The organism is Rhodanobacter sp. C03, assembly GCF_002001175.1.
Taxonomy (GTDB): domain Bacteria; phylum Pseudomonadota; class Gammaproteobacteria; order Xanthomonadales; family Rhodanobacteraceae; genus Rhodanobacter.
Window position 1 is genome coordinate 1 of the sequence record NZ_MUNT01000007.1, and the last position, 230,686, is coordinate 230,686.

Below are 230,686 nucleotides of genomic sequence, written 5' to 3' on the forward strand. Positions count from 1 at the left end.
TCACGCCGTGTCGGCTTCTTCTTGGACTCGAAACTCAGCGAGGCAAAGGAACGCTGCTTCATCGGCGATGGGCTTCCTGGGAACGGCTGGCTATGATGCCGCAGACGGGAAATAAATCAGAGTGTCCCTAATGGCAGCTTGCCCTTGTCCATTGGTAGGACGTTCCGCGTAGATGCTCAAATAGCTGACCAGCAAGGTCGAACAAAAGCTCCCAATGCGGTATTCGGTGCGTATTGGGATCTCGATGTGCCCTACATGGTCGGTACGTTCGATGCCATCCGTGGATGGGTAAGCGCGGCTCAGCCCGGTGTTAATGGTCTCACTGCGAGCGATACGTTGAAGCGATGCTCAGAAGGTGGCAGCGGGCCGCCTGGTACGTTGGGCATCGGGCAATTCAACTTGATTTTTTATAATACATACCATTTCTTCTCAGGAATAAACATCAATATTCCAGGTAGTGGCATGCAAGAGGAGCTCATATTCCCCGGTAATTTGGTTAGTGAGAATATCGGTGGCAACACGTATTTTTACAAAACAAAGAATAACTGGATGGTGAGCTGTCTGGGCTCCATTCAAAATGGGTCAGGAGAGGGATTTGTAGTAAAGCTACCTGACGGCCGAACCTACAATTTTGATTGGATGGTCAGCCAACCCTATCCATATATTTTTGACGATACGTGCGGTACATCCATAAATATACTTACGTCGCCCGAGGCGTTCTCGTCTCCTGTGAGTGAGCAATGCACTGCGGGATATTCGCTCCCTAGGGCTCAGGTTTTTTTGTATGCGACAAAAGCCACTGATCGATTTGGAAATACAGTAACTTATACTTATGATCCGAGTAATCCGGGACATCTACTCCAAGTCAGTTCGAGTGACGGTGGGCTAATTAGCGTTGCGTATGGATCGAATGGCCTTGCGTCTACTATAACTGCGGGATCAAGGCAGTGGACTTATGGCTACGACAGTGCATCGAATGCGATTACGTCTGTAACGTTGCCTGATGGAAGTAGTTGGTCCATGAATTACGGCCAAAATACCGTGGGAGTAACTCAATATCTGTCAAAGGCGGTATGGCTTGGCTGTCACATCAATATTGGTACCGAGACCACAGACGTGGCACCCGGACCCAATGATACGAACACCGTGACGATGACTCATCCGTCGGGTGCAGTGGGTACCTTCGAATTTCGGAAGATCCTGCATGGAACGCGTGAGGCGGAACCAACTTGTGCGATAGAGCCGTTGAGCGCTTCCGCACCATGGAATACAAGCACGTTGATTGAAGTCCCTAGTGACTACCAAACGGCATCACTGGTGAGCAAAACCCTAACCATACCGGGCGCGTTGACGCAGCAATGGACGTATCAATATCACCCTGGCTGGGTCCCACCGCTGCAGTCAGTAACAACCGTGACTGATTCAGCTCAAACCGTGAGGAAATATACCTACGGCAGTGATCGCGCTTTGAATTTCGGAGAATTGCTTCAGGAAACGGACAGCACCCCCTCGGGGTTGCTTCGTACCGTGACCTATCAATATCTGAATTCCGCCGTGGGACAAAACTTCGCTGACTCGGCGGGGCTCCCACTAGCGTTGAATACGGGTTGGGAATCGGGATTCCATGATCTGAACCGCCCCTTGTACAGCACGACGATTACCCAGCAAGGCAAGTCTTTCAGCAAGACGATCGATACGGGCTGCCCATCGGCAGGGGTTTATTGCTTCGATAGCTTGGTCCGCCCCACGCGCGTGATTCGCAGTAGCCAGTGAATCGCCGCGTTGTGAGATTCGTGTGCAAGTCGATTGAGCAATTCCAGGGGCGGGCGATGAGTCGAAAGCTAGGGGTATGTTTTGTCATTCTGTCTATCGTGGTTAATGCAAACGTGCACAGCCAGACGGTAAGTCGTGTGGACACGATCGAATACTCGGATAATCTTTCGGCCTGGGTATTGGGACAAGTGAGTCGTACCACCACCAATGGCGTGGAGGTATCTCGCACCTCGTACGACCCCGTTACCGCGTTGCCCATCGTGACCTACAATTTTGGGGAATTGAAGCAGTCTTTTACGTACAACGCCGATGGCACGGTCGCCTCCGTTAGCGACGGCAACAGCAACATCACTGGCCTTCAGAACTACATGCGCGGACTCCCGCAGGAGATTGATTTTCCGGCCACACCGGATCAGCCCGCGGGAACCAAAGTCACGATCAGCGTGGACAATCTTGGTCAGGTCCAATGGGTCGTCGACGCGAGGGGTGCCAAGACGTGTTACGGCTACGATGCCATGGGCCGCGTCAATCTGATTCAGTACCCCTCCGAGACAGTCGTTGGCCAATGCGGTGGTTCGTGGAACCAGACGCAGATCTCGTTTAGCTCCAATTATCCGGCTGCCGACGGGTTGCCGGCAGGGCAATGGCGTCAGAGGGCGACGACCGGAAACCTGATGACGGAGACCTTATACGACGGTTTGTGGCGACCCGTTGTCCAGCAGAGCTACGACGTGACCAACGTCAATGCGACGATCAGCCAGGTGGTCACCCGCTACGATTTGGACAGCAATCCCACGTTCGTCTCCTATCCGCAGCGCACGGTCGACTCAGCAGTCACAAATACCTGGGCTGATCCGACGCAGGCGCCCAATGCCCTGGGCACGACGACCGTCTACGATGCGCTGGACCGAGTGACCTCGGCAACGCAGAGCGCGGAGTCTGGAGTCCAGGTCAAAACGACGACCAGCTATCTACCCGGATTCAAGACCCAAATCACCGATCCCAATAACAACGTCACAACGATCAGCTACCTGACGTACGACCAGCCCACAACCGACTGGCCGATGCTCATCAGCGCACCCGCGGGCGTCACCCAGACCATCGCTCGCGATGTCTTCGGCAGTCCCACATCGATCAATCAGTCGGGCCTTTACAACGGTACCGAGAACGATTCGGTCACCAAGACGATGGTCTATGACATCTACCATCGGTTGTGCCGCACAACGGAGCCCGAAAGCGGAGATTCGTCCATTTCGTATGATGGCGCCGACAATATTCGACTGACCGCTCAAGGCTTGGCGCTGACCGAATCTGGCTGCGCGCGCGATCAGGTGCCCAGCGCGACAACGACGGTATTCACCTACGATGCGATGAATCGGGTGAAGACGATCACGCCTCCGACGGGGGCGCAAAGCAGCCAATATACCTATGACGCCGCGGGCAATGTGACGTGGTTGAATTCCGGAAACAGTGTCTGGAATGGCGTCTACAACTATCGCAACATGTTGACCGGTGAGAGTTTGAACCAGGTGGGGCAGGTTCAGGTCTCCATGGGTTACGCCTATGACACAAACGGTCACCTGACGCTCCTTCAGTACCCAGGAGGTGAGCAGGTGAGTTATGCCCCGGATCCGCGGGGACAGCCCACCCTGGTCGCCACGAATAACACCTCCGGCGCTCCCAGCGGTTTCTATGCGAGCTCCGTGAGCTATTTCCCCAATCAGCAGGTCGCCTCCTTCCTGTTTGCCAACGGGAGTGCCTATGTCGCCGATCAAAACGCGCGGCAGTTGCTGAGCGACTTCAGCTACGCCACCGGGACCGGCGCACTCAACGTGAGCGAAAGTTACACCTACGACTCCGACGCCAACATTGCTCATGAAGTCGATTTGGCCAATGCGGGAACGTCGCGCAGCAAATACTACGCCTACGACGGACTCAACCGACTGACCGAAGCCGATGCGGCCGGGCTGTGGGGATCCAGCAAATACACGTACGACGCTTTGAACAACCTGCGTACGGTGATCAAAAATGGCGTGACATCGACCTACACTTATGACCCCACCAATCGCTTGAGCAGTATCAGCGGGGGTGTCACCGCCAGCTTCCAGTACGACACGCGGCGCAATGTCAGTAACAAGAACGGGGTGACTTATACCTTCGATCAGAAGGACCAGCTCACCCAGATCCAGGGCCTGGACAGTTTCTTGTACGACGGCAATGGGCGGCGGACGATCAAGACATCCAGTAGCGGCGACACCGTGTTTTCGTTTTACAACCACAGCGGTCAGCTCATGTACCAGAGCGACGCGGGGAGTAGCACGGCGACCAACTACATCTACCTGGGTACCAAGCTGATTGCCAAGAATGCCAATGAGCAGTTGGCCGCACCGGGCGCGATCACGTTTGACAGCAACCCCAACAACGGCAACTACACGGTCAGCTGGGGAGCGACAGCAAGGGCGACGTCCTACGTGCTGGAAGAGAGTGCCAACGGCGGGGCGTGGACGGTGGTTAATTCCGGAAGTGGCACCAGCGTTGCGTTCACCAATAAGGGTAGTGGCGGCTACGTCTATCAAGTGCAGGGCTGCGACAACGCCAACCATACCTGCAGCCCTTGGACGACCTCGGCCACGCTGGGGGTGACGCCGTCGCTGCCGACGGTGACGGTACCCACAGGTACCATCAATGGCTCCTATAGCGTCAGCTGGACGGCGCCCGCAGGCGCGACCAGTTACGCCGTGCAGGAAAGTTTGAATGGTGGTGCATGGACGACGATCGCCAGCAATACGACGGCCACCTCGATCAGCCGGCCGGGAACCACCTACGGAACTGACGCGTATCAGGTTTCGGCCAGCAACGCTTACGGTAATCGCGGCTGGACGGCTTCGGCTTTTGTATATGTCCTGCCGCCGCCCGGCACGGTGAGCTTCAGCGCTAACCCCAATAACGGCAACTACACGGTGAGTTGGGGTGCGGTGTCGGCAGCAACCTCTTACACCTTGCAGGAGAGTGTCAACGGCGGGGCATGGACGATGGCATATACCGGCAGCGGCACCAGTGCAGCGATGGTTAACAAGCCCGGTGGTGGCTACGTCTATCAGGTGCAAGCCTGCGAGGGCGGTGACTGCGGGGGTTGGACGGTTTCGGCCACGCTGGGGGTCACGCCAGCACTGCCCACCGGCATCACGGTGCCGAGCAGCCTCACCTTTGCCCCCTTCACGGTGAGCTGGACCGCGCCGACCGGCGCCACCAGTTACACCGTGCAGCAGAGCTTCAACGGCGGGGCCTGGACGACGATCGCCAACGCCATCACGACATCCTCCTACAGCGTGACCAGTGCGCCCGGGGGCACGTACACCTTCCAAGTCTCCGCCAGTAACGCCTATGGCAGCCGCGGCTGGATGGCTTCCGCACCGGTATCGGTGACACAGGTGCCGGCTCCGCCGACGAACCTCGTAGCAAGCAGCAGTGGCGGCAAGATCGTGTTGACCTGGGATGCAATGCAGTGGGCGACCACCTATGCCATCACCGTCTATGGCACCCACGGTTCGTTGGGCGAATACCTTTACAACGTTGCCACGAACAGCTTCAACATGCCCAGCGAGGCACCGGGCACATACTCCTTCACAATCAGTGCCTGCAGCATTGCCGGATGCAGCGCCGCGGTCAGCAATAACGGTGGCCCATTCAACTTTCAGGGGGCGGGCGACGTGGTGTCCCCTGGCAAGGCGATTGCCAGCAAAGTACGCTCAGTTTTAGGTATGGACAGCGGCAGCAGCGAGGGGTGCAGCGCGACACAATGCACGGCCGTGGCAGGGGGCAGCCCATGAGCACGCGGACCAGAAAGTGGCAGCTGCGATGGGGCATGGTGATGTGCATGCTGATGGCCGGCGTGGCGCATGCCAGTGGTGGCTCGGTGACTTACGTCTACACCGATCCGCAGGGCACGCCGCTGGCGGAGGCTGACGCGAACGGCAATATCACGGCGACCTACGACTACATGCCGTATGGCAGTCAGGCGCTCGGTACGGCGCCGAACGGGCCGGGGTATACGGGGCATGTGAACGATCCGGATACTGGGCTCGTCTATATGCAGGCACGCTATTACGATCCGAGTGTGGGGCGCTTTCTCAGTACTGATCCGGTCACGCCAACAGCAGGCAATGCGTTTAACTTCAGCCGCTACGCGTATGCCAACAACAATCCGATCGTAAATACCGATCCAGATGGACGCCAGGATGCGGCTTTGGAAGAGCAGTCCCCGCAGCCGCCGCCCAGCTTATTGGAAAGTGTCAAAAACCGAGTAACGAATCTTGCGTATCAAATAGCCAGCGATGGGAAAACCCTTAGCGGAGCGAATCTAAATGCAACTGCGGGTGATTTCACTGGAGCCCTAGTTAGAACGGTAGCGATGGCTTCGCCTTTAGCCTTAGAGGGTGGAGCGGCGCGTTTCGCTATGGCCGGTTCAGAGACTGCCTTCTCCAGTAGCGAGCTGAGATTTTCCCAGACAACGGCCAGCCCCTTCTTTAGCTCTCAAGGAAGTTTTGCTGGCCAATCTATTGCTGATGTGGCGGGACAATTGCGAGCTGGTAGCCTATCGGCTTCTGATGTTCCAGTGCAGACAGTCTCGCTAGGGCGGAATCCATTGATTGTGAACACGCGATCCGCACTTTCTCTGATGCAATCAGGAACACCGCAAAGCGGATGGAGTCTTATCGACATGACCGGCCATGCAGGAACCGAAGCTCAAATAACTCAGCGACTATCTAACAACGGTCTTTCAACGAATGGCACCGATGTTTTGCGCATAACAGGGTCTGGATCGAATACGAGCACCTTGGTGCCTGGACAACCTCAATGATTGATGAATTTTGGAAATTGCCGGTGGCTGCCACTGCGCTTCTGGCCGATCCCACTTTTGTAATCTTACCCATGCGGCAATGTGAAATCTTTTTTTGCATAGAGGGATCTGACGGAGCGCCGGTAAAGATCAGCCTCATTTTTGACGGTGTGGAAGCTTTCAGATGCACTTATCTCACGTCATGCAGTGCGGAAATGTTCAGTAGTGCCTATGGAAAATTAGTGAGCCTGAAAGTGACTCCTTGGCTAATCGAGCTATTGAAAACACATGAGAATTCTAAGCGTCCTTCAAAAGATTTTAAGCATATGATGATTTGCTTTGATGATGGTCCTTGCTATGAATTCATTTGTTTGAGTTTTTCAGTAAACGAAGAGGTCAAAGACATTAAATGAAAGCCGTTCACCGCAGTGGCTTTCAAGTTATAGGGTGCGCTGGGAATAGAAAGGGAAGTCGATGCGCGTTGCGTAAAGCTTGAGGGATGTTGATTTCCGCCGAGAACTGAGCCGGGTTTTTCATCGAAAAGTGAGCCACCCGTTGGTGCTGCAGGTTAGCTTAGATCGGGGTTGAGGTTGAGGTCTTGGCCTCCTTTCTGAAGTCCGTGTCATGGTGCCTGAACCGGTAGCTGTCGCTGCCGGTTTCCATGATGCGATAGCGATGCGTGAGTCGATCAGCGACCAAACAGGGGTCAGTGTGCATTTTCTGACGGAGGCGAGAGACGGCATCTGACCAGCTGGATCGGGGATAGTCCACTCTGACCCTTTTGCTTGGTAGAGCGCGAGAAATGCCCAAGCACTAGCTCTTCCGTCGCTATCTATCGACAGGGGAATGGTCAACACTGCGCCGTACTACGATGATGGATACGGCTATACATGTGCTTCTCTGCAAGCGCCAGTTTCGCAAGTAGCGCACTGATCGCCGGCGTGGGTATGGCCACACTCGGGGACCAAACAGGGGTCAGTGTGCACTTTCTGACGGAGGCGAGAGACGGCATCTGACCAGCTGGATCGGGGGATAGTCCACTCTGACCCTTTTGCTTGGTAGAGCGCGAGAAATGCCCAAGCACAAGCTCTCCCGTCGCTATCTATCGAACAGGGGAATGGTCAACACTGCGCCGTACTACGATGATGGATACGGCTATACATGTGCTTCTCTGCAACCGCCAGTTTCGCAAGTAGCGCACTGATCGCCGGCGTGGGTATCGCCACACTCGGGCGTGTACGCGGGCATCGCAACGAATGGCTGTTTGCCTCGATCCTGTGAAACCGGGACGGAGGCTGAGGTTTCCCCACGTTTTCATGCGGCCACAGCCATCTGATCGAGCAGTGCCGGAGACGGCTTTCGTATTTGCTCCATGAGTTCTTCAAGCCTGGCATTCGACCATCGTCTCACTAGCGCCTCACGGCCGAGCCGCACGATCGAGTACAGCCGTCGCCTGGATCGAAACGGCATCAGCCATTGATCGATGCCTGCGGTTTCGCAAGCCATACCGACCAGCCAACTGGCGAAGGCCGCCATCGTGTGGAGTAACAGCAACACCTCGATGCGCTTGCGCTTGCGGGTCAAGCTGTCCTCAAAGGCATGACCGTAGCGGTGCGATTTGAGGTCCCGGAAGGACAGTTCGATCTGCATGCGTCGCGCATACAACGCGACCATCTGCCGGGCGCTCAAGTGACTCAGTGTCGGTGAAGCGACGAGGAGCCATGGCTCCCGCTCACGCGCCGCGTTCTGCTTGCTCTTCTTGGTGCGCGAGGGCACGCCCTGACGATTGCGTTGCTTGCGTCCCTTCGGTGGCTTGGCATGCACTACCACGCGGCAGCGCCAGGGCTTCGCGCGCACCGTATCCATCAGCCCCAAGTCGCGTGGCGCGGCGACGGCCAACTCATAGAGCGCCCGACACGGTACCGACGCATCCGGCGTATCCACTGTATCGACAGGCTTGACCAGCGTGCGGTGGCGCAGACGGCCAAGCCAGTACCAACCCATCGCTTCGACGGCACGGAACCATGGCGCGCGAAAGCCGGCATCGGTGACCAGGATCGGCTGTACATCATCAGGAATCAGCGTCGCCAACCGTTGCATGAACTGCTTCTCTGCCGCCGGCGAACCCTGTTGTCCGTCGGGGAAGACCATGTCCAATATCGTCAGGGTGCGACCACCGACGGGAACCGCCGCGCGTAAAAGATGCCAGCGCTGATCGGCCTTCAGATTGCACCAGTCCAGCACGATGACCGGATGCGGGCCGCGCAGCAGCCAGCGCGCCATGGCCGCATGCAGATGTTCACGCTCCGCGTGCAGATGCGGGTTGCCCAGCAGTCGATCAAGCGCCTTCAGCGGCGCACGGATACGCTCTGCCTCAGGCCATGCGCGGGCGACGTCGATCAGGGTCAGGCGTCGGCCGTGGATCAACGCTTCCACGGCGCGCAACAACACGCGACGGCGCAGCGCATGCATCGGCTGCAGTGCATCGCCCAGGCACTTTTTGCAATACTTTGGTCGCGCGCATGGTGTGGTCTCCTCTGGCTTCGTAACCCGTGAGGAATGACCGCATCATGCGCGCACCGTTCCTTCAGTCCGCACGCAAGGCGTTGATTGAGCGAGGAGATTCGTGGGGAAACCTCAGGGACGGAGGAAGTTAAGCGTCGGAGCTTGCGCTTGTCCGCAGTGAGCCAAGGCATGCTGGGATACGAAGCAGTGTCAGGTTCACTTTGCTTGTTCCTCAAGCTGCCTGCGCGGGTTTCTCAGGAGCCTCCCAAGACTCTAGAAGCGCGTTGCATTCAGCGATTGTCATCTCGGCCAGGAAGGCTTCAGCGTCGGGGCGGTTGTCGAACCGCATGACGGGCTCGTTGAACTCGGTGTCGAATACAACGAAACGATTGGCGATCGGTCGTACATCGAGCATGGCGTGATCCATGTGGTGAACGAGCGCTCCGATGTCGTCGCTCCAGCTGACTCACGAAGCGGCCATAGTCTCGCGCGTTTTGATGGGGAATGCATCTGAGAGGCGCGATTCCCCTTTCAGGGATGCATCTCATGAGCGGAAAACGGGACGGAGGAAGTTAAGCGTCGGAGCTTGCGCTTGTTCGCGATGAGCCAAGGCATGCTGCGATACGAAGCAGTGTCAGGTTCATTCAACAAAGGTGTCTGAAACAAAGGTGGGGAATGAAACAAAGGTGTCAGGGACATTTTCCGCAATGCCCGTCCCACTGCGTACTCCACCTGATAGGGGCGGCGGAAGTTGTGAGGTGGCGGTTTCTGAGCTGCGTTTTTGGCCCGGACGTATACTGAACTCTGTTCCTTTCCGGGAGGTCTGCCATGAAATCTTCCCTGCTTGTGCGTCTGCTGTGCACTGCCTGCATGACCCTCGCTTTCGTCACGGCGCAGGCGGCGACACCACCGGGCAACGTCGAGGTCCGTTACAAGGATCCGCAGCACTTCACCGAGGCCACGCGCAGCTCCGGGCCGCATCTGATCGACACCAGTGCATATCTGAAACCGCTCGAGGACTACATCGCCCAGCGTGCCTCGCGCATCCTGGCACCAGGCCAGCGGCTGGACATCGAGGTGACCGATGTGGCCCGTGCTGGCGAATACGAGCCATGGCGCGGACCCCGTTTCAACGATGTGCGCATCATCAAGGACATGTATCCGCCGCGCATCGATCTGGACTTCACCTTGTACGGTGCAGACGGCAAAGTGCTGCGCGAGGGCAGCCGCAAGCTGCGTAATCCGGCCTTTCTCAACCAGATTTCTGCTGCCGATCAGGACCCGCTGCGTTACGAGAAATCTCTGGTCAACGACTGGCTGCGCAAGGGCACCGGGAAGCTCTGAGGGTCGGTAGCGGGACGGAGGTGGTTACCTGGCGATGACTATTCCCGCGATAAAGGTGGCAGGGTCGAATGGCACTTAACTTAAGCTCGTCATCCTCGCGAAGGCGAGGATCCAGCGACTTTGACGATCAGCGAAATGCCGAAGTCGCTGGATTCCTGCCTGCGCAGGAATGACGAAAAGTGAGGCTTTCGCTTAAGTAAGTGCCATTCGTGTCAGGGTTATTCGCGTGTCAACAGGAGCCACACCATGGACCCCGACTTCTGGCACCAGCGCTGGCGCGAAGGCCGCATCGGTTTCCACCAGGACATGCCGACGCCGTTGCTGCTAGAGCACTGGCCGGCGCTGGAGCTGGTGTCCGGCAGCCAGGTGTTCGTGCCGCTGGCCGGCAAGTCGCAGGACCTGGTCTGGTTGGCGGCGCAGGGCCACCGCGTGCTGGGGGTGGAGCTGTCGCCGTTGGCGGTCGCGCAGTTCTTCGCCGAACACGGACTGACGCCGCAGGTGCATGACTCGCGCTACGGTCGCCACTACCGGGCCGGTGAGATCGAACTGATCTGCGGCGACGTTTTCAGCCTCGACGCCGACGTGCTGGCCGACTGCGCGGCGGTGTACGACCGCGCTGCGCTGATCGCGCTGCCGCCACCGCTGCGCCGTGGCTATGTGGGTGAGCTGCATGCGCTGCTCCCGGTGGGTTGCCGCGGCCTGCTGATCACGCTGGAGTATCCGCCACACGAAAAGCAGGGGCCGCCGTTCGACGTACCGGAAGCCGAGGTGCGCGAGCTGTATGACCGTGACTGGCGTGTGGAAACCCTGGAGCGCAGCGATATCCTCGCGCAGCAGCCGGGTTTCGTCGCCGAAGGAGTGAGTGCGTTGGAGACGGTGGTGTACCAGCTGTCACGGAAGGCGTGAAGCCTGGCGGATCGTTATCTTGAAACCGGTCGGCCCCTTTGCTGTATTCCAGCGGTCACAGGCCCAACCCGATGCTCGCACTTTCCATCGTCAGTCCGAACGGCGCCAACATCGCGGCGGGGCGCAAGACGCTCGAAATCCGCACGTGGCGTCCGCCGCAGTTGCCATTGCGGGATCCGCTGATCATCGAGAACAGGATCTTTCTCACCGGCGAGGATGAAATCGATCCCGCAGGCATCGCGGTCGCCGTGGTGGATATCGAGGAAGTGCACGCCTGGCAGCCGTGGCAACTGGAGGCGGCCTGCACCAGCCAGTGGACGCCGGACCGATGGGCCTGGCATGTCAGCCGGGTGCGGCCGATCGCCGGTGCGTTCCATCTGCCGGCCCAGCGCAAGCTGTATCACGTGGTGGTCAGTGACGCGCTGCTTGCGTGCCTGAACTGATCGGGGATCGTGCTGATCGAGGACCGGGCCACGTTACCTCGCTTGGTGACAATGCAGCTCGCTGCATCCCAAGCAAAAGGCCTAAGTATAAACGCCTAGGAGATAGGCCCTTTGCGGCCGACGGCTAGCGCTTGCGTGTTATGGAGGCCGCCCTGGCGTGGCGCTAGGCTCCGCCATGCGTCGCAGGTCACACGCGCGCTTTTGAAGTGACGTTCGTCCTTCGCATCACCCGATCCGCCACGCCAACGGAGCCTTTGCTCGTGACGGGTCATGCACCCTTCCGGGAGAGCTGCCGTGTACGACTATTTCTTTGCTGGCAATCAATACATCCGCGTCACTCGCGACGACACGGGGCCGGGCGTGGTGGACGCCGGTTATCCGCGGACCATTTCACCCAACTGGGGCTGGGGTTCGTTCGGCGCCAACGGCATCGACGCGGCGCTGTACAGCGGCTCGAAGTGCTATTTCTTCGCAGGCAGCGAATACATCCGGGTGACGCGCGGGGTGACCGGGCCGGGCACGATCGATCCGGGTTACCCGCGGCCGATTGCACCCAACTGGGGTTGGGGCGCGTTTGGCGCCAATGGCATCGATGCGGCGCTGTACAGCAACTCGAAGTGCTATTTCTTTTCGGGCAAGGAATACATTCGCGTGACGCGCGGCGAGACTGGCCCGGGCACTGTGGATGCGGGCTATCCGCGGCCGATCTCGGTGTGGGGTTGGGGCTCGTTCGGTGCCAACGGCATCGATGCTGCGCTGTATAGCGGCTCGCGCTGCTATTTCTTTTCCGGCGACCAGTACATCCGGGTCACGCGCGCCGACGAAGGTGCCGGCACGGTGGATGCCGGCTACCCCAGATCCATTTCGCCGAACTGGGGCTGGGGAAGTTTTGGCAGCGGTGGCATTGGCGCGGCGCTCAACAGTGGCGGCACGTATGCGGCTATCCCGGCGCAAGGCCTGGGCAGCAATTCGAATTACTTCCTGTACAGCCCGGCCAAGCCCGTGTTGGAAGGCGCTGTCAGCAAGGAGAAGATCCGCGTGGGTTCCGGGCTCCCGGTGTTCACCTCGTGCAATCACCTGCGGGGACTCTCAGCGCACATCATCGTGGACACCGACATCACCGGCACCAACGGCTTCGGTTTCCAGATCAACGCGTACTCGGCCAGGGGTGACTACGTCGGTGCGCAGCAGTACGTGGTGCTGCTCATTCCGAACAACAGTTCGCCCAGCCTGACGTGTGTGGTGTGCAACTTTCATGAGAAGCAGGAGCCGTTGATCAACATTCAGCCCAGGCTGGCCAACCTGCCGACCAATACGCTGCCCGCCGGGTACCAGATCATCATCACCTTGTTGAACGACGCGGCCGACAACATCACCGGAGCGACCTATGTGGTGATCGACAACCACGGCCATACCATCGGCAACAAAACCATTTCACTGAGCGATCAGCCCGCTGAGAACCTGGCACCCATCGTCGCCTTCCAGGTCAACTTCGTGGGCGACATCAACGGCGCCACCACCACGCTCGCCTCCGGCGCGGGCACCATGACCTACACCGCCTCCAACCTGATGTCGGTGCTGAACACCGAACCCGCATGCGTGGACTGGACGTTCCGCACGGTGGAAGCGGCCAACAGCATGTACAGCCTGCTGCCCAATACACCGAGCCAAAGCTTTACCCAGTCGTTCGGTTTGAGCGTGGACGGCAAAGTGATCCACCGTGTCGGTGGGGTCGAGCACAAGTTGATGGCCCGATAGTTCGCTCGAAAACATCATCGACACCGCCTTGGCGACATGTCGCCAGTTCCTTGTCGCTCGGCTCTGGAGTTCCTTCGCCGTATTCGCCAACACCCGCTCCAGCGCTGAGCGGCCTGTGAGATGAATGACGGTCGATCACGGACTCCATGATGCCGAGGTGGGGCAGATTCCTGTCGAGGCGTACGAGGCCTGCGGGAATGGTGCAGCCCAACCGCCGTCAACCTCGTCTTGATAGGTGGGGTGTGCCGGTGACGGGGTCAGCTTCATTTATCATGGCCCCAAGTCACGGGAAGCAACCATGATCGAAGGCTCATGCCACTGCGGCGCAGTGCGATGGCAGCTCGACGGCCAGCCCGATGGGGCCACGGCCTGCAACTGCACGCTCTGCCGCCGCTACGGCGCGCTCTGGGCCTACGACTACGTGGACGAAGGCATTCGCGTCACGGGGCACACGCAGGCCTATGTCCGTGGCAAGGCGATCGAGTTCCACTTCTGTCCGGTCTGCGGCTGCATGTTGTGCTGGCGCGGTCTCGAGACGGACGAGGCAGGGCGTCGCCGCACCGCCGTCAATCTGCGCCTGGCCGAACCCGACGCCGTGGCGCAGATTCCCATCGATCATTTCGATGGACTGGACACCTTCGAAGACTTGCCGCGTGATGGCCGCTGCGTCGCCGACTACTGGTTCTAACGGGTCAGAGTCCGTTTCGTGCATCCAGCCAGATCAAGGCGGGGCTCTCCTGCCTTTCCTTCTGCGCCGGCTGCTCGTCTGACTGCACGCCAGCGTCTGGAAGGGATGGCTTAACAGATTGATGGGACGTCCAGCAGGCAGAACTGTCATGCCTGGGCGCGTTCGCTTATCCTCACCTGTTTCAGGAACCCGGATACCCGATATGAATATGCATCGCTCATGTTTCACCGCCGCGCTGATTGTCGCAGCCGGTCTCTCCACTGCTCCGGTGTATTCCGCGCAGGCTGTCGATCCTCTCGTTGGCACTGCCGTGCCGGGCGTGTGCATGCTTTCGCGTGAGGCGGTTTTTGCACAGGCCAAGATCGGGCAGGCGGCGAGCCAGCGGCTGAGCCAGTTGGCGGCCCAGGCCAGGTCGCAGCTGGACGCCCAGGGCAAGCCGCTGCAGGCAGAGGTGCAGAGTTTCCGGCAGAAGGCCGCGTCGTTGAGCGAAACGCAGCGCAATCAGCAGGGTGAAGCCCTGCAGATGCGGTCGCAGGCTCTGCAGGAGCAGGCGGACGAGCTCGATGAGCGTATCAAGCTGACCCGTGCCAAGGCCATGCAGACCATCGGCCAGGATGCACAGCCGATCGCCGCCGACGCCTACAAGAGCCATCACTGCGGGCTGCTGCTGAACCGTGACGCAGTGCTGAGCGGCAACATGACCAACGACCTCACCGGCGAAGTGATCGAGGGCCTGGACCGCAAGGTCAGCACGATCGATTTCAACCTGGAGCCGCTGCCGAGCAAGACCGCCGCCAAGCCGTGAGGTAGACGCGGCCAGGCGAAGCCGGCGCCCTCGCGGAGCGCCGGTCGTGGTCAGCAGCGCTGCACCTATTCGTCCATGCCGATCAGGCTCTCGATGTCGAGTTCGGCGGAGAACAGGCCTCGATCCATCGCTTCGTCGCGGCTCAACGAGGATACGTTCAGCGGCTTGGGTACGAGGCCGATTTTCTTGATCTCGCCGCTCCTGCTCACCTCGTAGCCGGCATGGTCGTACTTGATCTGATAGGTGTAGCGCTTGCCTTGTATACGTCGGTAGGTTGCCTTGCGCATCGCTCTCTTGCTCTTGCCCTGCGGCCTTCGTCAACGGTCAGCGCCAGCATCACGGTTTGTTCGGCGCATTCACTGAAAGTTTTTGCAAGATGCTTGCCAGACTGGCCGGGAGCCTGGGTAGGTGTCGCACATCGGCAACGACAGCGTGGCTCGGGCCATGCTCCAACCGCCCACGACCCCAGCGCGCGGTCATTGCGGTCGGAATCCATACTTTCGGGAATGGGTTGATCGAGCGGCAAAACAACGCGTCCAGACGCCCTCGTATGGCTGCGCTGCGTCAGGAAGTGACCCCCGGCGCGCATGTCGCAGCTGGCGGCCTTGAGTGCCGCCGGCGCGGCCAGTCAGCCGCACATGCACAACCGAAAGCAGGTGCGCACGCGGCATCTTGATCCGCAAGATATCCGTGAGCGTCGTAATGACACGGCGCAGGTATGTGCTTTACATTGCTTAACCATGGAGCTTGGCCGCTGCAAGACGAAGCCGCAATGGATCCTCAAGGGAGATAGCAATGAAGCATCGTTGTCCGTCGTTGGCGTCTGTCACGCGTTCCACTCCGCAGCATTTGCGTCCTTTGGCCGTTGCGTGCACGGCCGCCTTGTTCTTCGTCATGACCACCAGCGCGGTTTCGGCGCAGGAGACGTCGGACCCGGCTCAGGCGAACCCCACGACGACCGAAACGGCGCCGGCCAAACCGATACCTGCCAAGCCAGGCGCGAAGACGCCGGCTGCAGCCAGCAAGAAGCCCAAACCTGCCGCAACGGACCTGAGCACCGTCGTGGTAACCGGCATCAGCAGCAGTATCCAGAGCGCGATGAAGGTGAAGGAGGACTCCAACGACATCGTGGAAGCCTTCTCGGCCGAGGACATCGGCAAGCTGCCGGATGTCAGCATCGCCGATACCCTGGCGCGCTTGCCGGGTCTGGCGACGCAGCGCGTCGACGGCCAGGCCGACCAGATCTCGATTCGTGGCCTGTCGCCCGACTTTGCCGGCACCACGCTCGATGGGCGCGAGCAGGCGACCGTCGGTGAGAACCGTGGCGTCGAATACGATCAATACCCGGCCGAGTTGATCAATAGCGGGACGGTGTACAAGACGCCGGACGCCAGCCTGGTGGGCCAGGGCTTGTCCGGCACGGTGGATCTGCACACGATCAATCCGCTGGATCTGTCCAAGCGCACCCTGGTGTTCAATCTGCGCGGCGAGCACAACAGCGACGGCAACCTCAATCCCGGCACCGGCACCGGCGTCAACGGACACCGGGCGAGCTTTTCGTATGTCGATCAGTTCTTCAACCACACGCTGGGCCTCGCCATTGGCCTCGCCCAGGTCGATCAGCCGATCCAGGAGAAGCAGTACCAGGCCTGGTGGTGGAGCGCCGACAACGGCTCGGCCGGCATCGACCAGAATTGGGGCGGCCCGCACACACCGGGCATGCCCGACAACGTGATTTCGCAGGAAGGCATGCAGTTGCGCGCGCAGTCGCAGGACCAGAAGCGCAACGGCGTGATGACCGTGCTCGAATGGGCGCCGAACGAGTATTACTACTCCAAGCTGGACATGTACTACTCCACGTTCAACAAGAAGAAATTCACCAACGGCGCGCAGTGGTCCAGCAGCCCCTACGACAACGTCTCCTACGACAACGTGGCGACATCACCCGGCCAGCCGTTGCCGATAGTCACCTCGGGCACGGTGAACGGCATCGCGCCGATCCTGCAGAACGAATACACCAAGGAACATGACAAGCTGTATTCGATCGGCTGGAACAACAAGCTCTATATCGACGACTGGACGGCCATGGCCGATCTGTCGTCCTCCAGTGCCACGGTGAAGTTGCACGACGCCTATTTGTTCAGCGGCTTGCCCGATGGCGCCTTCACCAGCGTCGGCTTCAACACCCCGGCCGGCTATGGCTATCCGGATTTCTCGCCGGCGGTCGACCTGAGCAACCCCGCGTCCGTGGTCTTTACCGATCCGGACAACTACGGCTACAACGGTCGTGAAGAGTTCGACCGTCAGATCGACAAGATCCACGCCGTGCGTCTGCAGGTGAGCCACCCGCTGGGGTGGATTTTCAGCAGCATGGATCTCGGCGTGGCCTATTCGGATCGCACCAAGACCAAGCAGGCCGATGTCAACTTCGCCTGGCTGAACGGCAACGGCTCCACGGATACGACATACCAGAACCACTACAGCACGCCGATCAATCCGGCGTTTCTGTACAGCCCGACATCGCTTGGCTATGGCGGGATCCCGGGCATTCTCAATTACAACGTGCTGGGCGCGATGTACAACCAGTTCTACCTGACCGAGGAAAACGGGCAGGGCGACTGGAGTCGCAACTACACGGTCGAGGAAAAGGTTCCGCTCGCCTACGCCAAGTTCGACATCGACACGACGGTGGCCGGCATCCCGTTGCGCGGCAATATGGGCGTGCAGTTCGTGCATACCGATCAATCGTCCAATGCGTTGCAGACCGATGGCAATACCGTCGTCGGCCAGATTGCCGGCGGTGCGTCGTACAACAACGTGCTGCCGAGTTTGAACCTGGCAGCCACGCTCGGCGACGGCCAATACCTGCGATTTGGCCTGGCGAAAACCATGGCGCGCGGTCGCATCGATGACGAGAAGATTTCCAGTTCCGCCTACGTGGCGAAAGTCACCGATGGTCCCGCCGCGGGGCAGGTGCTGTGGTCCGGTAGCGGCGGCAATCCCCTGTTGCGGCCATACGTCGCGGTCGGCGCCGACCTGTCGTGGGAAAAGTATTTCGGGCAGGCGAGTTACGTGGCGGCGGCGGTGTTCCACAAGAACCTGCTGAACTACATCTACACCCAGACCGTCCTCGACTATAACTTTTCGAATTACATCAACACCACGCCGACGCTGACGCCCACCAGCAACATCGGTTCGTTCAGCACGCCGGAAAACGGCACCGGCGGCAAGATGGACGGCCTGGAGCTGTCCGGTTCGCTGGAAGGCGGATTGGTTGCGCATGCGCTGGAAGGCTTTGGCGTGCAGGCCAACTATTCGCTGACCAACAGCTCCATCCCGACCAGCTCCATTTCGGCGATTCCCGGTGGCCCGCACACGTTACCCGGCCTGTCGCGACAAGTGGCGAATCTGACCTTGTTCTACGAACGCTACGGGTTCTCCGTGCGCGTGGCCGAACGCTATCGTTCGTCGTTTACCGGCGAGGCGGTGGCCTTGTTCGATCAGCTCGGTTACACCACGATCCTGGCCAACCGCGAGACCGATCTGCAGTTGGGCTATGCGTTCTCCAGCGGCCGCCTGGACGGGTTGTCGATCCTGTTGCAGGTCAACAACCTGGGCAACTCGGCGGATTCGACGGTGCAGGTCGCCACGCTGCCCAACAACGTGCCGCTGACCCGTCCGCTGGAATACGACACCTGGGGGCGCACCGTGTTGCTGGGCTTCAACTACAAGTTGTAACCCACAAGGCGCCGCACTGCGGCGCCTTTTTTTCGCCAGGGTGATCTTGTGCGTGCTGCGTCACCTGCCGGCAGGCTTGTGCCGCAGTAGGATGGGCGTCATGGCAGTGGCAGTCCGCGCAGTCCGCATGCCTCGGCGGAAACCCCGTGCCTGCAATAATGTCAGGCACATGCTCCAAACAATCGAGGCTTCCGATGGTCCGTACCCGATGCTTGTGGTTGGTATGCGCAGTGCTGGCGACAGTCAACTGCGTGGGCGCTGCACTGGCCGCTGATGCGGCAGCGGCGAAAGACGGCCGATCTTCGATGGCGACCTCTGCCGGCGATCACTTACCGGCGCCGACCCACTATACGGACTGGCCGGCGATCGAGAGCCGCCTTCCCGCCGATCCCGCGCTGGAATCGCGCATGCGGAAAATCGTGGCGAGCATGAACCTCGCCCAGAAAATCGGTCAGATGACGCAGGCCGAGATCAAGTCGATCACGCCGGCCGAGGTGACGAAATTTTATATAGGTTCGGTACTCAATGGCGGCGGCTCCTGGCCGGGTGGAAACAAGCACGCCGGGATCGCGGATTGGCTGACGCTGTCCGACCGTTACTACGATGCGTCGATGGCGACCGACGCGGCGATCAAGCTGCCGATCATCTGGGGCATCGACGCCGTGCATGGGGACAACAACGTCTTCGGGGCCACGCTGTTCCCGCATAACATCGGCCTGGGTGCGGCGCACGACCCGGCCTTGATGAAGGAGATCGGCGCGGCCACCGCCAAGGCAGTACGCGCCACCGGCGTCGAATGGGCGTTCGCGCCGACCCTCGCCGTGGCACAGAATGCCCGTTGGGGCCGCAGCTACGAAAGTTTTTCCACCGACGGTCCGCTGGTGCGCGCGTATGCGCGTGCGTACGTGGCCGGACTGCAAGGCGGCTTTGGCGACCACAACGTGATGGCGACAGCCAAGCATTTCATCGGCGACGGCGCGACCCAGAACGGAAAAGACCAGGGCGATGCCAAGGTCAGCCAGAACGACATGATCAACGTGCACGGCTCGGGATACTTCGGCGCGCTTGAGGCCGGGGTGCAGAGCGTGATGGCGTCCTACAACAGCTGGGATGATGTCGCCGCCGGCATCAACTACGGAAAGATGTCGGGCGCGCACGCTTTGTTGACGGGTGCGCTGAAGGACAAGATGGGCTTCGACGGCTTTGTCGTTTCCGACTGGAACGCCATCGGCCAGTTGCCGGGATGTACCAATGCCAGCTGCCCGCAAGCGATCAATGCGGGCATCGACATGGTGATGGTGCCCGATGACTGGAAGGCCTTCATCGCGAATACCACCCGCCAGGTCGAGGCTGGCCAGATCCCGATGGCGCGTATCGATGATGCGGTCAGCCGGATCGTTCGTGCCAAGTTGCGCATGGGTCTGTTCGGCACGCGGCCTTCGCAACGGGCAGGTGCTGGCGACGCCGGGTTGTTGCAGAGTCGCGAGCTGGCGCGGCGCGCCGTTCGCGAGTCGCTGGTCCTGTTGAAGAACAATCACGACGTGCTGCCGTTGAAGCCAGGGTCGAAGATTCTGGTGGTGGGCAAGAGTGCCGACAGCCTGCCCAACCAGTCCGGTGGCTGGTCGTCGACCTGGCAGGGTACCGGCAACAGCAATGCCGACTTTCCCAATGGCGACACGATCCTGGCTGGGCTGCGCCATGCCGATGGTGCGGCGAATGTCACTTACAGCGAAACGGCGCAGGGCGTGGATCTGAAGTCCTTCGATGCCATCGTGGCGGTGATTGGCGAGACGCCGTACGCGGAGACCATGGGCGACATCATGCCGTCGGCCACCCTGCGGCATAGCGATCGCTATCCGGAGGATCTGGCCGTCTTGCAGACGGTGGCCAGGAGTCACAAGCCCGTGGTTGCCGTGTTCGTGGCGGGACGTCCGCTCTACGTCAACAACCTGCTCAATCTCTCCGACGCGTTCGTGACTGCATGGCTGCCCGGCACCGAAGGCGCTGGCGTGGCAGACGTGTTGTTTGCAGGCCGCTCCGGCGCGGGTCACTACAATTTCAGCGGGACACTCGCCATGCCGTGGCCTGGCGTCCCTTGTCCCGACGCGAGCGATGGCAGTGCCAAGCCGACACGCTGGCTGTTCACGCCCGGCTACGGCCTGCGCTATCCCAGCAAGCATGCAATAGGTGCGCTGCCCACCGATTCCGCCGTCAACTCTTGCGCCGAAGCGTCGATGCTGTCGGTGTTCCACACGCTGGCCGTGCCGCCGTTTTCGCTCTATCTGGCCGATGCGAACCCGCAGCAGCCGGCGCATGACATCGGTGCCGATCTGAATGCCGTCATCGAGTGGCCGGCAAGCCATCCGGTGCTGCGTTTGCGCACGGTGCAAGTCAACACCCAGCAGGACGCCAAGTCCGTTGCGTGGCTCGGCGCCGGCCGATTCTTTGCGCAGAGTCCGCAACCTGGCAACCTGATGCCACTGGTAGCCACCCATGCGGCGTTGCAGTTCGATGTGGTGATCGCCACGCCCGCCACAGGGCCGGTGAAGGTGTACATGGGCTGTGGCGACCATTGCACGACCAGTGTCGACCTGACGCACACCTTCGCCGGCTATGCGAACGGCGTTCGCCACAGCGTATCGATTCCGCTGGCGTGTTTCGCCAGGAACGGTGTCGACTTCTCGCATATCGATGTGCCGTTCGGCGTGCTGGCATCGGCGCCGTTTTCCGCCGCTTTTGCCGACGTGAAAATCATCGCCGGTACGCAGGCTGGACGCGCCGACTTGCCATGCGCAAGCCTGGGCGTTCCGTGAGCATGGGGTCATCGCGATGAACTGCGGTATAGGCGATATGCGTTGTGTGCACCATGGATGAGCGCAAAGGCGTTTCCATCTGGATGGCCATCTCATCCATCGCCTTGATTACCCTGCTCGCACTGACCTCTCTACATGTATCGCGCCGCCAGCATCCCACGGCAGGGCACAGAGTTACCCCACCCCGTCCGATCATGCCCACCGTCCAGCTGTGGTTGAGCACGGCTGATCGCCGACTGCGTCTGGCGCAGCAGCCCGATATCGAGATGAGCCCACGCGAGTCGGCAGCCGCCGATGTGGTCATCGATATCAACAAGAAATATCAATCCATCGTCGGCTTCGGGGCCGCGCTGACGGATTCGTCGGCATGGTTGCTTCAGGACAAGATGAGCGGGCAGCAGCGCAGTGCGCTGTTGCTGGAAATGTTTGGCCCACCGCCAAACCTCAATTTCAACATGATGCGCCTGACCATCGGCGCCTCGGATTTTTCGCTGCAGCAGTACACCCTGGATGATCTTCCCTTCGGCCAGGTCGATCCACCCTTGCAGCATTTCAATGTCGCCGCCAATTTGCTTGAGGTGATACCGACCGTACGCGAGATCCTGTCCGTCAATCCCCAGTTGCGCATCATCGCGTCGTCATGGAGCGCACCGGCGTGGATGAAGGACAGCGAAAACCTGATTGGCGGAGCCTTGCTGCCGCAGTACGAGAGCACATTCGCGGACTATCTCGTCAAGTATCTCGACACCTACCGCGGCTACGGCATCCCCATTTTCGCCTTGACCTTGCAGAATGAGCCGGGCTTCGTACCGGTGACCTACCCGGGCATGGAATTGCCTGCGGCCACCCGGGCACGCATCGTCGCGCAGTATCTCGGTCCGGCGTTGGCAAGCCGCAGGCCAACAACGCGCATTCTTGAGTGGGACCACAACTGGGACGAGCCGGAGCAACCCTTGAGCGTGCTGGCCGACCCTGCCGCGGCGCGTTATATCGACGGCGTTGCCTGGCACTGCTACAGCGGCAGCCCGTACGCGCAGGGCAAGGTGCATCGTGCGTATCCCAAGAAGGACGCCTATATCACCGAGTGTTCCGGTGGCGACTGGGAGTCCAGCAAGAACGGTGAATTGCTCTGGTTTTCGCGCGACCTGCTGCTCGCCGGGCTCAGGCAGTGGGCGCGCGGTGTGGTGTACTGGAACCTGGCACTCGACGAGCAACATGGTCCGCATTTCGGTGGGTGTGACGCCTGCAAAGGCGTGGTCATGATTGACTCACATACGGGTGAGGTGAGCCGCAACGATGAATACTACGCGTTCGCCCACTTCAGTCGATTTGTCTTGCCCGGCGCCGTCCGGGTGGGATCCAGTGAGACCGACAAGGGCATCGACAATGTGGCATTCCGGAATGCTGCTGACGGATCGATCGTGCTGGTAATGGTCAACAGCAATACGAGTGCACGCCGCGTTTCCGTGGCACAGGACCGAACCGGCTTCCAATATACGTTGCCACCACAGAGCGTGGCGACTTTTGAATGGAACCCGGATCAGGCAGGCGCATGGATACGACGGGTTATCGGCTGGTTGAAAAATGCCCGCTAAGGATGGCTTGAAATCTTTGCCCGTCATCCCAGCGGTTGTTGAAAACCGCTGGGATGACGAGTTATTCAGACTATCGCCAATGAGCGGACGTTCAGTGAGTGCAAACTGATCGAGTAATGCAGTGTTTTGACAGGCAGCTTTTCTCCATCGACGGGATCGCATGATGTATCCAACCTCCAGTCTGCTTCGAAACGTAGTGGCTACGGCGATGCTCCTTGTTGGCAGCATCGCGCTTCCATTGTGCGCACATGCGACACAGGCCACGCAGGGTCCGAAGGTCATTGTGATCAGTCTCGACGCCTTCGCTGCGGCCAGCCTGCATGAGCCCGAGCTGCCGGCGCCAACGCTGCAGGCGTTGATGCAGCGCGGTGCCTATGCGGCTTCCATGCAGCCGATCAACCCCACCATCACCTGGCCCAACCACACCGCCATGGTCACCGGCGTCGATGCGAGTCTGCATCATGTGCTGGTCAACGGGCTCATCGTCGATCAGCGCGCCGCTACGCCACCCAGGATCGAGATGTGGGTGCCGAAGTCGCGGCTGGTTGCCGTCCCTACCGTCTACGATGCCGCGCACCAGGCGGGACTCACCACGGCGCAGGTGGACTGGGTCGCCATCGAAGACACACCGAGCATCGATTGGCAATTCGCCGAACGTCCGGATCCCGACGGCGCCATCGAGCAGGATCTCGTGCAGCAAGGCGTCGTCACCCATGACCAGCTCGTGCATTTCGGCAAGCCATCCCAGGCGTGGCGCGACCGCATGTATACCCGCGCGGCGATCGACATCATCCAGCAGCATCACCCCGACCTGCTGTTGCTGCATCTGTTGTCGCTCGACAGCATCGAGCACGATACGGGCTTCGGCAACGACTCGGGGCGCAATACCATCGCCTTCCTCGATGACCGCGTAAAGGAAGTTATCGACGCGGTGCGCGCCGTCGGCGAGCTCGACCGCACGACCTTCATCATCGTCTCCGATCACGGTCAGCAGAGCGTTCACCAGCTATTGCACCCCAACGTCCTGCTCAAGCAAGCCGGCCTGAAGGCAGCCTCGGCGACCCACCCCAGCTTCAGCATCGTTGACGGAGGTTACGCCCTGGTCTTCCAGCAGCACGCCACGGAAGCCTCGACCAAGGAGTTGAAATCGCTCTTCGCGGGCAAGCCCGGCATCCGCTCGGTACTGACTCCCGCCGAGGCGGCGAAGGTAGGCTGGCCGACGCCGGCACAGAGTGATCAGGCGCCCGATCTGCTGCTCTACGCAGCCGATGGCTACGCCTTCCGTGAAGGCGACATGGGAGACTATGTGACACCGACCAAGGAAGTCGGCGATCACGGCTACCCCAACTCGGACCCGCTCATGCAGGGCATTTTCATTGCGGCGGGTTTCGGCATACGGCCCAAGGGTGAAATCCCGGCCTTCCTCAATATCGACATCGCGCCGACGATCGCACAGCTCCTGCACATTTCGCTCGGCACGATCCAGGGCAAGCCGCTGACGGAGATTCTGGAATCGCCTGGCCACGTGGTCGAACAGGCGGGTCTGATGCCAGCGAAGCCGGGCGAGTGACCGGGAGGTCGACGCATCGCGGCCGTCGCCGTTTCAGTACGGTGCTAAAGTGTTTCGCTTCTCCTGATGCCACAGCGAAGCGAGCGCCGCGATGATGACCCAAGATTCCTATCCCATCGGTACGCCCGGACGCCCCTGGGGCGAAGCGGAAGTGGCGACGTGGCGATCGCGGCAGAGCATCCAGCGCAGTTACGCAGCGGACGTGTTGCGCGTGATCGAGACACTGCGCGCACGCTTCGACGTGTCGGAGTACGGCCAGCTGGATTACGCGCCTGACCGCTACCCGCTGTTCGCGATCAAGAGCCGCGACTGGCGCGATGAACTTCCCATCATGTTGGTGACCGGCGGCGTGCATGGCTATGAAACCAGCGGCGTGCACGGCGCGCTGCAATTCGTCGACCAGCATGCGGCGGACTATGCGGGGCGGGCCAACCTGATCGTCGCGCCATGCGTCAGCCCATGGGCCTACGAGCGGATTCATCGCTGGAACGCGGATGCGCTCGACCCGAACCGCTCGTTCCGCGAGAACAGCCCAGCGCAGGAATCGGCGGCGCTCATGCAGCTGGTCGCACCGTTCCGCGATCGTGTGCTGATGCATATCGATCTGCATGAAACCACCGACACTGATGAGTCCGAATTTCGCCCCGCGCTGGCCGCCCGAGATGGCGTCGATTACAAAGCGGGTGAAATCCCCGACGGCTTCTATCTGGTCGATGACAGCGCGCATCCGCAACCGGCGTTCCAGCAAGCGGTGATCGCGGCGGTGGCGAAAGTCACCCACATCGCTCCGGCCGATCGCCACGGCGAGATCATCGGGTCGCTGGTGGTTGCGCCGGGCGTCATCGAGTACCCGCTCGCAAAGCTCGGTCTCTGTGCCGGCATCACCAGCGCGCCGTACAAGACCACCACCGAGGTCTATCCCGACAGCCCACGCGCCACGCCCGAACAATGCAACGCCGCGCAGGTGGCAGCGGTTTGTGCAGCGATCGATTTCGCGCTGGCACATCCGGCAGGGGCCTCCGTCGAACGGTCTTGAAGCAGAAACTGCAGCATCAGACTGCACTTTCCTCTGCTATAAAGCGACCTTGCACTTAGCCAAGTCAACTCGCAAGCCAACCAGCCAGGGAAAGGAACCACATGTCCAAGATCCACATGCAGTGCATGTCAGCAGTCACCAGCCTACTGCTGGCGGTCGTCATGGCATTTCCAGCAAGTGCGCAGACTCCGACTACATCGGCTACCCAGACGGCACCTCCTCATGGCATTGGAATCCTTCCCCTCCCGGTGTTGCCGCCGGCGCCGCCCGATAAAAACCTTTACACCACGTACTCCTTTGGCAATTCGACATCCATAAACTGGTTGGTCTGCGGTAGCACGAGTCAGAGCGAAGGCTGCTATGGCTCTGGAAACCTGGGGCGCTTTGGCCACGCCGGCGCCATCATCGAAGGCAACGAGGTCTTCAACAACACGACGGTCACACGCAACATCTATGTGGTGGATGATGCGGCGGGCGGCGGGACAGGGGTGACGCTCTATGTCTACCAGAAGACCGACGTCGTGACATCTTCATATGACACAACGACCGTAACGCTGACCAATACGATCGCCCTTCCGCTTACTGGCGGAGCCAATGCAACGACCTATATGGCCGCCAATAACGGCTACCTCTTCATCGGAACCAACCTCGGTTCGTCCGCTGTCGAGGTTTCAAAAGCCGCTTTGTCCTTCGGGCAGATCGGAGGATTCTCCCCACCGCTGAATGTATCGTCCATTACGGCCAACAAATATGGTTACGTGACAGTGAACTTCGGGGGAAGCAGTGGTTTCAGCGGTTTCTACACTTTTGGTCCCAGTGGCGGCTCTGTTGAAGATGGTGGCGGAAACGAAAATGCAGTCGATACGATGAACGCCATTTCTACCGCCAACCTTGAGGGCAATGGCAGCAGCGAGATTTCCGCATCAAGGATGCAGGTTCGATTCAAGAAAGCAGTGCCACAGGGCACGACTGGGAACTGAACCGTTCCATCGGGTCATATCGTTCGTTCTGAAAAGCAATGGCGCCGCAATCATGCGGCGCCATTGCCGTTTTTCTGACCAAAACAGGGAAACAGGCAAGATGAAAGGTAACCGGGTGGGAGGACGCTATCGAAAAGCTGCCGGGAAGTTGAGGGCCGCAGGATCCGTGTGGTATTGCTGGAGTATCCGGCTTAAGCATGCATGCGGGCGAAAATGGAAAATAGCTGGAGGAGTCCCCTTTATCACCGCGGAAGGAAACACCCATGTCATCCGGATGGCTCATCTTCGGCACGATCGCCCAGTTGATGCTGGCTTATTTCCTCTTCATGGTCGTCGTTTTTTCCGCCGCCGGGATGGGCAACACAGCTAGCCTCGGCAGGCTTCAGCTGGCCATTCTGAATCTTTCGATGTACGTGCTTCCCGCCTTGTGCGTCTTGAGTGCGGGCATCGTCCTGTATCTGTACAAACATGGTGCAAGCGCCGCATCGTACTGGTGGTATGCGTTGCCGCTGGCGGCGACGGCCTTGTACCTGATCTACGTCATCAGCTTTAGCAGCAGGTCATAGCGACGAATCGAGTGAGTACCCTTAGAGCAAGAAGCTAACCAGACGTTGATCCCATGAAAGTCAGGCTACTCGATCCATCCGACGCACGGGCCTACCAAAGGCTCCGGCTGCTGGCGCTGCAGGAAACTCCGACGGCTTTCAGTGCAAGTTATGGCGACGAGGCTGGCCGATCCATGGATGAAGTGGCGGCACGGATCACTCCGGCTGCCGATGGATCCATCTGTGTCTTGGGCATCTTCGAACGGGATGAGCTGGCTGGGTTTGTGGTCGTCATCCATCCGCAACGAGAGAAGCTGTGTCATGCGGTTGAACTGGCCGGCATGTACGTAGCCCCAACATTTCGCCGTCGCGGATTCGGCCGTACGCTGCTGAAGGTCACCGTGGCTCATGTCCAATCTATTGCTGGCGTTCGTCAGATCAAGTTGGGCGTCAACGCTACGAATACGGGGGCGAAGGCGCTGTATCAGTCGATCGGTTTTGCAAGCTATGGCGTGGAGCCGGATGCACTGCGGGTCGACGGCACGTTTTATGGCGAGGAACACTATGTGCTTCGGATCGATCCGCTCGCCTGACAAGCTGCCCGTGGGAGAAGAGCAGGGACATCGGCATGGTGATGTGACTCTGCCGATGCAGCAGGAAGTCGCGTACCTCACGCTCGGGGATATGGTTGCAGTGGCGGCCTACGCTGGCTCGCTCAAGCCTGGACGACAGGCGTTCACGCGAAAACCTGGCAAAGGGGACGGCAACCAGTCCGCCCCCTGCTTTTCATGCTGTATGCCTAATAGCTATCGTGATCCGCGCGCATGATGGCGATACCATTCGTGGTGGCGCTGTTGATGGTCGCCAGTCCCTTCAAGGTAAAGTTGCCGTCCTCGTCGACGTTGAAAATGGAGACATGCGAGACGCTGCCGTTGGCGTCGACAACGGCAGCAAGGTCGCTGCGGTAAGTGATGTCGGTCGGGTCGCCATTGAAGCTTGCAACCACCGCTGCGTCCTGGATGATTTTTTCGCCGTAGACGACATAGCGTGACACCGACTTGCTCGGCGAATTCGAGGAGAACAGGAAGGGGCCGTCCAGTGTGACCCAGCATGGCGCGGATTGGGTGCCCGAGCCTGTGATGGTCAGCACGGCGTTGTTTCGAACCAGGCTGATCTCGTTGGCGTGGGCAATCGTCACATAGGCATCATTGCCGCGGGTGGCCAGGCCGAACGGCGCATTGACGTTGGCGGGGATGTTGGCAACCAGCCCGGTCGAACCGATGACCGCACCCTGTCCATCCAGGTTGACCGTTTCAATCGCGTTGCTTTTTTCGCTGATGACCAGCTGACCCTGCAGCGTTCCCAACTGGGCGGCGGAGCCATCACCGATGACCAGTTTCGCCTCACCATCGGCGGCCGATTCCACGCCGTGGCGATCGATCCGGTGCGATTCGATATACGACGCGGTCAGGATGTACAGGTGGTCGTTGCCGAAAGCGACGCTGACGGGATTGGTGAGGGCTGGTACAAGCTTCTCGTAGCGCAGGCCGGTGTGAGCAGGGTCCTTGTCGAATATCGACACGTTGCCCGAGCCGAAATTCACCACGGCGAGTCGTGCATGGTCCTGGGCAATGCCGCCGGCGTTGCCGCTGACGCCTCCCGCGCCACCGGTGGGAAGCTGTTCGAGCAGGGTGCCCACCGTGTTGTAGATCATCAGCTTGTTGTTCGCCGTATTCGACGCGGTCACGATCATCGCCTGATCATCCCTCGACGATGAAGTGCCCTGGGCTGCCACCGCGCCGGCAATCATCAACGAAAGCAAAGTCATGCCACAGACTATCTTTTTCATGTACGTATCCTCGACGGTAACGATTCGGAATGACGACCTGGTTTGAAGTCGCCCTGCAATACTTCCAGCCGACCGGAATTGCGCCGGTCTTCTAATCATTCGTCGGGCTACGGGGAAAGTTACGCGCTGCTTTTGCTTCATTGAAGCCCGAGGCAGTCCAGCTTGATTTAAGCTGGCTGCCTGTCGTCATGCGATCGGAGGGGGCATGTTCGGACTATTTCGCAAAGGGACCTTGCTGGGTGACGAACTTACCGAGTGGCAGTTTGATGTTTTCGCATGGCTGCTCAGGCATACCGGGGGCTTTGATGCGTTCAAGCATCACCGCCTTATCCAGCCGACGCCGCAATTTTTCGAACGGCAGGGCGCGCAAGGACAAGCGTTTGCCGAGACGATCTTTGCTCAGGTGCGCGGACACGCCGGCATGGCGGACTGGCCGTGCACGCTGCAAGCGCAGGAAGACGACCCCAACCCACTAGTCGCTCCGACGTTACTGGTTCAGGGCGCGCCATCTTCGCCGGGTGGAACCTTTCGCGCCACGGAGGATGGCGCACTGATCACCTACCATCCGTGCAAAGTCAACGAGCCGATGTCATTGATTGCCACGTTCGCGCATGAGCTAGCCCACTACCGCACGGCGCGCTTCCCCGAGCCACCACCTGGCGGCTGGGATGTATGGGAGCCAGCCACCGACCTGACGGCAGTGTTCCTCGGTTTCGGTCTTTTCCTCGCCAACTCGCGGTTTCATTTTGCCCAGCACTCCGACGGGCAGACGATGGGTTGGCGATCGCAGTGGCAGGGTTATCTGTCCGAGCCGGAGATACTGCACATGCATGCGATTTTCGCAACGCTTCTCGAACTGCCGATGGTCGAGACACTCAAACATCTCAAGCCGGCTTTGCGCGGAACCTACAGGCGTTTGCACAAAGATGTGGGGCAGGCAGCCAGTGAGCTGGACAAACTGCGAGCCATATAACTGCGAGCGAGCTAGAGAAGGAATGGATCTTCGTGCACTTTCTCCGAATCCCGTACACACTTCCTTGCCGCCTGATCCCAGAAAGCTCGCCTGATGCTTCGAGACGTTACATCCGCTGATTTTCCCGCGATCCTCGCTCTCAACGAGGCCTTCGTGAGCGTGCTCAGTCCGCTCGACGACGTGCGTCTGGCGCATCTGCATGCGCAGGCGGCGCTGCATCGCGTGATCGAACAGGACGGCCGGATCGAGGCGTTCCTGCTCGCGTTCCGCGAAGGGGCGGACTACGACAGTTCGAACTACCGGTGGTTTGCGCAACGCCATGCGCGCTTTCTGTATGTGGATCGCATCGTGGTGGCCGCTGACACGCAGGCGCAGGGCGCCGGCAGCCGGCTCTATCGCGACGTGTATGCACTGGCGTCGCGGGATGATGTGCCGTTGATCACCTGCGAGTTTGATATCGAGCCGCCGAATCCGGCGTCCGAACGATTCCACGCCAGGCTGGGGTTTCGTGAAGTGGGTCGTCAGCAGCTGGACGACGGCCGCAAGACCGTCTCGTTGCAGGCATTGGATGTTGCTACGGGCAACACGCCGCTGGGAAAGATCGACGTCGGCTGAGGCAAGCATCTCAGGGCGCACACGGCATCTTCTGTCCGGTTGTCCGGTCTCGCCAGATCCGCTGTCCGCGGACAACTAGGCGACATGCTCCGCACTGATTTCTTCTTCGAAAATTCAACGACATAAGTCTTTCGAATGAGTTGGCACAGCGCTTGCTCTACAGACAGCACAGGGCAGATTGCCAATCACGGAGACACATCATGAAATTCGAATCACAGATCCTGGGCGCACTGTTCGTTGCCTGCTTCGGCATCTGCGCGCTGGTCATGGGCGCCATGCTGAAAACCACGCCGGCCTCGGTGCAACTGGCAAGCGCGGACAAGGTGGCTGCCGTCGCCATGGTCGCGTCGGCCCACCGCTGATGCCGTCTGCTCGCGCACCAGCGATTGCTGCTGCTCGGCGACGATGGGGCCGGTCAGTGCTCAGACGGCGCCGAGCAGCACCTGGCCGATATGTCCGGATTCGGCGGTCAGCACTGGACCTCCAATGCTCCGCACTGTCGACTGGTGTATTGCCGTATTCTTGACATGCATCTGGAGTAACAATGCGGGTACAGGGGACGTATTGGGGTGTCTCGCTGGCTGTCAGAAATGGCGCGGGACAATACAGCTGTTCGACTCAAAGGGGTGACAACATGAAACGGTTATTGAAGCTAATGCTTGCCGTCGGCGTTCTGTCGTTCGCATTCATCACGTCCGCGCACGCGCAAGCAACACGAACCTGGGTGTCTGGCGTAGGTGATGACGCGAACCCATGTAGCCGCACTGCACCATGCAAGACATTCGCCGGAGCCATATCAAAGACCGCAACCCAGGGCGAAATCGACGTGCTCGACCCGGGTGGCTTTGGTGCACTGACTATCACGAAGGCCATCACGATCGATGGTGGTGGGCAAATGGCTGGTGTGCTGGTCTCCGGCACCAACGGCATAACCATCAATGCCGGAGCCACTGATACGGTCGTCCTGCGCGGTATCGCGTTCAGGGGCGTTGGAACGGGCGTGGATGGTGTGCAGATCCTCGGTGCCGGCAATGTGGTCATCGATCACTGCACGTTCCAGGGATTCATCCACAACAACATCGAGGTCAGCCTTGCTTCCAGCGGTTATGTGCTGGTGCAGGACTCGACGATCGTCGGTGGTGACAAAGGCGTCGTCATTACTGCAACCAGCGGCCCTGGGCCGGTCTCGGCGCTCTTGAAAAACGTCACTGTTCAGGGAACGCGCATTGCGCTGCAGACACTGCGTGGCCATATCGACGCCACCCATTCAACCATCCAGAACAACCTCGGTTACGGTGCGCAAGCCACCGTGGGCTCGATTGGCCTGGAGAACAGCATTTTCTCCGGCAACGGCATCGCCATTGAGGCCGAGTCCGGTGGCCAGGTGAATCTCTCCAACGTCGACATGTTCAACAACACGGTGGGCATTGGCGCGGGTGGTGGCATTGTGGCATCCGCACTCAACAATCGTCAGTTCAACAGCACCACACCCGGCGCACCGAATGCGACGATGCTGACTCAATAGTTTTCAGCTAGCTGCTTCGTTCGTCCAGCGCCCGCCGCAAAGTGCCGCAGCGGGCGCTTTTCAGTTGGATCGCCCGGTCTTGATGAGGGTATCGAGCAGGCTATCGGCCAGACGACCGATATGTTCGGGCTCGGTCATCTCAAGTCCTGGTCGGATACGGGCACGTTGCTCGAGCCGAAGTTGACCGGAGCGAGTCGCTCACGATCCTGGCCGATCCCACTGACGCTTCGAAAGTTGCGCTCGGTTTATCGGTTCATCGAGAAAGACGATTGGTGAACGCGGTTGCCGAGTGATGTCGGAATCAGCTTGCTGTCTCGCAGGCAGGCGTTGTCGCTCCGACAAAGGCCTATGCTTGCAACCCGATCACGCCAAGAGGCTTCGGCCATGAGCAACGTCTCCGGCAAGACCAGCAATGGGTTCACCTACGAAGGGGACCACCAGCCGGCGAGCGCCGGCCGCGTCAGCTGGACGGCGACCTTTCGCCATAACGGTGATTACGCCGGCATGCGGCACGGCTGCGTCCATGGGATGCTCGGCATACCCACGGCGGCCGTGGATGACGCAGTGAAAGTCGATATCGAGTCGACATGGACAGATCCCGCCTGACGGAATTGCCGGGCCCATGTGCAGAACAAGACGGCGACCCTTCGTTCAAAATGACCGGGCTGAGTAGCTGCATCGCCCGAAATCAACCAGCTGACCCCGGAGACCATGTGCATGTACAAGCTTGCCGCGTCGATCGTGATGGTTTCCGCGCTCATGGCGTGGGGCGCTTCCGTAGCAGCTTCCCCGCCGTCCACCAACACGCCGCCCGTGGACTCGCTGTTCGATAAGATTTCGGCGCTCGATGCCGCCGTCTTCGACGCATTCAACCATTGCAGTGAACCGGGCCAGCTCGAACGGCACGCGAGCTATTTCGCACCGGATGTCGAGTTCTATCATGACCAGGGAGGCGTGACCTGGACGCGGGACGCGATGATCGCGAACACGAAAAAGAATGTATGCAATCACTTTCGCCGGGAGCTGATCCCCGGCACCCTGAAGGTTTACCCGATCAAGGATTTCGGCGCCATCGAGCAGGGCGTGCATCGCTTCTGCCAGTTCAAGACGGGCGACTGCGAAGGCATGGCCGACTTTGTCATCGTATGGCGCCATCAGGGCGACCAGTGGCAGATCACGCGAGTCCTCAGTTATGGCCATCGACCCAACAAGCAACCTGGCTAGATCGCGCAATACCCCCGATAGATCAAGGCTGTTAAAGCCTGCATAACAGGGTCCGAGCCGCGATCGAAACCCACTTCTACGACGCTCATTTCGCAAGATGTTTCGCTCGGCGAGGCATCGCTTTTGCGCCGACAGTCATGCAAATATCGCGTTGCTGTCCGGGGCGGGGGCGAGGCGTGAGGCATACCTTGGCCGGTATCCATTGCATACACGCTGCACCCAAACAGCGTGCGTGAGATGACCAAGATTGAGGGCATCTTCTGCGAATCACCGTTACGGTCGAAATCCCGGAAACTCGGGCCAAGTTCAATGACAGGGGAAGTATTGTGAAGAAAACACCGATCGCCCTCTTGGGCGTCATCCTTGCTGTATCCGGTTGTTCGACTATGACACCGGCGCGGTACTCCGTATCCGTCGACAACAATATGGCTTTGAAGAGTTATCAAGGTTCGACGATGGACATCGTTTCCATCGGAGCACCCGAGAAGTACGACTCAAGTTGTCGAATGATGGGGCCGATCCAGGCGTCTGATGGCCAGACGATTCCTCAGTTCGTCAACAAAGCTTTCAATGATGAGTTCAAGTTTGCAGGGGTCTATGGGGATGGCGGCGCCAAGCTTACCGGCCGTCTGGACAAGATAGCCTTCTCATCCTCGGCCGGGCTGACAAATGGCTGGTGGGATTTGGCTTTGACGCTGAGTTCGGCCAATGGCCAATCGATGTCTGTAGAGAACAAGTACGACTTCAAGAGCGGGTTCGACGCGATTACCGCCTGCAACCAGACTGCCCAGGCATTGGGCCCAGCGGTGCAGGACCTCATCAAGAAGACGGTTACCGATCCACGGTTCAAATCCCTTTTGCGCTGATCGGTTTAACCTTGAAAGAGGCAGCTGTATAGATCATCCAGTCAAGGGCGGCAGTGATGCCGCCCTTGACTGGATGAGATCGGGTGGCGGTTACGCCACGCCACTTTGCGCCTGGGATAAGCGCGCTCGAAAGTCCAGTGGCACTAACGGGCGGCCTCGTATGCCGCCACGGCCAACCCGGACACCACGCCCAGCGACGGATCGCCTTGCACCAGCGGGATCTCCGGGAAGCAGGCCTGCACGCGCGCCTTGACCTGCGGTGAGCGCGAGGTGCCGCCGGTGAGGAAGACGCTGGCGGGGAGTTCGTCGAGGTCGTTGCGCACGGTTGCCAGGGTGCGTTCCAACTGGCCGAGAAACGAGGCGATGGCGCTGTGGAAGTCCTCGCTGTCGAGTTCGACCGCCAAGCCATGCTCGATGAAATCCAGTTCGGTGCGATGGCGCGACGAGGTGCTCAGGGTGATCTTGCTGCGCTCGGCCGCCTGGTTGAGGCGGGTAGTGGCGCCGGGTTCCTGCAGGGCGCGCAGGCGTGCGCCGTACGGTTCGTCGATGAGGCGATAGTTCTGCTGGCGGAACTCGCGCTGCTTGGGCAGGTTGTGCACGCTGGCGGCATCCACGAATCGGTGCGCGGGCATGCTGATCTGATCTTTGCCCAGCTGCGGCATGAAGCTGTGCAGGCTGACGCTCACGTCGAGGTCGGTGCCGCCCTTGGGCAGGCCCCAGCTGCGCGCGATCCGCGCGGCTTCGCCGCCACCGAGCTGGGCGTGCGCCACGTCGGTGGTGCCGCCACCGATGTCGACGATCAGCGCGTACTGCCGCTGTTGCAGGCTCTGGTGGTAGTGCATCGCGGCGGCGGCCGGCTCTTCCAGAAACGACACGTGATCGAAACCAGCCACTGCGGCCGCCTCGCGCAGGATCTCGATCGCCTGAGCCGATCCCTGCGCACCCATCGAGCTGCGGAATTCCACCGGCCGTCCGATCACCGCGCCACGCACCGGCACGCCGAACTGGCGGCTGGCGCTGAGGCGGATGTGTTCGAGGATATGCGTGGCGATATGCACGATGACCTTGCGCACCTGCGGGTCGAGCCGGTAGCCGAACATCGACTTGGGCGACTCGATCAGGTTGCCGCCGCCACTTTCCAGATAGCCTTCCACCGCTTCCTCGCCGAACAGCGCGTGCTGGAAGCTGGCGACCGAGGCGCTGGCGGCGCGGGTCTGTTCCTCCAACCACTGCCGCCGCACCACGCGCAGCGCTTCGCGGCGCAGCTCATCTTCACTGCGTGATGCCGGTGCCTGACCGCGCGCGGCGGCGGCCGTGGCCTGCTGGCGCTGCTGGATTCTGGCCAGCCGCAGCTGGGTCTCCAGTTGCGCTTCCAGCGCGGGAGTCAGGGCAAAGTCATTGGGGTCCGGCACCAGCTCGGGGAAATACACCGCCGTGCGGAACTGCTCGGCGTCGCCGAAACGCACCAGACACAGCTCGCCCTCGATGATGGCCGCGGCGGCCGAGTAACTGGTGCCGAAATCGATACCGATGTGCATGGGTCACGCTGTCACTGGATGGCAACCCGGCAGTATGACGGCTGCGCCGACGCTGGCCTAGGCATCATGCAGGAATAAACCATCGCACGATGGCGGTGGCGCATCAGGTGCAACGAGCAACTTCAGAGGGCAGCGGAATCCCGCGACGCGCTGAGGATATCGCCGCCGGCCTTGATCTGAACCAGCGCCGCTGTCGAAAGACCCCTGAACGAGGAGGGCGGCACGGCGAACGAATGCGGGCTGCCATCCCAGTTGCCCAGATGCACCAGTTCGCGCACCACATTGCGGTGTGGCAGCGTGCGGCCACCGTTCTCGCCGCCGCCGATGGCCACGTTGATCGTGCGCGGGTCGTAACGCACCAGCCACACGTCACAGTCGGCAGCCGGTTTTCCCGCGCCTACAACGAGCTGGCCATGCTCCCAGGACAATGGCGGCCCCTGCGCGGTTGTTGCATCGGCGATGACCTGGTCGAGTTGCGCACGATCGGAGCCGACCAGATCGCTGTGACCGTTCACGTAAACCTGCGGCGTCCACACGTTGCCGTGCCTGTGATGCCGTGCATACGCCCATTGCCGTTCCGTATACGCCTGTTTGGCGAACGTATCTTTCCAGCCGATGCTGTCCCAGTAGGTGACGCCGTAGGACAACGCGAGAATGCCCGGCTGTCCCGCGATGGCATTGAGATTGGCCTCGGCCGGCGGGCACGACGAGCAGCCCTGACTCTGGAACAGTTCGACCACCACGAGTGGGGCGGTCGTTGGCAGTTCCTGCGCGTAGCCCAGTTCACAGCAGGCCAGCAGCGACAGTGCCCCGAGCAGGAGTTTCAACAATGGACGGGTCATCATGGTGATCGTGCTCCGGTCGACACATCGGGCAGGCGAATCAAAGCTGGGTGTCGGTACTCTTTCTTCGTCATGGCGTGGAGAAAGTTACCTTGTGCTGGCGTTATCGACGGGTTGGGACGAGTCACGGCTCAAGCCGTTAACGCAGTCATGGACACTCATCGGCAGCCGCGGGTAATAATCGGCGCTGCGCTGCTTTTGCGTGGTGGGCGTATCGTAAATCACACAGGGGGAAGGGAATGAATACCTACAATCCGTACGAGGCGCCGAAAGCCGACGTGTCGGCACCGATGATGGACGAGGCTGGCATCGAACAGGTCGCCAGCGCGCAGAAGTTGATCATCTACGCGATCCTCGCCTATTTCGCCGCCGCTGCCATACGGGCCATGTTGGGCCCGCTGGGTCTGCTGGTTGCATTGGGTGCGCTGCTCATGGGGCTGGTCGGCACCTATCGTCTTTGTTCAGGCCTTGGGTTTTCGATGGGATCGCGAATCATCCTGATGGTGCTGATGTGCGTGCCGCTGGTGAGCCTGGTCGTGCTGCTGGTGCTGAACGCCAAGGCGACCAGGAAGCTGCAGGCGGCCGGCTATCGAGTGGGCTTGCTGGGGGCGTCGCGCTGAAGCGCCAAAGGGAGCGAGGGTGATCCAGCCGAATTATTGACGGATCTCACGGGTTCACTACCAAGGTGGAGGGCCAGATACTTTGCGCATCATGAAACGTCAGCTTGGGTTGCTGCCGATGTTGCCGTTGCTGGCGGCATGGGCTCATGCCGCGGCGCCTTCCTTCGCAGGTACGCTATGCCATGCGCCGGAGACGACGTATTTCAGCTGTGAAACGTCGCGACACAAGACAATCAGTCTGTGCGGCCACTTGCCGGCGAGCCTGCAGTATCGCTATGGCACAGCGGCGCGGATGGATCTGCAGTTTCCGGAGCAGGCATCGAAGGGTGCGGAACTGTTGCGCTATGCGCATTACAGCCGTTTCCAGACCGGTCGTGCTGAAGTCACGTTCAGCCATCTGAATGCCGACTATGCGGTGTTTGACTACACCGAGAGCGGCAAGCGTCGGGCCGGTGTGCATGTCACGACGACCAGTGGCAGCGAGCTCGAGATTCGCTGCGTCGGGCCGATTGGCGGCCAGCTGATTCCGCTCGGCAAAAGCCTGGGCTGCGATAGCGACAGTGCGCTCAACGGCGGTGCGTGCCCATGAATGGCGCATGGGCTGGCGCGCGCAGCCTTGGCGACCTCAACGAGTCATGGATGTGTTGGCGCGACGTTTCCAGCGTTCGAATTTGAGGCTTTGACCATTTCGGTTTCGACCACCATGTCGAGTACGTAAGCAGTGGACGGTGCATCGGCCGGCGGTTGCTTCATCGTGTAACGTTTCACCCGCAGCACGTTGCGGGTGTCCGGTTGCTGGACATAGCCTTCGATGGTCTGCTGCAAGGGTTGCCATGGGCCGGGCTGGCCGCTGCGCAGGCCGTGCGCGTCGTAGTGAATTTCGCGCACCCGCAGGCAGGTCTGGTTCGGAATCAGCGGGTGCTGGCAAGGTATCGTGCCCGGTTCGACTTCCAGGAACACGGTTTCGCCGGCGTTGCCGTAGCGCGTCTCCGCGGTGACTACACCGCTGAATGTGAGCAGATGGCCGTCGTCGGCGACCAGCGTGAGCTGTGGTGTATTGCCAGTCATCGACAGGGTCAGCATCGGCTTGCTGCGCAGCACGGTGGTGATGACGCTCTGGCGCTGCATCAGCGTCTGGTCGTGGCAGGCCATCATGGTATGCATCATCGGCGCGACCTGAAGATGGCCGTCGACGATCAGGTAGCTGCCGCCGATACCGTTGCAAGCGTTCTGCACGTGGATCCGGCCCTCGGCAAAGTCGAGCTGCAGCGGTTTGTCCGGCAGGCCAAACAGCGCATCGAGGCGCTTGCCGCTGCTGTCCACGGCATCGTGCAGTTGCCAGTCATAGCGGGCGAGAGTGTCGGGCGACACCTGTGCATTCGAGCTATTCGCAGTGGGCGTCGTCGCGCGAGTAGTCGATGCCGGTACGGCCATGCAGGCGGTGAGGGCGAGCGGGAACAGCAGCAGGCAGATTTTCATGGTGAGGCCTCCTCCAATCGCCGATTCAATCATCCCCGGCGTGAACAGGGCTTGATCGCGCGATGGGCAGGCTGCCACAAAAAAGCCGCGTCGGGCATGCGCCTGACGCGGCAAAGGGTTTGAACCGACCACTGCCAGTGCATCGGGCGCCGTCAGCGGAGGATTCCGCGGCGGCCAGCACAAGTTAGCGGCCGGCTGTCTCAGGGACTGGGATCGCGCTGCGCGGATGCCGTCTTTCGCTCATCACACGGTCTAGACGAGTCCAGCAGGCACGATGCACTCCATGTTTGCCACTGCGGCACAACATCCAACGGAGAACGTGCCCATGTTGATCACCATCCTGATTGTCGTGCTTGTCCTGGCGCTCGTCGGCGGCCTGCCGACCTGGCAGCATTCCCGTTCGTGGGGTTACGGGCCGAGCGGTGGCATCGGCCTGATCCTGGTCATCCTGCTGGTGCTTTTTCTGCTCGGCCGGCTGTGAGGCCGGCTCTGAGGCGATAACGAGCGCGCGCTCACTTTGCTGGTGTGCCGCGCGGCTTGCGCGGCCCCGGCGCGGAGTGCCGTCCCAGGGTTGCATCGATGCCATCGATCCAGCCGGCGCGTGCATCGGGAAAGGCATCGGCGTAGGGCACGTACGGCTTGATGTCGAGGATCGGGGTGCCGTCGAGCAGGTCCATGCCGCGCACGCGTAGTGCATGTTCCTCCACGCCGACCAGTTCGACCGCGGACAGGCCGATCGCGTTCGGCCGATGCGGCGAGCGGGTTGCCAGCACGCTGCGTTTGCCGCCACCGCGCGGCGGCCGCACTTCGGCCTTCCAGCCTTCGCTGCGATGGAACACGAACACCAGCCAGATGCGTTCGAAGCCGGCCAGATCGCGAAAAGCGATGGCTGGAAAGTCCGCCGTGAACTCGATGATGGCCTCGGCCACCGCGCCGGTCTCGGTGCCTTCCACCACGGTGGGCTGGTGTGGCGCGTCGATGCGCCGCGCATACGGCGAGCGCACGAAGGCGATCGGGTGGCAGGAGAACGCGCTGGAGGTATCGTTCATGGTGGTCAGCGTGGCGGGATGGCGGCATTATCCATCCTCCGCACTCCTTCCCATGGCTTTATCCACCTTCTCCCTGTCGAGGACGCCATGAAATACCTGGTGATGATCTATTGCGACGACACCTTGCTGGACGCGTTGCCGGACGGCGAGTTCGACACGATGATGCACGGCTGCTTCATGCATGCCGACGAATTGCAGGCGCAAGGCCATCTGCACGACGCGCAGCAGCTGGAGGCGCCAGCCACGGCGCGGACGCTGCGTGTACGCAACGACCGCGTCAGCGTGGTCGACGGCCCGTTCGCCGAGACCAAGGAATACCTCGGCGGATTCAACCTGATCGAGGCCGACAGCATGGACGAGGCGGTGCGGATCGCTTCGGAGTTTCCGTGGTCGCGCACCGGTGCGATCGAGATCCGCCCGGTCCGCGACATGGCGGCGGTACGGCGACGGGTGGGCGCGTGATGGCTGGCGCTTCCCCCACGGCGGCGGACGCGCCACCATGCGACTCCTGCCTGTCCGTGATCCACCCATGAATTCATTCGACGACGACCATGATGCCGAGCGCGAATTCGACGATGTCGATGAAGACTCGGTCGAGGCGAAGGTCTGGCAGCTGCTGCTGCTGATCAATCCCGGCGACGAGGAAACTGCGCTGCTGCAGTTCAACGACTACCGCGAGGCGGTGGCCGAGGTCGATGCCGACGAGGTCGAACCGATCGAGGTGATCGGCCGGGTGATCGACTGGCGCTCCGGTTTCATCGTGGGCACGCATGACCTGCGCTCTCTGGTGCAGGCGATCGACGAACTGTCCTCGCGCTGGAACCTGTCGGTGGACTGGAACGGCGACCCGGACGACGACGAGTTCTTCGACGACCTGGATGCGGCCGAGCTGTTCTCGATCGCCTACGACCGCCTGGCCGAGTTCGGCTACACGCTGTGGGCGTGGGAAACCGACGGCGACACCTATGCCGGCTGGATGACGTTGACCCGCGACGGCGAGCCGCTGCGCGAGCTGGCCACTACGCTGGGCATCAACCTGCGGCTGGGCAGCGAAGTGAGCTGAGCGGCGCTGGCAGGTGGGGGACGGCACAGCGCCGTCTGCGACGAGCACAAGAGCTGGATGGAATCCCATGCTGCAACTGATCGGTTTCGATGGCGACGACACGCTGTGGCACAGCGAGGGCTATTACCGGCAGGCGAACGAGGAGTTCGCCACGATCGTCGGGCGTTACGTGGACCTGGCCGACCAGCAGGTGCACGACAGCATGCTGGTAACCGAGCAGCGCAACCTCAGGCTGTTCGGCTACGGTGCCAAGGGCATGGCGCTGTCGATGGTGGAGACTGCAATCACGGTCACCGATGGCCGTATAACGGCGAGTGATATCCATCGGTTGATCGAGCTGGGCAAGGACGTGCTGCAGCATCCGGTGGAATTGCTGCCGGGCATCCGCGAGGCGGTCGAGGCGGTGGCGATGCATCACGCGGTGGTGTTGATCACCAAGGGTGACCTGTTCCATCAGGAAAAGAAGGTCGCGCAATCAGGCCTGGCCGAGCTGTTCCGCCGCATCGAGATCGTGTCGGAGAAGAACGCCGACACCTACCGGCGCGTGTTGGCCGAGTTCAAGCTGCAGCCGGCGCAGTTCGCCATGGTCGGCAATTCGCTGCGCTCGGATATCGAGCCGGTGGTGCGCCTGGGTGGCTGGGGCATCCACATGCCCTATCACGTGACTTGGGCGCATGAGTTGGAGCATGGTCTCGGCGACGACAACCCGCATGTGATCACGGTGGAGACGCCATCGGCCATTCCCGCAGCGGTGGCGCAGTTGCGTGAGCGGGCGGCTTGAATCTCGCGCTGCGCGTTCACTGCTTACTGAGGTGATTTGGTGCCGGGAAACGTGATCCTGGAGTCGTGCAACCACTCCGGATTGACTTCGTACATCTCGCGGATGATTTCCTTGATCGTGTCGATGTATTCGGATGGATCGTTGACCCGATAGATCATGATCAGTGGCGAGATCGCGTCTTCGTCGTCGATGTCGCGGTAGTGGATGTCGTGGCGCAGTGCCTGGGCCGAGGCCGGTACCACGCACAGGCCGACTTCGGCGGCGACCAGTCCCAGTGCGGTCTGCAGCTCGCGCACCTCCTGCACTTCGGCCGGGCGCACGCCGCGGTCGGCGAGCAGCGACAGCACGGAGTCGGCGAAGCTGGGGCGAGGTTCCTTCGGATAGACGATCAGGTTTTGCTGCGCGAGCGCGTCGATCGGTACCGGGCCTTCGCCTTCGAACAGCGGGTGGCTGCAAGGTATCGCCAGCATCAATCGCTCCTCGCGCATGATCACGCGTTCCACCGCCGGGTCCGGCACGCGGATGCGGCCGAAGCCGACATCGATGCGGCGGTTCTTCAATGCCTCGGTCTGTTGCGCGGAGAGCAGTTCCACCAGCTGCACGTCCAGCTCCGGATAGTGCTGGCGCAGCCGCCGCACGACCAGCGGCAAGCCGCCGTAGAGGGTGGAGGACACGAAGCCGATCGACAGCACGCTGCGCTCGGATTTGCCCAGGCGCCGCGTTGCCAGCTTGGTCTGTTCGATGCGGCCGAGGATCTGCAGCGCTTGCTCGTAGAAGTAGCGCCCGGCGTCGGTGAGTTTGAGCGGACGACTGGTGCGCACCAGCAGTTGTACGCCGATGTCTTCTTCCAACTGCTGGATCTGTCGGCTCAGCGGTGGCTGCGCAATGTGCAGCAGTTCGGCCGCGCGGGTGAAATTGCGCTCGCGCGCCACGGCGACGAAGTAACGGAGTTGGCGGAGGTCCACGGAGATGCCTGCTGCGAATGGCTATCCAGGGTATGTTGCAGAGCAGCCAAGTCATGAAAACCAAGGCTTGCGCCCGGACTATACCGCATAGGTATCAAGCGAGACTGCAACGGTCTTGGACTGCGTACGCCGATTGCACGAAGAATCGGCCCATGGACATCACCCACACACACGTTCCGAATCAGGCACCGCGCATCGAGCGCGTGGAGACCCTGCTGCTGGATATCCCGACCATCCGTCCGCACCGCATGTCGGTGGCGACGATGCATGCACAGACCCTGATGATCGTGCGGCTGTGGTCTTCCGACAGCATCGTCGGCATCGGCGAAGGCACCACCATCGGCGGCATGTCGTACGGGCCGGAAAGCCCCGAGGGCATCAAGCTCACCATCGACACCTACATGGCGCCGCTGCTGAAGGACGGCGATCCGACCCGCGTGCGCGCCCTCATGGCGAAGCTCGGCAAGCTGGTGAAGGGCAACCACTTCGCCAAGTGCGCGGTGGAAACGGCACTGCTGGATGCGCAGGGCAAGCGGGTAGGTTTGCCGCTGTCCGAATTCTTCGGTGGCCGGATGCGCGATCGCCTGCCGGTGGCCTGGACCCTGGCCTCGGGCGACACCGCCCGCGACATCGCCGAGGCCGAGCAGATGCTGGCCGGGCGTCGCCACAACGTGTTCAAGCTGAAGATCGGCATGCGTGCGGTGCGCGACGATGTCGCACACGTGGCGGCGATCAAGCGCGCCGTCGGCGATCGCGCCAGCGTGCGTGTCGACGTCAACATGGCCTGGAGCGAGACCGACGCGGTACACGGCCTGCCGGCACTGGCCGACGTCGGTTGCGATCTGGTCGAACAGCCGACGGCCCATGCGGCCTCGCTGGCACGGCTGACCCGGCGCTTTCCGATTGCGGTGATGGCCGACGAGTCGGTGCAGGATCCCGAGACCGCCTTCCAGTTGGCCAGTGCACGCGCGGTCGACGTGTTCGCGGTGAAGACCGAGCAGGCCGGCGGTCTGTTCGCGGCACAACGCGTCGGCACGATCGCCGATGCTGCCGGCATCGAGCTGTACGGCGGCACGATGCTGGAGGGCTCGATCGGCACGGCATCGGCGGCACATGTATTCAGCACCTTTCCGAAGTTGCAGTGGGGTACCGAATTGTTCGGGCCGCTGCTGCTGACCGAGGAGATTCTGGTTGAGCCGCTGGTCTACAGCGACTTCCAGCTCACCGTTCCCACCGGTCCCGGTCTCGGCGTCACGCTGGACGAGGACCGCCTGCAGTTCTTTCGTCGCGACGCCGCGCACCGCCTTGTCAGCGTGCCCGCCGGTGCCGTTACCACAGGAGTCTGATCATGCTTTTTCATGTCCGCATGGACGTGTGTATCCCGCACGACGTACCCGCCGAAACCGCGATGAAGTTGAAGGCTGACGAGAAAACGCGTTTCCAGCAGCTGCAACGCAGCGGCCAGTGGCGTCACATCTGGCGCATCGTCGGGCAGTACTCGAACGTCAGCGTGTTCGACGTGGCCAGCGGCAGCGAACTGCATGACCTGCTGCTGTCGCTGCCGCTGTTCCCCTACATGGAGATCACCGTGATGCCGCTGTGCCGGCATCCGTCGTCGCTGCACGACGACGACCGCTGAATCCCCAGTACACAGACCGCCATCCAGTTATCGACGAACGAGAGAGAGCCGACATCATGAACGTCAAGACCGTCCAAACCTCCGAGGTCCAGGATTTCCTGCAAGTTGCCAGCGGCCTGAAGTCCGCGAAGGGTAGTGCCCGCGCCAAGCAGATCGTGCATCGTGTGATGAGCGACGTGTTCCAGGCGATCGAGGATCTCGACATCACTCCGGACGAGTTCTGGAGCGCGGTGAACTACTTCAACCAGCTCGGTGCCTCCGGTGAGGCGGGCCTGCTTGCCGCCGGCCTCGGCTTCGAGCGCTATCTCGATATCCGCATGGACGCCGCCGATGTCGCCGCCGGCATCGATGGCGGCACGCCGCGCACGATCGAGGGTCCGCTGTACGTGGCCGGTGCGCCGATCTCCGATGGCGTCGCCCGCCTCGACGCCGATGCCGACGAGGGTGAGGTTCTGATCATGCATGGCACCGTGCGCGACGTTGCCGGCAAGCCGCTGGCCGGTGCCATCGTCGATGTGTGGCATGCCAACAGCAAGGGCATGTACTCCCACTTCGATTCATCGCAAAGCGCATTCAACCTGCGTCGTCGCATCCGCACCGATGCGCAGGGTCGCTACGAGTTCCGCAGTACGGTACCCAGCGGTTATGGCTGCCCGCCGAATGGCCCGACCCAGGCGCTGCTGGACACGATCGGCCGTCACGGCCAGCGTCCGGCGCATATCCACTTCTTCGTTTCCGCCGATCAGCATCGGCACCTCACCACCCAGATCAATATCGACGGTGACGCGTACCTGCACGACGATTTCGCGTTCGCTACCCGCGACGACCTGATTCCGGCGGTCGCGCAGATCACCGCGCCGGAAGCGATCAAGGCCCGCGGCCTGGATGCACCGTATGCCGACATCGCGTTCGATTTCACGCTGACCCATCTCACCGACGTGGTGGCCGAGCAGATCGTTCAGCGCCAGCGCGCGGCGGCCTGATTCCAGCGGCAGCAACGGCAGGTCCAACCCTTATCGCGCCGGTCGCCTGCGACCGGGCGGACAGAGACGAGTTCAAGCCATGACCAAGCCCACCATCGAGACGTTGCAATCAGCTTTGGTAGAAGACGCGGAAGCGGGCATCTATCGGGTTCGCCGCAACGTCTTCACCGATCCGGAGATCTTCGAACTGGAGATGCAGCATATCTTCGAGGGCAACTGGATCTACCTGGCGCATGAAAGCCAGATCCCCGAGCCCAACGATTATTTCAGCACCTGGATCGGTCGCCAGCCAGTGGTGATCACCCGCGACAAGCACGGCGAGCTGCACGCGCTGATCAATGCTTGTGCGCACCGCGGCGCGATGTTGTGCCGGCGCCACCGTGGCAACAAGGGCAGCTTCACCTGCCCGTTCCATGGCTGGACCTTCAGCAACAACGGCAAGCTGCTCAAGGCCAAGGACGCCAAGACCGGCGCCTATCCGCCGGGTTTCAACACCGACGGCTCGCACGACCTGAAGAAGGTGGCGAAGTTCGCCTCGTACCGCGGTTTCCTGTTCGGCAGCCTCAACGCCGACGTGCTGTCACTGGAAGAGCACCTGGGCGAGACGCGGGTGATCATCGACCAGATCGTGGATCAGGCGCTCGACGGCATCGAGGTTCTGCGTGGCAGTTCCAGCTACACCTACGACGGCAACTGGAAGCTGCAGATCGAGAACGGCGCCGACGGCTACCACGTCAGTTCGGTGCACTGGAACTACGCGGCCACGATGGGTCGCCGCAATTACGAGGACGGCGGCACCCAGGCCGTGGACGCCAACAGCTGGTCGAAAGCGGTCGGCGGCGTGTACGGCTTCGAACATGGCCACATGCTGCTGTGGACCAAGCTGCTCAATCCGGAAGTACGACCGGTGTATGCACACCGCGAGGCGCTGGCGCAGAAGCTGGGGCAGGACAACGCCGACTTCATCGTCAACCAGACGCGCAACCTGTGCGTGTATCCGAACGTCTACCTGATGGACCAGTTCTCGACGCAGATCCGCGTGGTACGCCCGATCGCGATCGACAAGACCGAGGTCACCATCTACTGCTTCGCGCCCAAGGGCGAGAGTGCGGAGATGCGCGCACTGCGCATCCGCCAGTACGAGGATTTCTTCAACGTCAGCGGCATGGGCACGCCCGATGACCTGGAAGAGTTCCGTTCCTGCCAGCAGGGCTACCAGGGCATCGCGGCGCCGTGGAACGACCTCAGCCGCGGTGCCGGCGGTCACTGGATCGACGGCGCCGACGACAACGCCAAGGCCATGGGCATGAGCCCGCTGATCAGCGGCATCCATCCCGAGGATGAAGGCTTGTACCTGAAGCAGCACGGCTACTGGGCGCAGGTGATAGCGCGTGCGTTGGCCACGGAACAGGGTGATGCGGAGGTGCCGGCATGAGCCTGACGCATGAGCAGATCGCCGCGTTCCTGTACCGCGAGGCGCGCCTGCTGGACGACCGTGATTTCGATGCCTGGCTGCCGTGCTATTCGCCCAGGGCGGAGTTCTGGATGCCGGCCTGGGATGACGACGACAGCCTGGTCGAAAACCCGCAGACCGAGATCTCGCTGATCTACTACCCCAATCGCGAGGGCCTGGAAGACCGCGTGTTCCGGATCAAGACCGAGCGCTCCAGCGCGAGCCTGCCGGAGCCGCGCACCAGCCACAACATCAGCAACATCGAGGTGTTGTCGCAGGCCGACGACCGCATCGAGCTGCGCTTCAACTGGCACACGCTCAGCCACCGCTACAAGACCACCGACAGTTATTTCGGCACCTCGTTCTACACGCTCGATACCAGCGGCGACGTACCCGTGATCGCGCGCAAGAAGGTGGTGCTGAAGAACGACTACATCCACCAGGTGATCGATGTTTATCACATCTGATCATGCCGAATTTGAGCTGGCCGCTTTCCGCATCTGCGAGGTAACCCCATGAGCCATCGCATCGCCCTGAGTTTCGAGGACGGCGTCACCCGTTTCATCGAGTGCCGCGACAGCGAGACCGTGCTGGATGCCGCGTACCGGCAGCGCATCAACCTGCCGATGGACTGTTCCGATGGCGTCTGCGGCACGTGCAAGTGCCGCGCCGAGCAGGGCAGCTACGACCTCGGCGACGACTACATCGAGGACGCGCTGACGGAAGACGAGGCCGCCGAAGGCCTGGTGCTGACCTGCCAGATGGTGCCGTCGACGGACTGCGTGATTGCCGTGCCGCTGCCGTCGACCGCGTGCAAGACCGGAACATCGCAGTTCGATGCCACGCTGGTGCGAATCACTCCGCATCAGGACGCGGCGCTGGAAGTGGAGTTCGAGGTCGACGAAGGCGCCGAGGCGCCGGTGTTCCTGCCGGGCCAGTACGTCAACATCGCCGTGCCCGGCAGCGAACAGACGCGTTCGTACTCCTTCAGTTCGGCGCCGGGCGCGCGCCGGCTGTCGTTCCTGATCAAGCAGGTGCCCGGTGGTTTGATGACCGGTTACCTGACCGAGGCGGCCATTGGCCAAACCCTGTCGTTGACCGGCCCACTGGGCAGCTTCTATCTGCGCGAGGTGAAGCGGCCGTTGCTGCTGCTCGCCGGTGGCACCGGGCTGGCGCCGTTCCTGTCGATGCTCGAAGTATTGGCGACGCAGGGCAGCACGCAACCGGTGCAACTGCTGTACGCGGTCACCCGCGACGAAGACCTGGTGCTGGTGGAACAGCTGCAAGCCTATGCGCAGCGCCTGCCGAACTTCGCGTTCGCCACGATCGTGGCGGCCGAGGCATCCACGCATGCACGCAAGGGCTTCGTCACCCATCACCTGCCGGCCGACGCGCTGCATGGCGGCGAGGTCGATGTATACCTGTGCGGGCCGCCGCCGATGGTCGACGCGGTGCGTCGCCACCTCGGTGAACTCGGCGTCACCCCGGCCAGCTTTCACTACGAGAAGTTCACCCCGAGCACGGCCGGACTGAAGGAGGTCGCGTGATGGCCCGCGCTGACCGCTTCACCGGCAAGTCGGTGGTGGTCACCGGCGCGGCCCAGGGCATCGGCCGCGAAGTGGCGCTGGACATCGCCCGCGAGGGCGGGCGGCTGGTGCTGGCCGACCGCGCCGACTTCCTCGACGAGGTGGTCGCCGAGGTCCGCGCGCTCGGCGCCGACGGCGCAGGCATCCACGCCGACCTGGAAACCTGGGCCGGCGCGCAGGCGGTGATGGAGTTGGCCATCGCCCGTTACGGCCGCATCGACGTGCTGGTCAACAACGTCGGTGGCACCATCTGGGCACGTCCGTTCGAGCATTACGGTCCGGAGCAGATCGAGGCAGAAATTCGCCGTTCGCTGTTTCCCACCCTGTGGTGCTGCCGCGCCGCGCTGCCGCAGATGCTGGAGCAGGGCGCCGGCGCGATCGTCAACGTGTCCTCCATCGCTACCCGCAGCATTCATCGCGTGCCATATGCCGCGGCCAAGGGTGGCGTCAATGCGCTTACCGCTTCGCTGGCGTTCGAGTGCGGCACCCGCGGTGTGCGCGTCAATGCGGTCGCTCCGGGCGGCACCGAGGCGCCGCCGCGCAAGATGCCGCGCAACCACGAGCCACCCACCGCGCAGGAAGCGCAGTGGTACCAGGCCATCGTCGAGCAGACCACCGACACCACGCTGATGAAACGCTACGGCACTTTGGCCGAGCAAGCCGCGGCGATCCTGTTCCTGGCCTCGGACGAGTCTTCCTACATCACCGGAACCGTGCTGCCCGTTGGCGGCGGCGACCAGGGTTGAGCGCAAGCCGGCCCCCACTTAGCGACATGAAGGTTACCCATGGCTGATATCTGTTCACTGCGAGAAGCCGTCTCCGGCCTGATCCACGATGGCGACACCGTGGCGATGGAAGGCTTCACTCACCTGATTCCGCATGCGGCCGGTCATGAAGTGATCCGTCAGGGCAAGCGCGACCTCGCGCTGGTGCGGATGACCCCGGACCTGATCTACGACCAGCTGATCGGCGCCGGCTGCGCGACGTCGCTGCGCTTTTCCTGGGGCGGCAATCCTGGCGTCGGCTCGCTGCACCGCCTGCGCGATGCGGTCGAGAAGGGCTGGCCGCACAAGCTCGCGATCCGCGAGCACAGCCACGCCGACATGGCCAACGCCTATGTCGCCGGCGCCTCCGGGCTGCCGTTCGCGGTGCTGCGCGGCTACATTGGCTCGGATCTGCCCAAGGTCAACGACAGCATCCGCTTCATCGATTGCCCGTACACCGGCGAGAAGCTGGCCACCACGCCGGCGGTACGACCCGACATCACCGTGATCCACGCCCAGCAGGCCGACCGTCAGGGCAACGTGTTGCTGTGGGGCATCCTCGGCGTGCAGAAGGAGGCCGCGCTGGCGGCGAAGAAGGTGATCGTCACGGTCGAGGAAATCGTCGACAAGCTGGACGCTCCCGCCAACGCCTGCATTTTGCCCAAGTGGGTGGTCAGTGCGGTATGCCACGTGCCGCGCGGTGCCACGCCGTCTTATGCGCACGGCTACTACGAGCGCGACAACCGTTTCTACCTGGCGTGGGACGCGATCGCGCGCAACCGCGAGGCGTTCACCGCCTGGATCCAGCGCCACATCCTGGACACCGAAGACTTCGAGGGTTTCCTGCGTGTCCATGCCGAAAGCCAGCAGGAGATGAGCGCGTGAGCATTTACACAACCAATGAAATGATGACCGTTGCCGCTGCCCGCCGCCTGCCCGATGGTGCGGTGTGCTTCGTCGGCATCGGCCTGCCGTCCACCGCGGCCAACCTGGCGCGGCTGACCAGCGCGCCGAACGTGGTACTGATCTACGAATCCGGCCCGATCGGTGCCAAGCCGACCGTGCTGCCGTTGTCGATCGGCGATGGCGAGCTGGCCGAGACCGCCGACACCGTGGTCTCCACCCCGGAAATCTTCCGCTACTGGCTACAGGGCGGACGCGTGGACGTGGGCTTTCTCGGCGCGGCGCAGATCGATCGTTTCGCCAACCTCAACACCACCGTGATCGGTCCCTACGACGCCCCGAAGACGCGCCTGCCCGGCGCCGGCGGCGCGCCGGAAATCGCCGGTTCGGCCAAGGAGGTGTTCATCATCATGCGTCAGTCGAAGCGCGCCTTCGACGACAAGCTCGACTTCGTCACCAGCGTCGGCCACATGGACGGCGGCGAAGCGCGCCAGCGCGCCGGCCTGCCCGGCAAAGGCCCGCAGGTCGTGGTCACCGACCTGTGCGTGATGGAACCGGACCCGGTAACGCGCGAGCTGACCGTGGTGTCGATCCATCCGGGTATCAGCCGCGAACAGATCACCGAGGCCACCGGCTGGCCGATCAAGTTCGCCGCCAACGTGGTTGAAACCCCGATGCCACAAGTCGCCGAACTGGAGACGCTGCGCGCGCTGCAGGCCCGCACCGATGCCGCCCACGGCAAGCAGGAAGGGAGTGAATCATGAGTGAGGTATTCATTGTCGATGGCATCCGCACACCGATCGGCCGCTACGGCGGCGCGCTCGCCGGCATCCGCGCCGACGACCTCGGCGCGGTGCCGCTGAAGGCGCTGCTGGCGCGCAACCCTGGGCTGGATGCCAAGCAGATCGACGACGTATTCCTCGGCTGCGCCAACCAGGCCGGTGAAGACAACCGCAACGTCGCGCGCATGAGCCTGCTGCTGGCCGGCCTGCCAACCGACGTGCCAGGCATGACCCTCAACCGCCTGTGCGGCTCCGGCTTGGACGCGGTGGGCAGCGCGGCGCGCGGCATTCGTGCCGGTGAGCTGGAGCTGGCGATCGCCGGTGGCGTCGAGTCGATGTCGCGCGCGCCGTTCGTGATGGGCAAAGCGGCCTCACCGTTTGCCCGCAATCAGGTCATCGAGGACACCACGATGGGCTGGCGCTTCGTCAATCCGGCGCTGGAGGCGCTGTATGGCGTCGAGTCGATGGGCCAGACCGCCGAAAACGTGGCCGCGCAGTACGGCATCTCGCGCGAGGACCAGGATGCGTTCGCGCTGCGCAGCCAGCAGCGTTATGCCACCGCGCAAGCCGCCGGTTTTTTCGATGGTGAACGGATCGCCGTCCAGGTGCCGGGCCGCAAGCGTGGCGAAACCGTGCAGGTCAGCGTGGACGAACACCCGCGCGCCGATAGCAGTCTCGACGGGCTGGCCAGACTCAAGCCGTTGTTCGGCCATCCGGGCACGGTCACCGCCGGCAATGCCTCGGGCATCAACGATGGTGCGGCAGCGCTGCTGCTGGCCTCGGCCGCCGCGGCGCAGCGCCACGGCCTGACCCCGCGTGCGCGGGTGCTGGGCATGGCCACCGCCGGCGTGCTGCCCGGCGTGATGGGCATCGGCCCGGTACCGGCCACGCAGAAGTTGCTGGCGCGACTCGGCCTGACCATCCACGACTTCGACGCGATCGAGCTCAATGAGGCGTTCGCGGCGCAGGGCCTCGCCTGCCTGCGCCAGCTCGGGCTCGCCGACGATGCCGCCCACGTCAACGCCAACGGCGGCGCGATCGCGCTCGGCCATCCGCTCGGCATGAGCGGCGCGCGTCTGGCGCTGACCCTGCTGCGCCAACTGGAAGCCAGCGGTGGCAAGCGCGGCTTGGCGACGATGTGCATCGGCGTGGGGCAGGGCATCGCTCTCGCCATCGAGCGGGTGTAAGCGTCGTGATGGAACCGGCACCCAGTTTCGTCACCGTCAATGGCGTGCGCCTGCACTACCGCATCGATGGTCGCGCCGATGCACCGTGGCTACTGTTCTGCAACTCGCTCGGCACTGACCTGACGATGTGGGATCGACAGATCGCAGTCCTGGGCGAGCGTTTTCATATCCTGCGCTACGACCGTCGCGGGCATGGCTGCTCGGCTATCCCGGCGGGTCCGTATTCGATCGAGATGCTAGGCCGCGACGTGCTCGGCCTGCTCGATGCGCTCGGCATCGAGCGAACCCACTTCTGCGGACTGTCGATTGGTGGCCTGGTCGGCCAGTGGCTGGCGCTGCACGTACCGCAGCGACTGGATCGGCTGGCGCTGTGCAGCACCGCGGCGAAGATCGGCAGCGCGGAGGGCTGGCGTGCACGCATCGACCAGGTGCGCGAACACGGCATGGCATCGATCGCGGAAGGCACCGTATCACGCTGGTTCACGCCGGCGTTCGCAGCGGCGGAACCCACTGTCGTGACCGACATCCTGGGGCGCCTGCAGCGGACCTCGGTCGAGGGTTACGCCGGCTGCTGCGCGGCCTTGATCGATGCCGATTTCCGGGGCGAACTCGATCGCATCGGCGTGCCGACCATGGCGCTTGCCGGTCACGATGACCCGGTTACGACGCCGGCCGATCTGCGTTGGATTGCCGCTGGCGTGGTCATGGGCAGCTACGCCGAAGTCGATGGTCGCCATATCTGCAACCTGGAATCGGCGGCGGCTTTCAACAGCACACTGGGCCGGTTCCTGACGGCGGTCTAGCCGGTCGCGGCGGAACCGTGTGGATGGCATAACCGGCATGCGATTTCCTGCCCGGCGGTGGACAATGGCCAATCCCTTCCGCGTCGGAGTATCGCCCATGTTCGCCTTGATCTTCGATCACTTCGGTGGTCCCGACGTCCTGCACTGGGCCGAGCAGCCCGATCCGGTGCCGGCTCCCGGTCAGGCGCTGGTACGGATGAAGAGCGTCGGGCTGAATTTCGCCGACGTCTACCGACGCAACGGCAACTATCACCTGAGCGGCACGGCGCCTTGGATCCTCGGCTACGAGGGCGCGGGCTTGATCGAGCAGCCGGCTGCGGGCGATGCGTTGTTTCCGGTGGGCACGCGCGTCGGCTTTGCCGACATGCCGCATGCGAATGCCGAGCTGGTCGCGGTGGATCTCGACAAGCTGATCCCGCTGCCGGATGACATCACGTTCGATACCGCCGCGGCGACCTTGCTGCAGGGTCTGACCGCGCAATATCTGGTGACCGACAGCTATCGCGTGCGGCGCGGCGATGTGGCGGTGGTGCACGCGGCGGCCGGCGGCGTGGGCCAGCTGCTGGTGCAGATGCTGAAGGCGCTGGGCGCGAGCGTGCTGGGCGTGGCCTCCAGCGCGACGAAGCGCGCGGCCGTGCTGGCGGCCGGCGCGGATGCCGCGTGTGGTTACGACGAGTTGCTCGCGCAGACACAGCAACTGAGCGCGGGCCGTGGCGCTGACGTGGTCTACGATTCGGTCGGGCGCACCCTCGGCGACAGCCTCGCCGCAGCGCGCATCGGCGGCACCGTGGTGTTCTACGGGATGGCAGCGGGCGATCCCGATCCGGTCGATCCGCGCCTGCTGATGGATCGCTCGCTGACGCTGACCGGTGGCGACTTGTGGAACGTACTGACCAGCGCGTCGATCCGGCGCGAGCGGGCGGTCGCGTTGTTCGCGCAGATCCGCGCCGGCCAGCTGCAGCCAAATATCGCCGCGCGTTTCCCGCTCAGCGACGGCGCGCAGGCACACGCCTATCTGGAAAGCCGCGAGGCAATCGGCAAGGTGCTGCTGACGCTGTGAGTTGACGCGGCCCGGCGCGCTCGACAGGCGCCGGGTGCAGGATTATTCCGGCTCGTTGGTCGGCTTGTCGTCATCGAAGCCGGTGTAGTCGTCCGGGAAAATCGGTGTGCCGTCGTCTTCCAGCCCCAGCATGTCGGCCAGCGCCTTGGCGGCGGCGGTTTCGGCGATGCCCTTGTCGCGGAAGCTGCGGTTTTCGCAGATCGCGAAGTACATCGGAAAGCCACTCTTGCGCGGGGTCACCGCGAGATAGGCGGTATAGCGCGAGCCTTCGAGCGTGGCGCCGGAGCGGGCAAGGTAGTTGTCGAACTCGCGCTCGGCCATCGGTGGTGATCCGCTAGAGGGAAGGCACAGTGTATCGCCTGGCAAGCATGACGCAGCATCAGCCGGACGGGCTTTCGTCCGTGTCCAGTGGCAGCACTTCATGAAAGACGCTGTAGTCGATGATATTGATGCCGGCATCGTCGACGTGGACGAGATCGGTGTAGCGATGGTTCCAGCGCAGATCCTGATGACTCCATCGCTGGCGCGCCAGCATGGATTGCGAGGTCGTCTCGTCGATGCCTTCGAGGCTCAGCAGGAAGGCGGACTGGGTACTCTCCAGGGTTTCCGGCGTTTCGCCATAGAGCGGGCTGTTTTCGTCGATCACATGCATCAGGCTCCAGCTCAGCACGAAGATTGGATGGCGATCGCGTACCAGTTGCAGGTCGTGGATCTTGCGTAGCTTGAAACCCTCCGGCGAAGTTTCCAGACGCAGCAGATGCAATTGGGCGGAGGCTTCGGCGATCACGTTTTGTCGGGTGTTGGCCGCGCGAACCATCAAGGTCTGCTTGCCGTCGATCATGCGCACGATCGGATGGTCGGTGAAGATGATCTTCGCGCGCGGGCGCGAGAAGCGCGAAAAGATCAGTCCGGTAACCACCGCGATGCACGCCATGCCGGTGAAGATTTCCACCGTGGCCACGATATGCGCGTAGACGGTCTGCGGATGCATGTCGCCGTAACCGACCGTGGCCAGGGTCTCCACGCTGAAGAAGAACGCGCCGGCAAAGCCATGCGGATACTGGTTCGCGATGGGTTGCGTGCCGAGCTGATAGAACCCGGCAAAAAGAGTATTGAGCAGCAGGAAAGCCGCCGCGGCCAGACTGAAGAAAGCCGGCCAGCTTATGATCAGCGCGCGATGATAGACGTCATCCCAGATGCGCCGCGACAGCCCCTGGCTGACGAACGGTCGCCCGCCGATGTCGATGATCCGTGGTCGATTCAGGAAGTGCAGCATCTGCCTGGAGTTCTTCGCAAGGATGGATGCCGCCCACGCTGGGGGCGGCAGGGCACGACGATTGTAGCGCGCGTCCCCCGGCATCCGGCGTAGCCAGTCTGTGGCAAGCTGCGCTACCCCTGTCCCGGTAATGCACTCATGCTTACGCCCTTCGATATCGCGTGTCCGTATTGCGGCGAAGCCATCGAGATCCTGGTCGATGCCTCGGCCGGCGACCAGCACTACATCGAGGACTGCCAGGTCTGTTGCCGACCGATCACGCTGAGCATCCGGATCGATGCGGATGGCGATGCACAGGTGAGTGCGTCGTCCGAAAACGACGCCTGATGGGAACGACGGCACTCATGCGAGGGCGTTATCCGGTGTTGCTGCGATGAGTCGCCTTGATCATCCGGTGCCGCGCATCGTGCTGGACACCAATGTGTGTCTGGACTTGTTCGTGTTCGACGATTCGCTTTGCTCACACGTGCTGGCGGCACTGCGCAGCGGGGCGGTGCAGGCGGTGACACGCGACGACTGTCGCGAGGAATGGCAGCGGGTGCTGCACTACCCGCAACTGCCGATCGACGATCGGCAACGTCCGGGGTTGCGCGATGCTTTCGACAAGTTGATCCAGCTACTGCCGCCCGAGGCATCGACGCTGGGTGAGGACGATCTTCCGCTGCCGCGTTGCGCCGATCCGGACGACCAGAAATTTCTGGAACTGGCGCTGGCGTCGGGGGCGCGCTGGCTGCTCAGCAAGGACAAGGAACTGCTGAAGCTGGATCGCCGCACGCGCAGCGCCGGACTGTTCGCGATCCGGCTGCCGCAGTTGTGGTCGATTGCCGAGGTTCGATCGCACGGAATACTCAGGCCCGGATGACCAGTCGCTTCACTCGCGCCGCAGTTCACTTGCTTCGGTAATCGCGATGCCCTGCGCAAGCAGCGCGACGCGGGTCGCCGCATCCGTATCCGGCGTCACCGGGCGGCTGAGATCCCATGGCAGATGGGCGCGAAAGCCGAGTTCGACGGCATCCTGCGCGGTCCACAGCACGCAGACGTCGCGCGCCAATCCACAGACGAAGACTTCATCCACGCCGCGCTCGCGCAGCCAGCCGGCCAGCCCGGTACTGGGGCGCGCGCCAGCCGGCCCGTGGTTCTCGCGAAAGCCGCTATAGGAATCCACGCCGGGATCGCTACCCTTGCGGAGCACCGCATCCAGCGGCGACCAGTCGATGGCCGGATGCAGCTCGGCACCGGGCGTGCCCTGTACGCAGTGATCCGGCCACAGCGTTTGCGACTGGCCGTACAGGTCGATCTGTTCGAACGGGGCACGGCCTGGATGCGAGCTGGCGAATGAGACATGCCCGCGCGGATGCCAGTCCTGGGTCGCCACGACATGGCGAAAGACGCGCGAGCGCAGCAACCGGTCGATGCTTGGCACGATCGCATCGCCCTCATGGCAGGCCAAGGCACCGCAAGGCATGAAGTCCGGCTGCACGTCGACGACGATCAGGGCGGCACGGGGAGAAATGAGCTGGCTCATGCGAGGAGTTCAAGCGGCAGGTGACATGAGAGTCTAGCGCGGCCACGTCGTCGGTCGGCACGCGTGCGACTGCAGGCATAATGTCCGGGCAATCTCAGACGGAAGCTGCGGCACCATGCATTACAACCAGGACTGGATGGGCTACGGCATCGTCGGTGGCATCGAGGCCGGAGTGATTTCCGCGTTGGCGGGGTTGCTGCTGTTCGGCTTATTCCACTGGCTGGGGCGGCGCAACGGCTGGAGCTACGGTCCACAGATCGGCTGGTCGTTTCTGCTGGCCACGATACTCACGGTGAGCGGCGACCTGTCGGATCTGTTTTATTTCAACTACGCGCGTCTGCAGTCGCTGCAACTGCTCAAGGCAAAACTCGCGCTCGTGCATGATCCGGACAGCATGGGGCTGCGCGTGCTGTGCGAGTTGCTGGGTGTGACGGTGGGCATCTACATCGGCTGGGTGCTGTGCGAAGGGAGCCGGCGCCGAGGATCCAGCGAGCACAAGTAGCGGTTATGGCGGTATCGTGACCGGCAGTTATCGGGCGATACGACAGGGGGTCGATATGATGCCGTTGAGAGCATGGGTGCTGCTGGTCGCGATGTTGCTGCCGCCGCTGGTCTGCGCGGAGGACAAGGTTGCCACCACGCCACCGATCAAGGTGCAGGTGCAGGTCGATGCGCAAGGCCATCTGGGCGATATCACGCCCATGCAGAAGTTGGACGAGCCGTATGCAAGCCTGGTTCAACGCACGCTGGCGGGCTGGAGCTTTTATCCGGCACGGGTGCAAGGAAAGCCCGTAATCACGACCACCTGGCTAACCATCGAACTGAAAGCGCAGCCGCGGGGCAACGGTGACTTTGATGTGCAGGTGGTTTATCTCGGCAATGGGCCGCGTTTCGAAATGCTCAATCCGGCTTACCCTGGATCAATGGTGCGGGAGAGAACCGAGGCAAAAATCACGGTTCTGGCGACGATCGAAGCAGACGGCAGTGTGGCTGATGTGCACTTCGGACAAGCGCTGACGACGGATGGAGTTTCAGCCAAAGACTTCGAAATCAACGCGATCGCGGCGGTCAAAAAAGCAAAAGTACATTCCATCATCGTCGATGGCGAGCCGGTGGCTACACACCTCAGTATTCCGATCCAATTTGCGTTGGGAGCGCGCACCATTCCCATGGACCTGAAACCTGCCAAAGGCTCATCCAAAAGCCTTGTAGCTGAAAAGGATGCGTTGCCTGGCGACACGATGGTCGCATTGGACAGCCCAGTCAGTCCGCGCAGTACCCCTGAAGGCTAAGCCATCAGCTATCGCTCCAGAAGGCGAACACGGGCGGCCGGGCGCCCGTCAATGGTCGGCACGCACCTTGCCAAGCCGATGCGAAAGCATCCATGGCCACAGTTCGGTGGTGGCATATGCCATCGGCCATGAGCCATGCCCGACGCCGGGAAATTCGGTGTAGCGCACGTCGTCGCCACGCGCCTGCAAGGCCGCGTGCATGCGGTGTGATTCCTCCGGCGGGACCACGTCGTCGATGGCGCCGTTGAAGATCCATACCGGCAGCTTGCCGATGTGCGCGGCGACCCAGGCATACGGGTCGGCCACTCCGGCCGGGATGCCTTCAATGTGCAGCGGATCACCGTCGTCGGGATGGCCGATGCCGCCGCAGATGATCGCGGCGGCGGCGAACATGCCCGGATGGTCCAGCGCGATCTGCCATGCGCCGTAGCCACCCATCGACAGGCCGGTGAGATAGAGCCGGCGGCGATCGCCGTGGTAAGCCGTGATGCTGTCGTCCAGTGCCTTCAGCGCCATCTGTGCGGTCTCGCCGTTCCATGCGCTGTCGTCCGGTGCCTGCGGGATCACCACCACCGCGCGGAAGTCCTTGCCATGATCCTTCAGCCACGGCGGGAGGCCCTGACTTAGCTGACTTTGATTGTCGTCGCCGCGCTCGCCGCTGCCGTGCAGAAACAGCACGACTGGCCATGTCTGTCTAGCCGTCCAGCCGTCCGGGACGAACACCTGGTAGCGATAGGTCTTGCCGTGCAGGCTCACGGAACGCTCGACGAAGGGCGACGATGCATTGGCGTGGCAGACCACACTGGCGACCAGCAGGCAAAGCAGCAGGATCAGTCGTTGCATGCGGAGATTCCTCGGCGGATGCTTCCCTACAGCGTATTCCCGTTCATGATGTGCGGCCAGCGTATGCGCAGATTATCGCCTACAGCAGCGGATCGAACAGCCGCGCCACGTGCATCGCCACCCGGCGCAGGTAGGGCGCGTCGAGGTATTCGCGTTCGTCGATGGCATGGGCGCGGCTGAAGTCGGTCGTCAGCATCGTCTCCACCTCGCCGGCAAACGCCGGGTCGACCACCAGTGCGCTGATCTCGAAATTGAGCCGGAACGAACGGCTGTCCAGGTTCATGCTGCCGATTGCGGCGCTGTCGTGGTCGATCAGTAGCGCCTTCTGGTGCAGGAAGCCGGGCTGGTAGCGGAACACGCGGATGCCGGTGCGCACGGCGTGATAGGCGTGGAGGGTGGAAGCGAGAAACACGGTGCGGTGATCCGGTCGCGCCGGAATCAGCACGCGTACGTCGACCCCGCGCAGCACCGCCAGTTGCAGCGCGGCGCGTACCGAGTGGTCCGGCACGAAGTACGGCGTGCTCAGCCATACGCGTTCGCGTGCGGCATTGATCGTCGCGGTGAAGAATAGCGAGCCGGTTTCCAGTTCGTCGGCCGGTCCGCTGGCCACGATCAGCGCGCTGGCTTCGCCCGTGCCGGGTGCTGGCGCCAGCATCGGCGGCAGGCTGCCGGTGATCCACTGCCAATCTTCGGCAAAACGCTGTTGCAGATCGGCTACCGCCGGCCCGCGCAGTTCCAGCTGGGTATCCCGCCATGGCGCCAGCGGTGGCTTCAGGCCGAGGTATTCGTCGCCCACGTTGAGGCCGCCGACGAAGGCGCACACGCCATCCACCACCACGATCTTGCGGTGGTTGCGGAAATTCAGCTGGAACCGGTTGCGCCAGCGGTGGGTGGCGAACCGGTGAATCGCCACGCCGCCGGCGCGCAGGGTGTCGACGTACTGCTGCGGCAGCGCGTGGCTGCCGATGCCGTCGAACAGCACGCAGACGCGCACGCCGGCGGCCGCGCGTTGCAGCAACAGCTGCTGCAGGCGCCGGCCGAGTTCGTCGTCGTGGATGATGAAGAACTGCACCAGCAGATAATTTTCCGCCGCCGCCATCGCCGCCAGCATGGCATCGAAGGCAGCCACGCCATCGATCAGCAGGCGCAGCCGGTGGCCGCCGCGGAACGGTCGCCCCTGCAACGCGCTGATCGCGGCGAAGCGGGCGCAGCCCGGATCGATCGCGTGTCCGTTGGTACTGGTCGGCGCCAGCGCGGCCGGCCGCAGCTTGTGCCCGCTGCGATAGCCGAGGAAGCGACTGGAACCGAGGTACAGGTAGGGCAGCAAGGTGACATACGGCAGCAGCAACAGGCCGAGCGCCCAGCCGATCGCGCCCTGCGGGGTGCGCGTGTGCATCACTGCATGCATCGCCGCGACAATGCCCAGCAGGTGCAGCAGCACGATACCGGCGGTGAGCATGCTGACGGTCATGGCAGGCTAGGCAAGCCGGCTAGTCGCCCAGGAGCTGATCGGCGAGGTTGCGGGCCTGCTGGCGGATCTCCGGCATGGCAGTGGACTCCCACAGCGTACCGCGCAACAGGCTGCCGATGGCAAACAGGCGCGGCCAGCTGGCGTTGCCGTGGAGCAGGCGGCCGGCGCCATCGGCCTGCGCACCGAGACCGAGCGGATCCGCGGTGATGTGTGCGTTGGTCAGCAACTGGCGTACCAATCGATGGCGGGTGCGGCGCACATCGGTATCCAGGCCGACGGTCTGGATCACCAGGTCGGCGTGCAGCGTACGCGTCTTGTCTGCGTGGCTCAGGGTGAGCTGCAGGGCATCGTCGACCAGTTGCACGGATTGCAGGCGGCCGGATTGACGTTGCAGCTGACCGCTTTGTTCCAGCGCGGTGATCGACGTGAGTATCTGCGGCGGCATGCGGTGCCTGACGCGTTCCCACGCCCAGCGCGCATGGCGCAGGAAACGCGCGCGTTGCTCCAGCGGCAGCTCGCGCCACAAGCCGGACGTATGCGGGCGCAGGCTGTCGATGACAGGGCGCCAGTCCGTTTCTTGCGCGCAGGCCTCGCGCAGCAGGTGCAGCCAGCGGTGGATCTCCGGGGCGTCGCGCATCGAATCGATCAGCTCGGCGCTGTCATCGGCCGGCGCAACGGCCTTGTGCAGGTGCGCCTCGGGCAGCAGGCCGTGGCGGGAGACCGCGGTGAACTCGGTCTGCGGCCATTGCGCGGCCAGCTCCAGCAGCACGTCGACCGCGGTCAGGCCCAGCCCGATCACCACCACCCTGCGCGGTGGGGGATTGAACTCGGCGGCGCTGGCCAGCAACGGCCATGGATCCACCACATATCGCCCGCTGTCCAGCGCGGCGGCGCTGACCCCGCCGAGTGGCTGCGGCGGCAACGCGCCCAGCGCCAGTACGGCGGCATCGGCTCGATGGCTTTCGTCGCCGTGGATCAGGGTGACGCCGTCGCTTTCCGGTACCACGGCGTCGACGCTGAACGGGATGATGTTGACGTCATGCCCGTGCGCCTTGCCCTGTTGCAGCGCGCGGGCGACTTCCGCCTCGAGATAATCGCCGTAGCGGCGCCGTGGCAGGAAATCGGTGCCGCTGATCGATGGATCGTCACGCTGCACGAAATCCAGAAAGCCGCGCGGTTTACCGGCGAACATGCTCATCGACGCGGCGCGCACATTCAGCAGATGGCGCTCCGAACCGGTGCCATAAGCGACGCCACGCGCCGGCATTTCGGCACCGCCGGTGTACCAGTCCAGATGCAGTGGCTGCGGTGGCTGGCGCTCAAGCAGTTCGCCGAGCAAAGTAGCTGCCGCGGCACCGCCGCCGATGATGGCGACCCGTCGAAACATGGAATTCCCTGTGCGTGTGGTGGCGTGCGGTCAACCGCGCAGGCGGCCGGTGATCCTGCTGTGCTGTGGCTGCGCGATCCAGCGACCGGAAGACTCAACCTGCTCGTAGGCGAAGAATTGGGCCAGCTCACCACCGTAGACGTGCAGGGTCAGCGCGGTATCGTGTTGTGACAGGTTGCGGCAGCGATGGACGTGGTTTTCGTCGCCCTCGAACCAGGTGCCATCGCCCGGACCGAGCCAGTCGCGGCCCAGCATGCGCAGGTCGCCCGAGGTGGGGTCGCGTGCGTAGGACTGCACTTCCAGCGCGCCGGCGAGCGTCACTTCCAAGCCCCACAGGCCGGCATGGTCATGCACCGGGGTGAGGTGATTCGGTGGCCACGCCATCACCAGCACGCTGAGTGCGGGTTTGCTGCGCTCGGCCAGCAACCAACGCTCAAAGCCGCGCTGGCGCGCACGCAAGGGAGCCAGGCGATTGGCCAGGGTCGGGGCATTCTGGTGCACCACGCGGCCGAGCTCTCGTGCCATCGAGGCCAGATCCGGTTGTCCGCTGCTGCTGTATTCGAGCGCGATGTTGCGCAGGGTTTTCAGGGTGCGGCTGTGCTTGCCCATGCATGAAGCTCGACAGGGTAACTGGCTGTCAGTGGAGCATGCGAGTCGTTAAAGACGCGTAAGCCGGTGGCGGCCTTTTGCCATGACTTCTGCACCATGCGCCGGGCGCGCGTGGCATCCATGCTGGGACCGCGCCGGCGGCTCTGGATTGCTTTCATGGTGGTGGTTCAGGGCGGCCGCGCGCGCAGTCGCCGAACGTCGTCGAAGATGGACGTACAGCACACGGATTCGGGCATCACAGTTGCCGTGGAAGGGCCCGGTCGGCATGTATCGCCGGCCGGGCCTTCCGCTTTATCTACTCCGAACGCAAGGCGAAGCTCACCGGCACGCGTGCCCACGCGCGCACCGCCCGGCCGTTCACCACCGCCGGTTGGAAGCGCCAGCCGGCCAGCACCTGCTCACGCGCACTGCGATCGAGCAGGGCATAGCCGCTGCCGTGTTCCACCTGGACATCCACCGGTTTGCCGGTTTCATCCACCAACACGCGTAGCAGAACGGTGCCCTGCATGCGCTGGCGCAAGGCCTGGACTGGAAACTGCAGCGGCGCCGCGCGATAGGCCAGGCTGGCCTCGACCGGTGCGGCAGTCACCGCAGTGGTGCCGGGCACGGCGCTGGCGGGCGCCAGGGTCGGCGCGCTGACCGGTGGCGCGGCGATCTGTCCGTCGGCGCTGGGGACCACCAGCGGCGGTGCGCTCAGCGGCAGCGGTCGCAGATGCGTCTGTGGCAGGGTTGGTGGCTTCGGCAGCGGTTTCAGTTCGACTGCTGGCGGTGGTGGCGGCACCGCAGGGGGATCGATCAAGTGGATCAACGGCACCGGCGCCAGCTGCCGGACCAGTACCAGCTGCGCTGGAGTGATCGGCCGCGAGGCGATCATGAGGACGGTAAGGTTGAGTGCGATCGCGGTACTGAGCGCGGCGATGCGTGCAGGGTTGGGATGGGGGCGATGAGCAACAGCCAGGCTTGCGGACGACATAAGCGACCTCCTGACGGCAGTTTGGGATGTTGCGGTCGTCACGCTGCACACAGGCAGGGGGATCGTGCGGCCGCGACTGCAGCGTATGCCTGTCGCGCGTCATGGCGCAAGTGGACGGCTGGACGGCCATTTCAGCGGGTCGCGATGCCCGTTTTGATACCGGGGAGGCTGGAAAGCGATTCCCCTGTGCAAAAAAAGCCCCGCGGAGAGGCGGGGCAGAACGCGGATGACAGGGGGATGGATGTTTCATCCGCATGCACAAGCTTCGGCGCACGCGCATAGGATCGATGTGCAATTCAGGTGAAGGAGGATTTAACACCGGCTCCTGCCCATCGTCGGGCGTGGCCTGCAACAATCAGGCAGCAGCAACGGGCCGACTGGGTCGGAGTGGCGACGGATGAATCTGATCAAATGGGCAACGCTGGCGGGACTGGCGTGTGCCGGGCTGCTGGCGGGTTCGCCGGCCCGGGCCGGCGATCTTTCCTGCAAGATGAGCTTCCAGCTGTCGGGCTGGTCGGTGTTCTACAAGACCGCCAGCGGCAGCGGTACGGTTCGCTGCAGCAACGGTCAGAGCCTGCAGGTAAAACTGCGCACCAAGGGTGGCGGCCTCACCTTCGGCAAGACCCAAATCAGCGACGGCATCGGCAAATTCAGCGGGATCAGCGACGTGCATGACGTGCTGGGTCATTACGCCAATGCCGAGGCGCATGCCGGCACGCAGGACAATGCGGCCACGGCGCAGGTGCTGACCAAGGGGAATGTCTCGCTGGCACTCAGCGGCAAGGGCGAAGGCTGGAATCTCGGCGTGGCGTTCGGCGCGTTCATCATCGAGCAGTAACGATGCCGGCTGACCTGCAGCGGATGTATCACGATAGGCAAGCGCCGGGGCGCCGGGTAAGGTAGCTGGACGCTGCATGGCGTCCCCGTCCCGCCAGGAGTCACCCATGTCCGCCACATCCGGTGCGGCGATCCCGCACTACAGTTTCGGCGACGAGCTGGCCAGCAGTGTCATCCACGGCATCGGCATCGTGCTCAGCATTGCCGGGCTGGCCACCCTGGTGGCTTTTGCGGCGTTGCACGGCGATGCGCTGGCGGTGATCGCCTGCGCGGTGTTCGGCACCTCGCTGGTGCTGCTTTACACCGCATCCACGCTGTACCACTCGATTTCCGTGGCCGCCGCGAAGCCGGCGTTGCGCGCGTTCGATCACATCGCGATCTACCTGCTGATCGCCGGCACCTATACGCCGTTCACCCTGATCGCGCTTCCAAGTCCGTGGGGCTGGAGCCTGTTCGCGGCCGTGTGGACGCTGGCCGTGGCCGGCAGCGCACTGGAGCTGGGCCTGCTCAAGCGTTATCACAGGTTGGCGGTGTTGCTGTACATCGGCATGGGCTGGATCGGCATGATCGCGTTCAAGCCGCTCAGTGCGCACCTGCAGGCCGGCGGCATGTGGCTGTTGATCGGCGGTGGCGTGGCCTACACGCTAGGCGTGCCGTTCTACCTGTGGCGGCGGCTGCCATATCACCACGCGTTGTGGCATGTGTTCGTGCTGACCGGCAGCACGCTGCACTACCTTGCCGTGCTGTTGTACGTGATCCCCGAAGCACGGACGTGAGCGTGCCCGCTGCGCTGGAGCGCATGCGCCGCGAACTCGAGGATGCGGCGACCCATCTGGGCAAGCCGCACGACCTGCGTTTCAAGCCGATGTTCGGCGGTCTGATGGCGTATCTCGATGAACAGCCGTGTGCATGGCTGACGATCGCCGGGCTGGCCCTGAAGCTGGCACCGGCCGATCAGTTGGCCTTGCTGCAGCTCAAGGGTGCCTCACGGCTGATCGCGAAACCGGGCGCGGCGCCGAGCCGGCATTACATCATCGTGCCGGTGGCGGTATGTCGCGATACTGCGCAATTCGCCGGATGGCTGGCGAAGAGCGCGGCCCACGCAGCGTCCGCAACCCGATCCAGCTCACGTCGCTGACGCGGCTCCGCCGAGCAGCATGGCCACGCCGAACAGGCCGACCATCACGAACGAAAGCACCAGCTTGATCAGGGTGCCGAACAGCAGGCCGAGCCAGGTGCCGATGCCGACATGGGCCGAACGCAGCATGCTGGTGCCGGAGGCCAGTTCGCCGGCGAGCGCGCCGAGGAAGGGCCCGAACAGCAGGCCAGGGATACCGAAGAACATCCCGGCCAAGGTGCCTAGCGTGGCGCCCCACAAGGCCAGCTTGCTGGCGCCGACGCGTTTGGCACCGAGCGTGCTCGCCACGAAATCGACTATCACCCCGATGGCGCCCAGCACGCCGATGATCAGCAGCCACCACAGCCCCAGATGCCGGTAGCCATCTACCGCGGCGACCAGCCAGATGCCGCCGAAGATCATCGGAATGCCCGGCAGCGACGGCAGCACGGCGCCGGCCAGGCCGCCGACGATCAGCAGCGCGGCGAGCACGTACAAGGCGATGTCCATCATGTCGGACCCGGAGCGGTGGTGTCGGCATTGGAGCAGAAATGAGTGGAGAGGGGTGAGGATCGAGTGGAAGAGCATCAGCAAGCAGCTTCTCTCTCACTGCTCACTCCTCTCCACTCACTTCTCGCCCTTGTGCTACTTCTCCACGAAGGCCCGCTCGATCACGTAATCACCCGGTTCGCGCGTGCGCGGCGAGGCGTGGAAGCCACGACCGTCGAGCAGGGAGCACAGGTCGTCCAGCATCACCGGGCTGCCGCACAGCATCACGCGGTCGCTCTCGGGGTTCAGCGGCGGCAGGCCGGTGGTCTCGCTCATCACGCCATCGACGATCGCGTCGGTGATGCGGCCGCGGTTGCGGAACGGCTCGCGTGTCACCGTGAGGTAGTAGATCAGCTTCTCGCGCACCAGCTCGCCGAGGTATTCGTGCTGCGGCAGTTCGTGTTCGAGGTAATGCGCGTAGGCGAGGTCGTTGATATGACGCACCCCATGCGCCAGCACGATCTTGTCGAAGCGTTCGTAGGTATCCGGATCGCGGATGATGCTCATGAACGGAGCGAGCCCGGTGCCGGTGCCGAGCAGGTACAGATGCCGCCCAGGCTTCAAGTCATTCAGCACCAGGGTGCCGGTGGGCTTGCGCGTGACGATCAGCGGATCGCCTGGCTGCAGATGCTGCAGGCGTGAGGTGAGCGGACCGTTGGCGACCTTGATCGAGAAAAATTCGAGGTGCTCTTCCCAGCTTGCGCTGGCGATCGAATACGCGCGCATCAGCGGACGTCCGTCCGTCTCCAGCCCGATCATCACGAACTGCCCACTGTCGAAGCGGAAGCCGGGGTCGCGTGTGGTGCGGAAGCTGAAGAGTGTGTCGTTCCAGTGCTGCACGTCGATCACGTGCTCGGTCGCGAATGCCACCATGGTGGGTTGTCTCGTGTGATTGCCGTATCGGATATCGGGAACTGTGTGCCTGTCCATCCGGCAGGTCGGGGACGCCGGATGGCGGCATTGCTGCGGCGCCTTGCGAGCGCCGGGATGAGCTCGGCGACAGTGCACAAGGATACGCGAGCAGGCCGCGCGACGCCTGTGCCGGCTACCCCAAGGCGAGTCGAAGGCTGCCAGCCACTACAATGACGGCATGTCCAACCCGCTTTCTCCACGAACCAGCGCTCTCTCTGCAGACGACTGGCGTCTGTGCGTCGCTCCGATGATGGACTGGACCGATCGGCACTGCCGCTACTTCCATCGCCTGCTGTCGCCGCGTGCGCGGCTGTATACCGAGATGGTGACCAGTGCGGCACTGGTGCGGGGCAAGCAGCTGCGACTGCTCGAACACAGCCAGCAGGAGCATCCGGTCGCCCTGCAGCTGGGTGGCAGCGATCCGCACGAGCTGGCACAGGCGGCACGCTTCGGCGCCGAGGCTGGTTACGACGAGATCAACCTCAACGTGGGTTGCCCATCCGATCGGGTGCAGTCGGGCCGTTTTGGCGCCTGCCTGATGCGCGAGCCGGCGCTGGTCGGCGACTGCATGAAGGCGATGCGCGACGCGGTCAGCGTGCCGGTGACGGTGAAATGCCGCATCGGCGTGGATGACCAGGACGACTACGCCGGCCTGCAGCACTTCACCGAGACCATGCTGGAAGCCGGCGTCGAGGTGCTGGTGGTGCATGCGCGCAAGGCCTGGTTGAAAGGCTTGTCGCCGAAGGAGAACCGCGAGATCCCGCCGCTGGACTACGAGCGGGTGTACCGGCTCAAGCGCGAGTTCCCGCAGCTGGTGGTGGTGATCAACGGTGGCATCACCACGGTCGAGCAGGTGCAGGTGCACCTGGCCCAGCTGGATGGCGTGATGCTGGGCCGCGCGGCGTATCACGATCCGTATCTGCTGGCGCAGGTCGAGGCGGCGTTGTACGGCGAGCCGCTGCCGGTGCGCGCGAGCGTGCTGTGGCATATGCGACCGTATATCGAGGCCGAGCTGGCGCGTGGTACCGCGCTCAAGCACATCACGCGGCACGTGCTGGGGTTGTATCAGGGCGAGCCGGGCGCGCGCGCGTTCCGGCGCACGCTCAGCGAGGGCGCACATCTGCCCGGGGCCGTCTGGGACTTGCTCGAACAGGCACTGGCGCCCTGCCCGGTGGCGGCGTGACAGCTGGCGGCCATCCGGTCAGTATTCAGCCCTGATTGCCTACGCTGGACGCACCGGCCAGTGCCGGGCGGGATTTTCACGCATGACGACGCACAAAAACTTCATCCTGGTTCTGCTGGTATGTCTGCTGCTGGGTGCGGCGTTGGCTGCTTCGGCGCAGTCGGCGGCGCCTGCGCTGACGCTGGATCAGGCGGTGCTCAAGGTGCAGCACGAGACCGGCGGCAAGGTGTTGTCGGCCAAGCAGCGTGGGATCGGGCATCGGCAGGAATACCGCATCAAGGTACTTACGCCGGACGGGCACGTGCGGGAGATGGCAGTTTCCTCCGAGGCGAGCAAGAATCCGGTTTCGACACCTTCAACCAAGAATCCGCCCGGCAAGAATCCGGGCAGCAAGGAGAAACACTGATGCGCATCCTGTTGGTGGAGGACGAGGCGCCGTTGCGCGAGACGCTGGCGGCACGCCTGAAGCGGGACGGTTTTGCGGTCGATGCGGCGCAGGATGGCGAGGAGGGCATCTACCTCGGCCGCGAGGTGCCGTTCGACCTGGCGATCATCGACCTGGGCCTGCCCAAGATGTCCGGCATGGATCTGGTCAAGGCGCTGCGCGAGGCCGGCCAGCGCTATCCGATCCTGATCCTGACCGCGCGCGGCAGCTGGCAGGACAAGGTCGAGGGGCTGAAGTACGGCGCCGACGACTACCTGGTCAAGCCGTTCCACGTCGAGGAGCTGCTGGCGCGCATCAACGCACTGGTACGTCGTGCCAGTGGCTGGTCGAAGCCGATCCTGGCCTGCGGCATGATCAAGCTGGATACCACCGCGCAGACGGTGACAGTGGAAGGCAAGCTGGTCGACCTGACCAGCTACGAATACAAGGTGCTGGAATACCTGATGCTGCACGCGGGCGAACTGGTCTCCAAGGCCGACCTCACCGAGCACATCTACCAGCAGGATTTCGACCGCGACTCCAACGTGCTCGAAGTGTTCATCGGCCGGCTGCGGCGCAAGCTCGATCCGGAAGGCACCCTCAAACCCATCGAGACGGTACGTGGACGCGGATACCGCTTTGCCATCCCGCGCACCGACGGCGACGACGAATGAGCCGGAATCGCCGCGCCGGCCGCTGTCACTGGCGGCCCGCGCGGCGATCGCTACCGGCTTCGTGCTGGCCGGCTTTCTCGGTCTGGTCGGGCTGACCCTGTCGCAGGCGAACAAGGAGCGCGCCTTGAGCGCGCTGCATGACCGCCTGCAGAATTTCGCCCTCGCCTACATCACCAATACCGACGTCAACCGCTACGGCAAGCTGTTGTCACCCTCGTCCGACACCTTGCCCGATCCGAATTTTTCGCGGCCCGGTTCCGGGCTGTATGCGGTGGCCGTGGGTGAGCACGGCTATCACTGGGAGTCCTCGTCGGCGATCGGCCGCGACTTCAGCTTCCTGAAAGCGCTGGAGCCGGGGCAGAGCCTGTTCGTCGGCCCGATCGATACGCGCATGGGGCGGCTGTACTACTACAGCTACGGCGTCGCGCTCGATACCGATGAGAAGGGCAAGTCGGTGCCGCTCACCATGACGGTGGCGCAGACCGAGGAGCAGTTCGAAGGTGCGAATGCGGCGTTCCGCCACGCCCTGGTGATCTGGCTGTCGATCCTCGGCGTGATGCTGATCGTGCTGCAACTGCTGCTGCTGCGCTGGAGCCTGACGCCGCTGCGCAAGGTGGCCAGCGACATGAGCCGGGTCGAACACGGCGACAGCGAATTGCTGGACAGCCAGTATCCGCTGGAACTGACCGGGCTGACCGAACGCATCAATGCCTTCATCAACAACGAGCGCGAACAGCGCACCCGCTACCGGCATACCCTGGCCGATCTGGCGCACAGCTTGAAGACGCCGCTGGCAGTGATCCGTTCGCAGCTGGAGTCGACCGCGGGTGGTGAGCCGAGCTTGGGTGGCAGTGTGCTTGCCCAGGTGCGGCGGATGGATGAACTGGTCGCCTACCAGCTGTCGCGTGCCGCCACCACCGGCCGCCGCACCTTCGCCAGCGCGGTACCGATCGCCGGCCATGCCGAGGATCTGGTGCAGAGTCTGGAGAAGGTCTATGCCGTCAAGAATGTGCTGTGCGAATTCGATATCGAGGATGGCGCGGTGTTCTACGGCGAGCAGGGCGATCTGCTGGAGTTGATGGGCAACCTGCTGGAAAACGCATTCAAGTGGTGCGGCCACCGTGTCCTGCTGGTGGTGAAGATGCAGCCGCAGGCTGGGCGACAGCGGCCAGGCCTGTGGTTGAGCGTGGAGGACGATGGTCCGGGCATCGCCGAGGAGAAGATCGAAAAGGTGCTGCAGCGAGGCGTGCGTGGCGACGAACGGGTGCAGGGCCACGGCATCGGGCTGTCGATCGTGCAGGACATCGTGCATGCCTATCAGGGCGAGCTGGTGGTCGATCGCTCACCGGAGTTCGGTGGTGCCCGCTTCAGCGTGAGCCTCGCAGCGAGCTGAGCCGCTTTATTCGGACGTTCAGCGCGGCCGGCAGAATCCGGGCGGCTCGCGGCCTTCGGCCGGCGAGCGACCGTAGAACGCTTCCAGCAATCCGGCGACCGCGGGCTCGGCCTGGCGCAGCAGCGCGGGTTGCGAATAGTGCAGTTCGCTGACCACGGCGAAATATTCGCCGGCGCTTTCCGTCGCATGGTGATCGATCGGGCTGTCGTGACTGTCCGCGGGCATACTGAGCAGACGATCGTAGGCGAGCTGGAATTGCCTGATCCAGCGTCGTCGCGGAATGTCCACCAGCGGTGGTACGCCATCGGGCGGTCCGTCGAGCATGTCCAGCTTGTGTGCCATCTCGTGCACGACCACGTTGTAGCCATCCCACGGCTGCTCCAGGTCCAGTTGCACATCGGCCAGCGACAGCACCAGCGGGCCGCGTTCCCATGCCTCACCGATCAGTACCTCGTCGCCCTCGGTGACGACACCGGTGCGGTCATCGTGATGACTGCGGCGCACCTTGAACTCGCCCGGGTAGATCAGCACCTCGCGCCAGCCGCGCAGGCTGGCGGCACCCTGTTGCAGCGCCGGCAGACAGGCCTGCATGGCGATCAGCAGCCGCCAGTAGTCGTCCAGCACGGCACCGGCCAGTGCATGGAAGCGTTTGCGGGCGAGGAACAGCGCAGCGAGCCGACGCAGCTGGTGTTGTCGCTCGGGATCCAGTCGACGTGCGAGTGGGCAAGCGGCCAGTGCACGCCGCCACAGCGGGTCGGCAATCGGTGCGGGTTCGAGACGGGCCCACAGTGAGGGCCACCAACGACCCAGCATGATGCCTGGCGCTACTGGATGGATCCGGGTAGCAGCGATTGCCAGCCCAGATGCGGCTGGCGCGCGCGCGCCGGTGTGGAGGGCGCACCGCTGGAGCGATCGTTGCCGTTGCTGGAGGTGTTGCCGGAGCCGTCGCTGCCCGTGCTGTGCGATGGCGTATCGCGGCTCAGCCCCAGCGCATCGCCGCCGGTGTTGTTGGCGTCACGCGAACTGCTGTTGTCGGTAGCCGTGTGCTGGGCACTGTCCTGCTCCTGGGTGTCCAGATTCGCCGCGGCAGCACTGCCGATCCCGACAATGCACAAGGCACAACCGATAAGCCAATGGGTGGCGCGCATGGCGATCAAACTCCCTGACCCGCAAGCGAAGACCCGGATCGTCGCAGAAACATCGTGGCGCTGCCAGTGCTGCCGTCGCGGTCGCCACCACGTCGGCAATCTCGCCGGATGCCGCGCGTCGCGTCGGCCGGGCTAGAATTCGCACATGCCCAGCCAGAACCGCTTCTTCGCTCCTTGCCGCCGCTGGCCGGATACTGCTCCGGCGAGCTGGAACGGCTGATGCAGCCGGCGCAGCTGTTGGCCATGCTTGCCGCGGGTGAGCCGCTCTCCGGTGCCGGCCTTGCCGAGCAGGCCGGGGTGACCCGCGCGGCGATCTGGAAGCAGGTTGAGGTTCTGCGCGCTCGCGGCGTGCCGATCGAGGCGCGCGGGGCGGCCGGTTACCGGCTGCCGTGGCCGCTGCAGATGCTGGATGCGCAGCAGATTCGCACCGCGTTGCCGGCATCCTTGGCACGCCAGCTGGGCGCACTGGAGGTGCATTGGGAACTGGATTCGACGTCCAGCGAACTGCAGCGACGTGGGCTTTCGGCAAAAGATCTCGGCGTGCTGCTGGCGGAAACCCAGAGCGCCGGACGTGGCCGGCGTGGACGCACGTGGTTGTCGCCGCCGGGGCTGAATCTGTATCTGTCCTGCCTCAAGCGCTTCGAATCGGGTTTCGCTGCCCTGAGCGGATTGTCGCTGGCAATCGGCGTGATCGTGCTGCGCGCGCTGGAGTCGCTCGGCATCCGCGGAGCCGGCCTGAAATGGCCGAATGATTTGCTGGCCGGCGCTGACGCGCACCCGGCGACGGGCAAACTCGGCGGCATCCTGGTCGAGCTGAGCGGTGAATATCAGGGGCCGTGCGCGGCGATCATCGGCATCGGCCTCAACCTGCGACTGACACCAGCGCTGCATGCGCAGGCCGGGCAGCCGGCTTGTGATCTGGCCACGCTGGCGGGCGGCACGCCGCCGGATCGCAATCGTGTGGCGGCGGCACTGATCGCAGCCCTGGTGGAAGGCCTGCAGCAATTCGAGCGTGACGGTTTCGCCGCCTTCGTCACCGAGTATGCGCGGCACGATCTGCTGCGCGGCCAGCTGTTGCAGCTGAGCGGTGCGCTCGGCGCGTTCGATGGCATCGGTGCCGGCGTGGATGCCCGCGGCGCCCTGCAGGTGCGCCTGGCCGACGGCAGCCTGCGCCAGGTCGACAGTGCGGATGTCACGGTGCGCCGCGCATGAAGCTGCTGCTCGATCTGGGCAACACCCGGCTGAAATGGGCACTGCAGGCACAGCCCGGGGCGTGGCTGGCACAAGCTGCGGTGGATTGGCAGACCGATGTCGCCGCGGCGCTCGACGTGGCGTGGGCTGGTTTGCCGCGACCTGTGATGGTGGTCGCTGCCTCCGTGGTCGACAGCGAGCGCGAAGCACAGGTAAGCGCCAGTGTGAGCCGGCTGTTCGACCGCCTGCCGCACTGGCTGCACACGCCGGCCAGCGCCTGCGGTGTGCGCAATGCCTATGCCGAGCCGCAGCGACTCGGCGTGGATCGCTTTCTGGCGATGCTGGCGGCGCACGCCAACGGGGCTGCGCCGTGCGTTCTGGCGGGCGTGGGGACGGCGCTCACACTTGATGCCCTGACCGCGGACGGCCAGCATCTTGGCGGGCTGATCGCACCGGGGCCACAGCTGATGCAGCAATCCCTGCTGGGTGCGACCGTGCGGGTACGGCCGCAGCGGCCCGGCGAGATTCTGGAACTGGCCGACAACACCGCCGACGCGGTGACCTCGGGCTGCTGGCAGGCGGCGGCCGCACTGATCGAACGCTTCGCCACACGCATGGCCCCGCGAATGGGCGGCTCACCCATGCTGCTGCTGGACGGTGGCGACGCGGCGACCCTGCTGCCGCTGCTGTCGCTGCCGGCACAGCTTAGCCGTGATGGCGTACTGCGCGGTCTGGCGCTGTGGGCGGATACGCAGATGGTGGCAGCTTCCGCCGGATAGAATGGCGGTTGCTGTCGGTGCTGGGGGTTCGATGTTTCTGCGTCTGCTGTTTGTACTCCTGAGTGCGCTCAATATCGCGGTAGGTGCGTGGCTGCTGCTGGGCCAGCCGTATGCCCGCGGTGGCAACCCCACCGATCCCGGCGTGACGGAACTGCGCCTGCTGTCGGAGCTGCCGACACCGGCTGCTTCGACCCAGGCTCCCATTCCTGCGTCGTCGTCGGCGACCGCCACGCCAGCGGCCATCAGCTACAGCTGCCTCGCACTGGGTCCGTTCGCCACCCCGCAGGACCTGCGCACGGCGCGGCAGGCGTTGACCACGCAAGCCACACGGCTGCGTTCGCGCCAGGAGCAGACCAGCCAGACCAGCGGCTGGTGGGTGTATCTGCCGGCCGCCGGCAGTCGCGCGCAGGCGCTGGAGCAGGCGCGGCAGCTCGGTGCGCACAATATCGGCGATTACTTCGTGGTCAGTTCCGGCGATCAGCCCAATGCGATTTCGCTGGGCGTATTCAAGGATCCGGCCAATGCGCGCAAGCGCCGCGACGAGGTGATTGCCGCCGGCTTTCCCGCCCGCATGAGCGAGCGCGGCGAAAGCGTGCCCGAATACTGGCTCGACCTGGTGGTGGCCGACGGCAGCCATTTCGACTGGCGCAGCCGCATCCACGCCAGCGGGATCGGCTCGCACAGCACCGGCTGTTTTTGAGCATGCACGGCCGAGCCTGCTAGAATCCCCGACCTTCGCCGGCATAGCTCAGTTGGTAGAGCAACTGATTTGTAATCAGTAGGTCCCCAGTTCGAATCCGGGTGCCGGCACCAGAAAGACCAAAAGGCCCACAGCGATGTGGGCCTTTTTTCATGGGTTGAATGCAAGCCTCATCCGGCATGCCGGCACTCAGCCTTCATTCGGCGGCACCAGCTTGCGCTGCATGATGGGGGAAACTGGTGAAGCCCGCGTGGGCTTGCCGCGATGGATGGAGATCGTGGTCTCGGCCGTGGGGTGCTCCACGTTGCCGGTCAGCAGGTTGACGCTGCCGGCCGCGTCGACGCGCACGATTCGGACATCGTCGATCGACAGCGGCTGCCCGGCGGTCAGGGTGGTTGCCGGGCGCTGCGGCAGTACCAGCCATGCACTGCCCAGCGAGCCCGGTGCAATCCGTCCGCTGCCGTCTTGGTCCACCAGCAGCGCGGTATGTTCATCGATGCCGACACCGAAGATTCGTCCGGCCGGAAACTCCTGGTTGAAGCGGGCGACGAAGGTGATCAGGCGTCCGAGCCGGCTGCGCCGCGAGAAGTGGGTGTCGATGACGACATGGGCCAGCTGCGGGTAGTGCAGGAAGTCGCTTTCGAGTGACATCTCGGCGTTGTAGGGATCGGCCAGCGCCGCGCTGGATTCCATGCTGCCGCCAGCGAGCGCGGTGTAGCTGTAGTGGCCCAGGATTGCCAGGCCGGCGCTGCTGCCGCCGATCGGGCGATGCAGACGCACATGCTCGTTCAATGCGTCCTGCACCGGCGTGCCTTTCCAGTAGTTGATGTAGTGCGCCTGATCGCCGCCGGCGAGGAAAATCCCGTCGGCGCCACGCAGCGCCGCCAGCACGCGCGGATCGAATGACGCCTGCCGGTTGTGGAACACAATGGTTTCGGCCGATACCACCGGCCCCCACTGGGTGGCGAACTGCTCGCCGTAGTTACCATTGTGCGGATCGAAGCTGTCGTCGGCGCGCAGTATCACGATATGGCCGCCGCCGGCACGGCGGGCAATGAACTCGAAGGCCGCATCGACACTGCCGCCGCCACCCATCAGGGCGAAGCCGGTTTCGGTGTGCGCGGCGCGCGGCAAGCGTGGGTCTCCCGTCACGAAATAGTCGAAATTCCGGTCCTGATACGCCTGCGGACGTGAGTCCGCCGATGCGTCTGCTGCGGGTGGCGATGGCACCGGGCTGGCCACGCCGAAGGTGCAGGTAGTGAGCAGCGCAAGCAGCGCCAGCAATCGGCCGGGAAGACGCATGCGGTGATCCTTGCGTAATGAGTCGTGTCGCAATATCTAACACAATCGCAATAACTTGCCATTTTTGCGCAGCTCTGCGTTAAATCCAGCTCGGTCCGGGGATCGCGGCAGATGCCAGGCAGGCGTCGATTGCAGGCGATGAGCGGGGGAGCGCAAGGCACGGCGGGGGCTGTGCGGATACGCGGAATTCATTCCATGGGGAAATCGATGCGCAAGATATTGTTGGCCACGGCCGTGCTGGCTGCCTTGAGTTGTACCGCGGCGATCGCCGCCGACCAGCCGGTCGACGAGGCGCAGGATGCGCAGGCGACGCCGCCCCCCGCGGCAACGAAGCTGCAGGAAGTGCTGGTTACCGGTTCGCGCATTCCACGGGCGCAGGTCGAGGGGCCGGCGCCGATTGTCACGATCACCGCGCAGGACATCACCCGCAACGGCTTTGCCAACGTGACGGACCTGATGGCCTCGCTGACCCAGAATCTGGGCGCGCTGGACACTAACCAGAACACCAACGGCTTCTCGCCCGGCGCGCAGGCGGTCGATCTGCGCGGGCTTGGACCGAATCACACGCTGGTGCTGGTGAACGGGCGGCGTATCGCCGACTACCCGCAGTCCTACGGCGGCAACAGCAATTTCACCGATATCTCGAACCTGCCCACCTCGCTGATTGATCGCGTGGAAATTCTCAGTGGCAGTGCCTCGGCGATCTATGGTTCGGATGCGATCTCCGGAGTGATCAACTTCATCCTGAAGAAGAAGGCCGACGGCACCACGGTGGATTTCCGCGTGGGCGACACGCAGCACGGCGGCGGCGCTTCGCAGCGGCTGCAGATCTCCAGCGGCTTTTCCAGCGGCCGCTTCGATTCGGTATTCGGCGTGGAGTTCGTCCATCAGCTGCCACTGTGGGCCTACCAGCGCAGTTTCACCGATTCGCGCCTGGACGCTCCGGGCGATCCATCCCGGATTGCCGCCAGTCAGGTATTCACCCGCATCGACGAGGACGACAATTACATCGATCCGGGCAAGGCCACCTGCGATGCACTGTCTTCGTACGACCGTGGCTCGATCGTCTACGCGTACCGCAGGAATTACGGCTATTACTGCGGCAGCTACAAGGACGTCGGCTACGGCACCCTGGAGAACGGGCGCAAGGCGGTGAATTTCTACGGCACCGCCAGCTACCACCTGACCGACAACATGGAGGCCTTCCTGGACATCCAGGCGGCCACTTCGCATCAGGACAGCTACAACACGCCGTTGCAGTGGGAGAACAGCTACCAGCTCAATGGCGACTCCTCGCCGATCCCGTTCTACAACCAGGCCACCGGCCAGGTGGAGCAGTGGCAGCGCAAATATTTCACGATCGAGGAGAACGGCGGCTTTGGCCCCGGCCTGATCAGGAACATCAACAACACGCTGTCGCTGAACACCGGTATCAAGGGCAGCATCCCCGACACGAGCTGGACTTACGAGGCGCTGTTCGGGCACTCGCAGAACGAACTGGAGAGCAAGGAGCCGGCGCTGGTCTCGGCCAGGGCGCAGGCGCTGTATCTGGGCCCGTCGCTCGGCGTCGACCCCGACAGCGGCTACGACATCTACAACGCACCGATCAGCCGGTTGTATACGCCGCTCACCGTCGCCCAGTTCCGTTCGATCACGCAGGACTCGATCGATCACGACAAGAGTCGCTCCGAAAACTTCAGCCTGACGATGACGAACACCGATCTGTTCACCTTGCCGGGCGGCTCGGCAGGTTTCGCCGGCGTGGCCGAATACGGCAACCAGTACTACGGGCTGAAGCCGGATCCGTTGTCGCTGGACGGCAGCTACTTCGGCCTGCACAACACCGGCGCGGTGGGTTCGCGCGATCATGTCGGCGTGGGCGGGGAGTTGAGTGCGCCGCTGCTGTCGACGTTGACGCTTACCGCCGCGGGTCGCTACGACCGCTACCAATACGGCTCCACCACGGCGGGCAAGTTCACCTACTCGCTGGGCATCGAATACCGCCCGTTTGACAGCCTGTTGTTACGCGGCTCGGCCGGCACCGGTTTCCGCGCGCCGGATCTTTCCTATCTGTATGCCGGGCTCAGTGGCTCGAGCTCAAGTGGCACCGATTACTACCTGTGCCGCCGCGATGAACCGGAGTCCGGTCCCGACTACTACGACGACTGCAGCAATGGCGATGTGGGCTTCAACGGCCGCAGCCACGGCAGCACCGCGCTGAAAGACGAAACCAGCAAGTCGTTCACCTACGGCTTCGTCTACTCGCCGATCCACAACCTGGACATCAGTGCGGACTACTACATCATCAAGTTGAACAACGAGGTGGAGTACCAGGACAGCGACACCATCCTGCGCGAGGAGGCCGATTGCCGGCTGGGTCAGAACGCTGCCGGCGTGCCGGTCGACATCAATTCCGCGTTGTGCCAGCAGGTGTTGAGCCAGGTGGTGCGCAACTCGCCGACGGCGTCGAATAATCCGGATGGCATCACCTCGGTGCTGGTGTTGCCGATCAATGCCGCGGTGGATCGTACGTCCGGGGTGGACTTCAACACGCATTACCTGCTCGAAACGCCGCGCGCGGGCTCGTTCGATTTCAATCTCGGGCTCACCTATGTCGCTACCCACAAGGTGCAGTTGTTCAAGGGCGATCCCGTGGTGAACGAGCTCACCGACCTGTACGACTATGTGATACCGCGCAGCAAGGCCAGTTACTCGGTAGCCTGGACGCTGGGCAAGCTCACCACCACCGTGCATGGCTCGCGCCTGGGCGGCCTGCCCAACTACGACGGCACGCAGCGGCTCGCTCCTACCTTCGTTTACAACGGCTCGCTCAACTACCGCTTCACGCCACGCGCCTCGCTGACGTTTGTGGTGGACAACCTGTTCGACAAGAAGCCGGCGCCGGACAGCACCTGGACCAGCTATCCGTATTACTCGCGCAGCTGGTTCAGCCCGGTCGGTCGCGCCTACTTCGTCGAATTCAACTACCGCTTCGGTGGCAGCGACAGCAAGGGCCGCTGACTCGACAAGCTGCCGTCATCAGCCGCCTATGGCGGCTGATGACGTTTCCGCAAGTCGCACCTGTTCAGTGCTTGACGGCTGGTGTCGGCGCAACGCTGGCTGGTGGCGTGGTCGTCGGGGCGGCAACCGGCATATTGCTCATGGGATCGTTCGCCATGGCCTTGGTGGTTTGATCCATGGCCTTGTCGCGCGCGTCAGGTATCGCCGCCAGTTTCTTCGCCAGCTGCAGGTGGGTCGTGAGCGTAGGCAGCGTGGCCTGCGCGAACTGGCGTACCTCCGGGTCTTTCGCCTGCTTGCCTTCTTGCGTGAACATCTTCACGGCTTGCTGGTGATCCTTGACCATGTCCTTCGTCCACGCCTGATCAAACGCACTACCGCTTTTCGCCTGCAGATCCTTGCTCTCTTTCTGGGCATCCGACGAGGGATCGCCGGGCAACGTCACCTGCTTGTTCTGGGCCAGCGTTTTCAGCTGGTCGTTGGCCTTGCTGTGGTCATCGACGATGCGCTGCGCGAGCTGCTTAACCTGCGCATCGGAAGACTTGTCCAGCGCCAGCTGACCCAGCTGCACTTCGGCCAGACCAGCGGCGGCGGCATGCTGCATGAACGCACTGTCGGTCGCGTTGGTCGCGCTTTTTGCGCCGGATGGTCCATCGGATTGGGCCATGGCGGCGCAAGCCATGCTTGCCAGCAGTGTGCTGCCGAGTGCCTGCCAGAGGTGTCGCGTCGTCATGTCGGTGTGCTCTTTCGATGGCTGGTAGTCGATGAGAGCGGATGGACCGAAAAAGGTTTGTGATGACTGCATAGGCCCACGCGACTTGGCTGAATAATTCAAAACACCCTTAACAGCTTTATCGCAAATCCTGCACTTCTGCGCCTGCAGGCTTGGCAGATCGACGCGAGGGCCGGATCATGGAAACACTCTACGTGGTGCAAAGCTTTCACGAGGTGGATGGCGCCGTCCTGCCCGAAAAGCCGGTGCTGCACGGTATGGAGGCGCTCGCGCGTCGCAGTGGCGAGCAGCTCGCCATGCAATGCGAAGGCGTACTGGTGTATGCGCAGGGCGCGGATACGGATCGGGGCGAGTATTCGGATCCGGTCATTCTGGCGAAATACGGCCGCGTGCCGGACCCGCAGAAGCAGGGCCTGTATAGCTACCGCTGAGCAAGGGCGCGGTATCTGCGCGGCCGAACGTGGCGATTGTCCACGGCAGCGATTGCCCAGGAAAGCGCGACGCTGCGCACGGCGTAAAAACTTGCTACGATCGGTTCGGCGGCTGCACGGGGGCAGCCGGGGGTAATGACATGCAAACGCTTATTGCGCACTCCGCCTTCTGGCGGGCTGTGTCGCTGTTTGCAGGGATGCTGATGGGGAAAATCGCACGGGATACCAGGCCAGCAGGCGTGGCTATTTGTGGCGAGCTTGTAACTTGGTGTTCGGGCGCGCAATCGCGCCGCGAGGATGAACTGGCACGAAGTCGCCAGACTGAATCCAGCTGAGTCATGTGGCAAGTTCCAGCGCGATGGAATGCGGTTCGCTAGTTACCGCTGTTTGGCGATGGGCGAAATGATTTGGTGTAGGCGGCAGCATATTGCCGGGTCGCTACGCGGCAGGCCGTCGAAGTACGCCGGCCGGCTGCGTAAGGGGAATTCGATAACACTCTTCTGCCGGATTGCTGCAGCGCTGGTGGTTATTGGTGACTAGGCGCGGCTCGCGCGGCGGCGGTGATCCCATTCCGGTAAACTCCGCCAGTTCGCAATGCGGCATGTCGCGAACGCCTTTTCACGGAGACGGCGGCAATTCGACCGGGATGAACGGTGCGGACCGTGTTTGCTGGCTGTCGCCGCTATACCGGCATGGCGTCGCGATGGTTCAAGCCTGCGCCGGTCGGATGCCACAGGCAGGTAGACAAGTTCATGAACAAGCAGACCGTTTCACTGATCGGCGTGCCGACCGACATTGGCGCCGGGCATCGCGGTGCCGCGATGGGGCCAGAAGCGCTGCGCGTGGCCAACCTGGCAGCCAGGCTGGAACGCCGCGGACTGACCGTGATCGACCGCGGCAACCTGCAGGGACCGCTCAATCCATGGCAGCCGCCTACGCATGGCTACCGTCACCTGGATGAAGTGGTGGCCTGGAATACGGCCGTCTATACGGCTGTTCACCAGGAGCTTCAAACAGGGCGCCTCCCGATCATGCTGGGTGGCGATCACTGCCTGGCGATCGGTTCGATCTCGGCGGTGGCGCGTCATTGTCACGACGCAGGCAAGCGGCTGCGCGTGCTGTGGCTGGATGCGCACACCGACTTCAATACCGCGCAGGCCACGCCGTCGGGCAATATCCATGGCATGCCGGTGGCCTGCCTGTGCGGCACCGGACCGGCCGAACTCACGGGACTCAGTGGCAGCACGCCGGCAACGACACCTGATGTTTTCCGCTATATCGGCATCCGCTCGGTGGACGAGGGTGAAAAGCAGCTGGTGCGCGAGGCGAGCATGAGCGTGTTCGACATGCGCCGCATCGATGAGATCGGCATGAAGGGCGTGATGGAAGAGGCGCTGGCCGGCGTCGACGGAAATACCCATCTGCACGTGAGCTTCGATGTGGATTTCCTCGATCCCAGCATCGCCCCCGGCGTCGGCACCACCGTGCGTGGTGGCCCGGATTACCGTGAGGCGCAGTTGTGCATGGAGATGATCGCCGATACCGGCTGCATGGCGTCGCTGGACATCGTCGAGCTGAACCCGGCCTACGACAAGCGCAATCAGACCGCCAAGCTGGCGGTGGACCTGGTCGAATCGCTGTTTGGCAAATCCACGCTGCTGCGCTGATTGCACTGGCCCGAAGACATTACAAGCGAATCCTATGCAGACTCGAGTTCTCACCGGCATCACCACCACCGGTACCCCGCACCTGGGCAATTACGTGGGTGCGATCCGCCCGGCCGTCGAAGCCAGCCGGCGCGCTGATGTCGATGCGTTCTACTTCATGGCTGACTACCACGCGCTGATCAAGAGCGACGACGCGGCGCGGATCGAGCGCTCGCGGTTGGAGATTGCCGCGACCTGGCTGGCTGCTGGACTGGATCCGCAACGCGTTACGTTCTACCGGCAGTCGGATATTCCGGAGATTCCCGAGCTGACCTGGTTCCTCACCTGCGTCGCCGCCAAGGGCATGCTGAACCGCGCGCACGCCTACAAGGCGGCGGTGGACCGTAATACGGAGACCGGCGAGGACGCCGACGCCGGCATCACCGCCGGCCTGTACATGTATCCGGTGCTGATGGCAGCTGACATCCTCGCGTTCGACGCGCACAAGGTGCCGGTGGGTCGCGACCAGATCCAGCATATCGAGATGGCACGCGACCTCGGCCAGCGCTTCAACCATATCCATGGCCGCGAGTTCTTCGTGTTGCCCGAAGCGCTGATCGAGGAGCAGGTGGCGACCTTGCCTGGGCTCGATGGCCGCAAGATGTCCAAGAGTTACGACAACACGATTCCGCTGTTCGCTGGTGGCAAGAAACAGTTGCGCGAGACGATCATGCGCATCGTCACCGACTCGCGTCTGCCGGGCGAGCCGAAGGATCCGGAAAGTGCTTCGCTGTTCACCATCTTTCGTGCGTTTGCCAACGAGACCGAGACGGCGGCGTTCCGCCAGGCCCTGCTGGACGGCCTCGGCTGGGGCGACGCGAAGCAGGTGCTGTACGAACGGGTCGAGGCCGATGTGGCGCCGATGCGTGAACGCTACGAAGCATTCATGACCGATCCCGCCGCCATCGAGGCGATCCTGCAGCAGGGCGCGCAGAAGGCGCGCGCGATCGCCACGCCGAAGCTTGCCGCTTTGCGTGATGCGCTGGGGCTGCGTTCGGCCAGTACCTCGGCGACCAGCGCGGCCTCGCCGAAGACGGTCACGAAGCAGGACAAAATGCCGCGCTTCGCCAGTTTCCGCGATGCCGATGGTAACTTCCGCTTTCGCCTGTTCTCCGCGGAAGGCGAGGAGTTGCTGCTGTCGATCCCGTTCGCCGATCCGAAGGCGGCTGGCACGCTGCAGAAGCGCCTCAAGACGCTGGGTGCCGCCGGTGCCGTGCTGCAGATCCAGCCGCAGGGCATGACCCTGGATCTGGATGGTAAGCAGGTTGCCAGCACGCCCGACTATCGCGACGAGCAGTCGCGTGACGAGGCACTGGGGCAACTGCGCCAGGCGCTGGATCAGCTCGCTGCGCAGGATTGATGCGCAGCGGCTCAAGCCGACGGAGTGATTGATCGATGCGTTACCTCGCCATCCTGTTGCTGGCCCCGTGGCTGCTGATCCTGTGCTGGGCCTACTGGGCTTATCCGAAAAGCCTCCCGCGTACCTCGGGCCGGCGCATTTTCGATTTCGTGGCCTTGCTGCTGGCGATGATCGGCGCGGCGCAATGCGCGGTGATCGGCTTCGACATGGTCGAGCTGCCGCCGGTCGACCAGTTTGGCCGTGCGAGCGGAGGCATCTGGCAGCAGGTGTTGCCCGCGCTGTATGGCTACGGTGCGTTTGCCGTGGTGCTGGTGCTGGCGATGTTGTTGCGTCACGTGTGCTGGGGACGGCGTCGCTGATTCTGGCTGGCGTCAGTCCCAGCGATGGAGGTGAGGCCCGAAGGCATCGCGCTGCGGGCGCACCACGCAGAAGCGGTGGCCGCTGGGTGCTTCCATCACCCACCAGCGCCCGCGCACGAAGGACATCCGCTTCGCGCCGAGTCGTTCCAGCCGGCTCACTTCCGCCTCCAGATCATCGGTCTCGATATCCAGATGCACGCGGCTGGGGTGATCCACCCGCTGCAGCAGGATGATCGGCTCATCCGTGGCGGTTCCCAGTTCAGCGTACTTGCCGTCACCGTCCTGATCGGGATTGGCGACTGGCTTGCCCAACGCCCGGCTCCAGAACGCGGTGGCCGCCGCGAGATCGTCGCCGCAGCAGTCGAGGACGAGGGTGCTGAGACGGCTGTGGTGCATGATGATCTCCGCTGAATTCGGCGCGTTCCTTCTACGCCAACACGCGTGAACCCGGCGCAATGCGAGAATAGCTTCCATGATGCCGCTCAAATATCTCCAGGCGTACCCTGCAACCTTGCAGGACAAGGTGCGCCAGCTGATCGCGCAGCAGCGCCTCGGCGAGCATCTGGCAAAACGCTACCCGGATCGCCATGCGGTGCAGAGCGACAAGGCGCTGTACGCCTATACGATGGATCTGAAGCAGCAGTACCTGAAAAATGCGCCAGGCATCGACAAGGTGCTGTACGACAGCAAACTCGATGTGGTGCGCAACGCGCTCGGGCTGCATACCGCGATCTCGCGCGTGCAGGGCGGCAAACTCAAGGCCAAGAAGGAAATCCGTGTGGCGGCGCTGTTCAAGGTTGCTGCGCCTGAATTCCTGCAGATGATCGTGGTGCATGAACTGGCGCACCTGAAAGAGCAGGATCACAACAAGGCGTTCTACCAGCTGTGCCAGTACATGCTGCCGGACTACCATCAATGGGAGTTCGATCTGCGCGTTTATCTGACCTGGCGCGAACTGCCACCCGCGGTCGATGCGGACAATCGAGAATGACAATGGATAGTGCGGCGCTACAGAAATACCTGCTGCGGTTGTTCGAGCGGCATGATGTCGAACTGGAGGCGGACGAAGACGGCTGGCTGGTCACCGATGACGATTTCCCCGCGATTCGCGCCGAGTGGCATGAGGGCAGCGCAGGTGAGCCGGGTCGCCTCGATGTCGACGTGGTACTGAGCGAGGAGCGCCGCATCGAGGAGAGTTTCGCCGGTATTGGCAACGGCGATGCCGGTTGTCGCGATGCCTTGCATACGTTCGAGATGAATGTTTTTCATCTGCTGCTGGCCGCCTGCTGGTACGTCACCGACGACCGCAAGATGCGGATCGCCGCGTGGGAGATCGGTGTGCGCACGTGGGACGTATTCATCGGCCCGTTCACGTTGCGTGGTGCTGACGAAAGCATCGCGGCCATTTCATCAGAAGCGCTGGAAGCCATCGAAGCTGCATTGAAGCGTGAGGCACTGGCACCGGAGCTGCATTGGCTGCGGCTGGTGCACCAGCACGGGACGGACGGCAATGCGCGCTGCGAAGCGCTGTTGGATAACGAACCCTGGACCGCAGGAACGCTTGCGCTCGATTCTGTTGCGTGGCCGTTGAGCGGGCACGACTACAGCGCCCGCTGCTTCATGCTGCTGGACGTGCGCGACTACTGACCAGCGCCGGAAAACAAACAGGGCGCCTTCGGGCGCCCTGTTTGTTGATGCGTGGCAACTCAGATCAGTTCGGCAGTGCCAGATCGTCCAACATCGCCTTGAGGAAGCGCGCGGCTTCACCGCCGGTAGCGGCGCGGTGATCGAAGGTCAGCGACAGCGGCATGCGGCGATGTACTTCGATACCACCGATCACCGCGACCACGTCGTGGCTGAGTTTGCCGGCACCGACGATCGCGACGGTCGGCGGTACCACTACCGGCGTCGCGTAGCGGCCGGCGAACATGCCGAAGTTGGACAGGCTGATGGTGTAGCCGGACAGCTCCGAGGCCGGGATCGAACGATCCTCGACCTGCGTGCGCAGGCGCTTGATCGCGGCGCGGATGCCGGCACCGTCGAGCACATCGGCGTTGCGCAGCGCCGGCACGAACAGGCCGTCGTCGGTATCCACCGCGATGCCGATGTCGACATGCGGATGCAAGGTACGGGTGAGATTCTTGCCGTCGAACCACGCGTTCAAGCCCGGCACTGTCTTGCACGCAAACACGATCGCGCGGATCAGGCGCGCGGTGATGTCCTGCTTGCCGATCCAGGCGTGCAGGTCGGCGTCGTCGACCAGGGTGGTCGGCACGACCTGGGCGTGAGCGTCAGCCATCACGCGGGCCATGTTGCGACGTACACCCTTCAGCTGTTCCGGCTGGCCGCTGGCCTGCTGCGACGGCGGTGCCGTACGCACCGGCTTGCCAGCGAGCGACACCGGCGTACGAGCAGCTTCAGGCTGCGGCAGCTCGGGGGCTAGGTGGCGACCGGCGGAGGCGGATACGCCACGTGCCGGCGCAGCACCGAGCGCAGCCGAACCGTTGGCGGCGGCGTCCTTGACGTCCTTCATGGTGACCACGCCATCGGCTCCACTCGGGCGCACGCGGGTCAGGTCGACCTTGAGCTTCTTCGCCAGCGCGCGCACGGCGGGCACGGCCTTCACACCGCCGATGTTGGCGGCCTGCTCGACGTGCACGTGACTGCCGCTGACCATCGCACCGACCACGGTGCCTTCGTCTTCGCGTGCCGCGGCAGTCTCTTCGACTTCGCCACCTTCATCCGAAGCGACCACCTTGTGGCCATCGTCTGCGGCCGGGCTGCCGACGCTTTTCTTCGGGCCATGCTGGTGGCCCGTATCCTGCGATTCGGCGCGCTGCTTGGCGTTCGCATCCGGTTCGAATTCGGCCAGCGCGGAGCCGGTCTCGATGATGTCGCCAGCGGCGCCGTGCAACTTGGTGACCTTGCCGGTGTACGGCGATGGCACGTCGACGACCGCCTTGGCGGTTTCCATCGAGCACAGCGGCGCGTCGAGCTTGATGCTGTCGCCCACCTTCACGTGCCACTCGACGATCGTCGCGTCGGGCAGGCCTTCGCCGAGGTCGGGGAGGTAGAACGTCTTGATATCAGCCATGGGATCGGGTCCGTTGAAGGTTAGCTGGCGGCCAGGGTGCGCTTGGCGGCGTCGACGACGCGCTCCACGCTCGGCATGTATTTCATTTCCAGGCGGAACAGCGGGATGTGCGTGTCGAAACCGGTGACGCGCTCGACCGGCGCGAGCAGGTCGTACATGCACTCCTCGGCCAGGCGTGCGGCGATTTCGGCACCGAAGCCGGCGGTCTTCGGCGCTTCGTGCACGATCACGCAGCGGCCCGTTTTTTGTACGGATTCAGCAATCGTGTCGAAATCCAGCGGGGTCAGCGTGGCGACGTCGATCACCTCGGCGCTGATGCCCTGTGCAGCGAGTTCATCGGCGGCCTCCAGCGCTTCCTTCACCTGCGCGCCCCAGGTCACCAGGGTCACGTCGGTGCCGTCGCGCAGCACGAAGCACACGTCCAGCGGCAGCGCCTCGCCGTCGTCCGGCACTTCTTCCTTGTACTGGCGATAGATGCGCTTCGGCTCGAAGAACATCACCGGATCCGGGTCGCGGATCGCAGCCAGCAGCAGGCCGTAGGCACGCGCCGGCGACGACGGCATCACCACGCGCAGGCCGGGGATGTTGGTGAACAGGTGCTCGTTCGCCTCGGAGTGATGCTCCGGCGCGCGGATGCCGCCACCCCACGGCGCACGGAACACCGCCGGCACCGTGAGGCGACCGCGAGTACGGTTGCGCATACGCGCGGCGTGGCAGGCGATCTGTTCCATCATCGGATAGATGAAGCCTTCGAACTGCGCCTCGGCAACCGGCTTCATGCCCTGCACGGCGAGGCCGACGGTGACACCGGCAATCGTGGTTTCGTCCAGCGGCGTATCGAGTACGCGCAGCTCGCCGAATTTTTCCTGCAGGCCCTGGGTGGCGCGGAACACGCCGCCGTTGAGGCCGACGTCCTCGCCCAGCACCATGACGCTTTCGTCGTGGGCCATCTCATAGGCGAGTGCCTGGGTAACTGCTTCGATGAGAGTGATTTGTGCCATGACTCAATGACCCTTGGTTTCAAGCGAGAGGACGTAATCGCGCTGCTTGGCGAGATCGGCGGGGACTTCGGCGAAGATGTAGTCGAACATCGCCGAGACCGGCTGGGTCTTGGTCTCGAGGTAGGCGTTCACCTCGTTGTCCATCCACTCGTCGCACTCGGCCTTCCAGGCTTCTTCCTTCGCGTCGTCCCACACGCCCTTGGCCACCAGCCAGTTGCGCAGGCGCTTCATCGGCTCCTTTTCCCAACCGTCCTTCACTTCCTGCTCGCCGCGGTAGCGACGCGCGTCGTCGGCGGTGGTGTGATCGCCGAGGCGATAGGTCACCGCCTCGATCACGCTGCCGCCCTTGCCGCTGCGGGCGCGCTCCAGCGCATCTTCCATCGCCTTGCGCACCGCGATGATGTCGTTGCCATCCACCTGGATCGAGAACAGGCCCGCGGCGATGCCCTTCTGCGCCAGCGTCGGCGCTCCGGACTGGATCTTGCGCGGTACCGAGATCGCCCACTGGTTGTTGACGATCACGGCGACCAGTGGCAGGTTCTGCGCGCCGGCGATGTTGATTGCGCCGTAGAAGTCGCCCTTGGATGAGCCGCCGTCGCCGATCGTGCACACCGCCACGCGCTTCTCGCCGCGGATCTTGAACGCCAGCGCGGAACCCGCGGCATGCAGGCACTGCGTGGCGATCGGCACCGACCAGGCGAAGTCGTGCCGTGCCGGTTCCTTCTGGTAGTCGTTGCCGCGCTCGTCGCCACCCCAGTACATGTAGACCTCGCGCGGCTGCACGCCGCGGTACAGCTGCGCGCCGTATTCGCGATAGCTCGGCGCATACACGTCTTCGGGCCGCATCGCGCTGCCGATACCGACATGCGCGGCTTCGTGGCCAAGGCAGCTGGCATACGTGCCGAGCTTGCCGGTGCGCTGCAGCGCGATCGACTTGGCGTCGAACACGCGGGTCGACAGCATCAGCTTGTACAGCTCGACCATATGGCCGAGGTCCTTGGCGAACTCGGGCAGATCGTCACGGACCTGCTTGCCCTCGGCGTCGAGGTATTGCAGGTATTCGATTTCAAACTTGGCGGCGATGGTCACGACTCGCTCCGGGGTGAGGAAGAGAGGGGGAAGCACGGGAACAGGGCATTTTACCGGGGCTCGGTGAGGACCGTATGTCCGGATAAGACCGCACTTGATAACAGGCCGGCATGTTGCACTGCAAGGTACAGCGCAGCATGCGGAGGCGTACGGGATGGCTTGCAACAACCGCTAAAATGACCGTCTTTTGCCGGACTGCCCAGCCGCATGAGCGAGAACCAGCGCGATATCGAAGCCGGCATCCAGACCGACCTCAACGGTCAGATGACCTACGGCGGCTATCTGCATCTGGACACGTTGCTGTCCGCGCAGCAGCCGCTGAGCCAGCCGCCGCATCACGACGAGATGCTATTCATCGTGCAGCATCACGTGTCCGAGCTGTGGATGAAGCTGCTGATCCATGAGCTGAAGGCGGCGGTGACACATCTGCAGGTGGACGATATCGACGCCTGTCTGAAAATCCTGGCGCGGGTGAAGCAGGTGCAGCGCCAGCTGTTCGAGCAATGGGCTGTGCTGGAGACGCTGACGCCGTCGGAGTATCTGGAGTTTCGCGGCGTGCTGGGGCCGTCATCGGGCTTCCAGTCGCTGCAATACCGGCAGATCGAGTTCCTGCTCGGCAACAAGAATGCCGGCATGCTCAAGGTGTTCGACCACGATCCGGCGGCGCAGGCCGAGCTGCGCGCGGTCCTGGAAGCGCCGAGCCTGTACGACGAATTCCTGCGTTACCTGGCGCGACGCGGCCATGCCGTACCGGCCGAACTGCTGCAGCGTGACTGGACCCAGGCCTATCAACGCAACGAGGCGTTGTTGCCGGTGCTCAAGCGCATCTACGAAGGTCGCGTGGATTTCTGGCCGGAATATCACATGTGCGAACAGCTGGTGGACGTTGAAGAGAGTTTCCAGCTGTGGCGTTTCCGCCACATGAAAACGGTGGAGCGAATCATCGGCCATCGTCGCGGTACCGGTGGTTCGTCCGGCGTGAGCTTCCTGAAGAAGGCGCTCGATCTGGAGTTTTTCCCCGAGCTGCTGGACGTGCGCACCGTGCTGGGAAGCTGAGTTGTGCTGCGGCGCATTTGACGCCGCGCGCGAGCAGCGGTTACACCTTCCGACATGAATCATGATGCCGGGTCGCGCACGTCGCGCCGCCCCGGGACCATGCAGGGGAACCCATGAACCAGGCTGTCGAGACAAGCGCCGCACCGAACTATCCGCAGATGCTCGGTCATCCACGCCCGTTGTGGATGCTGTTCATGACCGAATTCTGGGAGCGCTTCGCGTTCTACAGCGTGAGCTGGGCGCTGGCGTTGTACATCGTGGCGCATTTCTACAACGGCGACGCCTCCGGCCAGGCCTGGGCGAGCAGCATCTTCGGTGCGTATACCGCGCTCATCTACGCCTCCAGCATCTTCGGCGGCTACGTGGCGGACAAGGTCATCGGCTACCAGCGCTCGATCCTGCTCGGTGCGCTGGTGATGGCGCTCGGGTTGTTCGTCGTCATGCTGCCGAGTCGCGAAATCTTCCTGGTCGGCCTGGCGATGGTGATCGTCGGCAACGGGCTGTTCAAACCGAACATCTCCACCATGGTCGGGCAGTTGTACGGACGCGATGACCCGCGTCGGGATCGCGGCTTCACGCTGTTCTATATGGGCATCAACGGCGGTGCGTTGCTGGCGCCGCTGCTGACCGGCTGGATGGCCAGCTATTTCACTGACACGCCGATGCAGCAGAACTACCGGATCGTGTTCGGTGCTGCCGGCGTCGGCATGTTGCTCAGTCTGTTCTGGTTCTGGTTCGGACGGCGCGGCCTGCAGGGTGTGGGTCGGCCTGCGCCGGAGGCCGCCGGCCGGATGCGCGTGGTGTGGGTGTTGCTGGGCATGATCGTGGCGGTGCCGCTGGTGTATCTGCTGCTGGCGTTCGTCACGACCGGATTGTCATGGATGCTGGGCGTGCTTTTTGCCGGCGTGGCGGTGATGCTGCTGGTCGAGGCGGTCAGGCATGGTCGGGTGCAGGTGGATCGCGTGGTGGCGATGTTGATCATCTTCGCCTTCAACATCCTGTTCTGGATGTTCTACTTCCAGCTCGGCACCTCGTTCAATTTCCTGGCGGAGAACCTGGTCGACCGGCAGATGTTCGGTGGCTGGACGTTCCCGGTCGGCTGGTTCCAGTCGGTGAGTCCGCTGGCAATCATCGTGCTGGCACCGATTGTCACCGTGGTCTGGAGTTTTCTGGCGGCGCGCCGGAGCGAACCGTCGATTCCGCGCAAGTTCGGCCTTGGCCTGATCTTCAATGGGCTGGGTTTTGCGGTACTGATGTATGCCTTGTCGCGACTGCTCGGTGCGGCTGGGCTGATTCCGTTCTGGCCGCTGGTGCTGTGTTACGTGCTGCAGACGGTGGGTGAGCTGTGCCTGTCGCCGATCGGTCTGTCGATGGTGACCAAGCTGGCGCCGCCACGGCTGGTCGGCCTGGCGATGGGCGGCTGGTTTCTGTCGCTGGCGGTGGGCGGCAATCTGTCGGGGCTGCTGGCCGGGCATATCAGCGGCGACAGCGGCATGACTGCCACTTCGGCATTGAGCGGCTTCACTTTCAGCTTCTGGTTGCTGGCCGGCTCCGGCGTGCTGCTGTTGCTGATCTCGCCGCTCATCAACCGGCTGATGCACGGCGTGCGGTGAGTGCTGAGAACGGGGCACGCACGGTGCCGCGTCCGCTATTTGCCCTTGCCGATACGCCAGCAGGCTTCAAGGAATAGCCGGCGTTCCGGCTCGCCATCAATTTCTAGTGCGAGGCGCTGCGCAATGGCATCCAGATCGCCGCCACCCTGCGTGGCCCGTCGTACCAGGTGTCCGGCCACGGGTCCGATGCGCCTGACGAGTTCAGCCTCCAGCAGGCGCAAGTGCGCAGCATCGACGCTGGCGGCCGGATGAGTGGCATCTGCCGGCACGGTGACACGCGATGGCCGCTGTTCGGATGGGAGGTCGCGGGCGACATATCCGCCGAGGGCTGTATCGAGGTAATCGCACAGGCGATCGATGTGCGGCTCGAGTGGTAGCGGGAACGCATCCATCCAGTGCTGTGCGCTGAGGAAGTACTCCAGACTCTTCGATGGCAGCACATCCTCGATCCGGAACGGCAGGATGGCCAATTGCTTGTGCACGGCCCGCTCGACTTCGCGCCGTACCTGGCCCGAGTCGTTGCTGCTGCCGGAGAAAACCAGAACCATCAGCCGCGCACTGGAAATCGCATCGATGATTTCGGCGGCCCAGTCGGCCGCCGGGGAGACGTCGCGCGGCGCGATCCACACGCCGATGCCGCGTGCCTCCAGGCGTTGGACGAGAGCGAACGCGGCTTCCCGATCCGGCTGCGAATAGCTGACGAAGATGTCGTGTGTCATGGCTCAGTCGCCCAGCATCCGCAGCGCCTTGTCCAGGCTCTTGCGCATGCGGTTGAAGGCGGCCGACAACGCCGTGACCTCAGACCCTCCGCCACTCGGAAATTCTGCGGCCGAGGTATCGCCGAGGCTCACCTGGTCGGCGATTCGCGCGATCCGGCGCACCGGACGGATGACCAGCACATAGAGCGATGCGTTGACGATCAGCAACAGGCTGACGAACATCGCGGCGATAGCGGTCAGCACGTCGCGCCTGACGCGTCCGGCGCTGGACTCGGCGCTGGCGAACGGCACCGAGACGATTTGCGCGCCAACGATCTCGTTGGGCTGCCAGCCAAACCCGTTGTCGCTGCCATAGCGTGCGAGCATGGTTGCAGGTGCCGCTGAAGGCAGGCTGTGGCAACCAAGGCACCCGGGCTCGACGCGGATAGGGCGTGCCATGAACAGGGTTCTCCCCATCGGGGTGTCGCGTGTCCCGCTCACTTGCTTGGTGGGGGCGTCGTTGCGGAAGCGCTGCACGATGTCCGCCTCCCAGTCCGTCGCGCGGTCGCGTGGATTGGTCGGGTTGAGCGTGGCTTCCTTGTAGGAGTAGTCAGGGTGTTCCTTGTGCAGCGTGAGGAAGTTCTGCGTCGCGGCATAGAACGGCACGCTCTGCGGGCGGAACGCGCTGACCATCTTGTCGTCGAGCAGCGGCCCAACCTCGGTCTCCGTGTACGAGCGAATCGCCGCGGCGCTATCCAGCATCAAGCCGGCTTGGGCAAGCACCTCGCGCGTCGCGTTTTCCTGCAGCGTCGAAGTCACGATCAGGGAGATCGCGAACATGCCGAGTGCGAAGGCGACAAGCAGTATCAGGTTGATCCGCAGCAGCACGCTCGGCTCCCCTTGTCGGAGCGCAGGTCCACGGGCCCCGATCCGACCGTGTTCACAGCCATTGGAACTTCGGTGGCGCCCGCAGGGTGCCACGCCTGCCGTTTTTGCGATTATGCCCCCAAAGCGCCGATCGGATGGCACTTGCCCACGTCAAGGCGGATAACAAAAGAGTCCATCGAAGACCATATCTTGATGGGCCTTCTCAGCCTTGCAACTTGTCCAGAATCCGCGCCAGCCAGGCGCGTTCGTCGGCGTCCAGTTTGGCCAGTACCTCGCGTTCGCGCGCCCGCGCCATTGGCGCCACCTCGTCGTGCATGGTCCAGCCCGCTTCGGTGAGACTCAGCACTGAACGGCGCTTGTCATCATCGTGGGTGGTCCGGTTGACCCGGCCGGCATGGACCAGGCTCGCCAGAGCACGGCTCACCGCCACCTTGTCCATCGCCGTGCGCTCCGCCACCTCGCGTGCGGACAGGCCATCGAAGCGCGCCAGCACCGCCATTACCCGCCATTCGGTCACCGAGATGTCGTAGCGGCGCTGGTAGTCGTCAGCAATCGCCTGGCTGATCGTGTTGGACAGGATCGACAGCCGGTACGGCAGGAAATGCTCCAGCTGCAACGGGGCGTGCTCGGCAGTGGCGGGGACAGGGCGGCGCTTGGCAGGCATTGCGGCGGTGTTCCTTGCAAATGGTTTCATATGTAACTATAACGTAGAGATTATCCCGATGGTGGCACGCTCTCGTGCCGGCCATCGTGCACCGACAGACAGGAGAGCGCCATGAATGGCGTAATCGATATGAGGAGATTGCCATGAACGCCCAGCCGAACCTTGGCATGCAGGTCACTACCTTCGAGAACCCGATGGGCATCGACGGTTTCGAATTCGTCGAGTTCGCCGCACCCGCGGGACGTGCCGGCGAACTACACGACCTGTTCAAGCGTATGGGCTTCACGGCCGTGCTGAAGCACAAGGCAAGGCCGATCACCGTGTACCGGCAGAACGGTGTGAACTTCCTGCTCAATGAAGATCCGGATTCGTTTGCCGCCGATTTCGCCAAGGCGCACGGCCCCAGCGCCTGCGGTTTTGCGATCCGTTTCACCAAGCCGTCTGCTGAAGTGCTTGCGACCGTGCTCGGCAACGGTGGCGAGGTGGTGAGCGACAAGGCTGCCAGCAAGGCGGTCGACGCGCCCGTGGTGAAGGGCATCGGCGACTGCATGCTGTACCTGATCGACCGTTACGGGAGCGCCGGCAGCATCTATGACGCCGATTACGCACCGATCGAAGGCGCCGAGCAGAACCCGCAGGGTTTCGGCCTCACCTTCATCGACCACCTCACCCACAACCTGTATTTCGGCAACATGCAGAAGTGGTCGGACTACTACGAGCGGCTGTTCAATTTCCGCGAGATCCGCTACTTCGACATCAAGGGCGCCAAGACCGGCCTCGTCTCCAAGGCAATGACCGCGCCGGATGGCGTCGTACGCATTCCGCTCAACGAATCCAGCGACCCGAAGAGCCAGATCAACGAATATCTCGACGCCTACCACGGTGAAGGCATCCAGCACATCGCCTGCTTCACCGACGACATCTACACCACCGTGGAGAAGATGCGCGCGGCGGGTGTGGAATTCCTGGACACGCCGGACGCCTACTTCGAGGTGATCGACGTGCGCGTGCCGAATCACGGCGAAGACGTGGCGCGGTTGGCGAAGAACAAGATCCTGATCGATGCCGACCTGGAGACCAAACAGCGCAAGCTGCTGCAGATCTTCACCCAGAACGCGATCGGTCCGATCTTCTTCGAGATCATCCAGCGCAAGGGCAACGAAGGTTTCGGCGAAGGCAACTTCCAGGCGCTGTTCGAGTCGATCGAGCGCGACCAGATGAAGCGCGGTTTCCTGTAAGGATCTGTCCTCATGGCGACGATCGTCAGCAACGGTTACCAATCCGGCTTCGGCAACGAGTTCGCCAGCGAGGCGATCGCTGGCGTGCTTCCGGTAGGGCAGAATTCGCCGCAGCGGGTGGCGCATGGCTTGTATGCGGAGCAGTTGTCCGGCACCGCATTCACCGCGCCGCGCCACAGCAACCGTCGCAGCTGGCTGTACCGGATCCGTCCGGCGGCCGTACATCAGCCGTTCCAGCCACTGGCGCATGCGACCTTCCACAATCGCTTCGACGAAGCGCCGGCGACGCCGAACCAGCTGCGCTGGAATCCACCGCCGATGCCGTCCCAGCCGACCGATTTTGTCGATGGACTGGTCACGCTGGCAGGTAACGGTGGTCCGGCCGAACAGGCCGGCGTGGGCATCCATGTCTATGCGGCGAATCGCTCGATGCAGGGGCGGTTTTTCTACGACGCCGACGGCGAGCTGCTGATCGTGCCGCAGCAAGGTGCCTTGCGACTGGCCACCGAGCTGGGTGTGCTGGACGTCGAGCCGCAGGAGATCGCGGTGATTCCGCGTGGTGTGCGTTTCCGTGTGGAACTGGTGGACAGCGAGGCGCACGGCTATATCTGCGAGAACTTCGGCGCTTTGCTGCGGCTGCCGGATCTGGGCCCGATCGGCTCGAACTGCCTGGCCAATGCGCGCGATTTCCTCACCCCGCACGCGGCGTACGAAGACGTCGAGGGCGCGTTCGAGCTGATCGCGAAGTTCCAGGGCGCGCTGTGGTCGGCGAAGATTGGTCATTCACCGCTGGACGTGGTCGCCTGGCACGGCAACTACGTGCCGTACAAATACGATCTGCGTCGATTCAACACGATCGGCTCGATCAGTTTCGATCATCCCGATCCGTCGATCTTCACCGTGCTGACCTCGCCCAGCGAGCAGGAAGGCACCGCCAATGTGGACCTGGCGATCTTCCCGCCGCGCTGGCTGGTGGCGCAGCATACGTTCCGGCCGCCGTGGTTCCACCGCAACGTGGCCAGCGAATTCATGGGTCTGATTACCGGCGTGTACGACGCCAAGGCCGAAGGCTTCCTGCCCGGTGGCGCCTCGCTGCACAACTGCATGAGCGGGCACGGGCCCGATGCGGCCACGTTCGAGAAAGCCTCGGTCGCTGACCTGTCGAAGCCGGACGTCATCGGCGGCACGATGGCCTTCATGTTCGAGACGCGCAAGGTGATCCGACCCACGCATCAGGCGCTGGATTCGGCGCAGCTGCAGGAAAACTATCATGAGTGCTGGCAGGGCATCCGCAAGCATTTCGATCCGTCGCAGGCGTAAGCCGCCGCACCGTTCAGTCTGGAGAAACGCATGAAGCTGGGAAGTCTGAAGGAAGGCGGCCGCGACGGTACGCTGATCGTGGTCAGCCGTGACCTGACGAAGGCCGTGAAGGCCAGCGCCATCGCGCCGACATTGCAGGCCGCGCTCGACGACTGGTCCAACAGTGCGCCGCGACTGAACGCGTTGTCGGATGAATTGAACGAAGGCAACGCCAGCGGCGCATTTGCGCTGGACATGGCGGCACTCGCCTCGCCGCTGCCGCGCGCCTACGAGTTCGTCGATGGCTCGGCCTATCTTCCTCACGTCGAGCGCGTGCGCCGTGCTCGCGGCGCCGAGGTGCCGAAGTCGTTCTACACCGATCCGCTGATGTATCAGGCGACCAGCGCCGGCTTTCTCGGCCCGCGCGATCCGGTGGTGGTGCAGAGCGAGGATTACGGCATCGATCTGGAGGCCGAAGTGATCGTGATCACCGACGACGTGCCGATGGCGGTGACGCCGGCGCAGGCGTCGGAGCATATCCAGTTGGTCGGCCTGATCAATGACGTGTCGTTGCGCGGACTGATCCCGGGCGAGCTGGCCAAGGGCTTCGGTTTTGTTCAGTCCAAGCCGCGTTCGGCGCTGTCGCCGGTACTGGTGACGCCGGATGAGCTGGGCGACGCGTGGCAGGGCGACAAGCTACACCTGCCGATGCGCACCTGGTTGAACGGTGCGTGGTTCGGCGAGGCCGAGTGCGGTGTCGACATGCAGTTCAGCTTCGCCGACCTGGTGGCGCACGTGGCGAAGACGCGGCCGCTGACCGCCGGCACCATCGTCGGCTCCGGCACTATCGCGAACGAGGACACCGGCAAGGGCGCTTCCTGTCTGGCCGAGCAGCGCACGGTGGAAACCCTGCGTGACGGCAAGCCGAGCACGCCGTTCCTGAAGTTTGGTGACCGCCTGAAGATCGACATCACCGATGCCGGCGGGGCCTCGATCTTCGGTTCGATCGAGCAGCAGATCGCGCCATACCAGGGTTGATGCCTTGGCTGACAGGGCACGCGTCGGATCCTGTCATGTAACAACACGTGCTTTATCGGCGGGTGGTGAAGCCGCGCCATGGCGAGTGGCGCGGCGATGGCATGGCCGACAGGAACCCCCGGACGGGTGGGCAATCGCTACCAGATGAGATCGTCCGGTACCTGGAACTGCTGGTAGTACTCATCGTCGTGATCGCTGCCGGCGTCGGTGCTGCGGCCATGGTCGAGCACGATCATCGCCGCATCGCGGGCGTAAACCTTGTCGGCGGCGACGCGGGGCAGCAGCTCGTAGCCCTGATCGTGGCGCACGATCACCAGCGCGCCGCTGGCCAGCTGCGCACGCAACGCCTCATTTACCAGCACGCTACGGATCTTCTCCCCATCGGTGAAGCGGTAGGCGATCTCGCCTTCGCGTTTCTGTTTTTGGCTCTCGACGATCTGGTGGATCTGGGTGCGCTGCTCGTTGGCGTGCGCTTGCGCGTTGCGCTCGGCCGCCAGCGCACGATCGCGTTCGGCACGCTCCGCCTGCAGCCGCTTAGCATCGACCTGCTCGGAGGTGGGCGCCACTGGCGTTTTACCCTGGCGCTGCTTGGTCTGCTCGCGCACCACCTGGGCCACCTTGTTCTTGTTGACCAGGCCGGCCTTGAGCAGCTGTTCTTGCAGGGGATTGCGCATACGGACGATGGGGTGACTGGGCAGGATCGCAGACGTGATTGTACCGGCGTGGCCCATATCCGGCTCACACGGCTTCGACATGCCTGTCGGGTGATACCGGCCTGATATTGGCCTCGTCTTTCTGGCCACGGCCATGTTCTACTTGTAGGCCCTTTATTTCTCGCGAGGTGCAACATGTCCAACGTCACGCTCAAGGGTCAGCCAATCAGCATCGACGGCCAGTTTCCGGCGGTGGGTACGCCGGCACCGGCGTTCAGCCTGGTCGGTGGTGATCTGTCCGACGTCACGCTGTCGAAGTTTTCGGGCAAGCGCAAGGTGCTGAATATTTTTCCGAGCGTCGATACGCCGACCTGCGCGATGTCCGTCCGTCACTTCAACGAGTCGGCCAGCCAGCTCGACAACACCGTGGTGCTGTGCATCTCGGCCGACCTGCCGTTTGCGCAGGCACGTTTTTGCGGCGCCGAAGGGCTGAGTCAGGTAGTCAATCTGTCGCTGATGCGCGGGCACCAGTTCCTCAACGACTACGGCGTAGCGATTGCCAGCGGCCCGCTGGCGGGTCTGGCTGCGCGCGCGGTCGTGGTGCTGGACGAGCACGACAAGGTGATCCATGCCGAGATGGTCGGCGAGATCGCGGATGAGCCGAACTACGACGCGGCCCTAGCTGCGTTGAGCTGATGCTTTGAGCAACGCGTGGGCAACCCAGCCCACGCGTTGCGAATTTATTTTCGAGGCTGTCCCACGATCGGGATGCCGAGCGGTCGTGCTTGCGGATGTTCCGGAATATTCAGACCCAGGCGCAGGCTGCGGCCAATACGCTCGGCGTACTCGATCATTTGCGCTGTGCCGGCTTCATCCAGTATTTCGGGTGCGGTCTCTCGCCACAGCGCCAGCCAGCGTTCGAAATGTTCGGGGCGGATCGCCGGCTGAGCGCGATGGGCGCCCATCGGATTGCCGCGGTAGCTGTTGGCGCGTAATGCCACCGAACACCAAAAGGACGTCAGCAACTGCTTGTGCTCGTCCCAGTCATGCACGGCCGTGTTGAATACCGGGCCGAGCAGCAGGTCAGTACGGACCTTGTCGTAGAAGCGGTCGACCAGCCGTGTGATGCCTGCTTCGTCGAGGGTGGATGAGGTGTCCATGCCGTCCATGGTAGGACGTACCCGCGGTTGACCCGTGCGGCATGTCGCCGCTGCGCTGGTTTCGTGGAGGTCGACGACGGTCAGCTCGATCCATAAAAAACCGCGCCAGTTGGCGCGGTTTTTTATCTCGGGAAAGGGCACCCTTATTTGGCTGCGACGACCCGCACCATCTCCAGGCACTTGTTCGAGTAGCCCCACTCGTTGTCGTACCAGCTGACCAGCTTGACGAAGGTGTCGTCGAGCGCGATGCCGGCCTCGGCGTCGAAGATCGAGGTGCGCGCATCACCGCGGAAATCGGTGGCGACGACCTTGTCGGTGGTGTAGCCGAGGATGCCCTTCAGGACGCCTTCGCTCTGCGACTTCATCTCGGCGCAGATTTCCGCATAGGTGGCGGGCTTTTCCAGCTCGACGGTGAGGTCGACCACCGAAACATCCGACGTCGGTACACGGAACGACATGCCGGTGAGTTTCTTGTTGAGCTCGGGAATCACCACGCCGACGGCCTTGGCTGCACCGGTCGAGGAGGGAATGATGTTCTCGAGGATGCCGCGACCGCCGCGCCAGTCCTTGTTGCTCGGGCCGTCGACCGTTTTCTGCGTCGCGGTGGCGGCGTGCACGGTGGTCATCAGGCCACGCTTGATACCCCACTTGTCATGCAGCACTTTCGCCAGTGGGGCGAGGCAGTTGGTGGTGCAACTGGCGTTGGAAACAATCGCCTCGCCGTTGTACTTCTTGTCGTTGACGCCGAACACGAACATCGGCGTGTCGTCCTTCGACGGCGCCGACAGGATCACCTTCTTCGCGCCCGCGTCCAGATGCTTCTGCGCCGTCACCTTGTCCAGGAACAGCCCGGTGGACTCGATCACCACGTCGGCGCCCACGTCGCCCCACTTCAGTGCGGCCGGATCGCGCTCCTGGGTCAGGCGAATGGTCTTGCCGTTGACCACCAAGTTGCCGCCTTCCACTTTGACATCGCCCTTGAAACGACCATGCACCGAGTCGTAGCTGAGCATGTAGGCCAGGTAGTCCGGCTCGAGCAGGTCGTTGATCGCCACGATTTCGATGTCGTTGCCGAAGTTCTGCACGGCAGCGCGCAGCACGTTGCGACCGATACGGCCGAAGCCGTTGATGCCGACCTTGATGGTCATGAGGGGCGTCCTCCAGATGGGAATGAACAGATGAAAATGAACATGTGACCGCAGCAGGCGGCCGGCAAAAGCGCGATTTTACAGCCAAACCGGGCCCGGTGCTTGACCATGTCCAGCGAGTCGAATGCGCGGAGAAAGAGGCGGCCGATATCGCCGCGTCGCGCAGACGAGGCTTGCCAAGCGGTCAATCGGTTGTGGCAGACTCCAGCGATTCATTTGCAGGAATCCTCAAGCATGTCAGCTACCCGCCGCCTCACCACCGCCTTGCTCGCCTGTCTGATCGTTGCGCCCGTGCAGGCGTGGGGGCCGCTCGGCCACAGCGTGGTGGCCGAACTGGCGCAGCGGCATCTGAGCCCGGCCGCCGAGGCCGAGGTGGAACGCTTGCTGGCGCCGGATCACACCCACTCGCTGGCCGATATCTCCAGCTGGCCGGACCAGATCCAGGATGACCCGGCACAGGCGGTGCTGTGGAAGCAGACGCGTCCGCTGCATTACATCGATTTCCGCACCGGCGATTGCAACTACACGCCGCCGCGCGACTGCAAGGATGGCAAATGCGTGGTCGCGGGATTGCAGCACTATGTCGATGTATTGGGCGATCGCAGCCAGTCGGATGCTGCCCGCCTCGAGGCGCTGAAATTCGTGGTGCATTTCGCCGGCGACATCCATCAGCCGCTGCATGCCGGCTCGCGTGACGACAAGGGCGGCAACACCTATCAGGTGCAGTTCGAGGGCAAGGGCAGCAACCTGCATCGGGTGTGGGATTCGGGCATGCTGAAAACCCGTGGCCTCGACGTGCAGGCGTATGCGCAGACGCTCGATGCGCATGGCCCGGTATCGATGCCGTTGCCGATCGCGCCGCTCGACAACCCTTACGCACAGTGGGCGGAAGAATCCTGCCGGATCACCGCCGAAGCCGGCTTCTATCCGGCTGACCACAAGATCGGTCAGGCCTATGTCGATGCCGAGCTGCCGGTGGCCGAAATGCGCCTGCGCGAAGGTGGCCGCCGCCTGGCCGAGGTGCTCAACCTCACACTCACGCCGTAGACGCGAGACGTAACATCCGACCGGCGCATACGATGGCAGTGACGTGTAGCGCATTGCATACGAATGCAGGGTGGCGAACCGTCCTGCATCTGCTAGCCTCGGCGACATGACCGACACGCCACTACGCCGCACCAAGATTGTTGCCACCCTCGGCCCCGCCACCGATGCGCCGGGCATGCTCGAGAAACTGATCGCCGAAGGCGTCGACGTGGTTCGCCTGAACCTCTCGCATGGCCAGCCCGACGATCACCGCGCACGCGCCAACGCCGTGCGTATCGCCGCGGCCGCGGCCGGCCGCGAGGTCGGCATTCTGGCCGACCTGCAGGGTCCGAAAATCCGCATCGAGACGTTCGCGAACGGGCCGGTGGAACTGGCCGACGGCGCGTTGTTCGTTCTCGATTGCCGCCCGGATGCGCCGGCCGGCGATGCCACGCGGGTCGGCGTCAGCTACTACGAACTGCCGCACGACGTACATGCCGACGACGTGCTGCTGCTGGACGACGGCTTGGTCGCGCTGACCGTGCTGGAGGTGGTTGGTGCCGAGGTGCGTTGCCGCGTGCTGATCGGTGGCAAGCTGTCCAATCGCAAGGGCCTCAATCGGCAGGGCGGCGGACTCTCGGTCACGGCGCTGTCGGACAAGGACAAGGCCGACATCAAGCTGGCTGCCGAAATCGGTGCGGACTTCCTCGCCGTATCGTTCGTGCGCTCGGCCGAAGACATGCACCAGGCGCGTCGCCTGCTGCTCGAGGCTGGCGGCAGCGCGGCGCTGGTGGCGAAGATCGAACGCGCCGACGCGATCCCGGTACTGGGCGAGATCATCGACGCCTCCGACGTGGTGATGGTGGCGCGTGGCGACCTCGGCGTGGAGATCGGCGATGCCGAATTGCCTGGCCTGCAGAAGAAGATCATCCGCGAATCGGTGCAGCGCAATCGGGCGGTGATCACTGCCACGCAGATGCTGCAGTCGATGGTGCGTTCGCCGATCCCGACCCGCGCCGAGGTGCTGGATGTCGCCAATGCGGTGATCGACGGCACCGACGCGGTGATGCTGTCGGAGGAAACCGCCGCCGGCGCGCATCCGGACAAGGCGGTGGCGGCGATGCGCCGAATCTGTCTCGGCGCGGAGCGCCAGTTCGAGCCGAAGGAAGACCTGACCACCGCGGCGCACCGGCTGGATCGCACCGACCAGGCAATCGCGCTGGCCGCGATGCTGCTGGCCGGCGAGCTCGGTGTGCGCGCCATTGTGGCGCTGACCGAGTCCGGCGCCACCGCGCAATGGCTGTCGCGCTACCGCACCGCGGTGCCGATCTATGCACTGTCGCCGCTGGCCGGTGCGCGTCGACGCATGTTGATGCTGCGCGATGTGCAACCGGTCGAGTTTGTTGCGCACGTGGGCCAGAATTCGGCGGCTACCGCTCGCGCTGCGGTGCAGCAGCTGTTCGCGCAGGGCCGCCTGAGCGAAGGCGATCGCGTGGTACTCACCCACGGCGACCATGTCGGTCAGGGCGGCGGTACCAATACCCTGAAGCTGCTTTCGGTCGGCGCCGACGGCATGGTGGAGAGCCTGCGCGATCTTTGATGCTTGCTGCCGGCTGTCCGGCCGACGGTGGTCGACTGCCGTCGGCGCACCGGCCGGTTACACTCTGATCTTGCCGTAGTCCGCACAGGAGATCGCCATGAAAACGATGTTTCGACCGCTTCGCCAAGGCCTGTTGCTGGCATTGACAATGGGTTTCATGGCAACGCTGCTGGCGCAGGATCAGGCGCACAAGGTCGACCAGCAGGACCTCTACCGCTACTGGATCCAGATCAACCCCAAGGTGCAGATGGATGCGCCGAACAGCGGGCTGAATCTGGACAAGCCCGGTTGCGCCGCGGTGACCTACACGGTCGGCTCCGACGGCGTGCCGCTGGATGTGCAGGTGGCCAAGCTGGTACCCAAGAGCGATCTGGGTCCGGCCGCGCGCAGTGCGGTGGCCAATTTTCGTTATGGTCCGTCGCTGAGCAACCGTATCGGCCAGCCGGTGTCCACTTATTACACCGTGGTGTTCAATGCGCCTGCGGACCCGGCGCAGCGCCAGCAGCTGATGGATGCATGCAAGCTGCCCGGCTACGCACCCTGAATCGGTATTGATCAGACGCTCGCGCGGGCCGCACGTCAGTCTGGCCAAACTGGCCTATAATTGACGCTTTGAACCATGCCGCTTCGCTCCCGAGGCGGCTTCAATCTTTGCGTGGGCTGCGATTGCCTCGCTATACGGAGTCGTCATGAGTATTGAAGATCTCGAAAGCATCGCCCTGGCGATGGTCGCGCCCGGCAAGGGCATCATCGCCATCGACGAGTCGACCAACACCATCAAGAAGCGCTTCGAGGCCGTCGGCATCGAGAACACCGAGGAAAACCGTCGCGCCTACCGCGAGCTGTTGCTCACCACGCCGGGCCTGAACGAGCACATCTCCGGCGCGATCCTGTACGACGAGACGATCCGCCAGTCGACCAAGGACGGCGTGCCGTTCACCACGTTGATGAAGAAGCTCGGCATCATCCCGGGCATCAAGGTCGACAAGGGCCCGCAGCCGCTGGCCGGTTTCCCGGGTGACGTGGTCACCGAAGGCCTGGACGGTCTGCGCGAGCGCCTGCAGGAATATGCCAAGCTGGGCGCGCAGTTCGCCAAGTGGCGCGCGGTGATCAACATCAGCGAAGACAACCCCAGCTCCACCGCGATCGAAGCGAATTGCCACGTGCTGGCCCGCTATGCCGCGCTGTGCCAGGAAGCGGGCATCGTGCCGATGGTCGAGCCCGAGGTGATCATGGACGGCGACCACAGCATCGAAGTCAGCTACGAGGTGCACGAAGCCGTGCTGCGCAGCCTGTTCAATGCGTTGTACGAGCAGAACGTGATGCTGGAAGGCACCATCCTGAAGGTCAGCATGGTCATTCCGGGCAAGGATTCGGACGAGCAGGTCGACGTCGAGGAAGTGGCCGAGGCCACCGTGCGCGTGCTCAAGACCACCGTGCCGGCGTCGCTGCCGGGCATCGTGTTCCTCTCCGGCGGCCAGACCGACTTGCAGTCCACTGCACATCTGAACGCGATGAACCAGATCGGTCCGCATCCGTGGCCGCTGTCGTTCTCCTACGGTCGCGCCATGCAGCAGGCGGCACTGAAGCTGTGGGCGAAGGACATGAAGGCGAACTACGCCGACGCACAGAAGACCGTGCACGCCCGCGCGCGCGACAATGGCCTGGCTGCACTGGGTCAGTGGAAGGGCTGATCGCGCGGAAGCGCACTCTGCAGGCATCCAGGCATGCTGAGGTAGAAAAAGAACGGGCGCCTTGCGGCGCCCGTTTTAGTTGCAGACCATGGATCAATCGATCAGAAGCGGTATTCCGCGCTGGCCGAGACCATGTCGGTGCTCAGGTCGACGTTGTGCTTCTTCGCGTCGAAGTAGTCGTAGTTCAGGCCGACACTGAGGTTGCTGGTGACGTTGTAGCCCACACCGGCGCCACCGTACCAGCTGTTGTCATTCAGGCCCTTGTTGACCGGATTGACGTCATTGCTCATGCCGTGGCCGGTCCAGCTATAAAGGCCTGCGCGGCCGCTGAGGTACCAGTTCGGGCTGAGATTCAGGTGGGCATTGGCGCCCGCAGTCCAGCCGTGCAGCTGGGACTTGCCCGGGGCGATCACCGACTGGCTGTTGAAGATGTTGTGGGCGCGGATGTTGCCCAGGTCGTTGTAGCCCACTTCGCCACCGAGGGAGAAGTTCGGCGCCAGCGACCAGCGGTAGCCACCGTTGAGCGCATACCCGGTGTCATGGCCGTTGTCGTACGGGCCCTGATTGATGGCGGTACGGCCGACGTTGCCATTGACGAACCAGCCGCCGTTGTCGGCGGGCGCGTTCTGCGCGAACGCAGCAGGGATGGCGAGTACACCGGCGCCAGCAAGGGCGAGAGCAAGTAGGGTCTTTTTCATGGAGATTCTCCTGTTATGACTGGAACGGTCGCCGGCCGGTTGGGGAAATGGGCGCGACGCCGGGTGTGGCCGAACCGAAGTCAGGCAAGCACTGGCACTTAGATGGAGCTGCCTGGCAAAGATTCAATACTCATCAGTATAGTATTAAGCTTGAATTAATATTTGCGGCAAATTCATGAATTTGAAAAGGAAACGGGCGCCCGAAGGCGCCCGTGTGACTCAATGTTGCTGATGTCGTGAAGTGAAAGCGATGCTTAGAAACGGTACTCGGCGTCCACCGAAACGATGCCGGTCGAGCGACGCACGGCGAAGTCGGCGTTTGTCGGTACGTCATGAATGCTGCCGGCCGACACGTGGAAGTAGTCGTACTTCACGCCCACACCGAAGTGTTGGTTGATATCCCAACCGGTGCCGATGCCGCCGTAGTAGCCGCCGCTGTCGCCACCATGGAAGAGATCCTGATTGAGGGTGCTGTTGTACGCGCCACCGTTGTTGTTGGCATGGAAGTAGCCGGCATGCGCGCTGAGATACCACTGCGGCAGCAAGTTGATACGGCCGTTACCGCCCAGCATCCAGCCGCGCAGCGCGTTTTGCGTGCTGCTCTGATTGACGGATCCGTTGTTGCCCAGATTGCTGAGCTTGTAATTGCCCAGGTCGGTGTAACCAGCCTCCAGACCCAGGCCCAGATCCGAACCCGCCTTCCAGCGGTAACCACCAAGCACGCTGTAGCCAGTGCGGCGACCGTTCTTGTTGCTGAACAGGCTGCCGGAGCCATTGCCGAAGCCGCTGCCGAAATTGCTGTTTTGGCTGTAGCCATCGGTGCGGCCGGCGCTAAGGTCGATCAGCCAGTTGCCGCTGCCCACGGGCTGGCTGGACTGGTAGTTGCCGCCGCTGCTCGGTTGAGCATCCTGCGCGAACGCCGCTGGAGCCAAGGCCAGACCGGCAGAAACAAAGGCAATCGAGAACAATGTCTTTTTCATCGGGGGTACTCCATTATTTTTTTGGTCCATCAGCGTTCCGGGGGTTCGGTTGGACGCAGAGGGCGCACTGCTGTGTAGCTGTGCCGAGGCATTAGAGCGGGTTGAATGTGAAGAGTTTCAATACCGGCAGGTTCAAAATTAAGCCGTGGTTAACATCAAGTCACCGATGGCACGGCACCGCGGTATCCCGCTCCGAACTTCGGGCGACAGATGCCCAGTGATCGGCGACAATGCCCGCTTTTCGCCGACGCCTGCCCCCGGAGAACACCTGATGACCACCCGCCGCGAACTCGCCAACGCCGTGCGCGCCCTTGCCATGGACGCCGTGGAGGCGGCCAATTCCGGCCATCCGGGCATGCCGATGGGCATGGCCGATATCGCCGAGGTGCTGTGGAACGACTTCCTGCAGTTCAACCCGACGAATCCGAAGTGGGCCAATCGCGACCGTTTCGTGCTTTCCAACGGTCACGGCTCCATGCTGCAGTACGCCTTGCTGCACCTGACCGGCTTCGACCTGCCGATCGAGCAGCTCAAGCGATTCCGCCAGCTGCACTCGAAGACGGCCGGCCATCCGGAAGCCAGCGAAACCCCCGGGGTGGAAACCACCACCGGCCCGCTCGGCCAGGGTCTGGCCAATGCCGTGGGTTTTGCGCTAGCCGAGAAGGTGCAGGCGGCGCACTTCAACCGCCCGGGTCACGCGGTCGTTGATCACCACACCTACGTGTTCCTCGGCGACGGTTGTCTGATGGAAGGCATCTCGCACGAGGTTGCCTCGCTGGCCGGCACCTGGCAGCTGGGCAAGCTGGTCGCGATCTACGACGACAACGGCATTTCGATCGACGGCGAAGTGCATGGCTGGTTCACCGACGACACGCCGGCGCGCTTCGAGGCGTACGGCTGGAACGTGATCCGTGGTGTCGACGGCCATGACGCCGAGGCGGTGAAGAAGGCGATTGCCGCCGCGACCGCGCAGAGCGACAAGCCCACCCTGATCTGCGCCAAGACCATCATCGGTTTCGGTGCGCCGAACAAGCAGGGCAAGGAAGAAAGCCACGGCGCAGCGCTGGGCAAGGCCGAGATTGCCGCCGCCCGCATGCAGCTGGGCTGGAACTACGCCCCGTTCGAGATCCCGGCCAAGATCTACGCCGGCTGGGATGCCAAGGCGGCCGGGGCCAAGCGCGAGCAGAGCTGGAACGAGGCGCTTGCGGCGTACACCGTGGCCCATCCGGAGCTGGCCGCCGAGCTGAAGCGTCGTCTCGCCGGCGAGCTGCCAGCCGACTGGGCTGCCAAATCGCAGGCATATATCGCCAAGCTGCAGGCGGAAGGCCCGGACGTGGCCTCGCGCAAGGCCTCGCAGATGACGCTGGATGCGTTCGGTCCGCTGCTGCCGGAACTGATCGGCGGCTCGGCCGACCTGGCCGGCTCCAACCTGACCAAGTGGAAGGGCAGTCTGGATGCCGCCAACGGCAACAGCGCGGACGGCAAGGGCAACTACGTCTATTACGGCGTGCGCGAGTTCGGCATGACCGCGATCGCGAATGGCCTGGCGCTGCACGGTGGTTTCATTCCGTACGACGCTACCTTCCTGGTGTTCTCCGACTACGCACGCAACGCGGTGCGCATGAGCGCGCTGATCCCGGCGCATGCTATCCATGTCTACACCCACGACTCGATCGGCTTGGGCGAGGACGGCCCGACCCATCAGCCGGTCGAGCATATGGCCTCGCTGCGCTATATCCCGAACAATCAGTTGTGGCGTCCGTGCGATGCGGTGGAATCGGCCGCATCATGGAAGGCGGCGATCGAGCGCAAGGGCGCGCCGTCGTGCCTGATCTTCTCGCGGCAGAACCTCAAGCATCAGCAGCGCGACGAACGGCAGGTCGCCGACATCATGCGCGGTGGCTATGTGCTCTCCGATCCGCTGGACACAAAGTTCCAGGCGATCCTGATCGCCACCGGCTCGGAAGTGGAGCTGGCGATGGAGGCTTCGCGCGCATTGGCCCAGCAAGGCATCGCGGCACGCGTGGTGTCGATGCCGTGCACCGAGGTGTTCGACGCACAACCGTTGGAATACCGCGAAGGCGTGCTGCCCGGCTGGTGCCGCGCGCGCGTGGCGGTGGAAGCGGCGACGGCCGACTTCTGGTGCAAGTACGTGGGCCTGGACGGCGAAGTCGTCGGCATGACCACGTTCGGTGCGTCGGCGCCGGCACCGCAGTTGTTCGAGCACTTCGGCTTCACGGTGGCGCATGTGGTGGATGCGGTGAAGCGCGTCATTCGCTGAGCGAAGCCCTGACTGGCAATAAAAGGCCGCGGGATGCCGCGGCTTTTTATTGCGCGCGGAAAGCAGTCAGGTCGTCAGCAAGCCGACCAGTTCGTCCGGCGTGGCGGCAATCGCACTGGCACCGGCCTGTTCCAGTTCCGCACGGCTGCCGAAGCCCCACAACACGCCGATGCCGCGCACATGGTTGGCCACCGCGCCTTCGATATCGAAACGGCGATCACCGATCATCACGGTGTCTTCTGGCCTGGCGTCGAAGTCCGCCAGCGCGGCGGCGATCATCGAGGCCTTCTCGCTGTGCGCGCTGCTCGGATCAGGTCCGTACAGGCGCAGGAACGCATCGCCGAACGGCAGGTGCGCGATGATCGGTGCGGCATGTCGCTGCGGCTTGCTGGTAACCACGGCGAGCCGGTGCCTGGCGTCGAGCAGTCGTTCGATCAGCGATTCGATACCAGGATAGATGTCGTGTTCACGCCAGCCATCGGTATGGAAGCGCTCGTGGTAGTGATCGACCGCCGCCTCGATCCGTGCGGCGTCGTGATCCAGCAGTGGCGCGAAGCTGTGCCGCAGCGGCGGCCCGATCCATCCACGGAGTTCCTCCTGCGTCGGCGCTGGCACGTCAAGCTTCGCCAACGCATGTTTCACGCAGGCGATGATGCCGTGCTCGGAATCGATCAGCGTGCCGTCGAGATCAAACAGGCAGAGCATTACTTGAGCGCGCGTGCTTTCAGTGCGGTGACCGCCGGCAGTTCCTTGCCTTCGAGGAATTCGAGGAAGGCGCCGCCGCCGGTGGAGATGTACGAGACATCGTCCGCAATGCCGTACTTGTCCACCGCCGCCAGCGTGTCGCCACCGCCTGCGATCGAGAACGCCGGCGAGGCGGCGATGGCGCGTGCCAGCGTTTCGGTGCCCTTGCCGAACGCGTCGAACTCGAACACCCCGACCGGACCGTTCCACACCACCGTGCCGGCCTTGGCGATCAGCTCGGCATAGCTCTGCGCGGTCTGTGGACCGATGTCGAGGATCATCTCGTTGTCGTTGACCTGGTCGACCGGCTTCACCGTGGCCGGCGCCTGAGCGGAAAACGCCGGTGCCACCACCACATCGACCGGCATCGGCACCAGAGCGCCACGGCGCTTCGCGTCGGCGAGTACTTTCTTCGCCGCATCGATCAGGTCCGGTTCGTACAGCGAGTTGCCGATCGAGTGGCCCATCGCGGCGATGAACGTGTTGGCGATACCGCCACCGACGATCAGCTGGTCGACCTTGCCGATCAGATTGTCCAGCAGGGTCAGCTTGGTCGAGACCTTGGAGCCGGCGACGATCGCCAGCAACGGATGCGCCGGATGCTCCAGCGCCTTGCCCAGCGCGTCCAGCTCGGCCGACAGCAGCGGGCCGGCAGCGGCGATCGGCGCGAACCGGATCACGCCATGGGTGGACGCCTGGGCGCGGTGTGCGGTGCCGAACGCATCCATCACGAAGATGTCGCACAGTGCGGCGTACTTCTTCGCCAGCGTCTCGTCGTCCTTGCCCTCGCCGACGTTCATGCGGCAGTTTTCCAGCAGCACCACTTCGCCCGCGGCCACCTCGACGCCGTCGAGGTAGTCGGCCACCAGCCGTACCGGCGAGCCAAGCTTGCCACCCAGCCACTGCGCGACCGGCGCCAACGAGGATGCAGCGTCGAACTGGCCTTCCTTTGGCCGGCCCAGGTGCGACAGCACCAGCACCTTTGCGCCGGCATCGCGGGCGGCCCGGATCGTCGGCAGGGCGGCGTCGAGGCGCTGGGTCGAGGTGATCTGGCCGTGGTCGTCGATCGGCACATTCAGATCCTCGCGGATCAGGACGCGCTGGTCGCGCAAATCGAGGTCACTCATGCGGATGACTGACACGGCAGAACTCCGGTAGTAATGGGATTGCAGGAATGGGTTGTGGTCGCCATGGCTGGCGGTAACCGCCTATTGTCCGGCGACCCACCCGTCGATGCAAACGGCGCCCCGTCGGAAGAGGCATTGCCGCCGGCGATCTGTCCGGACCAAACTGCGATTAAACTGGCAGCTTCGTGCAGGGGGACGATCATGGCCAATGGGTTGGTGCTCTACGGTTACTGGCGCTCCAGCGCCGCCTATCGCGTGCGCATTGCGCTGAATCTGAAGGGCTTGAGTTACGAATCGCGGCCGGTACATCTGGTGCGCGATGGCGGCGAGCAACACGCGGCGGCCTATCGTTCGGTCAATCCGCAGGGGCTGATCCCGTGCCTGCTCGACGGCGACCGCGTGATCACCCAGTCGCTGGCGATCATGGAATATCTCGACGATATACACCCGGAGCTGGAAACCGCGCTGTTGCCGGTCGATGCGCGGGGGCGTGCACGGGTTCGCGCGCTGGCGATGGTGGTCGCCTGCGACATCCATCCACTGGGCAATCTGCGGGTGCTGCAACAGCTCGAATCGCAGTTCAGCGCAGATGAAACACAGCGTGGCGAGTGGTCGCGGCACTGGATCGCCAGCGGCTTCAAGGCGCTGGAGGCGATGCTGGCCGATCATGCCGCGACCGGCCGCTACTGCCACGGCGACACGCCGGGTCTGGCCGACGCCTGTCTGGTGCCGCAGTTCTACAACGCGCTGCGCTGGAAGTTGCCGCTGGACGATTACCCCACGCTGCGCCGGATTTGTCAGGCGTGCAACGACCTGGAAGCGTTCCAGCGTGCCGCGCCGGAAGCGCAGCCGGACGCGCCGAAGAGCGAGAAGTGAGCGATGAGAAGTGAGCAGAGCGAGACGGCTGTGCCTTCTCTCACTCCTTGACTCTAGAAGCCCATCCCGTACGGATCGTTGCCGACCAGTTCCTGATCGCTGCTGCCGCCTTCGGCCAGCCGGATCTTCAGCGCCAGGCCGTCGCGTGAATCGGACTTGTTGAGCACTTCCTCCAGTTCCACGCGGCCGTCCTTGTACAGCCGGTACAGCGACTGATCGAACGTCTGCATGCCTTCCTGCAGGCTGCGATCCATCGCTTCCTTGATCTCGTGGATCTGGCCGCGGCGGATCATGTCGCGGATCAGCGGGGTATTCAGCAGCACTTCGGCGGCGGGAATGCGCCGTCCGTCCTTGCCAATCACCAGGCGCTGGCTGATCACCGCGCGCAGGTTCAGCGCCAGGTTCATCAGCACGTTCTTGTGCGCCGACTCCGGGAAGAAGTTGAGGATGCGCTCCAGCGTCTGGTCGGCGTTGTTGGAGTGCAACGTGGCCAGGCACAGGTGACCGGTCTCGGAGAACGCGATCGCCGCCTCCATCGTGTCGGTATCGCGGATCTCGCCGATCATGATCACGTCCGGCGCCTCGCGCATCGCGTTCTTCAGCGCCTCGTGGTAGCTGTGGGTGTCGAGGCCCACCTCGCGCTGGTTCACGATCGACTTCTTGTGCCGGTGCAGGTACTCGATTGGGTCCTCGATGGTGAGGATATGGCCCGGCGAGTGGGTGTTGCGCTGGTCGATCATTGCCGCCAGCGTGGTCGACTTGCCGGAACCGGTGGCGCCTACGACCAGGATCAGCCCGCGTGGCTCCATGATCAGGTCGCGGAAGATGCTGGGCAGCTGCAACTGGTCGACGCTGGGGATCTCGCTCTTGATCGCGCGGATCACCATGCCCACTTCGCCGCGCTGCTTGAACACGTTAATGCGGAAGCGGCCGGCTTCCTTTACGGCCAGCGCCATGTTGAGTTCGAGGTTGCGCTCGAACTGCGGTACCTGGCCCTCGTCCATCAGCGAGTAGGCGATTTTCTTGACCATGCCGCTCGGCAGGCCAGTATTGCCCAGTGGATACAGCTTGCCCTCGACCTTGATGTTCACCGGGGCGCCGGTGGTCAGGAACATGTCCGACGCGCCCTTGTCTACCATGAGCTTGAGGAAGTAACCGATATCCACGAAATCCCCCTGTTTCCGAAAATGCGCGTTGCAATGATGGATTATGCCTGCCCACAATACGCCGCGACACACTATGAGGATTGTGACGGTGCACATCTTTTTTCAGCGGATCCGGCTTGCTGGCCCCATCCGTGCGACTGCTGCCACTCTGGCGCTGACCCTGGTGCTGGCGGGCTGTGCCTCGGTGCCTCCGCCCGATGACTCGATGAACATGGCGCAGACGCAGCTGCAGGCGGCCCGTGATGCGGGCGCGGCCGATTATGCACCGGTCGATCTGGGCTTCGCCCAGGACAAGTTCCAGCAGGCGCAGTCGGCGATGGCCGATCGCAAATATGCCGATGCAGCCAGCCTGGCCGAGGAGTCGCGCGCTGATGCCGAGCTGGCACGAGCCAAGGCGCGGCTCGGCGCGGCACGCGCGCAGATCCAGAGCAAGGTGCAGGAAAATTCCAGCCTGCGCGCCGAAGGCGAGCAGGCCGAGGCGGCCGCCAAGCAGCAAGATGCCGCGGCGGCCGCCGCGCCATCCAATCCGGCGCCGACCGAGGACATGCCGGCCCCGGCCTCGTCGGCGTTGTCCGCACCACCGTCGGGTAGCGGTTTCCAGACCGTGCCCGACAACAGCCAGCAACCAGCTGCGGGCTCCAGTACTCCAGCCTCAAGCTCCAGTACCCCGGGAGGCCAGCCATGAAGCGGTTCACCATCACGCTTGCCGCGATCGTACTGGCACTTGCCACCCTCGGTACGGCGCACGCCCGGCAGGACGATATCGACATCAGTCGTCTGAGCAGCAGCCTCGACCAGCTCGCCAACGACCCCAGCCTGGGCAGCTATGCACAGGCCGAGCAGGCGCGCGCGCGCGATGCGATCAACCGGCTGGCGCAGGCCGGCCGGCATGATCGGGCCCATGCGTTGTATCTGGCAGAGCGGCGCGTGGATCTGGCCAAGGCCGCCGCGCAGCTGCAGGACGCCCAGATCAAGCTGACCCAGCTTGATCGCGAACACGATCAGATCCTGCTCGACAACAGCCGCCGCGACACGGAGATCGCGCGCCGCGAGCTGGAGCGCCAGCGTCTGCAATCCCAGCTGGCGCAGGAAGAGGCCGCGCGGGCGCAGGAGCAGGGCCAGGCGTATTCGCAGGCGGCCGATCAGGCGCGTGCCGAAGCCGAGCAGGCGAAGAAGCTCGCTGCCGCGCAGGCCAAGGTGGCCAAGGCCGCCCGCCACGAAGCTTCACTGGCCGCCGAGGCCGCCAAGGCGATGCGCTCGCAGATGCAGGATGGCAGTCCGGCGACCGAGCCGAAAAAATCCAGCAAGAAGAAGCCTGACGGCCAACCCTGAACGTCAGCCCGCGGCTCTTTTCGCTGCTGGCTGCCCTCTGCGTGCAGCCAGCGCGGGGGCGTCGCGGGCATTGGTTAGGTTGGCGTAAAAGGCTGTTTTGACAGCTTTTTCATCCCCATCAAGGCGATCGGCGCAAGCGTGTTCGACAGGCTTGCGTCCCCCGGATCGGGGGAGTAGGGTCGAAGTCCCATGAGGCATTCCTGCCGCATGGGTCACTGACCTGAACCATGCACTCATTCCCCGTTTTCTTCTCCTCCCGTGTACCGGTATGCCGGCGCGGGGCGTGGTTGTGCGCATGCGTTCAATTGTCTGCGGAAGTCCTTGCCGGGGCCCCGCACACCCACTCGTGAGGAGGTCGGATCATGTTTGAAAACCAGCAACGTGAAGATGTCGAGGCATTGATGAAAGCCGATGCCGAGTTCCGCCGGCTGTATCAGCATCACAGGCAGCTCGACAGCAAGGTGCACGACGCCGACATCGGTGTATTACCCATTGATGATTTCACCCTGGCCAGCATGAAGAAGGAGAAGCTGCTCGCCAAGGCACGACTCGAACGCATGTGGGCGGATCGGGCACACCAGATCCACTGAACCTGCGGTTTGACGTGACACGCGGCCCCGGCCTCTTTCCTGTTCACGGGAAAGGGGACCGGGGCCGCGGCGCTTTCGGCCGCTGACAGGTGGCTCGGTTATCATGCTGGTCTGGCCGGTCGATGCGTTCGCGTGACTGGCACCCCTTGCCACGGAGCCCCCATGACGGTCCACCAGAGTGTCCTCGAACTGATCGGACGTACCCCGATGGTGCGCGCGCAGCGCCTGGATACCGGGCCGTGCGAATTGTTCCTCAAGCTCGAGAGCGCGAATCCCGGTGGCTCGATCAAGGATCGCATCGGCCTGTCGATGATCGAGGGCGCCGAGAAGGATGGCCGCATCCGTCCGGGGGATACCTTGGTCGAAGGCACTGCCGGCAATACCGGCCTGGGGCTGGCGCTGGTCGCGCAGCAGAAAGGCTACCGGCTGATCCTGGTGGTGCCGGACAAGATGAGCCGCGAGAAGATCTTCAACCTCAAGGCGATGGGTGCCGAAGTCGTGCTGACCCGCTCGGATGTGGCGAAGGGTCACCCCGAGTACTACCAGGACATGGCCGAGCGCATCGCGCGTGAAACACCCGGCGCCTATTTCATCAACCAGTTCGGCAATCCGGACAATCCGGCCGCGCATATCCAGACCACCGGCCCGGAAATCCTCGAACAGATGGATGGTCAGGTCGACACGATCGTGGTCGGTTGTGGCTCGTCCGGCACCTTGAGCGGATTGTCCAAATATTTCGCCGAGCATTCGCCGCAGACCGAATTGATTCTGGCCGATCCGGTCGGCTCGATCCTCACTCAGTACATCAACGAGGGCACGCTCTCGACCAAGTCCGCCAGCTGGATGGTCGAAGGCATCGGCGAGGATTTTCTGCCCGGCATCAGCGACTTCAAACGGGTCAAGAAAGCCTATGCGATCTCCGACAAGGAGAGCTTTCTGACGGCGCGCGAGTTGCTGGCGAAAGAGGGCATCCTGGGTGGTTCGTCGACCGGCACACTGCTGGCGGCGGCATTGAAATTCTGCCGCGAACAGACCAGAGCGAAGCGGGTGGTGACCCTGGTCTGCGACACCGGCAACAAGTACCTGTCGAAGATGTACAACGACTACTGGATGCTCGACAACGGCTTCCTCGAGCGTGAACCGCACGGCGACCTGCGCGACTTGCTGTTGCGCCCGTTCGCGCAGCGCGACACCGTGGTGATCGGCCCGAACGAACTGTTGATCACTGCCTACACGCGCATGAAACTGTATGACGTGTCGCAGCTGCCGGTGATGGATGGCCACAAGCTGGTCGGCATCGTCGACGAATCGGACGTGTTGATGCATGTGCATGCCGACGAAACGCGTTTTCGCGACCCGGTTTCCACCGCCATGATGACCAACCTGCAGATGCTCGCGGTGAGCGAGCCGATCGAGGCGCTGCTGCCGGTGTTCGAGCGCGGGCACGTGGCGATCGTGGTGGATGGCGAACAATTCCTGGGCCTGATCACCCGTATCGACCTGTTGAACTATCTGCGGCGCAAGGTGAACTAAGAGGCATTGCAGTCGCATCAACCGGTGGGTCATGAAAGCCTGCAGTAATGCAGCCTCGTCAAGATGACCTCTCGTGTCGGAGCCCGGAGCTCCACATCCAGCATAAGGAAGCTTTGCCATGTGTGGAATTGTTGCTGCCGCTGCCCAGCGTGATGTCGCCCCATTGCTGATCGCCGGCCTGAAGGCGCTGGAATACCGTGGCTACGATTCGTCGGGCGTGGCCGTGCTTGGCCCGGGCGAGATCCGGCGCGTGCGCGCCAAGGGCAAGGTGCGCGAGATGGAGGCGTTGTATCTTGCCGATCCGCTTCCCGGGGGCACCGGCATCGCGCATACCCGTTGGGCTACCCATGGCGTGCCCAGCGAAGCGAACGCGCATCCGCATGTGGCCGGTCGCGTCGCGATCGTGCACAACGGCATCATCGAGAACTACGTCAGCCTGCGCGCCGAACTGCAGGCGGGCGGGCATGTGTTCACCTCGGAAACCGACACCGAAGTGATGGCGGCGCTGATCGATCGACGCATGAACCAGGGCATGGGCTTGCGCGAGGCGGTGTTGGTCACCGTGCGCGAGCTGGAAGGTGCCTACGCGATTGCCGTGATCAGTCATGACGAGCCCGGCAGGGTGGTCGGGGCGCGTCGTGGTGCGCCGCTGCTGGTTGGCCTCGGCATTGGCGAGAACTTCCTCGGCTCGGATGCGCAGGCGCTGATCCAGGTCACCAACAAGATGGTCTATCTCGACGAAGGCGATGTGGTCGAGATCAGCCGTGAAAGCATGCAGATCTACACGCTCGACGGGCATCCGGTCGAGCGCGCGGTGCATGAAAGTGAGCTGTCCACCGACGCCGTCGAACGTGGTGAGTACCGCCACTACATGCAGAAGGAAATTTTCGAGCAGCCGCGCGCGGTGGCCGACACACTGGAGGCGCGCATCGGCCCGCATGGCGTGTTGCCGAACATTTTCGGCATCGACAGCGACGCCTTGCTGCAGCGTACGCGTGGCCTGCACATCATTGCCTGCGGCACCAGCTACCACGCCGGCTTGGTCGCCAAGTACTGGATCGAGGAATACGCACGACTTCCGGTGAGCGTGGAAGTGGCCAGCGAATACCGCTACCGCGAGGCGGTGGTGCCAGCTGACACCTTGTTTGTGGCGATCTCGCAGTCCGGCGAAACCGCCGACACGCTGGCCGCCTTGCGCGAGTCGCGGCGCCGCGGTTACCTCGGCACGCTGGTGATCTGCAATTCGCCCGAATCCTCGCTGGTACGCGAAGCGGATATGAAGCTGATGACCCGCGCCGGCCCGGAGATCGGTGTGGCCTCCACCAAGGCATTCACCACTCAGCTTGCCGGGCTGGCCTTGCTGGCGCTGGAACTGGCGCGTCGCAACGGGCTCGATCCGGAGCGCTATGCGGTGCTTTGCGCCGAACTGCAGCATCTGCCGCGCGCGATCGAGAGCGCGCTGAAGCTGGAACCGGCGATCATCGAGCTGTCGGCCGAATTCATCCATCGTCAGCACGCGCTGTTCCTTGGTCGCGGTGCGCAGTATCCGGTTGCGCTGGAAGGCGCGTTGAAACTCAAGGAAATTTCCTACATCCACGCCGAGGCCTATGCGGCTGGCGAACTCAAGCATGGCCCGTTGGCGCTGGTCGACGAGGACATGCCGGTAGTGGCGGTGGCGCCGAACGGCCCGTTGCTGGACAAGCTCAAGTCCAATCTGCAGGAGGTGCGTGCCCGCGGCGGCCGCCTGATCGTGTTCGCCGATGGTGCCGCCGGCATGGACGACATGGCCGGTCACGGCGTGATGCTGCGGGTGGAGTCCGGCGGCAGCTTCATTGCGCCGGCGGTATTCACCGTACCTCTGCAGCTGCTGGCTTATCACGTCGCCGTATTGCGCGGCACCGACGTCGATCAGCCACGCAACCTGGCCAAATCAGTCACGGTGGAATAAGCGGCGCCGTGAAACCCAATAAAAAAACCGCGCAATCAGCGCGGTTTTTTTATTGGGACATTCAGTGGTTCAGGCGCGGCCGTAGACATCGTCGAAGCGCACGATGTCGTCCTCACCCAGGTAGCTGCCGGACTGCACCTCGATCAGTTCCAGCGCGACCTTGCCGGGATTGCGCAGGCGATGCTTGCTGCCGAGCGGGATATAGGTGCTCTGGTTCTCGCCGAGCAAAAATATCCTGTCGTCACAGGTGACTTCGGCGGTGCCGGAGACCACGATCCAGTGTTCGGCACGATGATGATGTTTCTGCAGGCTCAGGCTGGCGCCGGGCTTGACCACGATGCGTTTGACCTGAAAGCGTTCGCCCGCTTCCAGTGAGTCGTAGCTGCCCCACGGCCGATGCACCACCCGATGCAGTGAATGTTCGCTGCGGTTGGCGGCCTTGAGCTGCTCGACGATTTTCTTGACGTCCTGTGCGGCGTCGCGATGAGCCACCAGGGTGGCATCGGGTGTGGTCACCACGATCAGGTTGTCGACGCCGACGGTGGCGATCAGATGGCGGTCGTGGGAACGCAGCAAGGAATGGTGCGTGTCGATCGCCATCGTGTCGCCTTCGCACAGATTGCCCTGTGCGTCCTTGTCGCCGGTCAGCCACAGCGCCGACCACGAACCGATGTCGCTCCACGCACAGCTGACCGGGATCACCGCGGCGCGCTGGGTTTTTTCCATCACCGCGTAGTCGATCGAATCGTCCTGCACCAGTGCGAACGCATCGCGGTCGATGCGCACGAAATCCAGGTCGGCGGACGCCTTGGCATGCGCCTCGCGCACGGCAGCGAGCATCGCTGGCGCGTGCGCGGTCAGTTCTTCCAGATAGCGTGAGGCCTTGAACAGGAACATGCCGGAGTTCCAGTCGTAGCCGCCATCGGCGAGGTACGCCTCGGCTTTGCTCAGGTCGGGCTTCTCGACGAATTGCTCCACCCGGTAACCATCGCTGCCGATCGCCTCGGCGCGGCGGATATAGCCGAAACCGGTTTCCGGGCGATCCGGACGGATGCCGAACGTGACCAGCCAGCCTTGCGCGGCGAGCGGCATGGCCTGCTTCACCGCGTCGACAAAGGCGCTGGTGTCACCGATCAGGTGGTCGGCCGGCAGCACCAGCAGCATCGCATCGGCATTGCGTGCAAGCGCCTGCAGCGCACCCAGCGCAATCGCCGGCGCGGTGTTGCGCGCCAGCGGCTCCAATACGATGGTGGCGTCGTCGATACCCGCTTCCAGCAACTGGTCGGCGGCGAGGAAGCGATGGTCCTCGCTGGCCACCACGATCGGCGCGGCGATGTCCGGCAGCTGGCGGGTGCGCGCGATGGTCTGCTGGAACAGCGTACCCTTGCCAGCCAGCGCGAGGAACTGCTTGGGCAGATTCTTGCGCGATACCGGCCACAAGCGGGTGCCGCTGCCGCCACTGAGAATGAGGGGTATCAACATGACTCAGGATCCTGAAGTGATCAGCTGGCGGATGACCTCGCCCAGTCCGTGCTGCCAATCGGGTAGCGGATAGTCAAAGTGCCGCTGGAAGCCGCGATTGTCCAGCAGCGACCACGCGGGACGCACCGCTGGTGTGGGAAATTCGGCGCTGGTGATCGGAACCACGTGCGGTTGCCGTGGGATCAGCCCCTGCGCGGCGGCCTGCTCGAAGATCGCGCTGGCGAAGCCATGCCATGTCGTGGCGCCGCTGGCGACCAGGTGGTGAGTACCGCTGAGCTGCCGACGCCGGGCAGCATCGGCATCTTGCCAGCGATCGAGCGCCGCCACGCTGGCGTTGACGATCAGCGTGGTGTCGGTCGGTGCACCGTGCTGGTCGGCCACCACGCGCAGTTCCTCACGCTCGGCGCCGAGCCGCAGCATGGTGCGCAGGAAGTTGTGGCCGTGCGCGGCGTACACCCACGCGGTGCGAAGCGTCAGATGATGCGCGCCGCTGTCGCGCAGGGCCTGTTCGCCGGCCAGCTTGCTGCGGCCGTAGGCACCCAGCGGGCCGGTGGGTGCATCGACGGCATACGGTTGCGACTGGCTGCCGTCGAACACGTAGTCGGTCGAGTAATGCATCACCAGCGCATCGTGCGCCGCGGCCCATGCACCGAGGACACCTACCGCTTCGCCGTTGACGCGGGTGGCGAGCGCCTCTTCCTGCTCGGCCCGATCGACCGCGGTATAGGCGGCGGCATTGATGATCACGTCGGGCCGCACGCGGTCGAGCAGGACGGGCAGGCTGGTCGGTTCGGCAAGATCGGCGATCTCGCCGCGGCCGCCCGTCGTCAGCATGCCGTCGCGGCTGGCCGCGATGACTTCGCCGCGTGCATTCAGGCCGGCGTGCTCGAGAAACGTGCGGCCGAGCTGGCCATTGGCGCCGAGCAGCAGGAGCCTCATGCCACGAAAATCGGCAATCGCTCAGGGGCGACGTCTTTCAGCAGCGGTGTCTTGCCGTCCTTGTCGGACAGCAGCGGTGCGCTGAGCGGCCAGTCGATGCCGAGATCGGCATCGTTCCAGCGGATACCGGCGTCGGCCTTGGCGTCGTACAGCGCGGTGCACTGGTAAGTGAAGGTGGCGAATTCCGACAGCACGCAGAAGCCGTGTGCAAAACCTTCCGGTACCCAGAAGTGGCGATGGTTGTCGGCGGTCAGCATCACGCCGAACGACTTTCCAAACGTCGGCGAGCCACGGCGGATGTCCACCGCCACGTCATACACCTCGCCTTCCAGCACGCTGACCAGCTTGCCCTGCGGGTTCGGCCACTGGTAATGCAGGCCACGCAGCACGCCACGGGCCGAGCGCGAGACGTTGGACTGGATGAAGTGGTGATCGATGCCAGCCTCGCGATACTTCGCCTGGTTGTAGCTCTCGTAGAAGAAGCCGCGGGCGTCGCCGAATACCTGCGGTTCGAGGATCAGCGCGCCGGACAGTCCTGTGTCTATCACTTTCATCGTACGGGGCCTTGCCTGGTCAATTGCTGCAGATACTGGCCGTAACCGGTCTTGGCCAGCGGTGCGGCCAGCGCCAGCAACTGCTCGGTATCGATCCAGCCGTTGAGGTAGGCGATCTCTTCCGGACAGCACACCTTGAGGCCCTGCCGGTTCTCGATCGTCTCGATGTAGTTGCCCGCTTCCATCAGCGAGTCGTGTGTGCCGGTGTCGAGCCAGGCGAAACCGCGGCCGAGCTGTTCCAGATGCAGGGAATTGTCATCGAGGTAGCAACGGTTGAGATCGGTGATCTCGAGTTCGCCGCGTGGCGAAGGCTTCAGCGCCGCCGCGTAATCACACACGCGGCCGTCGTAGAAGTACAAGCCGGTGACCGCATAGTTCGACTTCGGCTGGGCCGGCTTTTCTTCCAGTCCGATCACGCGGCCGGCAGCGTCGAATTCGGCCACGCCATAGCGCTCCGGATCCTTCACCCAATAGCCGAACACGGTGGCGCCGTGATCGCGCGAGGCGGCGCGCCTGAGTCGCTCGGTCAGGCCGACGCCGTAGAAGATGTTGTCGCCGAGCACCAGGCAGCTGGGCTTGCCGCCGACGAAATCACGGCCGATGGTGAACGCCTGCGCCAGTCCATCCGGCGACGGCTGCACGGCGTATTGAATGTCGATACCCCATTGTGAACCGTCGCCAAGCAGGCGCTGGAACATTTCCTGCTCGTGCGGCGTGTTGATCATCAACATTTCGCGGATGCCGGCCAGCATCAGCGTGGCCAGCGGGTAATAGATCATCGGCTTGTCGTACACCGGCAGCAGCTGCTTGCTGACCGCGCGGGTGATCGGATAAAGCCGGGTGCCGGAACCGCCGGCGAGGATGATGCCTTTTTGTGTGGTGCTCATCAGCACGTCCTTCATGATCCCAGACGCTCCATGCGATAGCTGCCATCAAGCACACGCTGGCTCCACGACTGGTTGGCGAGATACCAGTCCACCGTCTGCGCGATGCCGCTTTCGAACGTCTGCGACGGCCGCCAGCCCAACTCGTCCTGCAGCTTGCTGGAGTCGATCGCGTAGCGACGGTCGTGGCCGGGGCGATCCTTGACGTAGGTGATCAGCGACTCGCGGACACGGCCGTCGGGCAACGGGCGGCGCTGATCAAGCAGGGCGCAGATCGTTTTCACCACCGCGATGTTCTCGCGCTCGGCATTGCCGCCCACGTTGTAGGTTTCACCGACGCGACCGCCGTCCAGTACGCACCGGATCGCGCTGCAGTGATCGCCCACGAACAGCCAGTCGCGGATGTTCCGGCCGTCGCCGTAGACCGGCAGCGGTTCGCCGGCGAGCGCCTTCTGGATGATCAGCGGAATGAGCTTTTCCGGGAACTGGTAGGGCCCGTAGTTGTTCGAGCAGTTGGTGGTCAGCGTCGGCATGCCATAGGTATGCTGGAACGCGCGCACCAGGTGATCGGACGCTGCCTTGGAGGCGGAGTACGGCGAATTCGGCGCGTACGGCGTCTGCTCGGTGAACTTGCCTTCGGCACCGAGCGAGCCGTACACCTCGTCGGTCGACACGTGCAGGAAGCGGAACGCGTCACGCGCGGCACCTTCCAGTCCGCGCCAGTAGTCGCGCGCGCATTCGAGCAGGCCCAAGGTGCCGACCACATTGGTCTGCACGAATTCGGCAGGCCCGTCGATCGAGCGATCCACGTGCGACTCGGCGGCGAAGTTCACGATGGCATCAGGACGGTGCTCGGCCAGCAATTTCGCCACCAGCTCGCGATCGCCGATATCGCCCTGCACGAACGTGTGAGCAGAGGCCTCCTTCAGCGAGCTGAGCGTATCCAGGTTGCCGGCATAGGTCAGCTTGTCCAGATTGACCACACGCAGGCCATCGGCCACCGCCTGCAGCACGAAATTCGCGCCGATAAAGCCGGCGCCGCCGGTGACCAGCAGCGTTTGGGTCCCTGTGGATGGGCTATTCATCAAGTACGTCCATGGTTTGACGGAGACAGTGGCCTGGGCGGCTGGCTTGGCCGCCGGACAGACAGCAAATGATGCCTGCTCTTGCCTCGTCGACCAAGCGCCTGGAGGTCGCACGGCTGCCTTTCGGCCATGCAAAGGCTGCAGTTTGCCCATTTCTGCATGAACGCGAACTTTGCCCTCATTCGGCAACGAGTGGCATAGAAGCTAAGATGGCGGACTTTACAACACGAGGCAGCCCGCCCGGCGGGCTGTGAGGACAGCGATGAAAACTGGCACAAAGCGTAGCCGACATGGGATGGGAACCCTGGCCATTCATGCCGGCCAGCATCCGGATCCCAGCACCGGCGCGATCATGACGCCGATCTACGCTACCTCGACCTACGTGCAGGCGAGTCCTGGCAAGCACAAGGGTTATGAGTATTCACGCACACAGAACCCCACCCGCATGGCGTACGAGCGCTGCGTGGCGGAACTGGAAGGTGGCGTGGCCGGCTTTGCGTTTGCCTCCGGTCTGGCGGCGGCGGCGACGGTGCTGGATCTGCTCGATTCGGGCAGCCATGTCATCGCGATGGACGACCTCTACGGCGGCACCTATCGCCTGTTCGAAAAGGTGCGGCGGCGTTCGGCCGGGCTGGATTTCAGCTTCATCGATCTGAATGACACCGTCGCCATGAAGGCGGCGCTCAAGCCCAACACGCGGATGATCTGGGCCGAAACACCGACCAATCCGATGCTGAAGCTGGTCGATCTGGCCAAGGTTGCCGCGTTCGCCAAGAAGCATGGCCTGATCCTGGTGGTCGACAACACGTTCTGCTCGCCGATGCTGCAGCGCCCGCTGGAATTCGGCGCGGATCTGGTGCTGCATTCGGCCACCAAGTACCTCAATGGTCATTCCGACATGGTTGGCGGCATCGTGGTCGCCGGCAGCCAGGAACTCGCCGAGCAGATGGGCTTCCTGCAGAACTCGGTCGGCGCCGTCGCCGGTCCGTTCGACTCCTTCCTTGCGATGCGCGGGCTGAAGACCCTGCACCTGCGCATGAGGGCGCATTGCGAGAGCGCTCTGGAACTGGCGAAGTGGCTGGAGAAGCATCCGGCGGTCGAGCGGGTGATCTATCCGGGCCTCAAGAGCCATCCGCAGCACGCGCTGGCGAAGCGCCAGATGGACGGCTTTGGCGGCATCATCACGATCGAGGTGAAGGGCGGCCTGAAAAAGGCCCGGCGCATGCTCGAGCGTTGCGAGCTGTTCGCGCTGGCCGAATCACTCGGCGGTGTCGAGAGCCTGATCGAGCACCCCGCCATCATGACCCATGCATCCGTTCCGGCCGCCAACCGCAAGCGGCTGGGCATCAGTGACGGGCTGATCCGGCTGTCGGTGGGCGTGGAGGATATCGCCGACCTGCAGGCCGAGTTGAGCCACGCGCTGGGCTGATGCCCGTACTGCCGCTTTCGCGGGCGGCTTTCCATGCTTCGGCCCGCTGCAGATTTTCGCAAGATCACAGGAACACCTGATGTTCAAACACTCGGTATCGCCGATATCGCTGGCGCGCAGCACCTGGAAACACCGGGAGCTGATCCTGCAGCTGACGCGAAAGGATGTGATCGGTCGCTACAAGGGTTCGCTGTTCGGCCTGGCCTGGTCGTTCATGAGCCCGTTGTTCATGCTCGGCATCTATACGCTGTTCTTCACCGAGGTCTTTCATGCGCGCTGGGGCGGCATGGGCGACGGCAAGGGCGGCTACGCGACCGCGCTGTTTGCGGGCCTGATCATGCACACCGTGTTTGCCGAGTCGATTTCCCGCGGCAGCCAGCTGGTGACGGACAACGCGAACTACGTGACGAAGGTGATCTTCCCGCTGGAAATCCTGCCCTGGGTTTCCACTCTCACCGCGTTGTATCACGCCCTGGTGAGTCTGATCGTGCTCGCACTGTTCTCGCTGGTATTCACCGGCCATATCGCGTCGACGTTCCTGCTGTTCCCCGTGGTGCTGCTGCCGCTGGTGCTGATATCGACCGCCGCCGGCTGGCTGCTGGCCTCGCTGGGCGTCTACGTGCGCGATGTCGGGCAGATGACCAGCCTGATCGTGCTGGCGCTGCTGTATACCGCGCCGGTGTTCTTTCCGCTCGAGAGCATGAAGTCGTCAGTACAGGCGGTGATGCGCTTCAATCCATTGACGCTGCTGATTGTCGAGGCGCGCAAGGTGCTGCTTGCGGGCCAGTGGCCCGACTGGTCGGCATTGGCCATCTATACCGGCCTGGCGTTGATCGCCTGCTGGCTGGCCTATGGCTGGTTCCAGCGTACCCGTGCAGGATTCATCGATGTCCTCTGAGATCATCCACTCGCCAGCCACGAAGCCGCTGATCCGTGCCCGCGGCATCGGCAAGCGCTACCTCAGTTATGCGCAACCGCATCACCGGCTGATGCAGATGATGGGACGCAAGAGTTACGCCAGGGAATTCTGGGCGCTGCGCGATCTCGATCTCGAAGTCTGGCCGGGCGAAACCATCGGCATCATCGGCAAGAACGGTTCCGGAAAATCCACTTTGCTGCAGATCGTCTGCGGGCTGATCGAGCCGACCACCGGCGATATCGAGGTGAATGCGCGGGTAGCCGGCCTGCTCGAGCTGGGCGCCGGCTTCAACCCGGAGTTCACCGGTCTGGAAAACGTCTATCTGAAAGCGGGCCTGCTGGGCATGGGGCGCGCGCAGGTGGATGCAAAACTCGATTCGATCCTCGCCTTCGCCGAAATCGGCGACTTCGTGCACCAGCCGGTGAAAACCTATTCCAGCGGCATGTTCGTGCGGCTGGCGTTCGCAGTGGCGGTGGCGGTCGAACCCGACGTGCTGGTGGTGGACGAGGCGCTTGCCGTGGGTGATGCGTACTTCCAGCGGAAATGCCATCGGCGCATCCAGGAACTGCAGGAGGCGGGCAGCACCTTGCTGCTGGTCACGCATTCCACGGACGCGGTGGAGCGCATGTGCAGCCGCGGTGTGGTCATCAATGCCGGCAGCAAGATCTACGATGGCCCGGTTCGCGGCGCGATCTCCGATTACCTGAAGCTGATCTTCGGTGCGCATGTGGCGGATTCGACCGACAAGGCGGCGGCGGTCAAGGTGCTCGGCGAGACGTCCGGCGAGGCGGTCGAAGCCTTGCTCGCTTCGGGCAGCGATGACGTGCTGTCACAACGCCCTGGCTACAATCGCGACGAGATCCGGGTCGGCAATGGCAAGGCATTGGTGGCCGATCTGCACGTGGTGGGCCAGACCGGCGTGCCCATGCTGTCACCCGGACAGCAGGCGGAGATCCTGGTCAAATATGCATTCAAGCTGCCACTTGGCCGGGTCATATTCGGCATGCAGATCCGCACGCCGGAAGGCGAGCTGGTTTACAGCACGAACACCTTCCTGGAGAGCGGCGAGGCGTTCCACTACGACGAAGGCGACGTCGTGGTGGTGCGCTGGAAGTTCAAGACGCACCTCATCCCCAAGCAGTACCTGATGATGTTCGGTATTTCGCAGTTCGACGAATTCGGCCAGGACACCATCGCCATCGATCGCCGTTCGGATGTGATGGTGCTGGCGGTTCTGGGGGATACCGGTGCGGCTCAGGGCATCGCCAATCTGCAAGTGAAGTTCGATGTTGAAACTGTGGCCAAGACAGGCGACGCCGGGTAGCCGCGACATTCCTTCGCCCTGGTTTCATCTGTGGAAAATGCTGACAAGGATCCAAAATTGCGTACCAGTCTGAACATCCACGATCCGTTGTTCATCTCCGCTCCGAACGGTGGTGGCCTGCTGTATGCGCACCGGCATCTGCTGGTGCCGCTGACCTATGAGGACACGACGGGGCTGGCGCTTACCGACGACGGCATGGTCTGGTGCGTGCAGGCGGACGGCAGTCGTTCGTTCCGGGAGATCCGCCAGGGCATCCTGAATAGCGTGACCATTGCGCAGGAGCCGCGCGATCTGCATGACGTCCTCGTGGGCAAGGATGGCATCTACGCGGTGTTCACCGAGACCAACCAGGTAGTGCGTCTGGACGAGGCATTTCAGGTACAGGAAAGCTGGAGCTTTGGCGAAGAACCCGATTGCGCGCATGTGAATTGCATCGCCTTGCATGACGGCCAGGTCATTGCCTCGATGTTTGGCACGTTTTCATCCCATCGTGGTTACAAGGGCGAAACCCGGCAGGCTGGCCGAGTGGTCGACGTGCGGAGCGGCAAGCTATTGATTGACGGGTTGTCGCAACCCCATTCGCTAGTCGTCGTCGGTGACCAGCTTTGGCTGTGCAGCTCCGAGGATCGCGCCGTCCACATCTACGACCGGCATTGCCGACTTGAGCGGAAAGTCATGTTGCCCGGATATACACGCGGCCTCGCTGTCGGAGAAAAATTCGTCTACGTCGGCCTGAGTCGATCCAGGAACCTCAAAGCGGGTGAAGTGGGTGAGTTCAGCACGGCGGTGATCGGGGTCCTTGATCGCGAGTCGCTGGCGGTCACTGGCTACCTGCCGATTCCCTCGAATGAAATCTACGATATCCGGATTGCGTCATCGGCGGATCTGGTTACCGATGTGATGGCGTCGACATGGGTTCATGAGCGCGGACTGCACCAGGCGGAGTTGGCGCAAGCCGCACGAAAATTGAATGAGGTGGAAGAAGACCTTGGTCAGAGCGGACGTGCCTTGCAGGCCACCAGGAGTGAACTTGATCAGGTAACGCAACAGGCGGCCGTCGCAGCTACCACCTATAGCACCGAGCTTGCCCGAGTAGCGCATGAGGCCGCACTGACTGCTGCTGCCAGCAATGCCGAGCTTGCCCGAGTGACGCAAGTGGCCGAAGTGACGGCGGCTGCCAGCAATGCCGAGCTTGCCCGAGTGGCGCAAATGGCCGCAATGACTGCCGCTGCCAGCAATGCCGAGCTCACACGAGTGACGCAACGCGCCGCGGAAACCGAGGCTGCAAGGCTGGCGGCAGAAAAAGTGGTGGAGGCTCTGCAGGTGCAGCAAATCGAGGCGCGGGGCGAGATCGCCAAGCGCAATGCGCGCATCCGCATGCTGGAGCAGGTACGCGATGAGCTCGATCTGATCAGGTCCAGCCGATCCTGGCGCTGGACGCGCCCCATGCGTTTCGCATTGCGCCTGCTTCGTCATGGCGGGCTGGGCGACGCCGATCGCGCGAAGCTGCGCGGACTGCTGCATCGCGATGATGTGACCAGCCCGGAACCGTCGGCGTCGTTAGTTGATCCGCTCCAGGTCATGCCTGTGATTGAACCCAGGACCCACCTGGCGCCGCAGGCGGATGGCAAGCGCGATGTCTTCGTCTGGTCGGTGATCGACTGGCATTTCCGCATCCAGCGTCCGCAACACCTCGCCCGCGAGCTGGCGGCTGCCGGTCATCGGGTGTTCTACATCTCCAATAATTTCATCGATCGCGCTGAACCGGGCTTCGCGATCGAGTCGCTGGACGGCGGCGGGCGTCTGTTCCAGATCCAGCTGCACCTGAAAGGCAGTCCGGCGATCTACCACGCGATACCCACTCCCGATGCACAGCAACAGCTGCGTGCAAGCATCGGTCAGCTGTTAGCCTGGACACGGAGCTGGGCATGCCTGTCTCTGGTGCAACATCCGTACTGGCTGGAGGCCGCGCGCATTCTGCCCAACCAGCGGCTGACCTATGACTGCATGGATCACCACGGCGGTTTCGCCGACAATAGCCCGGACGTGCTCGCGCGCGAGCTTGACCTGATGCGCACGGCCGATCTGCTGGTGGTGACCTCGGATTGGCTCCATGAGGAAGCCGGAAAGCACAATCGACAACTGCTGATGGTTCGCAACGCCTGTCAGTACGAGCATTTTGCCACGCATCCCGAGCGCATCTTCCAAGACCCGCAAGGGCGCAGGGTGATCGGCTACTACGGCGCGATTGCCGAATGGTTCGACCTCGACCTGCTGGAGCAGGTGGCACGGCAATTCCCCGACTGTCTGGTGTTGATGATCGGCGCCGATACCACCGGCGCAAAGCAGCACCTGCAGCATCTTGCCAACGTCGAGTTCACCGGCGAAGTGCCTTATGCGACGCTGCCGTTCTATCTCGCCGGTTTCGATGTCTGCCTGCTCCCGTTCCAGGTCATTCCGCTGACCCTGGCCACCAACCCGGTCAAGGTCTACGAGTACTTGAGCGCAGGCAAGGAAGTGGTATCGATCGCGCTGCCGGAGATTCGCCAGTTTGGTGAACTGGTACGCACCGGCACCGACCATGCCTCATTCGTGGATGCCGTGGGCGCTGCGCTGGCGGCCACGCCGGATCCCGCCGTGATCGCACGAAGGCAGCAGTTCGCGGCCGAACAGACATGGGCGCATCGCGTACACGACCTGGTGCAGGGTGTCGACACGCTGCCGGAGCCGCGGGTCAGCGTGATTGTGGTCACCTACAACAACCTGGATCTGACCAAGCTCTGTCTGCGCAGTCTCGAGCTTTACAGTGACTACGCCAATCTCGAAGTCATCGTGGTCGACAACGCATCGGCTGACGACACGCCGGCTTATCTGCAGGCATGGGCTGCGTCGGGGAAAGACCGCCAGATCATCCTCAATCCGGACAATCGCGGCTTCGCCGCCGCCAACAACCAGGGTCTTGCCGTAGCGAGCGGCGAGTACCTGGTGCTGCTCAACAACGACACCCACGTCACGCCGGGCTGGATTGCCTCACTCGTCGCGCACCTTCGTTACACGAGGACGCTCGGCATGATCGGCCCGGTGACCAACAATATCGGCAACGAAGCTCGCATCGACATCAGTTATGACGACATGGACGGCATGCTGCACGCGGCAGCCGATTACACCACCCGTCACGCGGGCCAGCTGACGCCATTGCGCACGGCCGCTTTCTTCTGCGTGATGATGCGCCGCTCGGTCTACGAGAAAGTGGGGCCGCTGGATGAAGCGTTCGGCATCGGTTTCTTCGAGGACGATGACTACTGCCGCCGGGTAGACCAGGCCGGTTGGGCTATCGCCTGTGCCGATGACGTGTTCGTGCACCACAACCTGTCGGCATCGTTCAACAAGCTCAAGCAGGAAACGCGGCAGGCCTTGTTCGAGCAGAACAAGGTGACTTACGAGGCGAAGTGGGGCGCCTGGGTGCCGCATAAGTATCGGGGACAATAAGGTGCAGATCAGCAGCGGTTCGACAGGTGCGCCGCCTGCCGTCCGGGCGCTCCAGGTCAATTCATACAAGACGCTTTTCGATGGTCTTGAAAGTCGTCGTGACAACTTTTTGTTGCTGCGATTCGTCGCCGCAAGCATGGTGATCTACGGTCATGGCGCCGCGATAATCGGTACGCGCGATGTGCTTGCTCGTTGGGGCTGGGGCGTCTATTCCGGCGATATCGCTGTTTATATTTTCTTTGTGGTCAGTGGTTTCATGATTACCGGGAGCTATCTGCGGCGTCGACATCTGGGTGATTTCATCTGGGCCCGCGTGCTGCGCATTTTTCCGGCCTTCCTGTTTTGCATGCTGATCTCGGCTTTCGTGCTTGGCGCCATCTATACGGAATTTTCCGCCAGCGCGTACTTCGGCAACCATGAGGTCGTGCATTACGTCATGCAGAACCTCAAACTGCAGACGAACATGGTTTGGGATCTGCCTGGCGTGTTTATCCACAACCCTGTGCTGACCACCGTCAATGGCTCCATCTGGACATTGCCGGCTGAAGTCCGCATGTATTTGTGGGTGGGGTTGGCGGGCGTGCTCGGGGTCCTCTCGCGGAAGTGGCTATGCACCTTGCTGCTGCTTGCGTTGGTTGCATGCGGCATATTCCAGCCGGCTCATCTGCTTTGGGTGCCGGTTCCGTCGTTCCTTCGTTTGGCAGGCTATTTCGCCATCGGTGTGTTCTGCTACATCCATCGTTACCGAATACCGGTGGGCTGGCCTTATGTGGCGGCGTTGGTCGTGGCGGCTTATCTGTTGCGTCCAACTGCCATATACCCATATGCGTTTGCGCTGGCGCTGAGCGCCTTCGTGTTTGCATTCGCCTATTGCATACCGTGGCACGGCTTCAACCGCTTCGGGGACTATTCCTATGGCATCTACCTGTGGGGCTTTCCCATGCAACAGGTGATCGCTCATCACTTTCCCTCGCTGCCTCCGATCGGCAACGCATTGTTTGCGTTCATGCCGGCCTTGGTTCTTGCTGCGATATCCTGGCATCTGATCGAGAAACCGTGCCTAAGCTTGAAGAGTGTGCCTGGGCGGCTCCTGGCCCGGGCGATCATCCACTACCGTTCGTTGGTCAACGATCGCCGGAATGCCTCTTGATGAGACGAGGCGTATTGCAGGAGGGTGCTGCGTGATGCATGGGGCCGACAACTCGCGATGCATCGGGGGCAGCGCGGCGTTGGCCCCGCAAGGGGCAGTCGCGCGGCTACCTTGGCTGGCGTGCCTCGTAGTTATCGCAGTGTCAGCGTATGCCGTGAGCGGATGGGCGCTCGCCGCCCATCATTTCTTCTACGCGGACGACTGGGGCTGGCTCGAACGCGTGGCTTTTGACATCGATACGTTCCGGTTGGTGCCGGAGAAGGTCTACAACGATCGTCCGGCAGGCGAGTTCTTCATCAAGTGGATGTACGAGTGGTTTGGGCTCAACGCGCATCCCTACAACGTGCTTTGGTTGCTCCTGCACATATTCAACAGCATCCTGCTTTTTTTCCTCGCCGCAAATTATCTGCCCCGAAACAGGGCTCTGCTGGCGGCTGTGCTTGCCGCTTCCTGGTATTCGACTTTGATCGCAGTGCATTGGGTGGCGGCGATCTTTGATCTGGCCGGCGCCACTTGGTGCCTGCTGTGTCTGTTGTTCTATGTGCATTCCAGCCGCGAATCGTGCTGGTCACCGCTGTGGTTGGTCGGCGCCTTCTGCCTGCACGTACTCGCCATTCGTACCAAGGAGTTTGCGCTGGCATTGGTCGTGGTGTTGGCTAGCTGGGAGTTTCTGCTGATCGAGAGCAAGGATTTGCGTCGTCGCCTTTCCCGTCTTGCGCCGCACGTGCTGCTTACACTGGTGTACGGACTGATCTATCTCAGGTTGTTCAGTCTGCAGAAACCGTTCGTGAGCAGCGGCATCTACAGCATGAGCCTGTCGTTATCGACGATTTTGGAAAATGCCATTTCCTATCTGTCTATGGCGTTTTATATGCCTGCGCCGGACAAGGATTTCGCTTGGCGTCTGGCTGCCTATGCCCTGCTGGTAGCCATGCTTTTGCTGGGATGCAGCTCGCGCAAAACGCTGGCAGCCATGGTATCGGCAGTCGCGTTACTGGCGGCGGTGTTGCTGATGCCCAACCAGCAGAGTGCACTCTATCTCTATGTGCCGCACTTTTTTGTGGCCTTTGTGCTCTGTGCTGTCGCACCGCGCTGCCGGGTGGCCACGGTGATCACTTGGTTGACTGTCGGGTTGATCATCGGCTGGCCTTTTTTCACCGGTGGCTGGAAAGCATCCCGCAACTTTTACTTGACTACGGGCGAATACAGCGAGCGGCTTCACAACGACTATGTGCGGCTAATGCAGGGAAGGCCACCACCCGTGCCGCTGACCATCGCGGTATCGAAGACCTATTTCGATCCGTTTTCCTGGGGACATGGCAGCTTTCTGCGCATCCGCTATGGAAACCCGGACATCACCGCCAATGTGGTCAGCCTTTCCGGGCCTGATGACGATGTTTGCGCACATGTGTCCGGCACGTGCCTGATCGAGCAGTCAGGTCATCTGGTTCTGCGTCAAGGCTCGGCTCCGTCGGGTACCACGCAACCGATACCATCGCCGCTTGTACCCAAACTCTCCGCTAGGCGTTTGGTTCGATGAATGACATGACACGCCCCTCTATTTCGCCACCTACTCCTGACGCGGCAGATTGATTCATCCATGAATGCTTCAGTGCCTCCCACTATTCGTGCTGCACCGTGGATCCTGCTCATTGCCGGGTTCCTTTTGTTTATCGCCGGTTTCATGGTCAACACGATGTGGGCCAAGATCACATGGACGCCTACGTTGCTGCTGGCGGGACTGGGAATCGCTTCTCTGATGCTGGCGGTTGTCGCGAGCAGGCTCTTCAGATGTCGGCTGGCAACATCTGCAGCGATCGTCTGGCTGTTCGGACTGACTTATTTCGCGGGTATTGCAGCCGTACTGTCCGTGGCGATGATCACCATCGCGGCGATTGCTGTAGGAAGCTGTTTTGTTGAGGAAGATCGGAATGCCCGACTTCCGCTTTCAATTCTTGCCGGGCTTGCGGTTCTTTGTGGAGTTACTGGATGGCTGTTGCCGTTCCCGGTTCACGGCCATGCAGCTTACGTGCTGGTTTTGCTGCTCATCGTCGTGTTCCGTCGCCGCGCAGTAGTCAACGCGTTGCGGCCGCTCAGGGAATCCTGGTCGGATGCGGTGGCAGGCGCACCTCGAGTTGCGGCGTTGGCAGTGCTGGTGATGGGCGTGGTCTCGACCTGCGCGTGGGTCCCCACCATTCACTATGACGATCTGGCCTATCACCTCGGTCTGCCCTACCAGCTGCAGGGATTGGGCTATTACCGGATGGATGCCGGGTCTCGCGTATGGGCGCTTTCCGCGTGGGCTGGCGATGTCCTGCAGGGGATTGTGCAAGTCATCGCGGGAGTTGAATCCCGTGGTGCGGTTGACACATTGTGGCTTGTACTCACGGCAACACTCATGTGGAGTCTCGGCGGAGCGCTGAACCTGAGTTCCATGATGCGCTGGTTTGCGGTTGCCATCTACGCAAGTGTGCCCTTGACCGCTGACACGCTCACCGGAATGCAGACAGAGGGAGCAACGGCCGCGATAGCTGTGGGTGTGGCGTTGCTGATCCAGCAAGCATTGGCACCCAGTCGTCGGCTGCTTGTGTTGCTGGCCCTGCTTTTCGGTTTGTTGCTGGGGTTGAAGGTGAGCAACCTGATGATCGCCGGTCCGCTCGGATTGTGGCTGCTCTGGCAATGGAGATGGCGCTTTCCGTGGCGTGCCTTGCCGCTAGCGGTGTTGACGGTGTTTTTGGTGGGCGGCTCAAGTTATCTCTACGCATATTTGCTGGCAAACAATCCCGTACTGCCGATATTCAACAACTTCTTTCACTCGGTGTATTACCCGCCAGTCAGTTTTCACGATCTGCACTGGGACACGGGATTCCACTGGAACATTCTCTGGCAGCTCGTCTTCCACACCACGAATTACATCGAGGGTGGCTATAACGATGGGGTGGCCGGTTTTGCATTGATTGCCTTGCTGGGAAGCTTGCTGATTGCACTTTTCCGTCGGGACACGCGAGCCATGGCGCTGGTCGCGACTGCGGCGTTTCTTCTCCCGCTGACCCAAATCCAGTATTTGCGCTATGCGGAACCGGCGATGGCATTGTTGATGCCAGTCATGCTCAGTGGTGTGCCGCTTGTCGATTGGAGAAGGCTGCGTGCGCGCACCGTGCCGATGCTGCTGGTGGCACTGGTGCTTGTCGACCTTGCGTACGCTGCCAACGCAAATTGGCAAATGCGAAATGGCGTACTGCAGGATTTGCTGGCCGACGGCCAGTCGGCTGTCATCGCCAAATACGCGCCGACACGTGTGATGGCCAAATTTATCCGGGTCGCCTATGGAGAACAGGCGCGGACCTTGATGCTCGATGATCGAAGCCCATTTGCTGCCGAACTCGCGGGTAATGCCTTCGTGACAAATTGGTACGATCTTGAATTGTCCACACTAGCCAGTGGGGCGAATGGGGATGTCAGTGGCGCAAAATGGGCGGCCGTCTTCGATCGCAGTGGCGCCGACCTGATCACCCTGGCGACCGACATGCACACGCAGGCGCTGGACGCAGCCATTGAAAAGACCGGGGGCGTCAAGGTCCGCACCGAAGACAAGATTGAGCTGTGGGAACTGCATCGAGGCAAGCCGGGAACTGTGGTGCCTATAGCTCCCTATGGGGTCAATATCACCTTTGACACATCTGCGGCACCGGCAACGTCAACCATTGCGCATGCTGATTTGACGTTCGGCTGCGTCGCGAAGGATGTTCCCATTGTCATCAGCTGGAAGCTGACCAGGGAAGACAAGTCATCCTGGCAACGCTCCGAGTGGATAAATTGCAACCCCGCGGGAACGGCCGGGATTTCGCTGGACCAGCCGATTGCCGGCAAACTCGAAGGAATGACGATCACCGCCAGTCCAGCCACGCCTGTGGATCTGCACCTGCAATCGACCGCGACAAATGCCTGGTTCGGCGCCGACCTGTCGTACGATCGGGATCTGGCCCTCCAGTGGCGCAGCAACATAGTCACCCGGGTAAAAGCCTGGAATCAGCAGCGGCTCCAAGCGCGGAAGGCGAAGCGATGAGCATCGTCCGTCAGGGAATCAGCTTTCTTTTTATCGGGGGTTGCCTGGTACTGGTCGACTGGGGAGTTTTTGTGGCCCTGAGCGCGTCGGGTGTGCAAACTCCGGTTGCCAATGTTGCGGGAAGAATCGTGGGCGCTTTGCTGGGTTTCGTGGCGAATGGCCGGTTCACGTTCGGATCGGAGGGTTCGGCCCGGCTGGGCGGAAAGCGCTTTGCGCGCTTCGCTGCACTGTGGCTGGTGATGACGCTGATAAGTACCGTTCTTGTCGGGGAGGCGGCCACCCGCCTCAGCCTGCAGATTGCATGGCTCGGCAAGCCGCTGGTCGAGGGCGTGCTTGCCATTCTGAGCTTTCTCGTTTCCCGCCATTGGGTGTATCGCTGAGCATGAGCGCCAACATGAATCCACGCATCGCGGTAGTCATACCTTGTTTCCGCGTAAGTGCCCAGATTCTTGGAGTAATCCAGCGTATCGGCCCCGAGGTCGGCTGGATCATCATCGTCGATGATGCTTGCCCGGAACATAGCGGGGACATCGTCGAGCAACAGTGTCGTGATCCGCGGGTATCGATCATTCGGCACTCGCAGAATCTTGGCGTGGGTGGGGCAGTGATGACCGGCTACGCGGCTGCTTGCAATCTTCCGGCAGAGGCAGTCGTGAAACTGGATGGTGACGGTCAGATGGATCCGGCACTGATTCCAAGGCTGGCAAGCCCCCTGCTCAGAGGGCGGGCAGACTATGTCAAGGGCAACCGCTTCTATCGCGTTTCGGATGTATCGGGAATGCCGACTGTACGCTTGATCGGGAATGGTGCGCTGTCATTCCTGACCAAGCTTTCCTCCGGTTACTGGCAGCTGTTCGATCCTACCAATGGCTTCACGGCGATTCATCGCGCGATGCTTTCCGAGTTGCAGTTCGAACACATTGCCAAACGGTATTTCTTCGAATCGGATCTGCTGTATCACCTCAATCAGCTGCGCGCGGTTGTCACCGAAATGCCGATGAGTGCGTCTTACGGCGACGAGTCGTCAAGTCTCCGGCCGATGCGGATGATTGCTCCCTTTTTGCGCGGCAATCTGCGGAATTTCAGCCGGAGATTGATTTACAGTTATTTCCTGCGCGGATTCTCTGCGGCCTCGATGGAACTTTTGATAGGGTTCCCGCTGCTGCTGTTCGGTCTCATATTTGGCGCCTGTCGCTGGTGGGCCTCGCTGGTCGATCACGCACCAGCGACGGCGGGTACGGTCATGCTGGCTGCGCTGCCGATCATTCTTGGGACCCAGCTGCTGTTGTCGTGGCTGAATTTCGATGTCGCGGCAGAACCACGGCATCCCGTACATGCGTTGCTGAGCAATCGCGCCCGCACCGAATAATGCATCCTGTGATGCTTTAAAAAGACAAGTCGTAGGCTTCCATCCGGATTTTCATGAACCAGAAACATATTCTCTGCATCGTCGGTACCCGCCCTGAGGGCATCAAGATGGCGCCCCTGATCAAGGCGCTCAAGCGAGAGCCGTGGGCGCGGGTGACCGTGCTGGCCACGGCGCAACACCGGGGACTGCTGGATCAGGTGTTGTCGCTGTTCGATATTCGGCCGGATGTGGATCTGGACATCATGCGCGCCAATCAGGCGCTGCCTGAGTTGACCGCGCGGCTGATCACGGCGCTGGATGAAAAGTTCGCCGAGCTTTCACCCGACGTGGTGCTCGCCCAGGGCGATACCACCACGGTGATGACCGCTGCACTGGTGGCGTTCTATCGGCGTATCCCGTTCGGGCACGTCGAGGCCGGTCTTCGTACGCACGATCTGGATAACCCGTTCCCCGAGGAGATGAACCGATTGGTGGCGGGCCATCTGGCCAAGTGGCATTTCGTGCCGACCGAACGCTCGCGACAGAACCTGATGCGCGAGGGAATCGCCGCCAGCGCGATCCACGTCACCGGCAATACGGTGATCGATGCGCTGCTCGAAGTCGCTGCGACCGACTGGCCGCTGGATATTCCGCTGGATCCCAGCAAGCGGCTGGTCCTGGTCACGGCGCATCGTCGGGAAAATTTCGGTGAGCCGTTCCGTGCGATCTGTCGCGCGATCCGTCAGTTGGTCGATCGCTACGCGGATATCGAAGTGGTTTATCCGGTGCACCCGAATCCGAATGTGCAGTCCACGGCGCACGAATTGCTTGGTGGCCATCCGCGCATCCGTCTGTGTGATCCGCTGGATTACGCACCGTTCGTGGAGGCACAGAAGCGCGCCTATCTGATTTTGACCGACTCGGGTGGCGTGCAGGAGGAGGCCCCTGCGCTTGGCAGACCCGTGCTGGTATTGCGCACGGAGACCGAGCGCCCGGAAGCAGTCGATGAGGGTGTGGTACGGCTGGTCGGTACCGACGAGGGCCGCATTGTGGCGGAGGCTTCGCGATTGCTGGATAGTGAAGAGGCCTATCACGAGATGGCGCGTGGTGTTTCGCCTTATGGCGATGGGCATGCGGCACAACGCATTGTCGCTGTGCTGCGCGAAGCACTCGGTTAACCGGTCTCACCTGAACGATATCCGGGCATGATGTGATGGTGGTCGGGCATGACCCATGTCTGTGTGGAGCGCGCCATCATTGACATGTTGGCAAATGACTCATCTGACACCGTTTTGGACAAGGCGCAGGCTGTTCCCTGACAGTGTCTCGCAACATGGTTGGTGATTGCGGTAACGGATCCGCTCCTGAGCGTGGACGGTATTTTCATGCGGTCTTGCCAGCTTGAAGACTGCTTCACGGAGTAAGGAACTGAATGACAACGCGATCATGCATTGGCATCTCGGCAGCGGTTCTTGTCATTTTCCTGGCAAGTGTCGTCCTGGTGTGGTGGCTTGACCCCGCCTTGCATGCATCGTTTGATGCTGGATTGCTCTGGCGCAATGCGCTGCCGGTGTTCCTGCTCATCCTGATGATTTACGGTTTGAGCAGCCGTGTCCTGCTTTCCCTTGTAATCGGCGGTGGCATCACTCGGCTTGTATTTGAAGTGAATGCGATCAAGCAGCTCAACATGGGCCAGCCCCTGCTGCCGGGTGACCTGCTGTTGGGGAATCAGGTAATTCACAACATCGGGTTTTTCGCGCATTACACCGGCCATCGACTCGTTCTTCTGCTATTCGCCGCGCTCCTGTTTGCCGCAGTTTTGTGGGCGATCTGGCGCATGGAGCGCCATTCGCAGCGGCTTCGCTGGATGCCGCGTTTACTGTGGGCGTCATTGGCGCTGGTAGCCCTCATCACGCTCTATCGGGGCGATGGTCCCTGGCAGAGAGTGTACGCAGACGAGGGGCTGCCTGGTTTCCAGCTGTGGTACTCGGTCGCAAGCGTGCAGCGGGTCGGCTTCATGGCGGAATTCGTCAGGATGTCACAGGAGTCGCGGGTAAGGCTTCCTCGGGGCGACCAGATGCTCGTTGCCCGCTTCGCCCAGAGTCACGCTGACGATCTGAGTGCTCGCATGACACGCAAGCCTCCCACAGAGCTTCCCGATATCGTGGTGGTGCAGAGCGAGGCCTTCTTCGATCCGGGTGTCTTGAACGGTATCGATTTCGGAGAGTTTGTGCCGAATTTCGAGCACCTTGCCGCGACAGGCATCACCGGAAGCCTGACCACGCCAACCTACGGCGGTGGCACGATCCGCACGGAGTTCGAGACGCTGACCGGTTACCCGATGCAGGCGTTTCCCGCCATCGCATACCCGTATTACGGACTGGCTAGCCAGTGGATGCCAAGCGTTCCGCATCGGCTTGAAGCCTTTGGTTACTCGACCACGCTGTTTCACCCGTACCGTGGCAGTTTCTGGAATCGTCGAGAGACGATGCCTGCGCTGGGGTTTCAGCACACTTATTACTTAAAGCAATTTGGTGATGCGGCGCGTGCCGGTGAATTCATATCGGATCGCGCTTTGTTCGATTTCGTGCTGGCGCATCTCGACGAGGCCGCGACCAGCCCGCAGTACGCCATGGCAATCACGATGGAAAATCATGGGCCGTGGGATTTCGATGCCGGTGCTCTGACCAGCCTGTTGAATGGACGTCCATTGCCGCATGGCCTGTCGGCAAAGGGTACGGAGGAAATGACGTATTACCTCGCCCATCTGGTCAATGGCGATCAGGCACTCGGCGATTTCGCCAAACGGCTGCTGGCGCGGCCGCGCTGGACGATACTGGTGTTCTACGGTGACCATCTGCCGGCGCTTCCGCACGCGTTCACCGATCTGGGTTTCGATGATGGTCGCCCGGATATCGAAGAGCACACCCGCTATATGCTGCTGTCCAACCGGCCGCTCAATTCGCGAAAGCTCGACCTCAACGCCTACGACCTTCCGGGCTTGCTGTTCGATACGGTGGGATTGCCCGAGGATGGTTATCTCGCACTGGCGTCCACCATTCGGCACGTCTGGGCGCAAGACGACTACCAGCATGGGTCGGAGTATGGCCAGATCCAGTTCAATGCCGCACAGCTGGAAGTGGCTTGTCGCCACAAACTGGATGCAGCGGGGAAATGCGGCGATGGGAATCCGGGCGGCCAGCGTGCACCGAAATCGGCGTCTGAGGGTGGTTGAGGCGACGCATGATCCACTCGCATCGGACAACGGGACGGTGCTTGACGTTCATCGGGTCGTGCAATGATTGACCGCAGAATCACTGCTGCTGTCGAACGAGGATTCAGGATGGTTACGTCATTTGTGCTGGACGAAGGTGTAGCGGATCTGCGAATAGTTTCGATGAAACCGATGGAGGGACCTCGCCCTGATGCTGTTGCGAGGTTCGCCGGGCGTTGGCGCTTCGCGCGCGTGGCGCATGCCCGTCTGCGGCGATCCATTCACGGTCCGCAGGCGGATTTCAAGGCATTCGCTGACCAGCAGGCACCGATGGCTGATCGCTGGATTGAGTTTCCGCACATACCTCAACGCGAGCGTGGACTGGTCATGCAGGCCGGCGAATGCCTGCAACTCCCTGCCTTGACTGCACCGCGCGAACCGATCCTGTGGATGCGCTGCCTGCGCGGCGTACCACAGATCAGCGACGACGGACTTGATGTGGAAGTGTGGTGCGCATGCGATGGCGGGGAGGCACAGCGGCTGCTGTCCCATCGACTGGACAATACGCAGACGGCGGCCAGTCTGCGCGAGTTGTCGATCGATCTGCCGGTACCGCTGGGTTGTCAGCTGCGCATCGAGGTTCGTTGCGGTGCCGGCCCGCTGGGGCAGCCGTCTGCGGATTGGCTGGGACTGCTCGGGTTGGTGGTGTGCGCGCGTGATGAATTCGACCTGCTGCGTGCCCGGACCCACCATGCATGGCGCCTGCAGAACGAAATTGCGCACTTCAGTCAGGTGTATTCGAACGATTTTTACAGTGATCGGCATACCAACCGTCGTGCCAGCGTCGATGACAGCAGCCCGCGACGCGCGATGCCATCGCGCTCAGTCGATCAGGGTGTTGTCGAAGCGAGTCTGCGCGCGGCTTTGCATGACCATTTGCGGTGTGTAGAGCCGTTGGCTGGCGAAAACGCCTTTGCCTATGCCAATCGGATGCTGGCCATGGTCATTCCGGCACAGGCACCGGATTTTCCAGGGCGACTGCGCGCCTTGTCCGCGCAACATCCGGATCGGCCTTTGCGCATGCTTGCGCTATGTGCCGGCGAGGCGGCCATTGAAGGCAGCATTCTGGAGGCGGCCGGGGTACCGGTGGAGTTGTGTATCGTCGATGTCAACGCCGGTCTGCTCGATCAGGCGGTGATGCATATGCCCACGATGGTGACGGTGGATCGTGTGCTGGGAGATGCCAACGACATTGGCCCACAACTGGGCAAGTTCGATGTGGTGAACATCACTTCAGGCCTGCATCATCTGGTGGAGCTGGAGCGTGTCCTGGCCGCGATCGCCGAGATTCTTTCGCCCGGCGGCGAGTTCTGGTTGATCGGCGAGCAGGTGGGCCGTAACGGCAATCGTCTATGGCCGGAAGCATGGGAGATCGCAAACAGGATCTTCGCTGCGTGGCCGGCGAGCAAACGCACGAATCACAATACGGGCAGGGTGGATGCCGAGATTCCGGATACGGATTTCTCGGCGGGCTGTTTTGAAGGCATCCGCAGCCAGGACATCATCGGACAACTCGAGCGGCATTTCCTTCCGGTCAACTGCTATGTACGCAATGCCTTTCTCTGGCGCCTGGCTGACGTCGCGTACGCGGCGAACTTCGACCTGAATGATCGCGCCGATCGGGAACTTCTGATGCGGGCTGCGACAGAAGAGGCGATGCACTGGGCGCAAGGCGGGCGCGGCACCGAGATGCACGCGGTGTATCGCAGCAAGCGGGCCGGGCTGCTTGGCCTGCTGGCGGAAACGCATGGTCCGCACTAGCAGGTGACAGGGGTCGATTCGGGCTTGTGAACGGTAGCGCCATTATTTAGACGGCTCATCTCGTCGTTTCCTGCACGCCAGACTGTTGCCGGTGATTTCAGCCAGCGCGTCATCGGTTTTGATCATGTAGCAGGTAGGGTTGTTCTTGTGCCGTTGCAGCTCGGCGGGGAGCGTCTGCGGCATCTTCACGATCGCATCGCTGAACGACGGCAGGTGGTCGCCGAAGTGGACGATCACGGTGGGTTCGGAACGCTTGAGAAAATCGTTCTCGAGTTGGGTCATGCCTTCGTCCGAGGACTGCAGACGGGACAGGTATGTGCTCAGGTTGAGCTCCTGCTTGGCCGGCAATGCGGGCAGCAGGCCCTGGTTGAACGGAGCCGGCAACGAGGCGAGCGGCTTGTCGTCGTGCGGGCCGTGCTGCTCCAGCGTGAGGATCATGAAGAACACCGGCTGGCCCGGTTTCTTGATCTTGTCGTAGACGCGCTTGGCTGCCGCGAACATCTGGGCATCGGTGGTATGCCACATCGTCAAGCCCAGATCGTTGATGTCGTAGAACTGGTCGAAACTGATACGATTTGAGTTATCCAAACGCCGGATGTGCGTTTCTACGGAATTGGAAGTTGTGGGATGGGGGACGGATGACAATACAACCGTGGGGCCGCGATATCGCGGTGGCGATCTTCGCCATCTTCACCATGGTGCTGACGAGCGTCGTGCTGGTGTGGTGGATGGATCCGGCTCTGTACGGGTCGTTCGACGCGGCGCTGCTCTGGCGTAATGCGCTACCGGTGTTTCTGGTCATCCTGCTTATCTATGGGTTGAGCGGACGCTTACTGCTGACGCTCATTCTGGGTGGCGTTCTCGCATGGATCGTGTTCGCGATAAATGCGATCAAGGAGATCAATCTAAACGAACCCCTGATGCCGGGCGATCTGGTGCTCTGGCATCAGGTGCTGCACAACATGGGCTTCTTCGAGAACTACACCCGGCATCGCTTCGTCCTGCTGCTGGCTCTGTTTGTGTTTGTGGCGGTGTTGTGGGCGGTCTGGCGCATGGAGCGCCGCTGGCGGCGACCGCACTGGATGGGTCGCATGGCATGGGTGGTGTTGTCGCTGACGGCCATCATTACCTTGTATCGGGGTAACAGTGTCTGGCGAGACGCTTACGCGGATGAGGCGCTCCCCGGCTTCCAGCTGTGGACTCCGTTTGACAGCGTGGAGCAGGTCGGTTTCATGGCAGCACTGGTGCGGATGTCGCAGGAGGCGCAAACCGTGATACCCAAGGCCGACCAGTCGCTCATCGACGATTTCGCTTCGAGCCACGCCGAGGATCTGAAGGCGCGCATGGCGCGTCAGCCGCCGACCGAATTGCCGGATATTGTGGTGGTGCAGAGCGAGGCCTTCTTCGACCCCGGTGTGTTGAAAGGGGTCGACTTCGGTGAGTTCGTGCCGAATTTCGAACGGCTGGCCGCCACCGGTATCACTGGCAGCCTGACCACGCCGACCTACGGCGGCGGCACCATACGCACGGAGTTCGAGACGCTGACCGGCTATCCGATCCAGGCGTTCCCTTCCATCGTTTATCCGTATTACGGGCTGGCCGGCGCGTGGATGCCGAGCGTGCCGCATCGGCTGGAGGCCCTCGGCTACTCGGCTACGTTGTTCCATCCGTTTCACAGCAGCTTCTGGAATCGCCAGAAGGTCATGCCCGAACTCGGATTCCAGCATACCTATTACCTGAAGTCCTTTGCCGATGCCGAGCGCGCCGGCGAGTATGTCTCTGACCATGCGCTATTCGACTTCGTACTGGCGCATCTCGATGATGCCCAACACGGTCCGCAATACGCGATGGTGATCACGATGGAGAACCACGGCCCGTGGGATTCCGATGCGGGCACGCTGGCCAACGTGCTGGGTGGCCACTCGCTGCCGCGCGGCCTGTCGGCAGCAGGCACCGAGGAGATGACGTATTACCTGTCCCACTTGGTCAATGGCGACCAGGCGCTGGGCGATTTCGCGAAACGCTTGCTGGCACGGCCACGCTGGACTGTGCTGCTGTTCTACGGTGATCATTTGCCGGCACTTCCACATGCGTTTGCGGATTTGAACTTCGACGACAATGGTCCGGAGATCCAAGAGCACACTCGATACATGCTGGTGTCCAATCGGCCGCTGCTTCAGCGCAAAGTTGACCTCAGTTCCTACGAACTGCCTGCACTGCTGTTTGACACAATAGGGTTGCCCGAGGACGGTTATCTGGCGCTGGATTCAGTGGTTCGGCAAGTCTGGGCGAAGGATCACTATCAGCATGGCGCCGAGTATGGCCAGGTGCAGTTCAACGCAGCGCAGTTGGAGGTGGGCTGCCAGCACAAGCTGGATGTGGCGGGGAGATGCAATTGAGCCGCGGCTTATCATGAGCATTGCAGGTGCGCACTCTGCAGCGACGCGCGGTGTTCGGAGAGCAAGGTTTCAATGACCGGGGAAATGGCGAATGGCGGCGCTGTTTGTCCTGGACAAGTGAACACGGGCGCCTAATGGAATGGGATAGGCCGCCAACTGCGATCTCGATGATGCGGCAGATCGGGGCTGCTGGTGGGTGCCACAGTAGAAGAGGTCGCACACCGGGCGCAGGGCACGCCGCACCGAGATGCATGCGGCGTACCGCAGTAAAAGACGCGCCTGTTGGGCTTGATTGCGCAGGAATCCGAACTGTATTGACGGGCCGGTGTATCCATTGGCGGAACGCCGGCAACGTAGCCGATGCAGGCAAATCAGAGCGTTGACGCTCGTCTAGTGCTTGCAGGGAGTGCGCCCGATGCGGATTTGCGCCAGGGTGTGGGCGCCATTTGCATCGGTCAACGAGATCTGCATGCCGGGTACCGCCCATTTGCCCGTGGCGAGGGAGCCCTCCGGGAGCTGCGCGGCCCACATTGTCGGCTCGGCATCGTCACCATTGGGGCTGCGTACCCACAACTTCACCGTCCCATCCTTGACGTCTTTCGAGGCATTCCATTGGACAGTCACTACACTGCCGTTCGCGCTTTCCGGACAGCTACTGAGCGCGGAGGGCGTGGCGCTGAGTTGGGTGCCGCCGTGACACGCAGCCAGTGCCACGGTGCCGAGAGCAATGAGAACAGACTTGCACATCATGGGTTGGTTGCCTCTGGCAGAACTTAGTCGGGCCAATGGAATCGTAGGGAACCCTGGGCATGGCTGGATACGGGCCGGATGGTCCAAAGGATCTTCGGGTAAATCGTGGTGAGTCATTTCCCGATCACAGGCATGCGATCAAAGTGTTTCGGTCATCATTCAACCGGCTGATTTCTTGCATGGCAGGCTGGGGATGGTGATTTTTGCCAGGGTGTCGTCGCCGGAATCGTCGGTCAGAGTCAGATTCGTGCCGGGGCGCATCCACTGCCCCGTGGTCGCCGATCCGACCAGGCCACCGCCCATCCACAGGGTCCCGTTCTGGTCTGCGCCCCAGATGCCAGAGCGGCTGGGCTTTTGCGCGTTGCTCACCCAGATCTTGACGCCTTTCTCTTTCGTGCGGCTGGCATCCCAGTTGACCACTACCGCGCTGGATAATGTGGCGGCACCACAATCCTCCAACGCCGCCGGCGACGTGCTGAACTTGGCATCTTGGGAGCTGCAGCCGCCCAATGCGGCGACACAAAGAATGGAAACAGCGAACTTGTGCATGAGTCGGTCCCGTTGTAGCAAATGCGTAAGAGTGAATGGGATGCCTTATTGGTAAACGTGCAGCCGATCGAAGATCCAGGTGTAGTAGGACTCCAGCATGGGTTTGTCCGGACAGTCCACGTACAGACCGTGGCAGCGCGTTTCCATTGTGGTCAGTGCCGAGAAATAGGAGTCTTCCGGCAGACCGGCCGTCCGCAGCACTCTGCTGGGCAGGTAGGCGATATCCAGCATCGGATACGCGGGCAGTTCGGGGGCATCGAAATTGCTCTTGATCATGTAGTAGGTAAGGTTGTTCTTGTACCGTTGCAGCTCGGCGGGGAGCGTCTGCGGCATCTTCACGATCGCATCGCTGAACGACGGCAGGTGGTCGCCGAAGTGGACGATCACGGTGGGTTCGGAACGCTTGAGAAAATCGTTCTCGAGTTGGGTCATGCCTTCGTCCGAGGACTGCAGACGGGACAGGTATGTGCTCAGGTTGAGCTCCTGCTTGGCCGGCAATGCGGGCAGCAGGCCCTGGTTGAACGGAGCCGGCAACGAGGCGAGCGGCTTGTCGTCGTGCGGGCCGTGCTGCTCCAGCGTGAGGATCATGAAGAACACCGGCTGGCCCGGTTTCTTGATCTTGTCGTAGACGCGCTTGGCTGCCGCGAACATCTGGGCATCGGTGGTATGCCACATCGTCAAGCCCAGATCGTTGATGTCGTAGAACTGGTCGAAGCCGTATTCGCGGTAGGCGTTGCGGGCATTGATGAAATTGCCGCCGGCCGGATAGATCGCAACAGTGAGGTAGCCCAGCCGATGCAGCAGCATCGGCAGTGAATCGTGGATGCGCGGGGCGAGCACATAGGGCGCGTACATGCCGGCCTGACCGAAAATGTCCTGCGGCATGCCGGTCAGCGCAGTAAATTCGCTGACCCAGGTACCACCGCCGAAGGTATGCGTGCGCAGCATGCCATGTGCGCGCGTGTCGGCATCGGGCTGGAACATCCTGACGCGGCATTGCGCAATGGTGCAGCCGGTGAAGTGTGCCGGATCGAAAGTGCTCTCCTCCAGCACCTGGACAATGTCTGGATAAGGCGTATGCGTAGCCGGCATACCCGTAGCAGTAAGTGCCCAGTTCTGCTCCGCCAGTACGGCGCTGGCCAGCGGTGGCAGATGCGGCCGCGAGTCATGGATGTTGATGAAGAAATCCGTCAGCTGGGCATTGCCCTTCAGCTTGTCCCACAACCCGTCGTGGTAGAGCGAGGCGAACGGGCCGGACGGCAGCAGACAACTGCCGAACAGCAGTGCGCAGATGGCGGCACCCGCCAGACGTATGCCGGCGGCCGGCAGCAACCGCAGGCGCGTGAAAATATTGCGGCTCAGATACCAGATCAGCCCAACCAGCAACGGCACGAAGACGCATAGCGCCAGTGCAAGACGTCGGAAATGCGGATAGTGCTCAAGCGTCTCGACCAGGCTGGTGCGCGCGAAATACGTGAAATCCGCCAGCATCAACGGCGATTCCAGATAGCGCAGCTTCATCACCGCGATGAACTTGAGCGCGAAAAACAGGAAGCCGCCCATGACCAGGGCAAACGTCGGACGACCCGAAGCGAACAGCAGGATGCCTACGGTGCAGGCCATCAGCGTCAGTATGAAAAAACGCTGCTGCAGCTCGGGTTCGAGCCAGCCAGTCTGCAGGTAGCAGAAAGTTACGAAAGCGCACGCGCAAAGGAATATGAATGCGCCCAGCACGGAGCGCACGAGAGCCTGTTTCATGGAATACGTCGTCCCTGTTTCGATCTGGATCGCCGCAAGATGTTACCATGCGGTTACACCCGTACGGGCCGGCCTTCAATCAACGACACGACGCGCCGGTGCATGAGACCACGACATCCGGACAAGCTGGAAGCCCGCTCCGGGAAAGATTCGGGAGACATCAAGATTGTGAGTAATACCGATCAGCATATGGCCATGCCGGCGCGGATGCGGTGGTTGACGTTTTTCCGGCAGTGGTTGAAGAATCCGCGCAGCATGGCTTCGGTGGCCCCGTCCGGGCGGCAGCTGGGTGCCTTGATGGCGGCGGCATTGCCATCCGGGGTCCGGCATATCGTGGAGCTCGGTGCTGGTACCGGGGCCATCACGGACGCCGTGGTTCGACATGGCATTCCGCAGCAGCAGCTGTTGGCCGTGGAGATGAATCCGGTACTGCACGAGTTGTTGGCGCGGCGGTTTCCGCAGTTGCATCTTGCGCACGGCGACGCGCGTCATCTGCCGGAACTGGTTGACAGGAGCGGGGCGTTCGTCTGTGGCGAGGTTGATGCCGTATTGAGCAGCCTCGGCCTGCTGTCGATGCCGAAGGAACTGCAACACGACATCCTGGACGCAGCCTTCAAGGTGTTGCGCGCCGGCGGAGTGTTCATCCAGTACACCTACGGCTTGACCAGTCCGCTCAATGATGAGGTGCGTCAGCAACTGGGTCTGCGCAGTACGTCGGTCGGCCTGGCCTGGCGCAACCTGCCGCCGGCACGGGTGTTCGTTTACACGCGAAGCTGAGGCGCAGCGGATCGTGACAGAATGCGCCACCCTCGCTTGGTGCCGCACCACATGAAACGAGCCCCTGCATCGCCGAATGAGTCGAACGGATCTTGGCCGTGCGCATCCTGCTGATCGCTTATGATTTCCCGCCGCTCGCCTCGCCGCAGGCCATTCGCTGGCATTACCTGACCCGTGAACTGGTTCGGCTGGGCGTCGAGGTACACGTGCTGGCGCCGCAATTGCCCAATTCAGGCATCTCGCTGCAAGTGCCCGAAGGCGTCGTCGTCCACCGTTGCAACGCAGGTGGTCTGGCGGGCTGGCTGGCGCGACGTCAACGTCCGCAACGCCCCATCAGCGCAACTGCTTCTGATACACCGGGCGCCGTCCCAACCGTGCCGACGAATGCAGCGGCACTGAACTGGAAAGGTCGTGCGCATCAGCGCCTGGATCGGCTGATCAGCCTGTGGTGCTATCCGGACAGTCGCGGGCAATGGCGCGCGTCGGCCTGTGCAGCATTGCCGGGCTTGCTTGCAGACATCCGGCCAGATGTCGTGATCAGCTCGCATGAGCCCGCGGTGAGCCTGGAGATTGGCTTGCAGGCGGCTGGCAAGGTCGACGGATGGCTGGCGGACTTGGGTGATCCGGTGCTGGCGCCCTATACGCCGCGACGTTGGCGCCGGCGCGCCAGTCGTCTCGAGGCGAGGGTTTGCGCGACGGCCGCGGCGATCAGCGTGACGACCGGCGCCACGCGCGATCAATTGATCGCGCGGCACGGCATCGCGCCGGACAAAGTATTCGTCCTCAGCCAGGGCTATGACGATCGCCATCCTCACGGTCCGTGGACGCCCCGGCTGCATGGTCTGGAAGCAGGTGGCGATGTGCATCTGCTGTATACAGGACGCTTCTATCCGTTCCGCGATCCGACGGCGTTGCTGCAGGCCGTACTCGCGCAACCGCGCGTGCGCTTGACGGTGGTGGCGCCCGAGGTCAAGCCGGAATACCTGGCGCTCGCCGCACGCTGCCCGGAGCGCATCGTATTCCTCGGCGAACAGTCGCATGATCGAGTACTTGAATTGCAGGCCGAGTGCGATGTGCTGGTGAACATCGGCAATGCGCTGGCCGCGCAGACGCCGGGCAAACTGTTCGAATATCTGGGCAGCGGCAAGCCGATCCTGCACTGTCATTCGGTCGACGACGACCCGGCGAATGCCCTGATTCGGGGATGGGGGCGCGGCTGGGTCTGTCGCAACGATCGGGCCAGCCTGCAAGCGTTCCTGACGGCGCTGGTGGAATCACCGCAGCAGCGATGCGCGGAGCTGTCCTCCGACGACCGCGCTATCACGCCATATGGCTGGTCGGCACTGGCTTGGCAGCTGTTGCGGCGCTGCGAACGGGCACTCAGCCGAGTGCCTGTTCCAGTTCCGGAATGATCTTGAACAAATCGCCGACCAGGCCGAAATCGGCGATCTCGAAGATTGGCGCTTCGCCGTCCTTGTTGATGGCGACGATGGTGCCGGCGTCCTTGATGCCGGTGAGGTGCTGGATCGCGCCGGAGATACCGATCGCCATATACAGCGCGGGGGCGATGATCTTGCCGGTCTGGCCGACCTGCATCTCGCTTGGCACGTAGCCGGCGTCGACTGCGGCGCGTGAGGCACCGACGGCGGCACCGATCCGGTCGGCGAACTTGTAGATGATCTCGAAGTTCTCCTTCGAGCCGACGCCGCGGCCGCCGGAGACGACCTTGCTGGCGCTCTGCAGATCCGGGCGATCGCTGCTGCCCTGCTTCAGTTCAACGAAGCGGGTATGCGTGGGCAGTGCCGCGTCGACACTCAATGCCTCGATCGGTGCGCTATTGGCGCCATTGCCTGCGGCCGGCCATGAGGCAGAGCGGATCGTGGCGACCACCGTGTGGCTGGCGTCGGCCTCGACCGTAATGATCGCGTTGCCAGCGTAGATCGGACGCTTGAAGGTATGCGCAGCTTCCACGCTCATCACATCGCTGACCTGGGCCACGCCGAGCAGGGCGGCGACGCGCGGGGCGATGTCCTTGCCGAACGTGGTGGAGGGCACGAACACGTGACTGTAGCCGGCGGCGGCCTTGGCGATCTGCGGCGCGAGCACGGCGGCCAGCGGGTGCGCGTTCTCGGGTTTTGCGATGGTGAGCACGCGGCTCACGCCGTCGATCTCCGCCGCTTCGGCGGCGATGGCGTCGGGCGCATCGGACAGCACCAGCACATCGATGACTTCAGGCTTCACGGCCGCAGCAGCACTCACGGCGCGTGCGGTGGAGGAGTTGAGTTTGCCGCCCAGATGTTCGGCGATGACCAGAATCTTGCTCATGTGTGTCTCCGAAACTTTGTGCAGGAGCCCGCCCTGTGGGCGATGCTCTGGATGCAAGGCGAAAGCATCGCCCACAGGGTGGGCTCCTGCAGGAATGGGGGTTACAGCAGACCTTTCTGCTTCAGCACCGCGACCAGCTCGGCGGCGTCCTTCACCATCACACCCTTGCTGCGCTTGGCCGGCGCTGCGTAGTGCGTGGTCTTCAGATGATCGTGCGCCTCGACGCCGAGTGAGCCGAATTCGATCGTGTCGATCGGCTTGGACTTGGCTTTCATGATGTCAGGCAGCTTGATGAAGCGCGGTTCGTTGAGACGCAGGTCGGTGGTGATCACTGCCGGAAGCTCAGTCTCGATCACTTCCAGGCCGGCATCAACTTCGCGGGTCACGGTAGCTTTGCCGTCAGCAATCTCGACGTTGCTGGCAAACGTGGCCTGCGGACGATCCCACAGCGCGGCCAGCATCTGGCCGGTCTGGTTGGCGTCGTCGTCGATCGCCTGCTTGCCCAGGATCACCAGGCCCGGCTGCTCCTTCTCGATCAGCTTGAGGAAGACGCGGGCGGCGGTCAGCGGCTGCACCGATTCGCTGGTGACCACGTGGATGGCGCGGTTTGCGCCCATCGCCAGGCCGTTGCGCAGGTGCGCAGTGAGATCGGCCGGGCCGATACCAACCACGATCACTTCCTCGGCGACACCTTTCTCGCGCAGGCGCAGCGCTTCTTCCAGCGCGATATCGTCGAACGGGTTGGCGGACAGCTTGACGCCGTCGGTCACCACACCGCTGCCATCGGGCTTGACCTGGATACGCACGTTGTAGTCCACCACGCGCTTGTAGCCGACCAGAATCTTCATTCGCGGTTCCTTGACCTTGTGGGCAGCTCTCTGGGGAGCCCGAAAACCGTCATTCTACCTCGACAGCAAACCCATGCATGAATTGCGCATTGCGGAGGATCGATCGAATCACTCGAGCACGCGCTGCAGAACGGCGCGAGCCGCATCGAAAGAGAAGTACTGGCGCACGTTATCAAGGCCAGCCTCGGACAGTCGTAGCCACAGGGCTTCGTCGTCATACAGGCGCAGTACGGCTGCCGCAATGGCTGCTGCATCATCGCCCAGCAATACGCTCTGGCCATCGACCAGATTCATGCCCTCCGCTGCAATCGAGGTCGCCACCACCGGCAGGCCGTGGCTCATCGCCATGTTCACCTTGCCCTTCACGCCGGCGCCATAGCGCAGCGGAGCAAGCGCCACCCGGCAGTTTTCCATCCACGGCGTGAGGTCATCGACGCGGCCATGCACTTCTGTGCCGATCCGGCTGAATCGTTGCCGGGCGTCATCGGGCATGTCGCCGATCAGATGCAGGACGATATCCGGTCGCTGTTCGCGGACGCGCGGATGGATCTCCTCGACCAGCCAGCGCACCGCATCGACATTGGGCGGATGGCCGAAGCCTCCGACAAAGACCAGTCCGCTGCGCCCGGCAAAGCCCTGGGTGCGTCCAAACACTTCATGCACATTGGAAAGCAGCTCGACCCGTGCTTCGGGTACTTCCTCTGCCAGCAGGCGCAACTCGACCGAACTGACCACGAAACTGGCATCACACGCACGCACAAGCGCGAGCTCGCGTCGCCGTGATGCTTCGGCTTGCCGCGTCAATGCGGCATTGTTGGAGTGCGCTGCAGCACGTTGTTCGCGCAGGAAGTGCAGGTCGACGGTATCGAACAGAATCTTGGCGCTCGGCGCCAACTTGCGCACCAGCGACATGTGCGGTTGCGCGACGTAGTGGCGACAGAGCATCACGGCATCCAGCCCGGCGCCTTCCCGTGCCAGCCAGGTGGACAGCGTGGGCGCCCAGGGTTTGCACAGGACGTGGACGCCCAGACGGCCGAGTAATCCGATCTGGTCTTCGGTGGCGAGCCGGTTGTCGGCCATGAAACTGACCCGCCATCCCTGTTCACGCAGCAGCCGCATGATATTGACCAGCCGTAGCGAACCGGAGTCGCGCGAAGGATCTGGCGTCAAGGCATCCACGATCAATATGTGGCGAGCACCATGATGATGAATGGCCTGTTCCACAGGGGTACGTGGCTTGGCTTGGCGCAGCAACGCGTCGTGCCACTTTTCGGTGAACTTCGCGCGGTTGATCAGCTGGTATTGCTTGACCCCGCCAAAGGGATCGAGCCCCGAGCTGATGCCTTCGCAGTGAACCACCAGGCTGGCCGGTTGATAGATGACGCGTCGTCCTGCAGCTCGTACGGCGAATGCCAGGTCCATGTCTTCGCAGTACGCTGGCGCGTAGCGCGTATCGAACCCGCCGATCGCACGGAACAGCGCCGTATCGATCATCAAGGCCGCGCCGGAAACGTAATCGACATCACGGCGGTACAGGAAGCGCGGATCGTTGCGTTTCTCGAAGCGACCATAGGTCCATGCTTCCCCGTCGGCATACACGATGCCGCCGGCTTCCTGCAGCCGCCCATCCGGATACGCCAGGCGACTGCCGGCGATGCCGCAACCACTTTCCTCGGCAAAGCAATCCAGCAGCCGGTCGAGCCAGCCGGGGGTGACCTGGGTGTCGTTGTTGAGGAACAGCACGAATGCGCCGCGGGCAATCGCGGCACCTGCATTGCAGCTGCCGATGAAGCCGAGGTTTTCGGTGTTGCTGAGCAGGCGCAGACCAGTGATTTGCGTCAGTGTGGTGGCACTTTCGTCGGGCGACAGGTCGTCGACCACGATAATTTCGAAAGCCGCCTCAGCGCCGTGATGCGCGATCGAACGCAGACAGGCGAGCGTATAGGGCAGCTTGCCGTGTACCGGGATGACTACCGAAACGCGCGGGGCTTCGCTGCACGCCACGGTGAACGGGATAAACGGCGCGTCCAGCGACTCAAGCGTCCAACTGGCGTCTGCCGTTGCGCGAGGACGCAACTCTTGCGTAACGCGAGAGAACGTACCGCGCAGACCGCGCTGGGCCACGCTGCCGCCCACCCGTTTCAGTAGGTAGTGCAGGCGTCGGAGCCGCCACCGCATCGTGCTGATCAGAAGGGAATCCTCAATGGGTTCTGCGTAGGTCCAAGAGGGACTTGGCCAGGTAGCGAAATTCGTTTCGTTCAGAGATTCTGGTAATTCGGCCCGGAGCCACCTTCCGGCGTAACCCAGGTAATGATCTCGTACGGATCCTTGATGTCGCAGGTCTTGCAGTGCACGCAGTTGGCCGCGTTGATCTGCAGACGCTTGGCACCGCCGTCATCGACGATCTCGTAGACATTGGCCGGGCAGAAGCGGGTGCACGGGTTGCCGTATTCGGTGGTGCACTGGTCGACGCAGATATTGGTGTCGGCCACGTGCAGATGGATCGGCTGGTCCTCGTCGTGCTCGGTGGCGGCGAAGTAGACGCCGGCGAGGCGATCGCGCGGGGCCAGCGTGCGCTGCACGTAGTCGCGCTTCGGTTCCTCCTGCGCGCCAAGCTTGTGCAGCGATGACCAGTCGGCTTTGTTCTTCAGCGTCCACGGCGAGGCGCCGCCGGTGACGGTTTCCCATGCGGCATTCAACATGCCGAACCACAGACCCTTCTTGAACGCGGGTTTGATGTTGCGGACTTTTTTCAGCTCAGCCATCACGTCGGAGCCGCGCAGTTTTGCGTCGAAGCCGGTCGAGTTGAGATCGTTGGCAATCAGGTGTTCGGCGGCGAGCATGCCGCTCTTGATCGCCTGATGAGTACCCTTCACCTTCGGCACGTTGAGCAGGCCGGCGGTGTCGCCGATCAGCAAGGCGCCGGGCATCTCGCATTTAGGCAACGACTGGTAGCCGCCGGTGACGATGGCGCGGGCGCCGGCCGAGAGGATCGTGCCGCCGTCCAGCAACGGTTTCATCATCGGGTGGTTCTTCCACTGCTGGAACGCTTCCCATGGCTGGTAGTTGGGGTCGCTGTAGTCGAGCCCGCTGACGTAGCCGAGCGCCACCCGATCCTTGTCCAGGTGGTACAGGAAGCTGCCGCCATAAGTATGTGTGTCCGCCGGCCAGCCGAAGCTGTGCACGATCTTGCCCGGCGTCACGCGGCCGGGCGGCAGCTGCCACAGTTCCTTGATGCCGATCGAGTAGCCCTGTGGATCGCTGGCCAAGTCCAGTTGGAAGCGCTGGATCAGCTGCTTGGTCAGGCTGCCGCGGGCGCCTTCGGCCAGCACAGTGACCTTGGCCTTGATGTCGATGCCTTCGGTGTAGCCGGGCTTGTGCGTGCCGTCCTTGGCCACGCCCATGTCGCCGATGCGCACGCCGGCGACCGAGCCGTCCTCGTTATGGATGGTGTCGGCGGCGGCGAAGCCGGGGAACACGTCCACCCCCAGCGCTTCGGCCTGCGGGGCCAGCCAGGCGCACATCGCGCCCAGCGAAACGATGAAGTTGCCGTGGTTATTCATGCCCGGTGGCACCGGCAGCTTGCGCCCGCCGGTCTTGCTGAGCAGCCAGAACTCGTCTTCGCCGGCCGGCACGCAAATGGGTGGTGGCCGGTCGCGCCAGCCCGGCAGCAACGCATCCAGCGGCTGTGGCTCGATCACCGCGCCGGACAGGATCTGCGCACCGATGGTCGAGGCTTTCTCGATCACGCACACGCTCACGTCGGGCTTCAGCTGCTTGAGGCGGATCGCGAACGACAGCCCGGCCGGACCGGCGCCGACGACGACAACGTCGTATTCCATGGTTTCGCGTTCGCTCATGGCGGACTCCGGTGTGCTGGGGCGGCGGCAGCTACGTGCCGTGCGTGGCGGTATGGATCAGACCGCCATTGTCCGGTTTCGCGTGCCGCGCGGCAACGCGTGCTGCGTCACCGCTTGCAATAGTTTCACCAGACGCGGTGATAATCGTCGAACCTGCAAGGAGCTTCCATGAATTCGATGCCGCCGATCGCCGATCTCGACCTGCGCCGTTCATCGCTGTGCCAGCTGTTGCACTGGCTGGCGGTGGGGCGGGTGCAGCCACAGGCGCTGGCCGACGCCTACCAGCATGCGATCGAACGGCTCAATCCCGAACTCAATGCTTATGTGGATGTGCGCGCGGGCCTGCTGCAGGAGCAGGCGCATATGGCCGATCGGCGCCGCCGTGATGGGGTGATCGGACGGCTCGACGGCATCCCGCTGGCGCTGAAGGACAATTTCGACATGGCCGGCTGGCCGACACGCGCCGGTCTGCCGGGTCGCGAGCGCCCGATGCAGGACGACGCGCATGTGGTGGCGCGGCTGCGTGCCTCCGGCGCGGTGCTGGTCGGCAAGACGAATATGGATGAGGGCGCGTTGGGCGCGGCGACCGACAACCCGCATTTCGGTGCCACCCACAATCCGCATCGACACGGCTACAGCGCTGGTGGTTCCTCCGGTGGTGCTGCCGCTGCGGTAGCGGCGGGGCTGGCGGTGGCGGCAGTCGGCTCGGACAGTCTCGGTTCGATCCGCATCCCGGCCAGCTATTGCGGCGTGTATGCATTGAAGCCGACGCATGGCGAGATCTCCGCGCGCGGCCTGGTGCCGGCGGCGCGCCGGCTTGATGCGGTCGGCCTGCTGGCGCGTAGCGCCGACGATCTCACCGTGTTGCTGCAGGTGCTCGCCGGCTATGACGCCGACGATGCGCGCTCGCGTCGGCGCCGGGTGGCGTTCGCACTGCCGGACTGGGAGCCGGGCAATCTGCGCGCCGGCCTGTTGCCGGATCTGGCGGCGGTCGGTGTGCAGCCGGAAGTGATCGAGGTGTTCGAGGCGGCGCTGGCGAAGTTGCCGCATGCGCTGGGCGATCGGCGCACGGTGGATTTTGCCGACTGGGATTTTGCACGCAACCGCCGCGCCGGCCTGTTGTTGATGGAGGCCGAGATGCTCGGCACCTTCGCCGCCGATCTGGCGAATAGCGAACGCCCGGTGTCCGCACGTTTCCGCCAGATGCTCGGTTATGCGGCGAGCAAGACCGCCGCCGACTATGCGGTAGCCGATCAGGTGCTCGATGCGGCCACCCTGAAGATGCGCCGGCTGTTCGCCCAGGTCGATGTGCTGGTGTTGCCGACCACGCCGCAGGGCGCTTTCCCGCTGGATGGTTCTGTGCCGGATTCGCAGGCCGACCTGACCAGCTTCGCCAGTCTGGCCGGTTGCCCGGCCGTCAGCCTGCCGATGGGCACGCTGCCGAATGGTCTGCCGATCGGACTGCAACTGGTCGGCGCCCGTGGTTCCGATCTGCGTCTGCTGGAACTGGCATCGGTGTGCGCGGCGACGCTGGATGTCGAGCCGACCTATCCCGTGCTGGCCTGACCGGAGGGAATGCCGCGCCGCGGCCGGTATCGCTTGGATTGCCTCGGGCCGGCGGCGATAATGCAGGTCTTTCCCTGCCAGGCAGTCCCGCGATGACCGAGAAGACCGTACTCAATGCCACCCATCGTGCACTCGGCGCGCGCATGGTGGACTTCGGCGGCTGGGACATGCCGATCAACTACGGCTCGCAGATCGAGGAGCATCATGCGGTGCGCCGCGATGCCGGCATGTTCGACGTCTCGCACATGACGGTGATCGACCTGCATGGCGCTCGCTCGCGCGAGTTTCTGCGTCACCTGCTGGCCAACAGCGTCGACAAGCTGAAAGTGCATGGCAAGGCGCTGTACTCGTGCATGTTGAACGAGCAGGGCGGCGTGATCGACGACCTGATCGTGTATTACCTGGGCGAGGAGTTCTTCCGGCTGGTGGTCAATGCCGGTACCCGCGCCAAGGATCTGGCCTGGATCGAGCAGCAGGCCGCCGCGTTCGCCGTGCAGGTCAAGGAGCGTCCCGAGTTCGCGATGATCGCGGTGCAGGGCCCGAGCGCGCGCGCCAAGGTGCTGGGCCTGCTGCATGAGGTCGATCGCCCGCGCATCGAGAAGCTCGGCAAGTTTGCCGCGGCGGCAGCGCAGGGGCCGCACGGCATGCCGCTGTTCGTCGCACGCACCGGTTATACCGGCGAGGATGGTTTCGAGATCATCGTGTCGGATGAGCATGCCGTCGCACTGTGGGAGGCGCTGGCGGCTGCCGGCGTCGCGCCGGCCGGCCTCGGCGCGCGCGATACGCTGCGGCTGGAAGCGGGCATGAACCTGTACGGCCAGGACATGGACGAGACCGTGTCGCCATGGGAGGCGAACCTGGGGTGGACGATTGCGCTGGATGAAGGTCGCGCGTTCATCGGCCGCGCCGCGCTGGAGCAGCAGAAGGCTGCCGGTGTGCCGCGCGTGATGGTCGGGCTGGTGCTGGACGACAAGGGCGTGCTGCGTCATGGCCAGAAGGTGCTCACCGCGAACGGCGACGGCGAGATCCTCTCCGGCAGCTTTGCGCCGACCCTCGACAAGGCGGTGGCGTTCGCGCGCATTCCGGCGGGCACGGCCGGCGACATGCGCGTGGACATCCGTGGCCGCGAAGTGCCGGTGCGGCTGGTCAAGTACCCGTTCGTGCGAGACGGCAAGCCCTGCGAAGGGATCTGAGTGCGGCCACCGCACGTTAGTCACCCATGGCACGTTTTCTACACGGTGGATGTGGCTAGAATCGCCGCTTGCACCTTCATCTGAACACAACGACTGGACCCGATCATGAGCGAGATTCCTGGCGATCTGAAATTCCTGAAGTCCCACGAGTGGGCCCGCGCCGAAGACGACGGCCTGGTTCGCGTGGGTATTTCCGACCATGCACAAGGCCAGCTCGGCGACTTGGTCTATGTCGAGCTGCCGGAAATCGGCTCGGCCGTGAAGGCCGGCACCGGCGCCGCTGTGGTGGAGTCGGTGAAAGCCGCCTCGGATATCTACGCGCCGATTTCCGGCGAAGTGGTCGAAGTCAACGAGCTGCTCAACGACAAGCCGGAAACCATCAACGAAGACGCGTACGGCGCGGGCTGGATCTTCCTGGTGCGGCCGAGTGACCGCGCCGAGCTCGACGAACTGCTCGATGCGAACGAATACGAAGAACTGATCGAGAACGACGACCACTGAATCGTCAGTTGCATCGTTGTCATGTTGCCGGCCGCCCTGTGCGGCCGGTTTTGTTTCCGGGCCATGCATCGCTGAACTCGATCATGCGGGTTCGTCCGGAATGTGGCGGCTGACTTTTTCCACATCGTTTTGATGTGATCGCGTTGATGTTTCCGTGCAACTCACCAACGTGGCCGGGGCGTGCACGGGGGAAAATTCCGGCACTGATTTTCGCGTGTCGTCAGATCGCCCTGGTCGTGCGTCGAAGTGCCGTGACGACGTTTTCCAGGTCGACGGGGCAAATTTTTTTGTCGCCCGGAAGATTGATTTGACGGCTCCAGTAGCGTCCCGTTCATGTGCCGGATGCGGCACTTCGGGATGAAAAAAATGCTCTCGCGAAAACATGGATCGACAAGTGTCATTCATGTGTAGCGACAAGCCACATCCCTCGCAAGCCTTGCTGTGCAAAGGTTTAATCGATGTTGCAATTTTTCATGTGATTTTTATACGGACGTATGGATGTCTAAACAAATTGACACGTACATGACCTGAAAGAGCCGTTGAAACGGGTGGATGGATGGCCTTGGGGGTGGGTGAAGTGGTTTGATTTCATTGCTGAAATCAATTGACAGCTGAAATATTCAGGGATAGCTTTCGCAACAGATCACGGGGAATGCGCGTTATGGCAACAGCAAAATTCATCAAGCCTTATGTCGAGCACGGTGAAAAGGCCAATGCAGTACGCAAGATCACTGTCTCGATTCCGCTGCATGTTTTGCGGCGGCTTTCTGATTTGCGCACCCACCGTCAAGTGAATAATCTTCGGCACGCTACCAACAGCGACTTGTTGGTCGAAGCGTTCCTGCACGCTTTTACTGGGCAACCACTGCCAACTGATGAGGAGCTGAGACGAACTATGGCCACTGCCAAGAAATCCGCTGCAAAGAAACCGGCCGCCAAGAAGGCCGCCAAGAAATCCACCGTGAAGAAGGTCGCCGCCAAGAAGCCGGCCGCCAAGAAAGCTGCTGTGAAGAAGGTTGCCAAGAAGCCGGCCGCCAAGAAAGCCGCCAAGAAACCGGCCGCTGCCAAGAAAGCTGCTGTAAAGAAGGTCGCGAAGAAGGCTGCGCCGAAGAAGGCTGCCGCCAAGAAAGCTGCACCGGCCAAGGTGGTCAAGGCCACCAAGACCGCAAAAGCCAAGAAGTAAGCAACACGCAGTAAGCAACATGCGATACATCCAATAAGACAAGTCATCGATACTTCTCTCCCCGCGGTGCCCAGCGCGGGGAGAGTATTTCGAGAAGCCTTCGTCCCGGCCTGGCCGGGACGCTTCGTTTCCGGGGTCGCGAAATCCTGTCGCGACGGCGGCGCCCCTGTTTCACGGTCATTTCGTCCCGGTGTTCCAGTGCGGGAGGCGTTCATCGATGCCTGTAGCGATTTTTCGCGGCGCGTCGTGAAATCACGCACGATTTGCCGTGTTGCGTCATTGGAGCTACCTTCTGCATATCCGCGCCGCGGTGAGTCCGGGGGACTCGTCGCTCCTGGATCGACAGGGGGAAAAAGCGCGGGTATCTGTCGACACTCAGTGAGAGACCATGGATACCCGATACATACTCAATACGCGCCGGCATGCGCGTGGGGCCGCCAAGCCCCTGATCATTGCCATCATTGCCATCATTGCCCTGCTTGTTGTGGGTGCCTGGTTCCTGATCATCAAGCCGCATCAGGAATTGATCATGGCCGATTCGGGCGGTCACCCGTCCACACCAGTGTCCGCTAGAACACAGGTGGCACCGCCGCCGCCTGCGGACGTGGCGGCGATGGACGTCAACCAGCTGCTGACCGAAGCGCGTACTGCGATGAACCAGCAACGCTACCTGGCGCCAGTCGGTAACAACGCCTTCGAATTCTATCTGCGGGTGCTGGTGAAGGACCCCGGCAACAAGGTGGCTTCGGATGCCTTGCGCGAGACGTTCCCGTTCGCCGCCAACTCGGCGGAGCAGTCGATCAACTCGCGTGACTTCAATGAAGCACAACGTCAGATCGACTTGCTGGCCAAGGCCGACCCGACCAACTTCACACTGACCATCCTGCGTTCCAAGCTGGATGCCCAGCGCAAGACGCTGGACAAGCAACAGCAGCAGGAGCTGGATCAGCAGAAGGCGCAGCAGCTGGCGACCCAGAAGTCTGCTGCAGACAAACAGGCGGCGGATCAGCTGGCGGCGGAGCAGCAGAAGAACCAGCTGGCCGAGCAGCAAAAAGAGAAGTCGGCGCATGCAACGCCATCGGCAAATCAGCCAGCCGAGGCGGCGGCCAAGCCGGCGGCGGCGGAGGCGACTGCGGCGGCGGGTAGCCCGACAGCCGGCGGTGAGACCAGCGATGCGACACTGCTGAAGAGCGTCACGCCGACCTATCCATCCCCGGCACTGCGCGCGCATCAGAGCGGTTGGGTGGTGGTGTCGTACTCGATCGCAGCGGATGGTCATACCGACGACATCCACGTGGTCGACGCGCAGCCCAAGCGGGTGTTCGATAACGCCGCGATGGATGCGGTGCGCCGCTACCGCTTCAAGCCGGCGATGAAGGATGGTGTGGCGGTATCCACCACGCAGCAGCTGAAGATCGAATTCAACCTCTGATCTGATGGCACAAACGTAACCGGCGCATGTATGCGCCGGTTACGTTTGGATGCTCATGAGTGTTGCGTGGCGTCCACCGGCCACCACTCACAGATGGCGATGCGTCGTGCGGCGTTTCTTCTTCGGTGGCACAACCTTGCGGGCTGGGGCATCGCTTTCGATGCCGGCCCAGTCCACGTGCGGCAGGCCGAGCAGGCCGTCGAATACCATCGGCATCAACCCGCTCGGGACTGGCCCGGTTGAATTCCACAGGGTGACCACGCCGATGCGGTACTTCGGGAAGAAGCCGATCATGGTGCGATAGCCGGCCACGGCACCCGCGTGAAAGACCAGGGTTTCACCGCCGTACTGATACACCCGCCAGCCCAGCGCGTAGTGCGCGTCAGTCAGCCTTGCACGGCGCCAGGGCGTGGCGCGCAGCTCGCTGGGCGTGGCGACTCCCGGCGTATGCAATACATCCAGCAGTGCTTCCGGCAGAACGTCCGGACGTCCGCCCATCTGCGCGATCAGCCATTTCTCCATGTCGTGCAGGCTGGCATTGACGCCGGCAGCCGGGGCCACGCGGTAATAGGTCTCGCTCGGCTCGAAGGGTTTCCAGCCATGGCTGGTCGCCGAATGCGGGCGTGCCCAGCTCTTGCTGGATTCCAGCGCGGCACGGCCGTAGCTCGCGTTGGTCATGCCCAGCGGGTAGAACAGGCGTTTGTCGACCTGACGGTAGAAGAAGTCGCCGGTGCGCGCGAGCACCACGTCACCGATCATGCCGAAGGCGACATTCTGGTAGCCGTAGCACTGGCCGACGCCACAGACCAGATCGACCTCGTCCAGCTTGCGCACCAGTTCCTCATAGGGAATGTCGCCCTCGAGCATGTTGTCGTAGGTGTTGGGTGGCAGGCCCAGGCGTTGTCCCAGGATGTCGCTCACGGTGGCTTCCGAAGCGGCCTGCATGTCCTTGAGCTTGAAGTACGGCAACACGTCGATCAGCTTGGTATCCCAGCTCAACCTGCCGTCGTCCACCAGCAGCCCGGTGATCGCGGTGGCAAAGGCCTTGGACAACGAGGCGAGCCGGAACACGGTGTCCGCTGTCACCGGTTGCTGGGTCGCTGCATTGGCGTAGCCGACGGTGCGCTCGAACACCACCTTGTCGTCGATCACCACGGCGGTCACCAGGCCGGCGACAGCCTTGCGCTCGGCGAGTCGATCCAGCCAGTGCTGGTAGTCGGCGAGCGTGCTCTGGACGCGCGCCGGAGGCAGCGCCGGCATCGCGGGGTGCGCCATCTTGGCAGTGGCGGGGGGCTGCAGCGAAGCGCCGGTCGTACCCGCGCAGACTGGCACACAGACCAGCCCGAGCGCGCCCGCGAGCGGTAGAAAAATTTTGCGAAACTGCATGGTATTCTGGCGTGGTTCCGGCGTGGGGATGCGCCGCTGAGTAGGGAGTGTGACGATGGGCCTGATCATTTTTCTGGTTGTTGTCGTTCTGATTGTCTTGTACTTCGTGGCGATCTACAACGGACTGGTCACTTCGCGCAACGGCTACAAGAATGCCTTTGCGCAAATCGACGTGCAGCTGACTCGGCGCCACGACCTGATCCCGAATCTGGTGGAAACGGCCAAGGGTTATCTCGCGCATGAACGCGGTACGCTCGAGGCGGTGGTACAGGCCCGCAACGCAGCGGTCAGCGGACTGGCCGGTGCCAAGGCCAACCCCGGCGATCCGGCTGCGATGCAGCAACTTTCCGGCAGCGAAAATGCTTTGACCCAAAGTCTGGGTCGTTTGTTCGCGCTCAGCGAGGCGTATCCGGATCTGAAGGCCAACCAGACCATGATGCAGCTCTCCGAGGAGCTGACCTCGACCGAGAACCGGGTCGCGTTCGCGCGGCAGGCCTATAACGACTCCGTGCTGACCTACAACAACAAGCGCGAGGTGTTCCCGGCCTCGTTCGTGGCGAACAGCTTCGGTTTCGCCGCGGCCGAGCCGCTGCAGGTCGAGGACCCGGCTGTACGTGCCGCGCCGAAGGTTTCCTTCACCTGATCGCCACGGCCATCGCGACTTGAGTCGCGATGGCTTTGCAGCGGGAGTCTCGATGGATTTCTTTGCGCAACAGGCGCGCGTACGCGGCAGCAGCCGGCGACTGGTCGCGCTGTTCGTGCTGGCGGTGATCGCGATCGTGCTGACGATCGACGCGGTGGTGTGGCTCAGCATGGGTCATCACCCGCTCGACGGTGAACCCGCGCGGTCGAATCTGCCGCTGCTGTTCACCAGCAGCGTGGTGGTGCTGGCAGGGATCGGACTCAGCTCGCTGTTCCGCATCATGAGCCTGTCCGGCGGCGGCAAGTCGGTGGCGGAAAGCGTTGGCGCGGTGCCAGTGACGCCGGATACGCGCGATCCGCAACTGCGCCAGCTGCGCAACGTGATCGAGGAAGTGGCGATCGCCGCCGGCGTGCCGGTGCCGGACATCTATCTGATGGAGCAGGAGCCCGGCATCAATGCCTTTGCAGCCGGCTACTCGGCGTCCGACGCGGCGGTGTGCGTGACCCAGGGCTGCCTCGACAACCTGAGTCGCGACGAGCTGCAAGGCGTGATCGCACACGAGTTCAGTCATGTATTGAACGGCGACATGCGACTCAACATCCGCCTGATGGGCCTGTTGTTCGGCATCATGGTGCTGGCGATCGTGGGGCGGCAGGTGGTGTGGTTTGGCGGTGGCCGCAGCAGTCGGCGCGATGGCGGTGCTGGCCAGGTGTGGATGATCGGGCTGGCACTGATCGTGGTCGGTTACATCGGTTATTTCTTCGGCCGTCTGATCCAGGCAGCGGTGGCGCGCTCGCGCGAATCGCTGGCCGACGCCTCGGCCGTGCAGTTCACCCGTCAGACCGACGGCATTGCCGGCGCACTGAAGAAAATCGCGATCCTCAGCGAAGGCTCCGAACTGCAGGCAGCGAACAAGCACGAAGTGGCGCACATGCTGTTCGGCGAGGCCGACAAGTTCAACGCGTTGTTCGCCACCCATCCGCCGCTGCTGCAGCGTATTCGTGCACTGGAACCAGGCTTTCGCGAAGAGGAACTGGAGCAACTGGCGAGGTCGCTGCAACAGGGTGCCGCGACGCCATCCGCGGCTGCTGTGGTCAGCAAGGCGTCGAACCCGCTGGATATACCGGGGTTCGCCGTGCCGCCACCGTTGCCGCCCGTGCTGGTGGGGGCGGTTGCGGCACAGGCCTCCATCGACTCAGCGGGTGTGCCTAGCTTCGCGCAGGCCGGCGTGGTGCATCGGAGTATCCCGGCCGACTTGATGGGCGCCGTGCAACAGCCGGAGTCGGCCTTGTCGGTGGTGCTGGCGTTGGCGATGTCGGCGCAGACGGACCTGCAGGCGCGCCAGCGGCAGTTGCTTGCCGATGGTTTTGGCGACGACGTGCAGCAGGCCGTGAGTACGGTCTTTGCCGAGGTCGAAACGCTGACGCCGGAGTTGCGGCTGCCGCTGGCAGCGTTGGCCTTCCCTGCGTTGAAACAGTTGCCGGAGGGACGTCGGCAGACCTTGCTGAGCACGCTGGATGCATTAGTGCGGCTGGATGGCCGGGTCGACCTGGACGAGTACTGCTTGACCCGTCTGCTGCGCGTGCAGCTGTTCGAAGCGCAGCAGCCGCGCCGTGCGCCGCTGGATGGGTTGAAGAAGTTGCCGGCCTGCCGCGACAGTGCGGCCCTGGTCTGCGCTGTAGTCGCAGCGTATGGCAGCACGGATGAAGCGTCGGCGCGCCGCGCCTGGTTGCTGGCGATGCAGCAGATGTTTCCTGGCGCAGCGATGCCGTGGCAGGCGCCACCGACCGCATGGCAGGCGCCGTTCGAGCGCGCGCTGGACGATCTGGATGGATTGATGCCGCCGGCCAAGGATCTGCTGATCCAGGGCCTGACCAGTGCGATCCAGGCCGATGGCGTGGTCAGCGTGGTAGAAGCCGAATTGCTGCGGGTGATCTGCGCCAGCCTGCATTGCCCGTTGCCGCTGTAGGCGCACGCTGTGCGCGAATGCTCTGCTGGGAGCGACTTCAGTCGCGATGCTTTTGAGCCATTCCACGCATCAGAGCATCGCGACTGAAGTCGCTCCCACCGAAGAGTGGCGTTTCACGCGATGCTCGTGGCCCGGGTCGCGCCGAACGCTAATGCATGGGTGTTGCCGGTAGGCAGCTTCGGCATGGAATCCCCGCCTTGGCGGGGCGCGCATGCACGCATGCTAGTCTTGCCGCGCCCCACGCTGGATGTGCCCGTGAGTTTGCCCCGTCAAGCCGTTGTGGAACAAGGCGCTGCGCCGACGCTGTCCGCGCTGGCGTTTTTTTTCGTGATGACGTCGTACTACATCATGCGGCCGGTCAGGGATCAGCTGATCGGTGCGGTCGGCTCGGAGTCGCTGCCGCTGTTCTACATTGCAGTGTTCGTGGTGATGCTGCTGCTGACGCCGGTGTTTGGCTTGCTGGTGGCGCGCTTTCCACGCAAGCGGCTGCTCGGCTGGAGCTACAGCTTCTTCATCCTGTGCCTGCTCGCGTTCGTGCCGGCGTTCGTGGAGCAGGACCGCCTCGGCGCCCGTGCGCTGGGTGTGGTGTTCTACGTCTGGGGCAGCGTGTTCAACCTGTTCGTGGTGTCGCTGTTCTGGAGTTTCATGGCCGACATCTTCTCGAGTGGCGAGGCCCGGCGGGTGTTCTCGCTGATCGCGCTGGGTGGCATGGCCGGGGCGATCTTCGGCCCGCTGGTGACCAAGTTATTGGTGCAGTTGATCGGCGTGGCGCCGCTGCTGCTGGTTTCGGCGGTGGCCTTGGCTCTGGCCCTGGTCCTGCTCCTGCGGCTTTCCGCGCAACATGAGCGGCGACCGGATAGCCGTGGCGATGAAGTGATCGGCGGCTCGCTGTGGGCAGGCGTCAAGGAGTTGTGGTCGCGCCCGTTCCTGCGCTACATGGCATTGCTGATGTTGTTCGGCGATGGCATCGGCACGCTGGCCTATGCGCTGGTGGCTGATTACGCCAAGGCGCATCTCGCGGATGCGGTGGCACGCACTTCGTTTTACAACGACCTGGATCTGGCCACCAACCTGCTTGGCGCGGCGTTGCAGCTGAGCGTGACACCGTGGTTGCTGGTGCGTCGCGGCGCTGGCTGGGGCCTGGTGGTGCCATCACTGGTGAACCTGGCGTTGCTGGCCGGGGTAGCGTTGATCGGCGGTGGCAGCGTCCTGTTTTTCGGCTACAGCGTGCCGCTGCTGGCGGTGATGCTGGTGATCACGCGCGGCTTCGCCTATGGCATGACCAAGCCGGCGGTGGATGCGCTGTATACGCGGGTGCCGCGCGAGACGCGTTACAAGGGCAAGAATTTCGTCGAGACCGCGGTGTGGCGTTTTGGCGATGTCGTGGTCACCAGCGCCGTCAGCGGCCTGCGCCTGCTGGGTTGGGGTATCGGTGGGTTGGCCTTGCTGGGCGCCGGTGTCGCGGTGTTGGCGACGATGGTGGCTCGTCGTGCCGGATGGTCGCCCGATCTGGCGCCTGACGAACATGCGCGAATCCGTGCGGACGAAGCATCGTCCATCTGAGTCTGGCGGCCATACTTGCCGGCGGACCGCAGAGAGTCCTCTTGCGGGATTCCCGCTACGGCTCAGCTCGTGATGTAGCGCTGCAGGTGTTCGATCTGCTCGGCCTGGGCGTCGATCACCGCCTTGACCAGATCGCCGATCGAGATCACCCCGATCACGGCATTGCCTTGTACTACCGGCAGGTGCCGGATACGGCTGTCGGTGCACAGGCGCATGCAGTCGAATACATCGGTATCCGGGCCAACCGTCAGCGGCTCGCTGCTCATGATGTCGGACACGGCGGTCTGCGACGAGGAGCGGCCCTGCAGGATCACCTTGCGCGCGTAGTCACGTTCCGACACCACGCCGACCAATCGCTCGCCGCGCATCACCAGCAACGCACCGACCCGGTGTTCGGCCATGCGCTTGATCGCCTCGAGCACCGGCGCTTCCGGTGCAATGCTGAAGATCGTGCTGCCCTTGCTTTCCAGCAGATGCTTGACCTGGCTCATGCGTGGATCTCCCACTGGCCCCCTGGTGGGCCGTCTGTGACGAGTCTAACGCCGGTGCCGCTCCGAGGTGTAGCAAAGTCGTGAAGCCACGCGGCTGGCGCGATCGGCTCAGCGTGGATCGCGCGGCAAACGGTGCTCCTCGATGAAATACAGCGGCCGATGCTTGCTTTCGGCATAGTTGCGTCCGAGGTATTCGCCGATCACGCCGAGCGCCAGCAACTGCACGCCACCGAGGAACAGGATCACCAGCATCAGGGTCGGATAGCCTTGTACCGGATCGCCGTAGAACAACGCCTTGACCAGCACAAAGAGGCCGTAGACGAAGGCCAGTCCGGCCGAAGCCAGGCCAACCCAGGTGGCCAGCCGCAGCGGTGCGCTGGAGAACGAGGTGATGCCTTCGATCGCCAGTTGCCCCAGTCGCCAGTAGTTCCACTTGGTGGTGCCGGCCTGGCGTGGCTCGCGCAGGTAACGGACAGAGGTCTGGCGGTAACCGATCCAGCTGAACAGGCCTTTCATGAAGCGCTGTCGTTCGCGCAGTTGCCCCAGCGCGTCCAGTGCGCGGCGCGAGAGCAGCCGGAAGTCGCCGGTGTCGCGTGGAATCGTGGTATCCGACAGTCGTTCCATGCTGCGGTAGAACGCCGCCGCGGTGAACCGCTTGAAACCACTTTCGCCTTTGCGCGCGCTGCGCGTGGCGTATACCACGTCGTAGCCAGCCTGCCATTGCTCGACCAGGGCGGGAATCAGCTCAGGTGGATCCTGCAGGTCGGCATCGATCACCACGGCGGCGCCGTTCGCGACGGCGTCCAGGCCGGCGGTCAGTGCGGCCTCCTTGCCGAAGTTGCGCGACAGCTTGAGTGCGCCGGTGCGCGGGTTACCAGCGACCAGTGTCTCGATGATCGACCAGGTGTCGTCGCGACTGCCGTCGTCGACGTAGAGCACGCTGGAATCCAGCGGCAGGCCGTCCAGCACTTCCCGCAGCCGCTGGTGAAACGTCCCCAGCACGGCTGACTCGTTGTAGGCGGGCACGACGACGGTAAGTTGCGGCATGGACGGCGCCAGCGAGAGAAGGGTTCATGCTAACCAACCGCGGCGAGTCAGGCGAGGGCGCCGCTCAATGCGGTTGGCGTGATGGTGCGTGGCCTTCGATGTAGGGCGGCCCGCCCAGTTGATACATCTGCTGCTGGATCCAGCCGGCGCGCCGCAGCACATAGGCGCTGGGCTGATCCGCGTGCAGCCGGCGCGGGCTGGGCAGTACCGCGGCCAGTCGTGCGGCCTGCGCCGGCGTGAGTCTGGCCGGCGCACTGTGGAAATACGCGTCGCTGGCCGCACCCACGCCGTAGATGCCATCGCCCAGCTCGGCGATGTTCATGTACACCTCGAGGATGCGCTGCTTCGGCCAGGTCAGCTCGATCAGCACGGTGAAATACGCCTCCAGTCCCTTGCGTACGAAGCTGCGGCCATTCCACAGGAACAGGTTCTTGGCGGTCTGTTGACTGATCGTGCTGGCGCCGCGCAGGCGCCTGCCATCGTCGGCGGCGTCGATCGCGTTGTGGATGGAGTCGAAGTCGAAACCGTGGTGATAGGGAAACTTCTGGTCCTCTCCGGCGACCATCGCCAGCGGCACCCACGGCGTGACCTGGCCCCACGGCACCCAGTGCTGACGCAGCTGGAAATCCTTCTCGCGGTGCACCCATGCACCCAGCTGGCGTTCCAGCATCACCGCCGACGTCCATGGCGGCACGAAGCGCAGCAGGAGCACCAGCAACCAGCTCAGCGCCAGCCATGCCAGCACGAGGATCGCCAGTGAGCGCAACAGGCGAATCAGCAGGGGGCGGCGAAGCACAGGAAGCATGGCGGTACGCGCAGGAAGATGGGGCAGTATAAGGGGCGTTGTCCCGACGCTGCCGCGCCCCCATCTGTGACGCTTGACCTCATGAGAGCCTTGCTGTGGAAAACCTGCCTGTCGACGATGTGTTGCACCGCTTTCTGCTGGAACACGCCGGTGTGCGTGGTGCGGTGGTGCGGTTGGGGCCGGCCTGGCGCGAAGTCGCCGGTCGCGCCGACTATCCGCCGGCCGTGCGAGCGGTACTCGGCGAGGCACTGGCAGCCAGCGCGCTGCTGACCGGCAACATCAAGCTGGATGGCGCGCTGTCGGTCGAGCTGAAGAGCAGCGGCGCACTGCGCCTTTTGTTTGCCGAATGCACAGACCATGGCCGTTTGCGTGGTCTGGCGCGCTGGAATGAGCCGTTGCCCGAGCCGTTGGTGTTGAAGGCGCTGCCCGATGCGGGCATGGCGATCACCATCGGCAACGTCGAGCGTGGTCAGCGCTACCAGGGGCTGGTCGACCTGCAGCACGCGGGTGTCGCCGATGCGCTGGAAAATTATTTCATCCAGTCCGAGCAGCTGCCGGCGCGCATCCTGCTGGCTGCCAACGATGAGTACGCGGTCGGGCTGATGCTGCAGAAGATGCCGGACGAAGGTGGTCACCACGCCGCCAAGGACGACGATGCGTGGAGCCGCGTCGTGCATCTGACGGCCACCCTGGGCGTGGAGGAATTGCTGGCGACCGCGCCGGAGCAGCTGTTGTACCGGCTTTACCATGAGGAGTCGGTGCGTCTGTTCGAGCCACGCCCGCTCGCGTTCGGCTGCAGCTGCAGCCGCGAGCGGGTGACCGGGATGCTGCGCTCGCTCGGTCGCGACGAAGTCGAGGCGGCGCTGGCGGCGCGGGGCGACGAGATCGAGGTGATCTGCGAATTCTGTGCACAACGCTATCACTTCGATCGCATCGATGCGGAGCTTCTGCTCAGCGCCCACGCGGCGCCGATCGCGCCGGATACCACGCAATGACAACGCGAGGCCTCAGGGGATTTTGAACAGACTCTCAGGTCAGCAGTAAGGGGTTGTTGTTCTTGCTCAGCCAGGTCTTGGCCGGCTGCGAGGCGGCAAACAGGAAGCCCTGGCCGTAGCGACAACCGACCCGGAGCAGGGCCTGCCGCTGCGATTCTTCCTCGATGCCTTCGGCGATCACCTTCATCTGCAGCGAGTCGGCCAGCACCTGGATCGCGCGCACCAGCGCCAGCCCCTGGGTTTCCTCGTCACCTTGCGGCAGTTCGGTGATGAAGGAGCGATCGATCTTCAGCGTATCGAACGGGTACTGGTGCAGATAGCTGAGCGAGGAGTAGCCGGTGCCGAAGTCATCGAGTGCGATGCCGATGCCGCGGCTGCGCAAGTTCTTCAGTATCCGCTTGACCTGGGTCGGGTTCTCCAGCAACGCGTGTTCGGTCACCTCGATACGGATGCAGTGAGGTGGTACGGCGTACTGCTCGAACAGCGCGAGCAGTCGCTGATCGAGGTCGACGGAGCGGAAATGCCGGCCTGAGACATTGATGCTGATGAAGCCTTCGGTACCGATCAGGCGCACAGCCTGGGTGCAGACCTGTTCGAAGATCTGCCAGTCGATCGCCTCGGCGCAGCCACACTCCTCGGCGATCAGCAGGAAGTCGTGTGGCGTCAGCAGGCCGCGCTCGGGATGATGCCAGCGCAGCAGGGCCTCGTAACCGGCCACACGGCCGCTGTCGAGTTCGACGATGGGCTGGTAGAACGGTTCGAATTCGTTGCGGTTGAGCGCGTGGCGCAGGTCGCTCTCCATGTCCAGTAGCGACAGCGCTTCGCGCCGCAAGCGGTCGTCGAACAGCGCCGCGCGGTGGCGGCCACCGTCCTTCGCGTTGTACATCGCCGCGTCGGCGTCGCGCAGCAGTTCCTCTGGCTGACGGTAATGCGGGCTGGACAGCGCGACACCGATCGAGGCGGAGGTGAATATCTCCTTGGTGCCGAGCCGGAACGGTGTCTGCAGCTCGTTGATGATGCGCTCGGCAATCAGGGTGGCGTTGCCGGTGTCGTGGATGCCATCCAGCAATACCGCGAATTCATCGCCGCCCAGGCGTGCGACCACATCGCGGGTTTTCAGGCAGGCACGAATGCGGCCGCCGACCTGGAACAGCAGGTCGTCGCCGACCAGGTGACCGACCGAGTCGTTGATCACCTTGAAGCGGTCGAGATCGATGAACAGCACGGCGAACTGCTCGTTCGGGTTCGCGACGCTACGCTGCATCGCCTGCTCCAGCCGTTGCAGCAACAGGGAGCGATTGGGCAGTCCGGTCAACGAATCGTGCAAGGTTTCGTACTTCAGCCGGCGCTCGACCCGCTCGCGCTCGGCAATCTGCTCGCGCAGGTCGCGGTTGGCCAGCGCCAGTGCGCGGGTACGTTCGGTGACGCGGCGCTCCAGCCCGGCATAGGCCTGCTTCAGCGATGCGGCTGTCTGCTTGCGTTGCAGCGCGTTCGCGATGTGATAGCTGACGAAAGTCAGCAGCTCCTGGTCGCGTTCGCTGTAGGTGTGCTCGGGCGAATAACTCTGCAGGGCCAGCACGCCCATCGCCTTGCCGCCCAATATCAGCGGCACGCCGAGCCAGCACACCGAGAGGGCGCCGAAGTGACTGATCTCGCCGAGCGCAATCAGTCGCTCGACTTCCCGCGGGTCCGCCAGCAGCGGCTTGCCATGGCGCAATACGTATTCGGTCAGGCCACGACCGTGTGCGCGTGGTGGTCGCACGCTGTCGACATCGTCCACCGAGTAAGGGAAGGTCAGGTGCCCGCTCTCCGCATCGACCAGAGCGATGTAGAAGTTACGCGCGTACAGCAGGCCGCTGATCACCTGGTGCATCGCCGCGTAGAATTTTTCCGGTCCTTCCGAGGTGTTGGCGAGTTCGGCAATACGGAACAGTGCCGCCTGCAACCGTTCGCCACGCTGGCGTTGCAGCACCTGCTGGCGCAGCACGCGATTGGCCTCGCGCAACGCGGCGGTGCGATCGGTCACCCGGTGCCCCAGCTCGATATGCGCCTCGCGCCGCTCCAGCGCGGTCTGCACGTGCTGGGCCACGTAATTCAGCAGCTCCAGATCATGTTGCGAATAATGGGTGTCGGTGCGGTAGCTCTGCACCACGATGCCACCCACCACGCGATCGCTGCGCAGCAGTGGTACGCCCAGCCAATGCTCGCAACTCGGCCCGACCAGGACGAAACGGTCGCCGAACTGCTGCCGCAGTTCCTCGATCGAGCCCATCAACGGGCGACCTTCCTGCAGCAGGTTCCAGGTCAGGCTGTGCAGCATGTCGCGCAGCGGCAGCTCCTGATCGGGTGGTGGCGGATCGTTGTCGGCAATGTCGAGGTAATAAGGGAAGCGGACGCTGTCGGTGGCGGCGTCGTACAGCACGATATAGAAGTTTTCCGCATACATCAGGCTGCTGACGATGGCATGCAGCGAGCGCATCATCTCGGGCATGTCGTGCCCGGCACCGGCCTGCTCGGCGATCGCGTAGAGTGCACGCTGCAAGCGTTCGGCCAGCGCCAGTCGCGAAATCGCCTCATACAGGCGGCTGGTTTCGGCGAGCTGCCGCAGTCGGGCATCGGCCAGTCGTCCAAGCCACACCAGCGAGTCACGCACCCCATCGGGCAGCGGCAGCTCGGTCGCTTCCAGCGTGAGCTTCCGCGAACCCTGGGGGTCCTCCGCCAAGTCGAGCTGACCTGACGGCAAGTGGATGGGTTGCTCGTCCACGCGACGCCAGCGCAATCGGCCGTGGATACCGAAGCTGCTCCACGCAAGTTCGCAGATTTCCATGACGCTGCCGACGTCGGCGGCCTCGAACAAGCGTTCGGCTGCATGGTGCAAGGCCGCAAGATCCTGCGCCGCGGATGGCGGCCCGGATGAACGGATCGTTGGCGTGGCACTCATGGGGCTATGGTCAGTTCCTGGGCGATCCGACGGGGTCTGCGTTGAACGCCTTTATATCGTGTAAGTTGGGCTCGTCGCCAGCGATCCCGATGCCGTGAACCTGCGAACAATCGAACCCGTCGGAGAATGGCACAAACCATGCGATTTTGTGCGTTGTAGCTGGTTTGGGGGTGTTAGTAAAATGTAAAACAAGATATAGTTGTTACCCATATTCCGAACACCTGTGAGTGGTTTGCCCGGGTCATGCGTCGCCTGTCCGCCCTGCTGCTGATTTTCCTGCTGCCGTTTGCTGCAGCCGGGCAGTCTGTGAGCGGTGACAGCGCCTTGGCCCAGCGTCTGCTGACGCAGCCACCGGATCAGATGACCGAAGTCGCGCCTGGCGTGGTCGTGCCCTTGTGGCGTGGCACCGATGGTCGTCTGCTCGCGCTCAAGGCGAATAGCAGCAACGGCGCCGATGCGTTGAGCCAGAATGCCCCGCTGGCGCTGCATGTGGTTGATGCAGCCAGTGTCATGACGACGGGTCTGCAATATGGATTGGGTCCGAACCTGCAGGCGCATGCCGAAGTCAGTGAGCACTCGTGGGTCAACCAGCCGCTGCGTATCATCGGCAGCGAAGTGGGAGCCACTTATGCCACGGGGCGTTACAGCCTCGGGGTAAGCGTCGGCGCCAATAGCGTGCCCGACAACAACAATACGGTCTTGCCGCGGGTGCTGCCGGGTGTTGCCTCGGGCGTCGATGGCCTGTCCGGTTTTGACAGCAGTTCACAGCTCAATGCGCGTGGCCGGCTTGCCTTGGGCAGCAAGAGCGGCATCGATCTGGGTGCCAGCGTAGGTCGTATCAACCTGCTTCCGGGCAACTTGCTTGGCGTCAACACGCTGGAGCAGAAGGCATTGAGCTTTGGCATCGACCACGGTGCATTGAGCGGCGTCCTGATCGGTCGCAGCATGCAGCCTGAGGCCGGTATTCCGGGTGGTTTGAATGCGGATCGGCGCTGGAACAGCATCGACCTGGGTGTGACCTGGCGTTTGCCGTGGCGCGGCTCGTTGAGCGTCGGCGCACAGAACCTGTGGTCCTCCGGCACTCCGGCGAATACGCCGGCAGGTCCCGAGCCGGATCAGTCGCGCACACCGTATGTGCAGTATCACCAGGATCTCTGATCCTTAGATATCGAGCTGGTTGTTGCTGATCTGCTGACGCCGTCGCTCATGCGACGGCGTTTTCGTTGGTGATACCAGAACAGATCTGGGTTAGTTCAGCTTGCGGACGCGCAGATCGCCGCTGAAAGTTTCGACGTTGATCGTGCCGCGACCATTGCCGAGGGTGGTGTCCAGGCTGCTGCCGGGCCCGTGCTCGGGCTTTTGCGGCGTACCGAAATCGCTGCGCAGGTCGCCACTGAAGCTGCTGGCGTGCAGGCTGCCGGACGTGGCTGCTGGCAGTTGCAGCTGCACATCGCCGCTCATGCTGTCGATCCCCAGCTTGCCGTCGGCAGCGAGGGCACCGGTCAACTGCACGTCGCCGGATACCGTACTCAGCGTCAGCTTCTTCCACGGTCCACCGTTGGCCTGGATGCGGCCGGAAATGGTCTGCAGCTTCACGTCGCTGCCGAGCACGGGGGCGAGGATGTCGCCACTGACGGTTTGCAGATCGGCCTGCTCGGCATGCCCGGCCAGCTCGATGCCGCCGCTGACGCTTTCCACTTTGAGTGCCGGCGTGCGCGCATTGATACGCGTCCTGCCGCTGACCGTGTTGACCTCGATGTTGCCACCGTCAATGCCGTCGATGACCAGCGGTGCGCTGACTACGCCGACGTCGAGTGACGCACTCTTGGGGACATGCAGTTCCAGCGTGGTGGGCGCCATCCGGTTGCCGCTGCTCCAGCTGAACCAGCTGGAGCCGCCCTGAGGTTCGACCTTGATCGCCAGGTTGTTGCTGCTGCCGGTGATCGTCAGCGGCTTGGCACCCTCGCCAAGCTGGCCACCGACCTGCACCTCATTGCGATCCCACGCGGTCACGGTCACCGTGCCAGCGATGTTGCTGACGCTGACATGCACCGTCGGCGTGGCGTCGTGGCTCAGCTGGATCGGCGTGCCGGCCAGGGCCTGGCCAACGCACAGACACAGCAGCAGGGGAACATAGCGGGTGACTTTCATGATCGGTCCTGGTTCAGCCGGCCTGAGCGGCCAGTTGGTGCAATTGGGTTTGCTGATGTTCGGTACGGCTGAGCAGGCGCTGCAATACAGGCGAATCAGGTGCCTGCTGGATGGCCTGCTGCAGCTCCATGCGCGCGGCGTCCAGCTCGATCGCGGCGCCGGCCAGGCGCGGATCGGCGGGTTTCCACGGCTTCGTCATCGTGCTGGCCAACGTTGTCGCGCCCATCACGTGTTGCAGGTGCCAGCCGATACCGCCGGCCAGCAACACCGATGCGGCAACGGTTGTGGCAATCAGCCAGCGTCGCCGGTGTCCCGGCTGATGATCATGCGGCTGCTGGATCGTGGATGCGCGAGTGAGTGCGTCGTCGCCCAATGCGGCGTCGATCGAGGCCCACAGATCGCGTTGTGGCGTGAGTGGCTGATGCAGGTCGCGCAGTTGCCGGCGCCATTCGAATTCGTTCATGACCTTTCTCCCAATGTCTTGCGCAACAGGCCGCGAGCGCGATGCAGTTGCGCTTTCGACGTGCCGACCGCCATGCCCAGTTCGTTGCCGATCTCCTCGTGCCGCCAGCCTTCGATGTCGTGCAGTACCAGCACGGCGCGGGCGCGTGGCGGCAGCAGGCCGATCGCGTGTTCGAGTTCCTCGCGTTCGGCGGCACAAAACGGTGTCGCGCCGGTGTCCGGCATTTGCTCGTCATCCAGCATGCTGACCGGATCGGCGTTGCGCGCACGGATGTCCATCAGCGCCACGTTCACCGCGAGCCGGTACAGCCAGGTGCCGAATGCACTCTCGTGACGAAAACCAGGCAGCTTCTGCCAGGCGCGGATGAACGCATCCTGGGTCAGGTCCTCGGCACGGGCGCGGTCGTAGCCAGCGAGACGGTAGACCGCACCATGCACGCGACCCACATGCAGCCGGTACAGCCGCTGGAATGCCGCACGATCACCGGCAGCCGCGGCGCGCACGTCATCGGTGTCGTTGGCTCCCGTAGGGGCAGGCGACATGGAGCTTCCAGAAGCAGGGCAGGCGGCGATCATCTTGCCAGCTTGGATGCGCCGTCACGCGAAAGGGTTTGCACCGCTGTCGCGGTGCGGGCACGGGCAGGTCCGCGAGAGCTGCCCGTGCCGGTGTTCGATCAGGATGCCGTCGCTTCACGTCGTGGCTGGTCTGTGGCTGCGAGTGTGCTTGCCACGCGCTGCTGCTCCTGGCGCAGGCGTTCCGGCAGGCGTGGCGCGAAGCTGTCCAGATACTCGCCGATGGCAGCAAGCTCAAGCCGCCATCCGGCGTGATCCACCGCGAGCAGTTCGTCGAGTTGGGCGTGGTCGAGCGCGAGCCCGCCCAGCTTCAGTTCGCCGTCGCCTGGCAGAATGCCGATCGGTGTTTCGACGCCATCGACGCGCTCTTCGACGCGATTGATCATCCACTCCAGCACGCGCAGGTTCTCGCCGAAGCCCGGCCACAGGAACTTGCCATCCTTGCCCTTGCGGAACCAGTTGACGTGGAAGATTTTCGGCAGCTTGGCGCCCGGCTGGTCGAGCGACAACCAGTGCGCGAAATAGTCGCCGTAGTGGTAGCCGCAGAACGGTTTCATCGCCATCGAATCGCGACGCAGCACACCGACCGCGCCGGTGGCGGCGGCCGTGGTTTCCGAGCCCATCGCGGCACCCATCAAGACGCCATGGTTCCAGTCGCGTGCTTCCATCACCAGCGGCAGCAGCGACGGACGCCGACCGCCGAACACGATCGCGCTGATCGGCACGCCCTGCGCGGCCTCGGCCTGTTCCGACCAGGTTGGGCACTGCCGTGCGCTGACCGTGAAACGTGAGTTCGGATGTGCGGCGGCGCCGTTGGTCGCATCGTAGGGACGGCCCTGCCAGTCGGTGACCGGTGTGCCGGGCAGGCCATCCCACCATGGCTGGTTGTCGGCGGTGACGGCGACGTTGGTGAAGATGGTGTCGCGCGTGGTGCTCTTCAGCGCGTTGGGATTGGTCGCGTCGCTGGTGCCCGGTGCCACGCCGAAGAAACCGGCTTCCGGATTGATCGCATACAGACGGCCATCCGCGCCGGGACGCATCCAGCAGATGTCATCGCCCACCGTCCACACCTTCCAGCCGTCCTGGCGATAGCCCTCCGGTGGTATCAGCATGGCGAGGTTGGTCTTGCCGCAGGCGGACGGGAATGCGGCGGCGATGTAGTGCGTCTCGCCTTGCGGGTTCTCGATGCCGACGATCAGCATATGCTCGGCCAGCCAGCCTTCGCTGCGCGCCTGATGACTGGCGATGCGCAATGCATGACATTTCTTGCCCAGCAGCGCATTGCCGCCGTAGCCGGAGCCGTAGGACTTGATCGACAGTTCGGCCGGGAAGTGCATGATGAAGCGGCGCTCGGGATCGAGTTCGCCGGTCGAGTGCAGCCCTTTGATGAACGCACCCTCGCGCTCGATCCGCGCCTGCGCCGCGGCGCCCATGCGGGTCATGATCTTCATGTTGGCGACCACGTACGGACTGTCGGTGATCTCCACGCCGCAGCGCGCCAGCGGTGAGTCGATCGGCCCCATGCAGTACGGAATCACGTACATGGTGCGGCCTTCCATGCAGCCGTCGAACAGCGCATCGATCTTCGCGTGCGCCGCGGCCGGATCCATCCAGTGATTGTTCGGGCCGGCATCCTGCTCGTCGGGATGGCAGACGAAGGTCAGGTGCTCGACGCGTGCCACGTCAGAAGGATGGGAGCGGTGCAGATAGCAGCCCGGATGGGTCTGCTGATTCAGCTCGATCAGGGTGCCCTCGGCCAGCATTTGCTGCACCAAGGTCTGGTATTCGGCATCCGAACCATCGCACCAGTGAACTTGGGCCGGACGCGTCAGCGCCGCCACTTCGTTTACCCAATGCTCGAGCGCATCCAGCTTGCTGGCCATCGTGTCCCTCTAAGGTCTTCGGAAAAATTGAACTGAAACGGTAGTTTGCGTGCACTGGTATTGCAAGGTTTCTTGCAACAAAAACGGCGCCAGATGGCGCCGTACGGGGATAATTGTGAAGCAGGTCAGGCCGGAATCAGGGTCGCGATCATATGTTCGACGTAGGCGTCGAATTCCTCGTGATTGATCCGCGGCAGGCCCAGCGTGAAATTCAGTTGCAGGAAGCCAACGTAGGCGGCATACGTCAACCGCGCGCGGTTCAACGCCTGTTGCGCCGGCAAGCCGGCTTCGCGATAGGCGGTGGTCAGGAACTCCATGCGCCGCTGCGACACGCGTGCCATCACCGGCACCACCTGCGGGTGATCAAGCGCCTTCAGCAGTGCGGCGTACACGCGATGCGGCTGCAGCTCGTGCGCGACCCGGCGGAACAGTTCGGGCAGGCGCTTGCGCGGATCGGCGATCTGTTCGATCTGGCCGAGCACTTCACGTTCGCCATACTGCTCCCAGCGTTCCAGCGCGGCGTTCAGCAACGCTTCGCGGGTACGGAAATGCCAGTAGAAACTGCCCTTGGTCACGCCCAGCTGGCGCGCCAAGGCCTCCACGGCCAACGCGCCGACGCCTTGTTCGGCGATCAGGTGCAGGGCGGCGAGTTCCCAATCTTCAGCTGACAGGCGGGTGCGTTCGGGTTTGCTGCTGACATTCATGTGCGTATGGTAGCCACACCCTGTGTATTTGTAATGTAGTGCGGCCAATCTGGCTGAATGCTTAGGCTCTGCAACTTGCATGGGGATCGCCGATGGGGCGGTTGACGGCACTCGCCGAGGCAATCCATACTCTTCCGTATGGTTTCTGATATCCCTCCTTTCCATACCGTCAGTCGTTTCCCCGTTGCCGATCTGGGTCTGGCGGTGGAGACGCGCAACCCGGCGGGCCATCCGACGCTGCTGTTCGCGCATGGTTTCGGCCAGACCCGCGGTGCCTGGAATGGTGCGGCCGTGGCACTGGCCGATGCCGGTTGCCGCTGTGTGACGTTCGATACCCGGGGCCATGGCGAAAGCGATCGCGTGGCGGCTGGTGCGGGCTCTGGTCATGGTTACCATATGGATCAGTTCGCCGATGACTTGCTGCGGCTCGCCGCGGCCCAGCCACAGCCGCCGATCCTGGTCGGCGCCTCGATGGGTGGCCTGCTCGGCATCGTGCTTGCCGGCGAGATGCGCCCGACGCCGTTTCGCGCACTGGTGCTGGTCGATATCACCCCGCGCTGGGAAACCGCGGGCGTGGAACGCATCCTCGCCTTCATGCATGCGCATCCGGATGGCTTCGCGAATTACACCGAGGCGGCCGAGCAGATCTCCAACTATCTGCCGCAGCGGCGCGAGCGCAAGAGCGAGGAGCAGCTGCGTCCGCTGTTGCGCGAAGGCGCCGATGGCCGGCTGCGCTGGCATTGGGACCCGGCCCTGCTGGCCGGCAGCCTGGTGCAGGAAAGCGAGCGCTATCAGCCGCGCCTGCAGACGGCCGCGGCGAAGATCGATGCCCCCGTGCTGCTGCTTTCGGGCGCGCGCAGCGACGTGGTCTCGCGCGCCACCGTCGATGAATTCCTGCAACTGGTGCCGCATGCCGAGCATGTGGAGCTGTCGCATGCCACGCATATGGTGGCAGGTGATGCGAATGATGCGTTCACGCGCGAAGTCGTCCGCTTCGTGCAGAGTCTGGATCCATCAGCTGACCGGCAGCATGCCGGCGCTGTTCAACCGTGATGAGGTGCTCAAGATGTCCGTGATACTGACCCTGCTGGCGGCGCTGATTGCCACCGGCACCTGTGCCTACCATCGCAGCAGCCTGCGTACCTGGGCGATCGCCACGATTGCCACCACGCTGGTGGTTGGTCTGATAGCGCATGCGCCGTGGACCATGATCATTTTGCTGATCATCGAGCTGGCGATCGCGGTGCCGCTGCTGCTGGTGGACTTCCGTCGCCGGCAGATCAGTGCGCCGTTGCTGAAGCTGTTCGCGAAAGTCACGCCGAAACTGTCCGAGACCGAGCAGACCGCTCTGGAAGCGGGCACGGTCGGTTTCGAGGGCGAGCTGTTCTCCGGCAAGCCGGACTGGCACGAACTGCTGAAGCAGCCCAAGCCCGAGCTGAGCGTGGAGGAGCAGGCCTTCCTCGACGGCCCGGTGGAAGAACTGTGCGGCATGATCGACGACTGGCAGATCACCCACGAACTGGCCGACCTGCCGCCGAACGTGTGGCAGTTCATCAAGCAGCACAAGTTCTTCGGCATGATCATCCCGAAGCGCTACAACGGCCTGGAGTTCTCCGCGCTGGCGCACTCGGCGGTGCTGCAGAAGCTGGCGACGATGTCGGCCACGGTGGCCTCGACCGTCGCGGTGCCGAACTCGCTCGGGCCGGCCGAGCTGCTGCTGCATTACGGCAGCGATGAACAAAAGGACTACTACCTGCCGCGTCTCGCCGTGGGCGAGGAGATTCCCTGCTTCGCACTGACCGGCCCATATGCCGGCTCCGACGCCACCTCGATTCCCGACTTCGGCATCGTCTGCAAGCAGGTCGTCGATGGCGTCGAGACGGTCGGCATCCGGTTCACCTTCGACAAGCGCTACATCACCCTGGCGCCAGTCGCCACGGTCGTCGGCCTGGCCTTCCGCATGTACGACCCGGAGCATCTGCTCGGCGACACCGACGACCTCGGCATCTCGCTGGCGTTGCTGCCGCGTTCGACACCGGGGCTGGAAATCGGTCGGCGCCATTTCCCGTTGAACGTGCCGTTCCAGAACGGACCGGTGCGTGGCAACGGCATCTTCGCGCCGTTGTCGGTGTTGATCGGCGGCTCGAAGATGGCCGGCCATGGCTGGCGCATGCTGGTTGAAGTGTTGTCGGTCGGTCGCGCGATTTCGCTGCCGTCCAATGCCACCGGCGGCGTGCGCGCGGCGGTCGCGTCGGTTGGCGCGTATGCGCGCATGCGCAAGCAGTTCGGCCTGGCGATCGCGCGCTTCGAAGGCGTGGAAGAGGCGCTGGCGCGGATCGGTGGGCTGACTTACGCGACGGCGGCACTCTCTCGCGCCACCGCCGCAGCGGTCGATCGTGGCGAGAAGCCGGCGGTGACCTCGGCGATCGCGAAATACCACACCACCGAATGGGGTCGTCAGATCGCCGGTGACGCGCTGGACGTGCTTGGCGGCAAGGGCGTGCAGCTCGGCCCGAAGAACTACGCCGGCCGCGCATGGCAGGGCGTGCCGATCGCGATCACGGTGGAAGGTGCCAACATCATGACGCGCAGCCTGATGATCTTCGGCCAGGGCGCGATCCGCTGCCATCCGTACGTGCTCAAGGAAATGCAGACGCTGTCGATCACCGATCGCGGCGAGCAGCTGAAGACGTTCGACCGGCTGCTGTTCGGTCACCTCGGGTTTGGCCTGTCCAACGCAGTGCGCAGCTTCGCGATGGGCGTGGCTGGTTCGCGTCTGGGCGAAACGGCCGGCGATGCGTACACCCGCCGCTACTACCGCAAGCTGGATCGCTACTCCGCCGCGTTGGCGCTGTGTTCGGACGTGTTCATGGGTGTGCTCGGCGGCAAGCTGAAGTTCAAGGAGAAACTGTCCGCGCGCCTCGGCGACGTGCTGAGTTATCTGTACATCGCCAGCGCGATGCTCAAGCGCTACGAGGACACTGGCCGCCCGGAAGCGGATCGTCCGCTGCTGGCGTGGGCGTTCCACCAGTGCGTGTGGAACATGCAGATGGCGCTGGACGGCGCGATCCGCAACTTCCCGGTGCGTCCGGTCTCGTGGCTGCTGCGTGCGCTGGTGTTCCCGTTCGGTCGTCGTGAAGTGCCGCCGTCCGATCGTCTGGGTCGCCGCGTCGCCGCCTTGATCACCGCGCCCAGCGAGGCGCGCGATCGCCTGCTCGAATGGGTCTATCTGACGCCGACGCCGAACAACACCATCGGCCGCATGCATGCGTTGCTGCCGGACGTGATCCTTGCCGAGCCGGTCGACCGCAAGTTCGGCAAGGCGCAGAAGAGTGGCCAGTTCAAGTCGCACGACTACATGGATCAGCTGGCCGAGGCCGAGCAGGCCGGCGTGCTGAATGCCAGCGAGGCGGCGTTGCTCAAGCGCGTGCGTGAAGGCGTGTTCGAGTTCATCTCGGTGGACGACTTCGAACCCGATGAGTTGCGCGCGTTCAAGACCCGCGCGGACAAGTAGGAAGGAATGCCATAGAGCGGCGCGGGCGCAGCAGGACTCCACGCCGCGCATGAGGGAAGCAGAGCCGGCTGTCGCAAGCGATAGCCGGCTACTTCATTTCTGGAGCGATGCGCGCTGCCAGCCTGGCGGCACGATCGAGCCTCGTCGCAATGCCACGATCAACAGGGCCAGCGTGCATAGCGAGCAAAGCGCCAGTGCGACCACCGAGGCCTCGGCGCCGAACACGCCGCCGCTCAGCCAGTCCGGTCCGCTGCGGTTCGAGATCAGCCAGCCCTTGCTGGCGCCACCAGACACCGGGATGCCGTAGACCGTGCCTTGCATGATGTTCCACGCCGCATGCAGGCCGATGCAGGCCCATAGCGAACGGGTGATGTGATAGATCATGGCCAGCAGCAGGCCGGCCTCGATCGCGATTGCAGCGGAACTCCATAGCGTGGCGCCGGGATTGAAGATGTGCGCGGCACCGAAGAACAGTGCCGAAATCGCCAGCGCCCACCAGGTGCCGAGTCCTTCCTCGACAATGCGAAAGATCACACCGCGGGTAATGATCTCCTCGCCGATGCCGGCACCGATGCCGGCCACCAGCACCCCCGGCAGCCAATCCACTTGTGGGTCGGTGCCGGTCACGTGATAGCTGCCGGCTAGCCACAGCACGGCAACTACCGCGCTGAACAGGGCGGCGCCGATGAGGAAGCCGGCGACGCCGTAAGTGGGAATGCTGCGCGGCGAAAGCTCGCGTATGCGTCGCCGCTCGATCAGTCGCACCAAGATCGCGTAACCGAGCAGTGCCGGCAGCAGTTGCATGCCCAGTGTCGCCAGTGCGTGGTGCAGCGGGTCGGCCGTTTTCAAGGTCCAACCCAGCGCGACCATCGCAACACGCGTGAGCATGCCGAAACCGATCAGCATCGCTGCAAAGAACACGATGCGCGCCCCGGGCGACAACACCAGCCAGCGTTGCCAGCCCGGTACGTTGGCAGGTGTGATGAAGGCGCGCTGGGTGGTCGGCAGCTGGGTGGTCGGCATGCGTCGATCCGCGAGAGGTGAGGCCCGCAGGCTAGCAGTGCAAAGGATCAGGCCCCAGTGACGCAAGTCATGCGGAGCTGGCGCGTCTAGACCTCAACCGAGGCGGCATGCTCGCGCGTGTTGGCAAAGCGCACCTGTGGCCAGCGCTCCTGCGCTAGCTGCAGGTTGACCCGCGTCGGCGCGATGTAGACCAGCTCGCCGGCGCCGTCGATCGCCAGGTTCATCGCGTTCTTCTCGCGGAACTCGGCCATCTTCTTTTCGTCGTCGCAATGCACCCAGCGTGCAGTGGTCACCGTCACCGGCTCGAAGCTGGCGTCGACGTTGTATTCGTCCTTGAGACGGTACGCCACCACGTCGAACTGCAGCACGCCGACCGCGCCGAGGATAAGGTCGTTGCTCATCAGTGGACGGAAAAACTGGGTGGCGCCTTCCTCGGACAGCTGCGCCAGACCCTTCTGCAGCGCCTTCATCTTCAGCGGGTCGCGCAGCCGCGCACGGCGGAACAGTTCCGGCGCGAAATTCGGAATGCCGGTGAAGTTGATCGCCTCGCCTTCGGTGAAGGTGTCGCCGATCGTGATGGTGCCGTGGTTGTGCAGGCCGATCACGTCGCCGGGATACGCGGTCTCGACGATCTCGCGGTCGCTGGCCATGAAGGTCAGCGCGTTGGCGATTCGGATGTCCTTGCCGGTGCGCGTCTGGATCATCTTCATGCCGGCGTTATATGTGCCCGAGCACACGCGCATGAACGCCACGCGGTCGCGGTGTGCCGGATCCATGTTCGCCTGGATCTTGAACACGAAGCCGGAAAGCTTCTCTTCCTCCGGCTGCACCTCGCGGCTCAGCGTACCCCGCGGGCGCGGCGACGGTGCATGCTCGACGAAGAAGTCCAGCAGCAGCTGCACGCCGAAATTGTTCACCGCCGAGCCGAAGAACACCGGCGTCTGTCGGGCCGCCAGGTACTCGTCCATCTCGAACGAAGGCGCAGCGCCCTGCACCAGTTCGAGTTCGTCGCGCAGTTCGCGCATCGCCTCGTCGCCGACTTTCTCCAGCAGGCCCGGCGCATCGAGACCCTTGAAGATGGTCGAATCCTGCCGGGTGAAATTCTTGCCCGGCTCGAAGATGTGCACCTCGTCCAGCATCAGGTGGTACACGCCCTTCAGCCGCTTGCCCATGCCGATCGGCCAGGTCACCGGCGCGCAGGCGATGCCGAGCACCGACTCCACTTCGTCCAGCAGCTCGATCGGCGAGCGGCCTTCGCGGTCGAGCTTGTTGATGAAAGTCATGATCGGCGTGTCACGCAGGCGGCACACTTCCATCAGCTTGATCGTGCGCTCCTCCACGCCCTTGGCGCAGTCGATCACCATCAGCGCCGAATCCACCGCGGTCAGCACGCGGTAGGTGTCTTCGGAGAAGTCCGCGTGGCCCGGCGTGTCGAGCAGGTTGACGATCTTGCCCTCGTACGGGAACTGCATCACTGACGACGTCACCGAGATGCCGCGTTCCTTTTCCAGCGCCATCCAGTCAGACGTCGCGTGACGAGCTGCCTTACGCCCCTTCACCGAGCCAGCCATCTGGATCGCACCGCCGAACAGCAGCAGTTTTTCAGTCAGCGTGGTCTTGCCCGCGTCAGGGTGGCTGACGATGGCGAAGGTGCGGCGGCGGCGGGTTTCTTGGAGATGGGTGGACATGAGGGTAGGTCAGCTGGAACGCGAACCGGCAATGATACCGTGATCTCCCGGCTGGGTTCGTGCTTGGTTGCATAGCTAGGTGGGTCTCATTGCACGCATTAGGAGCGATTTACTGCAATTTCTTTTCATCGGACTCGAAATGGGCGATTTGCTCAATAAGACTGCCCCTCTTCAAGATCCCGTACTGGTCGGGGTAGTAAAAGCGCAGACGAATCAAGGCGGGATAAGCGACCCCGGTAGCGTTGCTGGAATGGGCATCTGCGATAAGAGAGATCTTGTGCGCAGATACTTCTAGATCAGCCCAATCGCTTCTGACCTGCTCAATCAATTTCGGAGCTGCAATGGGAGAGTTGATAACAAGGCCAGCCGATGGCTGATAGCGAACAGGTAAAAGATTCCGATTCACGATCTGGCCTATAAGCGCATAGCAAACATCGCCAATTCAAATGGTGTAGCTACCCTCGAAGGACAGCTCCAAATTCTTGCGTGGTTGATATCTGCCTCCCTCAGGAAGCCGTGTTGGACGGTACCTTGGCTGGTACTCATCGCTGAAATAGCGAAACATGAAAAAGCTTGAGCCAACGGTGAGCTTGGTAGGACGTGTGTCATTGAGATGGTTGATAAGTTGTGGAAGTACTTCTACTCCTCGACGTACCAATTCGCGCATCTGTGGGTTGACCGTGGGAGGGGGCGTCCCGAGGACTCCGACTTCGAATTGGAGCGGATGGTCTTCTGCGATGAATCCAGCAAAAGACGCCATTGCATTAAGCCCTGGAGCTTGCGTATCGAGCTGTTCCAAGTCGGTTATGAGTTTCTCAGTAGGTACGGTCAACAAATTGCTGGCAAAACTCATGCCGGGCGAAATCATGAGTATCAGGGCGAATAGGCAAAAGGGTCTCATAGGTAGTCCTGATGCCTCGGCCCCAATTGAGTTGTTATCGGCACTGGCTTCAAGGCCGCTGCTTCTTACTTCGCCAAATGCATCAGCACTCGATGCCAGAACTCCAGCCCTGCAGCAACTTCCGAGGCCGGCAGCTTCTCGTTGAGGCCGTGGGCGAAGGTGTCGTCGGGTTTGGTGAAGGCAGCATCAATGCCGTAGCTGGGTACGCCGGCATTGCGGAAGTACATGCTGTCGGAGGCCCCGGCGGACATGCCGGGCACGACTTCCACGCCCGGGAAGCGCTGGTGCACGGCTTCGGTCACCGCGGCGATCACGTCCTGGCGCAGCGGCGAGGCGGGGCTGTCCACCGGTGGCGGCGGCAGCACGGTCACGCTGGCGGACTTGTCGTCGATCACCTTGATCAAGGTGCCGCGCACGCTGGCGACCGGCGTGCCCGGGAAGATCCGGCAATTCACGTTGAGGCTGGCGCTCTGCGGCAGCGCGTTGAGCGCATGGCCGCCGTTGAGCATCGTCGCCACGCAGGTGGTGCGGATCTGGCCGACGTAGGCCGGGTCGGTCGAGATGGTGGTCGCGGCGGCCGCATCGTCGGGGTGGGCGGCGAAGCGGATCATCGCTGCGCCCAGTGGGCCGGGCGTATGGGTGCCGGTGGCATGCAGCGAGGCGCGGGTGATCGGGTTGATCATCGGCGGAAACTGGTAGGCCGCCACGCGGTCGATGATGCGCGCCAGCCGGTAGATGGCATTGTCCGCATTGGGTTCGCTGGAGTGGCCGCCGGCTGAAGTCAGGCTGATCTGGAAATCCGCATAGGTCTTCTCGGCTGCCTGGATCTCGTACACCGTGGGCTTGCCGGTGGTGGGATCCAGAGTGCCGCCGCCGGCGTCGGCGTTGAGCAGGAAGTCGGCATCGTGATAGCGCTTGGCCAGCTCGCGGGTCGAGGCCATCGCGGTCTCTTCGTCGCCGGACAGCAGCAGGATCAGGTCGTGGCTGGGTTTGAAGCCTTCGCGCTTGAGCCGGATCAACGTTTCGACCAATACCACCACGGCGGTTTTCATGTCCGCGCTGCCACGACCGTAGAGATAGCCGTTCTCCTCGACCAGGGTGAACGGATCGCGGGTCCAGTCCTTGCGATTCGCCGCCACCACGTCCATGTGCCCGGACAGCAGGATCGGCTTGCCTGCACCGGTACCGCGATAGCGCGCGACCAGCGCAGCGGTTTCGCCCACCGGGATAATCTCGACGTCGCCAGCAGCAAAGCCGCCGGCCTTGAGCTTGTCGGCCAGGTAGGCGGCCAGCACCGGCACCTGATGCTCGCCCTCGGACGTGTGGATGCTGATGGCATGCTTCAGCATGCCCATGGTTTCGGGCAGTACCTCGGAGGACGTACTGGCGTGGGCCATTCCGACGCCGGCGCAGAAGGCCAGCGCGGCCGCCGCGGGCGCAAGTACTCGTGATGCTCTCATTCGAGGTCCTCTGTGCATGTCTTTGACGAGGCCCGAGTATGCGCAGCAGCTCGCGCACTTGTATACGTCGAGGCACGTGCGTTGGCGCCTGCCGTGACGGCGTCGCCGCGAAAAAAAGAGCCCGGGGATGGCTCCCCGGACTCTTTTGTTTTTGCGCTGAACATCAGATCAGCGCGATATCGAAAGCGAAAGCTTACTTCGCTTCCTTCTCCATCAGCTTCTCGACCATGCTTGCCGGCACTTCCTCGTAATGATCGAAGATCATCGTGAAGTTGCCGCGGCCGCTGGTGGCCGAGCGCAGGAAGTTGATGTAGCCGAACATTTCGGCCAGCGGCACGAAGCCCTGCACGAAGGCATTGGCACCCTTCTGGCCCTGTTCGGTGATCGAGCCGCGACGACGGTTCATGTCGCCGATCACGTCGCCCAGGTAGGTCGCCTCGGTGACCACTTCCAGCTTCATCACCGGCTCGAGCAACTTCGGCTTGGACATCTTCTGCGCCTCGCGGAAGCAGGCGCGGGTGGCGATTTCGAAGGCGAGCGCCGAGGAGTCGACGTCGTGGAACTTGCCGTCGATCAGGCGTGCCTTGAAGTCCAGCACCTGGTAGCCGGCGACTTGGCCCTGGCGGGACTCCTTCGTGATGGCCTGCTCAACCGCCGGGATGAACTCGCGAGGTACGCGACCGCCGACCACTTCGTCGGAGAACACCACGCCGGTGCCTGGCTCGCCCGGCTCGAAGATGATCTTCACTTCGGCGAACTGACCCGTACCGCCGGTCTGCTTCTTGTGCGTGTAGGTGTGCTCGACGGTCTTGCCGAACGCCTCGCGGAAGCTGACCTTGGGCTTGCCCATGTTCGCTTCCACGCCCAGCTCGGTGCGCATGCGATCGATGGTGATTTCCAGATGCAGCTCGCCCATGCCCTTGAGCACGGTCTGGCCGGTTTCCTGGTCCACTTCCATGCGCAGCGACGGATCGGCCTTGACCATTTTGTAGAGCGCGGTCGACATCTTGTCGACGTCGCCGCGGGTTTTCGGTTCGACCGAGACGCTGATCACCGGATCCGGGAAGCGCATGCGCTCGAGCAGGGCCGGATGCGCCGGATCGGACAGTGAATCGCCTGTCTCGGTGTCCTTCATCGAGACGAACGCGCAGATGTCACCGGCGCGCACTTCGTCGATTTCCTTGGTCGCGTTGGCCTGCACTTCCACGATGCGGCCCACGCGCTCCTTCTTGCCACGGGTGACGTTCTGCAGCGTGTCGCCCTTCTTGATCACACCCGAATAGATGCGGCAGAAGGTCAGCGTGCCGAACTGGTCGTTGATGACCTTGAACGCCAGCGCGCGCGCCGGCGCGTCGTCGCGCACTTCCTGCTCGCCGATGATATTGCCGTCTTCGTCGACGATCGAGATGCCGCCGTTCTCGCCCGGGTAGGGCATGTAGTCGACCACGGCGTCCAGCAGCTGCTGCACGCCCTTGTTCTTGTACGACGAGCCGCAGAACACCGGCACCAGCTTGCCGGTGACGCAACCCTTGCGGATGCATTCCTTCAGTTTCGCCGGATCGTGCTCACCGGTTTCGATGAGGTGCCCGAACGCGTCGTCGTCCATCGCCAGCGCGTGCTCGATCATCTCCTCGCGCAGCTTCGGCAACTGGTCGATCCAGTCGTTGTCGACAGTGGAGCCGAACTTCAGGCGCGCCCTCGCTTCCTCGAACGACACGGTTTCCCAGGTGCTGTCCTTGTCGTCCGACGCCCAGATGTAGGCGACGTTGGCGACCAGGTCGGCCATGCCGATGAATTCGTCGGAGCTGCCCAGCGGAATCTGGCACAGCAGCGCCGGTGCGTTCAGGCGCTCGCGGATGCCCTTGACGCAATGCGCGAAGCTGGCGCCGATGCGGTCCATCTTGTTGATGTAGCACACGCGCGGCACGTTGTACTGGTCGGCCAGGCGCCAGTTGGTCTCGGTCTGCGGTTCCACGCCGGCGACGCCGTCGAACACCACCACGGCGCCGTCGAGCACGCGCAGCGAGCGGTTCACCTCGATGGTGAAGTCCACATGTCCCGGGGTGTCGATCACGTTGATCTGGTGGCCTTTCCATTCGGCCGTCACCGCCGCCGACTGGATCGTGATGCCGCGCTTGCGCTCCTGCTCCATGTAATCGGTGGTGGTCGAGCCCTTGCCATCTTTCGTGTCATGCACGTCGATGATCTGGTGCTTCTTGCCGGTGTAGTACAGCACGCGTTCGGTGGTCGTGGTCTTGCCCGCATCGATATGCGCAATGATGCCGATGTTGCGATATAGGTTGAGTGGTTTGGTTCTGGCCATGACCTGGGTTCCGAAGTGTCGAGCGTGATGGATGATGGGTAAGCTGAAGTGATCCGCGGAGCTGCATGATGCGTTCCGCTGGCACAGCCAATCCCGGGGATGGTCAAGCCTCGAACCTGGTTCGAGGGACGCACCCACAAGGAGCGGCAAGGACGTAACCGCTGATTTTAGCGTGTTTTCGGGTCCGGCTTGTCATTGGCAGGTTGATTGGGCGAAATGCCCGCCCGGGCGGCAGCAATGGCCGTGCCTGCGACCTGCCATGAACGTCGGGGATCCGCCGGCGACATCAGCCTCTCAGGCGGCCCGCAGGGCAGTCAGCGCCGCGGTCAGCTGCCGTGTGTCGTAGGGCTTCTGCAGGATTTTCTCGTTGCGCCAGACTTCGGGCAGGTCCTGACCGTCGTAGCCGGAGGAAAACACAAACGGGATGCCGCGACGACGCAGCACCAAGGCAACCGGGAAGCTTTGCTCCCCGGCCAGATTGATGTCGAGGATCGCCAGGTCGATCAGTGCAGACTCGGCCAGCTCCAGGCAATGGCTCACGCGCGCGGCCTTGATGACGTTGTAGCCCCAGGCATTGAGGCGATCTTCCAGCATCATCGCCAGCATCATCTCGTCTTCGGCGACCAGGATGCACGGCAGTTGGCTGTCAGTAGTCATCAGGGCACTACCTCATCTAGTGGCACATCGATAGTGCAGGTCACCCCGCTGGGGGGAAATGCGAGCGTCACCTCACCATCCAGTTCATACGGCACGCCTTCATTGATCAGGCGTGTGCCAAAGCCGCGGCGGGTGGGTGGTACCACCGGGGGGCCACCGGTTTCCATCCACTGCAGTAGCAACCATGGACGTTGATCCTGCGCGCGTGTCGTCCAGGTGACGGAGACCCGGCCTTCGGGTACCGACAGCGAGCCGTACTTGGCGGCATTGGTGACCAGCTCGTGCAAGGCCATGCTCAGCGCCAGCGCCTGTTTCGGCGGCAGGATGAGTTCATCGCCCTGCAAGCGCACTCGCTCATCATTCGTGCAGGCATCGTCATGCCGATAGGGCGCCAGTTCATTGTTGATGATGCCGGTCAGTGGCGCGCCTGCCCATGTATCCCGCGCCAGCAGGTTGTGCGTGCGTGACATCGCCAGCAGCCGCGCCAGGAAACTCTCCGCGAAGTCAGGCAGGTGCGTTGCGTTGGCGAGGGTCTGCTGGGCAATCGCCTGCACCGTGGCCAGCGTGTTCTTCACCCGATGGTTGAGCTCGCCCAGTATCATTTCCGTATGCCGCGCCGCGCGCACGCGCTCGGTGACGTCGCGCGCAATCAGCTTGCCGGCAAACAAGATGCCGTTGTCGTCGCATACCGGCGAATAGCTCAGCGCCAGCGGCACCGATTCGCCGTTCGGACGTACCCAGGTCATCTCAAACTCGTCCAGCCGGCGGGTCCGGTGGTGGCTGGCGAAGAACAGCCTGGTTTCCTCGGACGGCTCGGGCGGCAGCAACTGGTTCAACGGCTTGCCGACTATCTGCGCGGCCGGCAGGCCGAAGATGCGTTCAGCACTGGCGTTCCAGCTGGTGATCCGGTCGCCCAGTGAAAAGCCGAAGATGGCATCGCGCGAGGAGTTCACGATCGCCGCCAGCCGGGCATGTTCGTTGTTCAGTTGGCTCAGGGTGACGTCGACGAAGGTCAGCACCACGCCATCGACGACATTGTCGACGGTCAGGTAGGGCCGCATGCGCAGCAGAAACGTTGGTGCGTCGCCATCGCCGCGCAGCGTGCGTTCGGTGACGACCATGTCTTGCAGCACATGGGCCACGTCGTTTTTCAATTCCGGATAATTGATACCCGGCAAAATTTCATTGATCGGTCGACCACTGTCGCCGTCGCGCAGATGGAACAGCTTGGTCATCGCCGGCGTGTAGTTGCGGATATGCAGGTCCCGGTCGAGGAACAAGACGGCGATGTGGGTGCTGTCCAGCAGGTTGCGGATATCGTTGTTGAGCAGGTTCAGCGCTTGGTTCTTGGCGTTGAGTTCGGCGTTGACGGTCTGCAATTCCTCGTTGATCGACTGCATCTCCTCGGTGGAGATTTCCAGCTCCTCGTTGGCGGATCGGGTTGCTGGCGGCTTGCGGCCTTTCAACGACGTGCCTTTCTTGCCGGTGGCGGTTGTTGTGGACACAGGCTTTGTCTTCGACGGCATACGGTGCACCCTGAAAGAAATCCACGCGGGTCTGAATAAGGCCGCAGGATAACGCCCATCACCGTTCATGACAGGTGATTGCAGTGCAGACGAGGTCGCCGGATTCGCGCGGATCAGCGCGTCAGCAAATCTTCGTAAAACGCACCGAACGGTTCGCTCGGATGCGCGATCTGGATCTCCAGTATCCACAGCCCGCTGGATGGCGCCGCTTCCAGATCGCCGAGATCGCCGCCCTGGTGGATCGCGTGCGGAAAGTCACTGACCCGGTGCCCCTTGATCGCATGGTTGAAGCGCCAGCCCAGCGCCTCGGCACGCTCGCCGGCAAACGCATACAGCGCCTGACCGCTCAGCCCCTGCGTGCGCCATGCATCGGCCACTTCGCCGAACAGCGCGCGTGCCGCATCGGCGCAGACTTGTCGCTCAGGTGCATGACCGACCACAAACGTGTCGCCCACATCACCCTCATGCCCGTCGAACACCAGCCCGAGGTCGATGAAGTAGCTGTCGTTCTCGCCGAGTCGCACGCTCGGGTCGGAGCGTTGCCGATACGTCTTGGTGGTGTTCGCGCCGATGCGGATGATCACCGGATGCCACAGCCGCTCGAAGCCCAGCTCGCGGAACACGACGGCCGCTTCGAGCTTCGCCTCGTCCTCGCCGATGCCCGGACGCATGCGCTCGCGGATGCCATGCAGCGCGGCCCAGGTTTTCTCGCGGGCGTGTTGCATCAGCGCGTGATTGAAACGTTGTCCGACAGCTTCGCGAGAGTGGGTTGCCATGGGCGTCGGTTTGATCAGGGCAGGTGGAGGAGTACCAGCCCAATTGCCGCCGGCAACGCCTGTATCCACAAAATCTTCCGGCTTGCCGTCAGTCCGCCGAAGATGCCGGCGACCAGCACGCAGCCCAGGAAGAACACCTTCACGTAGAAGCCGGTGCTGCCGAGACAGAGACCCCAGACCAGTCCGGCGACGAGGAAGCCGTTGTAGAGACCCTGGTTGGCGGCGAGTGCTTTCGACTGCTCGGCAAATTCCGCGGTGGTGCCGAACGCGCGACGACCCGCGGGTTTGGTCCACAGGAACATTTCCAGAATCAGGAACCACAGGTGCAGCAACGCGATGACGGCGATCACGATGTTTGCAGCGATGGACATGGCAACTCCCCCTGGATGGCTGATGGTGGCGTTCCATGGCTGGAGCGCCGTGGCGGCAGTGTCGCAGCCGTATCGGCTCATCGCAAACACGAACTACAGAAGCAGGCAAAGACCCATGCTTCCCGAAATGAAAGGCTATAACAAAAACGGACCCATGGAATCCATGGGTCCGTTTGCATGGGCACGGCAGAAGCCGTGCCCATGGCGGGTCAATCAGTGTTGATGGACGATACTGGTGATCGCGCCGGTGCTTTCATCGACCAGCAGGAAATCACCATTGTCGCCACGCACCCAGTGGGACCCTTGCGTGGGTTCGTTCAAATGTTCGGTCTGCCACTTCTGAACGACATAGGTGTTGCCGCGATATTCGACCGGGACCACGCCGCCTTCTTTGTACCAGGTCTCGTGGTTGCCACCGATATGCTGCACGGTGGTGGTAACCGTCTTGGTGGTTTCGACCGTGCCACCACTTTGATCGGCGGTTTGCGCAAGCGCCACATTGGACAGCAACAGGGCAGCGCACATGGCCAAAGCTAATTTTGTCTTCATGGATGTGTCCTTATGAGTGCCAGGCTTGTGGCGGGGCCACAGGTCAAGGGCAGTGGCAAGATCTGGCGCATGCATCCCTGACAAGGGGGCCTGACAAGGGGTGCGCACGCATGAGCATCACTCAACTGCACACGCAGCTTGGCAAGCGGCAGGCGCTTAGCGCGTGCATTTCGCGTCAGTGCGCCATTCACGTTAGACAACCGCAGGTAACTGTTGCTGGACTTACCCGCGGAGGGGTCGAACCCGGGATTCAGTTCTGCGCCAGCGGCTCGGCCACCAGCATTGATGTCGGCGCGGCCGCGATGACCGGCCGGCCCAATTGCCGCAGCAGGCGGTAGTGCGACGCGATGCCGGCGCCGAACGTACGGTGTTCGCGATAGGTCACGCCGTATTCGCGGCAGGCGTCTTCCACCACGCGCGCGACCAGCGGGTAGTGCACGTGCGAGATGCGTGGAAACAGATGGTGCTCGACCTGGAAATTCAGCCCGCCGATCAGCCAGCTCAGTACGCGGTTGCCGCGGGCGAAATCCACCGTGGTTTCCAGCTGATGGATCGCCCAGGGCGTGTCGATCTGCAGGCCGCTTTCGTCTGGCACCGGGAACGCCGCTTCTTCCACCACGTGTGCCATCTGGAATACGAGTGCCAGCAGGATGCCAGCGACCGCCGATACAAGGCTGTAGAACAACAGCACGCTGCCGATCGAATGGAAGACCAGCGGCAGGCCGAAGGCGACGGTGAAGAACACCAGCTTGCCGATCACGAACCCGGCCAGATCCCAGCCTTTCGGCCGGTTGAACGGGCGCTCGCCGACGGTGCCGGTGATCATGTCGCGGAAGTCGCCGAACAGGTGCCAGCGGATCGCGGTGACACCGTACAGCGGCCACAGATAAAAGTGCTGCCAGCGGTGCCACGGACGCCGCCGCTGCTGCGGCGACAGCCGGCCCAGCACGCCGAGGTCGATGTCGCTGTCGTGCCCGGCCACGTTGACCCAGGTGTGGTGGAAACGCGCGTGCTTCCACTGCCAGATGTACGAGCTGCCGCCGACCAGGTCCAGCGCCAGCGCCATCAGCCGGTTGATCCAGCGCCGTTCCGAATACGCCTGGTGGCCGCCGTCGTGCATGATGTTGAAGCCGATCCCGGCCATCGCCGTGCCCAGCACGAGGGCCAGCGGCAGCGCCTGCCACCAGGTGGCGGCGAAGAACACCAGCGCGACATAGGCCAGCGCGAAGGTGGCGAGGATGACCGTCGTCTTCAGATACATCTGCGCGCTGTCGCGCTGGCGGGTGCCACTGCGCTTGAACTCGGCATCGACACGACGGCGCAGTTCGCGATGGAACGAATTGTCACCGCTGAACTTCAGCCGCTCGCCCGATCGATCAGCATGGGTATCAGCTGGCAGCGAGTCGGCAGAGAAGTCCCCGCGATGTGATGAATCGAGGGACATGAGATGGCCTGGCGAATGATCAGGCATGCATCTTACGCGATCGTACGTAACGGGAATGTTGGCCGCCGTCGCGAAAGCGGGCATGCCCGCCAGTGTCAGTGAGGGACTGACGCTGGCGGCGCGGCTTAGTTCGCCGCCTTGAACGTCACCACCAGCACGTCGCGGTGTGCGGGTTTTGTGGGATCGAGCGGTGTCACCGCGGTGACACCGTGGCAGACGCGGGTATCGTCGACCAGCGCGGCGTCCAGTGCGTGGGTGAGCGTGAAGCTGCCCAGCAGGCTGCCGTCGTGGGCGTGGATGGTGGTGGTGCCGCTCTCGATATTGGTGCGATCGATCAGCAGCACCAGCACGTAATCCACGCCGTCGCGATGCACGCCTTCCGGCGTCGGTTCGCCCGCTTCGTCGGCGCGCGCCTCGATGCGGAACTGGTGCACTTCGATATGCCAGCGGTGGATGGCGGGCGCCAGTGCGCCGAACAGTTCCCGACTGAAGGCCAGGATGCGGCGCAGGCTGGCGCCGTCGGCGATGGCCGGCTGCACCGGCTCGAACCAGCGCTGGATGTCGCCCTGCAGCGTGTTGTAGCTGAGGCTCTGGTAATGCGGCTGGTGTGGCTCGCGATGGATTTCGCCGCTCGCATCGGCGGCGAACGCCGCATGCCGCCGGCGCCGGTGCCGGCCGCGTGCGGCCAGATAGGTATCGGGTCCCAGCTCGTTCCAGCTGTCGGCGAATGCGGGCCAGTCGCTCAATGCCGGTGCCTGCAACAGGTCGCGCATCTGGTCGGCGGTGAGGAAGGCAAAGCCGTCGTCCTGCAGCCGGGAGTGCAACGTTGACGTGTCGAAGGGTGCGGTCATGCGGATACGTTAGCAGGAGGCGCATGAAGCGGCGATGGCTCAGGGAAGCGATGCCTGTGCTGGCCATGCAGGAGCGTACCGACATGGCTCAGCCCGGAGGGTCTGTGTCAGCCGGTCCGGCAGTGGTGCATGCCGGGTGAAAGCCTTCGGGTACGAGAAGAGCGCCATTTGGTGGCTTTCGGCGTAATCATGCGGCCGGATCAGTTCTTCGGTAGGGCCGAAGGTGAAGTCGGGCATTGCCAGGCTACATAGCCATGGTGCTTTCCTTCGACGTGGTGTGCCAGAGGGGCGTTACCGTCCTGCGTGGCTGCGCCAATGGCGTCGCTTATTTGGCTTGTCATTGATATATGCATGACGTTCACGGGATGCATATACGTTTAGATGTTTAGACGTCTATTGACAAGTTGAACTCATGCATTCAATATCCTGTCCACTCATCGAGACCGGCGGAGGGATAGGCCCTTTGATGCCGGGGCAACCAGCGGGAAGCGTTCCCGTCACGGTGCCAAATCCTGCGGCGGCGCCACGGCGCCACCGAGAGATGGGCGTCATTCCTGCCGCAGTTTCATTCACTGTGCATGTATGACACCCGGCTCCGGCAACCCGCAGGCGATGCGACCGGAGAACCGCATGACCTTTCAGCCGCTGCCACTCGCCGATCCCGATTCCAGCCATTCGCCGGCACGTTTCCATGCGGAATCACGTCGCGAGGACCTGACCGCCCAGCGCAGCACGCGGCGGCTGGTCATCAGTCCCAAATACGGCAGCGGCCCGCGCGAGATCGAAGTCCGCTATCTGTGGTGCGGCGCGCCGGATGCGCCCACGTTGATCGTGCAGGGCGGCATCTCAGCCAACCGCGACGTCACCGCGCTGGATGGCCATGCCACTCCCGGCTGGTGGCAGGCGCTGGTCGGCAGCGGTGCAGCGATCGATCTGCAGCGCTGGCGCGTGCTGGCGATCGACTGGTTGACCCCGGACGAGCTGGGTGTCGGTTCGGTCTCCAGCGAGGATCAGGCCGATGCACTGGCCGCCTTGCTGCAGGGGCTGGCGATTCCGCAGGCGCATGCCGTCGTGGGCTCTTCCTACGGCGCTATGGTGGCGCTGGCGTTTGCTGCGCGGCACCCGCGGTGCGTGAACCGACTGCTGCTGCTGGCCGGCGCACACCGGCCGCATCCGCTGGCCACGGCACAGCGCAGCGTGCAGCGCGGGATCGTGCGGCTTGGCCAGTCGGCCGGTCGGGTCGACGAGGCGTTGGCGCTGGCGCGCCAGCTGGCGATCACCACCTACCGCGGCAGCGGCGAGTTCGGCCGGCGCTTTGCCGGTGGCCCGGAATGGCGCGACGAGCGCTTCCATTTCCCGGTCGAGGATTACCTCGAACACCAGGGTCGGCGCTTCGTCGGGCGCTTCGACGCCGACCGCTTCCTCGCACTGTCCGAATCGATCGATCTGCATGACGTGGCGCCGGAACAAATCCCGACGCCGACCACGTTGATCGGTTTCCCATCCGACCGGCTGGTGCCGCTGGCCGACCTGTGCGAGCTGCAGCGTCGCTTGCGTGGCCCGGCCACGCTGGAAGTGGTCGAGTCGCCGTATGGCCATGATGCCTTCCTGAAAGAACCCGAGCAGCTCGCGCCGCTGTTGCGCGAAGCGCTGAGCTGAACCTGCAGAAGCCTGTAGGAGCGGCTTCAGCCGCGATGCTCTTCGACCGCTTGGCGCAGAAGCATCGCGACTGAAGTCGCTCCCATACAAGATCCAATTCACCCTTTGCACAAGAAATTCGGAGATCCACCCATGAGCGAGTCCGCCCCCTGTACCCGCGCCGTGCGTGCCGGCATCGAATCGGATACCCAGCACGGCGCGGTGGTGCCGCCGCTGCACCTGTCGACCAACTACGCGTTCGAAGGACTCGGCGGCAAGCGGCCGTACGACTATTCGCGCAGCGGCAATCCCACCCGTGACCTGCTCGGCAATGCGCTGGCGGAACTGGAGCAGGGCGCCGGCGCAGTGGTGACATCGAGCGGCATGTCGGCGGTGGCGCTGGCGCTGGAACTGGTGCCGGCGGGCGCCACGGTGCTGGCCGCGCACGATTGCTACGGTGGCACCTGGCGGCTGCTGGACGCGTGGGCGAAGAAGGGCCGCTTCAGCGTGGTGTTCGCCGATCTCACCGACAGCGTGGCGCTCGCCGCAGGCCTGGCGCAGAAGCCTGCGCTGGTATGGGTAGAGACGCCATCGAATCCGCTGCTGCGGATCACCGACATCCGTCACGTGGCGCAGGCCGCGCATGCGGTCGGTGCGCTCTTGGTGGTCGACAACACCTTCCTGTCGCCGGCATTGCAGCAGCCGCTGCTGCTCGGTGCGGACGTGGTGGTGCATTCCACCACCAAGTACATCAACGGCCACAGCGACGTGGTCGGCGGTGCCGCGGTGGCACGCGACGCGGCCGTGTTCGAGCAGCTGAAGTGGTGGGCCAACTGCAACGGCCTCACCGGCGCGCCGTTCGACAGCTATCTCACCTTGCGCGGCTTGCGCACTTTGTCGGTACGGCTGCGCCAGCATCAGGAAAACGCCGAACGCATCGCCGAACAACTGGACGCGCATCCGGCCGTGCGCAAGGTGTATTACCCCGGCCTGGTCAGTCATGCCGGTCACGCGCTGGCGTCGCGCCAGCAGCAGGGTTTCGGCGCCATGCTCAGCTTCGAGCTGGAAGGCGACGTGACGCAGATCGAGGCCTTTGTCGATGGCCTGCAGTACTTCTCGTTGGCCGAGTCGCTGGGCGGCGTGGAAAGCCTGATCGCGCATCCGGCCTCCATGACGCATGCATCGATGGCGCCCGAGGCGCGTCGCACTGCCGGAATCGCCGACAGCTTGCTGCGGCTGTCGGTGGGCATCGAAGATGGTGACGACCTGCTGCGTGATCTTGAAGCGGCACTCCTGCGTGCCGCCAACGTGGAAAAATCCAAACGCCGGGTGATCGCGTGAGCGCGGTGCTGGATGTCGAGGCCACTGTAGGAGCGACTTCAGTCGCGACAGCGCGGCGCACCGAGGTCGCGGCTGAAGCCGCTCCTACAACAACGATTGCCATCGTGCTGCTCGGTACCGGCGTGGTCGGTGGTGCGCTGCTGAAGCTGCTCAATACGCCGGCTGCGGCCAAGGTGCGATTGGTCGGCGCAGCCAACTCGCGCCGGCAACAGACCGATGCCACCAGCCTCGCCAGCCGCAGCCTGCGCGAGCAACTGAATAGCCAGGGCGCAGCGCGAGACAACGCAATCCTGCTTGCTGCACTGGATGCCAGCGGTGCCGCGAGCAAAGTGATCGTCGATGCCACGGCCAGCACCTCGCTGGCATCGCGTCATGCCGAATGGCTGGCGCTTGGTTACCACGTGGTCACCGCGAACAAGGCGCTGGCGGGTGGCGAACTGCCGAGCTGGCGTGCGTTGCAGGCGGCGCTGGCGAACGGCGGTCGCTATGGTGATTCGGCCACCGTCGGTGCCGGCCTGCCGGTGTTGTCCACGCTGCGTCGTTTACGTACCTGCGGCGACAGCCTGCTCACGCTGGAAGGCGTGTTCTCCGGTTCGCTATCGTGGCTGTTCAACCAGTACGACGGCAGTCGCCCGTTTTCCGCCTTGCTGCGCGAGGCGCGCAAGCTCGGTTACACCGAACCCGATCCGCGCTCGGATCTGTCCGGCGAGGACGTCGCGCGCAAGCTGCTGATCATCGCCCGCAACGCGGGCTTCTCGCTCGGCACCGACGAAGTCGATGTGCAGGGTCTGGTACCCCAGTCCCTGCGCGCGCTGGGCGCCGAGGCGTTTCTGGCTCGCCTGGAGGAACTGGACGAGCCGATCGCCGAGCTGCACGCCGAGGCGAAATCGCGTGGTTGCGTGCTGCGTTTCCTGGCCCGTCTCAACCAGCGCGGCCGCGCCCGCGTCGGCCTGGTCGAAGTACCACTGACCCATTCGGCGGCACGCCTGTACGGCACCGACAACCAGTTCGCGCTCACCACCACCCGCTACAACACCCAGCCGCTGGTGATCCAGGGGCCAGGCGCGGGACCGGAAGTGACGGCGCAGGCCTTGCTGGGGGATGTGCTGGCACTGGCGTGAAGCTGTTCGGATCGATCTGATCCGCGAACCGTGAAAGCGTGCGACCGACCGTTCCGTCGGCGCACGATCAAAGATTTCCCGTCACATCGCGACGACGTGGAGCGAGCCACCGTGCCTCCCACGCAGGTGATCCATTCACCCATCGTCACTGTACGGAGGAAATCCCATGTCCGAGATCAACAAGACGCCCGAGCTGGGCGACGCCGGCAAACAGCGCGGCGGCATCGGCTATGTACTGCTGTGGTTCCTGGGTGTGCCGATTCCGGTGCTGATCCTCATCGCGCTGCTGCGCGGTTGTGCCTGACCCGACGCTTGCGGGCATCGTCCATCGCATCCGCATCACGAGAGGAATCATGTCATGGCACCCATGAATGAAAGTGTTGAAACTGTTGTTGTCGCATCACCTGCAACAATCCATCCGAGCATGAGCTGGAGTGCCATCTTCGCCGGTTGGCTGGTTGCCACCGCCATTGCCGGCCTGCTGTATGTCGCCGGCCTGGCACTGGGCTTTGCGGCTTTCAATCCGCATGACATGGCTGGCGCGGCCAAGGGTATCGGCGTCGGCACCGCAATCTGGTTGATCGTGACGTGGGCTGCCGGCCTGTTCGTCGGCGGCCTGTTCGCCAGCTGGTTCGACGGCAAGGCCGACGAAACCATGGGCGCCATGCACGGCATCGCCGTATGGGGCCTTTCGATCACAGCCACCGCGTTGTGGTTGTCGCTTGGTTTGGGTCAGGCACTGCATCATCGTGCAGCGATGGATCGCGGCGGCAACATGACGATGGGCGCTGCGGCTGCCAGCGACAACGATGCGCTGCTGATCCTGCAGGCGAACGTGCGTGGGCTGATCGGGCACTCGCAGAATGACGCAAGGCCAAACATGCACGGCGGCGCTGATGATGCTGTGGTCGCATCGATTCTTGGCAACCGCACGGACACGGCGCGGGCATTGCTGATGGCCGACGGTGTTTCTTCGGAAGCGATCGATCAATCGCTGCCGCGTCTGGCTAACGAGGCCAATGCGGCAAACACGAAAATCAAGGCCGATGCCGATCGCGCCGCGCATTACACCTCGGTGGCACTCTGGGTCACTTTCCTGACGGGCCTGTTGGCGCTGCTGGCCGCGGCGATCGGTGGCTGGATGGGCGCCGGCAATGTTCACCGCGTCTATCATCTGCGCCGTTACGAGGGTCGTCCCTACCGTAACCCTTGATGACGAATGCCCGGAGCTGCTGGCACAGTGCGGTGGTTCTTTACTTGCGTCTCATCGGCTGATGAAAAACGCGCGGCTTTTCACCGCGCGTTTTTCATGTCCATACAGCCGGGATATTGCAGCGATGCCTGATCACCACGGTGCGGCGCGCAGATCGTTCACTCGCTGTCGCTGAATCCCATCGACGCATGCGTGCCGTCGCAGAACGGCTTGTTCTGCGATTCGCCGCAGCGGCATAGAGTTACTCGATTGCGCACTTCGTACTCGAAGCCGTCGGCGCCGACCAATTGCACGCCGCCGCGCAGCCAGATCGGCCCGGAGCAGTGCTGGGCGGGATCCTCGATCAGGGCGATCGATGGCTCGAACGCGGGTTCGATCGCTTTGCCGGTTTCGTTGTCCCAAGCCACCAGTCGTCCCGACGGACAGTCGCAGGTCTGGCTGACGAAATGCTTGCTGGCGGTGGGATTGTCCGTTTCGTTGACCAGATTCCATACCTTGCCGCGCGGATCGCAGAAGCGCGCGAACGCACACAGACCTTCGACGTCGGTCAGCGACATCGCCGGGCCGCGGATGACCTGGGCTTGTTCGAGATACGGTTTGCGGCTCGCGGTCTCGCTGCCGTCAAAGCCCACCTTGGCATGCGTGCCATCGCAGTACGGCTTGTTCGCGCTGTGGCCGCAGCGACACAGTGCGTATTGTTCCTGCGCGGGATAGTGCTGCCCCTTCTGCCACTTTACCGATTCCTCGGCTTCGTTGGTGCCGATGGTCTCCTTGTGCAGCGGGAGGCTGCCGGAAACGAGATAGGGGCCGTTCTTGGAGATTTTTACTTTCGCACCGACCGGTTTCTGCGGATTCATCTGACGTCCCTCGATTGATCAACGTGAAGGTCGAGATCCAGGAATTCACTGTACAACTAATGCCGCCGTTGGGATGCGTGCGTGAAGCCGGGCGAGGCATTTGAAATAAAAAACGCGCGGCGATCAGCCACGCGTTTTAGTTTGACTGAATGGTCGCAGCCTAGTGCCCGGTGATGCGCTCCGCCGTCGTCTCATCCGGTGGCACCAGCGGCGAGGCCGGATCACTTTGCGCCTCCAGCTGCGCCGCTTCCACCGAAGGCGTACGCCAGCCGGACTTCACGCCCCACAGATAGAACACCAGTCCGATCACCGCGACCACGCCCAGATCGACGCCATAGGACAGATAACCCCGGCCGCCGAAGGTGGTGCTGCCAGCCCACGAGACGAAGGCAAGCGTCGGCAGATAGAACACCAGCCACCATGCGCCTTTCATCTGGCGGGCGAAGTCGTGCCAGCCGCTCTTCGCCTGGTAGTACAGGTACACCGGCAGCGCGACCACCATCAGCAGGATGATCTCGCCGGTCAGTGGCCACTTCGCCCAGTACAGCAGCTCGGTCGACATGATGAAGGCGATGCCGGCGAGCACTGGCAGGCCACGCAGGCGCAGCGGACGGTGCAGTTCCGGCGCGGTACGGCGCAGCGTCATCACGCTGACCGGGCCGGTGAGATAGGAAATGATCGTGGCCACCGAGATCACCGCCGCCAGCGTGCCCCAGCCGCGGAAGAAGAGCAGGAACAGGAACGACACCACCAGGTTCAGCCACATCGCCGGGCGTGGCACGCCCGACTTCGGATCCACCAGGCCCAGGATCTTCGGAAGCGTGCCGTTGCGCTCCATGCCGTAGATCATCCGCGCGGTGGTGGCGGTGTAGGTCATGCCGGTGCCGCTGGGGCTGATGAACGCATCGAGGAACAGCAGGTTCGCCAGCCAGAACAGGCCGAGAATCTTCGCCAGATCCGCGAACGGCGAACTGAAATCGAGGCCGTGCCAGCCGGCCTTGGCCAGCAGGTCCGGTGGTACCGCGCCGATATAGGCGACCTGCAGGATCAGGTAGACGACGGTGGCGATCGTGATCGAACCGATAATCGCGAACGGAATGCTCCGGCCTGGATTGCGCGCTTCGCCGGCGAGGTTTACCGGACTCTGGAAACCGTTGAAGCTGAACACGATGCCGGCGGTAGCCACGGCGGTGAGGATCGCCGCGAAGTCAGTGACGTGCGAGCCGCCGTGGATGCCGACCGAGAAATTTTCGGGATGAAAGCCGCTGGCGATCAGCAGCAGTCCGGTCGCCGCCGGCACCACCAATTTGAATACGGTGATCGCGGTATTGGAGTGCGCGAACAGCTTCACGCTCCAGAAATTCATCAGGAAATAGATGATCACCAGCACGGCGGCGATGCCCAGACCGACGTGGCTGAGCTCACCTTGTCCGCCCGGTACATGCATGTACAGGTCCTTCGCCCATTGCCATTTCCAGCCGGACATGTACTGCACCGAGGCTTCGGCCTCGACCGAGATTACCGACACGATCGCAATCCAGTTCGCCCACGCGCCGATGAAGCCGACCAGCGAACCGTGCGAGTAGTGGCTGTAACGCACCATGCCACCGGATTCGGGAAACATCGCACCCAGCTCGGCATAGGTCAGCGCGATCGTCATGATGATCGCGGCGCCCAGCACCCAGGCCCATACCGCACCGGGGCCGGCCAGGCCGGCGGCTTTCCATGCGCCGAACAGCCAGCCGGAGCCGATGATCGAGCCCAGGCCGGTGAGCATCAGGGCGAATGGGCCGACGTCGCGGCGAAGAGGGCTGGATGAGGACATGCGAACTCCTGCGCGGGCACCGGCAGCGCCCAAAGAAACCGATGGTTGCAGACTGCGCCGGGTGTGTCACCCGGCAAAAGTCAGGCTCTTAGCACTCGATGACGTTGACCGCGAGGCCACCGCGCGACGTTTCCTTGTACTTGTCCTTCATGTCGCGGCCGGTGTCGCGCATGGTCTTGATCACCTTGTCCAGCGAGACGCGGTGCTTGCCGTCGCTCTTCAGCGCCATGCGGCTGGCGTTGATCGCCTTGACCGAGCCCATCGCGTTGCGCTCGATGCAGGGGATCTGCACCAGGCCGCCGATCGGGTCGCAGGTGAGGCCGAGGTTGTGTTCCATGCCGATTTCGGCGGCGTTCTCGACCTGCAGCACGTTGCCGCCGAGTGCTGCGGTGAGACCGCCGGCGGCCATCGAACAGGCCACGCCGACTTCGCCCTGGCAGCCGACTTCGGCGCCGGATATCGAGGCGTTTTCCTTGTAAAGGATGCCGATCGCGGCGGCGGTCAGCAGGTAGTCGATGATGCCGTCGTCGTCCGCCTTCGGGCAGAAGCGCAGGTAGTAGTGGCCGACCGCGGGCACGATGCCGGCTGCGCCGTTGGTCGGTGCGGTGACCACGCGGCCGCCGGCGGCGTTTTCCTCGTTAACCGCCAACGCGTAGAGGTTCACCCAGTCGAGGATGGTCAGCGGATCGCGCAGTGCGGCTTCCGGCTGGTTGCGCAGTTCTTCCAGCATGGCAGGTGCCCGACGATGCACCTTCAGGCCGCCGGGCAGCACGCCGGGCGAGCGCAGGCCACGGTTGACGCAATCCTGCATCGCCTTCCAGATCGTCAGCAGGCCGGCGCGGGTTTCCGCCTCGCTGCGCCACACGGTCTCGTTCGCCATCATCAGCTGGGCGATGGTCAGGCCGTGCTGCTTGCACAGCGCCAGCATCTCGTCGCCACTGGAAAACGGGTAGGGCTGCTCGGTGGTGTCGGCGACGATGCGATCCTCCGCCGCTTCGTCGGTGTTCACCACGAAGCCGCCACCGACCGAGTAGTAGTCGCGCGTGGCCAGTTCATTACCGTCGGCATCGTAGGCACTGAAGCGCATGCCGTTGGTGTGGAACGGCAGCTTCTGGCGCTTGTTGAAGACCAGGTCGCGCTTCTCCTCGAACTCGATCTCGTGTTTGCCGAGCACGTGCAGGCGCTGTGTCTTGCGGATGCGCTGCAGGGTTTCCGGGATCTGGTCGGGATCGACGGTGTCCGGGTGCTGGCCTTCCAGGCCCAGCAGCACGGCTTTGTCGGTGCCGTGGCCGCGGCCGGTCATCGCCAGCGAGCCGTATAGTTCGGCGCGCACGCGGGTTACCCGGTCGAGCACACCTTTTTCTTCCAGCCAGCGTTCGGCAAAACGGGCCGCCGCGCGCATCGGTCCCACCGTATGCGAGGAGGACGGCCCAATGCCGATCTTGAACAGGTCGAATATGCTGACGGCCATGGGTTTGCTGCCGGGGAAGGAAGTGAACCGGTTATTCTACGCGGCGTCCCCGCCTTTGGCAGTCCATTCGCAAGCGCATGTCCGACCTGACCTTGTATCAGCGCGATTATTGCCACTTGTGCGACTTGGCGCTGGCCGTGCTCGCCGAAGCGCGTGCGCCGGAATTTGAGAGCGTGTGGGTGGATGACACGCTGGAGCTGGAGCGGCGCTACGGCACGCGGGTGCCGGTGTTACGCGATGCGCGCGATGGCCGCGAGCTGGACTGGCCGTTCGATGCAGCGGCGGTACGCGCGTTTCTCGCGCAGTAGCGGATCCTGTAGGAGCGGCTTCAGCCGCGATGCTCTTATGTTTCAGCTTCGACAAGCCCAAAAGCATCGCGACTGAAGTCGCTCCTACAGGTGTGTCGATCAGCCGATCAGTTGGCCAGCGCTACCGCAAACGCACAGCCGGTCTTCGCCTTCACCTCGTCCAGTGTGACGCCGTCGTTGAGTTCGATCAGGGTCAGTCCGTTGCCCTTGGCCACCTCGAACACGCACAGGTCGGTGATGATCAGGTCGACCACCTGCTTGCCGGTCAGTGGCAAGTCGCAGGCGTCCTTGATCTTCGGCGAGCCGTCCTTAGCGTTGTGTTCCATCAGCACCACCACACGCTTCACGCCGCTGACCAGATCCATCGCGCCGCCCGGGCCCTTGACCATCTTGCCCGGCACCATCCAGTTCGCCAGATCGCCGTGCGCGGACACTTCCAGGCCGCCGAGGATCGACAGGTCGATATGGCCGCCGCGGATCATCGCGAACGAGTCGGCGCTGGAGAAGAAGCTCGAACCGGGCAGGGTGGTGATGGTCTGCTTGCCGGCGTTGATCAGGTCGGGGTCAATGTTGTCTTCACTCGGGAACGGGCCGATGCCGAGCAGGCCGTTCTCCGACTGCAAGGTGACGCTGACGCCGTCGGGAATGTAGTTCGCCACCATGGTGGGAATGCCGATGCCGAGGTTCACGTAGAAACCGTCGCGCAGCTCCTTGGCCGCGCGTTTGGCCATCGCCACGCGGATCGGGCTTTCCTTGCCACCAACTACGCCAGCGACGGTGCGGAACTCGATGCGCTTCTCGTACTTCGCGCCCTGCACGATGCGGTCGACATAGATGCCCGGCACATGCACGCCATCGGGATCGATCGAGCCGACCGGCACGATCTCCTCCACTTCGGCCACGCAGATCTTGCCGCAGGTGGCGATCATCGGATTGAAGTTGCGCGCGGTCTCGTGGAACACCAGGTTGCCGTGGGCGTCGCCCTTCCACGCTTTGACGATCGACAGGTCGGCGTGGATCGCTTCCTCCAGCACGTATTCCTTGTCGCCGAAGACCTTGGTTTCCTTGCCTTCGGCGAGTTTGGTACCGAAGCCGGTACGCGTGTAGAAGCCGGGGATGCCGGCGCCGCCGGCGCGCAGCTTCTCGGCCAGCGTGCCCTGCGGGGTGAGGTGCAGCTCCAGTTCGCCGGCCAGCACCTGACGCTCGAACTCCTTGTTCTCACCCACGTAGGACGCGTACACGCGCTTCACCTGATGGGTCTTCAGCAACGGACCCATGCCGAAATCATCCACGCCGGCATTGTTGCCGACGATGGTCAGCCCCTTGGTGCCGGCTTCCAGTAGCGCGCCGATCAGGTTCTCGGGAATGCCGCACAGGCCGAAACCGCCAGCGGCGATCGTCATGCCGTCGACCAGCAGGCCATCCAGGGCCTTTGCTGCGCTTGGGTAAACCTTGTCCATTGCGATGCCTTCCGGTGGGGAGAGTCAGCTGCCAAGGATACGACGGTTTGGCGGCGACCGGCCTTGGACCAAGGTCGCAGACGTGGCCGCAGAGGAGAAAAGACGGGCTTGACGCAATCATTTACGCGTGTAAACATCGATTCACTTACACGTGTAAACGGTGACCCATGGCAATCAGCGAAGCCGAAGCGGTGGTGATGGACGTGTTGTGGCGCGAGGCACCGCGCAGTGCCGAGGAGATCCTCGCCGAAGTCGGCCCCGCGCAGGACTGGCAGGAGGGCACGGTGAAATCCCTGCTCAATCGCCTGCTGCGGAAAAAAGCCGTGCATGCCGAGCGCGACGGCCGCCGCTACCTGTACACGCCGCTGCTCACCCGCGAGCAATACGTCCAGCAGGAGAGCAAGGGCCTGCTCGATCGCCTGTTCGGCGGCCGCGTGGCGCCGCTGGTCGCGCACTTCTCCGAGCAACGCAAGCTGTCGAAGAAGGACATCGCCGAACTGAGAAAACTGCTACAGGAGCTCGACGATGAACAGCATTGAGTTGGCCGGCATTGACTGGCTCGGGCGCGGTTGGCTGTTGATCCTCGCCTTCACCGCGGCGGTGCTCATCGTTGCGGCACTACGCAAATCGTGCCGGCGCCTGTTCGGTGCCGAGCGCGCGTTCCAGCTCTGGCTGCTGCCGCCATTGGCGATGCTGGTCAGCCAGTTGCCGCATGCCGCTGCTGACGGCGTCATCACGTTGCCGCAGGTGGTGGTTACGCTCACCTCCGTGGGTGGCGCGCTGTCTTCCCATGTCGACGGTTCGGCCGGTATCGGCTGGCGCAGTGGCGCCCTGATGGTCTGGCTGCTCGGCATCGTAGTGGTCCTCGCACTGGCTGCGCTGGCGCAGCGGCGGTACCGCATTCGCCTGCGGGGCGCCACGCCGCTGGGCGAACTGTCGTCGCGCTGGCCCGTATTGCGCGCCATCAGTACGGACGTCGGGCCGGCGTTGGTCGGCGCGTGGCGTTCCCGCATCGTGCTGCCGGCGGATTTCGAACAGCGTTACGACGTCACCGAACGCGCGCTGATCCTCGCCCACGAAACCGCGCATGCGCAGCGCCGCGACGGCTGCTGGTGCCTGCTCGCGCAAGTGACGGCCGCGCTGTGCTGGTTCCACCCGCTGGCGTGGTGGGCGTTTGGCGCGCTGCGCCACGATCAGGAGCTGGCCTGCGACGCCGCCGTGCTGCGCGAGCACAGCGAGCAGCGACGCAGCTATGCGAATGCGATGTTGAAAACCCAGTCGGCCGTGTTCGCGCTACCGGTGGGGTGCACGTGGTCCCCTCGTCATCCACTCACGGAGCGTATTGCCATGTTGAAGCAGCGTCAGCCCGGACAGTTTCGCCGCGGATGCGGTCTGGCCTTTGTCCTGATCACAGCGTTGGTGGGCGCAGGTAGTGTGTATGCCGCAACGCAGTCGACGGCGGCATCATCCGGCGTTGCGAAGATCAGTGCCGTCGAGCGCTACACGTTGAAAGTGGTGCTCAGTATTGGCGATCAACCGCCGAGGCTGCACGCGACCATGTGCCAGAAACCGGGCCAGTACTACGAGGTGACGGAGGGCAATATCGGCAAGCTACCGCCGTGGCATGGGCGCTTCACCGTCGTGCCAGCCGAACACGGACAACTGGAAGTTCAGGCAGAGTTGAACGGAGGCTCGTTGTCGAAGCCGGGCTACCCGAAAATTCGTATGCTGCCGGGACAAATGGGGACGATCCAGGTGGGCAACAAAGTCGCCGACAAGGACGGCAACGTGGCCGAGGACGACACCATCAAGATTGACTTGACTCCCAGCATCGGTTGCTGAGCATCGCGAGGCGGCTCGCTATACTTGACCCGGTTGCCCTCAGGGAGAGAGTCACGTGAAGCCGCCCCGCCTGTTGCTTGCCCTCGCTACCTTCGGAATTGCCGCCATGAGCCATGCCGCCGTCTCACCCGTGCTGGTGATCCACGGCGGTGCCGGCGTGATCAAGCGCGAGATGACGCCGGCGAAAGAGAAGGCCGTGCGTGCGGCGATGACGCTGGCGCTGCAGAACGGCTACGCCCAGCTCAAGGCGGGCAAGCCGGCGCTGGATGCGGTGGCTGCGGCGATCGTCGTGCTGGAGGACGATCCGAACTTCAACGCGGGCAAGGGTGCGGTGTTCACCCACGACGGCAAGAGCGAGCTGGACGCGGCGATCATGGACGGCAACACGCTGCGAGCCGGTTCCGTGGCGGACGTGCAGCGGGTGAAGAATCCGATCCTGCTGGCGCGGGCGGTGATGGAGCATTCGCCGCATGTGATGCTGGCAGGCGCCGGTGCCGAGGAATTCGCCAAGGAGCAGAGCATCCCCCTGGTCGATCCCGCGTACTTCCGCACCGAGGAGCGTTGGCAGCAGCTGCAGAAGGCGCTGAAAGAGGATGCGGCGAAACAGCCGCATTCGGACGTCGAGACGGCCAAACACTTCGGCACGGTCGGTGCAGTGGCGCTGGATGCCGAGGGCCATCTCGCCGCTGGTACATCGACCGGCGGGATGACTGACAAGCGCTGGGGCCGCATCGGCGATTCACCGATCATCGGCGCCGGTACCTATGCCAACAGCGGTTGCGCGGTGTCCGGCACTGGCTGGGGCGAGTACTACATCCGTACCGTCGCCGCGCACGAGATCTGCATGATGGTGACCCAGATGCGCGTGCCGCTGAAGCGTGCCGCCGCGCAGGTGATCAATCAGGAAATCCCGTCGATGGGCGGCAATGGCGGCGCGATCGCGCTGGATGCGGACGGCCATATCGCGATCCCGTTCAATACCGACGGCATGTACCGCGGCTGGATCGGCGCTGATGGCGTGCCGCACGTCGCGATCTATGGCGACGAGGATGACGGTACCGCCGAGCCGCCGGCACCGGCCGATAGCGTCGCGCAGCCCTGAGACGGGGCTGATGGCGAGGCAATTGTAGGAGCGGCTTCAGCCGCGATGCTCTTGCTTCAGATCATCCAGAAGCTGCCGCGGCTGAAGCCGCTCCTACAGAAAGACGATCCCTACAGCAGCTTCTGCAGCTGTGCCGGCGTCAATGCGCCGCTGATGCCAAGCCGGCTGCCGTCCGCACGGATCACCAGCACGCGCGGCATCTCGCCGCCCCAGTTCGGATCGAGCAGAAAGTTGATGCGTTCGGGTGAGGCTTCGGCGTAAGCGTGTGCGGAATATCCGGTCAGCTTCATCTGGTGCAGGCGTGCTTCGATCGCCTCGTGCTGCTCGATGCTGTCGGTAGTGACCAGCTGCAGCTCGATATCGCGTGGATGTGCACGCTGCAGCGAGGCCAGGGCGTCGAGGTTTGGTTCGCAATAGGCGCAGTCGAGCGACCACAGCGCGATGATCCGTTCGCCGTGCGTTGGTGGCTGCAACAGGGTGGGTACCTCGGTCGCCGTCAACGGCTGCAGCGAGCCGGCGAAGGCAGCCGCCGGCAGCAGGCAGATGAGCGCAAGCAGCAGGCGTTTCATCATGGCGCATCCAGCGGAATCAGGCGGAAACCATCCGCGGTGTTCCATGCCGCGAACGCGCGACCCTGCTTCTGCAGCAGCTGTGGCGAACCGACCGCGTCCGCACTTCGGGCGATCTCGCGCGCCGCATCGAAATGCGCGCCGTTGTCGAGCGAGCGCCGCAGCATCAGGGCATAACCATTGGCACCGACCTGATTCCAGGTGATCCACACCGTCTTGCCATGCACAGCCACGTCGGCGTGGCTGGCGCCGGTGCTGGCGACCACCAGTGCGTGCTGTGGCGGATGGCCGGGATCGAGCTGGCCGTACCAGATCGTCGGCTTGTCCTTGGACTCGTACCACACCGCGTGGCGCGTGCCGTCGGCACCGATGGCGAGACCGGGTCCGTGTTCCGGGCAGGCGGCGATCTGCCACTGGTTGAAGGTGGCGCGTTCGGCGTGGCCGGGTTGGCCGTCCGTAGGCAGCACGGCGTAGGCGTGATCGCGGATGTTGTCGCCGAAGATGCTGCGGAAGAACACGGCGACGTCACCCTGCGGCGTGCGCGCGATGGCGAGGCGGCAGCATTCGCAGCTCTGGTCGATCAGCTTGCGTTCGGGCACGAAGGTTTGGCCTTCGTCATCCGACCAGCTGTAGTAGATGGCGGCGCCGAGGTAGCGCTCACCCTTTGCATGCGCGGCCTCGAGGTCGCGCTTGTCGATCCAGGCGATCACCACGCGGCCATGACCATCCACCCCCAGCGTATCGAAGCGATGGGTGATCTCGGCGCGGTCGTGATGCACGGTGAGTGGGGCGGAAAAGTGTGCGCCGCCGTCCAGCGAACGGGCGAAGCGCACGAAGCCGGTATACGGTTTCGCGCGCGGCTGCGACCAGCTCACATACAACTCGTCGTGCGGGCCGAACGCGATCTTCGGCCGGTTCTCGGCGCTGTCGTAGATCGGCTCGGCCTCGGCGTTCACCTCGACCGGTGCACTGAGCGTCTTGCCCAGATCATCCGAATGGCGCAGTCGCACGTGGCCGTTCGCAGCGTCGACCAGCCACAGCCGACCGTGCGTATCGAATGCCGCGCTGGCACCGAGCGCCGGACCTTTGGTCATATGCATCATCGCCATGTCGTCATGCGCGATGGCGGTCAGTGGCAACAGGCAGAGCAGGACAAGAATCAGCGAACGCATGGAAAGTCTCGATGGTGCGCGGGTCACAGATCCCAGCGCAGCTGGCCGAACACGGTGCGGCCGGCGTAGGGATGGTAGACCCAGTAGCGGGCGTTGGTGAGGTTGTCGACGCCGAGCGAGGCGGTCCAGCCGGGCGAGAATTTCCAGCGCAGTTTCGCGTCGGCCACGGTGAAGCTGCTCACCGCGCCGTAGGTGTCGACGAAGTCGTTGTTGTTCAACGTGCCGTACTGGCGGCCGGAATGGCGGATGCCGAGCGAGACATCCCACTGCGGCGTGAAGCGGTAGTCGGCAAACAGGCTGGCGCGGACCTTCGGAATGCGCGGGAAATACTTGCCGTCGGCCAGCGGGTACTGGTGATCCTGCAGGGTCTTCGCGTCGCTGAAGGCGAGGCTGGCCGAGAGATCAAGTCCGGGTGTCCACACATCGGTCAGACCCAGCTCGCCTTCGATGCCGTGTACGCGCATCAGGTCGATGTTCTGCACGCTGGTGACGGTGGGCGTGACGGTGATGTCGGTCTGCGAATACAGCGCATCGGCGATCCGATCCTGGAACAGCGAGACGCGCCAGTGGCCATTGGCCACGCGACGATTCAGCGTGAGGTCGGTGGAGTCATCGATCTCGGGCTTGAGGTTCGGGTTGTTGTTGATGATCGCGTTGGCCGAGATCGTGCCCTGGAACAACTCGGCCACGGTCGGGTAACGCACGGCCCTGCCATGCGCCAGTCGCAGCTGCCAGTCCTCGGCAAAATCCCAGCTCATCGATGCCTTCGGCGAAAAATCCGTGCGCTGCCGATCCGCGTAGTGCAGCGTGCTGCTGGCGTTGCCGAGCAGGCCGCCATAGGCGCGCCATTGCTCCAGCCGGCCGCCGACCGTCAGCGCCCACGCGGGCGCGAAGCTCCACACGTCCTGCAGGTAGGCCGCCCGGGTCTGGGTGCGGCCGGCGAATGCGCTGACTTGGGCGCCATCGGCCTCGCCGAGCCAGTCGCTGGCGTTGCGCACGTTCGACTCCAGCACATAGCGGTCGCCATGCACGCCGGCGTACAGTGTGTTTTGATCGCCGAGTGGGCCGGAACTGCGCAGGTCGAAGGTGCTCCAGCCCGAGCCGCTCATGTCTGCGATCGTGCCGGGGCCGCCGATGGGAGTGCCAGGCTCCGCCAGGCTCGCAGTGGCAGCCTGCGAGCGCAGGAAATCGTAGTGACTGGCCACGGCGGTCCAGCGCCAGCCGTTGTCGAAGCGGCCATTCAACTCGGCGCCATACAGCATGTGCGAGTCGATGCTGGCGGTGGGTGCCAGACCACTCGCGGGCAGGGTCCAGGTCTGGCCGGCGGCGCTGATCGTGCCGCCGCTGACCGACTGGCCGGTGGCATTGCGGATCAGGCTGCGGGTGCGATCTTCGGCGTCGTCATGCCACCAGCCGAGCGTGAACAACGCCGCGACGTGGTCGCTGATATCCACGCCTAGCTTCAACTTGGCCTGGGTCTGCACGGTGTGTTCGATGCTGTTGGCGCCGTACACCAGTCGCGGCGTGCCATTCGGATTGCGATCAAATGTGGCACCGGTCACCGGTACCGCGGTTGCCACGTTGCCGCCAGCGGTCGCGGTGGCGTACTGCAAGGGCTGGCCGTCGTTGTCGAGCCGGTTCAGCTCGAGTAGCCAGCTCCAGCGGCCCTGCTTGTTGCCCAGTGTGGCGGCAACCTGGTGGCCGTTGTAGTGACCGCCGGCGCCATAGGCGTCGTGGTAGTCCTGGTTGAAGATCTGCGTGCTGACGCTGGCGACAAGCCGCTGCGGCAATACGGTGTGGATCAGTACCGTGGTACCCAGCGAGTTGCCCGGGTACAGCGCGGAGTACGGTCCGTACAGGATGTCGACGGCGCCGATTTCCTCTGGCGCCACCATGCCCCAGCGCGGTGCGCCGTTGTAGCCATTGGTCATCAGGTTGGACAGCAGGAGGCCGTCGGCATAGACCAGGCTGCGCGCGCTCTGCAGGGTACCGGCGTTTCGCCCGCTGATCACCGCATTCGGATCGCCGATGTAGCGTGCGCGCACCATCATGTTCGGTGCGTACTTCAGTGCGTCGGCGCTGCTGGTGACGTTCTGTTTTTGCAGCTGCCTGCGGGTGACGCGCACCTGCACGCTCGGCGTTTCCGTCACCATGCTGTCGCTGGCATGTACCGACACCGGTGCCAGGGTGGTGGTCGAAGGTGCGGGATCGGCGGCCAGCAACCGGCTGCTGGACAAGACAAGCGCGATGGCGCAAAGGCCGAGCGGGATGACTTTCAAGGGGTACTCTGGATGCCGGTCTAGGGTTGCAAGGATAGTGGGCTGCCGGATGCGCAACACAGATGGCGCGTTGTCGCAGCAGTCGATGGACGGATCGTTCGGCGTGATGGGATGCACGCATGCGGCAAAAGGTGCCGCAGGTGCCGCTACCGGGAGTGCGCGACAAGTGCGGGAACGTCGCACATAAAAAAAGCCGGCGATTGCTCGCCGGCTCGAATGATCCTGCTGGTCGAAACTCAGTGATGCCCGGAGAACGGCACCAGCTTGCGCAGCGTGGACGGCGCATGCGGCCACTTGGCATCGGCCAGATAGGGGTGATTCGGGTAATTCAGTGCCAGCACCTGGCGGGTCTGGTCGGCCAGTTCCTTGTGGCCCAGCGCCAGGTAGCTGCGCGTGAGGATGGCCAGCGCGTCACCGGTCTGCGGCGCCTGCTGGTAATGCTCGACCACGTACTGCGCGCGATCGGCGGCAGCCACATAGGCCTTGTTGCGCAGGTAGAACTCGGACACGTTGATTTCGTACTGGGCCAGCGTGTTGCGCAGGAAGATCATGCGCTGGCGCGCGTCGGCGGTATACGCGCTGTCCGGGAAGCGGCGTGACAGCTCGGAAAAGTCGTCGAACGACTGCAGGTTGTAGCCTTGATCGCGGCGGGACTGGGCGCTGCCGTTCCCGGTGAAACGCTCGACGAAGCCGGTGGTTCGATCGAAATTGATCAGACCGCGCAGGTAATAGGCATAATCGACATGTTTGTTGGTCGGATACGTCTTGATGAAGGCGTTGATGGTCGACAGCGCATCATCCGGCTGGTTGTCCTTGTACTGGGAATAGGCCAGGTCGAGCTGGGCCTGTTCGTTGTACATGCCCGACGGGAAGCGTGCGATCAGGCGCTTGTAGGCCGTGCTGGCGGCCGTGAAGTCGGCGTTTTCCATCGAGGTGTGCGCCTTGTTATAGAGCGCGTCCACCGGCATCGTGTCGACGTTGTCACGCTTGTGGCCGAACATCGAGCAGGCGCTCATCGACACGGCGAGCGCGAGCACGGCGAGTACCTTCAGGGCAGGCAATTTTGGCATCGGCAACTTGATTACACGCATGAGGACAGGATTCAGATGTTTGATCGAAAAGGCATGATAGCCGAAACCGGCCACCGCCCGCGGATGCCGGCATGACCACCATTCAGCACGAGGGGACGGTACCGCTGGGCGCAGCGGGACGCAGGTTCGACCAGGCTTTGGCCGAGATGTTCCCGGATTATTCGCGCTCGCGGCTGAGCGGCTGGATCAAGTCCGGCGCGGTGACCCTGGATGGCGCCGTAGCGCCACCGCGACAGCTGCTGCGTGGCGGCGAGCAGGTGCGGCTGCAGGTCGAACTGGAAAATGAGGTCACCAGCGCGCCGGAAGATATCGCGCTGGACATCGTGCATGAGGATGAGCATCTGCTGGTGCTGAACAAGCCGGCCGGCCTGGTGGTGCATCCGGGTGCCGGCAATCCGGCGGGTACCCTGCTCAACGCGTTGCTGCATCACGATCCGCGGCTGGCTGAATTGCCACGCGCCGGCATCGTGCACCGGCTGGACAAGGACACCTCCGGCCTGATGGTGGTGGCGAAGACGCTGCCGACGTATACCGCGCTGGTCGACCTGCTGTCGCGCCACGAGGTGGAACGCCAGTACGAGGCGGTGGTGCTGGGCACGATGGTGGCCGGCGGCACGGTCGATGAGCCGATCGGCCGCAGCATGGGCGACCGCCTGCGTCAGGCGGTCCGCGACGAGGAAGACGGCAAGCGTGCGGTGACCCATTACCGGCTGCGCGAACGCTTTCGTGCGCACAGTCTGCTGCAATGTCAGCTGGAAACCGGCCGCACCCATCAGATCCGCGTGCATCTGGCGCACATCCATCATCCGCTGGTCGGTGATCCGTTGTACGGCGGCGGCCTGAAGCTGCCCAAGGGGGCCAGCGCGGAGCTGATCGCCATGTTGCGCGGTTTTCGGCGGCAGGCGCTGCATGCCGAGAAACTGTCGTTCATCCATCCCATCAGTGGGGAGGCCTTGTCGTTCAGTGCCGAGCGGCCGGCTGACCAGTTGGCCTTGATCGAGGCACTGCGCGCGGATCTGCTCGAACATGGTTCGGACGACTATTGAGGGCACGGGAGCCGGGTACGGAACCAAGCCGGAGTGTGTGCGATGCTTGGTGTTCCCCGCGTTCCCCGTTCCCCGGAAACCATGACCGATACCTGGATCTTCCCCGACTGGCCGGCGCCGTCGCGTGTCCATGCTGCCATCACCACCTGCCATGGGCCGGGCATCTCGGCGCCGCCGTTCGGACGTTTCAATCTGGGCCTGCGCAGCGGCGACATGGCCGATGCGGTGGCGGCCAATCGCAGCGCGCTGCAGCAGGCGCTGGGGCTGCCGGCAGCACCGCGCTGGCTGCGCCAGGTGCACGGCATCAGCGTGGCTGAACTGGGGCCGTTGCCCAGCATGGACGAGCCGCAGGCGGATGCGGCGATATCGCATATTCCCGGCACCGTGTTGGCGATCCTTACCGCCGATTGCCTGCCCGTATTGTTCTGTGCCGACGATGGCAGCGAGATTGGTGCCGCGCATGCCGGCTGGCGCGGTCTCGCCGCTGGCGTGCTGGAAGCGACGCTGACTCAGCTGCATGCGCCGCGTGACCGGTTGCTGGCGTGGCTGGGGCCATGCATTGGTACGGCCTCGTATGAGGTGGGTGAGGACGTGCGTGCCGCGTTCGTCGACCACGATGCGCCGGCTGCTTCCTGTTTCGTGTCGACGCGACCGGGTCACTGGCTGTGCGATCTGGCGGCGCTGGCGCGGCGGCGGCTGGCCGCGGCGGGCGTGACGCGAGTCCACGGCGGCGGCTTCGATACGTTCAGCGATGCACGCTTCTATTCCTATCGTCGCGACGGTGCGCGCAGCGGTCGCTTCGCCAGCCTGATCTGGCTAGCCGAGAGCTGATCGGCTGGCGTTGACGCGCTGTCGTCATGCCTTTTGCTTGAATCGTCCGCCACTGTCCGCATCTTTGCGGACAGTGGCGGCGGATCCGCCAAATCCTTTCACCTCTTGCAGGGGATCTCGATATGCGGAAGGACAAACTCACCTCGCGTTTCCAGCAAGCGCTGGCGGACGCGCAATCGCTGGCCGTGGGCCGCGACAACAACATGTTGGAACCGGTGCACGTGATGGCGGCGTTGCTTGGCCAGCAGGGCGGTTCGACCGGGCCGTTGCTGACCCAGGCGCAGGTCAACGTGCCGGCGCTGCAACAGCGCGTCAACGACATGCTGGAACGCTTGCCGAAGGTCAGTGGGCAGGAAGGCAATATCCATGCAGGCAACGAGCTGACCCGGTTGCTCAACCTCACCGACAAGCTGGCACAGCAGCGTGGCGACCAGTTCATCGCCAGCGAACTGTTCGTGCTGGCGGCGCTGGATGACAAGGGTGAGCTGGGCGCTGCGCTGAAGGCGGCGGGTGCGACCAAACCGAATCTGGAAGCGGCGATCGAGAAGCTGCGCGGCGGCGAGAAGGTGCAGAGCGAGAACGCCGAGGAGCAGCGCCAGGCGCTGGAGAAATACTGCATCGACCTGACCGCGCGCGCCGAGTCCGGCAAGCTCGATCCGGTGATCGGCCGCGACGAGGAAATTCGCCGCACCATCCAGGTGCTGCAGCGGCGTACCAAGAACAATCCGGTGCTGATCGGCGAGCCCGGCGTGGGCAAGACCGCGATCGTCGAAGGGCTGGCCCAGCGCATCATCAAGGACGAAGTGCCGGAAGGACTGCGCGGTCGTCGCGTGCTGGCGCTGGACATGGGCGCGTTGATCGCCGGGGCGAAATTCCGTGGTGAGTTCGAGGAGCGCCTGAAGGCCGTGCTCAGCGACCTGTCCAAGCAGGAAGGCCGGGTGATCCTGTTCATCGACGAACTGCACACCATGGTCGGCGCAGGCAAGGCCGATGGCGCGATGGATGCGGGCAACATGCTCAAGCCCGCGCTGGCACGTGGCGAATTGCATTGCATCGGCGCCACCACGCTGGACGAATACCGCAAGTACATCGAGAAGGATGCCGCGCTGGAACGCCGCTTCCAGAAAGTGTTCGTGGGCGAGCCCTCGGTGGAGGACACCATCGCGATCCTGCGCGGGCTGAAGGAGCGCTACGCGGTGCACCACGGCGTCGAGATCACCGACCCGGCGATCGTCGCCGCGGCCACGCTGTCGCATCGCTACATCGCCGACCGCCAGCTGCCGGACAAGGCGATCGATCTGATGGACGAGGCGGCCTCGCGCATCCGCATGGAAATCGACTCCAAGCCGGAGGAACTGGACCGTCTCGAACGCCGGCTGATCCAGTTGAAAATCCAGCGCGAGATGCTGAAGAAGGAGAAAGACAGCGAATCGAAACAGCGCCTCGCCGATCTGGAAACCGACATCGAGAAGCTGGGACGCGAGTTCTCCGACCTCAACGAGATCTGGAAATCCGAGAAGGCCGCGCTGCAGGGCGTGACCAAGGTGAAAGAGCAGATCGAGCAGGCAAGGCAGGAGCTGGATGCGGCGCAGCGCGGACAGGACTACGCGAAGATGAGCGAGATCCAGTACGGGCGCCTGCCGGAACTGGAGAAGCAGCTCGCTGCCGCACAGGCTGCCGAAACGCAGGATTTCAAGCTGCTGCAGGACAAGGTCACCGCCGAGGAAATCGCCGAAGTGGTGGCGCGTTGGACCGGCATTCCGGTCGCCAAGATGCTCGAAGGCGAGCGCGAAAAGCTGCTGCACATGGAAGACGACCTGCACAGGCGCGTGGTCGGCCAGGACGAGGCGGTGCGCGCGGTGTCCGATGCGATCCGCCGTTCGCGCGCGGGCCTGTCCGATCCGAACCGGCCGAACGGTTCGTTCCTGTTCCTGGGCCCCACCGGCGTGGGCAAGACCGAGTTGTGCAAGGCGCTGGCCGAATTCATGTTCGACACCACCGACGCGATGGTGCGCATCGACATGAGCGAGTTCATGGAGAAGCACTCGGTGAGCCGGCTGGTCGGCGCGCCGCCGGGTTATGTTGGTTACGAGGAAGGCGGCTATCTCACCGAAGCGGTGCGGCGCCGCCCCTATAGCGTGATCCTCCTGGACGAGGTGGAGAAAGCACACCCGGATGTGTTCAACATCCTGCTGCAGGTGCTGGACGACGGCCGCCTCACCGATGGCCAGGGCCGCACGGTGGACTTCCGCAATACCGTGATCGTGATGACCTCGAACCTCGGCTCGCAGATGATCCAGGACGCCTCCGAGAACGGCGAAGGTGGCGATGTCGAGGAGCAGTACACGCAGATGAAGGCGTCGGTGATGGGCGTGGTGCAGGCACACTTCCGCCCCGAGTTCATCAACCGGCTCGACGAGATCGTGGTGTTCCGTCCGCTCGACAAGACGCAGATTCGCGCGATCGCACGCATCCAGCTGGTGAATCTGGAAAAGCGTCTGGCCGAGCGGCAGTTGAAGCTGGAGGTCAGCGACGCCGCGCTGGCGTTGCTCGGCAACACCGGTTTCGATCCGGTCTACGGTGCGCGACCCTTGAAGCGGGCGATCCAGCAACAGCTGGAGAATCCGCTGGCGCGGGAAATCCTGGAAGGGCGTTACCCGGCCGGGGCGCGGATACAGGTCGATGCCGAAGGCGGCCACCTGCAATTCAGGGCGGCCTGATCTCAAAGAAAAATCCCGGCGAACGCCGGGATTTTTCTTGATCGCAAATGAAAGCAGCGCTTACCAGCTGTAACGCACCGTGCCGTAGACGTAGGCACCGTTGTAGCCGAACGGCGAGAAGGTCGAGTAGGGCAGCGTGCCGTGGTTGCTGTTGTTGGCGATGTTCACATCCGGATAGGTGTCCGTCGCATCGTCGGCGCCAATCGTGAAGGTCCAATTGTTCAGGCGGTAACTGGCGGCCAGGTCCAGCACCCATTTCGGCGTGAAGGTCTGATCCACCACGCCAGTCGCCACGTTGTAAGCGGCCAGGCTGCTGACGTAGCTGGTGTAGCGGCCGTAGCGGGTCAGTGTCCCGGTGAAGCTCCACGATCCGACGGCGTACTGTTCGCTCAGGATGAGCTTGCTTTGTGGCGCGCTGTTGGCCAGGTAACCCTTGATGTCCTGCCGGCTCAGGCGTGTATAGGCAACGCCCAGGTTGGTCAGTACTGCCGGGTTCGGCTTCACCTGGGTCACCACGTTCTGGTTGTAGTTGGCGCTCAGGGTCGAGGTCAGCGTGCCGGCGTCGCCCAGGCTGGCCACGTAGGTGCCGACGAAATCGACGCCGCGCGTGCGTGTGTCGGCCGCATTGGTGAAATAGGAGATGCTGCTGTAGTTGAGGTTGCTGATGCCGTTCGCGGCCAGGTAGTTCACCACCACCGGTGCCGTGGTGGAGATGGCGCCGGATAGTGCGATGCGGTTCTGGATGTCGATCTGGTAGAGGTCCAGGCTCAGGTTCACTGCATCGGTGGGGTTCCAAACCGCGCCGAAGGTGAAGTTCTCGGACTTCTCCGGTTTGAGCGCTTCTGCCCCGAGCAGCTGGGCGATCGGACTGTTCACTGAGACCAGGCCGGAGTTGTAGATGCCCGTCGGCAGGCCGGCGGAATTGCCGGTGGCGTAGAACAGCGAGGACGTCTGCGAGAAGTACTGCTGGCCCAGCGTCGGTGCGCGGAAGCCGGTCGAGGCGCTGGCGCGCAGCGCGAAGCGGTCGGTGAAGTCGAAGCGTCCAGCCAGCGAGCCGGAGGTGGTGTTGCCGAAGTCGTTGTAGTGCTCGTGCCGCACCGCCGCGGAGATGCCGAGCTTGTCGGTCAGGTTGGTTTCCAGGTCCAGGTATTCGGCAACGTCCTGCCGCGAGGCATCCACCGCGTTCACCGGCTGCCAGCCGGCGAAACCCTGCGCGCCGCCGGAGACGCCGGACGTGCCGACGTACCAGGACGGCAACGCACCGGCATCGATGCCGTAGGTCTGGCGCAGATACTCGGCGCCGAACGCCACGGTCACCGGATTGGGCAGCCAGCTGGTGGACACGTCCTTGGCGATGTCCAGATCCAGTGCCTGCTGCGCGGCGCGCAGGATGCCATCATGGAAGATGGTCGGCGTGCTGCCGAAATCATGCAGGTAGGCGTAGTTGAGGCTGTGCTGGGTCTCGTAAGAGACGCGGTTGCCGCCATAGTTGCCGCTCAGGTCCCAGCGCCAGCCATCGAGCGTGCCGCGGAAGCCGGCGACCAGCGACTGGTCGGTGGAGTTGGCGTTCTCCAGCGGCAGGAAGCCGTCCGGGTACACCTGACCGATCAGCGCGTTGTTCGGCGTCGGCGCATTGGTGCCATAGCGGAAGAACGCCGGCGACGTGCTGTTGCGGTGACCGTAATGGCCGAAGGCGTAGAACTGCACGTCCGGCGTGATGTCGTACTGCGAGTTGATCATCAGGTTCTGGTCGTGCACCGCCGGATCGCCCTGGTGGTAGTTCACGCCGAGCGCTTCCCAGGCCGGCGAGCGGTTGTCCGGGCGGGCTCGGTTGGTGTAGTCCTCGTTGCCATCCTGCAGGGTGAAGCGGATCCAGCCCTTGTCGCCGGCAAGCGGAATGCCGAAGTTGGCCGAGCCCTGCCACTGGCGCCCATCGCCGGCGGAATACTGGCCTCCGGTGACCTGCACGTCGCCACCGGCGGCGCCCTTCTTCAGGATGATGTTGATCACGCCGGCGATGGCGTCGGAGCCATACTGGGCGGAAGCGCCGTCTCGCAGCACCTCGATGTGGTCGATGGCATCGACGGGGATGGTGTTGAGATCCACCGCCTGCGAACCGCGGCCGAGCACACCATTGGTCAGCACCATCGCACCGGAATGCCAGCGCTTGCCGTCCACCAGCACCAGTACTTCGTCCGGCGACAGGCCGCGCAACTGCGCCGGGCGCTGGGTGTCCGCCGTATCGGCTGCTGCCGGCCGCGGAAAGTTCAGTGAAGGGATGATCCGGGCAAGCGCCGTCGGCAGGTCGTTGGTGCCGGTCTGCTGCAGCACCTTGGCCGAGACCACGTCGATCGGTGTCAGCGAGCTGCTCTCCGTGCGGTCGCTGGCGCGCGTGCCGGTGACGATCACCGTACCCAGGTTCTTGGCCTTGGCAGGCGGCGGGGTGGGTGCCGTGGCATCCTGCGCCGCGGCGGTGCCGGCCAGTGCAATCAGCACAGCGGCTGACAGCCGCGCAGGGACGGTCGGGTTGAAGCGCTTGCTCATGGAATCTCTCCGGGCTCATGGGGTTGCTGCATCGCAACAACTGCAGACTAGTGTCACTACGCGATCTCGTCAATAGACGTATAGACGTCTATCAGTCCATATGTAAAAGATCATGCATCCTTTCGTGAGTGTGGTCATCGATGGTGATGGCCGGCCTGATGATTCCCTCTGATTGCAGGCTACTCCCGCGGACGGGTGGAGGCCACGCGACGGGTGGTACGTTGAAATAAGGCGCAAGGTGCCGATAATGGCCTGCTACCCATCGCGGGTTCGTGCACCAGTCCGGAGTTTTCATGCCCATCTACGAGTTCGAGTGCAACCACTGCGGTCACCGCTTCGATCGCCTGCAGAAGTTGTCCGACACCGATCCATCGATATGCCCGGCCTGCGATGCGCCGCAATTGCGGCGACGGGTCAGTGCACCGTCGTTCCGTCTGGCTGGCAGTGGCTGGTACGAGACCGATTTCAAGAAAGAGGGTGACAAGAAACGCAACCTGGTTGACTCGAGCGAGGGCGGCAAACCCGCCAGCAGTGAAGGCGCAGCAGCTACCGTGCCCGCTGCGGCCGCAGCGACGCCCGCCGCTGCACCGGCACCGGCAGCGTCAGGTAACAAGACCGGCGGCGAGTGAGCGATTGCCGTTGCAGGCAAAGCTGGTGGTGACAACGGATATTCAAGTACGGTGGGTGTGGTCCGCGACAGGCGTGGCGGCATTCTTCTAGGGAGATACCTATGCAGCAGTCATACGGGGTTCTTGGCGGCATCGCGGTGAGCTTGCTTGCCGCGTTGTGTCTGGTTGTCGCGCCGACCGTGCAGGCGCAGGATGGCAGGACGATTCGCTGCGAAAGCAGCAACGGCAAGTTCAATCGCTGCGCGATGCCATGGCGCGATGCCCAGCTGGCTCGGCAGGAATCGAAGGGCGCCTGCGTCCGCGACCAGAGTTGGGGGGTGGATCGGCAGGGCCTGTGGGTGGATCGCGGTTGCCGCGGCTTGTTTGCGGAGGCTGACCGGGGGCGCCCCGGTTATGGCGGTCCCGGCGGTGGTTGGCAACCGGGTCCTGACTGGAACCGTCAGATTCGCCTGCAGTGCGACAGCAACCAGAAGCGCTATCAGATGTGCCAGGTCGACCTCGGTCGCCAAGGCCGCGCCCGGCTGGTGAAGCAGATGTCCGACACCCGTTGCACCGAGGGCTACAGCTGGGGCTGGAATCGCGCCGGCGTCTGGGTGAACCACGGTTGCCGCGGCCAGTTCGTAATCGACCGTCGCTGGTAACCGATTTTCGACAGCAGTTGTGGGGCATCCAGCCCGCAACTGCTGGCGGGAAACCCGCCAGCAGGCATCGCAGTGGTAATATTCCGGGTCTTTTCCATCTGATTCTTTCATTTGAATCGGCCGCGCTGCGGCCCGCCCGGAGTTTCAAGCGCATGCGCACGCATTACTGCGGTCTCATCGATGAGTCGCTGATCGACCAGACCGTCACCCTGTGCGGCTGGGTCAACAAGATCCGGCTGCAGGCACACGTTGCCTTCGTCGACCTGCGCGACCACGAGGGCCTGGCCCAGGTAGTGATCGATCGCGACAACGCCGCCGCCTTTGCCGTGGCGAACGAGATCGGAAACGAATACTGCCTGCGTGTCACCGGCACGCTGCGCAGGCGCCTTGCGGTCAACGACAAGCTGAAGACCGGTACGGTCGAGCTCGTTGCCGACACCGTGGAGATTCTCAACGCTGCGAAGGACCTGCCGTTCGCGCTGCATGAAAACCCGAACGAGGACATGCGGATGACCTATCGCTACCTCGATCTGCGTCGTCCGGAAATGCAGGCGATGATGCGCAAGCGCATCAAGCTGGTGCAGACCTTGCGCCGCTACCTCGACGAGCGCGGTTTCCAGGACGTCGAGACGCCGATCCTGACCAAGGCCACGCCGGAAGGTGCGCGCGACTACCTGGTGCCCAGCCGCGTGCATCCGGGCCAGTTCTATGCGCTGCCGCAGTCGCCGCAGTTGTTCAAGCAGATCCTGATGATGGCCGGCTTCGATCGCTACTATCAGATCGCGCGCTGCTTCCGTGACGAGGATCTTCGTGCCGATCGCCAGCCGGAATTCACCCAGCTCGACCTGGAGTTCGCCTTCGTCGAGGAACAGGACGTCCAGGATTTCGTGGAGGAACTGATCCGCCACGTGTTCCGCGAAGTGCAGGGCGTCGAACTCGATGCGAGCTTCCCGCGCATGAGCTGGGCCGAGGCGATGCGTCGTTTCGGTTCCGACAAGCCCGACCTGCGCATTGCACTGGAGCTGGTCGATATCGCCGACGCGGTGAAGCATGTCGAGTTCAAGGTGTTCGCCGAGCCGGCCAATGATGCGAACGGTCGCGTTGCCGCGTTGCGTGTACCGGGCGGCAGCACGCTGTCGCGCAAGGACATCGACGTTCTGACCGAATATGTCTCGCGCTACGGCGCGAAGGGTCTGGCCTGGCTGAAGGTCGAGGACCTGGCCAAGGGTCGTGACGGGATCAACTCGCCGGTGGCGAAGTTCCTCGACGATGTGGCACTGGACGGTGTGCTCAAGGCGACCGGCGCGCAGAGCGGCGACATCGTGTTCTTCGGTGCTGGCAGCTGGAAGACCGTCACCGACTTCATGGGTGCGCTGCGGCTGAAGGCCGGCAAGGATCGCGGTCTGGTCGAGGACAGCTGGAAGCCGCTGTGGGTCACCGATTTTCCGATGTTCGAATACGACACGGAAGAACAGCGTTACGTCGCCCTGCACCATCCGTTTACCGCGCCAAGGGTGGACGATATCGGCGACCTGCGTGCGAACGCGGCCACTGCGGTGAGCCGCGGTTACGACATGGTGCTCAACGGCAACGAGATCGGCGGCGGTTCGATCCGTATCCATCGGCCGGAGATGCAGAGCGCGGTGTTCGAGCTGCTCGGCATCGGCGCGGCCGAGGCCGAGGCGAAGTTCGGCTTCCTGCTGAAGGCGCTGAAATTCGGCGCGCCGCCGCATGGCGGCCTCGCGTTCGGCATCGACCGCATCGCCGCCTTGATGGCCGGCACCGAATCGATCCGCGACGTGATCGCGTTCCCCAAGACCACCAGTGCGCAGGATCTGATGACCGACGCACCATCGATGGTGAGCGACGCGCAGCTGAAAGAGCTGCATGTGCGCGTGGCGCCCAGCAAGGAGGCTGCCGGCTGATCCGCCGACAGTTCCCCATGCGACCTTCCGGCGGCATGCCATGAGCGAGCACGTGATCCTGCTGCACGGTCTATGGATGCGCGGTTTCGCGCTGTCCATGTTGCATCGTCGGCTGATCGAGTCTGGCTTTCGCGTGCACCGATTCGATTACCTCAGCGTGGCGGCGACCCAGCAGCGCATCCTCGATCGACTGCAGGCGCGCATGACCGGCCTGGCAGCGGAGGCCGATGCGGTGCATCTGGTCGGTCACAGCCTCGGCGGCCTGCTGGCCTTGCGTGCCTGCCTCGATGGCGAGCTGCCACCCGGCCGCATCGTCTGCCTGGGTTCGCCAGTGAAGGGCAGTGCGGCCGCGCGCGGTTTCGCCGCCTGGGGACGTGGTGGCGAAGTGCTGCTGGGGCACAATCGTGAATTGCTCGAGCAGGGTTTCGAACGCTGGGACGGGCCGCGCGAAGTCGGCATGATCGCTGGCCGCATGCCGCTTGGTCTTGGCGCCATGCTCGGCCGTTTTGCCGGTGAGCACGACGGCACCGTGGCGGTGGAGGAAACCCGGCTGGATGGTTTGACCGCTCACTGCGTAGTCGAAGCAAACCATACCGGCCTGCTGTTTTCCGCCGAGGTGGCTCAGCGCACGGGCCGGTTCCTGCATCAGGGCCGCTTCGAGGCCGCTTGAGCGGCCCAACCCGCGCTCCGCCGCCGCGTGGGGGAATCCCGGCACGCGAGCCGAAATCAGGTAAAATTCGCGGTTCATTCATCTGATCCAAGTGCAGGCATCGTCATGGGTAGAGGCCCGTCCATCGAAGGTCGCAAGAGTGCCGAGGACGCCAAGCGCGCCAAGGTATTCACCAAGCTGATCCGCGAAATCACCGTCGCCACGCGCGCCGGCGTTGCCGATCCGGCGGCCAATTCGCGGCTGCGTTCGGCGGTGGACAAGGCGCTGTCGGCGAACATGACCCGCGATACCATCGATCGAGCGATCAAGCGAGGTTCCGGTGCCGACGGTGGCGCCGACATGCAGGAGCTGCGTTACGAGGGCTACGGCCCGGCCGGCATTGCGCTGATCATCGAAAGTTTCACCGACAACCCGGTGCGCACCGTTGCCGAAGTGCGTCACGCGCTGACCAAGCACGGCGGCAACCTCGGCACCAGCGGCTCGGTAGCGTTCCAGTTCACCCGTTGTGGCGAGTTGGTGTTCATCACCCATGGCGATGCGGCGGCCGAGGAAAAAGTGCTGGAAGCAGCCCTTGAAGCCGGTGCCGATGACGTGGTCAACGAGAACGGCGAGAGTGTCGTGCTGTGCGCGGTGGAGAACTTCGAGGCCGTGCAGCAGGCGTTGGTCGAAGCAGGCCTGAGTGCGCAGCATGGTGGCGTGGTGATGCGTCCGAACAATCGCGTCGCGGTACCCGACGACGCGCTGGAATCGCTGCTCGACCTGCTCGAAAAGCTCGATGCACTGGACGATGTCAGTGACGTGTCGCACAACGCCATGCTGCCCGCCGAGGTCGCCGAATAAGTCGGAGGCCGCGCGCCTTCGCATCGCATCCCAGATGACCCGAATTATAGGTATTGACCCGGGCAGCCAGCGTACCGGCGTGGGCATCATCGATGCGGACGATACGGGCAAGCTCACCCACGTCTTTCACGGAGCCCTGGTGGTGGCCGGCGAGGCCACGTTTCCGTTGCGCCTGAAACGCATCTTTGACGAACTGTGTGACATCATCGCCGCGCATCAGCCGGTCGAGTGCGGGATCGAGCGTGTGTTCATGGCGCGCAATCCCGATTCGGCGTTGAAGTTGGGGCAGGCACGTGGCGCCGCGATCTGCGCGGTGGTCAGTCAGGGGATCGTGGTGCACGAATACGCAGCAACCGAAGTGAAGCAGTCCGTGGTGGGCAGTGGTCGCAGCGACAAGACCCAGGTGCAGCACATGATTCGCGTGCTGCTTGGCCTCAAGGGGCCGCTGCAGGCCGATGCCGCCGACGCGCTGGCGATCGCGGTGACCCATGCGCACACCCGTGCCAGCCTCGCGCGTGTCGGCATTCCGCGCACGGCATGGAGACGGCGCCGATGATCGGCCGTCTGCGCGGCATCCTGATTTCCAAGCAACCACCTTCTTTGCTGATCGAAGTCGCTGGTGTCGGCTATGAAGTCGAAGCGCCGATGTCGACGATCTACGACCTGCCGGGCATCGGCAAGGAAGTGATCCTGCTCACCCATCATGCGGTGAAGGAAGATAGCGTGACGCTGTACGGCTTCCTGCACGAGGCCGAACGGGCGCTGTTCCGCAGCCTGCTGAAGGTCAGCGGGATCGGCGCGAAGATCGCGCTGGCGGTGTTGTCCGGTGTTGCCACCGATCACTTTGCGCGACTGGTGCATGCCGGCGATGTGGTCGCATTGACCAAGATCCCCGGTATCGGCAAGAAGACCGCCGAACGCATCGTGGTGGAGTTGCGCGATCGGCTGGACGGACTGTCGAGCCTGCCTGGCGCGTCCATCCAGAGTGCCGGTGCGCCGCTCGATGCGGCCGGCGAGGCTACCGTGGCGCTGCAACAGCTGGGTTACAAACCGGCTGAAGTCACCCGGCTGGTACAGAAGGTTGCCGCCGAGGGCGACAACGCCGAAGCCATCATCCGCAAGGCGCTGCGCGCCGCGCTCGGAGGTTGAATTCGTGAGTCAGGAAACCATGCACGGAACGAACGAGTCGGAAACCAAGCGGCGCCTGGCGGCGCTCGCGCTGGGCGCGATCGGTGTGGTCTATGGCGATATCGGCACCAGTCCGCTGTACACCTTGCAGACCACGCTCAGTCACGACGGCATGAAGCCGACGCCCGAAAGCATCTATGGCGTGCTCTCGCTGATTTTCTGGGCGCAGATCGTGGTGGTGTCGCTGAAGTACGTGGTATTCATCATGCGCGCCGACAACAAGGGCGAGGGTGGCATCATGGCGCTGATGGCGCTGGCGCAGCGCAGCGTGCGCGAGCAGCCGAAACTGCGCTGGGTGCTGGCCATCCTCGGCATCTTCGGCGCCTCGCTGTTCTACGGCGACGGGGTGATCACGCCGGCGATTTCCGTGCTGTCGGCAGTGGAAGGCGTGAAGGTGGCTGCGCCTGGCATGGCGCATTGGGTGGTGCCGGTGACGGCCGTGATCCTGTTTTTCCTGTTTGCGATGCAGCGTCACGGTACGGCTCGCGTGGGCAACGTGTTCGGACCGGTGATGGTGGTCTGGTTCATCGTGATCGCGCTGCTGGGCGTGCATCTGATTGCGAAAAATCCACAGGTGTTGTGGGCGATCAATCCGGTCCACGGCGTGCGCTTCTTCTTCTCGCACGGGATGCAGGCGTTCATCGCGCTCGGCGGCGTGGTGCTGGCGCTGACCGGTGCGGAGGCGCTGTATGCCGACATGGGTCATTTCGGCAAGCGGCCGATCCGCCTGGCCTGGTTCAGCTTCGTGCTGCCGGCCTTGGTGCTCAATTATTTCGGCCAGGGCGCCCTGCTGCTCGCCCACCCCGAGGCAATCGACAACCCGTTCTTCAAGATGGTGCCGCAGGCTCTGCTGTATCCGATGATCGGCCTGGCCTGTATCGCCACCGTGATCGCCTCGCAGGCGGTGATTTCCGGCGCATTCTCGATGACCCGCGAGGCGATGTCGCTGGGTTACTCGATGCGCATGCAGGTAGTGCACACCTCGCGTGAAATGTCCGGACAGATCTTCGTGCCCTGGGTCAACAGCTTCCTGCTGGTGATGGTGCTGGTGGCGGTGTTCGGTTTCCGCAGCTCCGACAGCTTGAGCGCGGCCTACGGCATTGCGGTGACCGGCACCATGACGATCACCACGCTGCTGGCCCTGGTAGTGGCGCGCCATCAGTGGGGCTGGAACCGTTTCGCAGTGATCGCAGCCGGTGTGCTGCTGCTGACGATCGACCTGTCTTTCCTCGGTGCGAACCTGATCAAGGTCGAGTACGGCGGCTGGTTCCCGCTGGTGCTGGGCCTGGGTGTGTTCGTGCTGATGACCACCTGGCGCCGCGGCCGTGAACTGGTGGTGCGCGAGATCAAGCAGGGCGGTCTGGCACTGGCGCCGTTCGTCGCGAATATCACGGAGCATCCGCCGCTGCGGGTGCCTGGCACGGCGGTGTTTCTCACTGCGAACCAGAATTCGGTGCCGCACGCGCTGCTGCACAATCTCAAGCACAACAAGGTGCTGCATGAGCGCAACGTGCTGCTGACGGTGGACATGCTGGAGACGCCGGTGGCGGATACCGATGAGCGCATCCACATCACGGCCATGGGCAACGAGTTCTACAAGTTGGAGCTGCGCTTCGGTTTCGCCGAGGATCCGAACATTCCGCAGGCACTGTCGCTGTGTTCGCGCACCGGGCTGCCATTCGACCTGATGGATACCACCTTCTTCCTGTCGCGCGAAAATATCGTCGCCGACAAGGGGCGTCCCGGCATGGTGCTGTGGCGCGACAAGCTGTTCGTATTCATGGCGCGCAATGCCGTGCCCGCCACGGCGTTCTTCCAGATTCCGGGCAACCGATTGATCGAGCTTGGCGCGCAGGTGGAGATCTGAGCTGTGATGTAGGAACGCAACCTGTGCGCGATGCTGTTTCTTCTATTGGTAAGAACCATCGCGCATAGGGTGCGCTCCTACATGTCTGGCGCCGGCCTGTCATAATGCAGGCATGACCGACCACCGCATCATCACCGCTGCCGCACAGCTCGACGACGAGGCGCTGGAAGCCACGATCCGTCCGAAGCGGCTGGCCGAATACCTGGGTCAGCAGGCGGTGCGCGAGCAGCTGTCGATCTACATCGAGGCGGCCCGCAAGCGCGGCGGTGCGCTCGATCACGTGCTGATCTTCGGGCCGCCCGGGCTGGGCAAGACCACACTCAGCCATGTCATTGCCAACGAGCTGGGCGTCAATGTGCGCTCCACCTCCGGTCCGGTGCTGGAGCGTGCGGGCGACCTCGCGGCACTGCTGACCAACCTCGAGGCGAACGACGTGCTGTTCGTCGACGAGATCCATCGCCTGTCGCCGGTGGTCGAGGAGGTGCTGTATCCGGCGATGGAGGACTTCCAGATCGACATCATGATCGGCGAGGGTCCGGCCGCACGCTCGATCAAGCTGGACCTGCCGCCGTTCACGCTGATTGGCGCGACCACACGCGCCGGCATGCTCACCGCACCGTTGCGCGACCGCTTCGGTATCGTGCAACGGCTGGAGTTCTACACCACCGAGGAGCTCACCGCGATCGTACGCCGTGCCGCGCGCATCCTCGGCATCGTCTGTGCGCCGGAAGGCGCGCAGGAAATCGCCCGCCGCTCGCGCGGCACACCGCGCATCGCCAACCGCCTGCTGCGCCGTGTGCGCGATTACGCCGAAGTGCGTGCCGATGGCGAGATATCACTGGCTGTGGCGAAGGCCGCGCTGGACATGTTGAAGATCGATCCGGAAGGCTTCGACGAACTGGATCGGCGCATGCTCAGCCTGATCATCGAGAACTTCGACGGTGGTCCGGTCGGGGTGGAATCGCTGGCAGCAGCACTGAGCGAGGATCGCGGCACGCTGGAAGATGTGGTCGAACCGTACCTGATCCAGCAGGGTTATCTGATACGCACCGCCCGTGGCCGCATGGTCAGCGCCAAAGGCTGGCGCCATCTGGGGCTGACCCCGCCGCCGCGCCAGATACAGCCGGTGGACCTGTTCAATGCCGGGAACGGCGATGGCTGAGTCATTGCAGAAGCCGCCTTTCAGTTGGCCGGTGCGGGTGTACTGGGAAGACACCGACGCCGGCGGCGTGGTCTATCACGCCGGCTACCTGCGCTTCATGGAGCGTGCCCGCAGCGAGTGGATGCGCACGCTCGGCGTCGACCAGATGGCGTTCAAGCAGGCCACCGGACTGGCCTTCATGGTGCGCGACATGCAGATCGACTTTCTCAAGCCAGCCCTGCTGGATGATGAACTGTCGGTAACGGTCGAAGTCAAAGAACGACGCGCAGCCAGTATCCTGTTCACCCAGACAATCACCCGGGCGACGGACGGCAGCTGCCTGATCCGCGCGCAAGTGCGCGTAGCCTGCGTGGATATCCCGCGCATGCGTGCGGCACCGATTCCGACCGATCTGATTCCAGAACTTGCCCCCTGACAACCAAGCCGACTGGCGGAGTACCTTCAAGCAATGAACGGTGGACTGAACATTTTTTCGCTGA

General features: G+C 63.2%; 212 protein-coding genes, 1 tRNA gene, 2 pseudogenes and 1 riboswitch (1 of these 216 cut by a window edge). Of the genes and pseudogenes, 132 read left to right on the plus strand and 83 right to left on the minus strand.

Annotation, left to right across the window (positions count from 1 at the left end):
- Positions 1–144 precede the first annotated feature (144 nt).
- From B0E48_RS17565 to B0E48_RS17570, 4 genes are read left to right on the plus strand one after another with little or no spacing between them, the layout of a single operon-like run.
- Complete coding sequence (locus B0E48_RS17565; RefSeq protein ID WP_139350271.1) at positions 145–1,773, plus strand: hypothetical protein; 1,629 nt, start codon at positions 145–147, stop codon at positions 1,771–1,773.
- 56 nt (positions 1,774–1,829) lie between these two features.
- Positions 1,830–5,603 carry a hypothetical protein gene (locus B0E48_RS12265; RefSeq protein ID WP_139350272.1) on the plus strand — a complete coding sequence of 1,258 codons (3,774 nt, stop codon included), beginning with the start codon at positions 1,830–1,832 and terminating at the stop codon, positions 5,601–5,603.
- Positions 5,600–6,634 carry an RHS repeat-associated core domain-containing protein gene (locus tag B0E48_RS12270; protein ID WP_168170351.1) on the plus strand — a complete coding sequence of 345 codons (1,035 nt, stop codon included), beginning with the start codon at positions 5,600–5,602 and terminating at the stop codon, positions 6,632–6,634. The genes B0E48_RS12265 and B0E48_RS12270 overlap by 4 nt, the downstream gene beginning before the upstream one ends.
- The gene (locus B0E48_RS17570; RefSeq protein ID WP_139350274.1) at positions 6,631–7,026 is read left to right on the plus strand and encodes a hypothetical protein; all 396 of its coding nucleotides are present in this window, start codon (positions 6,631–6,633) and stop codon (positions 7,024–7,026) included. The genes B0E48_RS12270 and B0E48_RS17570 overlap by 4 nt, the downstream gene beginning before the upstream one ends.
- Before the next feature lie 901 nt (positions 7,027–7,927).
- Here the strand turns inward: B0E48_RS17570 and B0E48_RS12275 are convergent.
- Positions 7,928–9,137, minus strand: a pseudogene (locus tag B0E48_RS12275) (IS4 family transposase).
- Between the two features lie 213 nt (positions 9,138–9,350).
- Positions 9,351–9,533, minus strand: a complete 183-nt coding sequence (locus B0E48_RS12280) for a hypothetical protein (protein WP_139350275.1) — start codon at positions 9,531–9,533, stop codon at positions 9,351–9,353.
- A gap of 413 nt (positions 9,534–9,946) precedes the next feature.
- Between B0E48_RS12280 and B0E48_RS12285 the strand changes: the two genes are divergently transcribed.
- From B0E48_RS12285 to B0E48_RS12310, 6 genes are all read left to right on the plus strand, one after another.
- On the plus strand, positions 9,947–10,462 hold the full coding sequence (locus tag B0E48_RS12285; RefSeq protein ID WP_077518446.1) for a DUF3016 domain-containing protein: 516 nt from the start codon (positions 9,947–9,949) through the stop codon (positions 10,460–10,462).
- Positions 10,463–10,708: 246 nt separating this feature from the next.
- Positions 10,709–11,368 (plus strand): thiopurine S-methyltransferase, encoded by a 660-nt coding sequence (locus tag B0E48_RS12290; protein WP_077518447.1) that lies wholly within the window; start codon positions 10,709–10,711, stop codon positions 11,366–11,368.
- Positions 11,369–11,439: 71 nt separating this feature from the next.
- A complete protein-coding gene (locus B0E48_RS12295) occupies positions 11,440–11,811 on the plus strand; it encodes an ASCH domain-containing protein (RefSeq protein WP_077518448.1) in 372 nt (123 codons plus the stop codon).
- 294 nt (positions 11,812–12,105) lie between these two features.
- Positions 12,106–13,569: a hemopexin repeat-containing protein gene (locus B0E48_RS12300; protein WP_168170352.1), complete on the plus strand. Its 1,464-nt coding sequence runs from the start codon at positions 12,106–12,108 to the stop codon at positions 13,567–13,569.
- A gap of 298 nt (positions 13,570–13,867) precedes the next feature.
- Positions 13,868–14,257, plus strand: coding sequence for a GFA family protein (locus B0E48_RS12305; protein WP_077518450.1), 390 nt, complete (start codon positions 13,868–13,870; stop codon positions 14,255–14,257).
- A 202-nt stretch (positions 14,258–14,459) separates the two neighbouring features.
- Complete coding sequence (locus tag B0E48_RS12310; protein WP_077518451.1) at positions 14,460–15,062, plus strand: OmpH family outer membrane protein; 603 nt, start codon at positions 14,460–14,462, stop codon at positions 15,060–15,062.
- 65 nt (positions 15,063–15,127) lie between these two features.
- On the opposite strand, the gene B0E48_RS12315 is transcribed toward B0E48_RS12310, so the two are convergent.
- On the minus strand, positions 15,128–15,349 hold the full coding sequence (locus B0E48_RS12315) for a hypothetical protein (RefSeq protein WP_077518452.1): 222 nt from the start codon (positions 15,347–15,349) through the stop codon (positions 15,128–15,130).
- Positions 15,350–15,857: 508 nt separating this feature from the next.
- On the opposite strand from B0E48_RS12315, the gene B0E48_RS12320 reads away from it, so the two are divergent.
- From B0E48_RS12320 to B0E48_RS12355, 8 genes are all read left to right on the plus strand, one after another.
- Positions 15,858–18,800, plus strand: coding sequence for a TonB-dependent receptor (locus B0E48_RS12320; RefSeq protein ID WP_077518453.1), 2,943 nt, complete (start codon positions 15,858–15,860; stop codon positions 18,798–18,800).
- A 305-nt stretch (positions 18,801–19,105) separates the two neighbouring features.
- The gene (locus B0E48_RS12325; protein WP_139350276.1) at positions 19,106–21,613 is read left to right on the plus strand and encodes a glycoside hydrolase family 3 N-terminal domain-containing protein; all 2,508 of its coding nucleotides are present in this window, start codon (positions 19,106–19,108) and stop codon (positions 21,611–21,613) included.
- A gap of 53 nt (positions 21,614–21,666) precedes the next feature.
- Positions 21,667–23,208, plus strand: a complete 1,542-nt coding sequence (locus B0E48_RS12330) for a glycoside hydrolase family 30 beta sandwich domain-containing protein (protein ID WP_077518455.1) — start codon at positions 21,667–21,669, stop codon at positions 23,206–23,208.
- Positions 23,209–23,491: 283 nt separating this feature from the next.
- Positions 23,492–24,778: an alkaline phosphatase family protein gene (locus B0E48_RS12335; protein ID WP_217318021.1), complete on the plus strand. Its 1,287-nt coding sequence runs from the start codon at positions 23,492–23,494 to the stop codon at positions 24,776–24,778.
- A 91-nt stretch (positions 24,779–24,869) separates the two neighbouring features.
- On the plus strand, positions 24,870–25,814 hold the full coding sequence (locus B0E48_RS12340; RefSeq protein WP_077518456.1) for a M14 family metallocarboxypeptidase: 945 nt from the start codon (positions 24,870–24,872) through the stop codon (positions 25,812–25,814).
- 101 nt (positions 25,815–25,915) lie between these two features.
- The gene (locus B0E48_RS12345; protein WP_077518457.1) at positions 25,916–26,794 is read left to right on the plus strand and encodes a hypothetical protein; all 879 of its coding nucleotides are present in this window, start codon (positions 25,916–25,918) and stop codon (positions 26,792–26,794) included.
- A gap of 263 nt (positions 26,795–27,057) precedes the next feature.
- On the plus strand, positions 27,058–27,360 hold the full coding sequence (locus B0E48_RS12350; protein ID WP_077518458.1) for a hypothetical protein: 303 nt from the start codon (positions 27,058–27,060) through the stop codon (positions 27,358–27,360).
- Positions 27,361–27,413: 53 nt separating this feature from the next.
- Positions 27,414–27,932, plus strand: coding sequence for a GNAT family N-acetyltransferase (locus B0E48_RS12355; protein ID WP_077518459.1), 519 nt, complete (start codon positions 27,414–27,416; stop codon positions 27,930–27,932).
- Between the two features lie 206 nt (positions 27,933–28,138).
- Here the strand turns inward: B0E48_RS12355 and B0E48_RS12360 are convergent, their stop codons facing one another.
- A complete protein-coding gene (locus B0E48_RS12360; protein ID WP_139350278.1) occupies positions 28,139–29,329 on the minus strand; it encodes a hypothetical protein in 1,191 nt (396 codons plus the stop codon).
- Between the two features lie 64 nt (positions 29,330–29,393).
- Between B0E48_RS12360 and B0E48_RS12365 the strand changes: the two genes are divergently transcribed.
- The 7 genes from B0E48_RS12365 (at position 29,394) to B0E48_RS12390 (ending at position 34,391) form a co-directional block, all read left to right on the plus strand.
- Positions 29,394–30,161 (plus strand): hypothetical protein, encoded by a 768-nt coding sequence (locus B0E48_RS12365; protein ID WP_077518461.1) that lies wholly within the window; start codon positions 29,394–29,396, stop codon positions 30,159–30,161.
- Between the two features lie 93 nt (positions 30,162–30,254).
- On the plus strand, positions 30,255–30,776 hold the full coding sequence (locus tag B0E48_RS12370) for a GNAT family N-acetyltransferase (RefSeq protein ID WP_077518462.1): 522 nt from the start codon (positions 30,255–30,257) through the stop codon (positions 30,774–30,776).
- Between the two features lie 200 nt (positions 30,777–30,976).
- The gene (locus B0E48_RS17800; protein WP_168170353.1) at positions 30,977–31,138 is read left to right on the plus strand and encodes a hypothetical protein; all 162 of its coding nucleotides are present in this window, start codon (positions 30,977–30,979) and stop codon (positions 31,136–31,138) included.
- Positions 31,139–31,410: 272 nt separating this feature from the next.
- The gene (locus B0E48_RS17850) at positions 31,411–32,301 is read left to right on the plus strand and encodes a hypothetical protein (protein WP_174566742.1); all 891 of its coding nucleotides are present in this window, start codon (positions 31,411–31,413) and stop codon (positions 32,299–32,301) included.
- Positions 32,302–32,685: 384 nt separating this feature from the next.
- Positions 32,686–32,907 (plus strand): TonB-dependent receptor, encoded by a 222-nt coding sequence (locus B0E48_RS12380; protein ID WP_077518464.1) that lies wholly within the window; start codon positions 32,686–32,688, stop codon positions 32,905–32,907.
- Positions 32,908–33,018: 111 nt separating this feature from the next.
- Complete coding sequence (locus B0E48_RS12385) at positions 33,019–33,525, plus strand: nuclear transport factor 2 family protein (protein WP_077518465.1); 507 nt, start codon at positions 33,019–33,021, stop codon at positions 33,523–33,525.
- A gap of 326 nt (positions 33,526–33,851) precedes the next feature.
- Positions 33,852–34,391 carry a hypothetical protein gene (locus B0E48_RS12390; protein WP_217318024.1) on the plus strand — a complete coding sequence of 180 codons (540 nt, stop codon included), beginning with the start codon at positions 33,852–33,854 and terminating at the stop codon, positions 34,389–34,391.
- 143 nt (positions 34,392–34,534) lie between these two features.
- Here the strand turns inward: B0E48_RS12390 and B0E48_RS12395 are convergent, their stop codons facing one another.
- Both B0E48_RS12395 and B0E48_RS12400 read right to left on the minus strand, forming a co-directional pair.
- Positions 34,535–35,929, minus strand: coding sequence for an Hsp70 family protein (locus B0E48_RS12395; RefSeq protein ID WP_077518467.1), 1,395 nt, complete (start codon positions 35,927–35,929; stop codon positions 34,535–34,537).
- Positions 35,930–36,051: 122 nt separating this feature from the next.
- Positions 36,052–36,774, minus strand: coding sequence for a DUF1223 domain-containing protein (locus B0E48_RS12400; protein ID WP_217318026.1), 723 nt, complete (start codon positions 36,772–36,774; stop codon positions 36,052–36,054).
- Positions 36,775–37,010: 236 nt separating this feature from the next.
- On the opposite strand from B0E48_RS12400, the gene B0E48_RS12405 reads away from it, so the two are divergent.
- Positions 37,011–37,391: a hypothetical protein gene (locus tag B0E48_RS12405; RefSeq protein WP_077518468.1), complete on the plus strand. Its 381-nt coding sequence runs from the start codon at positions 37,011–37,013 to the stop codon at positions 37,389–37,391.
- Positions 37,392–37,482: 91 nt separating this feature from the next.
- On the plus strand, positions 37,483–37,980 hold the full coding sequence (locus B0E48_RS12410; RefSeq protein WP_139350279.1) for a hypothetical protein: 498 nt from the start codon (positions 37,483–37,485) through the stop codon (positions 37,978–37,980).
- Between the two features lie 44 nt (positions 37,981–38,024).
- Here the strand turns inward: B0E48_RS12410 and B0E48_RS12415 are convergent, their stop codons facing one another.
- On the minus strand, positions 38,025–38,870 hold the full coding sequence (locus B0E48_RS12415) for a DUF4377 domain-containing protein (protein ID WP_077518470.1): 846 nt from the start codon (positions 38,868–38,870) through the stop codon (positions 38,025–38,027).
- Positions 38,871–39,198: 328 nt separating this feature from the next.
- Between B0E48_RS12415 and B0E48_RS12420 the strand changes: the two genes are divergently transcribed.
- Positions 39,199–39,351, plus strand: coding sequence for a DUF3309 family protein (locus B0E48_RS12420; protein WP_217318051.1), 153 nt, complete (start codon positions 39,199–39,201; stop codon positions 39,349–39,351).
- Between the two features lie 31 nt (positions 39,352–39,382).
- Here the strand turns inward: B0E48_RS12420 and tsaA are convergent, their stop codons facing one another.
- Positions 39,383–39,919, minus strand: coding sequence for a tRNA (N6-threonylcarbamoyladenosine(37)-N6)-methyltransferase TrmO (tsaA, locus tag B0E48_RS12425; RefSeq protein ID WP_139350280.1), 537 nt, complete (start codon positions 39,917–39,919; stop codon positions 39,383–39,385).
- A gap of 87 nt (positions 39,920–40,006) precedes the next feature.
- Here tsaA and B0E48_RS12430 point away from each other — a divergent pair, with 87 nt between their 5' ends.
- The 3 genes from B0E48_RS12430 (at position 40,007) to B0E48_RS12440 (ending at position 41,763) form a co-directional block, all read left to right on the plus strand.
- The gene (locus tag B0E48_RS12430) at positions 40,007–40,381 is read left to right on the plus strand and encodes a YciI family protein (protein WP_077518473.1); all 375 of its coding nucleotides are present in this window, start codon (positions 40,007–40,009) and stop codon (positions 40,379–40,381) included.
- 67 nt (positions 40,382–40,448) lie between these two features.
- Positions 40,449–40,982 (plus strand): hypothetical protein, encoded by a 534-nt coding sequence (locus B0E48_RS12435; protein ID WP_077518474.1) that lies wholly within the window; start codon positions 40,449–40,451, stop codon positions 40,980–40,982.
- 67 nt (positions 40,983–41,049) lie between these two features.
- A complete protein-coding gene (locus tag B0E48_RS12440; RefSeq protein WP_077518475.1) occupies positions 41,050–41,763 on the plus strand; it encodes an HAD family hydrolase in 714 nt (237 codons plus the stop codon).
- 23 nt (positions 41,764–41,786) lie between these two features.
- Here B0E48_RS12440 and B0E48_RS12445 read toward each other — a convergent pair whose 3' ends face one another.
- Positions 41,787–42,728, minus strand: a complete 942-nt coding sequence (locus B0E48_RS12445; protein ID WP_077518476.1) for a LysR family transcriptional regulator — start codon at positions 42,726–42,728, stop codon at positions 41,787–41,789.
- A gap of 152 nt (positions 42,729–42,880) precedes the next feature.
- Here B0E48_RS12445 and B0E48_RS12450 point away from each other — a divergent pair, with 152 nt between their 5' ends.
- The 12 genes from B0E48_RS12450 to B0E48_RS12505 all read left to right on the plus strand — a co-directional run bounded on the left by B0E48_RS12450 (position 42,881) and on the right by B0E48_RS12505 (position 53,888).
- On the plus strand, positions 42,881–44,074 hold the full coding sequence (locus tag B0E48_RS12450; protein WP_077518477.1) for a muconate/chloromuconate family cycloisomerase: 1,194 nt from the start codon (positions 42,881–42,883) through the stop codon (positions 44,072–44,074).
- A 2-nt stretch (positions 44,075–44,076) separates the two neighbouring features.
- Positions 44,077–44,367 carry a muconolactone Delta-isomerase gene (gene catC / locus B0E48_RS12455; protein ID WP_077518478.1) on the plus strand — a complete coding sequence of 97 codons (291 nt, stop codon included), beginning with the start codon at positions 44,077–44,079 and terminating at the stop codon, positions 44,365–44,367.
- A gap of 56 nt (positions 44,368–44,423) precedes the next feature.
- Positions 44,424–45,350: a catechol 1,2-dioxygenase gene (catA, locus tag B0E48_RS12460; RefSeq protein ID WP_077518479.1), complete on the plus strand. Its 927-nt coding sequence runs from the start codon at positions 44,424–44,426 to the stop codon at positions 45,348–45,350.
- Positions 45,351–45,429: 79 nt separating this feature from the next.
- Positions 45,430–46,785: a Rieske 2Fe-2S domain-containing protein gene (locus B0E48_RS12465; protein ID WP_077518480.1), complete on the plus strand. Its 1,356-nt coding sequence runs from the start codon at positions 45,430–45,432 to the stop codon at positions 46,783–46,785.
- A complete protein-coding gene (gene benB, locus B0E48_RS12470; protein WP_077518481.1) occupies positions 46,782–47,270 on the plus strand; it encodes a benzoate 1,2-dioxygenase small subunit in 489 nt (162 codons plus the stop codon). Before B0E48_RS12465 ends, benB begins: the two co-directional genes overlap by 4 nt.
- Positions 47,271–47,318: 48 nt before the next feature.
- Complete coding sequence (gene benC / locus B0E48_RS12475) at positions 47,319–48,350, plus strand: benzoate 1,2-dioxygenase electron transfer component BenC (protein WP_077518482.1); 1,032 nt, start codon at positions 47,319–47,321, stop codon at positions 48,348–48,350.
- Positions 48,350–49,135: a 1,6-dihydroxycyclohexa-2,4-diene-1-carboxylate dehydrogenase gene (locus B0E48_RS12480; RefSeq protein WP_077518483.1), complete on the plus strand. Its 786-nt coding sequence runs from the start codon at positions 48,350–48,352 to the stop codon at positions 49,133–49,135. Before benC ends, B0E48_RS12480 begins: the two co-directional genes overlap by 1 nt.
- 39 nt (positions 49,136–49,174) lie before the next feature.
- Positions 49,175–50,038 carry a CoA-transferase gene (locus B0E48_RS12485; RefSeq protein ID WP_077518484.1) on the plus strand — a complete coding sequence of 288 codons (864 nt, stop codon included), beginning with the start codon at positions 49,175–49,177 and terminating at the stop codon, positions 50,036–50,038.
- Positions 50,035–50,820, plus strand: coding sequence for a CoA-transferase subunit beta (locus B0E48_RS12490; protein WP_077518485.1), 786 nt, complete (start codon positions 50,035–50,037; stop codon positions 50,818–50,820). Before B0E48_RS12485 ends, B0E48_RS12490 begins: the two co-directional genes overlap by 4 nt.
- Positions 50,817–52,025, plus strand: coding sequence for a 3-oxoadipyl-CoA thiolase (pcaF, locus tag B0E48_RS12495; RefSeq protein ID WP_077518486.1), 1,209 nt, complete (start codon positions 50,817–50,819; stop codon positions 52,023–52,025). The genes B0E48_RS12490 and pcaF overlap by 4 nt, the downstream gene beginning before the upstream one ends.
- 8 nt (positions 52,026–52,033) lie before the next feature.
- Entirely contained in the window at positions 52,034–52,828 is a 795-nt protein-coding gene (gene pcaD, locus B0E48_RS12500; protein WP_077518487.1) for a 3-oxoadipate enol-lactonase, read from the plus strand.
- A 97-nt stretch (positions 52,829–52,925) separates the two neighbouring features.
- Positions 52,926–53,888, plus strand: coding sequence for a quinone oxidoreductase (locus B0E48_RS12505; protein WP_077518488.1), 963 nt, complete (start codon positions 52,926–52,928; stop codon positions 53,886–53,888).
- 42 nt (positions 53,889–53,930) lie between these two features.
- Here B0E48_RS12505 and B0E48_RS12510 read toward each other — a convergent pair whose 3' ends face one another.
- A complete protein-coding gene (locus tag B0E48_RS12510) occupies positions 53,931–54,209 on the minus strand; it encodes a hypothetical protein (RefSeq protein ID WP_077518489.1) in 279 nt (92 codons plus the stop codon).
- A gap of 58 nt (positions 54,210–54,267) precedes the next feature.
- Positions 54,268–55,164, minus strand: coding sequence for an ion channel (locus B0E48_RS12515; protein ID WP_077518490.1), 897 nt, complete (start codon positions 55,162–55,164; stop codon positions 54,268–54,270).
- A gap of 138 nt (positions 55,165–55,302) precedes the next feature.
- On the opposite strand from B0E48_RS12515, the gene B0E48_RS12520 reads away from it, so the two are divergent.
- Both B0E48_RS12520 and B0E48_RS12525 read left to right on the plus strand, forming a co-directional pair.
- The gene (locus tag B0E48_RS12520; protein ID WP_077518491.1) at positions 55,303–55,491 is read left to right on the plus strand and encodes a CPXCG motif-containing cysteine-rich protein; all 189 of its coding nucleotides are present in this window, start codon (positions 55,303–55,305) and stop codon (positions 55,489–55,491) included.
- A 46-nt stretch (positions 55,492–55,537) separates the two neighbouring features.
- Complete coding sequence (locus B0E48_RS12525; RefSeq protein WP_077518492.1) at positions 55,538–56,026, plus strand: putative toxin-antitoxin system toxin component, PIN family; 489 nt, start codon at positions 55,538–55,540, stop codon at positions 56,024–56,026.
- Between the two features lie 9 nt (positions 56,027–56,035).
- Here the strand turns inward: B0E48_RS12525 and B0E48_RS12530 are convergent, their stop codons facing one another.
- A complete protein-coding gene (locus B0E48_RS12530; protein WP_077518493.1) occupies positions 56,036–56,689 on the minus strand; it encodes a nicotinamidase in 654 nt (217 codons plus the stop codon).
- Positions 56,690–56,804: 115 nt separating this feature from the next.
- On the opposite strand from B0E48_RS12530, the gene B0E48_RS12535 reads away from it, so the two are divergent.
- Both B0E48_RS12535 and B0E48_RS12540 read left to right on the plus strand, forming a co-directional pair.
- The gene (locus tag B0E48_RS12535; RefSeq protein WP_077518494.1) at positions 56,805–57,191 is read left to right on the plus strand and encodes a hypothetical protein; all 387 of its coding nucleotides are present in this window, start codon (positions 56,805–56,807) and stop codon (positions 57,189–57,191) included.
- Positions 57,192–57,246: 55 nt separating this feature from the next.
- Positions 57,247–57,981: an energy transducer TonB gene (locus tag B0E48_RS12540; protein WP_077518495.1), complete on the plus strand. Its 735-nt coding sequence runs from the start codon at positions 57,247–57,249 to the stop codon at positions 57,979–57,981.
- A gap of 48 nt (positions 57,982–58,029) precedes the next feature.
- On the opposite strand, the gene B0E48_RS12545 is transcribed toward B0E48_RS12540, so the two are convergent.
- From B0E48_RS12545 to B0E48_RS12565, 5 genes are all read right to left on the minus strand, one after another.
- Positions 58,030–58,824: a prolyl oligopeptidase family serine peptidase gene (locus B0E48_RS12545; RefSeq protein WP_077518496.1), complete on the minus strand. Its 795-nt coding sequence runs from the start codon at positions 58,822–58,824 to the stop codon at positions 58,030–58,032.
- A gap of 79 nt (positions 58,825–58,903) precedes the next feature.
- Entirely contained in the window at positions 58,904–60,283 is a 1,380-nt protein-coding gene (cls, locus tag B0E48_RS12550; RefSeq protein WP_254423958.1) for a cardiolipin synthase, read from the minus strand.
- A gap of 31 nt (positions 60,284–60,314) precedes the next feature.
- Entirely contained in the window at positions 60,315–61,682 is a 1,368-nt protein-coding gene (locus tag B0E48_RS12555) for an FAD/NAD(P)-binding protein (RefSeq protein ID WP_077518498.1), read from the minus strand.
- 30 nt (positions 61,683–61,712) lie between these two features.
- Positions 61,713–62,291 (minus strand): cysteine dioxygenase family protein, encoded by a 579-nt coding sequence (locus B0E48_RS12560; RefSeq protein WP_077518499.1) that lies wholly within the window; start codon positions 62,289–62,291, stop codon positions 61,713–61,715.
- 295 nt (positions 62,292–62,586) lie between these two features.
- Positions 62,587–63,264 (minus strand): energy transducer TonB, encoded by a 678-nt coding sequence (locus B0E48_RS12565; protein WP_077518500.1) that lies wholly within the window; start codon positions 63,262–63,264, stop codon positions 62,587–62,589.
- Between the two features lie 397 nt (positions 63,265–63,661).
- On the opposite strand from B0E48_RS12565, the gene B0E48_RS12570 reads away from it, so the two are divergent.
- From B0E48_RS12570 to B0E48_RS12580, 3 genes are all read left to right on the plus strand, one after another.
- Complete coding sequence (locus B0E48_RS12570; RefSeq protein WP_139350281.1) at positions 63,662–64,102, plus strand: hypothetical protein; 441 nt, start codon at positions 63,662–63,664, stop codon at positions 64,100–64,102.
- A 106-nt stretch (positions 64,103–64,208) separates the two neighbouring features.
- Positions 64,209–64,877, plus strand: coding sequence for a hemolysin III family protein (locus tag B0E48_RS12575; protein ID WP_077518501.1), 669 nt, complete (start codon positions 64,209–64,211; stop codon positions 64,875–64,877).
- Positions 64,874–65,239, plus strand: coding sequence for a TfoX/Sxy family protein (locus tag B0E48_RS12580; RefSeq protein ID WP_077518502.1), 366 nt, complete (start codon positions 64,874–64,876; stop codon positions 65,237–65,239). Before B0E48_RS12575 ends, B0E48_RS12580 begins: the two co-directional genes overlap by 4 nt.
- On the opposite strand, the gene B0E48_RS12585 is transcribed toward B0E48_RS12580, so the two are convergent.
- Both B0E48_RS12585 and B0E48_RS12590 read right to left on the minus strand, forming a co-directional pair.
- Positions 65,228–65,728, minus strand: a complete 501-nt coding sequence (locus B0E48_RS12585; protein ID WP_077518674.1) for a DUF456 domain-containing protein — start codon at positions 65,726–65,728, stop codon at positions 65,228–65,230. The two genes, B0E48_RS12580 and B0E48_RS12585, sit on opposite strands and share 12 nt — an antisense overlap.
- Positions 65,729–65,863: 135 nt before the next feature.
- Positions 65,864–66,640 carry a ferredoxin--NADP reductase gene (locus B0E48_RS12590; RefSeq protein ID WP_077518503.1) on the minus strand — a complete coding sequence of 259 codons (777 nt, stop codon included), beginning with the start codon at positions 66,638–66,640 and terminating at the stop codon, positions 65,864–65,866.
- A gap of 217 nt (positions 66,641–66,857) precedes the next feature.
- On the opposite strand from B0E48_RS12590, the gene dusA reads away from it, so the two are divergent.
- From dusA to B0E48_RS12610, 4 genes are all read left to right on the plus strand, one after another.
- Positions 66,858–67,862, plus strand: coding sequence for a tRNA dihydrouridine(20/20a) synthase DusA (gene dusA / locus B0E48_RS12595; protein ID WP_077518504.1), 1,005 nt, complete (start codon positions 66,858–66,860; stop codon positions 67,860–67,862).
- A gap of 82 nt (positions 67,863–67,944) precedes the next feature.
- A complete protein-coding gene (locus B0E48_RS12600) occupies positions 67,945–68,268 on the plus strand; it encodes a hypothetical protein (RefSeq protein WP_077518505.1) in 324 nt (107 codons plus the stop codon).
- Positions 68,268–68,960 carry a response regulator transcription factor gene (locus B0E48_RS12605; RefSeq protein ID WP_077439428.1) on the plus strand — a complete coding sequence of 231 codons (693 nt, stop codon included), beginning with the start codon at positions 68,268–68,270 and terminating at the stop codon, positions 68,958–68,960. Before B0E48_RS12600 ends, B0E48_RS12605 begins: the two co-directional genes overlap by 1 nt.
- Complete coding sequence (locus B0E48_RS12610; RefSeq protein ID WP_077518506.1) at positions 68,926–70,353, plus strand: ATP-binding protein; 1,428 nt, start codon at positions 68,926–68,928, stop codon at positions 70,351–70,353. The genes B0E48_RS12605 and B0E48_RS12610 overlap by 35 nt, the downstream gene beginning before the upstream one ends.
- Before the next feature lie 18 nt (positions 70,354–70,371).
- On the opposite strand, the gene B0E48_RS12615 is transcribed toward B0E48_RS12610, so the two are convergent.
- Together B0E48_RS12615 and B0E48_RS12620 are read right to left on the minus strand one after the other, a co-directional pair.
- Positions 70,372–71,166 carry a M90 family metallopeptidase gene (locus B0E48_RS12615; protein ID WP_077518507.1) on the minus strand — a complete coding sequence of 265 codons (795 nt, stop codon included), beginning with the start codon at positions 71,164–71,166 and terminating at the stop codon, positions 70,372–70,374.
- A gap of 11 nt (positions 71,167–71,177) precedes the next feature.
- Positions 71,178–71,501, minus strand: coding sequence for a hypothetical protein (locus tag B0E48_RS12620; protein WP_077518675.1), 324 nt, complete (start codon positions 71,499–71,501; stop codon positions 71,178–71,180).
- 219 nt (positions 71,502–71,720) lie between these two features.
- Between B0E48_RS12620 and B0E48_RS12625 the strand changes: the two genes are divergently transcribed.
- The 4 genes from B0E48_RS12625 (at position 71,721) to B0E48_RS12640 (ending at position 74,284) form a co-directional block, all read left to right on the plus strand.
- Positions 71,721–72,713: a biotin--[acetyl-CoA-carboxylase] ligase gene (locus tag B0E48_RS12625; RefSeq protein ID WP_077518676.1), complete on the plus strand. Its 993-nt coding sequence runs from the start codon at positions 71,721–71,723 to the stop codon at positions 72,711–72,713.
- A complete protein-coding gene (locus B0E48_RS12630; protein WP_077518508.1) occupies positions 72,710–73,471 on the plus strand; it encodes a type III pantothenate kinase in 762 nt (253 codons plus the stop codon). Before B0E48_RS12625 ends, B0E48_RS12630 begins: the two co-directional genes overlap by 4 nt.
- Before the next feature lie 31 nt (positions 73,472–73,502).
- The gene (locus B0E48_RS12635) at positions 73,503–74,171 is read left to right on the plus strand and encodes an SPOR domain-containing protein (protein WP_077518677.1); all 669 of its coding nucleotides are present in this window, start codon (positions 73,503–73,505) and stop codon (positions 74,169–74,171) included.
- Positions 74,172–74,208: 37 nt separating this feature from the next.
- Positions 74,209–74,284: transfer RNA gene (locus B0E48_RS12640), tRNA-Thr, on the plus strand.
- A 76-nt stretch (positions 74,285–74,360) separates the two neighbouring features.
- Here the strand turns inward: B0E48_RS12640 and B0E48_RS12645 are convergent.
- Positions 74,361–75,473: a cyanophycinase gene (locus tag B0E48_RS12645; RefSeq protein WP_077518509.1), complete on the minus strand. Its 1,113-nt coding sequence runs from the start codon at positions 75,471–75,473 to the stop codon at positions 74,361–74,363.
- A 207-nt stretch (positions 75,474–75,680) separates the two neighbouring features.
- On the opposite strand from B0E48_RS12645, the gene B0E48_RS12650 reads away from it, so the two are divergent.
- Positions 75,681–78,494 carry a TonB-dependent receptor gene (locus tag B0E48_RS12650; RefSeq protein WP_168170354.1) on the plus strand — a complete coding sequence of 938 codons (2,814 nt, stop codon included), beginning with the start codon at positions 75,681–75,683 and terminating at the stop codon, positions 78,492–78,494.
- A gap of 64 nt (positions 78,495–78,558) precedes the next feature.
- On the opposite strand, the gene B0E48_RS12655 is transcribed toward B0E48_RS12650, so the two are convergent.
- Positions 78,559–79,224, minus strand: a complete 666-nt coding sequence (locus tag B0E48_RS12655) for a DUF4142 domain-containing protein (protein ID WP_168170355.1) — start codon at positions 79,222–79,224, stop codon at positions 78,559–78,561.
- A gap of 179 nt (positions 79,225–79,403) precedes the next feature.
- On the opposite strand from B0E48_RS12655, the gene B0E48_RS12660 reads away from it, so the two are divergent.
- The 4 genes from B0E48_RS12660 to B0E48_RS12675 all read left to right on the plus strand — a co-directional run bounded on the left by B0E48_RS12660 (position 79,404) and on the right by B0E48_RS12675 (position 83,080).
- Entirely contained in the window at positions 79,404–79,655 is a 252-nt protein-coding gene (locus B0E48_RS12660) for a hypothetical protein (RefSeq protein ID WP_077518512.1), read from the plus strand.
- Between the two features lie 752 nt (positions 79,656–80,407).
- A complete protein-coding gene (gene rocF / locus B0E48_RS12665) occupies positions 80,408–81,322 on the plus strand; it encodes an arginase (protein ID WP_077518678.1) in 915 nt (304 codons plus the stop codon).
- A 34-nt stretch (positions 81,323–81,356) separates the two neighbouring features.
- Entirely contained in the window at positions 81,357–82,721 is a 1,365-nt protein-coding gene (locus B0E48_RS12670) for a tryptophan--tRNA ligase (protein ID WP_077518513.1), read from the plus strand.
- A gap of 35 nt (positions 82,722–82,756) precedes the next feature.
- Positions 82,757–83,080 carry a hypothetical protein gene (locus B0E48_RS12675; RefSeq protein WP_077518514.1) on the plus strand — a complete coding sequence of 108 codons (324 nt, stop codon included), beginning with the start codon at positions 82,757–82,759 and terminating at the stop codon, positions 83,078–83,080.
- Between the two features lie 12 nt (positions 83,081–83,092).
- On the opposite strand, the gene B0E48_RS12680 is transcribed toward B0E48_RS12675, so the two are convergent.
- On the minus strand, positions 83,093–83,476 hold the full coding sequence (locus tag B0E48_RS12680; protein ID WP_077518515.1) for a VOC family protein: 384 nt from the start codon (positions 83,474–83,476) through the stop codon (positions 83,093–83,095).
- A 76-nt stretch (positions 83,477–83,552) separates the two neighbouring features.
- On the opposite strand from B0E48_RS12680, the gene B0E48_RS12685 reads away from it, so the two are divergent.
- Both B0E48_RS12685 and B0E48_RS12690 read left to right on the plus strand, forming a co-directional pair.
- On the plus strand, positions 83,553–84,071 hold the full coding sequence (locus B0E48_RS12685) for a M48 family metallopeptidase (protein ID WP_077518516.1): 519 nt from the start codon (positions 83,553–83,555) through the stop codon (positions 84,069–84,071).
- 2 nt (positions 84,072–84,073) lie between these two features.
- Positions 84,074–84,727, plus strand: coding sequence for a DUF6348 family protein (locus B0E48_RS12690; RefSeq protein WP_077518517.1), 654 nt, complete (start codon positions 84,074–84,076; stop codon positions 84,725–84,727).
- Between the two features lie 64 nt (positions 84,728–84,791).
- On the opposite strand, the gene B0E48_RS12695 is transcribed toward B0E48_RS12690, so the two are convergent.
- From B0E48_RS12695 to pdhA, 3 genes are read right to left on the minus strand one after another with little or no spacing between them, the layout of a single operon-like run.
- Positions 84,792–86,174, minus strand: a complete 1,383-nt coding sequence (locus B0E48_RS12695) for a dihydrolipoamide acetyltransferase family protein (protein WP_077518518.1) — start codon at positions 86,172–86,174, stop codon at positions 84,792–84,794.
- Positions 86,175–86,194: 20 nt separating this feature from the next.
- Positions 86,195–87,175: an alpha-ketoacid dehydrogenase subunit beta gene (locus tag B0E48_RS12700; protein ID WP_077518519.1), complete on the minus strand. Its 981-nt coding sequence runs from the start codon at positions 87,173–87,175 to the stop codon at positions 86,195–86,197.
- Between the two features lie 3 nt (positions 87,176–87,178).
- Positions 87,179–88,264: a pyruvate dehydrogenase (acetyl-transferring) E1 component subunit alpha gene (gene pdhA / locus B0E48_RS12705; RefSeq protein WP_077446002.1), complete on the minus strand. Its 1,086-nt coding sequence runs from the start codon at positions 88,262–88,264 to the stop codon at positions 87,179–87,181.
- A 207-nt stretch (positions 88,265–88,471) separates the two neighbouring features.
- Between pdhA and B0E48_RS12710 the strand changes: the two genes are divergently transcribed.
- Both B0E48_RS12710 and B0E48_RS12715 read left to right on the plus strand, forming a co-directional pair.
- Positions 88,472–89,320: a tryptophan 2,3-dioxygenase family protein gene (locus tag B0E48_RS12710; RefSeq protein WP_077518520.1), complete on the plus strand. Its 849-nt coding sequence runs from the start codon at positions 88,472–88,474 to the stop codon at positions 89,318–89,320.
- A gap of 113 nt (positions 89,321–89,433) precedes the next feature.
- Entirely contained in the window at positions 89,434–90,933 is a 1,500-nt protein-coding gene (locus B0E48_RS12715) for a peptide MFS transporter (protein WP_077518521.1), read from the plus strand.
- A 35-nt stretch (positions 90,934–90,968) separates the two neighbouring features.
- Here the strand turns inward: B0E48_RS12715 and B0E48_RS12720 are convergent, their stop codons facing one another.
- From B0E48_RS12720 to B0E48_RS12730, 3 genes are all read right to left on the minus strand, one after another.
- Complete coding sequence (locus B0E48_RS12720; RefSeq protein ID WP_077518522.1) at positions 90,969–91,652, minus strand: toll/interleukin-1 receptor domain-containing protein; 684 nt, start codon at positions 91,650–91,652, stop codon at positions 90,969–90,971.
- 3 nt (positions 91,653–91,655) lie between these two features.
- Complete coding sequence (locus tag B0E48_RS12725) at positions 91,656–92,519, minus strand: DUF3365 domain-containing protein (RefSeq protein WP_217318030.1); 864 nt, start codon at positions 92,517–92,519, stop codon at positions 91,656–91,658.
- A 202-nt stretch (positions 92,520–92,721) separates the two neighbouring features.
- Entirely contained in the window at positions 92,722–93,183 is a 462-nt protein-coding gene (locus tag B0E48_RS12730; RefSeq protein ID WP_077518523.1) for a MarR family winged helix-turn-helix transcriptional regulator, read from the minus strand.
- A 143-nt stretch (positions 93,184–93,326) separates the two neighbouring features.
- Between B0E48_RS12730 and hppD the strand changes: the two genes are divergently transcribed.
- The 3 genes from hppD to B0E48_RS12745 are packed head-to-tail and all read left to right on the plus strand — an operon-like array spanning position 93,327 to position 96,758.
- On the plus strand, positions 93,327–94,421 hold the full coding sequence (gene hppD, locus B0E48_RS12735; protein WP_077518524.1) for a 4-hydroxyphenylpyruvate dioxygenase: 1,095 nt from the start codon (positions 93,327–93,329) through the stop codon (positions 94,419–94,421).
- Positions 94,422–94,433: 12 nt separating this feature from the next.
- A complete protein-coding gene (gene hmgA, locus B0E48_RS12740) occupies positions 94,434–95,741 on the plus strand; it encodes a homogentisate 1,2-dioxygenase (protein WP_077518525.1) in 1,308 nt (435 codons plus the stop codon).
- A gap of 30 nt (positions 95,742–95,771) precedes the next feature.
- Positions 95,772–96,758: a fumarylacetoacetate hydrolase family protein gene (locus B0E48_RS12745; protein ID WP_077518526.1), complete on the plus strand. Its 987-nt coding sequence runs from the start codon at positions 95,772–95,774 to the stop codon at positions 96,756–96,758.
- 137 nt (positions 96,759–96,895) lie between these two features.
- Here the strand turns inward: B0E48_RS12745 and B0E48_RS12750 are convergent, their stop codons facing one another.
- A complete protein-coding gene (locus B0E48_RS12750; RefSeq protein ID WP_077518527.1) occupies positions 96,896–97,432 on the minus strand; it encodes a DUF2058 domain-containing protein in 537 nt (178 codons plus the stop codon).
- 174 nt (positions 97,433–97,606) lie between these two features.
- On the opposite strand from B0E48_RS12750, the gene tpx reads away from it, so the two are divergent.
- Positions 97,607–98,107 carry a thiol peroxidase gene (tpx, locus tag B0E48_RS12755; protein ID WP_077518528.1) on the plus strand — a complete coding sequence of 167 codons (501 nt, stop codon included), beginning with the start codon at positions 97,607–97,609 and terminating at the stop codon, positions 98,105–98,107.
- 44 nt (positions 98,108–98,151) lie between these two features.
- On the opposite strand, the gene B0E48_RS12760 is transcribed toward tpx, so the two are convergent.
- Entirely contained in the window at positions 98,152–98,769 is a 618-nt protein-coding gene (locus B0E48_RS12760; protein ID WP_343124610.1) for a group III truncated hemoglobin, read from the minus strand.
- Positions 98,715–99,719 (minus strand): type I glyceraldehyde-3-phosphate dehydrogenase, encoded by a 1,005-nt coding sequence (gene gap / locus B0E48_RS12765; protein WP_077518529.1) that lies wholly within the window; start codon positions 99,717–99,719, stop codon positions 98,715–98,717. Before gap ends, B0E48_RS12760 begins: the two co-directional genes overlap by 55 nt.
- Before the next feature lie 234 nt (positions 99,720–99,953).
- On the opposite strand from gap, the gene B0E48_RS12770 reads away from it, so the two are divergent.
- From B0E48_RS12770 to B0E48_RS12785, 4 genes are all read left to right on the plus strand, one after another.
- Positions 99,954–100,766: a S1/P1 nuclease gene (locus tag B0E48_RS12770; protein ID WP_077518530.1), complete on the plus strand. Its 813-nt coding sequence runs from the start codon at positions 99,954–99,956 to the stop codon at positions 100,764–100,766.
- A gap of 106 nt (positions 100,767–100,872) precedes the next feature.
- Positions 100,873–102,345: a pyruvate kinase gene (pyk, locus tag B0E48_RS12775; protein WP_077518531.1), complete on the plus strand. Its 1,473-nt coding sequence runs from the start codon at positions 100,873–100,875 to the stop codon at positions 102,343–102,345.
- Between the two features lie 97 nt (positions 102,346–102,442).
- The gene (locus B0E48_RS12780) at positions 102,443–102,889 is read left to right on the plus strand and encodes an energy transducer TonB (protein WP_077518532.1); all 447 of its coding nucleotides are present in this window, start codon (positions 102,443–102,445) and stop codon (positions 102,887–102,889) included.
- 145 nt (positions 102,890–103,034) lie between these two features.
- Positions 103,035–104,039 carry a class I fructose-bisphosphate aldolase gene (locus B0E48_RS12785; protein WP_077518533.1) on the plus strand — a complete coding sequence of 335 codons (1,005 nt, stop codon included), beginning with the start codon at positions 103,035–103,037 and terminating at the stop codon, positions 104,037–104,039.
- Between the two features lie 101 nt (positions 104,040–104,140).
- On the opposite strand, the gene B0E48_RS12790 is transcribed toward B0E48_RS12785, so the two are convergent.
- Positions 104,141–104,737 (minus strand): porin family protein, encoded by a 597-nt coding sequence (locus tag B0E48_RS12790; RefSeq protein ID WP_174566743.1) that lies wholly within the window; start codon positions 104,735–104,737, stop codon positions 104,141–104,143.
- A gap of 254 nt (positions 104,738–104,991) precedes the next feature.
- Positions 104,992–105,717, minus strand: coding sequence for a hypothetical protein (locus tag B0E48_RS12795; protein ID WP_077518535.1), 726 nt, complete (start codon positions 105,715–105,717; stop codon positions 104,992–104,994).
- Positions 105,718–105,988: 271 nt separating this feature from the next.
- On the opposite strand from B0E48_RS12795, the gene tkt reads away from it, so the two are divergent.
- Complete coding sequence (gene tkt, locus B0E48_RS12800; RefSeq protein ID WP_077518681.1) at positions 105,989–107,998, plus strand: transketolase; 2,010 nt, start codon at positions 105,989–105,991, stop codon at positions 107,996–107,998.
- Between the two features lie 66 nt (positions 107,999–108,064).
- On the opposite strand, the gene B0E48_RS12805 is transcribed toward tkt, so the two are convergent.
- Both B0E48_RS12805 and B0E48_RS12810 read right to left on the minus strand, forming a co-directional pair.
- Positions 108,065–108,703, minus strand: coding sequence for an HAD hydrolase-like protein (locus tag B0E48_RS12805; RefSeq protein ID WP_077518536.1), 639 nt, complete (start codon positions 108,701–108,703; stop codon positions 108,065–108,067).
- Positions 108,703–109,884, minus strand: coding sequence for a phosphoglycerate kinase (locus B0E48_RS12810; protein ID WP_077518537.1), 1,182 nt, complete (start codon positions 109,882–109,884; stop codon positions 108,703–108,705). The genes B0E48_RS12805 and B0E48_RS12810 overlap by 1 nt, the downstream gene beginning before the upstream one ends.
- Before the next feature lie 186 nt (positions 109,885–110,070).
- Between B0E48_RS12810 and maiA the strand changes: the two genes are divergently transcribed.
- Positions 110,071–110,745 carry a maleylacetoacetate isomerase gene (maiA, locus tag B0E48_RS12815; protein ID WP_077518538.1) on the plus strand — a complete coding sequence of 225 codons (675 nt, stop codon included), beginning with the start codon at positions 110,071–110,073 and terminating at the stop codon, positions 110,743–110,745.
- Positions 110,746–110,798: 53 nt separating this feature from the next.
- On the opposite strand, the gene B0E48_RS12820 is transcribed toward maiA, so the two are convergent.
- The gene (locus B0E48_RS12820; RefSeq protein ID WP_077518539.1) at positions 110,799–111,911 is read right to left on the minus strand and encodes a PilT/PilU family type 4a pilus ATPase; all 1,113 of its coding nucleotides are present in this window, start codon (positions 111,909–111,911) and stop codon (positions 110,799–110,801) included.
- A gap of 88 nt (positions 111,912–111,999) precedes the next feature.
- On the opposite strand from B0E48_RS12820, the gene B0E48_RS12825 reads away from it, so the two are divergent.
- From B0E48_RS12825 to glmS, 5 genes are all read left to right on the plus strand, one after another.
- Positions 112,000–112,596 (plus strand): DUF4398 domain-containing protein, encoded by a 597-nt coding sequence (locus B0E48_RS12825; protein WP_254423959.1) that lies wholly within the window; start codon positions 112,000–112,002, stop codon positions 112,594–112,596.
- A complete protein-coding gene (locus tag B0E48_RS12830) occupies positions 112,593–113,243 on the plus strand; it encodes a hypothetical protein (protein WP_077518541.1) in 651 nt (216 codons plus the stop codon). The genes B0E48_RS12825 and B0E48_RS12830 overlap by 4 nt, the downstream gene beginning before the upstream one ends.
- A gap of 362 nt (positions 113,244–113,605) precedes the next feature.
- The gene (locus tag B0E48_RS12835; RefSeq protein ID WP_077518542.1) at positions 113,606–113,833 is read left to right on the plus strand and encodes a YdcH family protein; all 228 of its coding nucleotides are present in this window, start codon (positions 113,606–113,608) and stop codon (positions 113,831–113,833) included.
- Positions 113,834–113,995: 162 nt separating this feature from the next.
- A complete protein-coding gene (locus B0E48_RS12840; RefSeq protein ID WP_077518543.1) occupies positions 113,996–115,366 on the plus strand; it encodes a pyridoxal-phosphate dependent enzyme in 1,371 nt (456 codons plus the stop codon).
- A 118-nt stretch (positions 115,367–115,484) separates the two neighbouring features.
- A complete protein-coding gene (gene glmS / locus B0E48_RS12845; protein WP_077518544.1) occupies positions 115,485–117,314 on the plus strand; it encodes a glutamine--fructose-6-phosphate transaminase (isomerizing) in 1,830 nt (609 codons plus the stop codon).
- Positions 117,315–117,383: 69 nt separating this feature from the next.
- Here the strand turns inward: glmS and B0E48_RS12850 are convergent, their stop codons facing one another.
- Genes B0E48_RS12850 through rfbB form a run of 5 tightly spaced genes read right to left on the minus strand, consistent with a single transcriptional unit; the run spans position 117,384 to position 122,258 of the window.
- The gene (locus B0E48_RS12850; RefSeq protein WP_077518545.1) at positions 117,384–118,796 is read right to left on the minus strand and encodes a mannose-1-phosphate guanylyltransferase/mannose-6-phosphate isomerase; all 1,413 of its coding nucleotides are present in this window, start codon (positions 118,794–118,796) and stop codon (positions 117,384–117,386) included.
- A 3-nt stretch (positions 118,797–118,799) separates the two neighbouring features.
- Complete coding sequence (gene rfbD, locus B0E48_RS12855) at positions 118,800–119,735, minus strand: dTDP-4-dehydrorhamnose reductase (RefSeq protein ID WP_077518546.1); 936 nt, start codon at positions 119,733–119,735, stop codon at positions 118,800–118,802.
- Positions 119,732–120,289, minus strand: coding sequence for a dTDP-4-dehydrorhamnose 3,5-epimerase (gene rfbC, locus B0E48_RS12860; protein ID WP_077518547.1), 558 nt, complete (start codon positions 120,287–120,289; stop codon positions 119,732–119,734). Before rfbC ends, rfbD begins: the two co-directional genes overlap by 4 nt.
- Complete coding sequence (gene rfbA / locus B0E48_RS12865; protein WP_077518682.1) at positions 120,286–121,176, minus strand: glucose-1-phosphate thymidylyltransferase RfbA; 891 nt, start codon at positions 121,174–121,176, stop codon at positions 120,286–120,288. The genes rfbC and rfbA overlap by 4 nt, the downstream gene beginning before the upstream one ends.
- A gap of 11 nt (positions 121,177–121,187) precedes the next feature.
- Complete coding sequence (gene rfbB, locus B0E48_RS12870; protein ID WP_077518548.1) at positions 121,188–122,258, minus strand: dTDP-glucose 4,6-dehydratase; 1,071 nt, start codon at positions 122,256–122,258, stop codon at positions 121,188–121,190.
- A gap of 262 nt (positions 122,259–122,520) precedes the next feature.
- Here rfbB and B0E48_RS12875 point away from each other — a divergent pair, with 262 nt between their 5' ends.
- The 12 genes from B0E48_RS12875 (at position 122,521) to B0E48_RS12930 (ending at position 141,018) form a co-directional block, all read left to right on the plus strand.
- Entirely contained in the window at positions 122,521–123,687 is a 1,167-nt protein-coding gene (locus B0E48_RS12875; protein ID WP_077518549.1) for a PLP-dependent aspartate aminotransferase family protein, read from the plus strand.
- 79 nt (positions 123,688–123,766) lie between these two features.
- On the plus strand, positions 123,767–124,585 hold the full coding sequence (locus tag B0E48_RS12880; RefSeq protein WP_077518550.1) for an ABC transporter permease: 819 nt from the start codon (positions 123,767–123,769) through the stop codon (positions 124,583–124,585).
- Entirely contained in the window at positions 124,575–125,930 is a 1,356-nt protein-coding gene (locus B0E48_RS12885) for an ABC transporter ATP-binding protein (protein WP_168170356.1), read from the plus strand. The genes B0E48_RS12880 and B0E48_RS12885 overlap by 11 nt, the downstream gene beginning before the upstream one ends.
- 57 nt (positions 125,931–125,987) lie before the next feature.
- Positions 125,988–129,419, plus strand: a complete 3,432-nt coding sequence (locus B0E48_RS12890; protein WP_139350283.1) for a glycosyltransferase — start codon at positions 125,988–125,990, stop codon at positions 129,417–129,419.
- 1 nt (position 129,420) lies between these two features.
- On the plus strand, positions 129,421–130,569 hold the full coding sequence (locus tag B0E48_RS12895; protein WP_077518553.1) for an acyltransferase: 1,149 nt from the start codon (positions 129,421–129,423) through the stop codon (positions 130,567–130,569).
- A 154-nt stretch (positions 130,570–130,723) separates the two neighbouring features.
- Positions 130,724–132,109 (plus strand): hypothetical protein, encoded by a 1,386-nt coding sequence (locus tag B0E48_RS12900; protein ID WP_139350284.1) that lies wholly within the window; start codon positions 130,724–130,726, stop codon positions 132,107–132,109.
- A 60-nt stretch (positions 132,110–132,169) separates the two neighbouring features.
- A complete protein-coding gene (locus tag B0E48_RS12905) occupies positions 132,170–134,635 on the plus strand; it encodes a hypothetical protein (RefSeq protein ID WP_139350285.1) in 2,466 nt (821 codons plus the stop codon).
- On the plus strand, positions 134,632–135,015 hold the full coding sequence (locus B0E48_RS12910) for a GtrA family protein (protein WP_077518556.1): 384 nt from the start codon (positions 134,632–134,634) through the stop codon (positions 135,013–135,015). Before B0E48_RS12905 ends, B0E48_RS12910 begins: the two co-directional genes overlap by 4 nt.
- Positions 135,016–135,029: 14 nt before the next feature.
- A complete protein-coding gene (locus tag B0E48_RS12915; RefSeq protein WP_254423960.1) occupies positions 135,030–136,004 on the plus strand; it encodes a glycosyltransferase family 2 protein in 975 nt (324 codons plus the stop codon).
- A 53-nt stretch (positions 136,005–136,057) separates the two neighbouring features.
- Entirely contained in the window at positions 136,058–137,161 is a 1,104-nt protein-coding gene (gene wecB, locus B0E48_RS12920; RefSeq protein ID WP_077518558.1) for a UDP-N-acetylglucosamine 2-epimerase (non-hydrolyzing), read from the plus strand.
- Between the two features lie 254 nt (positions 137,162–137,415).
- Positions 137,416–139,218 (plus strand): LTA synthase family protein, encoded by a 1,803-nt coding sequence (locus B0E48_RS12925; RefSeq protein WP_077518559.1) that lies wholly within the window; start codon positions 137,416–137,418, stop codon positions 139,216–139,218.
- 309 nt (positions 139,219–139,527) lie between these two features.
- Positions 139,528–141,018 (plus strand): class I SAM-dependent methyltransferase, encoded by a 1,491-nt coding sequence (locus tag B0E48_RS12930; protein ID WP_168170357.1) that lies wholly within the window; start codon positions 139,528–139,530, stop codon positions 141,016–141,018.
- A gap of 42 nt (positions 141,019–141,060) precedes the next feature.
- Here the strand turns inward: B0E48_RS12930 and B0E48_RS12935 are convergent, their stop codons facing one another.
- On the minus strand, positions 141,061–141,606 hold the full coding sequence (locus B0E48_RS12935; protein WP_077518561.1) for a sulfatase-like hydrolase/transferase: 546 nt from the start codon (positions 141,604–141,606) through the stop codon (positions 141,061–141,063).
- A gap of 50 nt (positions 141,607–141,656) precedes the next feature.
- On the opposite strand from B0E48_RS12935, the gene B0E48_RS12940 reads away from it, so the two are divergent.
- Entirely contained in the window at positions 141,657–143,417 is a 1,761-nt protein-coding gene (locus B0E48_RS12940) for a sulfatase-like hydrolase/transferase (protein WP_077518562.1), read from the plus strand.
- 390 nt (positions 143,418–143,807) lie between these two features.
- On the opposite strand, the gene B0E48_RS12945 is transcribed toward B0E48_RS12940, so the two are convergent.
- The 3 genes from B0E48_RS12945 to B0E48_RS12955 all read right to left on the minus strand — a co-directional run bounded on the left by B0E48_RS12945 (position 143,808) and on the right by B0E48_RS12955 (position 146,207).
- The gene (locus tag B0E48_RS12945) at positions 143,808–144,167 is read right to left on the minus strand and encodes a hypothetical protein (protein WP_077518563.1); all 360 of its coding nucleotides are present in this window, start codon (positions 144,165–144,167) and stop codon (positions 143,808–143,810) included.
- 159 nt (positions 144,168–144,326) lie between these two features.
- A complete protein-coding gene (locus tag B0E48_RS12950) occupies positions 144,327–144,716 on the minus strand; it encodes a hypothetical protein (protein WP_139350286.1) in 390 nt (129 codons plus the stop codon).
- Between the two features lie 45 nt (positions 144,717–144,761).
- Entirely contained in the window at positions 144,762–146,207 is a 1,446-nt protein-coding gene (locus tag B0E48_RS12955) for a sulfatase-like hydrolase/transferase (RefSeq protein ID WP_254423961.1), read from the minus strand.
- On the opposite strand from B0E48_RS12955, the gene B0E48_RS18075 reads away from it, so the two are divergent.
- A complete protein-coding gene (locus tag B0E48_RS18075) occupies positions 146,151–147,251 on the plus strand; it encodes a methyltransferase domain-containing protein (RefSeq protein WP_254423962.1) in 1,101 nt (366 codons plus the stop codon). The genes B0E48_RS12955 and B0E48_RS18075 overlap by 57 nt on opposite strands.
- 98 nt (positions 147,252–147,349) lie before the next feature.
- On the plus strand, positions 147,350–148,663 hold the full coding sequence (locus tag B0E48_RS12965) for a glycosyltransferase (RefSeq protein ID WP_168170358.1): 1,314 nt from the start codon (positions 147,350–147,352) through the stop codon (positions 148,661–148,663).
- Here B0E48_RS12965 and B0E48_RS12970 read toward each other — a convergent pair.
- From B0E48_RS12970 to B0E48_RS12985, 4 genes are all read right to left on the minus strand, one after another.
- Positions 148,632–149,576, minus strand: coding sequence for an FAD-binding protein (locus tag B0E48_RS12970; protein ID WP_077518683.1), 945 nt, complete (start codon positions 149,574–149,576; stop codon positions 148,632–148,634). The two genes, B0E48_RS12965 and B0E48_RS12970, sit on opposite strands and share 32 nt — an antisense overlap.
- Before the next feature lie 101 nt (positions 149,577–149,677).
- Positions 149,678–150,424, minus strand: a complete 747-nt coding sequence (locus B0E48_RS12975; RefSeq protein WP_077518568.1) for an electron transfer flavoprotein subunit beta/FixA family protein — start codon at positions 150,422–150,424, stop codon at positions 149,678–149,680.
- Positions 150,425–150,532: 108 nt separating this feature from the next.
- A complete protein-coding gene (locus tag B0E48_RS12980) occupies positions 150,533–152,602 on the minus strand; it encodes a glycosyltransferase (RefSeq protein ID WP_077518569.1) in 2,070 nt (689 codons plus the stop codon).
- Between the two features lie 80 nt (positions 152,603–152,682).
- Entirely contained in the window at positions 152,683–154,284 is a 1,602-nt protein-coding gene (locus B0E48_RS12985; RefSeq protein WP_077518570.1) for an electron transfer flavoprotein-ubiquinone oxidoreductase, read from the minus strand.
- Positions 154,285–154,452: 168 nt separating this feature from the next.
- Here B0E48_RS12985 and B0E48_RS12990 point away from each other — a divergent pair, with 168 nt between their 5' ends.
- The 5 genes and pseudogenes from B0E48_RS12990 (at position 154,453) to B0E48_RS13010 (ending at position 160,159) form a co-directional block, all read left to right on the plus strand.
- Complete coding sequence (locus tag B0E48_RS12990; protein ID WP_077518571.1) at positions 154,453–155,850, plus strand: amidase; 1,398 nt, start codon at positions 154,453–154,455, stop codon at positions 155,848–155,850.
- 92 nt (positions 155,851–155,942) lie between these two features.
- A complete protein-coding gene (gene gcvT / locus B0E48_RS12995; protein WP_077518572.1) occupies positions 155,943–157,043 on the plus strand; it encodes a glycine cleavage system aminomethyltransferase GcvT in 1,101 nt (366 codons plus the stop codon).
- A gap of 105 nt (positions 157,044–157,148) precedes the next feature.
- Entirely contained in the window at positions 157,149–157,544 is a 396-nt protein-coding gene (gene gcvH, locus B0E48_RS13000) for a glycine cleavage system protein GcvH (RefSeq protein WP_077518573.1), read from the plus strand.
- A gap of 661 nt (positions 157,545–158,205) precedes the next feature.
- Positions 158,206–158,469, plus strand: a pseudogene (gene metJ / locus B0E48_RS18190) (met regulon transcriptional regulator MetJ); the annotation flags it as partial.
- Positions 158,470–159,115: 646 nt separating this feature from the next.
- On the plus strand, positions 159,116–160,159 hold the full coding sequence (locus B0E48_RS13010; RefSeq protein ID WP_077518575.1) for an energy transducer TonB: 1,044 nt from the start codon (positions 159,116–159,118) through the stop codon (positions 160,157–160,159).
- Positions 160,160–160,246: 87 nt separating this feature from the next.
- Here B0E48_RS13010 and B0E48_RS13015 read toward each other — a convergent pair whose 3' ends face one another.
- The gene (locus tag B0E48_RS13015; protein WP_077518576.1) at positions 160,247–161,545 is read right to left on the minus strand and encodes a serine hydrolase domain-containing protein; all 1,299 of its coding nucleotides are present in this window, start codon (positions 161,543–161,545) and stop codon (positions 160,247–160,249) included.
- A 55-nt stretch (positions 161,546–161,600) separates the two neighbouring features.
- Here B0E48_RS13015 and B0E48_RS13020 point away from each other — a divergent pair, with 55 nt between their 5' ends.
- The 3 genes from B0E48_RS13020 to B0E48_RS13030 all read left to right on the plus strand — a co-directional run bounded on the left by B0E48_RS13020 (position 161,601) and on the right by B0E48_RS13030 (position 165,720).
- Positions 161,601–162,188, plus strand: coding sequence for a LemA family protein (locus tag B0E48_RS13020; protein ID WP_077518577.1), 588 nt, complete (start codon positions 161,601–161,603; stop codon positions 162,186–162,188).
- A gap of 52 nt (positions 162,189–162,240) precedes the next feature.
- Positions 162,241–164,157, plus strand: coding sequence for a M48 family metallopeptidase (locus B0E48_RS13025; RefSeq protein ID WP_077518578.1), 1,917 nt, complete (start codon positions 162,241–162,243; stop codon positions 164,155–164,157).
- Positions 164,158–164,412: 255 nt separating this feature from the next.
- Positions 164,413–165,720 carry an MFS transporter gene (locus tag B0E48_RS13030; protein ID WP_254423963.1) on the plus strand — a complete coding sequence of 436 codons (1,308 nt, stop codon included), beginning with the start codon at positions 164,413–164,415 and terminating at the stop codon, positions 165,718–165,720.
- Positions 165,721–165,782: 62 nt separating this feature from the next.
- On the opposite strand, the gene B0E48_RS13035 is transcribed toward B0E48_RS13030, so the two are convergent.
- The 3 genes from B0E48_RS13035 to mtgA form a co-directional block, all read right to left on the minus strand.
- The gene (locus tag B0E48_RS13035; RefSeq protein WP_077518580.1) at positions 165,783–166,211 is read right to left on the minus strand and encodes a CBS domain-containing protein; all 429 of its coding nucleotides are present in this window, start codon (positions 166,209–166,211) and stop codon (positions 165,783–165,785) included.
- Positions 166,212–166,319: 108 nt separating this feature from the next.
- Positions 166,320–167,258, minus strand: coding sequence for a glycosyltransferase family 2 protein (locus B0E48_RS13040; protein ID WP_077518581.1), 939 nt, complete (start codon positions 167,256–167,258; stop codon positions 166,320–166,322).
- Positions 167,259–167,322: 64 nt separating this feature from the next.
- Positions 167,323–168,063, minus strand: a complete 741-nt coding sequence (mtgA, locus tag B0E48_RS13045; protein WP_077518582.1) for a monofunctional biosynthetic peptidoglycan transglycosylase — start codon at positions 168,061–168,063, stop codon at positions 167,323–167,325.
- Positions 168,064–168,167: 104 nt separating this feature from the next.
- Here mtgA and B0E48_RS13050 point away from each other — a divergent pair, with 104 nt between their 5' ends.
- Positions 168,168–169,058, plus strand: coding sequence for an Hsp33 family molecular chaperone HslO (locus B0E48_RS13050; RefSeq protein ID WP_174566744.1), 891 nt, complete (start codon positions 168,168–168,170; stop codon positions 169,056–169,058).
- Between the two features lie 34 nt (positions 169,059–169,092).
- Here B0E48_RS13050 and B0E48_RS13055 read toward each other — a convergent pair whose 3' ends face one another.
- Entirely contained in the window at positions 169,093–171,999 is a 2,907-nt protein-coding gene (locus B0E48_RS13055; protein ID WP_077518584.1) for an EAL domain-containing protein, read from the minus strand.
- A 243-nt stretch (positions 172,000–172,242) separates the two neighbouring features.
- On the opposite strand from B0E48_RS13055, the gene B0E48_RS13060 reads away from it, so the two are divergent.
- Entirely contained in the window at positions 172,243–173,157 is a 915-nt protein-coding gene (locus B0E48_RS13060; protein WP_077518585.1) for a hypothetical protein, read from the plus strand.
- Between the two features lie 90 nt (positions 173,158–173,247).
- Here the strand turns inward: B0E48_RS13060 and B0E48_RS13065 are convergent, their stop codons facing one another.
- From B0E48_RS13065 to B0E48_RS13085, 5 genes are all read right to left on the minus strand, one after another.
- Positions 173,248–174,150, minus strand: a complete 903-nt coding sequence (locus B0E48_RS13065; protein ID WP_077518586.1) for a DUF4097 family beta strand repeat-containing protein — start codon at positions 174,148–174,150, stop codon at positions 173,248–173,250.
- A 13-nt stretch (positions 174,151–174,163) separates the two neighbouring features.
- Entirely contained in the window at positions 174,164–174,613 is a 450-nt protein-coding gene (locus B0E48_RS13070; protein ID WP_077518587.1) for a hypothetical protein, read from the minus strand.
- On the minus strand, positions 174,610–175,155 hold the full coding sequence (locus B0E48_RS13075) for an RNA polymerase sigma factor (RefSeq protein ID WP_077518588.1): 546 nt from the start codon (positions 175,153–175,155) through the stop codon (positions 174,610–174,612). The genes B0E48_RS13070 and B0E48_RS13075 overlap by 4 nt, the downstream gene beginning before the upstream one ends.
- Positions 175,156–175,286: 131 nt before the next feature.
- Complete coding sequence (locus B0E48_RS13080; protein ID WP_077518589.1) at positions 175,287–177,068, minus strand: phosphoenolpyruvate carboxykinase (GTP); 1,782 nt, start codon at positions 177,066–177,068, stop codon at positions 175,287–175,289.
- Positions 177,069–177,193: 125 nt separating this feature from the next.
- The gene (locus tag B0E48_RS13085; protein ID WP_077518590.1) at positions 177,194–177,772 is read right to left on the minus strand and encodes a TetR/AcrR family transcriptional regulator; all 579 of its coding nucleotides are present in this window, start codon (positions 177,770–177,772) and stop codon (positions 177,194–177,196) included.
- Between the two features lie 138 nt (positions 177,773–177,910).
- Between B0E48_RS13085 and B0E48_RS13090 the strand changes: the two genes are divergently transcribed.
- On the plus strand, positions 177,911–178,825 hold the full coding sequence (locus B0E48_RS13090) for an alpha/beta hydrolase (RefSeq protein ID WP_077518591.1): 915 nt from the start codon (positions 177,911–177,913) through the stop codon (positions 178,823–178,825).
- A gap of 13 nt (positions 178,826–178,838) precedes the next feature.
- Complete coding sequence (locus B0E48_RS13095; RefSeq protein WP_077518684.1) at positions 178,839–181,286, plus strand: acyl-CoA dehydrogenase; 2,448 nt, start codon at positions 178,839–178,841, stop codon at positions 181,284–181,286.
- A gap of 93 nt (positions 181,287–181,379) precedes the next feature.
- On the opposite strand, the gene B0E48_RS13100 is transcribed toward B0E48_RS13095, so the two are convergent.
- From B0E48_RS13100 to B0E48_RS13160, 13 genes are all read right to left on the minus strand, one after another.
- The gene (locus B0E48_RS13100; protein WP_077518592.1) at positions 181,380–182,309 is read right to left on the minus strand and encodes a CPBP family intramembrane glutamic endopeptidase; all 930 of its coding nucleotides are present in this window, start codon (positions 182,307–182,309) and stop codon (positions 181,380–181,382) included.
- 86 nt (positions 182,310–182,395) lie between these two features.
- Positions 182,396–183,997, minus strand: coding sequence for a peptide chain release factor 3 (locus tag B0E48_RS13105; RefSeq protein ID WP_077518593.1), 1,602 nt, complete (start codon positions 183,995–183,997; stop codon positions 182,396–182,398).
- A gap of 109 nt (positions 183,998–184,106) precedes the next feature.
- Complete coding sequence (locus B0E48_RS13110) at positions 184,107–184,403, minus strand: hypothetical protein (RefSeq protein WP_139350287.1); 297 nt, start codon at positions 184,401–184,403, stop codon at positions 184,107–184,109.
- A gap of 36 nt (positions 184,404–184,439) precedes the next feature.
- Positions 184,440–184,850: a hypothetical protein gene (locus tag B0E48_RS17580; protein WP_139350288.1), complete on the minus strand. Its 411-nt coding sequence runs from the start codon at positions 184,848–184,850 to the stop codon at positions 184,440–184,442.
- 113 nt (positions 184,851–184,963) lie between these two features.
- Entirely contained in the window at positions 184,964–186,358 is a 1,395-nt protein-coding gene (locus B0E48_RS13120; protein ID WP_077518596.1) for a M20/M25/M40 family metallo-hydrolase, read from the minus strand.
- Positions 186,359–186,551: 193 nt separating this feature from the next.
- Positions 186,552–188,681, minus strand: coding sequence for an elongation factor G (gene fusA / locus B0E48_RS13125; RefSeq protein WP_077518597.1), 2,130 nt, complete (start codon positions 188,679–188,681; stop codon positions 186,552–186,554).
- A 294-nt stretch (positions 188,682–188,975) separates the two neighbouring features.
- Positions 188,976–189,338, minus strand: a complete 363-nt coding sequence (locus B0E48_RS13130) for a response regulator (RefSeq protein ID WP_077518598.1) — start codon at positions 189,336–189,338, stop codon at positions 188,976–188,978.
- Positions 189,338–190,843, minus strand: coding sequence for a PAS domain-containing protein (locus tag B0E48_RS13135; RefSeq protein ID WP_168170359.1), 1,506 nt, complete (start codon positions 190,841–190,843; stop codon positions 189,338–189,340). Before B0E48_RS13135 ends, B0E48_RS13130 begins: the two co-directional genes overlap by 1 nt.
- A 134-nt stretch (positions 190,844–190,977) precedes the next feature.
- Entirely contained in the window at positions 190,978–191,640 is a 663-nt protein-coding gene (locus B0E48_RS13140) for a M24 family metallopeptidase (protein WP_077518600.1), read from the minus strand.
- 14 nt (positions 191,641–191,654) lie between these two features.
- Complete coding sequence (locus tag B0E48_RS13145; RefSeq protein ID WP_077518601.1) at positions 191,655–192,011, minus strand: DUF1304 domain-containing protein; 357 nt, start codon at positions 192,009–192,011, stop codon at positions 191,655–191,657.
- A 213-nt stretch (positions 192,012–192,224) separates the two neighbouring features.
- Entirely contained in the window at positions 192,225–192,560 is a 336-nt protein-coding gene (locus B0E48_RS13150; protein WP_168170360.1) for an RcnB family protein, read from the minus strand.
- A gap of 250 nt (positions 192,561–192,810) precedes the next feature.
- Positions 192,811–194,004: an acyl-CoA desaturase gene (locus B0E48_RS13155; protein WP_077518603.1), complete on the minus strand. Its 1,194-nt coding sequence runs from the start codon at positions 194,002–194,004 to the stop codon at positions 192,811–192,813.
- Between the two features lie 125 nt (positions 194,005–194,129).
- Positions 194,130–194,855 (minus strand): 2OG-Fe dioxygenase family protein, encoded by a 726-nt coding sequence (locus B0E48_RS13160; protein WP_077518604.1) that lies wholly within the window; start codon positions 194,853–194,855, stop codon positions 194,130–194,132.
- Between the two features lie 431 nt (positions 194,856–195,286).
- Positions 195,287–195,403: riboswitch (SAM riboswitch) on the plus strand.
- Between the two features lie 82 nt (positions 195,404–195,485).
- On the opposite strand from B0E48_RS13160, the gene B0E48_RS13165 reads away from it, so the two are divergent.
- The 5 genes from B0E48_RS13165 (at position 195,486) to B0E48_RS13180 (ending at position 200,168) form a co-directional block, all read left to right on the plus strand.
- The gene (locus B0E48_RS13165) at positions 195,486–196,514 is read left to right on the plus strand and encodes a homoserine O-succinyltransferase (RefSeq protein ID WP_077518685.1); all 1,029 of its coding nucleotides are present in this window, start codon (positions 195,486–195,488) and stop codon (positions 196,512–196,514) included.
- A 132-nt stretch (positions 196,515–196,646) separates the two neighbouring features.
- Positions 196,647–197,834 (plus strand): cystathionine gamma-synthase, encoded by a 1,188-nt coding sequence (metB, locus tag B0E48_RS13170; RefSeq protein WP_077518605.1) that lies wholly within the window; start codon positions 196,647–196,649, stop codon positions 197,832–197,834.
- Positions 197,835–197,929: 95 nt separating this feature from the next.
- Positions 197,930–198,955, plus strand: a complete 1,026-nt coding sequence (locus tag B0E48_RS13175; protein ID WP_254423969.1) for a homoserine dehydrogenase — start codon at positions 197,930–197,932, stop codon at positions 198,953–198,955.
- Positions 198,956–199,121: 166 nt separating this feature from the next.
- Positions 199,122–199,259 carry a hypothetical protein gene (locus tag B0E48_RS17805; protein WP_168170361.1) on the plus strand — a complete coding sequence of 46 codons (138 nt, stop codon included), beginning with the start codon at positions 199,122–199,124 and terminating at the stop codon, positions 199,257–199,259.
- A gap of 120 nt (positions 199,260–199,379) precedes the next feature.
- A complete protein-coding gene (locus B0E48_RS13180) occupies positions 199,380–200,168 on the plus strand; it encodes a hypothetical protein (protein ID WP_254423964.1) in 789 nt (262 codons plus the stop codon).
- 158 nt (positions 200,169–200,326) lie between these two features.
- Here the strand turns inward: B0E48_RS13180 and B0E48_RS13185 are convergent, their stop codons facing one another.
- The 3 genes from B0E48_RS13185 to B0E48_RS13195 all read right to left on the minus strand — a co-directional run bounded on the left by B0E48_RS13185 (position 200,327) and on the right by B0E48_RS13195 (position 204,321).
- Positions 200,327–201,025: a CDGSH iron-sulfur domain-containing protein gene (locus tag B0E48_RS13185; RefSeq protein ID WP_077518607.1), complete on the minus strand. Its 699-nt coding sequence runs from the start codon at positions 201,023–201,025 to the stop codon at positions 200,327–200,329.
- A gap of 160 nt (positions 201,026–201,185) precedes the next feature.
- Complete coding sequence (locus B0E48_RS13190; RefSeq protein ID WP_077518608.1) at positions 201,186–202,850, minus strand: APC family permease; 1,665 nt, start codon at positions 202,848–202,850, stop codon at positions 201,186–201,188.
- Positions 202,851–202,938: 88 nt separating this feature from the next.
- Positions 202,939–204,321: an L-serine ammonia-lyase gene (locus B0E48_RS13195; protein ID WP_077518609.1), complete on the minus strand. Its 1,383-nt coding sequence runs from the start codon at positions 204,319–204,321 to the stop codon at positions 202,939–202,941.
- 77 nt (positions 204,322–204,398) lie between these two features.
- Between B0E48_RS13195 and B0E48_RS13200 the strand changes: the two genes are divergently transcribed.
- Positions 204,399–204,629 carry a glutaredoxin family protein gene (locus B0E48_RS13200; protein ID WP_077518610.1) on the plus strand — a complete coding sequence of 77 codons (231 nt, stop codon included), beginning with the start codon at positions 204,399–204,401 and terminating at the stop codon, positions 204,627–204,629.
- Between the two features lie 107 nt (positions 204,630–204,736).
- Here the strand turns inward: B0E48_RS13200 and B0E48_RS18160 are convergent, their stop codons facing one another.
- Positions 204,737–206,089, minus strand: a complete 1,353-nt coding sequence (locus tag B0E48_RS18160) for a 3-oxoacid CoA-transferase (protein ID WP_077518611.1) — start codon at positions 206,087–206,089, stop codon at positions 204,737–204,739.
- A gap of 167 nt (positions 206,090–206,256) precedes the next feature.
- On the opposite strand from B0E48_RS18160, the gene B0E48_RS13210 reads away from it, so the two are divergent.
- The 3 genes from B0E48_RS13210 (at position 206,257) to B0E48_RS13220 (ending at position 209,033) form a co-directional block, all read left to right on the plus strand.
- A complete protein-coding gene (locus tag B0E48_RS13210; protein WP_077518612.1) occupies positions 206,257–206,628 on the plus strand; it encodes a BlaI/MecI/CopY family transcriptional regulator in 372 nt (123 codons plus the stop codon).
- Entirely contained in the window at positions 206,615–207,931 is a 1,317-nt protein-coding gene (locus B0E48_RS13215; RefSeq protein WP_077518613.1) for a M56 family metallopeptidase, read from the plus strand. Before B0E48_RS13210 ends, B0E48_RS13215 begins: the two co-directional genes overlap by 14 nt.
- A 106-nt stretch (positions 207,932–208,037) precedes the next feature.
- Positions 208,038–209,033, plus strand: coding sequence for an isoaspartyl peptidase/L-asparaginase (locus B0E48_RS13220; RefSeq protein ID WP_077518614.1), 996 nt, complete (start codon positions 208,038–208,040; stop codon positions 209,031–209,033).
- 110 nt (positions 209,034–209,143) lie between these two features.
- Here B0E48_RS13220 and B0E48_RS13225 read toward each other — a convergent pair whose 3' ends face one another.
- From B0E48_RS13225 to B0E48_RS13240, 4 genes are all read right to left on the minus strand, one after another.
- Positions 209,144–209,605, minus strand: a complete 462-nt coding sequence (locus B0E48_RS13225) for a hypothetical protein (RefSeq protein ID WP_254423965.1) — start codon at positions 209,603–209,605, stop codon at positions 209,144–209,146.
- Positions 209,602–210,774: a sialidase family protein gene (locus B0E48_RS13230; RefSeq protein ID WP_077518615.1), complete on the minus strand. Its 1,173-nt coding sequence runs from the start codon at positions 210,772–210,774 to the stop codon at positions 209,602–209,604. Before B0E48_RS13230 ends, B0E48_RS13225 begins: the two co-directional genes overlap by 4 nt.
- Before the next feature lie 23 nt (positions 210,775–210,797).
- Entirely contained in the window at positions 210,798–213,053 is a 2,256-nt protein-coding gene (locus tag B0E48_RS13235; protein ID WP_139350291.1) for a TonB-dependent receptor, read from the minus strand.
- Between the two features lie 236 nt (positions 213,054–213,289).
- Positions 213,290–214,123, minus strand: coding sequence for an outer membrane protein assembly factor BamD (locus tag B0E48_RS13240; RefSeq protein WP_077518689.1), 834 nt, complete (start codon positions 214,121–214,123; stop codon positions 213,290–213,292).
- A gap of 92 nt (positions 214,124–214,215) precedes the next feature.
- Between B0E48_RS13240 and rluD the strand changes: the two genes are divergently transcribed.
- The 3 genes from rluD to clpB all read left to right on the plus strand — a co-directional run bounded on the left by rluD (position 214,216) and on the right by clpB (position 218,741).
- On the plus strand, positions 214,216–215,190 hold the full coding sequence (gene rluD, locus B0E48_RS13245) for a 23S rRNA pseudouridine(1911/1915/1917) synthase RluD (RefSeq protein WP_077518616.1): 975 nt from the start codon (positions 214,216–214,218) through the stop codon (positions 215,188–215,190).
- A gap of 81 nt (positions 215,191–215,271) precedes the next feature.
- Positions 215,272–216,021, plus strand: a complete 750-nt coding sequence (gene pgeF, locus B0E48_RS13250; RefSeq protein ID WP_077518617.1) for a peptidoglycan editing factor PgeF — start codon at positions 215,272–215,274, stop codon at positions 216,019–216,021.
- 122 nt (positions 216,022–216,143) lie between these two features.
- A complete protein-coding gene (gene clpB / locus B0E48_RS13255) occupies positions 216,144–218,741 on the plus strand; it encodes an ATP-dependent chaperone ClpB (protein ID WP_077518618.1) in 2,598 nt (865 codons plus the stop codon).
- Positions 218,742–218,801: 60 nt separating this feature from the next.
- Here clpB and B0E48_RS13260 read toward each other — a convergent pair whose 3' ends face one another.
- Positions 218,802–221,285 (minus strand): TonB-dependent receptor, encoded by a 2,484-nt coding sequence (locus B0E48_RS13260; RefSeq protein ID WP_077518619.1) that lies wholly within the window; start codon positions 221,283–221,285, stop codon positions 218,802–218,804.
- Positions 221,286–221,578: 293 nt separating this feature from the next.
- Between B0E48_RS13260 and B0E48_RS13265 the strand changes: the two genes are divergently transcribed.
- The 11 genes from B0E48_RS13265 to tolQ form a co-directional block, all read left to right on the plus strand.
- Positions 221,579–221,914 (plus strand): zinc ribbon domain-containing protein, encoded by a 336-nt coding sequence (locus B0E48_RS13265; protein ID WP_077518620.1) that lies wholly within the window; start codon positions 221,579–221,581, stop codon positions 221,912–221,914.
- A gap of 101 nt (positions 221,915–222,015) precedes the next feature.
- Positions 222,016–222,555: a DUF3011 domain-containing protein gene (locus B0E48_RS13270; RefSeq protein ID WP_077518621.1), complete on the plus strand. Its 540-nt coding sequence runs from the start codon at positions 222,016–222,018 to the stop codon at positions 222,553–222,555.
- Positions 222,556–222,707: 152 nt separating this feature from the next.
- The gene (aspS, locus tag B0E48_RS13275; RefSeq protein WP_077518622.1) at positions 222,708–224,480 is read left to right on the plus strand and encodes an aspartate--tRNA ligase; all 1,773 of its coding nucleotides are present in this window, start codon (positions 222,708–222,710) and stop codon (positions 224,478–224,480) included.
- Positions 224,481–224,520: 40 nt separating this feature from the next.
- Positions 224,521–225,150 (plus strand): alpha/beta hydrolase, encoded by a 630-nt coding sequence (locus B0E48_RS13280; protein WP_077518623.1) that lies wholly within the window; start codon positions 224,521–224,523, stop codon positions 225,148–225,150.
- Positions 225,151–225,255: 105 nt separating this feature from the next.
- A complete protein-coding gene (locus B0E48_RS13285) occupies positions 225,256–225,990 on the plus strand; it encodes a YebC/PmpR family DNA-binding transcriptional regulator (RefSeq protein ID WP_077518624.1) in 735 nt (244 codons plus the stop codon).
- Positions 225,991–226,024: 34 nt separating this feature from the next.
- Complete coding sequence (gene ruvC, locus B0E48_RS13290; protein ID WP_077518625.1) at positions 226,025–226,546, plus strand: crossover junction endodeoxyribonuclease RuvC; 522 nt, start codon at positions 226,025–226,027, stop codon at positions 226,544–226,546.
- Positions 226,543–227,139: a Holliday junction branch migration protein RuvA gene (gene ruvA, locus B0E48_RS13295; protein ID WP_077518690.1), complete on the plus strand. Its 597-nt coding sequence runs from the start codon at positions 226,543–226,545 to the stop codon at positions 227,137–227,139. The genes ruvC and ruvA overlap by 4 nt, the downstream gene beginning before the upstream one ends.
- Positions 227,140–227,158: 19 nt before the next feature.
- Positions 227,159–229,045: a potassium transporter Kup gene (locus B0E48_RS13300; protein ID WP_077518626.1), complete on the plus strand. Its 1,887-nt coding sequence runs from the start codon at positions 227,159–227,161 to the stop codon at positions 229,043–229,045.
- A 112-nt stretch (positions 229,046–229,157) separates the two neighbouring features.
- On the plus strand, positions 229,158–230,207 hold the full coding sequence (ruvB, locus tag B0E48_RS13305; RefSeq protein ID WP_077518627.1) for a Holliday junction branch migration DNA helicase RuvB: 1,050 nt from the start codon (positions 229,158–229,160) through the stop codon (positions 230,205–230,207).
- Complete coding sequence (ybgC, locus tag B0E48_RS13310; RefSeq protein ID WP_077518628.1) at positions 230,200–230,622, plus strand: tol-pal system-associated acyl-CoA thioesterase; 423 nt, start codon at positions 230,200–230,202, stop codon at positions 230,620–230,622. The genes ruvB and ybgC overlap by 8 nt, the downstream gene beginning before the upstream one ends.
- Positions 230,623–230,655: 33 nt before the next feature.
- Positions 230,656–230,686, plus strand: the beginning of a protein-coding gene (gene tolQ / locus B0E48_RS13315; protein ID WP_077518629.1) for a protein TolQ. The gene runs 656 nt beyond the window's last position; only the first 31 of its 687 coding nucleotides appear in the window; it begins with the start codon at positions 230,656–230,658; the stop codon falls past the right edge of the window.

Coding starts and splice junctions, on each gene's coding strand:
- B0E48_RS13055 (WP_077518584.1), bottom strand. CDS start 171,999: ATGAGTGCCACGCCAACGATCCGTTCATCCGGGCCGCCATCCGCGGCG.
- B0E48_RS12785 (WP_077518533.1), top strand. CDS start 103,035: ATGAGTATTGAAGATCTCGAAAGCATCGCCCTGGCGATGGTCGCGCCC.
- B0E48_RS13270 (WP_077518621.1), top strand. CDS start 222,016: ATGCAGCAGTCATACGGGGTTCTTGGCGGCATCGCGGTGAGCTTGCTT.
- B0E48_RS12840 (WP_077518543.1), top strand. CDS start 113,996: ATGACGGTCCACCAGAGTGTCCTCGAACTGATCGGACGTACCCCGATG.
- B0E48_RS13025 (WP_077518578.1), top strand. CDS start 162,241: ATGGATTTCTTTGCGCAACAGGCGCGCGTACGCGGCAGCAGCCGGCGA.
- B0E48_RS12440 (WP_077518475.1), top strand. CDS start 41,050: ATGCTGCAACTGATCGGTTTCGATGGCGACGACACGCTGTGGCACAGC.
- B0E48_RS12695 (WP_077518518.1), bottom strand. CDS start 86,174: ATGGCTGATATCAAGACGTTCTACCTCCCCGACCTCGGCGAAGGCCTG.
- B0E48_RS13215 (WP_077518613.1), top strand. CDS start 206,615: ATGAACAGCATTGAGTTGGCCGGCATTGACTGGCTCGGGCGCGGTTGG.
- B0E48_RS12615 (WP_077518507.1), bottom strand. CDS start 71,166: ATGCTGGGTCGTTGGTGGCCCTCACTGTGGGCCCGTCTCGAACCCGCA.
- B0E48_RS12315 (WP_077518452.1), bottom strand. CDS start 15,349: ATGCGCAAGGCAACCTACCGACGTATACAAGGCAAGCGCTACACCTAT.
- rfbA (WP_077518682.1), bottom strand. CDS start 121,176: ATGAGCACCACACAAAAAGGCATCATCCTCGCCGGCGGTTCCGGCACC.
- B0E48_RS12795 (WP_077518535.1), bottom strand. CDS start 105,717: ATGAAAAAGACATTGTTCTCGATTGCCTTTGTTTCTGCCGGTCTGGCC.
- B0E48_RS12515 (WP_077518490.1), bottom strand. CDS start 55,164: ATGCTGCACTTCCTGAATCGACCACGGATCATCGACATCGGCGGGCGA.
- catA (WP_077518479.1), top strand. CDS start 44,424: ATGAACGTCAAGACCGTCCAAACCTCCGAGGTCCAGGATTTCCTGCAA.
- glmS (WP_077518544.1), top strand. CDS start 115,485: ATGTGTGGAATTGTTGCTGCCGCTGCCCAGCGTGATGTCGCCCCATTG.
- B0E48_RS12850 (WP_077518545.1), bottom strand. CDS start 118,796: ATGTTGATACCCCTCATTCTCAGTGGCGGCAGCGGCACCCGCTTGTGG.
- B0E48_RS12955 (WP_254423961.1), bottom strand. CDS start 146,207: ATGCTGGCGGATTTCACGTATTTCGCGCGCACCAGCCTGGTCGAGACG.
- B0E48_RS12505 (WP_077518488.1), top strand. CDS start 52,926: ATGTTCGCCTTGATCTTCGATCACTTCGGTGGTCCCGACGTCCTGCAC.
- B0E48_RS12875 (WP_077518549.1), top strand. CDS start 122,521: ATGAAAACTGGCACAAAGCGTAGCCGACATGGGATGGGAACCCTGGCC.
- B0E48_RS13095 (WP_077518684.1), top strand. CDS start 178,839: ATGTCCGTGATACTGACCCTGCTGGCGGCGCTGATTGCCACCGGCACC.
- B0E48_RS12350 (WP_077518458.1), top strand. CDS start 27,058: ATGTCATCCGGATGGCTCATCTTCGGCACGATCGCCCAGTTGATGCTG.
- gcvT (WP_077518572.1), top strand. CDS start 155,943: ATGACCGAGAAGACCGTACTCAATGCCACCCATCGTGCACTCGGCGCG.
- B0E48_RS18160 (WP_077518611.1), bottom strand. CDS start 206,089: ATGGACAAGGTTTACCCAAGCGCAGCAAAGGCCCTGGATGGCCTGCTG.
- B0E48_RS12265 (WP_139350272.1), top strand. CDS start 1,830: ATGAGTCGAAAGCTAGGGGTATGTTTTGTCATTCTGTCTATCGTGGTT.
- B0E48_RS12600 (WP_077518505.1), top strand. CDS start 67,945: ATGACGACGCACAAAAACTTCATCCTGGTTCTGCTGGTATGTCTGCTG.
- hppD (WP_077518524.1), top strand. CDS start 93,327: ATGAACGCCCAGCCGAACCTTGGCATGCAGGTCACTACCTTCGAGAAC.
- B0E48_RS12405 (WP_077518468.1), top strand. CDS start 37,011: ATGAATACCTACAATCCGTACGAGGCGCCGAAAGCCGACGTGTCGGCA.
- B0E48_RS12925 (WP_077518559.1), top strand. CDS start 137,416: ATGACAACGCGATCATGCATTGGCATCTCGGCAGCGGTTCTTGTCATT.
- B0E48_RS12720 (WP_077518522.1), bottom strand. CDS start 91,652: ATGACACACGACATCTTCGTCAGCTATTCGCAGCCGGATCGGGAAGCC.
- B0E48_RS12930 (WP_168170357.1), top strand. CDS start 139,528: ATGGCTGATCGCTGGATTGAGTTTCCGCACATACCTCAACGCGAGCGT.
- B0E48_RS13190 (WP_077518608.1), bottom strand. CDS start 202,850: ATGTCCTCATCCAGCCCTCTTCGCCGCGACGTCGGCCCATTCGCCCTG.
- B0E48_RS13020 (WP_077518577.1), top strand. CDS start 161,601: ATGGGCCTGATCATTTTTCTGGTTGTTGTCGTTCTGATTGTCTTGTAC.
- hmgA (WP_077518525.1), top strand. CDS start 94,434: ATGGCGACGATCGTCAGCAACGGTTACCAATCCGGCTTCGGCAACGAG.
- B0E48_RS13065 (WP_077518586.1), bottom strand. CDS start 174,150: ATGAAAGTCACCCGCTATGTTCCCCTGCTGCTGTGTCTGTGCGTTGGC.
- benC (WP_077518482.1), top strand. CDS start 47,319: ATGAGCCATCGCATCGCCCTGAGTTTCGAGGACGGCGTCACCCGTTTC.
- B0E48_RS13090 (WP_077518591.1), top strand. CDS start 177,911: ATGGTTTCTGATATCCCTCCTTTCCATACCGTCAGTCGTTTCCCCGTT.
- B0E48_RS13165 (WP_077518685.1), top strand. CDS start 195,486: ATGACCTTTCAGCCGCTGCCACTCGCCGATCCCGATTCCAGCCATTCG.
- B0E48_RS12650 (WP_168170354.1), top strand. CDS start 75,681: ATGCGCAAGATATTGTTGGCCACGGCCGTGCTGGCTGCCTTGAGTTGT.
- B0E48_RS12745 (WP_077518526.1), top strand. CDS start 95,772: ATGAAGCTGGGAAGTCTGAAGGAAGGCGGCCGCGACGGTACGCTGATC.
- B0E48_RS12530 (WP_077518493.1), bottom strand. CDS start 56,689: ATGAGCCAGCTCATTTCTCCCCGTGCCGCCCTGATCGTCGTCGACGTG.
- B0E48_RS12415 (WP_077518470.1), bottom strand. CDS start 38,870: ATGAAAATCTGCCTGCTGCTGTTCCCGCTCGCCCTCACCGCCTGCATG.
- B0E48_RS13010 (WP_077518575.1), top strand. CDS start 159,116: ATGGATACCCGATACATACTCAATACGCGCCGGCATGCGCGTGGGGCC.
- B0E48_RS12320 (WP_077518453.1), top strand. CDS start 15,858: ATGAAGCATCGTTGTCCGTCGTTGGCGTCTGTCACGCGTTCCACTCCG.
- B0E48_RS12520 (WP_077518491.1), top strand. CDS start 55,303: ATGCTTACGCCCTTCGATATCGCGTGTCCGTATTGCGGCGAAGCCATC.
- B0E48_RS12330 (WP_077518455.1), top strand. CDS start 21,667: ATGGATGAGCGCAAAGGCGTTTCCATCTGGATGGCCATCTCATCCATC.
- clpB (WP_077518618.1), top strand. CDS start 216,144: ATGCGGAAGGACAAACTCACCTCGCGTTTCCAGCAAGCGCTGGCGGAC.
- B0E48_RS12680 (WP_077518515.1), bottom strand. CDS start 83,476: ATGCACCACAGCCGTCTCAGCACCCTCGTCCTCGACTGCTGCGGCGAC.
- B0E48_RS13285 (WP_077518624.1), top strand. CDS start 225,256: ATGGGTAGAGGCCCGTCCATCGAAGGTCGCAAGAGTGCCGAGGACGCC.
- B0E48_RS12305 (WP_077518450.1), top strand. CDS start 13,868: ATGATCGAAGGCTCATGCCACTGCGGCGCAGTGCGATGGCAGCTCGAC.
- gap (WP_077518529.1), bottom strand. CDS start 99,719: ATGACCATCAAGGTCGGCATCAACGGCTTCGGCCGTATCGGTCGCAAC.
- B0E48_RS12585 (WP_077518674.1), bottom strand. CDS start 65,728: ATGGACATCGCCTTGTACGTGCTCGCCGCGCTGCTGATCGTCGGCGGC.
- B0E48_RS13040 (WP_077518581.1), bottom strand. CDS start 167,258: ATGCCGCAACTTACCGTCGTCGTGCCCGCCTACAACGAGTCAGCCGTG.
- B0E48_RS13195 (WP_077518609.1), bottom strand. CDS start 204,321: ATGGCCGTCAGCATATTCGACCTGTTCAAGATCGGCATTGGGCCGTCC.
- B0E48_RS13085 (WP_077518590.1), bottom strand. CDS start 177,772: ATGAATGTCAGCAGCAAACCCGAACGCACCCGCCTGTCAGCTGAAGAT.
- B0E48_RS12430 (WP_077518473.1), top strand. CDS start 40,007: ATGAAATACCTGGTGATGATCTATTGCGACGACACCTTGCTGGACGCG.
- B0E48_RS12750 (WP_077518527.1), bottom strand. CDS start 97,432: ATGCGCAATCCCCTGCAAGAACAGCTGCTCAAGGCCGGCCTGGTCAAC.
- B0E48_RS12670 (WP_077518513.1), top strand. CDS start 81,357: ATGCAGACTCGAGTTCTCACCGGCATCACCACCACCGGTACCCCGCAC.
- B0E48_RS13185 (WP_077518607.1), bottom strand. CDS start 201,025: ATGAATCCGCAGAAACCGGTCGGTGCGAAAGTAAAAATCTCCAAGAAC.
- B0E48_RS12635 (WP_077518677.1), top strand. CDS start 73,503: ATGTTTCTGCGTCTGCTGTTTGTACTCCTGAGTGCGCTCAATATCGCG.
- B0E48_RS13180 (WP_254423964.1), top strand. CDS start 199,380: ATGAGCTGGAGTGCCATCTTCGCCGGTTGGCTGGTTGCCACCGCCATT.
- B0E48_RS12575 (WP_077518501.1), top strand. CDS start 64,209: ATGTCCGCCACATCCGGTGCGGCGATCCCGCACTACAGTTTCGGCGAC.
- tkt (WP_077518681.1), top strand. CDS start 105,989: ATGACCACCCGCCGCGAACTCGCCAACGCCGTGCGCGCCCTTGCCATG.
- B0E48_RS12285 (WP_077518446.1), top strand. CDS start 9,947: ATGAAATCTTCCCTGCTTGTGCGTCTGCTGTGCACTGCCTGCATGACC.
- B0E48_RS12370 (WP_077518462.1), top strand. CDS start 30,255: ATGCTTCGAGACGTTACATCCGCTGATTTTCCCGCGATCCTCGCTCTC.
- B0E48_RS12975 (WP_077518568.1), bottom strand. CDS start 150,424: ATGAAGATTCTGGTCGGCTACAAGCGCGTGGTGGACTACAACGTGCGT.
- B0E48_RS12885 (WP_168170356.1), top strand. CDS start 124,575: ATGTCCTCTGAGATCATCCACTCGCCAGCCACGAAGCCGCTGATCCGT.
- B0E48_RS12465 (WP_077518480.1), top strand. CDS start 45,430: ATGACCAAGCCCACCATCGAGACGTTGCAATCAGCTTTGGTAGAAGAC.
- B0E48_RS12630 (WP_077518508.1), top strand. CDS start 72,710: ATGAAGCTGCTGCTCGATCTGGGCAACACCCGGCTGAAATGGGCACTG.
- B0E48_RS12310 (WP_077518451.1), top strand. CDS start 14,460: ATGAATATGCATCGCTCATGTTTCACCGCCGCGCTGATTGTCGCAGCC.
- B0E48_RS12730 (WP_077518523.1), bottom strand. CDS start 93,183: ATGCCTGCCAAGCGCCGCCCTGTCCCCGCCACTGCCGAGCACGCCCCG.
- B0E48_RS12945 (WP_077518563.1), bottom strand. CDS start 144,167: ATGATGTGCAAGTCTGTTCTCATTGCTCTCGGCACCGTGGCACTGGCT.
- B0E48_RS13105 (WP_077518593.1), bottom strand. CDS start 183,997: ATGTCCACCCATCTCCAAGAAACCCGCCGCCGCCGCACCTTCGCCATC.
- B0E48_RS12910 (WP_077518556.1), top strand. CDS start 134,632: ATGAGCATCGTCCGTCAGGGAATCAGCTTTCTTTTTATCGGGGGTTGC.
- B0E48_RS12360 (WP_139350278.1), bottom strand. CDS start 29,329: ATGAAGCAAAAGCAGCGCGTAACTTTCCCCGTAGCCCGACGAATGATT.
- B0E48_RS17850 (WP_174566742.1), top strand. CDS start 31,411: ATGAAACGGTTATTGAAGCTAATGCTTGCCGTCGGCGTTCTGTCGTTC.
- B0E48_RS13075 (WP_077518588.1), bottom strand. CDS start 175,155: ATGTCGCCTGCCCCTACGGGAGCCAACGACACCGATGACGTGCGCGCC.
- B0E48_RS13230 (WP_077518615.1), bottom strand. CDS start 210,774: ATGCGTTCGCTGATTCTTGTCCTGCTCTGCCTGTTGCCACTGACCGCC.
- pcaF (WP_077518486.1), top strand. CDS start 50,817: ATGAGTGAGGTATTCATTGTCGATGGCATCCGCACACCGATCGGCCGC.
- B0E48_RS13160 (WP_077518604.1), bottom strand. CDS start 194,855: ATGACCGCACCCTTCGACACGTCAACGTTGCACTCCCGGCTGCAGGAC.
- B0E48_RS12565 (WP_077518500.1), bottom strand. CDS start 63,264: ATGTCGTCCGCAAGCCTGGCTGTTGCTCATCGCCCCCATCCCAACCCT.
- B0E48_RS12990 (WP_077518571.1), top strand. CDS start 154,453: ATGAATTCGATGCCGCCGATCGCCGATCTCGACCTGCGCCGTTCATCG.
- pgeF (WP_077518617.1), top strand. CDS start 215,272: ATGACCGATACCTGGATCTTCCCCGACTGGCCGGCGCCGTCGCGTGTC.
- aspS (WP_077518622.1), top strand. CDS start 222,708: ATGCGCACGCATTACTGCGGTCTCATCGATGAGTCGCTGATCGACCAG.
- ybgC (WP_077518628.1), top strand. CDS start 230,200: ATGGCTGAGTCATTGCAGAAGCCGCCTTTCAGTTGGCCGGTGCGGGTG.
- B0E48_RS12395 (WP_077518467.1), bottom strand. CDS start 35,929: ATGCACATCGGTATCGATTTCGGCACCAGTTACTCGGCCGCCGCGGCC.
- B0E48_RS17580 (WP_139350288.1), bottom strand. CDS start 184,850: ATGAGTTTTGCCAGCAATTTGTTGACCGTACCTACTGAGAAACTCATA.
- B0E48_RS12290 (WP_077518447.1), top strand. CDS start 10,709: ATGGACCCCGACTTCTGGCACCAGCGCTGGCGCGAAGGCCGCATCGGT.
- B0E48_RS12685 (WP_077518516.1), top strand. CDS start 83,553: ATGATGCCGCTCAAATATCTCCAGGCGTACCCTGCAACCTTGCAGGAC.
- B0E48_RS12540 (WP_077518495.1), top strand. CDS start 57,247: ATGATGCCGTTGAGAGCATGGGTGCTGCTGGTCGCGATGTTGCTGCCG.
- B0E48_RS13100 (WP_077518592.1), bottom strand. CDS start 182,309: ATGCCGACCACCCAGCTGCCGACCACCCAGCGCGCCTTCATCACACCT.
- B0E48_RS12915 (WP_254423960.1), top strand. CDS start 135,030: ATGAATCCACGCATCGCGGTAGTCATACCTTGTTTCCGCGTAAGTGCC.
- gcvH (WP_077518573.1), top strand. CDS start 157,149: ATGAGCGAGATTCCTGGCGATCTGAAATTCCTGAAGTCCCACGAGTGG.
- B0E48_RS13280 (WP_077518623.1), top strand. CDS start 224,521: ATGAGCGAGCACGTGATCCTGCTGCACGGTCTATGGATGCGCGGTTTC.
- B0E48_RS12625 (WP_077518676.1), top strand. CDS start 71,721: ATGCAGCCGGCGCAGCTGTTGGCCATGCTTGCCGCGGGTGAGCCGCTC.
- B0E48_RS12450 (WP_077518477.1), top strand. CDS start 42,881: ATGGACATCACCCACACACACGTTCCGAATCAGGCACCGCGCATCGAG.
- B0E48_RS12940 (WP_077518562.1), top strand. CDS start 141,657: ATGACAATACAACCGTGGGGCCGCGATATCGCGGTGGCGATCTTCGCC.
- B0E48_RS13070 (WP_077518587.1), bottom strand. CDS start 174,613: ATGAACGAATTCGAATGGCGCCGGCAACTGCGCGACCTGCATCAGCCA.
- ruvA (WP_077518690.1), top strand. CDS start 226,543: ATGATCGGCCGTCTGCGCGGCATCCTGATTTCCAAGCAACCACCTTCT.
- B0E48_RS12380 (WP_077518464.1), top strand. CDS start 32,686: ATGAGCAACGTCTCCGGCAAGACCAGCAATGGGTTCACCTACGAAGGG.
- rluD (WP_077518616.1), top strand. CDS start 214,216: ATGACCACCATTCAGCACGAGGGGACGGTACCGCTGGGCGCAGCGGGA.
- B0E48_RS12325 (WP_139350276.1), top strand. CDS start 19,106: ATGGCGACCTCTGCCGGCGATCACTTACCGGCGCCGACCCACTATACG.
- B0E48_RS12710 (WP_077518520.1), top strand. CDS start 88,472: ATGAGCGAGAACCAGCGCGATATCGAAGCCGGCATCCAGACCGACCTC.
- B0E48_RS12340 (WP_077518456.1), top strand. CDS start 24,870: ATGATGACCCAAGATTCCTATCCCATCGGTACGCCCGGACGCCCCTGG.
- catC (WP_077518478.1), top strand. CDS start 44,077: ATGCTTTTTCATGTCCGCATGGACGTGTGTATCCCGCACGACGTACCC.
- B0E48_RS12545 (WP_077518496.1), bottom strand. CDS start 58,824: ATGCAACGACTGATCCTGCTGCTTTGCCTGCTGGTCGCCAGTGTGGTC.
- B0E48_RS13060 (WP_077518585.1), top strand. CDS start 172,243: ATGCGTCGCCTGTCCGCCCTGCTGCTGATTTTCCTGCTGCCGTTTGCT.
- B0E48_RS12715 (WP_077518521.1), top strand. CDS start 89,434: ATGAACCAGGCTGTCGAGACAAGCGCCGCACCGAACTATCCGCAGATG.
- B0E48_RS13140 (WP_077518600.1), bottom strand. CDS start 191,640: ATGGCAACCCACTCTCGCGAAGCTGTCGGACAACGTTTCAATCACGCG.
- B0E48_RS12675 (WP_077518514.1), top strand. CDS start 82,757: ATGCGTTACCTCGCCATCCTGTTGCTGGCCCCGTGGCTGCTGATCCTG.
- B0E48_RS13200 (WP_077518610.1), top strand. CDS start 204,399: ATGTCCGACCTGACCTTGTATCAGCGCGATTATTGCCACTTGTGCGAC.
- wecB (WP_077518558.1), top strand. CDS start 136,058: ATGAACCAGAAACATATTCTCTGCATCGTCGGTACCCGCCCTGAGGGC.
- maiA (WP_077518538.1), top strand. CDS start 110,071: ATGGCCAATGGGTTGGTGCTCTACGGTTACTGGCGCTCCAGCGCCGCC.
- B0E48_RS13155 (WP_077518603.1), bottom strand. CDS start 194,004: ATGTCCCTCGATTCATCACATCGCGGGGACTTCTCTGCCGACTCGCTG.
- B0E48_RS12880 (WP_077518550.1), top strand. CDS start 123,767: ATGTTCAAACACTCGGTATCGCCGATATCGCTGGCGCGCAGCACCTGG.
- B0E48_RS13260 (WP_077518619.1), bottom strand. CDS start 221,285: ATGAGCAAGCGCTTCAACCCGACCGTCCCTGCGCGGCTGTCAGCCGCT.
- B0E48_RS12905 (WP_139350285.1), top strand. CDS start 132,170: ATGAATGCTTCAGTGCCTCCCACTATTCGTGCTGCACCGTGGATCCTG.
- B0E48_RS12950 (WP_139350286.1), bottom strand. CDS start 144,716: ATGCACAAGTTCGCTGTTTCCATTCTTTGTGTCGCCGCATTGGGCGGC.
- B0E48_RS13080 (WP_077518589.1), bottom strand. CDS start 177,068: ATGGCCAGCAAGCTGGATGCGCTCGAGCATTGGGTAAACGAAGTGGCG.
- cls (WP_254423958.1), bottom strand. CDS start 60,283: ATGCTCACCGCCGGTATCGTGCTGCTGCACCTGCTGGGCATTGTCGCG.
- B0E48_RS13220 (WP_077518614.1), top strand. CDS start 208,038: ATGAGCCATGCCGCCGTCTCACCCGTGCTGGTGATCCACGGCGGTGCC.
- B0E48_RS12790 (WP_174566743.1), bottom strand. CDS start 104,737: ATGAAAAAGACCCTACTTGCTCTCGCCCTTGCTGGCGCCGGTGTACTC.
- B0E48_RS13145 (WP_077518601.1), bottom strand. CDS start 192,011: ATGTCCATCGCTGCAAACATCGTGATCGCCGTCATCGCGTTGCTGCAC.
- B0E48_RS12830 (WP_077518541.1), top strand. CDS start 112,593: ATGAAGCGGTTCACCATCACGCTTGCCGCGATCGTACTGGCACTTGCC.
- rfbB (WP_077518548.1), bottom strand. CDS start 122,258: ATGAATAGCCCATCCACAGGGACCCAAACGCTGCTGGTCACCGGCGGC.
- ruvB (WP_077518627.1), top strand. CDS start 229,158: ATGACCGACCACCGCATCATCACCGCTGCCGCACAGCTCGACGACGAG.
- B0E48_RS12690 (WP_077518517.1), top strand. CDS start 84,074: ATGGATAGTGCGGCGCTACAGAAATACCTGCTGCGGTTGTTCGAGCGG.
- B0E48_RS13015 (WP_077518576.1), bottom strand. CDS start 161,545: ATGCAGTTTCGCAAAATTTTTCTACCGCTCGCGGGCGCGCTCGGGCTG.
- B0E48_RS12985 (WP_077518570.1), bottom strand. CDS start 154,284: ATGAGCGAACGCGAAACCATGGAATACGACGTTGTCGTCGTCGGCGCC.
- B0E48_RS12660 (WP_077518512.1), top strand. CDS start 79,404: ATGGAAACACTCTACGTGGTGCAAAGCTTTCACGAGGTGGATGGCGCC.
- B0E48_RS12770 (WP_077518530.1), top strand. CDS start 99,954: ATGTCAGCTACCCGCCGCCTCACCACCGCCTTGCTCGCCTGTCTGATC.
- B0E48_RS12570 (WP_139350281.1), top strand. CDS start 63,662: ATGAATCTGATCAAATGGGCAACGCTGGCGGGACTGGCGTGTGCCGGG.
- B0E48_RS12295 (WP_077518448.1), top strand. CDS start 11,440: ATGCTCGCACTTTCCATCGTCAGTCCGAACGGCGCCAACATCGCGGCG.
- dusA (WP_077518504.1), top strand. CDS start 66,858: ATGTCCAACCCGCTTTCTCCACGAACCAGCGCTCTCTCTGCAGACGAC.
- B0E48_RS12480 (WP_077518483.1), top strand. CDS start 48,350: ATGGCCCGCGCTGACCGCTTCACCGGCAAGTCGGTGGTGGTCACCGGC.
- B0E48_RS12345 (WP_077518457.1), top strand. CDS start 25,916: ATGTCCAAGATCCACATGCAGTGCATGTCAGCAGTCACCAGCCTACTG.
- fusA (WP_077518597.1), bottom strand. CDS start 188,681: ATGGCCAGAACCAAACCACTCAACCTATATCGCAACATCGGCATCATT.
- mtgA (WP_077518582.1), bottom strand. CDS start 168,063: ATGCTTCCTGTGCTTCGCCGCCCCCTGCTGATTCGCCTGTTGCGCTCA.
- B0E48_RS17800 (WP_168170353.1), top strand. CDS start 30,977: ATGAAATTCGAATCACAGATCCTGGGCGCACTGTTCGTTGCCTGCTTC.
- B0E48_RS12835 (WP_077518542.1), top strand. CDS start 113,606: ATGTTTGAAAACCAGCAACGTGAAGATGTCGAGGCATTGATGAAAGCC.
- B0E48_RS12355 (WP_077518459.1), top strand. CDS start 27,414: ATGAAAGTCAGGCTACTCGATCCATCCGACGCACGGGCCTACCAAAGG.
- B0E48_RS12280 (WP_139350275.1), bottom strand. CDS start 9,533: ATGCTCGATGTACGACCGATCGCCAATCGTTTCGTTGTATTCGACACC.
- B0E48_RS12535 (WP_077518494.1), top strand. CDS start 56,805: ATGCATTACAACCAGGACTGGATGGGCTACGGCATCGTCGGTGGCATC.
- rfbC (WP_077518547.1), bottom strand. CDS start 120,289: ATGAAAGTGATAGACACAGGACTGTCCGGCGCGCTGATCCTCGAACCG.
- B0E48_RS17570 (WP_139350274.1), top strand. CDS start 6,631: ATGATTGATGAATTTTGGAAATTGCCGGTGGCTGCCACTGCGCTTCTG.
- rfbD (WP_077518546.1), bottom strand. CDS start 119,735: ATGAGGCTCCTGCTGCTCGGCGCCAATGGCCAGCTCGGCCGCACGTTT.
- ruvC (WP_077518625.1), top strand. CDS start 226,025: ATGACCCGAATTATAGGTATTGACCCGGGCAGCCAGCGTACCGGCGTG.
- B0E48_RS12435 (WP_077518474.1), top strand. CDS start 40,449: ATGAATTCATTCGACGACGACCATGATGCCGAGCGCGAATTCGACGAT.
- metB (WP_077518605.1), top strand. CDS start 196,647: ATGAGCGAGTCCGCCCCCTGTACCCGCGCCGTGCGTGCCGGCATCGAA.
- B0E48_RS12780 (WP_077518532.1), top strand. CDS start 102,443: ATGAAAACGATGTTTCGACCGCTTCGCCAAGGCCTGTTGCTGGCATTG.
- B0E48_RS12590 (WP_077518503.1), bottom strand. CDS start 66,640: ATGGTGGCATTCGCGACCGAGCACGTGATCGACGTGCAGCACTGGAAC.
- B0E48_RS12700 (WP_077518519.1), bottom strand. CDS start 87,175: ATGGCACAAATCACTCTCATCGAAGCAGTTACCCAGGCACTCGCCTAT.
- tpx (WP_077518528.1), top strand. CDS start 97,607: ATGTCCAACGTCACGCTCAAGGGTCAGCCAATCAGCATCGACGGCCAG.
- B0E48_RS13130 (WP_077518598.1), bottom strand. CDS start 189,338: ATGACTACTGACAGCCAACTGCCGTGCATCCTGGTCGCCGAAGACGAG.
- B0E48_RS12645 (WP_077518509.1), bottom strand. CDS start 75,473: ATGCGTCTTCCCGGCCGATTGCTGGCGCTGCTTGCGCTGCTCACTACC.
- B0E48_RS12525 (WP_077518492.1), top strand. CDS start 55,538: ATGAGTCGCCTTGATCATCCGGTGCCGCGCATCGTGCTGGACACCAAT.
- B0E48_RS12655 (WP_168170355.1), bottom strand. CDS start 79,224: ATGACGACGCGACACCTCTGGCAGGCACTCGGCAGCACACTGCTGGCA.
- B0E48_RS12365 (WP_077518461.1), top strand. CDS start 29,394: ATGTTCGGACTATTTCGCAAAGGGACCTTGCTGGGTGACGAACTTACC.
- B0E48_RS13240 (WP_077518689.1), bottom strand. CDS start 214,123: ATGCCAAAATTGCCTGCCCTGAAGGTACTCGCCGTGCTCGCGCTCGCC.
- B0E48_RS12385 (WP_077518465.1), top strand. CDS start 33,019: ATGTACAAGCTTGCCGCGTCGATCGTGATGGTTTCCGCGCTCATGGCG.
- B0E48_RS13150 (WP_168170360.1), bottom strand. CDS start 192,560: ATGAAGACAAAATTAGCTTTGGCCATGTGCGCTGCCCTGTTGCTGTCC.
- B0E48_RS12620 (WP_077518675.1), bottom strand. CDS start 71,501: ATGCGCGCCACCCATTGGCTTATCGGTTGTGCCTTGTGCATTGTCGGG.
- B0E48_RS13265 (WP_077518620.1), top strand. CDS start 221,579: ATGCCCATCTACGAGTTCGAGTGCAACCACTGCGGTCACCGCTTCGAT.
- tsaA (WP_139350280.1), bottom strand. CDS start 39,919: ATGAACGATACCTCCAGCGCGTTCTCCTGCCACCCGATCGCCTTCGTG.
- B0E48_RS12485 (WP_077518484.1), top strand. CDS start 49,175: ATGGCTGATATCTGTTCACTGCGAGAAGCCGTCTCCGGCCTGATCCAC.
- B0E48_RS12400 (WP_217318026.1), bottom strand. CDS start 36,774: ATGATGACCCGTCCATTGTTGAAACTCCTGCTCGGGGCACTGTCGCTG.
- benB (WP_077518481.1), top strand. CDS start 46,782: ATGAGCCTGACGCATGAGCAGATCGCCGCGTTCCTGTACCGCGAGGCG.
- B0E48_RS12410 (WP_139350279.1), top strand. CDS start 37,483: ATGAAACGTCAGCTTGGGTTGCTGCCGATGTTGCCGTTGCTGGCGGCA.
- B0E48_RS17805 (WP_168170361.1), top strand. CDS start 199,122: ATGTCCGAGATCAACAAGACGCCCGAGCTGGGCGACGCCGGCAAACAG.
- B0E48_RS12805 (WP_077518536.1), bottom strand. CDS start 108,703: ATGCTCTGCCTGTTTGATCTCGACGGCACGCTGATCGATTCCGAGCAC.
- B0E48_RS12555 (WP_077518498.1), bottom strand. CDS start 61,682: ATGTTTCGACGGGTCGCCATCATCGGCGGCGGTGCCGCGGCAGCTACT.
- B0E48_RS12270 (WP_168170351.1), top strand. CDS start 5,600: ATGAGCACGCGGACCAGAAAGTGGCAGCTGCGATGGGGCATGGTGATG.
- B0E48_RS13225 (WP_254423965.1), bottom strand. CDS start 209,605: ATGATGAAACGCCTGCTGCTTGCGCTCATCTGCCTGCTGCCGGCGGCT.
- B0E48_RS12510 (WP_077518489.1), bottom strand. CDS start 54,209: ATGGCCGAGCGCGAGTTCGACAACTACCTTGCCCGCTCCGGCGCCACG.
- B0E48_RS12605 (WP_077439428.1), top strand. CDS start 68,268: ATGCGCATCCTGTTGGTGGAGGACGAGGCGCCGTTGCGCGAGACGCTG.
- pcaD (WP_077518487.1), top strand. CDS start 52,034: ATGGAACCGGCACCCAGTTTCGTCACCGTCAATGGCGTGCGCCTGCAC.
- B0E48_RS13120 (WP_077518596.1), bottom strand. CDS start 186,358: ATGAGAGCATCACGAGTACTTGCGCCCGCGGCGGCCGCGCTGGCCTTC.
- B0E48_RS13035 (WP_077518580.1), bottom strand. CDS start 166,211: ATGAGCCAGGTCAAGCATCTGCTGGAAAGCAAGGGCAGCACGATCTTC.
- B0E48_RS13210 (WP_077518612.1), top strand. CDS start 206,257: ATGGCAATCAGCGAAGCCGAAGCGGTGGTGATGGACGTGTTGTGGCGC.
- B0E48_RS12560 (WP_077518499.1), bottom strand. CDS start 62,291: ATGGGCAAGCACAGCCGCACCCTGAAAACCCTGCGCAACATCGCGCTC.
- B0E48_RS12970 (WP_077518683.1), bottom strand. CDS start 149,576: ATGAGCAAGATTCTGGTCATCGCCGAACATCTGGGCGGCAAACTCAAC.
- rocF (WP_077518678.1), top strand. CDS start 80,408: ATGAACAAGCAGACCGTTTCACTGATCGGCGTGCCGACCGACATTGGC.
- B0E48_RS12980 (WP_077518569.1), bottom strand. CDS start 152,602: ATGCGGTGGCGGCTCCGACGCCTGCACTACCTACTGAAACGGGTGGGC.
- pyk (WP_077518531.1), top strand. CDS start 100,873: ATGACCGACACGCCACTACGCCGCACCAAGATTGTTGCCACCCTCGGC.
- B0E48_RS13300 (WP_077518626.1), top strand. CDS start 227,159: ATGCACGGAACGAACGAGTCGGAAACCAAGCGGCGCCTGGCGGCGCTC.